Genomic DNA, 230,686 nt, shown 5'->3' with positions numbered 1-230,686 from the left:
TGGGGCCTCGTGAACCGGGTATCGCCCGGAGGGACGCCGGTGGTCGACGACGCGATCGCGTGGATCGAGCCGATCGCGAGCGGCGCGCCCATCGCGCAGGCCGCGGCGCTCGGGGCGATCGACGACGGCTATGACGTGCCGCTCTCGCTCGGGCTCGAGATCGAGCGGGTCCACTACGACGAGACGCTGCGCAGCGAGGATCGGCTGGAGGCGCTGCGCGCGTTCGCCGAGAAGCGGAAGCCGGTCTACAAGGGGCGGTGAGGGCAGCGAGCGGCGGTGACGGCGCGGCGCTGCTCGCGCTGGGAGCGGCCCTGCGGCGCGCACTGGCCCGGGGGCGAAGCTCGCAGCCTTCGTGCTAGCCTTGTCCGCATGGATCCCAAGCCGACCGGTGCCGCGCTCCTGCTCGCCCCGGCCGCCCGGGGCGGCGCGGCGGTGAGGCTCCCGCCCGCGGAGCCGCAGCGGGCGCATTTCCCGGCCGTCGATGAGCACCTCGTGGCGCCCGAGGTGACGCGCGACGAGCGGATCCGCGGGCGCAAGGTCGTCGCGGCGCCGGCGCTCGAGCCGCATGCCGAGCAGCAGGTGCGGCTGGATTTCCTGATCGCGCCGCACCTTCGGCCCGGCTACATCGGCGCGGCCGATCTCATCACCCGCGTCGCTGAGGGCTCGGATTTCGCCACCGACCTCTCCATCCGCAGGGCAGGGCTCGATCCGGCGACGGGACGCCGGTATCTGGAGGAGCTCTCGTTCGAGATCGTCAACGAGCAGTCGATGCAGGACGCGCGCGAGAAGGCCGAGGATCTCGTCGCCCGAGGCGTGCGCCGCGTCTTCGTCATCTTCGTCAAGGGTGATGAGGTCGCCGAGTGGTCGGCGGCCGAGGGGCGGTTCGTGCTGCTCGCGCCTGACGCGACGATCGAGGATCCGTGCTTGGTCCGTCCGGTCCCCGTCCGCGCGTTGCTCGACGGCGCGGCGGCCGAGCGCGAGGTCGTCCGCGCGCTGGAGCGCAAGGGCAACCCTGAAATCGAGGCCATCAAGGCCCGCGAGCGAAAGGCAGCGCTCGATGAGGGGCGGCGCGCGGGGCTCGACGAGGGCCAGCGAGCCGTGCTGCTGCGCCAGCTCCGGGCGCGGTTCGGAGAAGTGCCCGAGGCGAGGCGGGAGCAGGTCCTCGCTGCGTCCGGGGAGCGGCTCGCGGTATGGGCCGAGCGGATCCTCGCTGCCAGGACGCTGGACGAGCTCTTCGAAGGCTGAAACGCCCGCGCATCGGTCGACTTTGCCCGAGAAAGATCACAGGGAGACGGGGAGAGTTACTAAGTTTTTCTCCCCGCCTCCCTGTTCCAATTGGGCCAGTACCCTGTCCGGGCAGCGCGTCCCCCGCGTAAGCCCCACCTACAGCCCCCCTGTCGGCTGCCGCAGCACCTCGGCCTTGCCTTCCAGCCGCTTCGACACCCACACCTTGTTGTTCCGATCGACGATCACGGCGCCGCAGTCCTCGATCGACTCGACGAGCGCGAGCCCCTTCTCGGCCCCCAGGATGAAGACCGCATCATCGACGGCGTCCGCGGTCAGCGCGTCCTTTGCCCAGATGGTCACGCTCCGGCTCTCGGACGCGGGGAAGCCGGTCCGCGGATCGATGATGTGGTGATAGCGCCTGCCGTCCTTGATGAAGCTCCGCTCGTAGTCGCCCGCCGTGGAGAAGGCGTGGTCCTCCACCTCGATCATCGCGAAGTAGTCGTTCGCGTCCTTGCCGCGCGGGTCCCGCACCCCCGCCCTCCACGGCGACCCGTCCGGCTTCTTTCCGGCGATGTACAGGTCACCGCCGGCCTGCACGAAGAACGACGTCAGCCCCTCCCCCCGCAGCACCCGCGCCGCGGCGTCGACGGCGTAGCCCTTCGCGATCCCGCCGAGGCTCATCCGCATCCCGGGCTTCCCGAGCATCACCGTGCGCCGCGCGCGATCGATCTTGATCTGCCTGTGATCGATGAGCGCGCGCGCCCGCTCGACGTCTTCCTTGCGCGGCACGTTGTCGTCGATGTCCTCGTCGAACTTCCAGAGCCCGTGCATCGCCTCGAAGGTGACGTCGAAGACGCCCTCCGAGCGCTCGCTGATCCAGAGGCTCTTCTCGATCACGGCGAGCGACTCCGGGCTCACCTCCACCGCGCTCTTCCCGGCCGCCGCGTTGACCCGCGACAGCTCGCTGTCCGGCCGCCAGGTCGTCATGAGCCCCTCGAGCCTGCGGATCTCGGCGATCGCCTTGTCCAGCCGGGCCCTGATCGCCGCCTCATCCATCGCCTCGCTCGTGTAGGCGGCGAGGAGCAGGCTCGTGCCCATCGCCCTCGCCTCGACCGCGACGCGGGCGGGCCCGGCCTGCGCCGGAGCGGGCTGAGCCGGCAGCGGCGCCACGCTCGCGGCGGCCGGCCCGGCCTCCTGGCGCGCGCGTGGGGGCGCGTCGCAGGCGGCGAGCGCGAGCGCCGCCGCGAGGAAGGGGAAGCGGGGTAAGAAGAGGAGCGGAGAACAGCGCGGTCCGTGCATTCGAGGGTCCTGGGTCCGTGAGAAGTCCCGACAGCGTGGCGGCGCGCCGGGTGCCGATGTGCGAACGAGCGAACACGCGAACGCGCGAACGTGACCACGGGGCGGCGGCGGAGCTCCTCCGCCAGCGCCACCATGGCCCGGGCGAGCCGCGCGGATCCAGAGTAGTATCGCTCGCCCCTATGAGCCTCGACCCGAGCCGCATCCAGCGTGACATCGACGACCTCTCCCCGGATCTCCGCGAGATCGCCGCGCGCATCCACGCGCACCCGGAGCTCCGGTTCGAGGAGCACAGGGCCGCGGCCTGGCTCGCCGAGGCCGTCGAGAGCCGCGGCATCCAGGTCGAGCGCGGGCTCGCCGGCATGCCCACCTCGCTGCGCGCGCGCATCGGGCGCGGCGGGGGGCCTCACCTCGCCATCCTGGCCGAGTACGACGCGCTCCCTGAGATCGGCCACGCCTGCGGGCACAACCTGATCGCGGCGGGGGCGCTCGGCGCGTTCCTCGCGCTGGCGCGGCAGAAGGACGCCGTGGCCGGCACCATCGATCTGGTCGGGACGCCCGCCGAGGAGGGGGGCGGCGGCAAGATCAGGCTGCTCGAGGCGGGCGCCTTCGAGGGCGTCGACGCCGCGATGATGTTCCACCCGTTCGACCGCGACCTGCTCGCGCACGACACGCTGGCCAGCGTCTGGCTCGAGCTCCAGTTCCACGGCAAGCCGTCGCACGCGGCGCTCGCGCCGTGGGACGGGAGCAGCGCGCTCACGGCCTGCCTCGACACCTTCCGGCTGATCGACGGCCAGCGCGTCCACTTCCGCGATGGCGTCCGGGTGCACGGGTTCATCAAGAACGGCGGTCAGGCGGTCAACATCATCCCGGAGCTCGCCGTCGCCGAGTTCTCGGTCCGCGCCCTCGACACCGAGGAGCTCTCCCGCGTGCGTGCGATCGTGGAGCGCTGCGCCCGCGGCGCGGCCATGGCGAGCGGGGTCGAGCTCACGCTCGTCGATCAGGGCGGCTACAAGAACATGGTCAACAACCGGAAGATGGCGCGCCGCTTCGGCGAGCACCTGCGCGCCCTCGGCCGCTCGCCGATCGAGATGGACCCCGCCGTCGGCACCGGCTCGACCGACATGGGCGACGTGTCCCACGCGCTCCCCGCCATCCACCCGTGGATCGCGATCTGCGGCAAGGGAGAGACGACCTGCCACCAGCACGCGTTCGCCGCGCGCGCCGCGAGCCCCGCCGGCCAGGACTCGATGCTGATCGCCGCCAAGGCCATGGCGATGACGTGCGTGGATCTCCTGCTCGACCCCGAGCTGCGGCAGGGCGTGCGCGAGGAGTTCGCGCAGCGGAAGGCCGGGGCGAGCGCGCGCTAGGCCTGCTCAGCCGTCGTCCTGAAGGGGGTTCCCGAGGTCGTCCATCAGCCCGGTTCCCCCCTCGACCGGGATCGCCCGCGCCAGGGCGACCCGCTCCAGCATCACCGACAGCGCGATCTTGTCTCCGACGTCCGGCAGCCAGGTGCGGGACCCATCCCAGAGATCGAGCCGGATGTTGCTCGCCGGCACGCTCCCGCCGACCGCCGCCGCGCCGCCGGCGCGCGCCTGCGCGGAGGGCACCGCCATCCGGTCGATCTGCGACCAGGCGAAGCGCCGCACGCGCGGCACGCCGAAGGTGAGCAGCTCGCGCAGCTCGATCCCGTCCGGGTGCACGACGACCCCCCGCATCTGCTCGCGCAGCACCATCGCCACCGCGCTCACGCACAGGACGATGGCGCAAACGCTGGAGGAGACGAGCCGGTGGCGATCGCCCTCGACGACGTACTGGAAGAGCCGGGAGCTCGAGGGAGCGTTCTGGCCGTAGAAGATCACCCCCGAGACGCCGAGGGCGAAGGTCAGGTAAAGCAGCGCCGGGAGGCGCTCCTTCAGCGGCGGCCCGAACGCGATGCGCTTCTCGGGCCTGTACGTCATGTCAAAGCCGGGAGGTCTGGAGGGACGCGCCATAGGCTCCTAGTCTACACGGCGAGGGAGCCGACGCTTGGGTCCGCCCCCTCGACGGGCCGCCTCGGGCCCGGCCGCGCCGCGCTCCCGGCGAGCCGCGCGCGAGCGATGGGCTGAAACCCATTGCCGGGCGATGGCTGAACGGACATGAAGGGGCGTCCCGTCGACCCCCTCCTGGAGCCTTCCATGCACGATCGCTTCCTGCGCGCCTGCCGGCGTGAGCCGACCGATGTCACGCCCGTGTGGTTCATGCGCCAGGCCGGCCGGTACATGGCCGAGTACCGGGAGCTCAGGAAGAAGTACACGCTCCTCGAGATCTGCAAGACGCCCGAGCTCGCGCTCGAGGTGACGCTCCAGCCGCTGCGGCTCGGGATGGACGCGGCGATCCTCTTCGCCGACATCCTCCTGCCGCTCGAGCCGATGGGCGCCCCCTTCGAGTTCGCGAAGGGCGAGGGCCCGGTGATCCACGAGCCCGTGCGCGATCGGGCCGGCATCGAGCGGCTGCGGGTGTTCGAGCCCGAGGAGGGCCTCGGCTACGTGCTCGACGCCGTGCGCCTCATCCGCAAGGAGCTGGACGGCAAGACGCCGCTCATCGGCTTCGCCGGCGCGCCGTTCACCATGGCGAGCTACCTCGTCGAGGGGGGCAAGTCGAGCGACTACCGGCTCACGAAGCAGCTGATGTGGAGCGACCCCGAGGCGTGGTCGGCGCTGATGGGCAAGATCTCGGAGGTCGTCCGCCGCCTGTTGCGCGCGCAGGTCGCCGCGGGCGCCCAGGCGGTGCAGCTGTTCGACTCGTGGGTCGGCTCGCTCTCGATCGACGACTACCGCGAGCACGTGCAGCCGCACGTGCGGCACATCCTCCGCGACCTCGAGGCGACGGGGGTCCCGGTCATCCACTTCGGTACGAACACAGGGGCGCTCCTGGAGGCGCAGCGCGACGCCGGCGGCACGGTGATCGGCGTCGACTGGCGCACGCCGCTCGACAAGGCGTGGCAGCGCATCGGGTACGATCGCGCGGTGCAGGGCAACCTCGACCCGCTGCTGCTCTGCGCGCCGCGCGCCGTCGCCGAGCGCCGCGCGCGCGCGGTGCTCGCGGAGGCGGGCGGCCGCGCCGGGCACATCTTCAACCTCGGCCACGGCATCATCCCCGAGACGCCGGTCGATACGGTCAAGGCGGTCATCGATCTCGTCCACTCCATCCCCCGCGCGTCGCTCCAGGGCGAGCCGGCGCGCTGACGCCGCGCATCGCGCCGCGGCATCGACCGGGATCGGATCTCAGACCCCCTCCAGGGGTGATATGGTCCACCCGCGAGCATGTGCGAGCTCCTCGGGATGGAGTGCAACGTCCCCACAGACATCGTCTTTTCGTTCAACGGCCTCCGGCACCGGGGCGGCCGCACAGGTCCCCACGCTGACGGTTGGGGCCTCGCGTTCTTCGAGGGGCGCGCCGCGCGCGTGTTCCTCGATCCGAGCCCCGCCGCGGAGAGCCCGCTGGCGCGATTCCTCAGCGAGACGCCCATCAAGACGCTGCTCGCGATCGGCCACATCCGGCGCCGCACCCGCGGCGATGTCCTCCTCGCCAACACGCACCCGTTCGTGCGCGAGCTCTGGGGACGCCACTGGGTCTTCGCGCACAACGGCACGCTCCCTCGCGTCCGGCGCCGCGCGCTGGGCCGCTTCAACCCCATCGGAACGACCGACAGCGAGCACGCCTTCTGTTACCTGCTGGAGGGGCTCCGCAGCTCGTTCCCCGGCTATCCTCGCCGGCCCAGCGAGCTCTGGGAGGCGATCGCGGCGCTCGGCGGCGAGCTAGGCCAGGACGGGACGTTCAACTTCCTGCTCGGCGACGGGCGCCACCTCTTCGCCCGCTGCGCAACCCGGCTCTGTCACATCATCCGCAAGGCCCCCTTCGGCATCGCGACGCTCCTGGACGACGATGTCCGCGTCGACTTCTCGGCCGTCACGACCCCGAAGGATCGGATCGCGGTGGTCGCGACGAGCCCGCTCACCGCGAACGAGACCTGGACCACGGGACGACCGGGCGAGCTCTGGGTATTCGACGGCGGCGAGCTGCGCGCGACGCTGTCGTCGCTCGCCTGATCGACGCCAGCGCGGTGTCCACCCCTCACGCCCGCGCCTGCGCGTCAGGGATCGAGCCGTCGATCCCGTCTTCGTGATGGGGGTCGGCCTCTCGGCGCCTTTCTCCGCAGCGGGCGCAGTGACGCCTTCCCGCCGTGGCCGGTTCCAGCATTGACGGAGCGTTGCGGCTGGCGGAGGAACGAGCTGCTCCTGGAGCCATCCAAGGCAGGAAGCGCGCTGCCGTGCCGCGGCCTGGAGATGGGCACGGCAGCCTGAAAAGAAAAACGCCGCGACGGACCTGGGGGGGGAAGGTCTCCGCCGCGACGCAGGTCTATCCTACGCACCCTGTGTGCCAAGTCAACTGACCGGCAACGCTGGCGGGAGGCCTCTGCGCTGCGGGGTCGCAGCACGCGCGGCGTGCAGCGCACGCGGTCCACGCGGCTCCGCTCCGGCTCCGCGCCGCTCGCGACGTTTTGCTCGGCTTCGCTCGGCTTCGCTGGGTTCCGCTCCGCTCCGTTCCGCTTCGCTCCGGTTCCGCTCCGTTCCGTGCCGCTTCGCTCGGTTCCGGTCCGCTGCGTTCCGCTTCGCTCAGTTCAGCGTTGTGATGCGCCCTCGTTTTGAGGCAGAACTCACAGAGCCTCGTCCCCGCAGAACGCGGACATGCCAGGCGAACAGACACATCGTGTTCCAGCAAACCATTCCCTCCCTTGCCGGCTCAATCGCTCGCCGGACGGGTGGCGGCGCGCTCGGGAAACGCATAGAGAGACCCGCGTCCTCGGCAGCTCGGGCTGCACAAGAGGAAAGAGATGGGGCGTCAACTGCGATAACAGCGCACAGCGCCCCACAAGGCGCATCGGCGAGCACCTGCGGTGCGGCGCGGCGTGAGCGGCAGCGAACAGCGGCGAGGGGGCGGACGGCGTGCGGGGAACAAGCCGAGAACGTGGAAGGGCGCAACGGACGCAACCGACGCAACCGACACGACCGACGCGACCGAGCGCAGAAGGCGACGTAGGCCGTTGTCGGGTCGGGAAGGCGGAGGAAGCACTGAAGACGGCTCCGCCCGGATGGCCGTCTTGACGGGAGTCGGGGCATGTCAGTACGCTTTGACGTTGGGCGAGCTAGGGCATATCGAACCGTTGCATCGCGACCGAAGAGCCACGCCCGGGTAGGTTCCGTCTCGGGAAGAGCTCGAACGATGTCGAGGCTAGGTCGCACGACGGGTTGGGCTGAGCGCGCGTGAGTGACTTCGACGAAAAGACTCGTGTAACGCAGGTGGTCCAGCCCCCACCGGGCGGCGGCAGCAAGAACACGACCGACTGCCTGGTCGTGATCTACACGAAGGAGCCCACGCTGCTCGGCAAGCGGTTCGTGCTGGAGAACAACCCGACGCGGGTCGGTCGCGGCGCGGACAACCACATCGTGCTCGACGGCGACTCCGTGTCACGAAGGCACGCCCATTTCGAGCAGCGGCCGAGCGCCTGGATGGTCGTCGACGATGGGAGCACCAACGGGACGTACTGCAACGATGAGCAGATCTCCCGCGAGGTGGTGCTGAAGAACGGAGACCGGGTGAAGATCGGCCCCACGATCTTCAAGTTCCTGTCCGGCGCCGACGTGGAGGCGCAATACCACGAAGAGATCTACCGGATGACCATCATCGATGGTCTCACGCAGATCCACAACAAGCGCTACCTCTACGAGGCGCTCGAGCGCGAGATCATCCGCGGCCGCCGCCACGAGCGGGACCTCGCGATCCTCCTGTTCGACATCGACCACTTCAAGCGCATCAACGACGTCCACGGCCACCTGGCCGGCGACTTCGTGCTGAAGGAGGTCGCGCGCATCGTGCAGAGCCGCATTCGCCGCGACGAGGTCTTCGCGCGCTACGGCGGCGAGGAGTTCGCCATCATCCTGCCGGAGACGTCCATCGAGGGCGCGGCGGCCCTCGGCGAGACCCTGCGTCAAAAGGTCGCGGAGCACCTGTTCGTGTTCCAGGCCGACAGCATCCGCGTGACGATCAGCGTCGGCGTGGCGCTCCTCCAGGAGGGCGATCGCACAGCGAACGACCTCATCAAGCGCGCGGACGAGCGCCTCTACCACGCGAAGAACAGCGGGAGAAACCGGGTGTGCGCCTGAGCAGCCGCCCGCGGGCGCGCTAGGTTCCGGCGGAGGTAAGGACGATGCCGAACAGCGATCTGCCGCTGCCGGCGGCGCCGGACGCGGGCAGCGGCGCTGAGCTGCCCGCGATCCTGTCGCCGCCGCCTGGTCCCCTGTCGCGGAGCGCCCTCGAGCGGCTCGAGCGCGTCGAGTGCCCGGCGTTCGGCCGGCGGCGCGAGGCGCGGGCGCAGAAGAGCGGCGCCGACATGCTGCCGATCGTGCTGTCGCACGGGCGCGGCGCGAACGTCTGCGACGTCGACGGGAACCGGTACGTCGACCTGTGCGCCGGCTTCGGCGCGCTGCTGCTCGGCCACGCGGCCGCGCCGGTGCGGCGCGCGGCGGAGGAGCAGCTGTCGCGGCTGACCCTCGCGCTCGGCGACGTGTACTCGGCCGACGTGAAGATCGCCCTGCTGGAGCGCCTCGCGGCGCTGCACCCCGGGCCCTCGCCCATGGCGCTGCTCGGCCAGAGCGGCAGCGACGCGATCACCGCGGCCGTCAAGACGGCGGCGCTCTCGACCGGACGGCCTGGGCTCGTCGCGTTCGAGGGCGCGTACCACGGGCTCGGGTACGCGCCGCTCGCGGCGTGCGGGCTGCGGGAGAGCTACCGGGCGCCCTTCGCGGAGCAGCTCAACCGGCGCGTGACGTTCGCGCCCTACCCGCGCGACGAGGCGGGCGCCGCGCGCTCGGTCGACGCCGTCGAGCTCGCGCTGCGCGGGGGCGACGTCGGCGCGGTCCTCCTCGAGCCGATCCTCGGGCGGGGCGGCTGCGTCGTCCCGCCCGACGCGTTCCTTCACGCGGTCTGCGAAGCGGCGCACCGGCACGGGGCGCTCGTGATCGCGGACGAGATATGGACCGGCCTCGGTCGATCGGGGGCGATGACGCGCACAGGAGAGCTCGGGGCGCCGGTCGATATCCTCTGCTTCGGCAAGGGGCTCGGCGGCGGGCTGCCCATCTCCGCGTGCGTGGCGCCCGAGCCGATCATGCGGGCGTGGGCGCGCGAGGGCGAGGTGGTCCACACCTCGACGCACTCCGGATCGCCCCTCGCGTCGAGCGCCGCGCTCGCGACGCTCGACGCCCTCGGCGAAGGCCGGCTGGCCGCGCGCTCGCGCGACGTGGGCGCTCGCTTCCAGGCGATGCTGCGGGAGGCGCTCCCGCGCAGGGCGGGCGTCGTCGACGTGCGGGGCGCGGGGCTCATGGTCGGCGTCGAGCTCGAGAGCGCCGAGCTCGGGCTCCGGGCCCTGCGCGGGATGCTGGCCGAAGGGTACCTGGTCCTCACGGGCGGGGTGCGCGGCGAGACGCTGACGCTGACGCCGGCGCTCACCATCCCCGAAGCGCTGCTCTCGGCCGCGGCCGGGGCGCTCGCCCGCGTGCTGCGCGCGTGTTGACGGCCTAGCGCGCGAGCGGAGCAGGACGCGCGTGCTATCCCGGTGCCCGTGGGACCGATAGACCAGAGCGAGGCGCTGCACCGCCGCGCGCGGGCGTTCATCGAGGCGTCGCTCCGCGTGGACGGGACGGGCTCGACAGGCGCCGGCCGAGCGGCGGGTGCCTCTCCTCCGCAGGACCAGGGCGAGCGCGGGGCGCTGCCGGAGACCTTCGATGCGCTCGCGCTCGACCTCGCCCGGCACCAGGCCGCGCATTGCGCGCCGGTCGCCCGCCTCTTCGAGGCGCGCGGCGCGGACGTCGCCGCGATGGATCTCGCGGCGCAGATCCCCGCTGTGCCGTGCGACGTGTTCCGGTTCGCGCGCGTCGCGGCCCACCCGCCGGAGGCGGACGAGCGCGTCTTCCGCACGAGCGGGACCTCCCTCGGCGCGGCGTCCCGCGGCGAGCACCCGTTCCGCACGACCGCCACGTACGAGCTGGCCGCGCTCGCGTGGGGGGAGCGCCTGCTGTGGCCCGACGGCGTGCGGCTCCGGGCGATCGTCCTCGCGCCGCCGCTCCACGAGGCGCCGGACTCGTCGCTCGGGTTCATGATCGACCGCTTCGCGGCGCGCCTCTCGGGGCCGGCGAGCTGGCACGTTCGCGGCGGCGAGCTCGACGCCGCAGGGTTCGCCCGCGCGTGCGCCGAGGCGCGCGCCTCGGGCGAGCCGGCGCTCGTGCTCGGAACGTCGTTCGCTTTCGTGCACCTGATCGAGGCGAAGCTGCCCGAGGGCGCGGCGCTGCTGCCCGAAGGGAGCCGGGTCATGCAGACCGGCGGCTACAAGGGCCGCTCGCGCGAGGTGCCCGCGGAGGAGCTGCGGGCGTCGATCGCGCGGGCGCTGGGCGTGCCCCTCTCGCATGTGGTGAGCGAGTACGGCATGACCGAGCTCTCCAGCCAGCTCTACGAGGGCACGCTCGCGGCGGCGCTCGCCGGCGCACCGCGCGCGGCGCCAGGGCTGTACCTCGCGCCCCCCTGGACGCGCGTCACCGCGGTGGACCCCGAGACGCTCGCGCCGCTCCCTGCGGGCGCGATCGGGCTCGCGCGGATCGTCGATCTCGCGAACGTCGACTCGGCGGTCGCCATCCAGACCGCCGACCGCGTGCGCGTCACCGCGGAGGGCGTCGAGCTCCTGGGCCGCGCGTCCGGGGCGCCGCCGCGCGGCTGCTCGATCGCGATGGACCAGATGCTCGGCGGCGGCCCGTGATGATGGACGACGGCGCGGCGCGGCGCCGCCGGGTCGAGCGCGCCGTCGCCGCGGCGGCGCGGATCGCGGACGCGCGCGATCCGCTGGGCGAGGAGGCGCGCCAGCGGCTGCCTTCCACGAGCGGCCTCTCGCAGGAGGGCGTGGAGCTCGCGCTCGGCCGTCACCTCGAGATCGCGCCGAGCGATCGCGAGCTCGACGCGCTCGTGGCGGCCTCGGGGCGCGCGCGCCGCTGCCACGTGGTCCTGGCGGCCAACGTCTGCACGGCGCCGCTGCGGGCCATCGCCGTCGCGGCGGCGACAGCGCCGGAGGTCGTCGTGCGCCCGTCCCGCCGCGATCCCGTCGTCGCGGAGCTCCTCGTGCGCGCGCTGCAGGCCGACGAAGGTTTCCGCCGCGCAGGCGGGACCATCGCGCTGGTCGCGGACATCGCGCTCGGGGGCGCCGGGGCGCCGGCGGCCGGTGAGGGCGGCCCCGGGGATCTGCCGGGCGCCGAGCTGCACGTCTACGGCTCGGACCAGACCGTGGCCACACTGCGGGCCCAGGTCGGCCCGGGCGTGCTCGTGCGCGGGCATGGCGCCGGCCTGGGGCTCGCCGTCGTCGGCCTGAGCGCGAACCTCGCCGAGGCGGCGCGGGACATCGCGGCGGACGTCGTGCCGTTCGATCAGCGCGGCTGCCTGTCGCCGCGCTTCGTGCTGGTGGAAGGCCCGGCCGAGCGCGCGGAGGCGCTCGCGCGCGCCCTGCACGAGGCGCTCGACGCGCTGGGCGCGCGCGTCCCGCGCGGGCCGCTCGACGGCGCCGCCCGCGCGGAGGTGACCATGTACCGGGCCACGCTCGAGGCCGTGGGCTCGTTCTGGGAAGGTCGAGGGCACGGGGTCGGCCTGGATCCGGCGCCGCGATCGCTGCTGCTGCCGCCCGCGGCGCGCGTGGTCCACGTGGCGGCGAGCAGCGCCGAGGCCGCGCCGGCGCTGCTCGCGCCGATCCGCGGCGCGATCACCGCGATCGGCGCGGGCGGAGCCGGGCCGCTCACGCGCGCGGCGGCCGCGGCAGCCCCGCGCGCGCGGCTCTCTGCGCTCGGGTGGATGCAGCGCCCGCCCCTCGACGGACCCGTCGACCTGCGGACGCCCTGACCTCCGGCTGCCCACCCGCGCTCTCGCCGCGCGGGCGGCTCGCAGCGATCGCGCACATCGCGCGGCCACGCCGTCCAGACCGTGGCGCGGTCCGGAGGCGGCGGGAGCAAGGTGCGCTCGAGCGACGGTGTGTGATAGCGATCATGGCATGTCGTCGCGCACCGATCCGAAGGCGACCCATCCGCCCACGGAGCTCGAAGCGATCGCGAGCCCGTCCGCGACGCCGTCCGACGTGGGGGGCTCACGGGACAGCTTCCCGGACCGCGCGCTGGACGAGCCCGGCCCCGACGAGGAGGACGCGTCCGTCTCGAGCGACCCGGCCCGCAGCTCGGCCCGCGCCGCGGATACCGAGGACGAGGGCGCGCCGCCGTCGGTCGCCTCCGCGAGGATCCAGGTGCGCCGCGATGAGCGCCTGGATCTCGTGATCGAGTACCTCGCCTTCGTGGCGAAGCCGATGCCGCTCTCGCTCCTCCTCGACGAGGCGCCGCAGCGGATCGCCGCGATCCTCGGCGCCGACGTGGCCTCGCTGTACCTCCTCGAGGGCGACGGCGACGAGCTGGTGCTGCGCGGCAACGTCGGCTTTCCGCGCGAGGCGCGCGGCACGGTGCGGCTCTCGGTCGGCCAGGGCATCACGGGCATGGCGGTCGAGTGCCTGCGGCCGATCTCGGTCGTCCAGGCGACCGAGCACGAGCGCTACCGGGCGTTCCCCGAGCTCCGAGAAGAGCGCTTCCCGGTCTTCCTCGCGGCGCCCATCCTCGGCAGCGGCCGCCCGCTCGGCGCCCTGGTCGTGCAGCGGGCGGGCGATCGCGCCTTCACGGCGCGCGACGTCGAGCTCGTCATGGCGCTGACCGCGCCGATCGCGGCCGGCGCGCGCCACGCGCAGGTGCTCGACGAGCTGCGCGAGCGGCGGCGGCGCACGGGCGGCGGCACGCGCAAGGTCACGCTGCCGGGGTTGCCCGTCGTCGCGGGGCGCGCGCTCGGCGCCATCGCGGCCCTGCGGCGGCCGGCGACCTCATCGCTCGGCGCGCGGCAGGGCAGCGGCGATCCGAAGCTCCTGCGGTTCGCCTTCGACATCGCGGAGAAGGCGCTCCTCGACCTCAACGCCCGCGCGGCGAAGCGAGGGCTCGCGCAGGAGGCGGCGTTCCTCTCGACCTACCTCCTGATGATCGGCGACGGCCGCCTGCGCGCGCGCGCCTTCGAGCTCACGGCCAGCGGGCGCAACGTCGCGCAGGCGCTCGGGACGGTCGCTCGCGAGGTGGCGCGGGCCGCCAACGGGATCGTCGGCGACCCGTTCTTGCAGGATCGCGCCCGCGACATCGAGGATCTCTGCGATGCGATCCTGATGCTGGCGACCCCGGACGCCCGGGCCGAGCTCCCGTCGAAGGCGGTCCTCGTGGGAGACCAGCTGACGGTCTTCGACCTCCTGATCTCCGCCCGGGCCCACCCGGTGGGCGTCGCGCTCAGCGACCGGTCCGGGCCGCGCTCGCTCGTGCTCCTCCAGCTGCTGGGAGTGCCGTCGATCGTGGATGTGGCGGGGGCGTTCCGCTGGGCATCGCCGGGAGACGTCGCGCTCCTCGACGCAGACCATGGCTTCCTCGTGATCAACCCGTCCAGGGCCGAGGTCGCGACCGTTCGCGCGGCGCGGCGCAGGGGACCGGCGTCGCCGGGGCCGGACGACGACGAAGAAGAGGACGAGCCGGCGAGCTGAGCACCGGCCGCGGCCGGTGCTCGCGGCTCAGCTGCCGGATCGCGCGGCGGCAGCCGGCTCGGCCGGCGTTCCCTGGGCGCTCTGCAGCTCCTTCTTGGCGCGCCAGTTCGCCAGGCGCTTCGTGTCGCGACGCTTCTTCTTGGCTCTCACTGCGGGCTTCTGCGGCATGGCCGGGGGTATAGTCGCTCGAGCGCCTCGAGGGAACCCCGTACCTCGCGAGGCCGCGGGACGTTGACGCCCCACGGCGGCCGCCCCATGACCGCTGCTCCGATGAACGTCCGTCTCGTACACGAGTTCCGCTTCGAGGCCGCCCACCGCCTTCCCAGGGTTCCGCAGGGGCACAAGTGCGCGCGCCTCCACGGTCACAGCTTCAAGGTCGAGGTCGCGATCCGCGGCCCGGTGAACGAGGAGACGGGGTGGTTCATCGATTACAGCCACCTCTACGAGGCCTGGGCTCCCCTCCACGACCTGCTCGATCACCACTACCTGAACGAGGTCCCCGGGCTGGAGAACCCGACGAGCGAGGTGCTCGCCCGGTGGATCTGGAGCCGCCTCGCGCCGTCGCTGCCGTCCTTGAACCGGGTCACCATCTTCGAGACCTGCGACGCCCGCTGCGAGTACGAGGGCGACTAGGTCGATGAAGACGCTCGTCTGCCGCTGCGAGGACGTCACGCTGCACGAGCTCGAGGCCGCGATGGATCGTGGCTACAAGGACATCGAGTCCGTCAAGCGCTACACGGGCTTCGGCACCGGCTGGTGCCAGGGCAAGTGGTGCCTCGCGCTCTGCGCGCGGCTCATCGAGGAGCGCGGGGGCGACGCCCGGAAGCCGATCACCCCGCGGCCGCCGTACCACCCGGTCTCGCTCGCGGCGCTCGCCGGGCTCGACGAGCTCGGCCTCCGCGGCGGCGGGCGCGAGCGCTAGCGCAGGCCGCGCTCCGCGCGACCAGCGCCCTCGCTCGATCGTCAGGCGATCGTCAGCCCAGCGGGCGTCGAGCGCTCGCGCACCCGACGTTCACGGTCAGCTCGAAGACCCCTTCGGACCAGTACTTCGAGACCGCGTGGTGCAGGTACTTGAGCATCGAGTCGATGATCTGCGGCTCGACGTCGAGCATCGCCGTCGACTCGGGGATCACCATCAACCTCGAGATGGGATCCTCGAGGAACTCACGCCCGCTCTCGAACGACACGGCGATGAGCTGGACGTCGACCTCGACCTCGTCGAGCCCCGCGCCCTCGATCTCCTCGGCGATGGTCTCGATCGTGGGGCGGCTGACGGCGGCGGCGTCCACCGCGGCGCCGAGCTCCGAGAGGTCTTGCTTGAGCGCGCACTCCCGAGCGATGTCGGCGATCTCCGGGAACGAGCCGCGCAACGGCAGCGCGATGAGCGCCTGGCCGCCGGGGACCAGGACCCGGCGCAGCTCGGCGAGGAGCTGCGCCCGCTCGTCCGGACGGCAGACCGGGTGCAGCGTGAACGCGTGGGAGAAGCTCGCGTCGGGCAGCGGCGTCGGCAGGGCGTCGGCGAGCATGTAGCTCGCGTTCATCCCGGAGAACAGCGCGGCCTTGTCGCGCGCGAGCTCGAGCGCGGCGGCGGAGCCGTCGACGCCCACGAGGGTCGCGCCGGGCAGCTTGTCCGCCACGATCGCGTCGGGGAAGCCGCTCCTGCAGCCGAGGTGGACGATGCGCGCCGCCTCGGAGGGCAGCAGCATCTCCACCGCCAGCGAGGCGAAGAACGAGAGGTAGCGCGGGACGACCGCGTGCTCGAACAACACGGCGTCCGCCGCGCTCAGCGGCGGGCCGATCATCAGGCGACCCCGTCCTCCTCGTCGTCGTAGGGCGCGAGGAGGCTGAGCGCCTCTTCGGCGAGCTCGCCGATCGTGACCTCCGACGTCGCGTCGTCGCCGCCGTCGTCCGCGAGCTCGACCGTGCGCTTGTCGTCGAGCAGCGGCTGGATGAGCGGCGCATGCGCCGGGTCACCGATCTCGACGAGCGTCTCGATCGCCGCCGCGACCGCGTCCGGATCCTTGTGGCTCAGGAACTGGCTGAGCAGCTTCGGCACGCCCGGCTCCGGCACCTCGGCGATGAGGTACGGCAGCTCCGGGAGCGCCGACGAGCCCACCGGCAGCCGCTTCAGCGCGCGCTCGATCGCCTGCGCGACCTCCTTGAACCGATCGTAGGCCAGCGTTTCGATCTCCTCGCCCGCCGCCTGCCGCGCCTCGGGGTGCTCCGACGCGAGCACATCGATGAGCGCGTCGAGCGCGCGCGGACCCTCGTGCTCGCCGAGCAGCGACGCGATACGCACCAGCCGGAGCGCCGCCTCGTCCTCGTCGTTCTCGCGCGTCGCGGCCGCGATGGCGTCCGTGAGGACATCCAGCAGCCCATCGCCGGGCGTGGCCGTCAGGTCTTCGTGGAGCCGGCGAGCCGTGCGCTCCGCGTCGAACAGCTTGTTCAGGGTCGTCTCGATGGCTTGACGATTTTGCACGAAGAGGAGCTATCAACAGCGCGTCGCCTCCGCAAGCCGGCAGGCAACAAGGGCCTGTTCCTCGCGAATTCCCGTCCACGGCGGGCGCGGCCGCGCGTGCCCGGCGCCGCCCACGCCGGGGCCGCCGCGCGCAGGCCGGGCGGGACGAGCGCGCCGCCGCTGCATCGAGCTCGCCCGCCGCGCGCGATGCGGTAGACCGTTCGTGGCATGCGTGTGTCCGGCTCATTGCAAGCCCGCCCGACGAGGGCAGCGGTCTCCCCTTCCCCGCTCGTGCGCGGCGCCGCGGCGTCGGCGCTCGTCCTTGCGCTCGGCGGCATCGACGATCCCGAGCCGCCGCTGCCCGCGGTCGTCCCTCCGGCGGCCGCAGCGCGCGGCGCCGCGGGCGCGGCGGCGCTCTGCGGCCCGCGCACCGTGCCGGAGGGCGCCGCCTGCGTCCCGCTGCCTGCTCCGGGCGCGCCGCTCCCCGAAGGCGGCGCGGCGGCGCTCTCTGACCCTGCCAGCGCGCGTCCCGCTGGAGCGGGCACGCGCAGCCAGGCCCACGAGCACATCCCCCGCCGCCCGGAACGTCCGGCGAGCGCCGCCGCGTACACGTTCCCGATCGGCGCGCCGGACGGGCCGCCGGGGTTCCTCCTTGTCGAGGACGCTCCGGCCGGGGCGGGAACGCTGCCTGCAGCGGGCTTCGTCGCCGCGATCGGCGCCGCGCGGCCCGAGCCGCCGTCGTGGCTCGGCGGGATCGACATCGCCGCGACGCGCGGCGAGCGGGTGGCAGCGCTCAGGCTGGAGGGCCAGGAGGGGAAGGCCGAGGTCATCTTCGTCGGCGCGCTGTCCGGCATCACGGTGGCCACGGCGCACGACGTGCGCGACGGGGATCGCGTGCGCAGGTACGTCCTTCTCCATGGCCACCTCGATCGCCCTGGCCCTGGCGTCGTGGCGGGCGCGCGCCTCGACGCGGGCGACGTGGTCGGGTACGCCGGCGAGACGGGCAGCCCGGGCCTCGTCCGGCTGCGCCTCGAGGCGCGGCAGATCCGCGAGGGGGCGCGCATCGAAGAGCTCGATCCGAAGCGCATCACCGACGCCGCGGTGACGGTGCCTTGCGACCTCCGCAACGTCCTGCCGCTCCGTCAGGGAGCGAGCTTGTAACCGAAGCCGTAGACCGTGAGGATGTGCTCCGGCTTGTCGGGCGAGCGCTCGATCTTCTTGCGCAGCTTGACGATGAAGTTGTCGACCGTGCGGTTCGACGGCCCGGCCTCGATCCCCCAGATCTTCTGGAGGATCTCCTCGCGCGAGACCGGCTGGCCCAGGCGCTCGTGCAGCAGGCGAAGGAGCTCGACCTCGTAGAACGACAGCTGATCCGAGCGAGAGCCCCGCGAGACCGTGTGGGCGGTCATGTTGATCTGCACGTTGCCGATGGTGAACACCTCGACGGGCGCCTCGGCCGGCCGGGCGGCGCGGCGGAAGAGGGCGCGCAGGCGGGCGATGAGCTCGCCCACGCTGAACGGCTTGGTCACGTAGTCGTCCGCGCCCGCGTCGAGGCCGCGGATCTTGTCGATCTCCTGGCCGCGGGCCGTCAGCATGATGATCGGCACGAACGCGTCCCAGCGCCGCAGGTCCTCGCAGACCTTGAAGCCGTTGGTGTCGGGGAGCATGAGGTCGAGGAGGATGGCGTCCGGCTTCTCCTGCCGCGCGAGCAGCACGCCGTCCTTCCCCTTCGAGGCCGACGCCACCGAGAAGCCCTCGAACTCGAGGGCGTCCGTCAGCCCCAGCACGATGTGGGGCTCGTCCTCGATGATGAGAATCTTCTTGCGTGCCACCACGAAGGAGTCCGGTCTTAGCACAAAACCGGGCAGGTCCCCCCGAGCGCTCCGCCGGCCGGCTCGCCGGAGCCGCTCTGGAGCCGCAAAGCGCCACAAAAGCGCCGCGGGGCGCGATCTCACGATCGCACCCCGCGCGCTGGGCTCAATCAGACGCTAGCTGACGCTAGCTGACGCCGCCTACTCGCCGGAGCAGGTGATGAACAGCGTGGCCCCTTGCTGCGCTTCGCCCTTGCCCGTGAACCGGATCTTGCGCTGCTCGGTCGACGGGCAGTCGGCCACGATGGCGGGATCGCCGAGCCTGATCGACGGGTCGACGTAGCACCACCCGTGCACGTCTTCGATGTCGCTGACGTTGGTCCTGCACGCGGTGGCCCCGTCGCCCTCGAGCTGCTGGATCTCGCACACGCAGTCCCAGCCAGACGCCTTCGCGATGTCGAGCGAGAGCACCTCGTCCTTCGCCGCCGTATGAGGGCCCGTCACGTTGAGGCGCCCCGGCGTCCTCGGATCCAGGCAGTTGCACTGGCCCTGCGAGTTGCGCGCCTCGAGGATCAGGCAGGAGACCTGCTGGTTCTCGTGCGGCGTCAACGTGCGCGGCAGGCACTGGCCGCCGAGCACCGTCTTCAGGCGGTCGATGATGGCGCCGATCGCCGGCCGGTAGCCGTAGTCGGGCGCGTCGTCGTTGGCGAGCTGGCGCGGGCACACCGAGCCGACGATGCCCTGGGGGCCGAGCTCCCGGATGAGCTGCAGCTCGCGGAGGCCCGGGTAGGCCTTCGCCTTGATCTGCGTCGTCGACCTGGGCGCCGGATCCTCCTGATCGTTCCCCGCTTCGGGCCTGCACAGCGGGTTGTCGGTCGCCTGACCGCCCACCGCTCTGCAGTCGCAGCTCTGAGCCTGCCCGTCGCAGGTCTTCACCGCGTCCTGGGGGAGATCGAAGATGCAAGCGTACTGGAGGTCCCCCGTGCTCCCCTCCGGGATCGTGTACTCGCGGCCGTTGATGGTGTTCCAGCCCGCCTCCTGCGGCCCGACGATCGTGTCGTTGGTGATCGGGTTCGTGCCCGAGCGAGGCTTCATCGACTCGACCATGAAGGGATCCTTCGGCGCCTGGTACTTCGCGGGATCGCCGAGGATGAGCTCCCAGGCGCTGGCGGCGCCGCCCACCGGAGCGCTGAGCTCGTCGGAGTTCTTGAACCCACCGACCGGCTCGCCGTCCTGGTTGAGGCCGTTCAGCAGGTCGGGCTGGCCTTGCGCGTCCTGACGCGCGATGTCCTGCCACGGCACGCCGACGATACCGGCGAAGAAGACGAGCCCGGGATCGCGGACGTTGGAGTCGAGGTCGTCCGGGTTCGGATCGCTGAAGATCGGGTTCGGGACCAGCTCGCCCTTGCGGTTCGGGATCTGCGCCTCGGTGAAGGCGCGCCGGTAGCGGTCGATCGGATAGAGGAAGTCGAAGCCGAACCGGCGCTTCTGATCCCAGCAGCGAGAGTTGACCGGATCCTCCGCGGGGGTCAGCCTGGCGGCGTTGCCGTCCGGGCCCGTGCACGCGTCGTCCTTGGGGCAGCCTTCCTGTCTCTGGCTGCACGACCTGCAGCACTTGTTGCCCGGATCGGTGGCGCACTCGGCGCGCGGCCGCCACAGGCGGAAGCCCGGCCCGGTCTCTGCCACGAGGTAGTTCTTGCCCTCCTCGCGGATCGAGCAGTCGTTCTCGTCGGTGAGCATGATGATCGCGAGGAGGGAGCTCGGCCGCATGAAGTCGGCGCGCTGCTTCTTGACGACGGCATCCTCGCCGGTGACGACGATGTTCTCGTCCGCGTCGATGCCGATCGTCTCGTAGGGCTCCGGGTCGACGAGGAAGCGGTACACGCTCTCGAGCTGCGCCTCGAAGCCGCAGCCGGTCTGCCCCGTGCCCTTGACCATATCCGTGAGCTGCTTGACCAGCGACGTGTCGTTGAGGTCGGCGTTCGTATCATTAGGGCCGATGTCCGCCTCGCCGTCGTTCGGATCCGGCTGATCCGGCTCGCCGTCGAGCTTCTGATCCGGGTCCCAGGCCAGGAAGCCCAGGTTGAGGTAGGTCGGGATGTCGTTGGTCGTGGAGGTCTCGCTCCGGCGCGCGAGGAGGTGCGCCATGTCCACGTTCGATGCGCTCGTCGTCCCCTGGCAGGCGCCCGACCCGTGGCCGCCGAGGCTCGAGCTGATGATGCCGATGTGGATGTCCTTGACCGGCTCGAACTCACGCTTGTAGTCCTGCGGACAGGGCGTGTTGGGCGAGGCGACCGTTGTCGCCATCGTGCCGTCCTTGTGGATGCAGCGCGGGTTGACGAGACCCTGGACGAGGTCGGGGATCGCGGTCGCGAGGATGGCCTGCTTGTCGGCCATCGAGCCCGAGTTGTCGATCGCCAGGAGGAGATCGATCTTGTCGACCGAGCTCTGCGTCAGCCGCTCGACGATCGTCGACGTCGACCGGGGCTTGTTCTCGGCGATGGGGCGGCTCAGACATCCGAAGGCGCTGCCTGTGCCCGCGATCAGCAGGCCCGCCATGGCGAACCTCACCGCGCCCCTCCACGGGCGCCTGCTCTCACGCTCTATCCGCGTCATATTCGACTTTCCTTTCGACCACCGATCCAGTTGCGCGGCGGTCAAGCCACCGAAAAGGCCCGCCGTCCACGGGCCCATGACCGACTTCCGCAGGCGATCCACGGCTCGACGGGAGCCCGATGCTAGGGACCCGACCGGAAGGCTGTCAATTCGACCCGGCCGGCCCCGCTCGACCCCGCGAAGGGGTGCCATAGCAAACGAGATGCCGCCGCCGCAGCGCCGTACCCTCCATGCCCCGCGGGCCGCCGCGACGTCAACCGGATTGCGCGACAGCCAACGCAGTAGGCGACCCGCTCCTCAACCTGGGTCGACCTGGCTCCCGACCTGGTCCCCGACCCGGGTCGGCCAATAGAGAAAGTTCACTTATCACTGTAGTGCAAATCACCCGTTCACGGTCCCGGGAGACCGGCCTCCATCGCTCGCGACCGGCGGTCGCGGGAGGCTCAACCTCGGTCGGCCGCGGCGCCGCAACCCAACCTCGGTCGATGCGGGGGTGGGTTGCTCGCGGGCCCGGCGCCGGTGGGGTTTGCCGCTTCCCAGCAGGGCCGAGTTGTGGTCAGTGCCCGGGCATGTTGCGCGTCGCCCTCGCCATGGTCCCGGAGGTACGGCAGCTGCTCACCGAGGATCCGGCGCAGCTGTCCGACCTGCTGGACGAGATCCATGACGAGGATCTCGCCGACCTCATCGGCCTGCTGGACGACGCCGAAGCGGCGAAGGTCCTGATGGCGCTCAAGGCCGAGGAGGCCGCGCCGATCTTCGAGCGCCTCGACGGCGAGACCCAGGAAGCGCTCGTCGAGCAGATGGGCATCGAGAGCATCGCGCCGATCGTCTCCGAGATGGCGGCCGACGACCGCACGGACCTCATCGAGGCCCTCCCGGACCAGGTCAGCGGCACGCTGCTCTCCACGCTGGAGAAGGTCGACCCCGAGGCCGCGGCCGAGGTCGAGGAGCTCGCCAAGTGGCCCGAGGACAGCGCCGGCGGCCTCATGACCACCGACTACGTGTCGGTGGGCATCCACCTCAAGGTCGCCGACGTGATCGAGCGCATCCGCGCCGTCGGCGAGGACGCCGAGACCATCTACTACGTGTACATCGTCTCCGATCGCGGGCACCTCATCGGCGTCGTGTCGCTGCGCGATCTGCTGCTCGCCTCGCCATCCGAGAGGCTCGCGGACGTGATGACCGAGAACGTCTTCGCCGTCAGCCCCGAGACCGATCAGGAAGAGGTCGCGCGGACCATGGCCAAGTACGATTTCAACGCGCTGCCCGTGCTCTCCGCGGATCGCAAGCTGCTGGGCGTCATCACCGTCGACGACGTGATGGACGTCCTCACGGAGGAGCAGTCCGAGGACATGCAGCGGCTCGGCGCGGTCGGCCCCATCGAGGACAGCTACTTCAAGACGAGCTTCTGGACGTTCATCCAGAAGCGGGCCCCGTGGCTCGCCGTGCTGTTCGTCGGCGAGTTCATGACCGGCGAGGTGCTCCGGCGTTTCGAGCACGACCTCGAGGCCGTCGCGACGCTCGCCTACTACGTGCCGCTGCTCATCTCCACGGGCGGCAACTCCGGCTCGCAGTCGTCGTCGCTCATCATCCGCGGCCTCGCCGTCGGCGATCTGCGCGTCGGCGACTGGGCGAGCGTCCTCGTCCGCGAGCTCGGCCAGGCGGTCGTGCTCGGCCTCATCCTCTCCGCCATCGGCATGCTCCGCGTCTGGCTCTGGGGCGACGGCACCGGCTTCGTCCTGACGATCGGCGCGACGCTGATGGCGATCGTCCTCATGGGCTGCACCGTCGGCGCCATGCTCCCCCTCCTCCTCCGGCGCATCGGCCTCGATCCGGCGACCAGCTCCACGCCGTTCATCGCGAGCCTCGTGGACGTCCTGGGGATCCTCCTCTACTTCACGATCGCCCGGCTCTTCCTGTCCGACCTCCTCGCGCAAGCCGGAGCGGGCGGGTGAGCGGAATCACGCGGCATTGCGCGGAACCGGGCGGAATTGGACGGCGATCGGACCGTGATCGAGCGGCGCTCGAGCGACGCCGCGCCGCCCGTGCCGAGGCCCACGCCGGTCCCGCCGCGCGGGCGCGCCGCGTGCTTTTCGGCGCGCCACGACCCTTGACGCGTCGGCCCCCATGGGGGAGTGAAGCAGGCGACGTTCGTTCAGCGCAGCGTGCGCTGAGCCCCTCCTAGGGAAGGAGTGACGATGGCCGAAGGCTTGAATCGCGTAATGCTGCTCGGCAACCTGGGCGCCGACCCAGAGCTCCGGTTCACCCAGGGAGGTCAGGCCGTCTTGAACCTGCGGCTCGCGACGACCGAGTCGTACCTGGACCGCGACAAGGTCCGGAAAGAACGGACGGACTGGCACAATGTCGTGATCTGGGGCAAGCGCGCCGAGGCCTTGGGCAAGATCCTCAGCAAGGGTTCCTCGATCTTCATCGAGGGCTCGCTCCGCACGTCGAGCTACGACGACCGGGATGGCAACAAGCGCTACAAGACCGAGGTGATCGCGAACAACGTCCTGCTGACGGGCGGGGCCCGCGGCCGCGGCGCTGCCGGTGATGACGCAGGCGCATTCGGCGCAGATCCCGGCGGTGGCTACAGCGGCGGTGGCGGTGGCGGTGGCGGTGGCTACAGCGGCGGCGGTGGCGGCGGCGGTTACGGTGGCGGCGGCGCCGGCGGCGGCGGAGGCCGCCCGGCGGGTGGCGGCTACAACCGCGGCGGCGGTGGTCGCCCCGCGCCGGCTGCGCAGGATCCCGGTCCTCCGCCCGACGATTTCGGCGGCGGCGGTTACGGCGGCGGCAACGACGACGACATCCCGTTCTGATCGCTCCTCCTGCCCGTTCGAGTCATCGACCCGGCGACGCCTCTCTCTTCAACATCTCGAACACCGTCAGGCCCTCGGAGAGGGTGCTCGTCGCGCGGCGCACGCAGGGCCGTTGTCTGAGCCCATTGGACGCTTTGTCTCCGGCGTGCGCAGCGCGCCGGAGACAAAGCGTCCCAGGCGAGTTCGGCCCTGCGTGCGCCGCGCGACGAGCACCCTCTCCGAGGGCCGGGCAGTTCTCCACGAGCCCCTCTTCCCCGTCCTAGGGCCGCGGTCGCGGCCGCCGCGCCAGCAGGACGGTCACCCCCGCCGCCGCGAGCACTCCGAGCGCCGCGGTCGTGGCGACGGGCTGCTCCGCGGCGAGGAAGATCATCCGCACGACCAGCCCCGGCTCAGGCGGCGCCACGAACGTGCCCTCGAACGCGGTCGCCCCGAGCAGCGCGCCGCACCGGGCGCCCGCCCCCTGCGCAGGCTCGAGGCAGGCCAGGCTGCAGAGCGCCGCGTCGTGCTCGCTCCCGGCGAAGCCGAGCACGTGCTGCCCCCGGATCACCACCGCGCGCGCACCAGCCCTCCCGGCCCCCTCGAACGCCTGCTCGAACCGCTGCGACTGCGCGTGGATCGGCCCTGCTTCCCACCGCTCGATCGCCACCCCGAGGCCCCCCCGCACGAGCCCCGAGGCCCGATCGAGCACGAGCTCCTCCAGGCCGGTCACCCATTGCCGCGACGGGGCCGTCACGCACACCGCGCGCAGCGAGAGCCCGTCCGCCTCGACGCCCCGCAGGAGCGTCACCTTCGCCCCCGGGATCGCGGAGACGTCGATCGCGGGCAGCGCCTCCTTCGGCGCGTCGCTCGCCCCGGCCGGCAACGCAAGGCGCAACCCGAGGCCCGGCGCCACGCCGTGGAGCTCAGACGCGCTCGAGCTCATCCATCAGCGCGAGCACCTCGGTCCGGATCTCGACGAGGGCCGTGCGCATCCGCTGCACCTCCTCGTGGCTCGCGCCCGCGTCCGGCGCCGGCGGCTCGATGCCGCCCTCGCGCAGCTTGCGCCGCGCGCCCGCGATCGTGAAGCGGTGCGAGTAGAGCAGCTCCTTGACCTTGAGGAGCGTCTCGACGTCGCGCCGGCTGTAGACCCGCTGCCCCTTCGCCGACTTCTGCGGGCGGATGGAGCGGAACTCCGTCTCCCAGTACCGGAGCACGTGCGGCTCGACCCCCACGATGCCGGCCACCTCGCCGATCCGGTAGTACAGCTTCGCCGGAAGCTGCGCGCGCACCGCCAAGCGGTCTACTCCTCGGCCGCCGAGGCCGTCTCACGCGGGTTGAGGACCTGCTTCAAGATCTGGCTCGCCTTGAAGTTCAGGACCCGGCGCTCCGTGATGAGGATGGGGTCGCCGGTCTGCGGGTTGCGGCCCTGCCGCTGGCGCTTGTCGCGCAGCACGAAGTTGCCGAATCCAGAGATCTTGATCTTCTCCCCGCGCCCCAGGGTTTCCTTCATGGTCTCGAACACGAGGTCCACCAGATCGGCAGATTCCTTCTTCGAGAACCCCCCAAGGCGGGAGTAGACCGCCTGAACGATTTCGGCTTTCGTCATGACACCCCCATCGCCCTTGCAGAAGGGGGGACGCGCCGCAACCCCTGAAGACCGTTCAGGAAGCCGCGTGCGGTCCCCCGACCGGCCTGGAGGGCAGAATGCCAGCCTGCGTCGGTGAGGTCTAGGGGGTTACGCAGGCTTCGCCCGATGTACACCAGGCACGCTTCGTGGAGCCCCCCGGGCAGCGCGGCGCTCGGAGCGGACCCGTGACGACACGAGCAGCGCCCCACACCTCGCACCCTCGAGCCGGCGGCCAGGGATCCGGCAGGTCCACCGGCGCGACCGCGGTCGCTGGATGGGCCCGGCGGCGACGATCCGCTCAGACGGCAAGATCGCCGAGGTGGCGTTCCTTCGTCGACTGCCGGGACCAGGCGCCCACGACGGCCGCCTCGCTCGGCCGCGCGTCGCTCCAGCCGGCGGCCGGCGCGCTCGAGGTCGCGTCGCGGCGGCGCACGATCTGCTCCTGGACGACCAGGACCGCCACGTAGAGGTAGCCGACGGCGAAGAGCACCGCGAACGGCGTGGCGAAGTAGTGCCCCGTCTCCACGGACGCGACCACCGCGCCGCACGACAGCACCGAGAGCATCGCCTCGGTGATCGGCAGGTCCGTGCGCACCTTGTACCGGCCCTTGTTGTCGCCCTGCTTCGGCGTCCGGACGAACTCGCCGGACATGCTGCGGAGCCCCTCGATCACGGCCTTCGACAGGTACGGCGCGAGCCCCGTCCCGAGCGCGATGAGCATCGGCAGGCGCCTGACCGCGCCCCAGCGCGAGCGGCCCTGCGCCGTCTCGGCCAGCATGTAGAACGCCGCGAGCGACCCCGTCGTCGCCGTGCAGAGCGGCAGATCGATGGCGACCATCGTCAGCGTGTCGGCCGCGGGGAACAGGACGAGCGCCGGCAGCAGGAGGACGCTCAGCAGCACCAGCAGCGGGTAGGCGAAGTGCGGCGTGAGGTGGAAGAACGCCTCGATCCGCTGCCCGACCGAGAGCTTCGCGCTCAGCACGGTCGCCATCAGCTTGCGCGACGTCTGCACCGTGCCCTTGGCCCAGCGGTACTGCTGCGCGCGCAGCGCCGAGATGTCCTCGGGGAGCTCCGCCGGTGAGACGACGTCCTCGCGGTAGATGAAGCGGTAGCCCGCGAGCTGCGCCCTGTACGACAGGTCGAGGTCCTCGGTCAGCGTGTCGTGCTGCCAGCCGCCGGCCTCGCGGATGGCGTCCTTGCGCCACATCCCGCCGGTGCCGGAGAAGTTGAACAGGAGGCCGGCGCCGAAGCGCGCGCGGTTCTCGACGAGGTGGTGGCCGTCGAGCATGAGCGCCTGCACCTGCGTGAGGATCGAGACGTCGCGGTTCAGGTGGCCCCACCGCGTCTGCACCATGCCGACCGTCGGGTCCTCGAAGTGGCCGACGATGGACCGGACGAAGTCCGGCTGCGGGATGAAGTCGGCGTCGAAGATCGCGACCAGCTCGCCCTTCGCGACCTTGAGCCCCGCGTCGAGCGCCCCCGCCTTGTAGCCGACGCGATCCACGCGGTGCAGGTACACCGCGTCGAGGCCCTGCGCGCGCAGCCGTTCGACGTGCGCGCGGACGAGGCCCTGCGTCTCGTCCGTCGAGTCGTCGAGCACCTGGATCTCCAGCTTGTCGCGCGGGTAGTCCATCTTCGCGACGGCATCGAGCAGCCGCGCCGCGACCGTCGACTCGTTGAAGAGCGGGAGCTGGATCGTCACCGGCGGGAGGTCGCGATCGGTCAGGGCCGCGACCTCCTGCGCGCGGGTGATCTTCGCGCGGTTCAGGCGACAGAGGACCACGAGGTGCAGCCGGTGCAGGCCGTAGGCGCTGAGACCGAGCAGCACGCCGAAGTACAGGACACAGAGCAGCAGGGAGAGCATCGCGAGCACCTACCGCCGGCGGGTTGCCGTGCAGCCGTGGGAACGGGCGAGAGCGCCGATCTCCACCCCTGCAGGCGCCGGCAGACAACGAACGCGTACCATCCGCCGGATCCGAAGTTGTCAGGCACTTGTAATTCGTTGCAACTCACTGTCGCGAGGTGCGCAAAGTTGACTTCGGCCCGAGTCGCTCCCCGAGGAAAATGACAATCGCCGACAATCCCGCTTCGCCCGGCGCGCGGCGCTGCCCGCAGGTCTGCCTCGCGAACGCACGTGCGCGAGCGGCGCGGCGACTCAGGGCGTCCCCGGACACTGGAGCTCCAAGTAAGGTGTTTTTGGTAAGGCTCCTCCGAATCCACGTTCGATGAGTAGGGTGCTCACCCGCTGGGCAGATTCACAGTACTGCGCGATTTCAAGGCCCGGGCAGGGGCCGCGCGCCGCGTCGGCAGGGGCCCGGGGTCATCTGCGCCTGGCACCAGCGGGGGCTCGGGGCTATCGGTTCCCCGATGGATCGGGCGCTACTTAATGAACTGAAGGCTCGTCAGATCGCGTTCCTCGAGGCGCGGCTCGTCTCCGAGGCCGCCGCGCGCGACTTCCGGGAGCGGCTGCCCGCCGGCTTCGCCGCGCTGCTCGCGACACCGCTGGGCGAGCTCGTGGACGCGGGGGCGATCGGGCGCGCGCTCGAGGCCCTTGCGGCGGAGGAGCCGCTCCGGCGGGCGGTCCGGCCCGCGGCCGCCGCGGCGCTCGCGGCGCTCGTCGAGGCGGCGCGCGCCGAGCGGCGGCGCGGGAAGGAGCTCCTGCCGGAGGGCGCCCGCGACAAGCTCGATCGCATCCTCGAGCAGCCGAAGATCGTGCCGGAGCGGCTCGTGCGCGAGGTGCTGGAGAGCGCGGCGCTCGACGCGGTGATGCGCGACGTCCTCTACGACACGCTGATGGAGTTCTCCGAGAAGGTGAACCCGTTCTTCGCCGAGTGGGGCCTGCCGGCGCTCCTCAAGCGGGTCGCCCCCTTCGGCCTCGGCGGGGTCGGCAAGACGATGGGCGCGATGCGGGGCGAGTTCGAGCGGCGGCTCGAGCCGGAGATCCGCCGGTTTCTGCAGGGCTTCTCGCGCACGGCGATGCGCCAGGTGCACGACCTCCTCGTCGCCAAGGGCGACACGCCCGAGTTCGTCGGCCTGCGCAAGCAGGTCGCCACGTGGGTGCTGGAGCAGGAGATCTGCGCGCTCGTCGGTCAGCTCGACGCGAAGAGCTCGGCGATCGCCGAGGAGCTCGGCGCCGACATCGCCGCGCAGCTGCTCCGGGATCGGCCCGTCCGGGCGCGGACCAGCGAGGCGATCGCGGCGTTCGTGGCGGCGCACGCGGGTGAGCCGCTCGGCGAGGCGCTGGGGCGCCTCGGGATCGCGCCCGAGCTCGACGTCGGCGCGCTCGCGGATGCGCTCTGGCCCGTCGTGAGGAGCATGTGCGCGACCGGGCCGGTGCGGGCCTGGCTCGCGTCCGTGGTCGAGGAGTTCTTCGACGGGCTGCCGGACGGGATCGAGCCGTCCGCCTGAGGCGAGCCGTTGCGATGGGCGCCTGCCGCGGGTGGGACCAGGCCCGCGGCGAGCGCGGGCCCCGGCCCGCGACTGGCCGCGCTCAGCCCATGGCCGAGGCGTCGGCCACCGCAGACTCGATGTACGCGAGGCCGCGCGACGGGCACGCGGGCACCGTGGGCGCAAACGCCTCCATGTCCAGGATCAGCTCGGGGCCGGCCGCGGGCGTGAGCACCACGACGGGCACGCGCGGCGACATGCGGCGGAGCTGCTCCATCTCGCTGTGGAGCTCCGCCTCCTCCCGCGGCACGAGCACCATCACATGAGGACGCCAGCGGGCAAGCACGTCACGCGCATGGCCGAGCCCGCAGCACGTCTCCACCGTGTAGTCCCGGGATGAGAGGAAGTGGACGAGCGGCTGGGAGTTGCTGGCGTCGTCATCGATCACCAGAACGCGGGTCGTGCTCTCAATCTCCATGGGTATCCCCCGTCAGCGGCCGGCGCTGACCGCCGCTGTGAAAACCAGGTCTTCATGGCCTGGCTCACAGTGACCATACTCCATATTCGGCAAAGAGCGATATCAATCGCGCCTCAGCGCATCACGCGATGCGTTGATACGCGCTTGAAACACCAGCGCTTTCCGCCTGTCTCTTTTGCGATCCGCTGCGATCCGCTGCGACCCGCTGCGATCCGCGATGATCTGCGACCCGTCCGGGGGATTCGCGGCGCGCCGACACGCGTCGACGTGGGAGCGGCGGGATCAGCCGCCGAGGTAGGCCGCGCGGATCTCTTCGTTCGCCGCGAGGTCCTTCGACTCGCCGCTCATGGCGATCTGCCCAGTACGGAGCACGTAGGCGCGCATCGAGTACTTGAGCGCCAGTCGGGTATTCTGCTCGACGAGGAGTACGGTAGTTCCCGACGCCGCGATCTTGGCGATCGACTCGAAGATGTCTGCGACGAGCCGCGGCGCGATGCCGAGCGACGGCTCGTCGAGGAGCAGCATGGCGGGGCGCGCCATCATGGCGCGGCCGATCGCGAGCATCTGCTGCTCGCCGCCGGAGAGCGTGCCGCCGTGCTGGTGCATGCGCTCGCCCAGCCGGGGGAAGAGCTTCACCACGTCGTCGACGGTCTCCGCCATGGTGGGGCCGTGCTTGTGGCACCACGCGCCGAGCTCGAGGTTCTCGCGGACGCTGAGGTTCGAGAAGATCGCGCGCCCCTCCGGGACGAGCGAGACGCCGGCCGCGACGAGCTCCTCCGTCGAGACGGACGCGAGGTCCTTGCCGTCGTAGCGGACGCGGCCGGAGGCGATCGGGAGGAGGCGGACGATCGTCTTCAGCGTGGTCGTCTTGCCGGCGCCGTTCGCGCCGATCATCGCCACGATCTCGCCGCGCCGCACCTCGAGGCTGACGCCCTTGAGCGCCTTGATGCCGCCGTAGCTGACCGCGAGATCCTCGACGACGAGCAGGGGGTCGCCGGGGGCCACCGAGGGGGGCTGCCGCGTCGGATGCGATGTCTTCATGCGGGCTCCTCCGCCGCCGCGCCGGCCGCCTCGTCGTCGATCTCCTCGCCGAGGTACGCGGCGAGGACCTTCGGGTCCCTGCGCACGACCTCCGGGGTGCCGTGCGAGATGGTCTCGCCGTGATCGAGGACGTGGATCTCCTCGCACACGCCCATCACGACCTGCATGTTGTGCTCGACCAGCACGACCGTGATGTCGAAGGTGTCGCGCAGCCAGCGGATCTGCTGCTTGAGCCCCTCGGCCTCGCCGTAGTTCATGCCCGCCGCCGGCTCGTCGAGCAGGAGCAGCCTCGGCTTGAGCATCATCGCCCGGGCGATCTCGAGGCGGCGCTGGTTGCCGTACGAGAGCGACGTCGAGATCTCGTCGGCCATCTCCTCCAGCTTGAACACCGAGAGCAGCGAGAGGGCGCGCTCGGTCATCTCCTGCTCGTCCTTGTAGAAGAACGGCGAGCGCAGCAGGGCGGAGGCGAGCGTGGATCTCCGCAGGTTCTCGCAGGCGACGAGCACGTTCTCGAGCACCGTGAGCTGGCCGAAGAGGCGGATGTTCTGGAACGTGCGGGCGATGCCGAGGCGCGCGATCTGGCTCGGCCGGAGCGGCGCGAGGTCGGTCCCGCCGAAGCGGATCGCGCCCTCATCGTGCTTGTAGACGCCGGTGATCAGGTTGAACACCGTCGTCTTGCCCGCGCCGTTCGGGCCGATGAGCCCGAAGATCGAGCGCTCGGGCACGGTGAAGGAGACGCCGCCGACGGCCCGCAGGCCGCCGAACCGCTTGGTCACGTGCTTCAGATCGAGGTTCACTCGCGCTCCCTCCCGGCCTCCGCGCCTTCGCGGCCGACGGTGATGCCGGGCGGCGGCTCGTCCGGCGGCGCGCCCGGGCTGGGCAGCGCGCCCTCGTGCCCGGCGGCCACCTCCACGCCGGTCGTGGCGGGGACGGGCTCGGCAGGGCCCACCGGGAAGCGCTTCCTGCGCGACCAGCGCCGGCCGAAGAGCTCGCGCTCGCCGAACAGGCCCTCGGGGCGGAGGACCATCAGCCCGATGAGGATGCCCGCGTAGAGCACCATCCTGAGGGCGTTCAGATCGAGCGCGGGGTAGGCCGCCTTCAGCGCGAGGACGCTGTCGAGGCCCTGCAGCTGCTCGATGAGCTTCACCGTGAAGGTCACGAACACGCCGCCGAGGATCGCCCCGGAGACGCTGCCCGAGCCGCCGAGGATCACCATCGTGATGGCGTCGAACGAGTAGTTGAACGTGAACTGGTCCGGCTGGACCGTGGGGTTGCCGTCGCGCATCGAGGAGAGCAGGGCGCCGGCGATGCCGCCGCCGGCGGCGGAGATGACGAACGACGTGACCTTGTAGCGCGTCGGATCGACGCCCACCGCGGCGGAGGCGATCTCGTCCTCGCGGAGCGCGCGCAGCGCGCGGCCCCAGCCGGAGAACTTCAGCCGCCAGGCGAGGATCGTCGCGATCACGACGGCGCCGAAGATCCAGAACGGGCCGGCGTACTGCGGCACGCCGGTGTCGTCGGGCCCGGCGTAGCCGATCGGGCCGCCGAGCGCCCCGAGGAGCTTGCCGAGCGCCCCCTGGTCAGGGCCGCCGGTCGTCGCCGTCGCGATCGTCAGGCGGAAGATCTCGGCGAACCCCAGGGTCACGATGGCGAGGTAGTCGCCGCGCAGCCGGAGGCTCGGCAGGCCGACCACGAGGCCGAAGAGGGCCGCGACGAGCCCGGACGCGAGCAGCGCCGCGGGCATCACGACGAACGAGTTGCCGAAGAGCGGCTCGCCGCCGCCGAGGTGCTGGTGCAGGTTGCCGGCGACGACCGCCCCGGTGTACGCGCCGATCCCGACGAAGCCGGCGTGGCCGATCGAGAACTGGCCGGCCATGCCGTTGATGACGTTGAGCGAGAGCGCCGCGATGACGTTGACCATCGCGAACAGGGCGAGCTGCCGCCAGGCGGCGTCCGGCAACAGGGTCTCGAAGCCGAACTCGAGGGCGACGACGACGCCGAGGAGCAGGAGCGCAGTGAGGACGCGCTGCAACGGTCGAGGCATGGCCGGCCAGAGTTGGAATGGCCGAGCCGCACCGTCAAGCAGTAGCGTCAGTGGCGTCAGTGGCGTTACTTGATGACCCGCAAATAGGGGGGCAGTTCCCGCTTCGGCTTGCCCGCTCCCTGGCGAGGCTTGGGCTCGGGCTCACCAGAGCCCCCCGATTCGTCGTCTTCGCGCTCCTCGGTGGACCGCACCGGCGCGAGCGCCGGCGCCGGCACCGGCGCGAGCGGCCTCACGGCCGCGCCGGCGTCCCGCGCCGGGGCCTCGCCCGCGCCGAGGCGCTCGCCGGCCTCCACGGCCTCGAGCTGGGGGCGCGCCCTGTCGCGCGCCCGCGCCTCGTCCGCCGCCTCGTCGCTCCGCTCGTCGTCGCTGCTGGGGGGCGCGACGGCGGCGAGCCGGGGGCGCGGCCTCTTGGCGGGCTTCTGCGGCGGGGCGACGGCCGGGCGCTGCTGCTTCTGCGCGGCGAGATCGGCCGGGATGTCCTCGGGCCACACCATGCCACGCTGGTCCTCGCTCACGAGCGCCCAGATCGCGTGCCACGGCAAGCGGCACCAGAAGGGCGCGCGGTTGAACGACAGGGTGCAGCTGATCCCGTCGTCGTCCACCTTGAGGTCGGGGATGGCGATCGCCATGTTCATGCCGACCTGGAGGATCAGCTGCGGCTGTCCCGTGAACCACTTGGGGACGGAGACACCGGGCCGGCGCGGATCGAGGTGGATGAACACGCTCGGCTCTCGCTCGAGGAGAGCCAGCGCGACGTCCTTCTTCGGCGGAAGCGGTCTCTGCACGTCGGACATCGTACTGCTCTGCCCAATACCCCGGACCGCGCGGCTCCGCCAGCGCTTCGGGGGACGCCGCGCGCCGAGGACCGTGACGGGTGAGCAGGCCGCGGCGCGCCGGCCGCCAGGCGCTCCAGCAGATCTGTAGAAAGCGCGCTGTGACCGTGAGCGCCGCGCTTGGCGTGGGGCGTGGCCGCGGCCGCGGCCGGCGCCGGCGCCGCTCAAGGCCCCGGGCACCCCAGCGTCGCCGGGGGCGCCGCGCGGCGCGGCGCGGCAGGCCCGCGCCCGACCCCGGCGACGCTCACGCTGCGCGCCCCCGGCCCAGCTGGACGGGGACCTCGGAGAGGGTGACCCGGTGCTTGCCGCCGCTCGTGAGGGGGATGTCGTCGACGATCTGGACGCGGACCTCCGCGCGCTCGCCCAGGTGCTGCCGGACGACGCGCTCGATGAGCCTCGCGGTCTCGGGCTGGAAGCCCTTGCCCGGCACGAGCTTGACCGTGAGCGCGCGCCGCCGGTCCTGGTAGACCTGGTAGCGGGCGATCGTCGGCTGGTCCTTGATGAGGTGCGGGAAGAACTCCCCGGCCAGCAGCTCGCCGTCGGGGCCGACGAGCAGGTCGAGGACGCGGCCCTCGACCGAGGCGAGCATCGGCAGCCCGCGGCCGCAGGCGCACGGCGCGCCGGCGGCGATCGCGACGTCCTGGTTCTTGTAGCGGATGAGCGGCATCGAGCGGCAGACGAGGTCGGTCACGACGACCTCGCCAGCCTCGCCGGGGAGGGCGTGCCGCCCGTCGCGGAGCAGCTCGACGAACACGTTCTCCATGTTGATGTGCTTGCCGGCGTGCCGCCCGCACTCGGCGGCGATCAGCATGAGCTCCCGGCAGCCGTACCGATCGAACACCGGCGCGCCGAACGCGCGCTCGATGGCCTCGCGCTGGTGCGCGAACAGCCGCTCTGCGCTGGTGACGATGCCGCGCGGCGCGGGGAGCGCGCGGCCGTCCGAGAGCGCGTAGCGCGCCGCGTGGTACAGCGCGCTCGCGTAGCCGACGATGAGCTGCGGCCGGTACCGCGCGATCTCGTCGAGCAAGGCGGCGAGGCGCCGCTCGGACAGGTCGAAGGCGGAGACCATCTTCTTGCGGAGGATGGCCTCGTGAAGGGAGCGCTTGGCCTTCTTCGCGAGCGTCTCGCTGACCAGCACGGCGCTCCACAGGTGGAGCTCCCTGTCGCCGAGCCGGGCGCCCGCCCACCCGTCGGACCGCATGGCGGCCGCGATGCGGCGCTCGTACGTGCGGTGGTCGAAGCGGAACTGCACCGGCTCCCCCGTGGACCCGCCCGTGCCGCTCGCATAGAGCCGGCCGACGAAGCCCTCGGCGAGCAGGTCCTGCCCGTGGGCGCGGAGGTCGGCCCTCGTGAGCACGGGGAACCGCAGGAGGTCCTCCGGCGCCTTCACCGAGGCGGCGCGCACGCCGTGCTCGGCGAAGCGAGCCCGATAGAACGGGACGTGCTGCTCGGCGAACTGGAGGGCGGCGAGCATCCGCCGGAAGCTGAGATCGCGAATCTCGTCTTCCGATCGCCACTGGGAGCGCTCTATCTGCTCCAGGTCTTTCAGGGTCTCCCTGCCCCTCAAACGGGTCTCGTAGAACGGAAACAGGATGTTTCGAAACAGCCCACCGTACATGGGCGAAGCGTTCTTTCGAATCATCGACCGTCAAGCGCGCGCGGGCGGCTCTCCCGCGAAATCCCTGTGTTCGTGGCGTGGAGTCCGACCGGAGCGGCGCGCGCGGGCAAGCTCCGTCCCGGCAGAGCCGGTGAGCGCTCGGCGCGACCGCTGCACGGACACACGCTGTCACGCCTTCACGCCGCGACGGGCATCGCGCGCCAGCCGGGGCCGCGGCGCGGGCGGGACGCGTCAGCCTGCGCTCGTGGCCGCGGACGAGCTCGACCCGAGGATCGCGACGGTGGCGCCGAGGAGGATGATCGCGGCGCCCGCGATCTCGAGGGCGGTGGGGGTGGCGTGGAGCCACAGGGCGCCGATGGCGATCCCGCCCAGCGTCTCGCCGGGGGACACGAGCGCGACGATGGACGGGGACATGCGGCGCGCCGCGATCTGGACCGCTGTGTGGCCGACGACGGTGGGGACGAGCGCGAGCGCGACGATGGCGACGGCGGCGTGGGCCGGCGGCGGGGCGACGCCCTCGAGCGCGCCGGGCGCGAACGGGAGCGCCACGGCGAGGAAGACCGCGGCGCTGCCGTAGACGAGGGCGGCGTAGCTCCGCGCTGGCAGCGCGTCCCGGAGCGCGCGGGCGAAGGAGACGTAGAGGCCGTAGAGGAGGGTGGCGCCGACGACCAGGAGGTCGCCCGAGAGCCGGTGATCGCCGGCGCCGGCGGAGCGCGCGACGACGAGCGCGCCGACGGTGGCGAGGAGCACGCCCGCCTGCTCGGAGCGCGTGGGGCGGACGCCGAAGAACGCCCACGCACAGAGCACGACGGCGAGCGGCTCGAGCGAGACGAGCGAGAGCGCGGCGGCGAGGGACGTGCGGTCGAGCCCCCAGAGGAAGAGCGCGAAGTGGACGGCGAGCAGGAGGCCGGCGCAGAGGACGGCGGCGCGCTGGCGCGGCGAGAGGACGGCGGCCGAGCGGGCGATGGCGCGCAGGTCGACAAGGGAGAGCGCGATCGCGGCGAGGGCGACCCGGCCGAAGGCGATGGCGAGCGGGTGGACCGGGCGCGCATAGCGGGCGAGCGGGCCGCTCGCGGCGAAGGCGAGGCTGGCCAGGACGACGAAGAGCGCGGCGCGGCGGGCGCGACGTGCCGAGGAGCGCGGCTCGTCCGTCATGCGAGGGTGCTAGTTCAGGAGACCGGGAAAGACAACCAGCGCGACGCGCGACGACGATCACCGCGCGCGCGGTCAGCGGGGCGGGGGCGGCGGAGGCGCGATGACGACGAGGTTGAGCCCGCCAGGGTACTGGTAGCTCGTGTAGGCGCCGTAGCCGAGCACCTGGATGCCGACAGGGGCCGAGGCGGTCAGCACGTGCGCGCCGCCGTTGCCGGGGCCGAGCCGGACGCGCGCGACGCCGAAGCCGGAGCCGTTGCCGATCGGGGTCGGCGCGACGTCGACGGGGGCGTCGTCGAGCGTGATCCTCGCGTCGAGCGGCTGGATGATGTCGACGTAGCTCTCATCGTAGTCGCTCGGCGCGAGGAAGACGTACTTGGAGCGGTATTGCTCGACCGCGGTGGGGTGGCTCTGCGACGGATCGCCCTTCTGGCGAGACTCGGTGTCAGCGTCGACGATCTCGGCGCCCAGCATGAACGTGCTGACCGCGAACTCGTGGTCTCCCACGACCTCGAAATCCCGCCTCACCACGTCGAGATCGACGACCTGACCAGCGTTGATGGTGGTCGGCGCGCCGTCCGGCCTGCCGGACGGATACGTGAGCGCCGTGCCATCGACGTTGCCGTAGAGGCGCACGAGGTGGCCGATGACGTGGCCGCCGGGCGACGTCGGGACCGTGACGAAGTACCGCTTGCCCAGCGTCTCGGCGGGGAACACGGACTCCTCGATGTGGTCGCAGGCCTGGTGGCCGACGGGCGCCTGCACGCACGGTATGCCCGTCAGCACCTGGACAGGGCGGGTCGCTGTGACGAGGCTGCCGCTGAGGTCGCTCCTCGGGTGCCCGAGGACCTCGACGACGTCCCCCGCTTCGAGCTGGACGGTGAAGCTGCCGCCGCCGGTCGTCCGGGGGATGCCGTCGCCCGCGACCACCGAGCCGCCCTGGGCGACGTTCACGGTGACGCTGGTGCCGTCCTGGATCCCGCTGATGACGATGTAGCCGCCGAAGTCCGCCTCCGCCCAGCCGCGCTGGCCGGTGATGCGGTAGTTGCCTGTCATCGCGGTGCTCGGCAGGAGCAGCGACGCGTCGTTGGTGAACGAGAAGCAGCCGAAGGGTTCCCCGTCGTTGGCCGCGCACGCCTCGTTGCCAGGGCACGAGGACCAGTCCTTCCCGGACGGGCCGCCCTCCCCCTTGTACTCGAGCGCGTTGAATTGATAGACGGTGACCGGCCTGGTCGAGACGAGGTGGTAAGCGCCGCCGTCGACGCGGACGGAGCTCGTGATCGAGTCGCCCCCGGTGCAATGGGTGGCGTCGGGCCCCTTCAGCTCGCGCACCCAGGGGAGGTAGATCTTGCTCAGGCTGTTGGGCTTGACCTCGGCGCGCGCCACGGCGGCGCCGGCGCGCGTCACCTCGACCTCGGCGATCTCGTCGCCGGCGTTCGCGACGACGACCGCATAGTCGAAGATCGACCAGACGATGTTCGCGGTGACGGTGGGCCAGAAGTCACAGCCGATATAGGACTTGCTCGCGGCGGCCTCCGCGCACGTCTTCGGGTCGCCGGCCAGCTCGGGGCCGACGGCGTCGCCCCCGGTGCCGACGCCGATGTCGTCGCCGAAACCGCCGGAGCTCATCGACCCGACGTCGTCGCCGCCCGAGCCGCCGCCGGCGCTGGAGGTGGTCCCGGGCCGAGGGGCGCCCGCCGACGAGCCGCTGGCGGAGCACGCCGCCGCCGAGGCGGCGCCCACCCAAAGTCCTACGCCGAGAAATAGAGCATGCTTCGAGATCTGCATGGGCCCTCCCGTCAACGGATCTCGAGCGCAGGGGCCTGTACGACAGCCCCGCTGGCGCGAGATATCATGATGTTTTTTTTGCTGAAGGTGCTGGTCGGGTGCTCGCGCACTCCTGGACACGTCGGTGTCCATCGATCCCGGCTACGCGCTTTTGTGCCGCGGCGCAAGCCGATCGAATAAGTCCGTTATGGGCGCCACCAATGAATATCGCGCTTATCTGAAATGGATGGTCAGCAGGCGACGCAAGTCACAAGTACGCCTGTCTCAGACCTGACGGAGTGAGCCGTCGCAGACGTTCTCTGCCCCACTCTGCCCCAGATGATCCATCGTCGAGCGGCCAGCGCCTGCACAGGGCATAGGCGTTAGCCAAGCTCGTTCGTTTGCACTCAGCGCACGAAGCCCTCCCCCAGCACCCCACCAGCGGTCACCAACGTGAACGTGGTCGTGAACGTGAACGTGAACGTGAACGTGAACGTGAACGTGAACGTGAACGTGAACGTGAACGTGAACGTGGTCGTGGTCGTGGTCGTTCACGGTCTACCGTTGACGACCACGACCACGACCACGTTTACGACCACGACCACGTTTACGACCACGTTCGAATGTAGGAGAACGCGGCGCGAGGCTTGGTTAACGCGGGAGAAGGGGGCTAAGGAACTGCCCTGTATACGAGCCCTTCACCTTCGCGACGTGCTCCGGCGTCCCCTCGGCGATGACCCGGCCGCCGCCGGCTCCGCCCTCGGGGCCGAGATCGATCACCCAGTCCGCACACTTGATGACGTCGAGGCTGTGCTCGATGACCACCACCGTGTTCCCCGCTTCGACCAGCCGGTGGAGCACGCCGAGCAGCTTGCGGATATCCTCGAAATGCAGGCCCGTCGTTGGCTCGTCGAGGACGTAGAGCGTTCGCCCCGTCTGGCTCTTGCCGAGCTCCCGGCTCAGCTTCACGCGCTGCGCCTCGCCGCCGCTCATCGTCGGCGCGCTCTGGCCGATCTTCATGTACCCGAGGCCGACCTCGACCAGCGTCTCCAAGACGCGGCGCAGCGCGACGTGGTGCTCGAAGAGACGCAGGCAATCCTCGATGCTGGTGTCGAGGATATCCGCGATGCTCTTGCCCTTGTACCGCACCGCCAGCGTCTGCGCGCTGTACCGCTTGCCGGCGCACACCTCGCACGGGACATAGACGTCGGCGAGGAAGTGCATCTCCACCTTCACCATGCCGTCGCCGCTGCACGCCTCGCAGCGCCCGCCCTTCACGTTGAAGCTGAACCGCCCTGGGCCATAGCCGCGCGCGCGCGACTCCGGCAGCTCGGCGAAGATCTCGCGGATCTGGTCGAACGCCTTCGTGTACGTCCCCGGGTTCGAGCGCGGCGTGCGGCCGATCGGCTTCTGGTCGATCGCGATGACCTTGTCGAGCGCCTTGAGCCCCTCGATCGCGCGGTGCGCGCCGACCGGCTCGGTGCTGTGGTGAAGCGCCCGGCCCAGCGCCGGCAAAAGGATGCCGTTCACCAGCGAGCTCTTGCCCGCGCCGCTCACCCCGGTCACCGCGAGCAGCACCCCGAGCGGGAAACGGACGTCGATGCTCCTCAGGTTGTGCTCGGCCGCGCCGAGGATCTCCAGCCACCCGCGCGGCGCGCGCCGCGCCTCGGGCACCTCGATGCGCGCGCGCCCGGCCAGGTACGCTCCGGTCACGCTCTCGGGGTCACGCGCGATCTCCTCGGGCGTCCCCGCGGCCATCACCCGGCCGCCGAGATGCCCCGCCCCCGGGCCGAAATCCACCACGTAGTCGGCGGCCCGGATCGTCTCCTCGTCGTGCTCCACCACGAGCACCGTGTTGCCCAGATCCCTGAGGCGCCGCAGCGTCTCGATGAGGCGCTGGTTGTCCCGCTGGTGCAGGCCGATGCTCGGCTCGTCGAGCACGTACATCACCCCGGAGAGCTCGCTGCCGAGCTGGCTCGCCAGCCGGATGCGCTGCGCCTCGCCGCCGCTCAGCGTCGGCCCCGAGCGGTCGAGCGTCAGGTAATCGAGCCCCACGTTCAGGAGAAAGCTGAGCCGGCTCGTGATCTCGCGCCGCACCCCCTCCGTGATCTTCTGCCGGTTGCCCGGCAGCTCGAGCCGGGCGAAGTGCTCGTAGGCGTCCCTCACCGTCATCGAGGTGACGTCGGCGATCCCCTTGCCGGCGACGCGCACCGCGAGCGACTCGGGGCGCATCCGCCGGGAGCCGCAGGCGTCGCACGAGCGCTCGCTCATGAACTTGCGGTAAGCCTCCCTCGCCGACTCGGACGACGACTGCTGGAACCGGCGCATCAGGCTGGGGATCACGCCCTCGAACTTCATGCCCCACGTGCCGTGGGTCTCGGTCCCCTCCTTCCCCCACGTCACCGCGATGCGCTTGCCGGAGAGGCCATGGAGCACCATCTCCTGCTTCTTCGCCCCGAGCTTGCGCCAGGGCACGTCGAGGTCGACGGAGCACGCCTTGGCCACGGCGTCGATGATGCGGAACGTCCAGCCCTCCCCGCGCGCCATGGCCGACGCCCAGGGGGCGATGGCGCCCTCCCGGATCGACAGCGCAGGATCCGGGATCACGAGGGCCGGATCGATCTCGAGGCGGGTGCCGAGGCCGTTGCAGGCGCCGCACATGCCGAGCGGGCTGTTGAACGAGAAGCTCTGCGGCGAGAGCTCGGGGAAGCTCTGGCCGCAGCAGGAGCGCGCGGCGCTGAACAGCAGCGGGGCGTCGGGGCGACGCCGCTTCCCGGACGCGCCCTCGTCGGCCTGGAGCTCGACCCGGAGCTCGCCGCGCCCCTCCTGGAGCGCGAGCTCGACCCCCTCCGTGATGCGCTGGCGCTCGTCCGAGCGCACGACCAGCCGGTCCACCACGAGCGCGACGGTGTGCTTGAGCTTCTTGTCGAGCTTCGGCAGCTCGTCGAGCCGGTGCTGCGCCCCGTCGATCTCGACCCGCACGAAGCCGCGGCCCCGGAGCTCCTCGAACAGGTCCTTGAACTCGCCCTTCCGGTGGGTCACGAGCGGCGCGAACAGCACGAACTTCGTCCCCTCCGGCATCCCGAGGAGCTCGTCGACGATCTGCTCCGAGCTCTGCGCCTTCACCGGCTTGCCGCAGAGGTGGCAATGCTGCTCGCCGGCGCGCGCATAGAGCACGCGCAGGTAATCGTAGACCTCCGTGATCGTGCCGACCGTGGAGCGCGGGTTGCTCGACGCGCTCTTCTGCTCGATGGCAATGGTCGGCGACAGGCCGCGCAGGTGCTCGACCTGCGGGCGCTCGAGCTGACCCAGGAACTGGCGCGCGTAAGAGCTCAGCGTCTCGACGTAACGCCGCTGCCCCTCGGCGTAGAGCGTGTCGAACGCCAGGCTCGACTTGCCCGAGCCGCTCACCCCCGTGAACACCACGAGCTTCCGCTTGGGCACCTCCAGCCGATCGATGCGGAGGTTGTGCTCGCGCGATCCGAGCACCTCGATGAAATCCGGCTCGCGCGCCGCGTCGAGGAGCTTGAGCGCCGGCCGGTGGTGCTCCGCAGGATCGAGCTCCGTCGCCGCCGGCCCGGCGCGCCGCGCGCCCGATGAGCTGCCCTTCCCCGGCTTGCTCAGCGCCGCGCTCCGGGACGGGGATTCGATGGATTGCGGGTGTGTGGAGCCGTTCGTTCGCGCGCCCATTGGATTCCCCACCGCCATTAACACGGTGGCGCGCTCTCCGGCACGCGGTGTTCCATGGAAAAACCGGCGAGCTGAGCGCAATGCTGTCGCCCGCACACCGCCGGAGCGGCGGGGCGGGCGCGCGGATCAGCGCCTGGTGGGGCCGCCGGGCGAAGCGCGCCAGCGCACGACAACGCAGGTGACGTTATCGGGACCACCGTTCTCGTTGGCGCGCTTGACGAGCCGCGACGCGATCTCGGCCAGATCGGCGTGGGTCGCCAGGATACTTGCGATATCTTGCGCCGGCACCACGCCGGACAGGCCGTCTGAGCAGAGCAGCAGGACATCGCCTGCCTCGATGGCGTCGATCCGCGTCTCCACGTCGACCGCCTCGTCGGTGCCGAGGGCGCGGGTGATCACGTGCTGGAGCGGGAACGAGCTCGCCTGCTCGGGGAGGAGGTGGCCGAGCCGGATGCACTCGTTGACCAGCGAGTGATCCCGCGTGAGCTGCTCGAGGCGATGATCGCGGAGGCGGTATACGCGGCTGTCACCCACGTGCGCGACGGCGATGAAGCCGTCGCGCGCCAGCACGGCCGCGATCGTGGTGCCCATGCCGCGCTTCTCCCGGTCGCGCCGCGCCGCGGAGAAGATGCGGCCGTTCGCGAGCTGGATGCCCGCGACGAGCAGGGGGAGCCCCTGATCGACGTAGCGCGCCTCCGAGCCCCGCGTCGTGGGCGGCCCCACGCCGACGGCGACAGGCCAGGTGGAGTCCGGATCGTCGAAGAAATCACGCACCGTATCGATCGCCATGCGCGAGGCGACCTCCCCGGCGGCGCGACCTCCCATGCCGTCGGCCAGGAGGAACAGCCCACGGTGCTCGAGGATCGCGAAGCTGTCCTCGTTCGTGTCTCTGACCATGCCAGGATGGGTGATCCCGGCGGCTTCAAAAACGAGGTGACGCTGCACGGCGCTTCCCTCCAGCTTGCTCGCAGGCACGCTCTGCCGGACTGCCGGACGACGGGCGCGCGTCTTCCGTCATCGCGTCATCCACACCCTTCCGGCACACCCTTCCGGCGCCTTCATCGGACCGATCGCGCGACACGGGGTGCTTCGTCTGCTCATCTTGCCGCCCGCTCCGACTGCTCGTAGCGAGCCTACGCGCCAAGGATCGGTCGCGTCCACCAGATCAGGCCTCGGGCCGCGCCCGCCCGCGGCTGTCCGCGCCGGGCTCGGCGCGGCGCGCGATCGCGCCTCACGCTGCGCGCCCGTCGCCGTTCCGTTTCCAACGTCTCGATTTGCCGCGGCTTCGGGGCGGCCTCCCGTCGGGCCGCCGGGCCGCCGGCGCGCGGCGGCCTCGTCACGGGACCGCGAACCGCTCGGCGCCGCCGCCGGAGCACGCGCTCAGCGCGAAGCCGAACCGCCGGTCCTCGGTGCCGTCCTGCATGATCCGCTCGAGGTTGCGGCACTCGTGGCGGAAGACGCCCCGGAGCGCGTAGCGATCCTTGCTGTTCACGACGACCACGACGCCCGTGAGCGTGACCTCGAGGCGGTAGGTGACGGGGTCGCCTTCGATGGTGTACCGCGTGGTCGTGAACTCGGACGGGTCGTGGTTCCTGTACGCCTGCCAGATGCACTCGCGCGCCGCGCCGTTGTAGCCGTCGCCGTGCTTGACCACCTCGGTGCCGCACTGCTTGAGCGGCGGCGTGAGCGGCCCGCTCTGCACCTTGTCGGGCGAGGACGAGCAGGAGCCGGCGAGCAGGAAGAGCGCGAGGGAAGCGAGCGATCGGCCTGGCGAGCGAAGCATGGGGACTACTTACCTAACGCGATCCGCGAAAAAGGGATTCTTTTTTTCGGGCGGACCGGGCTGGCCGTCGGCGAGGGGCAGCGTCGCTGCTGGTGTTCCGCGGGGCGGCCTTTTTCCGAGCTGGCTTCTCGGGCTGCGGCTCGAGCGCGGCGGCCAGGGCGCCGAGGTCCTGGAGGCTGGCCACGAGCGCGCGCAGGTAGTGCTCCGAGAGCCGCTCGGCGGCGCAGAGCGCCCGGGCGGCGAGCACCTGGGCGTTGTAGGGGCCGGCGTCCTCCGGCACGTTGTCGGCCGCGCGCGCGACGGCGAGCGTGGCGCGAGCGCTCACCAGCGACTCGTGGAACAGCGCGGTGGACAGCGCGCTGCTGAGGGCCTGGGCTTGCCGCTTCACCCGGCGCTCGACGACGTCGCCGTCGCACGGGAGCTCCGCGAGATCGCGCGCGAGCGGCTCGGGGAGGCGCACGTCGCGCGCGGCCACCTCGCCGCGGAGGCGCGCGAGCGAGGGGACGGCGGTCGTCTTCCGCTCGGCGGCGAGCGCGCGCAGGCGGCGGCGCGTGGTCCTCACGACGGCGGGGAAATCGCCGAGCGCGAGCGCCGCGGCCAGGGCGCCGTCGTGAGGGAGGCCGGCGTCGGCGAGGGCGCGGAGGTGGGCCTCGGCATCGGCGCGGGCGCGGTGGAAGGCGGCGTCGAGCGCCGCGAGCCGCGCGGAGGCGCGGGCAGCGAGGCGCGCGCGGGCGCCGCCGTCGAGGGCGCGAGCGCGCTCGAGGAGCGCCTCGACGAGGCGGAAGCCCGCCGGGTCGAAGCGGTGGGCGCCGGCCGCCCGCAGGGCGGCGAGGCGCGCGTCGGCCGGGGGCGACCCGGGTTGGGGCGACGCGGCCAACCCAGGTTGGGGCGACGCGGCCAACCCGGGTTGGGAGGGCATTGTCGGCGAAAAATCCGCCGTGGATGTCATCAGGGCGCGCCTCGCCGCGGGATCGGCGAGATCTCCACCCGGCGGTTCTTCGCCCGGTTCTCGCTCGTGTCGTTGGGCGCCACCGGGTGCCGCTCTCCGAAGCCGGCCGCGAACAGCGATGTGTCGGGGACCCCCGCCGCGGCGAGCGCCCGCGTCACCGTGAGCGCTCGCTGCGCCGAGAGCTCCCAGTTGTCGGCATATCCGCGGGACGAGCTCGTGAGCGGGCGGTCGTCCGTGAAACCGCTCACCATGATGAGCTCGTCATGAAGATCGAGGTAGGCCTTGAGCGGGCCGGCCAGCGCGCGGAGCAGCGTGATGCCGGCAGGCTGAAGCTCGGCCGAGTTGAGCTCGAACAGGATGCTGCCGCGGATCCCGATGCGCCCCTCCGTGAGGGTGATCCGCCCCTCGGCGAGCGGTCCGGCCAGGGCGCGCTCGAGCGACTCCAGACGCGCGCGCTCCGTCGCGCGGGTGGCGCGCTCGGCCGCGAGATCGCGGGCCAGATCGACCTGAAACGAGATCGCCCAGACGAAAAAGAGCACGAAGAGGCCGAAGAGACAGGCCATGAGGTCGCCGAAGACCGGCCAGACCGCCGCCTGCTCGGGGACATCGTCTTCGGCCGGCGTCAGGGACATCGCATCGCGCTCGCGGCAGACGTCAGCAAACAACGCGGCGAGCGCTCGCCACGATCCTCGGAGCCCACGATCGCGAGGCGCGGGAGACCAGGGCCGGACGCACGCGAGGCGCGGCGCATCAGCTCGTCTTGCTCCTCAGCGCCCGCAGCTCGGAGAAGAGCTCGCGCTGGAACTGCAGCGAGTGATCGAAGACCTCACGGGTCTGGTCGAGGTAAGCGCCGAGGAGGTCCGTCGCCTCGCCGTGCTCCCGCCGCTCGATCGCGTCCTCGATCGCCCCCAGGCTGTTCAGCCAGCGATCGCTCGCGTCGCGGTAACGGTCCACCGCTACGGTGAACATTTCCGCCACAGCCGTCATCTCGGCACCGCCGGCCCGCACGAGCTCCGAGGCCTCCCGCACGACGGCTGCGGTTGCCTCGAGGCTCTCGCCGAGGCCGCGGGCGTGGGCGCTGAGCCGCTCTGCGAGCCCGTCGGCCGCCTCCCGCCGCGCTCCGTCGAGCCGCTCCTCGAACGCCAGCAGCCGCGCCGCCTGCTCCGCAAGCTGCGCGCGCGCCGCCTCGCCCAGCGCAGCCACGCGCGCCTCTGCGCGCGCCTCGCGCTCCGCGCCGCTGCGCTCCGCCGCCTCCGCCAGCGCAGCCACCCGCTCCGCCTGCTCCCGCGCGCTCCCCGCCATCCCCGCCGTCGCTTCCGACAGCTTCTCCAGCAGCGCGTCCAGCCGCGCGTCCCGCGCTGCGTCCGCCTCCGCGCGCGCCGACAGCCGCTCCGACGCCTCCCCGATCAGCCGCGACGCTGCCTCCGGCGCCGCCTGCGCCGCACGCGCCGCCTCCGACAGCGCGCCCGACAGCGACTCGCCCAACGCCGTCAGGTGCGCCGCGCGCTCCGCGTCCAGCTCCGCCTGCCGCTCCGCAGCTTCCGCTGCGCGCGCCGCGTGCGCTCGCTCCAGCCGCTCGATCGCCTCCCCCACCACCGACGACAGCCGCTCCGCCTGGCCCTCCAGCCTCGACGCCGACGCCGTCTCCAGCTCGTGCCGGCGCGCGGCAGCCTCCTGGTCGAGCCGAGCGAGCCGCTTCGCAGCGCCCTCTTCCATCTGCTCGAGCCGCGACGCCACGCCCCCTTCCATCCGCTCCAGCCGCGACGCCGCGCCCTCTCCCATCCGCTCCAGCCGCGACGCCACGCCCCCTTCCAGCTGCGCCAGGCTCTCGCCGAGGCCGCGGGCGTGGGCGCTGAGCCGCTCTGCGAGCCCGTCGGCCGCCTCTCGCCGCGCTCCGTCGAGCCGCTCCTCGAACGCCAGCAGCCGCGCCGCCTGCTCCGCCAGCTGCGCCCGCGCCGCCTCGCCCAGCGCAGCCACGCGCGCCTCTGCGCGCGCCTCGCGCTCCGCACCGCTGCGCTCCGCCGCCTCCGCCAGCGCAGCCACCCGCTCCGCCTGCTCCCGCGCGCTCCCCGCCATCCCCGCCGTCGCTTCCGACAGCTTCTCCAGCAGCGCGTCCAGCCGCGCGTCCCGCGCTGCGTCCGCCTCCGCACGCGCCGACAGCCGCTCCGACGCCTCCCCGATCAGCCGCGATGCCGCCTCCGGCGCCGCCTGCGCCGCCCGCGCCGCCTCCGACAGCGCGCCCGACAGCGTTTCGCCCAGCGCCGTCAGGTGCGCCGCGCGCTCCGCGTCCAGCCCCGCCTGCCGCTCCGCAGCTTCCGCTGCGCGCGCCGCGTGCGCCCGCTCCAGCCGCTCGATCGCCTCCCCCACCACCGACGACAGCCGCTCCGCCTGGCCCTCCAGCCTCGACGCCGACGCCGTCTCCAGCTCGTGCCGGCGCGCGGCGGCCTCCTGGTCGAGCCGAGCGAGCCGCTTCGCAGCGCCCTCTTCCATCTGCTCCAGCCGCGACGCCACGCCCCCTTCCAGCTGCTCCAGGCGCGACGCCACGCCCCCTTCCATCCGCTCCAGCCGCGACGCCACGCCCCCTTCCAGCTGCGCCAGGCTCTCGCCGAGGCCGCGGGCATGGGCGCTGAGCCGCTCGGCGAGCCCGTCGGCCGCCTCCCGCCGCGCTCCGTCCAGCCGCTCCTCGAACGCCAGCAGCCGCGCCGCCTGCTCCGCCAGCTGCGCCTGCGTCGCCTCGCCCAGCGCAGCCACGCGCGCCTCCGCGCGCGCCTCGCGCTCCGCGCCGCTGCGCTCCGCCGCCTCTGCCAGCGCAGCCACCCGCTCCGCCTGCTCCCGCGCGCTCCCGGCCATCCCCGCCGTCGCTTCCGACAGCTTCTCCAGCAGCGCGTCCAGCCGCGCGTCCCGCGCTGCGTCCGCCTCCGCACGCGCCGACAGCCGCTCCGACGCCTCCCCGATCAGCCGCGACGCTGCCTCCGGCGCCGCCTGCGCCGCACGCGCCGCCTCCGACAGCGCGCCCGACAGCGTTTCGCCCAGCGCCGTCAGGTGCGCCGCGCGCTCCGCGTCCAGCTCCGCCTGCCGCTCCGCAGCTTCCGCTGCGCGCGCCGCGTGCGCCCGCTCCAGCCGCTCGATCGCCCCCCCCACCACCGACGACAGCCGCTCCGCCTGGCCCTCCAGCCTCGACGCCGACGCGACGTCCGCCTCCCGCCGCGCGCGCGCCTCCTCGTCGAGGCGCCGCTCGACCGCCTGCAGCGCGCCGCCCGCGGCCGCGCCGGCGCGCTCCACCGCCTCCGCCAGGATCGGCCTGACCACGCTCGCCGCGACGTCGGCGGTCTGCCGGAGGCCCGCGGCGATGTCGCCGCGGACCTCGGCCGCGGCCGCCGCGAACGACGCGGCGGCCTGGCGCGCGCCCTCCACCTGGACCGCGAGCAGCCGCTCCTCGAGGCGCTCGAGGCGGCCCGTGGCCTCGCGGAGCGACGCCGCCGCGGCGGGGAGCGCCTCGCCCTGCCGCGCCAGCGCCTCCAGCGCCGCGAGCTGCCGCCCCGCCACCGTGAGCGCCGCGAGCGGGCCCGACGCATAGGCCTGGAGCGCCGCCGCGGCCCGCGCCTCGGCCCGGCGAAGGAGCACGCCGGCGAGCCCGAGCATCCCCGACGCCGCGACGCCCGCCGCCGAGGTGCCGAACGCGCGCGAGAGGCCCTGCATGGGCGCGGCCAGGCTCTCCCGCAGCGCGTCGACGTCGGCGCTCATCGTCAGCGCCTCGCGAGCCCCCCGCAGCGTCTCGAACAGGCCGAGGAACGTGCCGAGCAGCCCGATCATCACGAGCAGGCCGACGAGGTACGACGCGAACGTGGCGCTCGCCGGGGGCAGCGCGGCGCCGGCGATCCGCGCCTCGAGCATCGATCGGAGCGGCGCGCCGCTCTGCTCGATCGCCGCCCGCGTCGCCGGCCGCGGCAGCGCGCCGATCTCGCGCTCGATCCGGACAGCCCGCCCCGCGCGCACGAACAGCTCCAGCGTGCCCAGCGCGAGCCCCAGCCCGATGAGCTGCACGAGGCGGTACGCGAGCGGGTCCGCCCCGCGGTAGACGAGCGCCGCCCGCCCCACCAGGGCGAGGCCGACCCCGCCGGTGAGGAGCACCAGGATCCGCGTCGTCCACTGCCGCGCCGTCGCGAGCCGCATCGTGAAGCCCCCCGCGAGCTACGCGGGCGCGCCCGCCGCCGCCGCCCCGTCGACCAGCGAGAGCAGCCGGCCTGCCTCGTGCGCAAGCACCGCCTGGACCACGAGCTCCATGCGCTGGAGCTCCCGCAGGAGCCACTGCTCCTGCCCGAACCAGCCCGCGACGTCCTCGATCCCGGCCCCCTCCGGCAGCGCGCCAACGGCCGCGCGGAAGGCCCGCGCAAAGGCGCGCGAGAGCCCGGGGACGAGCTCGGCGAGCGCGCGCTCGCGCCGCTTCTGGGTGGCGGAGGAGATCGCGGCGTCGAGCCGCTCGAGCCGCGCCGCGTCCGGGCCGAGCGCCCGCAGCGAAGGCGCGAGCTCCTCGCGCAGCGCGCGCGTCTCGAGCCGGATGCGGCCGAGGACGCGCCCCACGAGCTCTCCGAACGGCTCCCAGAGCTGCCCTGCCGCGGACGCGAGCGGGCGCCCCCCGCGGTCGCGGGCCGCGCGGGCAGGCAACACCCCGGTCTGCTCCAGCGTCGCGTGCACCGCCGCCGCGTCGGGGAGCTTGTTCCGCCGGTGGAACGGGGCGGCGAACACGTGGTCGAGCGCCTCCGCGAGCTCGCCGAGGCGATCGGCGGCGAGCGCCCGGACCTCGGCGCGCGCGCCCTCGGACGCCCGCGGAGGCGCGGCGTGGCGGTCGAGGAGCGAGAGCTCGCGCGCGAGCGAGACGCTCCCGTGCAGGTCCATGAGCCCGGCCAGGACCGCCGCAGGATCGGCGAGGTCCGCGAGCGGCGCGCGCGGGCCCTCCGCGAGCGCCGAGACGGCGGCCGCGAGGGGGCGCGAGATCAAAGGCCCGCGGCGCGAGGCCCCGGCTACGGGGTGAAGCGTTCGCACAGCGGCGCGTTGTTAGCCGTCGCGGCGCGGAGCCGCAAGCCTGTCCGTCGCCCCGCCCGCGGCGCGCGTCCCGCGCCTCCTGCGCGGCTCTCGTGGTGCGCCGCGCGCCTCATGCGTCTTGCGGCGTACGAGCGTCGCGCGCCGCACGCGCGGCGCCCGTCATGCGCAGCGCCGCGCGCCGCCTCGACTCGTTACTTGTTTGACTTGTTTGCCGGCGCCTGCGCGCTCGTGGCCCACAGCGCGAACGAGATCTGGTCAGCGCCCTTCGCGACAGCCGACTTGATGAGATCCGCGCCGCCGTGCCCGGCGTTCCGCTCGATGCGGAGCAGGACCGGACCGCCCGCGCTCGCAGACTGCAGCGCGGCGGCGAACTTGCGCGCGTGCATGGGATCGACCCGATCGTCGCTGTCGGCCGACATCAGGAGGACCGGCGGATACCGCTTCCCCGTCTGGACGTGGTGATAGGGGGAGTAGGCGTAGAGCGCCTTGAACTGCTCCGGATCGTCGGCGGAGCCATACTCGCTGATCCACGTCTTGCCGGAGCCGAACAGGTGGTATCGCACCATGTCGAGCAGGGGGACGCCGCAGAGGACGGCCCCGAACAGGTCGGGCCGCTGCGTGAGCGCGGCGCCGACCAGCAGGCCGCCGTTCGAGCCGCCCAGGATGGCGAGCCGCTCGGGCCGCGTGTACCCCTCGTGGACCAGGTGCTCCGCGGCGGCGATGAAGTCGTCGAAGACGTTCTGCTTCTTCAGCAGCATCCCGTCCCGGTGCCACGCCTCCCCGTACTCGCCGCCGCCGCGCAGGTTCGCCACCGCGTACACGCCGCCCCGCTCGAGCCAGGGGTACATCGAGGCGGTGAACGCGGGGGTCTGCGACATCTGGAACCCCCCGTAGCCATAGAGCAGCGCGCGGGAGCTCCCGTCCTTCTTCATGTCCTTGCGGCGGACGATGAACATCGAGATCTTCGTGCCGTCCTTGGAGGGGAAGAAGGTCTGCTCGACGCTGAAGGGCGACGGATCGACGGGCACCTCGACGCGCGCATAGAGCTCGGTCCGACCCGTCTTGATCGAGGTCGCGTGGATCTCGTGAGGCGATGTGTAGGACTCGAACGAGAAATACGCCTCGTCCTCGTCGGGCAGCCCGGAAGGGCCGCCGACGGTGCCGATGCCCGGCAGCGGGACCTCGCGGACCAGCTTGCCGTCGAGCGTGCGCACCTCGACCCGGCTCGAAGCGTCCTTGAGATAGCTCAGCGCGAGGTGCCCACCCACGATGGATACGCTGTCCAGCGTGGCGTCGGGGCGCTCCGGGACGATCTCCTTCCACGCAGCGCGTTCCGGCCTGTCCGGATCGACCTCGAAGACGCGATAATGCGGCGCGCCCTCGTCGGTGTGGACGTAGAACCGGTCCTTGTAGACCTCGACGCTGTAGTGGGCGTCGCGCCCGACCGCGAGCGGCTTGTCCACGGCGGGCCCGCCCGGCCGGCGGAGATCGCGGAAGTAGACGTCCGCCGAGGTCCACCCGTGGGAGACGGTGAGCATCAGGAAGCGGCCATCCTTGGAGAGGGACGCGCCAAGGAACGTCCTTGGATCGCCCGTCCTGCCGCGCACCACGCGATCCTGCTTCGGATCCTGGCCGAGCCGGTGGAAGCGCACCTCCGCGTAACCCGGCCGCTCGGCGACAGGGATGGACGGGTCGGTGGGGAGCCAGACGTAGTAGAAGCCGTCGCCGGAGGGCGTCCATGACGCAACCGCGTACTTGCCCCCTTCGATGACATCCACGTCGGAGCGCTTGCCGGACGCGACATCCATCACATGGAGGGTCGCTTCATCCGAGTTGTTCTGCTGGATCTTGTAGGCGACGTTCTTGCCGTCCCACGACACCTCCCATCCGCCCAGCGAGACGCTGCCATCGTCGGACCAGGTGTTCGGATCGAACAGCACGCGCTCCTCGCCGCTCTTTCCTTCCTTCCAGTAGACGACCGACTTCTCCTTGGTCGCGTGCCGCCGGCTCAGGAAGTACCGGCCCCGGCGGTGGCGCGGCGCGGAGACCGCATCGATGTAGAAGAGCTGCTTCAGCCTTGACGCGATCGCGTCCCGCTCGGGGAGCCGCGCGAGCTCGGCGCGCGTGAACGCGTCCTGGGCCTTCATCCACTCCTTCACCTCGGGCGCGCTGCCGTCCTCGAGCCAGCGGTACGGGTCGGTGATCTCGACCCCATGCACGGCGTCCGTCACCGGGGCGACGCGGGTGGGCGGGTAGGCGGGGCGGCTGGGACCTTCGGACGCGGGAGCGGGCGCGGCGCTGGCCGCGGTGGGGAGCAGAGAGGAGCTTGCGGTCATGGTCGAACCCGATGGGTGTGCCTCGCCACCTCCGCAGGCGCCAGCGAGAAGCGCCGAGAGGAGCAGGCCGGGAGAGTACTTCATGGTGCGACAAGCATACCGTGCCCCAGCCGACAGGGGCACGCGGGTTCGCGGAGCTCGCGTCGGGGCGCGAGCGTCGTGCGAGGCGGATCGCCGGGGAGGACGGTGTTCCCGCGCCGGCCAGCGGGTGGGAGGCCACATGATGGGCTGGAATATCCGATGGATACGCTTCGAGCGCGCTTCTCGCCGTGTCCTGGCCTGCTTGTTCGTGGCGGGGCTCGAGGGTCGGCTGCGGCACGCCATCTCTTGATTCTCGAGAACGCGTTTGCTCCTCTTGGCCCCTCCACTCGAACGATGCCTCCGCGCGGCCCACACGTCTCGGCGCCGAGCCACAGCGCTGCTGCCGGCTCCTTCCTGTCGATTCTCGTCTTTTCCGACGAGCTCGCGCCCGGCGCAGCGAGCCGCCTCCGCGCCGAGGTGCTCGCCGGCGTCCCGCTGGACGGCGTTGACGCCCGAGGCCCGGCCGAGAAGCTCCCCGAGCTCCTGAGGGCCGCCGTCGAGCTGACCCGCGTCGACGATTTCGGGCTTCGCCTTGCGAAGGCGGCGGACCCGCGCCGCTTCGGGGTCGTCACCTATGCTGCTTCCACGAGCCCGACGCTTCGCGCCGCGTACGAGCGGACCGCTCGCTACCTCGTGCTCTGGAACGAAGGAGTTCGCCTCGAGCTCGAGCGCGATCGCGCGGCGCGCCTCACGTCGATCGTGCTCCGGCCCCAGGGGAAAACGGCCATGGCCGCTCCGGAAGGCCGTCGCCAGCTCGCGGAGCTGGGCAGCGCGACGATGCTGTTGCTCGGCCGCTCCTTCACCGGCGCGCCGATCTCCCCGGTGCGCGTCGAGCTCGCGTCCTCGGCCCCGGCCGACGTGCGGCCTCACCAGCGCCTGTTCGCCGCGCCGATCGCCTGGAATGCGCCCGTGCCGCGGCTGATCTTCGATGACGCCGTGCTCGATCAGCCGCTTCCGCAGCACGACGCCGTGCTCCAGGAGCTCGTCTCCCGCTCTGCAGAGGCGCTCCTCGCCGCCCTGGCGACACGGGAGACCTGGTGCGCGAGGACGCGGGAGGTGATCGCCGCCCTCCTGCGCGACGGCTCGCCCGACGTCGCCCGCGTCGCGAAGTCGCTGGGGACGAGCCGGCGCACGCTCCAGCGCAGGCTCACGGGCGAGGGCCAGACCTTCGAGTCGGTGCTCGATCAGGTCCGGTACGAGATGGCGGCGGGCTTCCTCGCCGACGAGCAGCGATCGATCGCCGACGTCGCGTGGCTCGTCGGGTTCCGCGAGCTCAGCGCCTTTTACCGGGCGTTCCGGCGCTGGAGCGGCCGCACGCCGGCCGAGTACCGCGCTTCGCTGGCGCCAGGCGCCACGACACAGCCGCGTCCCGACAAGGCGCCGGCGCGCCGGGTTCCCTAGAGCGCCGAGCCCGCGCGCGGGCTCGATCCCCGGCAGCGCGCGGCCTCTGGCGAGATCGCAGGACACCGTGCGCTTGGCGTCGCGTGCCACCTTTCTGGCACGTCCGGACAATGTGCGCCGTCGAGCGAGGCGCTAGGGTCGAGTCATCGAAGCCGCCACGCTGCGCCCCAGCGGGACGATCCGCGCGCGCGCCGCTTCGACAAGAGCCTTACCACAAGCGGTTCCGGCGAGCGCGCTCGCCGCAACCCTCCAGGGAGCCCCCATGGCAACGCACAGCCTCACCCTTCCCGGCCACGGCCAACTCGATGTCACCGTCGACGCGTACGGCGCCGGACACCCGTTCCTGCTCCTGCACGGCGGCGCCGGTCCCCAGTCCGTGTCCGGCTTCGCCAGGACCCTTGCCGAACGCAATCACGCCCGGGTGATCGTTCCCACCCATCCCGGCTTCGACGGGACCCACCGCCCGCAATGGCTGACCACAATCGCTGGCCTCGCCCAGCTCTACCGCGCCCTGCTCGATCAGCTCGATCTCGTCGATGTCACCGTGATCGGCAGCTCCATCGGCGGCTGGATCGCCGCCGAGCTCGCCCTCCTGCAGAGCCAGCGCATCAGCAGCACCCTCCTCGTCGACGCGGTCGGCATCGAGGTCGCCGGCCAGCCCGTCGCCGACATCTTCTCTCTCACCCTGACCGAGCTGGCCGAGCGCAGCTACCACGACCCCGAATCGTTCCGCATCGACCCGGCCAGCCTCAGCGACGCCCAGCGCGCCGCCATGGCCGCCAACCGGGCCACCCTGCGCACCTACGGCGGCACCATGACCGATCCGACCCTGCGCCCACGGCTGGCCGCCATCTCCCAGCCCACGCTCGTCCTCTGGGGCGACAGCGACGGCATCTGCACCCCCGACTATGGCCGCGCCTACGCCGCCGCCATCCCCGGCGCCCGCTTTGCGTTGCTCCCCAACGCCGGTCACCTCCCCCAGATCGAAGCCCCCGAACCCCTCCGCAAGCTCGTCTGGGACTTCGCCGAACTCCACGCCACCCACCGACCCGCCGCTCGCTGACCGAAGGTCACGCCCGCGTTCATCCAAGGTGCCCGGGAACGGCGCTGTCGGGCGCCGGCCGGGCTCCTGAGATTCCTGCGGTCCGTGGAAGGTGGAAGACGCTTGCCGCATCGCCCCGGCTACACAGCGGCGAGCCCGGTAGCGCCCTGGGGCAAGCGGCCTACCGGCGGGCCCAGCGAGGTCAGCGCGCCGCTCGGCTCGATCCGGTAGCCGTGGACGACGGCCGGGCCCGCCCCTGTGAAGGGCGGCACGCTGAACCCGTCAGGGCTCAGCACGTAGAGGAAATCGTCGCCCATGCTCACGGCGCAATCGAGGGCCAGCCCGCTCGTGAACGCCGCCTGCTCCGTCGCGCTCAGCGGCCCCACCGGCGTCAGGCTGCCGCTCCTGTCGACGCGGAGGGCGGTGACAGAGCGAGAGCCCGCCGACGTGACGAACGCGAACGTCGAGGGGCCGGCGGTCGCGGTCGCCACCCAGCACGCCGCGGTCGTGAAGATGCGCTGCTCCGCGATGAGCCGCATTTCCCCGGTGGGGGCGACGCTGTAGCGCGAGACCGAGCTGTCGCCGGTCAGCGACAGGTTCGAGAGGATGACGTGGCCGCGCCGATCGAACGTGAAGCCGAACGGCGCCTGGCCGGCCTTCACCACGTCCTGCCGGCGGACCGGCCCGGGCATCCCGTGGTCATCGACGGTGACGGTCTCGAGGCTCCCCATCGGCTCGCCGTCCCCGCGGCTCGCGATCACCAGGACATCGCCCGTCCGGTTGAACGCGATGGTGGCGATACCGGAGCCGCTCAGCGAGCGCGAGGCGCCGGCGAGCATCGTCAGCTCTCCCGTGTGGCCGACGCGGTATCCCTGGATGCTCTTGCTGTCCGCGTTCGCGACGTAGAGCACGCCCTCGTGGAGCGCGAGGGAGACCGGGCGCGCGCCGTTCGAGGAGACGAGGCCGACCCGCTGGAGCTCCCCGCCTCGGCGGACGACGAACGAGGAGATCGTGTCGCTCCCTGCATTGACGGCAAAGAGCATGCGCCCGTCCCGGCTGACGACCAGGGCGCTCTGGGACTCGAGGATCGGGAAGCCGAGCGGAGGGTTCGGGGCGTGGCCGTTCCCGCCCGTCGGGTAGGAGGCCCCCGGGGAGAGCGTGCCGTCGCCCGCCCGGTGGAACACCTGGATGGCATTCGGGGTCGCGTTCGTCATCACGTAGACCGCGCGTCGATCGTCCTTGGCGTCGTTATGCATGATTCGATTCCTCGAGTTGAGCGTGGATGGATGCGGTGGAATGGGCCCGTGAGGCTCAGAGCACGCCGATGCCGGCCGGGCTCCCGCCGGGGCCGAAGCGCTCCTCAGGCGCCCTGTCGCCGTCGACGGTCCTGGGGAGCCCGCCGTATTCGCCGATCTTGGTGAGGCCGCCGTCGTCCTCGATCCGCCAGGCGCCCACCTTCCCGGAGCCCGGCAGGACGTCGTAGAGGAACCTGCCATCGGGGCTGATGCCGAGATCGAGCGGCGTCGAGCCCTGCTGGCTCGCGCCAGCGGTGCCCGCGCGCTCGTCGCTGAGGCCGGCCTGCTCGTCGAGCACGGTCAGGCTGCCGTCGTCGCCGATACGGAAGCTCGAGAGGGTGCCCGAGGTGTAATTCGCGGTGAACGCGAACTCCCCGTTGTTCTCGAGCCAGCACGGATCGAGCTGGCTCACCTTCGCGTTCCGCGTGATCGGCGTGAGCGTGCCGTCCGCATTGATCTGAAACGATCCGGCCGCGCCGGCGAGGTCATCGCCGCCCACGAACATGGCCGTGAGCAGGTGCCCGGCCGCGTCGAACGAGAACCCGAACGGACCGTCGTTGTCGAGCTCGGTCTGCGTGAACGTCTGCGCGAGCTGGCCGTCATCGAGCACGTCGAACACGAGCACCCGGCTCGGGCCGGTCGGGGTCACGCCGCCGATCAGGCCCGCGGCGGGCCCGTCCTTGATCGTGACGACGAGCTGCCTCCCATCCGGCGTGAAGGACGCCTGGGCCGGGTTGAACAGCGTGTCCGGCGGGCTGGCCTGGTTCGCGGAGAGCAGCCGGGTCGAGCCGGGGATCGGCGTGAGCTTCCCCTTGTCGCTCAGGCGGAAGCCGGTGACGCTCCCCTCGCCGGCGCCGTTCAGCGCGTAGACGAGATCGCCGTGCTGGGTCACGCTGTTCGGGAAGCCCGGCCCGGCGCCATCGCTGGTGGGCTGGACGTCGGTGACCTCGAGGGTGTCCTTTCCGACGCGGAGCACGGAGAGCGTGTCGCTGCCGGCGTTCGTCACGAGGAGGAATGCCCGGTCCTGACTGAGCACCATCGAATGGGACGAGCCGAGACCATCGCCGGCGAAGCGCGCCGAGGGCCCGGACCCCTGGCCGCCGGTGTCGACGTGATCGGCGAGCTCGAGCGATCCATCGGCAAACCTGCGGTACACGGTGACCTGGTTGGCAGGTTCGCCGGCGTCGTGCGTGTTGTTGTGGTTCGTCCCCACGAACACGAATCCGACGGCGCTCTGGCCGTCCGCGGGGCTCTCGGGTTCACCCCCGCAGGCGCTCAGACAGACCGACGCGAGGGATACGAGCAACAGGGCGCCAATTGATTTTCTCATAGCTGCCTCTCCATTCTCTGATGGTTTGCGCTGTCCGCGCTGCGCCACGCGAGCATCGCGGCCGTCGTGCGGCGTCCACGGGCGAGCCCGTGTCCGGATACGGCTGCATGCTTCGGTGTTCGGCGCACCGCCCCGCTCATGTCGAGCGGTGCCCAGTCCTACGGCGAAGGCGCCGAGCGGTTTCTGGGCGAGCTCAATCTTTCAGATCGAGGCGGCCACGGGGGCGGAATGTGGGAGCGGAAACGAAGGACGTCGATGAAAGCCGCCGGACTACATGTCCTGGACGACCGCGGACTTCTGCTTCAGCGCGCGGGCATCGCGCAGCGGCGAGTTGCCGAACATGCGCGAATACTCGCGGCTGAACTGCGAGGCGCTCGTGTAGCCGACCTGGAACGCCGAGACCTCGGCGCCCGCGCCCTCTTCGACCATCAGGCGGCGCGCCTCGAGCAGGCGCAGGCGCTTCTGATACTGCAGCGGGCTCATCGCGGTGGCCTCCTTGAACCGCTTGAAGAACGCCGCCCGGCTCATCCCTGCGGCGCGCGCGAGCGCGGCGATGTCGACGTCCTCGTCGAGCGACGCCTGCAGGTGATAGACCGCCTCGGCGATGCGGTGCGCCTGGCTGCCCGCGCGCACGAGCTGCCGGATCGCCGGGCCGTCGGGGCCTTTCAGCAGGTGAAAGGTCAGCTCCTTCCTCACGAGCGGCGCGAGCACGGCCGCGTCGTCGGGCGTCGCGAGCAGCGCGCCCAGCCGGACAGCGGCGTCGAGCATACGGTCGCTCGCCTTGCCGACGAAGATCGCGCGCCCCGGGTTCTCGAGGCCTTCCGGCCGCGCGCGGTCGAGCTGCGCCGCGATCTCGCGCAGCAGGGCCGCGTCGAAGTCCATCTTCAGGCCCAGGAGCGGCTGCGCCGGCGACACGCCCATCACCCGGCTCGTCACCGGCAGGTCGATGGGGCTGACGATGTAGTGAGGCTCCCGCTCGCGAAAGATCTGCCGCTCGAGCAGGATCTCCTTCGTGCCCTGCACGACGATACAGAACGACGCGCGCCAGTGCCGCTTCGCGCGTTGCTGCGGGCGCGAGACTTTGATGCAAGAAATCCCGGGCACCGACGAGGCGTGCACGCCGTCGCTGGGGCACCAGCGCGAGATGAGGTTCTTCAGCTCGTCGCTCCCGGGGATCACGGTGGCAGCCTAGCCCCGCGTAGACGATCGGGCAAGAACTGGAGACGGCCGTGTATTTCGCGGTTGCCGCGGCGGTGCCATGGTGCATCGCGAACCAAGGAGAGGTTTCCTATGCGCATCTTCCTCACGGGAGCCAGCGGCTTCATCGGATCTTCCATCGTCCCCGAGCTCGCCCGCGCCGGCCACCGCGTGGTCGGTCTCGCGCGCTCGGACGCGTCCGCCGAGAGGCTCGCCGCCGCCGGCGTCGACGTGCACCGCGGCTCGCTCACGGATCTCGATAGCCTGCGCCGCGGCGCCGCCGCCTGCGACGGGGTGATCCACTGCGCGTTCTCGCACGACGACTTCACCGACTACGCCGGTAACTGCGAGAAGGACCGCGGCGCGATCGAGGCGCTCGGCGGCGCGCTCGCCGGCTCCGGGCGCCCGCTCGTCATCGCCTCCGGCATCGCGCGCTTCGCGCCGGGCCGGGTCGCCAGCGAGGACGAGGCGCCCGACGCGTCGGCCGGCGGCCTGCGGGCCGCCTCCGAGCAGCTCGCCCTCTCGTTCGCAAGCCGCGGCGTGCGCGTGTCCTCGCTGCGGCTGCCGCCATCGGTCCACGATGACGGCGACCACGGGTTCGTCCCGATGCTGATCGAGATCGCGCGCAAGACCGGGCGCTCCGGGTACGTCGGTGGCGGCGAGAACCGGTGGCCCGCGGTGCATCGGCTCGACGCCGCGCGGCTGTTCGTCCTCGCGCTCGAGAAGGCGCCGGCCGGCGCGCGACTCCACGCGATCGGCGACGAGGGCATCCCGACCCGCGACATCGCCGGCGTGATCGGCCGCAAGCTCGGCGTGCCTGTCGAATCGGTCCCCAAGGAGCACTTCGGCTGGCTCGGCGGGTTCTTCGCGCTCGACACCCCCGCGTCGAGCGCGCTCACGCAGGCGCGGTTCGGCTGGAAGCCCGAGAAGGCGGGGCTGCTCGCCGACCTCGAGCACGGCACCTACTTCGCGCGCGCATCCACCTGATGCTTCGTTACATGCTGCGGCGCTTCCCCGAGCTCTCCGCTCGTCGCCGGCACCGCCCACGATTTCTCCATTCCGACCGTGGCTAGCTGGAACAGCTCGTCACTCGCTCCAGGCTTGGCGCGCATCTTGATGATGTAGGCTGCAGGCTGCAGGCTGCAGGCAGGCTGCTGCTCAGCATCGGTGGTCGGGAAGGCTCGTCCTCGCCGCTCGAGCGTGCACACGTCCGGCGATTCCAGATCGACGCCCCCGCACAGATGAAGCCGACAAGGATGGGATAGACGGCGCAGCGTTCGACGAGGCCGATGAGGACGTTGGCCCCCGAGCTGGCGACCGCGAGGAAGGCCACCATCGAGGCGAGCCCGAACACGCCGAGGGCCACCATGGCCCTCCCGGCTTTCGGGGTGACTCCGATCTGTTGGCGCTGGCGCCCAAGAAGGATCACGAGCACGTTGCCTCCGACGATTGACGCGAAGGCGCCCAGGCCGTGATAGTCGACGGCGCCGTCGGGCGGCTCTCCGGAACCGGGGTTGAACGCCAGCAAGACGCCGCCAAGCGCCACGAGGGCTCCCAGGATGAGCGCCGCCCAGCGGCGCCAGCTTCGCAGGCCCTTCAGCGCGGCGACACCGAGGAAGAACATGATCCCGAAGAGGAAGAACCCGGTGTTCATGACCCACGCGAGCGGCGAGTTCATGAATTGCCCAAGCGCCTCGAGGGGGCCACGGACTCCCAGGTTGCTGATGTAGTGATGCGTGTAGCTGTAGGGAGGATCCGTCCATGCCGCGGCGGCGATGAACTCGGCGAGGAAGAAGGTCACTGCCCCGGCGACGAGCACCGCGCCGGCGGGGCGACGTTGCATCATCTGGCTCGCCTCGGGCGCGGGCCTCGCGGGCTCCCTTCGTTCGGAGCTGGAAGTGGGGTTGTTCTCGGTCATGGTCGGGTCCTCTCGGTTGTCGGGCGCGAGGCTCAGCGAAACAGAGGCGGGTCGATGGCCTCCGAACAGCCTGCGCCGTCGCGCTCAAGACCACCAGGACATTGATCGCAACGGTTTCAGACCCTATAGGTCTGAAACCATGGAGCTACGCCACCTGCGGTACTTCATCGCCGTCGCGGAAGCGGAGCACTTCGGAAGGGCGGCCGAGCAGCTTCACGTCTCGCAGTCGCCCTTGAGCCGGCAGATCGCTCAGCTCGAAGAGGAGATCGGCGTCGAGCTCTTCGTGCCCTCGGGACGCGGGGTGAAGCTGTCCGCCGCCGGCCGGAGCTTCCTCGAAGGTGCGCGCGCGACCCTGGCTCGCGCCACGCTCGCTGTCGAGGACGCCCGCGCGACGGCGCAGGGCCGTATCGGGACGGTCGTGGTCGGATTCGACGGCGCCCTGGCCGACACCCTCCTGCTGCCGGAGATCGTGCAGACGTTCCGCGCGCGTCATCCGCGCGTCGAGGTACGCCTTCGGCCGCTGCCGAGCGAGGAGCAGGTCGCCGCGCTGCGCGATGGCAAGATCTCCGTCGGGTACGGGTATCATTCGCCGGAAGACGACCCGCTCTTCCGCTTCCGCGTGCTGTATCGCGAGCGCGTCGGCGTCGTGATGTCGAGGAGCCATCGCCTCGCTGCACGGCGCTCACTGAGGGTCGCGGACCTGAAGCAAGAGCGCTTTCTCTGGCCTCCGCGCAAGGAGGGCCCGCGCCTCCACGACGACATCATCGCCGCCTTCCGAGCGCGTGATCCGACGCTCGATCTCGCCCACGAGGAGGTCAGCAGCGATGTGATCCTCCTGCTCGTGGCGAGCGGCGAAGGTCTCAGCTTGTTTCCCGAGAGCGCCGCGTCGACGCTCCTTGCCGGAGCGGTGTTCAAGCGGGTTCGGGACCTCAACGTCGTCATCCTTGGCCGCGCGGTGTGGCGCGCCATGGACGACGAGGACCCGCTCGTGCGGTCACTCCTCGAGATCACGAATTCGGTTCATGGATCCTCACGGTAGGCGTGCGCCATCGCGCGCACCGGTCGTCCGTGGCTCTACGGAATCGGCAGGGCAACCCTCGACTTACAGCGCCCTGCGCGAGACACCTGCACTCCCGTTCAGATCGTTGCAGGTGCAACACCCTTCTTCGATGAAATGTATGCGTCTCCACCAGGGCCAATGTACTTATGCGCCGAAATGTATCGCATAAGAACGGGATCGAGATGAGCAGATCCGTCGTCAAGAATCGCGCCATTTTGGGATCGTAGATCCTGCCTTCAGGTTCACGAGCCCGAGCTCGTCGTCGCTCTCGTACCCGGTGAGCCCCTGCGTCGTCTCGCTGGAGAACGACGCAGGCGGGCGCTCCCCGGCGCGGCGCGCTGGCCGGGGCCAAGGCCCCCGCTTCCTCGTCCGGATCATCGTACCCGGCACGAGTGCCGCGCAACGCAGCCTCCTCGGTCGTCATCTCGGGTAACGGGTGGGCCCCTCTCGGCTTGCTCCCGGCATTCCCGTGGCGTCCTCATCCAAACGGCGAAACCTCCTCATCTCGCGCGGCCGGGTCCAGGCGACGGCCCTCGTCTTCCTGCTCGGGTTCTTCGTGCTCGGCCTGTTCGCCTACCGCACCTACGCGGCACAGCCACCCCATCCCCGCCCGGGTGGTCGACCCTGCGGGGCGCATTCTGTTCACGGGCGACGACGTGCTCACGGGTCAGGAGCTGTTGTGACGAGGTCGCTCGCCAGGGGCCTGGCCGCGTTCGCCCGAGGCGGTCGTCGCGCCTAGATCGGCTGTTTCAGGCGCGGTGGCGGGCGTTCTCCGAGAAGGGACATGCTTCATAGAGAGGAGGTCACACGATGACCGAGAGTCTGAAGAAACCGAAGGCAGGCAAAGGGCAGCCCGAGATGGACGAGGCCGGGCGCTTCCATTCATTGCTCGTCCCCGTCGATCTGACGGCCATCTCGGACCGCGTGCTCGGCCGCGTCGCACGTCTGCCTCTGGCCGACCGAGCTCGCGTCACGCTGCTTCACGTCGTTCCCGGCAACCTCCCCGCCAGGGCCCAAGAGCGCGCCGAGCGGGATGCCAGAAAATCACTCGTGAGCGAGGCGCGGCATCTCGCGAGCGCGCTACCCGAGCGCGTCGACGTCGAACCGGTGGTGAAGGTCGGCAGCTCGGCCGCGGAGATCGCAGGCTGCGCGACCGCGACGAGGGCCGAGCTCATCGTCATGGGTCGCGGCGGCAGCCGCGCGCTCCGGGACATCTTTCTCGGCTCGACCGCGGAGCGTGTCATCCGCCGCGGGCAGCTCCCGGTCCTGGCGGTTCGGCTGGCTCCTCGCGCGGCGTACAGCCGGCCCGCGGTCGCCCTCGATCTCGAGCAAGGATCCACAGATGTGCTCGCTCTGATGCTCCGGTTGATTCCGCCCCCGCGGCCGCGTGTCATGGTGATCCATGCGTTCGACACTCCCTATCGCGGAGTCATCTATCCCAGCCTCTCGGAGGCGGACGCAGAGGCATGGCGCAACAAGCTCGGGCAAACAGCTACACAGCAGATCGTGAAGCTGCTCGCTGCCTCGCTTGCGCGGGCAAAGGTGCGGCCCGCGGAGGCGCCGCCCTGGAAGATGCATGTTCGATGCGGCTCCCCGCGGCTCGTGATCGAGAAGGCAGTCAAGAAGGCTGACAGCGACATCCTGGTGCTCGGCACCCACGGCTATTCCGGGGTCGCTCACGCCTTCCTCGGAACGGTCGCTGGAGACGTGCTGCGCGAGGTCGCCGGCGACGTGCTGATCGTGCCTGCTCGGCCACGCGCCGAGGAGCCCGAATGAGGCTGCATCCTGCTGTTCACCCCTGAGCCTCACCGCCTAGCCCCAGCAAGCCGCAAGCTCGGACCGTGCCCGCGTCGGCAGGAGCGCGGTGAGCACGCTCCCGAGAAATGGCAAGAGGAGCAGGACGACCACCGGTATGGCGCGCGAGTGTACTTGCCGACCGCGCCGGTTTCAGCCCAAAGGTGGGAAGAGTCGCGGCGTTCGCGACGCCGGTCGGAGATGCGGCTAGAGCATTTCCTCGGCGGCGGCGAGCTGCGCGCGGTCGATGATGCCCACGAGCGGCCCGGCGTCCCGCGCCACGATGTCGGTCAGGTAGAGCTCGCCCTGCGCGTTGTCCGTCGTCGGCCCGGCCAGCGCGCTCAACGAACGCGCAGCGGGTGAGGTACACGCCGGGGTCGATCTCGGCGATCGCGCGGCGAATGACGGGGGCGGGCCGTGTGCCCAGCTACGCGGCGTCGTAGGCGAACGCCATCGGAGCGGATCACCGGGGTAACCGGGGTCCTTTTGTGCGTCGCACGCGGAGAGAGAGGGAGAACCAAGGAGACGCTCGAACAATTCCTTGTGATGTTCCTCCGGGAGAACAAGCGGTCTCGATGGAACAACCGATCGGTAGAATGGTCATCAATCAGAGAGGGGGCACTGCTCGTAGCAGCGCCAGACCTCCGTGTTGCGGTCCGTGCCGCCGGCGAAAGACGCCTTGATCTCGTCGCAGGGCGCGTCGAGCACGCACGACGCGCGACACTCCTCGTGTTCGGAGCAGCCGACGAGGTCGTCCTCGAGCTCGAGGTCGTCGACCCCGCACGCCTCGGCGTGCTCGACGGCATCCGCGCATGTCCCCGTTTTGCAGCCGGCCGCGAGGAGCGCGGTCGCAACGAAAATTGACGCCATGAAATAGCTCTTGCGCATGGTCCTGCTCTGCAGCTCGCAACGTGTGGATGGAGGAGAGCCGGCCGGCCCATACAGCGCGGCGCCCCGGAAGCGGCCCGCCGTTGTCGCTGGCCCCTTCGCCCCAGGAAGAACGTGGGGGAGCCAGTTTGGGCACGGGCCGATGTCGATTTTTGGGTTCGAGTCTTGCTGGAATCCGGCGGAGGTTGAACCCGGGGGATCGGCCCGCTCGGATGGGAAATCGGCGACGCTCCCCCCGGCAGCTTCGAGCCGACAAACGAAGCTGCACCCCGCCCTAGATACGGTCGAGCGCCGTCATTGCGTCGTTGGGCAGCTCGAGATCTGCGGCCGCGAGGTTCTCGCGCAGGTGCTCGACGCTCGACGTCCCGGGGATGAGAAGGATATTCGGCGAGCGCCGCAGGAGCCACGCGAGCGCGACCTGCATCGGCGTCGCGCCGAGCCGACGCGCGACGTCGGACAGCGTCGAGGACTGGAGCGGCGAGAAGCCGCCTAGCGGGAAGAACGGCACGTACGCGATGCCCGCCGCGGCGAGGCTGTCGATCAGCGCGTCGTCCTGCCGGTGCGCGAGGTTGTACAGGTTCTGCACGCACACGATCTCGGCCATCGCGCGCCCCTCTTCCACCTGCTTCGCGGTCACGTTGCTGAGACCGATGTGGCGGACCTTGCCCTCGCGCTGCAGCTTCATGAGCGCGGAGAGCGGCGCCTCGATCGAGCCTTCCGCGGGTCCCTGCGCGTCGAACAGGATGCGCAGGTTCACGACGTCGAGCGCGTCGACGCCGAGATTCCGGAGGTTGTCATGGACCGCGCTCGTGATGTCCTCGGCGGCGAACGCCGGCTCCCAGGATCCCTGTGGACCGCGTTTCGCGCCGACCTTCGTGGCGATCACCAGATCCTTCGGATACGGGTGCAGCGCCTCGCGGATGATCTGATTCGTGACGTGCGGCCCGTACACGTCGCTCGTGTCGATGTGATCGACGCCGCTCTTCACCGCCTCGCGCAGCACGGCGAGCGCCGCATCACGGTCTCTCGGCGGCCCGAACACGCCCGGCCCGGCGAGCTGCATGGCTCCGTACCCGAAGCGCTTCACCGTGCGACTGCCCATCTTGAACGTCCCGACCTTGGCTAGATACGTCATGGCTGTCGACCGTAGGCCACGACGGGGTGTATGATAAGGGCCTGGAATCAGCACGGCCCGTACGGAAAGGCGAACAATGACAGTGGATCTCGACGACGTCCGGGTCTTCGCCGCGGTGGCGCGCGCCGGCGGCTTCCGCGAGGCGAGCCGCACGGGCCGCACGAGCGCGTCGAGCGCGAGCGAGGCGGTGCGCCGGCTGGAGGGCGAGCTCGGCGTCCGGCTTCTTCATCGGACGACCCGCAGCGTCGCGCCGACCGAGGCCGGCGCGCGGCTCCTCGAGCGGCTCGGTCCTGCGCTCGCCGAGATCGCAGCGGCGCTCGACGTCGTGAAGAGCTCGAGCGAAAAGCCGGCCGGCACGCTTCGGTTGAACGTCCCCGTCGTCGCCGCGCGGCTCGTGCTCCCACGGATCTTGCCGCCGTTCCTCGCCGCATATCCCGATATCCGCGTCGAGGTGACGGCGGACGACACGCTCGTCGACATCCTCGCCGCGGGCTGCGACGCAGGCATTCGTTACGAAGAGACGCTCGAGAAAGACATGATCGCGGTCCCGATCGGCCAGCGCGAGCAGCGCCTGGCGCTCGCGGCGTCGGGCGCCTACCTCGAGCGGCACGGGCGCCCGACCCATCCGCGCAAGCTCCTCGATCACGCATGCCTGCGCGGCCGCTTCCCGAACGGCGCGCTGTGCCCGTGGGAATTCGAGCGCGACGGCGAGGTCGTGAAGGTCGACCCGACCGGCCCGCTCGTCGGCAGCCTCGGGAGCGCGACGGACCTCCTCGTGGACGCAGCGATCGCGGGCACCGGTCTCATCTACTGGTTCGAGGACTGGCTGCACCCGCACCTCGAGAGCGGCGCCTTGAAGCCGGTCCTGGAGCGCTGGTGGTCGCGTTTCTCGGGCCCCATTCTTTATTATCCGAGCCGCCGCCACATGCCCGCGGCGCTTCGCGCGTTCGTGGACTTCATCCGCGCGGGCGGCAAGTAGTCATCGTGGGAGCATGGGAGAGAAGCGCTCGACGAACGACGTGGGCAAGACGTTGATTCTACCACGCGACGCGCGCCGCTTCGGCCTGCGCCGCCGTTCCGGGCCGAAGTGGACTCGGGGCTCGATTGTGCCTACGCGGAGGCTCGCGACAATCAGGGGAGCGGGCCGTAGGAGAGCAGGCCGACCTTCGGGGTCTTCATCGACAGCAGCGTGATGAGCCCGAAGTTGGTGAGGAGGGCGTGCTTCTCCGAGCCCAACGTCGCGAGCGCGACGCTCGCGGGCCCGTCGAGCAAGCCGCCCGTGGCGAGCACGGCCGCTTTGCCGTCTGTCCCGACCCGGACGAGCGCGTTGCCCCCGTTGCCCGCGACAAGGATGCTCCCGTCGGCGTCCACGGTGATGCCGTCGGCGCCCTGGAGCGGCAGGCATGTCGCCGGATCCGACGTGGAGAACTCGACCGCGACGTCCGGTGTCCCGTCGGCCTTGATCGGGATCTTGATGAGCGCCGCCTTGTCCGTATTGGCCACGTAGAAGGCGCTGTGCGAAAGCGCGAGGCCGTTGGCGCCGAACGGGATGCCGAGGACCGTCTTGCAGGGGTTCGTCGCGGCGATGTCCCCCTTGAGCAAAGGATCGGTGAGCCAGTTGGTCACCGTCTTGCCATCGGGGCTTATCTTGAAGATCGCGCCCAGGGCCGAGTCCGTGACGAAGAGGTTGCCATCCTTGTCGAAGACGAGCCCATTGGGCAGGTTCATGGCCGCGTCGGCGGCGAACGCCGTGGTCACCGGACCGCCCGCCGCCGGGATTTTGTAGATGCCGGGCGCGTACGACGCCGGGTCGAGCGACGCGGCGGCCACGTAGAGATCGCCGGCCGCAGACTGGGTGATGCCGGTGACGAAGCCCGTGTTCGCGGGCGGCGCCGGCACGGTGGCGAAGGCAGACACCTTGTTGTCGGCGAGCGAGACGGCGACGATCTCGCCGGTCAGGGCATAGCTCATATACGCCGTCTTGCTGTCGGCGGTGACCAAGAGCCCCTCGGGGAGCTGGGACTTCGCTGCATCGAGCTCGGTGAGAAAATTGAGCTCTGGCGTCGAGACGCTGTTGCCGCCGCCACTGTCGCTGCTGCTGCTGCTTGTGGTGTTGTCTCCACCGCACGCGACGAGAGATGCGCCGAGCCCCAGCGCCGTCAGGAGGATCGAGCGGGAGAGTACCATGGTCGATTTCATGAGAGCTCCTTCGATAACATGTATTTACTATCAGGGCGGCTGCCGCCCCTGGGTGGGACGTGAAGGACCGTGAAAGGTCGTGCCCGCGCGAACGAGCTTCTGCCCTTGCGCCGCGAGGTCTCGCCGGTGCCCGCGACAGGCGGTAGCGCCGCGCGCTGCGGACGGCCTGAAGATGAAGCGGCTTTCGTCGTTGCGGTAGAGTCCTCCGCCGGTTAAACTGTTCTGCTCCCAGGACAATGCTGACCACCTCCCTGGACGATCTCCTCTCGATGGCGATCTTTGCGCGCGTGGTGGAGCGCAAGTCCTTCACGGGCGCGGCGAGCGTGCTCGGGCTCTCGAAGTCGGTCGTCAGCGCGCGGCTCGCGGCGCTCGAGGAGCGGCTCGGCGTACGGCTGCTCCACCGCTCGACGCGGCGCCTCGCGCTCACCGAGGAGGGCCTACGGCTCTACGAGAGCTGCGAGCGTATCCTCACGGCCGCCGACGAGGCCGCGTCCGCGATGCATGGCGTGAGCCGGGTCCCCGAGGGGCTCTTGCGCGTGTCGGCGCCCATCTCGTTCGGCATACTGAAGATCGCGCCCTTGCTAGGCGACTTCGCAGCGCGCTTCCCGAAGGTGCGCCTCGAGCTCTCCCTCTCCGACAGCCTCGTGGATGTCGTCGGCGGGGGCTTCGACGTCGTGGTGCGTTTTGCGCGGCAGCTCGATGAGGCGCGTGTCGCGCGCAAGATCGGGTCTTACCGTCGTATGGTCTATGCCTCGCCCGGCTACCTCGCGCGTCACGGCGCGCCGCAGGTGCCCGGCGATCTCGTCCGGCACAACTGCATCCGTCTCTCGGGGCAGTCGAGCGAGTGGGTCTTCGAAACCGGCGCGGAGATGCTCGCCGTGCCGGTCAGGGGCAATCTGGTCGTGGATAATGTGGTCGTGCTCAGGCAAGCGCTCGTGGACGGGCTCGGCCTCGCGATGCTGCCGTACTTCGCCGTAGCAGAGGATCTGGCAGCCGGTCGGCTCCAGCCTGTGCTCTTGAGCCATGTCGGGCAAGAGATCTCGATCTTCGTCGTCTTCCCTCACCACCTCCACCAGCCCACCAAGGTGCGCGCGTTTGTGGAGCTCCTCGTCGAGCGCCTGGGGAACGAGGCAGGAGCGGGCGCCGCGCCGGGGAGAAGGAAATCCAAAGCAGCTCAGGCATGACCCGTTGAGACGGCGGCCTCCGGCGCGATCCACCAGGCCGAACGGAGACCGCCCCGCTCTGGCGGCCAGCCGTCGCTGCAGGTACGAGGCTTGCTCCGAGGCTCATCATGAAAAAGCAGCAGAAGAATCAGCCGACACCAGCGACGAGCCAGCAGGAGCAGGCGGACCCGGCGGGGAAGGGAGAAGCGAGGGAGTCTTCGCCGGAGGCCGAGCTCGCCGGAGGCGCTGCCAAGGGGGCGCTCGCCGGAGGCCTCCTCGGAGGCGCCAGCGGCGCGGCCGTGGGCGGCGCGATCGGCCTGATCGGCGGCGCGCTGGGCGAGGACGAGAAATCCGGCTGGTGACCGGCATCAGCCGCCCGCGTCGGTCGCCGGCGGCGACGCGCATGCCTTTTCGCCCCACCCCGGGCCGTCGATGAGGCGAGCCACCACGATGCAGCTCACGAGCTGCCGGCGAGGTCGCGGAGGTAGAGCACGCTTGTTCCGCCACGTCGGTCGGAGCGAGCCGGCGGCGCGTGCGCCCGTCGAAGCTCGGCCGAGGCCCTCGGGGATCGGTTCCTGCTCAACTTCGCCCTGACGATGCGCGGCTGGGCGGGGCTCTTGCTCGGACGCGCGGGGCAGGCCAAGGAGGACTTTGCTCGCGCCGACGCGCTCGCGGCCGAGCTCGACGTCACGTGGCTCCGCGAGGACGCCGCGTGCGGCCGGAGCCTGGTCGAGCTCCTCCATCGCGAGCTCGAGACCGCGGTGCGCGCGGCGCGCGGCGTGCTCTCGTCCGATACGCGCCTTGCGCTGCCGGTGTTCGAGGCGCTGCCGAACGAGATCCTCGGCGCCGAGGCGTTCTTGTTGGGGCGGTTTCGTGAGGCGGTCTCGTATTTCGAGCGCGCTCGCACCCACTATGCGGCACACCACCTGAACCGCGCCTGGGGCACGTTGGCCAAGCTCTTCCACAGCGAGGCGCTCCTCTGCCTCGCCGATGAGGAGGGGGCCCCGCGACGCGGGAGCTCCTGGAGCATCAGCGCCGCGACGTCCGCCTGGCCAGGCGGCTGAGCCGCCTCCACGTCTTCCGCGGCTGTGGACTCTTGATGACCGGCGTCTACAGCGCTCGCCGCGGCGACGCGAGTGCGGCCCGCGCGCTCTTCGCGCGCGCCCTCGCCGAGCGCGGCACGGCGCGCGAGACCTCGTATATCGAGCTGTGGTTCAAGGTCCGGATCGCCATCGAGCTCCTGCGCCTCGGCGAGCCGAGGGCGTCGGTGGCCGCCACGCTCGACGACGCGGAGGAGGCCTATCGCGCCCTCGGACTAGACGGGGTAGGCACATGGCTGGCTCGCATGCGCCAGGCTCTCCGGGTCTGATGGCTATCGCCGATTTCGAGAGGATTCGAATCAGCTGCCCTCGCACCACCGGTCCCGGCCCTCGCGGCCGAGCTCCAGGCGCTCCGAACGCCCCCTTCCACCGCTCAGCGCGGCGTGCTGCTCGCCGCCGGCACCGCCGTCCGCTGCCCCGCACCCGAGCGCGCGCCGCCCTTGATGCGCGCCTCCGTCACGACCTCGTCCCACTGCGCATCGTAACCGTCGAAGTGGACCCGGTAGGAGCCGGGGGCGACGACGCTGGTGATGATGGCGGGCTTGTACGAGCCCTTCCACTCGACCTCGATGCGGTCGCCGACCTTCCGCGCTCCGCCCTCGCCCGAGGCGCGCTGCTCCTCTTCGCGCAGGCGCCGGGCGCTCCCCTCGTGCAGGCATTGCTCGCGGTGGCAGGCGAGGCCCGAGGCGCAGTCGTCGTCGGCGCGGCACGGAGACCCGAGCGGCGCCTTCTTTCCGCAGGCGGCGAGCGCCCCAGGCACGGCGGCCACGATCACGAGCGCTCTCAGGAAGGTAATGGCTCGAACGCGCACGACACGGCATCCCAGCAGAGCGGCCGCGGCCCGACAACAGGGATCGCAGCGCCCGCGAGCGGTGACCGGCACCCCGCCGCCGCCGGCACGCCCCCGCCCCTGCCGCCAGGTGTACGCCCTCCCCGGGCCGCCGTCTGCTATGGTCGCCCCCGCTGTGCGTCTGCTCGCCGCCCTCGCGCCCGTGGCCCTGCTCGTCGCGGCGCCGCCGCTCCTGGGTTGCGGCGGCGGCCACGCGAAGGACGCGGGCGTGTGCGCAGGCGCGGGCGTCTGCGGCGCCGGCTACTGCGTCGCCGGGCGCTGCCGGCCGGCGAGCGCCCTCCCCGCGCCCCTCGACGCGCGCCGCGTGCTGCTCCCGCCCGAGGACCTCGCCGTCCTCGTCGAGGACGACGCCGCGGCCACGCCGGGCGTCCCCGACGCCGTCGCGCTCGGGCGCGCCGGGGCCGGCGATGTCGTCCTGCTGCTCCGGTTCGCGCCGACCTTCGGCGTCGGCGCCGACATCGCGAGCGCCTTCGTCGTGCTGGAGCCGGCCCCGATGGCGCCCCCCGCCGAGCGCGCCCTCACGCTCGAGGTCGCGCGCATCCTCGAGCCGTGGCGCTCCGAGACGGCGACGTGGGGCCGGCAGCCGCGCCTGTCGATCCCGGAAGCCGCCGCCATCGCGCGGCCCCGACCGGCGACGCCGCTGCGGATCGACGTCACCTCGCTCGTGCGCGACTGGGCCAGGCGGCGCAAGGACGACCACGGCATCGCCATCCTCGCGCCGGGGAGCGACGCCGTCGGGGCCGCCTACTCGATGGGCATCTCCCAGGGCGTCGGCCCCCGCCTCGAGGTGTACGTACGGTGAGCAACGGCCAGGACGACGAGGACGACGACCTCGGCGCGCGGAACTCGCTCCCGCTTCCCCTGATCCGCCACGACCTCGGCGAGAGGAGGCCGGCCGTGCCGAGCGCGCCCTCTCTGCCCAGCGCTCCGACCACGCCCGACGCCCCGAGCGGGGGAGCTCTTCCCGCGCCCACCACGCCGCCCGCAGGCCCTCTTCCCTCGCCCACCGCGCCGAACGCGGGCGCTCTCCCCGCGCCCAGCGCCTCCGCCATCCCACGCGGCGCCCTCGCGCGCGGCCTGCTCGACGACGACGAGCCCGCCGTCACCCAGCGCTCGACGGCGAGCGGGCGCCCCTCCGTGCTCCCCCGCACCGCGCCGCCCCTCTCGCCCGAGGAGGCCCCGCCGCCCACGCTGCTCCGGGTGAGCGACCTGCGCGTGTCGTTCGCCGCCGACGGCCGCGTCACGCGCGCCCTCGACCGCGTCTCGTTCACGGTACCGCGCGGGCGCACCGTGGCGCTCGTCGGCGAGTCGGGCTGCGGCAAGACCGTGACCGCGCTCAGCATCCTGCGGCTCCTGCCCGCGCCCTACGCGTCCATCGACGGCGGCTCGATCGAGCTCGACGGCCAGGACCTCCTCGCGCTGAGCGAGCGCGAGATGCGCGCCGTGCGCGGCGGGAAGATCGGCATGATCTTCCAGGAGCCGATGACCTCGCTGAACCCCGTGTACACGGTCAGCGCCCAGATCGCCGAGGCCATCCGGCTGCACCGGCCCATGTCCCGCGGCGACGCCCGGCTCTACGCCGTGAACCTCCTGCGCAAGGTCGGCTTCCCGGAGCCCGAGGTCCGCGCGAACAGCTACCCGCACGAGCTGTCCGGCGGGATGCGCCAGCGCGTCATGATCGCCATGGCCCTCGCGCCGGAGCCCTCGCTGCTCATCGCCGACGAGCCCACCACCGCGCTCGACACGACGACGCAGGCGCAGATCCTCGACCTCCTCGAGCGGCTCAAGGCAGAGACGTCGATGAGCCTCCTGCTCATCGCGCACGACCTCGCCGTCGTCGGCGAGCTCGCGGACGAGATCGTCGTCCTCTACGCCGGCGTCGTCGTCGAGCAAGGGCCGGCGCGCGACGTGCTCGCAGCGCCCTCGCACCCGTACACGCGCGCGCTCCTCAGGAGCATCCCGGCGCGCGGGCTCCGCCCGCACCGCGTGCGCGGCGAGCGCTCGCTCCGCCTGCCGACCATCCCGGGCGCGCTGCCCGATCTGCGCGATCCGCCGCGCGGCTGCCGCTTTCAGGACCGCTGCGACGCCGTGTTCGACCGCTGCCGCGTTGAGGCGCCGGACCTGTACGCCGTTCCGCCCGGCGCGGGGCACCACGCGGCGCGCTGCTTCCTCCTCACGGGCCCGGGGCGCGCGGGGAACGAGGGCGCCTCGTGACGCGCGACAGCGGCTCCCCGCCGCCCACCCAGCGCGACGAGCCCGGCGCCGCCGCGGCGCACGGGCAGACCATCGCCGCGGCGCACCCGCACCCTGCATCCGCGGCGCACCCGGAGGGCGCGGAGAGCGCGCCGGGCGAGCGGCCGCTCGTCCAGGCGGAGGGGCTCTCGAAGTTCTACCCGGTGCAGCGCGGCGCCTTCGCGAAGCCGTCGTTCGTGCAGGCCGTCGTCGAGGCGACCTTCCACGTCCACCGCGGCGAGACGCTCGGCCTCGTCGGCGAGTCGGGCTCCGGCAAGAGCACCCTCGGGCGCCTCGTGCTCCGGCTCATCGAGCCAACGGTCGGCCGCGTCCTCTTCGACGGCCACGACCTGAGCGCCCTGTCGAGCCGCGCGCTGAGGGCCATGCGCCGGCGGATGCAGATCATCTTCCAGGACCCCTACGGCTCGCTCAACCCGCGCATGACGCTGCGCGAGATCGTGGGCGAGGGCATCGTCATCCACCACCTCGCGAGGAGCCGCGACGAGGAGACCGCGATGGTCGAGGGCGCGCTCCAGAAGGTCGGCCTGCGGCCGGACATGATGGAGCGCTTCCCCCACGAGCTCTCCGGCGGCCAGCGGCAGCGCGTCGCGATCGCCCGCGCCCTCGCCGTGCGCCCGGACTTCATCGTCTGCGACGAGCCCGTGAGCGCGCTCGACCTCTCGGTGCAGGCCCAGATCGTCAACCTGCTGGAGGAGCTCCAGGACGAGCTGTCGCTCGGCCTGCTGTTCATCTCGCACGACCTCCGGGTCGTCGAGCACGTGAGCCACCGCGTCGCGGTGATGTACCTCGGCCGCATCGTGGAGATCGGCCCCACGCAGGGCGTCGCCGGCCGGCGGCACCACCCGTACACGCGCGCGCTGTTCGATGCGACGCCGTCGATCGAGCGGGGGAGCAAGGCGCGCCGCCTGCTGCCGGGCGCGCCCGGCAGCGCGATCAACCCGCCCGACGGCTGCGTGTTCCACCCGCGCTGCCGGAAGGCCGAAGAGGGCAAGTGCGATGTCGAGATCCCGCCGCTCGAGGAGCTCGTCCCCGGCAGCGGCCACCGCGTGGCGTGCTGGTACCCCGAGATCGAGTGACGGCGGCGCGCCGGCGTGTCGTGGGATGAGCCGGGCCGCCTCCGCGGCCCGCCGCGGTTGTCTCCTCGGGGCTCTTGGCCGCTGCGATCAGCGTCGCCGCGTGCGGCCCTGCGGTTCCTGCCGCGCCGTCGCCGGAGACAGCTCCGCGGGACGCGCCTCCCACCGCCGCTGGATTTGATCCGCGGGCTGCTCGGGTGAGCGGACCCGAGCAGCGGAGAGAGCCCGTCGCGCCTCTCGCCGCAACGGTGGGGCCCGGGGAGGGCGGCCGCGCGACGGAGCCCTCACCCGCGCGCACGGATAGCGACGACGACGGCATTCCGGATCCGGGTGACGCATGCCCGTCCGTCTCTGGAGCGCCGTCGGACGATCCTACGAAAAATGGCTGCCCCGGAATGGTCGTTGTGACCACGCTAGGAATTCCGATCGTCCCCCTCTTGCAGTTTGACTTCGGCAAATACGCGATCCAACCTGCCAACCGTTCAACCATCGAAGAGATCGCGAAGGTGATGAGCGAGCACCCCGAGATCATTCGCGTCGCCGTTCGGGGGCACACCGACGCCAAGGAGCCGCGTCCAGGGAAGCTTGCGACGGCGAGGGCGAACGCGGTGGTCGACGCGCTCGTCAAGCTGAAGGTCGACAGGGCACGCCTTGTGGTTGAAGCCCCCGGCGCCGAAGAGCCTCTCGACACCAACAACACCGATCAAGGCCGAGCGCGTAACCGTCGCGTCGACTTCAAAATCCGCGAGCAAACGAGCTGCCCGAGCCCAAGCGCCACGTCGAGCGTGGCGGACCCCAATTGAAGAGGTCGAAGCGATCAGGCGGTTATTCTATTGGAATCCTCACGGCGCGCGGCGGCGCCACGACGCAAAGGACGACTGGGAGAAGCCATGCACGCGAAGACATGGCTGCCGCGGCTCGCCCCCATGCGCTTCTCGACGCGCGCGGCGACAGCGGCGATGTCGTCGCGCGAGGGCGCAGGGCCCTCGTGGAAAACGACCTCGGGACCGTCCTGTCGAGTGAATACGCCATCGAGCGCGACGACGTGGAAGTGCACGAAGCTCCCAAGCGTGGAGTCGAACCGTTGCACGAAGGTCACCGAGCCGGTCTCGCCGCCGGGCGTGGCGCGCTCGGTCGCCTTCTGCTTCTGCCAGCGCCCGAGCTCCTCGACGAAGATGCGACCCGCCGCGGTCAGTGCATCGGGCCGCAGGGCGAGCAGGCGGCGCACGGCAAACGGCGTCGTTAGCACCCACTGGCGCACGGGCACATCGGGCAGGACACGATCGACAAGATGCGCCGCGGTCCCGCACATCCGCCGGGCCACCTCCGGCGCGCCGCCGGCGGCGCGCCCGGCCGTTTCACTGCTCGACGCCCTCCAGCGTGTGGCAGCTGTTGCACGAGAACCCGGTGCCAGTCGCCGGGTCGTACGTGGCGACCTGCAGCTGGTCGGCCATCTGAGGCAGGACCGTCTCGAACATCCACGTGCCCCACCGCGCATACTCCGGATCCTTCGTGCGCTCGGCAAACGCCTCCTCGCTGGCGGGCAGCGCGGGGAGCTGCGGGCTCGGCATCGCGTACGACCCGTCGGCCGCGCCGCCGCCGTGACAGGTCGCGCAGTTCATCCCCTCGAACTTCGCGTCGAACGCGACGAACGTCTCCGTCATCTGCGGCAGGACGACATCCTCCATGAACGCATAGCGCTGCTCGAAGCTCATGTCCTTCCACGCGACAGGCTCCGCCTCGTCCTCACCTCCGCACGCCGCAACGACCAGGCACATCGCGATCAAGACGCGCTTCATGACCATCTTCCTTCTCCCTTCGTTGCAGCTCGTGCAGCGTCTCACCGGGCGACTCGAACCGCCCTCTCCGGTCGCGGCGGCGGCGCGCAGGGCCGCATGCCCCGAGCACCGCCGCCGTCCCCGGCGACCGCCGGTGCCATGATCGCGACCGGCTGTACCCCATAGACCCCGCTGCCCGCGGAAACTCATCGCCCAAAAGAACGAGGGGGGGTCAAAAATCGAACGTCCACCGGCCCGACCACGCCATTGTTATCCAACACACATTCAGCCCGACCATCGCAGGCGGCGGCTGCTCCTGCAATGGCGCGGGCGCGATCCACCATCGACTGGACGAGCTCCGTCTTGCTCTTCGTGTACGCCATGGAGTCGCGGCGTCGTCGAGCCGCCGCACGGCGGCCATCATGTCGATGACCGGTTTGGCCTGCAGCCCGGGGAACGGCCGAGCTCCCGATGTGCTCGAACGTGGCCCACCGGCGCTGCGCCGAGAGGACCTCGATGCGAGTCCGGAGGGCGCCCGAGGCGCGCTGTCCGAGCGGGGGCGGCGCCGACGATAGGTGGCAGTCTCAGGGCAGCCGGAACAATGGGCGCCCGTAGGGCAGGGACGGCCAGGGGATGGCGGCGAGGACGAGGAGCAGCGCGAAGAGGGCGCCGAACACCATGCGCCGATGCTGCGCCGTGGGGGTCTGGGCGCGCTTCGCCCTGGCCAGCGCGACGTGGGCGACCACGACCGCCACGACCATGAGGAAGATGTGCTCGACGGCGAAGAAGCGCAGCGCGGAGATGGGCATGGCCGCCCGCAGCGCGGCCAGCGACCCGGGCGTGACCGGGCTGAGCACGACGTAGAGCAAGAGGCCGAGGAGCAGCTGGACGTCCAGCGAGCCGACGAACGCAGCGCCGATCTTGCGATCCGCGTCGGTCCACGGCCCCTTCTGGGCCCAGCCCCGGGCAGACCGCACGACCGCCGCCAGCCCGAGCAGCAGGACGACCCAGCGGAGCCACGAGTGCACGACGAGGACGAACGTATAGATCATGGTCTCTGCTTTCCGGCCGCGTTGCCGGCCTCGATCATGTACTGCGCCACATCGGCGAGATCCGACTCACGGACGCCGCGGAAGCTGGGCATCGGGGGGACGTCGGTGCGCTTGCGGCCCGGGCTCACGGCCCAGCGGACGATCGCCTCGGGATTGGCCCCGTGCAGGCTCGCGATCTCGCTGAGCGGAGGGCCGACCAGCTTGGCGCTGGGGGCGTGGCAGGCCGCGCAGTGGGTGGAGAACAAGGCCTTGCCCTTCTCGGCGCGGGGCGACAGCCTGGCCGCCTCGTCGGCGGGAGCAGGCCTGTCGCACGCGGCCGCGAGCAGGGGCAGGGCGGCGAGGATCGACGACCATCTCATGCGAACGGGCCGGAACGTAGCGCGCGGCCGCGGCCGGCGGGTGCGACGTATTGACGCAGGGGGTCAGCGGGGCACCGGGTACTTGGCCAGCTTGCGCTGGAGGCTGCGGCGCTGGATCCCGAGCAGGCGCGCGGCCTGGGAGATGTTGCCCCCGCAGTCGGCGAGCACCCGGTTGATGTGCTCCCACTCGGCGCGGGCCAGCGAGGGGACCTCGTGCTCGATCGACGCGGGCTCCGCGGGCGCGTCGGCGCGGGCGAAGGCGGCGAGGATATCGTCGACGTCCGCGGGCTTGGAGACGTAGTGCGTGGCCCCGCGGCGCACCGCCTCGAGCGCGGTGGCGATGCTGCCGTAGCCCGTCAGCACGACCACGCTCGTGCGCGGGTCGATGGCCTTGAGCTCGCGCACCACGTCGAGCCCGGATCGGCCTGGCAGGCGCAGGTCGACCACCGCGAGTTCCAGCCTGATCGCGCGGGCGACGGCGAGGGCCGCGTCCGCGTCGGGCGCGCCCTGCACCGCGAAGCCGCGCCGGACGAAGGCCCGGACCAGGCGGGCGCGGTAGGTGTCGTCGTCGTCGACGACCAGGAGCGAGCGCGCCTCAGGGGGCATGCATCACCTGGCGCGGCAGCTCCAGCGTGGCCCGCGTGCCCGCGCCTTCCTCCGAGACCACATCGAGGCGGCCCGAGCAGAGCTCGGCGAAGGTGCGGCCGAGAAAAAGCCCGAGGCCCATCCCGCGGCCCGGCGGCTTGGTGGTGAAGAACGGCTCGCCCAGGCGGGGCAGGAACGCGCTCGGGATCCCGCAGCCCCGGTCCTGGACCGTGAAGCGCACCCGCGTGGGCGCCACCTCGGCGGAGATCGTCACCGCGTGCGCCGATCCCTCGCTCGCCTGCAGGCCGTTCTGGACCAGGCTGACGAGCACCTGGACCAGCCCCTGCACCGGGCACCGGAACGGCGCGTCGCGCGCGATGGCGATCTCGATCCGGGCGAGCTCCGCGGCGCCGAGCTGCCCGCGCACGAGGCCGAGGATCGCGGCGGCCGTGGTCAGCTCGGGCAGCTCGCCCAGCAGCCGGCCGGCGCGGGCGCTCATCCGCTGGACAATGCCCCGGCAGCGCTCGACCTCCTCGCGGATCAGGCGGGCGTCCTCGCGCGCCTCATCGGGGGCCTCGGTGATGAGCTCCTCGAGCTCGCTCGAGGCGACCGCGATGGTGCCGAGCGGGGTTCCCAGCTCGTGTGCCGCGCCCGCGGCGAGCGCGCCGAGCGACGCGAGCTTCTCGGCGCGCGCGGCGAGCCGCTGGGCCCGCGCGAGCGCCGCCTGCTGCTCGCGGAGCGCCCTCGCCAGGCGGGAGACGAAGTAGCCGACGATCAGCGCGGTGATCAGGAGCGCGACCGACATGCCGTGCAGGTGGTAAGCGTGCGCCCCGGGGCCGCGGAGCGGCGCGTGGGCGACGTAGAGGCTCGCGTAGCCGGCGGCGGACAGCGCGACGATCCCAGCGGTCCAGCCGAGGCCGAGCACCAGGGCCGCGAGCGTGACCTGGACGAGGTAGAGGACCCCGAACGGGTTCGCGGGGCCGCCCGCGAACGCGAGCAGCCCCGTGAGCGTCAGCGTGTCGAGCGCGAGCACGCCCCCGATGATCCAGGACTGGATCGTCGGCTCCCGGCGCAGCCAGGCCACGAGCAGCACGTTCGACGAGGCGGTGATGGCGACCAGCGCGGCCAGCGCCGCGACGGGCAGATCAAGGCCGAGCCAGCGGGTGGCGATCAGAACGGCCAGCGCCTGACCGGCCACCGCGTGCCAGCGCAAGCGCACGAGCCACGCCAGCGTGATCGCGGTCGACGACATGCGCGCCGCGACGCCCCGGGCCGGTGGCGGTGCTCCGATGGACACGACGTGCCTTGTAGCGCGCGCGAGCGCGGGTGTCCCGGGCGCCATGTCGCGGGCAGGCTGCGCCTCCTTCGCGCGCCGGATGGACGTCGCCTCGACGCGCGCCGCGGCGCTCAGGCCTCGGTGGCGATGCCGAGATGGGTCAGGATCGCCACGATGGCTTCGCGCTCGGAGATGTCGAGCCTGACGTTGCGCCCCGGCTCGACGCCCGCCCGTCGTCGACACGGCCCTCCTCTGCCTTCCTCTCGCTGCACCCGTCCCCCCCAAGTTCCCTGCCACCCCCTCGCCACTACCCTCGAGCACCCGTCGACACCCACTGGCGCCTCCCAACCCTCCGCGGCCGGCCGGGCCATGCTCCCAACATCGTGCTCGAACGCCTTACGCGCTCCTGAGTGCGACTTGCGCGCGGTGAGCTCGTCGCGATGCGTGGAGGCGCGGCGCCGCGATGGCGACGCGCGACGCCGACGCTTCTGCGCCACCTCCTCCGCCTCGGAAGAGTGGAGTCTCTTGCGGACCCGGGTGTTCACCGCCGACGCCCGCGACAGCGGTCTGCGCGGCAGCCTCGCTACAAGCCGGGCCGTGTTGATCGCACGGCGTTCGCAAGGCTATGTTGGGCCTAGCCATGTCCACCCCCGAGCCTCTGTTTGCTGCTCAGTTTCCCATTCGAGGAGACGGTTTCGAGATCGAGCTCGTCGAGCACTGCGTACAAGCTGATGATTTGTACGCCGTCGTGCGTGTGGTTTTGTTCGATGAGCAGGGTGGCGTCCTCGACATCCTGGAGAACAAAGGCCCCGCCTTGTCGCCGACGCAGATGGCGGCTTCCGACCTGGCCGAGCGCCTCGCGGCGTGGCGCGCCGACGTGGAAGGTCGTGCCCTCGAGTGCGTCAAGCCTTGGCTGCCCAGTCAACTGATGCCGCACGACTATCCACCTGAAGCTCGCGTGGCCGCCGAGGATGGCGCGTACCAGGAATGGCGTGCGGCCCATGACCCGCTCGGCGAGGACGAAATCCGGTCACGTGCCGAGGCTTGCCTCGCCTTGGCGTTCGAGCGCTTCCCGGCCGTGAGCGCCCATTTTGCTCGGGTATTCGGTCTTCGCTTGCCGAGGCACCTCGCCGTGGCACGTGCGCTTTTCGATCTGTGCGGGGACCTGCTCGCCAGGCGTTGGCTGTACCCGGACTATCTGCTCGAGCTCTTTCAGCCCGAAGCGCTCGCGCGGCGTGTTCGGCCTGGGTTCGACGAGCGTTTGGCCGGCCGCTACGACTGCGACGCGCCCGAGATGGTCACTGCAATGAACGGCCGCACCGACGGGTTGCACTGGGGTTTGTGGTTCGACGATCCGCAGTTCGTCCCGTCGCTCGTGGTCAGCAACTACGCCAGTGACGGGGGGCCGACCTTCGGCGAAAGGCGATCCCTTCTCGGCGAGATTTCCCATGTGCTCGACGTGGCAGATCACGCATCCAACCCAGAGATCGAAGGCGACGTCGAGCGGCGATACGAACGTAGGCGACTGAGGGAGTACATCGCGGCGCTCGCGGATGCGGACGCACGCGCGTTCGAGGCTGACGCGGCAGAAGGCTCCCCGGACACACGCGGCCCCGATTTACGCGACAGCCCTGGGTTGGTGCTGCCAATGGGTGCTGGCGAGGTTCCGGCCGCATTGACTCTTCGCAGCTGGCCAGCGTCGCCCTTGGATGCCCAAGATGACGAGGCCGTGGCGAAGTCGATCGCTGATGCACGCGCTGAGCTCGCAGCCGGCCGGCCGGCCCACGCTCTGGCCCTGGGCCGCGTGCTGCTCTTCTTCGGGCGCGACGTTCATCGTAACGATGCCGCTGCGCTCCAGGAAGCCGCGTACCGTGCTCTCGGACGCAACGCGTTGGCGGAGATCGCGCACATCCACGTCGCATACAAAGATTGGGGAACCGAAATTTTCGAGAGCGTGTAAACACGATCCATCGTTGGCGAAACGATCTCGTCGTCTGCGTGTCGTCCGCCTCGACGCATCCGTGCCCGCAGCACGTCGTGCGAGTTTGCCTTCACGACGAACGAGAACACGGAGCTCGGCAACGTCCGCGAAAGCTTCGTCCCGCCGACGCCGGTTCAGGATCTGCGAGCGCTGATGCGAACGCGCAAGCAGCTTGTTCGTGAGGCGGCTCGGAATACGCAACGCATCCAGAAGGCGCTCGAAGACGCGAACATCAAGATCACCGGCATCGTGAGCAACGTGCTCGGCAAGAGCGGGCGAGCGATCCTCGGAGGCCAGGACGAGCCGGCCGGATCACGAAAGGCAGAACCGCGCGGGCCACCAACGCGCGCTGGCGCTCGGGGATGCGCGGGCACGAAAAGGCCCAAGAGCGAGGGCGTCGCTCGCATGGGGTCGAGCGGCGGGCAGAGGTTGGCCAACGGCCACGCGCGAGCGGCACGCGGAGGGACGAGGCCGCGAGGCTCACGCCGCGTCGAACGACGGGTCTCTGGCCCTGGCGATGGGCGGCGGCTCGGTGGGGATGCCGAGATGGGTCAGGAGCGCCACGATGGCTTCGCGCTGCGCACGTTGACCGATGTCGGCGACGACCCGCCAGCGCCCACCGCACGGACACGCGAGCACATCCTCCGAATAGACGCGGCGGAGGAGCGAAGCCCAGTCGATGCGTGCGTAGACCGGCGGGACGATGCCGTCGCCGAGGCTCGTGCGCGCGCTCGCCGGAGGGTCCCAGGTAGCCGCGGGAGGTGGCGCCGTGATGTCGTTGGCGCAGGTCGGTGGCGCCGTCGCGCTCGTCTTCGTCTTCGTCTTCATCTCCGGCACCGGGATGCCCGTCGCCGCGGGCCGGTGAGGCACCACGGCGGCTCGCCACGACGAGCCCGACGCGAGCACGCCGGCCAGGCGCAGCGACGGATACCGGGGTGGAGGCACGAGAGCCGCGATGCGCGCCAGAATCGTCCACGAGCTTGCTCCGCCGCAGCCACCGCATCATGCGCTTGTCGACGCGCGCGGCGACAGCGGCGATGTCGTCGCGCGAGGGCGCAGGGCCCTCGTGGAAAATGTTCATCTCGCACGACCTCCGGGTCGTCGAGCACGTGAGCCACCGCGTCGCGGTGATGTACCTCGGCCACATCGTGGAGATCGGCCCCACGCAGGGCGTCGCCGGCCGGCGGCACCACCCGTACACGCGCGCGCTCTTCGAGGCGACGCCGTCGATCGAGCGGGGGAGCAAGGCGCGCCGCCTGCTCCCGGGCGCGCCCGGCAGCGCGATCAACCCGCCCGACGGCTGCGTGTTCCACCCGCGCTGCCGGAAGGCCGAAGAGGGCAAGTGCGATGTCGAGATCCCGCCGCTCGAGGAGCTCGTCCCCGGCAGCGGCCACCGCGTGGCGTGCTGGTACCCCGAGCTCGAGTGACGGCGGCGTGCGACAGCGGCAAGCCGGCGCGTCGTTGGATGAGCCGGTCCAGCCGCTGGTTCGTGCGTTGAGATGGCGCCGGGATGCCCCGGGAAAGCTGGCCTGCCGGGAATGGCGCCTGTGAGCGCAGCCGCTCACCTCTCTGCCACGGCTCAAATTGGCACAATCGAAGATCCGGTGTGTCACGAGCCAGAGGCGCTTCTGCGGGGAGCTGCGCTTGCTGCGCGAGGCATCCCTTTTGCTGGACGCCCCTCGCCGCCGCGCGCGAGGTTCGGTGGCGGAGCGACGAGGTGATGCGATGAAAAGCGACGTGCTTCGCGTGCTGGCAGCAGCCCTGCTGTCTGGTGCGTGCCTGATGGGATGCAAGAACAGCGTGAATGACGGCGTTGGCGCCAGCAGCGGCAACGGCGGCAGCGGCGCCAGCAGCAGCAGCGGCGGCGAGGACGGCACCGGCGGAAGCGGCGGCCACAACAGCGGTGGCGGCGGCAACGACGACAGCGGCGAGGACGGCACCGGCGGCTGCGGCGAGGGCAGCGGCGGCGGCTGCATCGACCCGTCGGACGGGCCGTGCGCGGTGCGTGACGTCGAGGGCACGATCCCCGGCGTGAAGATCTCGATCGAGTCGAGCCGCTGCAACTACCGCCAGGGAGAGCCGGCCGAGTTCATCTACACGGTCACGACCGACTCGAGCGTCCCCCCGATCGACGTCGCGGCCTCCACCGGCTGCGGGCGCTGCGTCGAACCGACGAGCGATCCCCTCTCGCTCGTCTCCTACAAGATCAGCGGCCTCTCGTGGGGTGCGGATCCGCAGCCGCAGCTCTACTGCCTGTGCGACGTGGGCTGCTGCGCTCCCGACGAGGCGGTGACCGTGCAGGTCGACGCGACCACGGCGACGCAGACGATCCGCTGGTCGGGGCGGCAGTGGACCGGGCCGTCCGACACGAGCAATCCGGAGGGCGACCCCTTCGCGCCGGGGAGCTACGAAGTCGAGGTGACGTTCGATGGCAAGGAGCAGGGCGTCGTGACGGCAAAGCTGGGGATCGAGATCTATCCCTGAAGCACGGCTGAGGCGAAGCTGGCCGCGGCCCAGGCTGGCACAGTCGACGCCCCGGGGTGGGCCGAGCCACGGCCTGTCCCGCCGGAGCCCGCACGCGCTTCGTGGAGCATCTCCCTTGCTGCCGATCGCGCGCCGCCGCAGACAGGCGGCGTGGCGCGAAGGAGGGAGAGGTGAGGGAATGGCGAACGACATGATTCGAGCTCTGGCGATAGCCTTGCTGTCCGCTGCGTGCGCGGCCGGATGCGGCGGCAGCAAGGAGGGCGGCGGAAGCGGCGACGACGGCAAGAGCAGCAGCAGCGGCGGCGACCGCGGGCTGCCGCCGGGGGCGGAGCCGTGCGCGGTGCGCGACGTCCAGGGCACGATCCCGGGCGTGACGATATCGATCGAGTCCAGCCGCTGCGTCTACTGGAGGGGCGAGCCAGCGGAGTTCATCTACACGATCACGACCGACGCGAGCGTCCCTCCGATCGAGATCGCGGCCTCCGACGGGTGCGGGCACTGCGTCGTGCCGAGCGCGGATCCGCGCTCGTTCGTCACGTACCAGATCACAGGGCTGTCGACGGCGGGAGATCCACAGCAGTACTGCCTCTGCGACACCGGGTGTTGCGCTCCCGACGACGCGGCGACCGTGCAGGTCGACGCGACGGCGGCGACGCACACGATCTCCTGGTCGGGGCGGCAGTGGAGCGGGCCGTCGGACACGGACAACCCGGAGGACGAGTTCTTCGCGCCGGGGACCTACGATGTCGAGGTGACGTTCGACGGGCAGGAGCAGGGCTCCGTGACGGCGAAGCTGCCGATCGAGATCGTCCGCTGATCGCGCGCGCCGGCGATCCCGCAGGGGATCCGCGGCGCGCCAGGCCGCGCCGCGGCGGCTTCCGCCGGGCCGCCCGGGCTTTCTGCTAAGGTCCGCGCGCATGCACGCCTGGCGCGGACACGCCTTCGGTCCCCCCGAGATCCTCGTCTGGGAAGAGGTGGACGACCCCCCGCTCGCCGAGGGGGAGGTCCGGATCGAGGTGGCCGCCGCGGCGATCAACTTCCCCGACGTGCTCTTCACGGCGGGCGCGCACCAGGTCAAGCCGACTCCGCCGTTCATCCCCGGCTTCGAGGTCGCCGGCGTCGTCGTCGAGAGCCGCGAGCCATCCCTCCCGCCGGGCGCCCGCGTGGCCGCGACGCTCCCCGGCTCGGGGGGGTACGCGACGCGCGCGATCGCCGGGCCGCGCACCACCTACGCGCTCCCGGCCGCGATGCCGTTCGAGGACGCCGCGGCGATGACCATCACCTACCAGACAGGCTATTTCGCGCTCCACCGGCGCGCCGGCGTCCAGCCGGGCGACACGGTCCTCGTGCACGCCGGCGCGGGCGGCGTCGGCAGCGCGGCGATCCAGCTCGCCAAGGCGGCCGGCGCGACGGTCATCGCGACCGCCGGCGGCGAGGAGAAGACGGCGGTCTGCCGCGCGCTCGGGGCGGACGTCGCGATCGACTACCGACGCGAGGACTTCGTCGCCATCGTGAAGGAGCGGACCTCGGGCCGGGGGGCCGATATCGTCTTCGACCCCGTCGGCGGCGACGTCTTCGATCAATCGACGAGATGCGTCGCGTTCGAGGGCCGCATCGTGGTGATCGGCTTCGCCTCCGGCCGCATCCCCGCGGCGCGCGCGAACCACCTGCTCGTGAAGAACTATTCGGTCGTCGGCCTCTACTGGGGCACCTACAGCCGCACCCGGCCCGATCTCACGCGGAGGGCGCAAGACGAGCTCTACGCGCTCTACGGCCAGGGCGCGATCAAGCCGCTCGTCTCCGCCGCGCTGCCGATGGCGGACGCGAAGGCGGCCATGACGGCGGTCGCGTCCCGCGCGACCACGGGCAAGGTGGTGCTCACGACCGCGTGAGGCGGCGGCGCGCTGACGCGCTGAGGCGCTGATCACGGAGACCCGGCCCGCTGTGCAGCGGGCTGGGTCCCTCGGCCTATCTCACGAATGCCGCCGCCGCCGCGGAGAGCGGGGAGAGCGGCAGCGGCGCGGAGGATGGGCTCAGTTGCAGCCGCCGGCGGTGGACGCCTCGGGGAGCGCCGCAAGCGTATCCTGGTCCGCCGTCGTCAGGCCGAAGCCGTACGGGAACAGCGCGCCGTCTTCCCCGCGGTTGACGCGCTGGCAATCGGTCGCAGGCCAGGAGTACGAGAGCTTGCCCTGGAACGGCTGCTTGCCGAACAGCACGTCGGCCACGCCGCCGCCCTCGGAGCCCGGGAGCCACGCGGCCACGAAGGCGTCAGAGCGGTTCAGCTCCTTGTTGACGTAGAGCGGACGGCCCGACAGAAAGACCGTCACGATCGGCAGATCCGGCTTGGCCGTGCGGATCGCCTGGAGGACCTGCAGATCCTCGGGGTGGTAGACCGCGTGCTCCAGCGTCTTCGCGTGCGGGTTGTCGTCCGTCGCGAGCTGGATGTCCCCGTACATCTCGGCATAAGGCGTCTCGCCGATCACCACGATCGCCGCGTCGAAGGTCCCCGAGCTGGCGGCGGAGCCGTTGGCGCTCAGCGTCGCCTGGCCGCCGCCTGCCGACACCAGATCCTGGATCCCCTTGAGGATCGACGTCGCGCCGGGGAAGTCGGCGTTCGTGAGGTCGGTGCCCTGCCACGTCCGCGACCAGCCGCCGGACTGGTTCGGGATGCTGTCCGCGGACTTGCCCGCGACGAGCACCTTGGCCGACGCGGCGAGGGGAAGCACCTTGCCGGCGTTCTTCAGGAGGACGAGCGACTTGCTGACCGCCTCGCGCGCGAGGGCGCGGTGCGCCGCTTGCCCGAGCACCGACTGATCGCCCGCGAACATCCGCTTCGACGGCGCCTGCTTGGTCTTCTTCGGGCCGAGGAGCCCCGCCCGCATCTTGACCCGCAAGATCCTCGTCACGGCGTCGTCGACGCGCGCCATCGAGATCTGGCCCCCCTTCACCTGACTGAGGGTGTTCTCGTAGAACATCTTCCAGTCGTCCGGGACCATGATCATGTCCACACCGGCGTTGATCGAGGCGGCGCACGAAGCGTTCGTGCAGCCCGACACCTGCCCATGACCGTTCCAGTCGCCGATGACGAACCCGTCGAAGTGGAACTTGTCCTTCAGCACCCCGGTGAGCAGATCGCCCTTCCCGTGCATCTTCTGGCCGCGGACGCTGTTGTACGACGCCATGACGGTCTGCGCGCCCGCCGGGATGGCAGACAGGTAGCCCTGAGCGTGGATCGTGCACAGCTCGGTGTCGGAGGCGAGGTTGTTCCCCTGGTCATCGCCCTTGTCCGTGCCGCCGTCACCGATGAAGTGTTTGGCCGTCGCGATGACGTGCATCGCGCCGAGGAGATCAGGGCTGTTCGCGGCGCCCTGGATGCCTTGCACGATCCGGCCCCCGTAGGCGTTCACGATCTCGGGATCCTCGGAGTAGCCCTCGTACGTGCGGCCCCAGCGGTCGTCGCGCACCGTCGCGAGCGTCGGCGCGAAGGTCCAGTCGAGCCCGGTCGCGAGGACTTCCTTGGCCGTCGCGGCGCCGATGCGCTCGAGCAGCTCGGGGTCGTGGGCCGCGCCGAGGCCGATGTTGTGCGGGAAGAGCGTGGCGCCGCGGACATTGTTGTTCCCGTGCACCGCGTCGATGCCCCAGATGATCGGGATGGCCACGCGGCCACCGCTGGTGTCCACCGAGGCGTTGTAGAAGTCGTCGGCGAGCTTCACCCAGTCCGCCGCCGTCGCGTTCTTGTTCTTCCCCGGCCACGAGCCGCCGCCGTTCAGCACGGAGCCGATGTTGTACTGCTTCACCTCGGCCGGCGTGATCTTCTGGATCTCGGCCTGCACCATCTGGCCGACCTTCTCCTCCACCTTCATCTTGCCGAGCAGCTCGGTGATGGCCGCCTCGATCTCCGGATCCTGCGCGATCGCGCTCCGCACCTCGGGCCAGCCATTGTCGCAAGGCAAGAGGCCGCCGCTGTCCCCGGCGCCGCTGCCGCCGCCGCCGGTGCTGTCGCTGCCGCCGGTGCCGCCGCCTCCGGTCCCGGAGCCGCTGGCGGAGGAGCCAGCGCCAGCGCCGGAGCCGCTGCCGGAGCCGCTGCCGGAGCCAGCGCCGGCGCCGGAGCCGCTGCCGGAGCCAGCGCCAGCGCCGGAGCTGGTACCGGAGCCGGTCGCGTTGTCGGACGTGTCGTCACCGCAGGCGGCCGGCGCGAGAACGACAGCCGCCGCCAAGATCCATGTTGCATACCGTGTGAGGCGCATGGGTGCTCCCCTCTCTTGTCTATGAGATGAAGGATGGGCTCTGAGGTGAACCGTGCCGGGCAGCAGAGCCCTGTCGAGCCGTTCGCCCGAGCGAGGCCGAAAGCCGGTCGAGGGCGTGAGCATGGGAAGAAATGATCTCCAAGCGATGGGTGTAAGAAATATAAGACAGAGAGCGAACGTTCTAATCCATGACTCCACCGGCACGCAAGCCCCCCTCATGCCGCGAACGAGGGTTCGGTCACGTGGTCGCCTAGTCGCGTGGTCGCGTGGTCGCGCTCGCGCGATCGTCGCCGCCGCGCCGTGGCGATGAGGCCGAGCCCGCCCTCTCTCGTGCCTCGTGGCGCACCGGATGACACGGTGCGTCCTGGGACGCCACCGGTTAACCATAGTTCGAGTCGGGCCGCAAGTTGCAAACCCGATGGCGCAGCGCGGTAATTTACCCGTGGCATAACGCGACAACCCGTGCACGAGCGAGGACGCGACGGGCTCATCGATGGATGCGGGCTCACCGGGGTCGAGCACATCCTCTCCGATCCGATGATCGAGAGACGGCGCGAGGAAGACAAGGAGGAGAGAGGATGGCGGCGCAAGGACGAGCCATCCTCAACGGAGTTGACATCACCAGCGTTCCACGGGTGGTCGAGGAGTCGGCGCTCAATGCTCCATCATGAAGATGGCGGTGAACAGCTATCATGTGCCGTGGCACCTCGGGGATACGATGCAGCCGCGGCACCACGCCGCGCGCGCTCCGGATCGTCGAGCCCGTCCTCGCGCGGTCGTACACCTGCAATGAGGACTCCAGCCGGGCGCGGCGTGTTCGGCGCGGTCCAACAGGGCCGGCGGACAGAGCCGTGGCCTCACTGCAGCGCGAGCCGACGGGCGAGCCGGGGCGTCGACCGCCGCGATTCAGCGAAAGCATATTCCGTCAAGGGAGCAATGATAAAATCCTGTCTTCTTTGCGGCAGCATTTACCCGCGATACTGCACGCGCCTATTCTCCGCGCATGGTCTCTATCCCGCGTACTTCCATTCGTCTCTTCATGACCACCGGGACGCTGCTCCTCGCGCTCACCGCGTGCGGTGACGACGAGGTCGGCTTTGGCACAGGCGGCGCAGGCGGTGAGGGCGGCGGCGGCACCTCCACCAGCACCGGCGTAGGAACTGGCGGCGGCAGCACCAGCGGCAGCGGCGGCGAGGGCGGCACCGGCGGCGCTCCTGGCACGGGCGGCGAGGGCGGCGCCGGCGGCGCTCCTGGCACGGGTGGCGAAGGCGGCGCCGGCGGCGCTGCCGGCGCGGGTGGCGAGGGCGGCGAGCCTTCCACCGGCGCGGTCGGTGCGGGCGGCGAGCCTTCCACCGCTGCCAGCACCAGCGTCGCGGCTAGCTCCAGCGGCTCGGGCGGCGACTCCTCCACGGCTGCCACCTCCGGCGCCGCGGTTGGCGCGGGCGGCTCGGGCGGCGAGTCCTCCACCGCCGCCACCACCAGCGCCGCGGTTGGCGCGGGCGGCTCGGGCGGCGAGTCCTCCACCGCCGCCACCACCAGCGTCGCAGTTGGCGCGGGCGGCTCGGGCGGCGAGTCCTCCACCGCCGCCACCACCAGCGTCGCAGTTGGCTCCGGCGGCTCGGGCGGCGAGTCCTCCACCGTCGCGGTCGGCGCAGGCGGCGAGTCCTCCACCGCCGTCGCAGTCGGCGCTGGCGGCGCTGGCGGCGAGTCCTCCACCGTCGCGGTCGGCGCTGGCGGCGCGGGCGGCGAGTCCTCCACCGCCGTCGCGGTCGGCGCTGGCGGCGCGGGCGGCGAGTCCTCCACCGCCGTCGCGGTCGGCGCTGGCGGCGCGGGCGGCGAGTCCTCCACGGTCGCGGTCGGCGCTGGCGGCGCTGGCGGCGAGTCCTCCACCGCCGTCGCAGTCGGCGCCGGCGGCGCGGGCGGCGTCGGCGGTACTGGCGGCGCTGGCGGCGCGGGTGGCGATGACGGCGAGCCCGTGCGGTGGGCCGACGTGGCGCCGATCCTGCTGGCGAAGTGCTCGCCCTGCCACACCCGCACGGATCCCCCGCCGGCCAGCGGCTTCTCAATCACCTATGAGTCCGCGAAGCTTCCCTCGAGCTCGACCCAGTGCGCCGTGGCCCCGGGTGAACCCACGAGGACGCAGGGGGAGTGCGCCACCATCCGCATCCACGACCTCGACAACGCCACCCGCATGCCGCGCAACCGCGGATGCACCGGCGACCCGGCGCTCGACGCCGCGAACGCTAACTGCCTGACGGCCGCAGAGCAGCAGACGCTCGTCGACTGGATCGCGGACGGTCAGCTGGAGTGACGAGGCCAGGCGCGGCCCCCGCCGCGCCTCACCTCACCTCGGCTGCTCCAGGAGCGCGCCGTCTCGATACGCCTCGATGAGCCGCTCCAGGATCTCGATCTCCCGCTCGATCTCCTCCCCCTTCTCGGTGTCTCCCACCCGGCGCTCGGCCTCGTAGACCTCCACGTCCGAGATCACGGGGATGATGTCCTCCCCCGCCTCGACGGCCTGCTCGACCGACGTGAAATGGTGGTGCTGCGCGAGCCGCGCCCCGCTCGCCTCGAGCACGAGCGTGTACCCCTTATCGCCGTACGCCTCCGAGAACGCCCCGTCGATCGTCACCGCGCGGCGCGACGCCTTGATCGGCGACTCCCCCCGCTCGACCCTGACCGGCACGTGCCCGTTCACGATGAGCCCGCGCTCCTCGTCCACACCGAACTCGCGGCACACCCGGCCGCAGAACGCGGCGTCGTGGATCAGGTGGAAATACGGGTTCTTCGTCTCCTTGTGCGTCCTCTCGTCGGCGACGAAATACGACTCGAACGTCGTCATCCGGTCCTTGCCGAACATGGGCGAGAGCGGCCCGGTCCAGAGGTACCAGAGCATGTCGACGTCCTCCTGCGCGCCCGCCCGGAAAGCCCGGCGCACCGTCCGCTCCAGCGCGTCGAACAGCGCCCTGCCGCGGCGAACCTCGCCGTCCACCACGAAAGGAAGGAGCTCGCCCTCGCCGTCCACCGGGACACAGCCGTGGAAGATGAGCGCCCGGTCGCGCCTGAGCCACGTCGTCCCCTGCTGCACCATCCAGCGCATCTGGCGGGACAGCGCCGGGCTCCTCAGGAAAGACTCCTTCAGAAGGGCGATGCACGCCGCCTCGTCCGGCGTCAGCGCGTACGGATCGCCGGGGTCGAGCGTCGGGAAGCGCGCGTCGAGCAGCGGAAACACGTCGCCGTCGATCGCGACCGTGCCCGCGCGCGGGTCGATGCGATGGAGCAGGCAGCGGTGCTCGAGCGCGTACTCCGGGCGGCGCCGGCAGAGCTGCCCCTCCAGCTTGAACTGGAGGACGGCCGCGGCCTTCTGCATCCGCGCCAGCAGGAGGGCGTCGCGCAGCCCCTCGCCCCGGACCGCGAAGCGCTCCGCCGGATCGTCGGCGTAGGCCGTGCGCGCGAGCCGATCGAGCGGCGCCACCGGGATGCCAAAGCCCTCTTCCAGCTGCGACAGGCGCCCGTACCGCAGCGAGAGCCGGACCACCGTGGCGATGAGCGCCTCCTGGCCGAGGCTCGCGCCCATCCAGCTCACGTCGTGGTTGCCCCACACGACCCGCACGCGCGGCTGGCGCATCAGGTACTCGATCACCTTGTCCAGCCGGGGACCGCGATCGCCGAGATCGCCGGCGACCACGAGCTCGAAGACCGTCAGGTTCCGGATGGCGCGCGCCGTGGCGCGCAGGATCTCTATCTCACGGCCGTGCTGCACGAACGGCTCGATGAGCGCGTCGAGGTAGCCGCCCTCGCCGAGGGCGGCGCGCGCCGACACGAGCTCGCGGAGCAGGCCCCGCATGTCCTCCGGGAACGCCGACTCCACCTGGCGGAGCGTGTAGCGCAGCGACAGCTGGCGGATGACCTCGACCTCGCGCGCGAGCGTCCAGAGCAGGAAGCCCCGCCGCTCCCCCTCGCTGCGGGACGCGACGCGGGCATAGCTCTCGCGAGGGTAGTAGACGACCGAGAGCAGCGCGCGCTTCTCGGCCGCCGTGAGCCGGTCGCCGAAGACCCGCTCGACGAGCGGCCGCAGGCTCCCCGAGGCGTTGTTGATGATGTGCTTCAGCTTCCTGTGCTCGCCGTGGACGTCGCTGACCACGTGCACCGTCCCCTTCGGGAGCGACAGGATCGCCCGCAGATGGCCGATCTCCGAGAGCGCGGCCTCGGTCGTCGGGTACCGGCCGGCGAGGGCCCGGAGGAGCGGCAGCTCCCGCGTGTCGAGCATGGCGCCACAGCATAGAGCAAGGCCGCGGCTCGACGCACGCACGCGCGACGTGTGTCGCGTGCCGCGCTGAAGCAGCCGGGCAAGCGCGCAAGGCGAGCACATGTGCCTGGCTCTGCCGCGTTTCTCCTTGCGGCCGCGCGGCGTCCTACTAGCAAATGGAATGGGAGCCCATGCAATTTCGGGGCTGCGAGGCCGCCCCTTTGCGCCGGGCGGACTCGACGCCGGCCTCACATTCACCAGCGAACGCCCTCTTCACTACATGACCAAGTCTGTTCTGATCATCGATGACGACGTGGATCTGGCGACGACCCTGGCCGAGACGCTGCGCGACCTCGGTTATGAAGCGACGCCCTTCTTCAGCGGGCGGGAAGCGCTCGAGCGGCTCCTCGACGGCGAAAGGCCCGGAGTGATCCTGCTCGACCTGATGATGCCGAAGATGAACGGCTGGAAGGTGTGCGACGAGCTCTGCGCGGTCCCCGCGCTGGAGGAGATCCCCGTCGTCATCATGACCGCGGCGTCGAACATCAAGCAGCCGATGCCGACGCACGCGCGCAAGGTGCTCAGCAAGCCGTTCGAGCTCGAGGCCCTGCTCAGGACGATCGACACCGCCTGAGCGGCGCTCGATGACGGCCGGACGGTCGAGAGCGACGGCCGCCCCTGGGCTCCGCGACGGCGCGATGCCGCGGTGAAGGAGCGAGCGCGCGCGTGGAGGCGCGCCGCGCGTCGACCGCAAGATTCTCCAAGAGCGCCGGGGGCACCCCTCGCTAGCGTCTCCGGCGTGGAGGCGCCCTCTCGTGGGTCCTCCTCATGAGGAGGCAACATGTACGATCACATCGGACTGAAGGTGAAGGACATCGAGGCGAGCGTTCGCTTCTACGCCGCTGCGCTGGCGCCGCTCGGTCACGTGCTGTGCGCCCGCGACGAGGCTTATGCGAGCTTCGGTCCCGAGGGGGCCCCGGCCCTTTATCTGCAGGTGGACCACGGCCCCCGGGGCCCCGGCGCGCACATCGCCCTGCGCGCCGCGGATCATGCCGCGGTCGATCGGTTCTACCGGGAGGGGCTGGCGGCCGGCGGCCGCGACAACGGCAAGCCCGGCGTGCGCGCGGATTACGCCCCGACGTATTATGCGGCTTTCCTGCACGACCCCGACGGCAACAACCTGGAGGCGGTCTGTATGAAATAGGGGCGCGCGGCCATTGCGCCATTGCCGCAGAGGGCTCCGGCCGCCGCACCGAGGCGGCCTGGGCGCCGGGCGCCGGGCTAGCGCTTCTTCTTCGCCTTCGGCGGTGCGCTCGGCTTGATATCGATGCTCGTGGCCCCCTGGCAGGGCACCTGCGCCGTCACACCCGCGCTGAGCCACTCGGGGAACTTCGTCTTCCCGGGCCGGCCGACGCGCACGAAGAAGCGGCCGCAGCGCACGGCCAGCGCCTGGTTCACATCCCCCGCGTACTTGCCCGTCATGTAGACGCCCCCCGGCTGCGGAAACCCCACCGTGAGCAGGCCCTGATCCTTGGGCAGCGACGCGGGATTGCCCCCCTGCTTCGCCTGGCTCGCAGCCTCCTTGGCCGCCGCCTCCTTCGCCGCAGCGGCTTCCTTCGCCGCGGCAACCTCCTTCGCCGCGGCCTCCTTCGCCGCGGCGGCTTCCTTCGCCGCGGCCTCCTTCACCGCGGCGGCTTCCTTCGCCGCGGCCTCCTTCGCAGCGGCGGCTTCCTTCGCAGCGGCCTCCTTCGCAGCGGCGGCCTCCTTCGCCGCAGCCTCCTTCGCCGCGGCGGCCTCCTTTGCTGAAAGCGTCTTCGCCGCCTGCGCCTTCCCTGCCGGAGCCTTCTTCGCGGGGGGCGACTCGCTCGCAGCGGACGCCGCCGCGGCTGTGGGCTCGACGAGCGCGGGCGCCAGCTCCACCGCGGCAGCGGCATCCGGCTCGGGGCGATCCCGTCGCGCCACGTAGATCCAGAGCCCCGCCACCACCGTCGCCGTGATCGCCGACACCGCGATCGTCCCCGCAGGCGACAGCGAACGCGGCGCTTGCCACGCCAGCGCAGGCAGCCGCGGGCGCCGCGACGACGCGCCCGCCGGGGGCGACGACTCCACCGGAGAGCCGCTGCGGCCCCCCGCGCTCGGCCTCGGGTACGGCACGCCCCCGGGCGGCGTCAGCCCCGACGAGCCGTCCACTGGCACCGTCACCCCGGGCGGCGTCAGGCCCGACACGCCCATCGGCACGGTCACGCCGGAGGGGGTCACCGGCGAGCCGGAAGGCGGCTTCGGCGGCGCACCCAGGAACGCGGGCGCGAGATCCGCCGGGAGGGCCGGCGGCGGACCGAAGCGAATCGCCTCCGGGATCACCGAGGTGGTCGGCACGAAGCGGGCTGCCTCCGCGCCCGTGCCGGGCATCGTCGTGCCGTCCTCCTCGAAGAACACCGGATCGACCTCGGTCAACGTCGGCGGCCCGCCCCCCGGCGGCCCCTCGTCGGCCGCCGCCGCGTCGCGCTCCGCCGCGCGCTTCGACGCCTCGAACAGGCGGCCGAACGTCTCGCGATCCGGCAGCGCGGGCCTTCGTCCCTCGACGCCCTTCGCGCCCTCGCCCCGCACCTCGAGCACCGACGACGCATGGCCCGCCGGCACCGGGATCGTGATCGGCTCGGGCGCCGGCGCCCCGAGCGTCGGCTTGCCTTCCTGCCGAGCCGACCCGCTGAGCGCCTCGGACGCCGCCGCCGAGGGAGGCGCGGTCTTCGCCTGCGCGCCGGGGGACCGCAGCCTCGCGGCGCCGCCGTCCCTGGCCGCCTGATCCCTGGCAAAGAGATCCTTCGCGAGCCGCTTCGCCGCGTCCGCCGCGGGCCGCGCGGTCTGGCCTCCCTTGCCCTTGACCGGGATCGTCGGCCGCCTGTCCTCCTCGCGATCCGCGTCCTCGATCTCGATCGTCGCGTGCGCGGATTGCACGCGCGTCACGAGCTCGGCCTTCCCCTTCTCCGGGCGAGCGACCTTCGCGAGCGCCTGCTCGATCTCGTGAACGGTGATCTTCCGATCGTCCGGCGCGGGCGCGAGGGCCGTGTCGAGCAGCGCCACGATCGGGCGCGGGATCTCCGGCCGGATCGTGGCGATCGCCTGCGGGCGCGTGCCGTCCGCGGGCGGCCGCCGCCCCGTGAGCAACGACCAGAGCAGCAGCCCCACGCCATAGATATCGGCCTTCACCGTGACGCGCTCGGCGCGCGCCTGCTCGGGCGCCATGTAGCCCGGCGCGCCCTTCACAACGCCCGCGATCGTATCCGGCGTGCGCCCGAGGATCTTGCCGATGCCGAACCCCGTCAGGCGCACCTGCCCGTCCCACCCGATCACGATGTTCTCCGGGTGCAGGTTGCGATGGATGATCGGCGTGGGGCTGCCGTGCTCATCGACGGACCCGTGCGCGTGCGCGAGCGCCCCGGCGATGCAGTGGACCAGGTAGTAGACCGCCGCGTCGGCGAGCTTCTGCTGCCGCGCCGCGAGGTGCTGGTGCAGCCGATTGAGGTTCACGCCCTCGACGTGCTCGAGCACGAGCACGAGCCGGCCGGCATGCTCGAAGAAGTCGAACATCCGCACGATCGCCGGGTGGTTCATCGTCGCGCAGATCGACGCCTCGCGGGCGAGCTCGTCGGCGAAGCGCGGATCGCCCTCGGCGGTATTCGGGACGAGCTTCAGCACGCAGACGCGGCGAAACCCGAGCGGGCCATCCAGTCGCCCGAGATAGACGCTGGTGGGCCCAGAACCGGACAGGTGCCGGAGAATCTTGTAGGCCCCAATCGTCTCGGGAGCGGGCTCCGTCGGAAACATCCGGGGCCGATCATACCCAAGCGGGGCGAAGCCCCCAAGCCAACGACCAAGACCGATCACTTCGCGGCGCCAGGAGGCGTCCCCGGGCGCCTCGGTACGAGCCCATGCTCCACGCGCCCTGTACGGCGCGTCGCTCTCCCGTTCGCCAGAGAGCGGTACGGCTGATCAGCAGAAGCCCGAACAGCTGTGACGGATCACCGTGGAGAAACCTCCGGCCGCGCTCGCGCGGCCGCGCCTCCGGCTTTCGAGCGGCGCGGGGCCTGGGCTATAAGCCGCCGCGATGAAGCTCCGTGCCTGGCATCGATTGCTCGCCGTCGTCGTCCTCGCGGGCTGCGAGGCCGCCGTCCCGCCTCCTCCGCCCGCGCCGCCCCCGCCCCCGTCGCCGAACGCCGCCTCCGCCTCGGCACCCGTGCCCGCGCCGGCCGCGCCGCCCGCGCCGGCGTCGCGGTTCCCCGCCGGCTGGCCTTTCCCCGAGGGCGCGCCGCCGGTGCGGGGCCCCTCGATGGTCACGAGCGACGCCGCCCTGGCCACGAAGGTGGGCGCGGAGGTCCTCGCCTCGGGCGGCAACGCCGTCGACGCGGCGGTCGCGACGGCGTTCGCGCTGGCGGTGGTGCACCCGACGGCCGGCAACCTCGGCGGCGGCGGGTTCATGGTCGCGCGCGTCGGCGACAAGGAGCACGCGCTCGATTTCCGCGAGACCGCGCCGGGCAAGGCGACCCACGACATGTACCGGGGCAAGGACGGCAAGGCCACGGAGAGCGCGCGCGTCGGCCACCTCGCGGTCGGCGTGCCCGGCAGCGTGGCGGGGCTCTGGGAAGCGTACGACAAGCTAGGCTCCAAGAAGAAGACCTGGGCCGAGCTCGTCGCGCCCGCGATCCGGCTCGCGAAGGAGGGCTTCCCGGTCGACGAGAACTTCGCGACGACCGTCAAGGCCGCGTCGGCCAAGCTCAAGCGCTTCCCGGCGTCGGTCGCGCTGTTCCTGCCGGGCGGCGCGCCCATCGAGATCGGCGCCACGTGGAGATCGCCCGAGCTCGCGGCGACGCTCGAGCGCATCGCCGAGAAGGGGCCCGCGGGCTTTTACGAGGGCAAGACCGCCGAGCTCTTCGTGGCGGAGATGCGGCGGGGCAAGGGCATCATCACGGCCGCGGACCTCAAGGGCTACAAGGCGAAGTGGCGCGAGCCCGTCGTGTTCGAGTACCGCGGGCGCCGCGTCGCCTCCATGCCGCTCCCGTCGTCGGGCGGCCTCGCCCTCGCGATGATCGCGCATCAGCTGGAGGGGCTCGACGTCGCCAAGCTCGGCTGGCACTCGCCGTCGCACGTGCACGTGGTCGCCGAGGCGATGCGGCGGGTGTTCCTCGCGCGCAACGAGGTCCTCGGGGATCCCGATTTCGTGAAGAACCCGGTGGACGACCTGCTCTCGGTCGCGTGGGCCGAGAAGCAGCGCGCCACGATTGCGGCGGACCGCGCGACGCCGACCGACGAGCTCGCCCGCGGCGCGGCGGTCAAGGACTCGGGCGGGCGCGGCCCGCACACGACGCATTTCTCGGTGGTCGACGCGCAGGGCAACGCCGTCGCGCTGACCACGACGCTGAACGGCTGGTACGGCTCGGGGGTGACGGTGTCGGGCGCCGGCTTCGTGCTGAACAACGAGATGGACGACTTCGCCGCCGTGCCCGGCACGCCGAACCAGTTCGGTCTGGTGCAGGGGGAGGCCAACTCCATCGCGCCCGGCAAGCGCATGCTCTCCTCGATGTCCCCGACGATCGTGACGGGCAAGGACGGGCGCGTGGAGCTCGTGCTCGGCGCCGCGGGCGGCCCGACCATCCTCACTGCGGTGTTCCAGATCCTCTCCAACGTGGTCGACTTCGGCTTCGACGTGACCACGGGGGTCAACGCGCCGCGCTTCCACCAGCAGGATTACCCCGACAAGCTGATGGTCGAGCAGGGCGGCTTCCCCGACGAGCTGAGGAGCGCGCTCGGCGCAATGGGCCATACCCTCGACGACCGCGAGCACATCGCCGACGCGCCGTCGATCGGCCGCGAGGGCGCCGCGTTCGCCGGCGCGCGGGAACCGCGGCGGCCCGGCTCCGAAGCGGCTGCCGGAAAGTAGCGTCGACAGCGTCGACAGCGGGCGCCGCTCCCCACATCGGCCCACGCGACGCCCGCGTATCCCACAACGGGCGGGATCCATGGTCTGCTGCGGACCGGCAGGCCGGCGCCGCCGCGTGCCGGGGGGCGCCGCCGGGCGGGAGCCTCAACAACGAGCCACGCCCGTCGGCGGACCCACCCGACCCACGTTGTCGCCCGCCGGGCGACGCATGTTGTCGGGACGACATTGCGACGATCAATCGGTCAGGCGTCTCCTTACCTCTCTCAGGGCCCAATCGCCGCTCATTTCAACGGCTTACCGCCCCGAGACGCGCCGCGCGCATCAGGCACTCCCCTAAGGAAGCCCCTCTCTGTCTGGCGCACGTTGGCCGTTCCCGGCACGCGCGTGTGCCCAATGGACTGTGGCGCCCCTCCTCGTGAAGGCGTCATCGCGTGATGCACATCCGACGGCCCTCTGCGCCACGGAGCGCCGTGAGTCCGGGCGGCGAGGCGACGCTGTGTCGCATTCGCTCCGGGCCCTCGAACCGAGTCGTGCGTCGCTGGCCTGACGCGCGGCGTCTCGGCGCGGCGGCGGATCCACGCAGGAGCGCTCGATCCGCGCGCGGAGCCGCGGCGGTTCGACCTTGACACAACCCGCCCGTTTCGATTGCTTATGGCGATGCGCTTCGCCGAGCACGTTCGCTCCCTCGGCGGATCGCGCGCCCGCCTGTCGCCATCCTTGAATCTAGCGCCCCGAGGAGCTGCCGTGAAACGGGGGACTGCAGCTTGACACGGACCGAGATACCGGCTGAACGCCGCGCTGTGGGTAGATAGCCCTGTCACGCAGGGGGGGGTCGCCGTCATGGTGGAGCTGTTGAATCACGAGTTGCTCGAGACGTTGCACGACGGTGCTCGCAGCAGCGTCTACCTCGGCCGGAAGAAGAGCACCGGCAAGATGTGCGTCATCAAGGTCGCGCGCAAGGGCGTCAATGGCACCCGCAACGTGGCGATCCTGAAGCGCCAGTACGAGATCACGAAGCACCTCGACCTCGACGGGGTCGTCCGGGTCCACGAGCTCGAGGTCCGGCTCGATTACGCCGCGCTCGTCATGGAGTACTTCGCCGGTCGTTCGCTGCGGGCGATCATCGACGGCAATGGGCAGGGCGTCGGCCTCGCGCAGGCGGTGAGGATAGCGCTCCAGCTCGCGGACACGCTCGGGGCGATCCATGAGCGGAACATCGTCCACAAGGACATCAAGCCGAGCAACATCATCGTCGACAGCGACGTGCGCACGTCGAAGCTCACGGACTTCTCGATCGCCTCGCTCCTGCCCGGGGAGCGCGCGGCGGTGGTCGACCCCTGGTCGGTCGGCGAGGGCACGCTGCAGTACATCTCGCCCGAGCAGACGGGCCGGATGAACCGGTCGATCGACTTCCGCTCGGACTATTACTCCCTCGGGGTCACGCTCTACGAGCTCACGACGAGGCGCCTCCCCTTCGAGACGACGGATCCGCTGGAGCTCGTGCACCATCACATCGCGAAGACGCCTATCGCGCCGCACCTGATCCGGCCGGCGATCCCGGAGGCGCTCTCCCGGGTGATCATGAAGCTGCTCTCGAAGACGGCGGAGGAGCGGTATCAGAGCACCTTCGGCCTGAAGGCCGATCTGAAGGCCTGCCTCGACATGCTGGAGCACGGCGCGCCGGCGGCGGACTTCGTCCCTGGGAGGAGGGACAAGCCCACGCGGCTCCAGATCTCGCAGAAGCTGTACGGCCGGCAGAGCGAGGTCGGCGTGTTGATGGCGGCCTTCAGGGACATCAGCGGGTCTGGGCCGGAGGCCGCGGAGGGTGGCCGGTCGGAGCTCGTCCTCGTGGCCGGCTACTCCGGCGTGGGCAAGTCAGCGGTCGTCAACGAGATCCACAAGCCGATCGCGAAGGAGGCGGGTTACTTCGCCGCCGGCAAGTTCGACCAGTTCACGCGCAACGTCCCGTATGCGGCCGTGCTCGCGGCGCTGCGGGAGATCGTCCGGCAGATCCTGACCGAGACCAGGAATGAGCTTGCCGACTGGAGGGCCCGGATCCTCGCGGCGGTCTCTCCGAACGGGCGGGTCATCGCCGAGGTGATCCCGGAGATCGAGCTCATCATCGGCGAGCAGCCGCCCGTCCCGGCGCTGGGCTCGATGGAGACGCGGAACCGCTTCAACCTGACGTTCCGGAACTTCATCGGCGCGATCGCGCTGAAGACGCGGGCGCTCGTCTTGTTCCTCGACGATCTCCAGTGGGCCGACACGGGGTCCCTGAACCTGATCAGCGTGCTCCTGGAGGACCCGGACATCCGTCATCTCTTGCTGATCGGGTCGTACCGGGACAACGAGGTCGACGACGCGCACCCGCTGACGATGATGCTGAGCGCGCTCCGGAAGAGCGAGGCGCGCGTGCGCACGATCACGCTCACGCCGCTCGGGCCCGATCACGTCAACCAGCTCGTGTCGGACACGCTCGACGCGCCTCGGGAGGAGTGTCGCGAGCTCTCGGGTGCCATCTTCGCCAAGGCGCACGGGAACCCGTTCTTCACCATCCAGTACCTCGAGAGCGTCTGCCGCGAAGGCCACCTGCGCTTCAGCTCCGAGACGGGCGCCTGGCGATGGAACATCGCCGACATCCAGCGGATGGAGGTCGCGGACAACGTCGTCGACCTGATGGTCCGCCGGATACAGGGCCTGGGTGAGGCGACGCAACGGGTCTTGAAGCTCGCCGCGTGCATCGGCAATCAATTCGATCTGAGGATGCTCGCCCTCATCCACCAGAAGAACCGGCGCGCCACCGACGAGGACCTGTGGGGCGCGCTGGACGCAGGGCTCGTCGTGCCCGTCGACGGCGAGTACGGGATCGCGCGCTTCCTCGACGACGCGGACGAGGACGCTGTCACGTTCAAGTTCCTCCACGACCGCGTGCAGCAGGCGGCTTACAAGCTGCTCCCGGAGGGCGAGCAGAAGCGGATCCACCTGGAGCTGGGGCGGCTCATGCTCGGAGAGAGCCCTCCCGCGTCCGTCGAGGAGCGGATCTACGACATCGTGATGCACCTCAACATGGGGGCAGAGATGATCGTGGACAGGCGCGAGCGCGAGGAGGCCGCGACGCTCAACCTGAGGGCCGGGCAGAAGGCGAGGCGCTCCACGGCCTACGGCCCCGGGGTGCAGTGCCTCCGCGCCGCCGCGGCGTTCCTGCCTGAGGACTCGTGGGAGACGAACCACGAGCTGTCGCTCACGATCTACACGGATCTCGTCGAGCTGGAATACCTGACGATCAACTTCGACCGCGCGGAGGCGTGCGCGAAGATCGTCGTGGACCATGCAAGGGACGTACTGGAAAAGATCCGGGTCTACGAGACCCGTATTCAATTCCACGTGTCGCAGCATCGACTGGCGGATGCTCTCGATATCGCCCTGGCTGTGCTCGCCATGCTTGAGGTGCCGCTCTGCGAGGCGCCGCCCGTCGACATCGACATACCTCGCCTGGCGGAGCTGCCGGTGCTCGCCGATCGGAGGATGCTCGCCGCGAACCGGATCCTCGTCTCTGCCTTTCCAGCGGCCGTCCTGACAAAGCCCCACGTCGTCCCATTGATCGCATTCACCATGATGGGAATATGCGTACAGCACGGGATCTCACCCTCCGCGGCATACGCCTTCGCGATCTACGGCCATATTCAGTGTAGCGTGATGAACAATATAGATCATGGGTTCGCGCTCGGCCAGCTCGCGATCGATCTCACTCATCGCTTCGGGGCGATCGAGCTCGAACCCAAGATCTACACCCTCCATTACATCGCGATTCATCACTGGAAGCGGCACCTGAAGGAGACCATCGAACCGGCGCGCCACGCGGTCCAGGTAGGGCTAGAGACAGGAGACATCGAATATGCCGGATACAGCTCCTGCCAGCACCCCACATACTCCTTATTTACTGGGGAGGACCTGGGAACGACCGAGCAGCGAATGACACATGCTATCGAGCTCGCGCTGAAGCTCAAGCAGCAGTATCCGCTGTATTATGTAAAAATCTGGAAGCAGCTCGTGCGCAGCCTCCGAGATCCATCTGCGGAGAAGCTGCGGCTGGTCGGCGAGAGCTTCGACGAAACGTCGATGATCCCTTGTCTCGAGCACAACAGGACATCGCTGTTTTGCCTGCACCTCGCGAAGGGCATGATGCTCTACTATTTCGGCGAGCCAAAGCTCGCCTACGAGTGCCTTCGCGCCGGAGAGGAGTACCAGGATGCGGTGGGGTTTGCCACCGTCGTGGAACAGAACCTCTACAGCTCGCTCTCGGTCCTCGCCGCGTTCGATCGACTCTCGAAGGAGGAGCAAGACGCGGCGCTCGCCAAGGTCGACGCGAACCAGCAGAAGCTAGGGATGTGGGCACACCACGCTCCGGAGAACAGCCAGCACAAGCACGACCTGGTGAGCGCGGAGCTGGCCCGCGTGGGGCGCTCGATGATCGAGGCGATGGCCCTCTATGATCGCGCGATCGAGGGAGCTCGACAGCACGGATACATCCAGGAAGAGGCGCTAGGGTGTGAACTTGCGTCGTCGTTCTACCGGGGGATGGGTCGGAGCGAGATCGCTCAGCACTACATGACGATGGCCTACCGGGGCTATGCTCTGTGGGGCGCTGATGCGAAGTGCCAGAGCCTCGTCGCTGCGTTCCCTCATCTGAGGCTCGAGGGGGGGCCAGATCCATCGACGTCGGTGACGGTGACCTCCACCCACGATGACGCGGTCCTGGATCTGCTCAGCGTGGTCAAGGCGTCGCAGGCCGTGGCGAGCGAGATCGTCCTGGAGAGGCTCCTGGAGAACCTCATGACGATCGTGCTGGAGAACGTCGGCGCGCAGTCCGGCATCCTGGCTCTGGCGCATGGCGATGCCCTCCTCGTCGAGGTGGAAGGGACCTTTCAGCCAAAGCAAGTTCACGTGCTCAGGTCCGCGCCCGTCGTCTCGTTCAGCAGAGCACCGCTGTCGATCATCAGCTACGTGCAGCGTACCCAGAAGGCCATCCTGCTGGACAACGCGGCGGAGGAGGCCAGGTTCTCTGCCGACCCTTACATCCGAGAGATGCGTCCGAAGTCGGTCATCTGCGCCCCGATCATACGTCAGAATCGGCTCGTCGGCGTGCTCTATCTCGAGAACAACCTGTCCACCGGCGTGTTCACGCAGAGTCGCCTCGATCTCCTGAAGCTCCTCTCGACGCAGATCGCGATCTCCATCGAGAATGCAAAGCTCTACGAGAGGCTCGAGCAGGCGGTCGCTGCGCGCACGGAGGAGCTCCGGCTGTCCAACGAGCAGCTCCGCGACGTCAACGGCCAGCTGCAGGTGGAGCTGGGCGAGCGGGTCCGGCTGCAGGAAGAGCGCGTCCAGATGCAGGAAGCCATCATTCAGACGCAGCGGGATCGGCTCTTCGAGCTATCAACGCCCTGCATACCGATCACCGATCAGGTCATGGTGATGCCGATCATCGGAACCATCGATGAAAAACGGGCTGCACAGATGATTGAAACCGCGATGCAAGGGGTCGCGTCCAGCTCTGCCAAGGTCGTGATCGTCGACGTCACGGGGGTCAAGAGCGTGGACACAAGCGTCGCGAGCAGGCTGATGAGCTTGGCCCAGGCGGTGGGACTGCTCGGAAGCAAGGCTATTTTGACGGGGCTCCGCCCTGCGGTGGCGCAGAGCTTGGTCGCGCTCGGCGTGGACCTCGGCTCGATAGAGACCCGCTCCAATCTCAAGGCAGGTATCGCCTACGCGATGCGGCGGACGGCGACGAGATTGCACGCGTAGGGCGCCCCCTTTCTCACAGCGCGCCCCGTGACGCCGGCCGATCCCCGCAAGCGCACGCGCCGGTAGCCCCCCCTTGCCTTCATCCAGCGCGCACGATCAAACTTTCTAGTCCGGAGTAGCGACCGGCTTCGAGCGCCCAGCGCTGATTCCCGGCGATCATGGCGTCGGCCGCGTCCAGGTAGAGGCGGATCTCGTCGTCCGCCCAGAGCGCGAGCGCCTTCTCCCTCACGTCCTGGTACTCCGCCACCCGACGATCGTGCATGTGCTTGAGCCGCTCGATCGCCTCTTCCAGCGTGCTGACGCATTCGTTCCGAAGAACGACGATCAGGTTGTGCGTCTCGCCGTTGCTCAGCTCCTTCCCGAGCGAGAAGTAGTCGTTCGTCCAGCAGAGGATGTCATTACATATATCGCGAACGGTCTGAATCAATGGGTGCTGGACGACCTCGAGCGGCAGCGGCCGTTCGAGCAGCAGCTCGAGCAGGTCGCAGTAGGTATAGACCGCTCCGCTGTAGCGCCGCATCATCAAATATTCTTCAAGTTGCGGCACCCTCACCTGCTTTCGGTTGTTCGCCTCCCACAGGTTGGCCTCGTAATAGTACTGAAAGTGCGAGAGCCATCGATTCAGGAAGAAATGCGGATGGCTGCGTCGGATACGCTCACGTACATCGAGCATCCCACGCGTCAGGGGGTCGCTCATGTCCGCTTCGGTGTACCCGAAGAGCTCACCCAGGTATTTCTCATTGAGCCACTCGACGGACTCCGGGTCCGCGCTGAGCTGCCCCTCGTCGTACGCGTCATCCAGAAGGAACAGCGCGGCAGTGAAGTCGGACGCCAGCTGGAGCGTCTGCGTGCTCGCGGACGGAAAGAGCCATGCCGCCAGCTGGGAGAAGTTCGTCGCCTTGAGACGCGAAAGCGACCGACCGTCTGGCACCAGACGCAACCGGCGAACCCACGCCAGGGTCCTTTGCTCCGCGACCTCTCTCCCGGGGTGACACGACGCAGCAAATGGATATTCGAATACACCAGCATCGCGCTTGCTGACGACAACGCTAGTTCGATCGGATGACATGACAAGCTCCGCCACAAGACGATTCCATGGGATAGAGACGTCCTCACGACGACAGCATGGTCCTACCAGATCCCCTGGAGGACCGGCGACTCACGCGTGGCGGTCGTCGAGATGGGGATCACCTCGATGGGCAGCGCCACCGGGGAGCGTGTGTTGAGAGCCGCTTGCCACTCGAGGCGATCGGTACGAAGCACGATGCGGTGGCATCGACGCAGGAGCTCCTCCAGCGCAATGCGGGCCTGCACCCTGGCCAGGAAGACCCCGAGGCAGAAGTGGGCACCATGGCCGAATGCCAGGTTGGCCTGATCGCCACGCTCTGGGTTGAAGCGGTCCGGCTCCTGAAACCTCGCCTCGTCGCGCAGCCCCGAGCTTATGAGCAGCGCGACCACGGCGTGGGCGGGCAGACGCGTACCGCCGAGCTCCGTCTCGGTGAGGGTCAGTCGCATCGTGGCGTGCACAGGAGCCTCGAAACGCAGGACCTCCTCGATGAAATGCGGGATGAGCGCCGGCTCCGCACGAAGGCGATCCATCCACATCGGACGCTGGGCGAGGATCAAGACCATATGGGTCATCAGCGATGTCGACGTTTCGAGCCCTGCCACGAGGAGCAGCGAGAGGAGGGACACGAGGTCCTGGTCCGTGATCCCATCGTCGTCCCTCCGAGACCGGAGCAGCTCACTTACCAGGTCGTTCTCCAACCGCCGCCGGCGGCTCGCCAGTAGGCCCAGCATGTACTGCTCCATCTCATCGATGGTCCTACGTACCGCGGCGATCCGCGCATGATCTTCTGGAGGTATGACACCAACGATGACCAGGTCAGTCGCCCATCGCTTGAAGTGCTCCTCCAGCCCTGGATCAAATCCGATCAACCTGGCGAGGACGCTGACCTGCGCGCGGCTCGCGAACTCGGAGATGAACTCGGCGACACGACGCTGCACCAGGCCGTCCGCGAGCCGCGCGGCCATGGATCGCATGTGGTGCTCCAGCGTGCTCACCATGTTGGCCGTGAACGCACGGCTGCTGAGGCTGCGCAGCTGTCCGTGCCGCGGCGGGTCCGCGAGGATCATGGATCCGGACAAAGGATTTTGACGCCTCAGGTAAGGAGGCTCGGTGGCCATGCGAAGCCCCGCGGACGAGAACACCTGCGTGTTCTTGAACGCCGCCACGATGTCATCATACCGCGTGACCACCCACATCCCGTTGGGGTCCACCTGACACACGGGCGACTCGCGGCGCAGCGCCGCGTAGAAGGGGTACGGGTTCTCTCGGACCTCGGGGGCAAACAAGTTCAGTCGACTCATCGCGCTCTTCCTGTGGCTGTGGCGAAGGCAGGACGCAGCCGCACCGCCATGGCGGCACGCGTCGATCGGCCTAAGTGTGGTGTTGCCTCGGATGACGCGCTGGGCGACGCGATGGCGTCGATTCGGTGCTGCCTTGAGGCAGCTGGTCCCTAGCGCTGATAAGGAGCACGCAACGGGACCCGCAAGCCGCGTTTCCGCGATGCTCCAGCGCGTGGCCACCTGGGCGCATCTCCCGCGAGCAGGGCGCTGAACAGCCGCCACGCGGTCCGAGCCAACGCTCGGCGTCCGCACGACACGGCTGCACTCCTCGGTCGTCGCTGCGCTCGCCAGGATGCGAGCATGCGACTCACGAGCGCCTAGACTGCTTCCAGGGCATCTCCCGGTGCATCATGAGACCAGAGCAAGCGAGAGAGCCGCTAGGCTCTCTTCATGGCTGCAGGGGTCCGATGGTTCGTGGGTGCTCCTCCATCTGATGACAGCATCCTATACCATGCGGACGAATGCGCAACTGTATTCTTATTTGCGGACTTCACACGACGACCTCGTCGTGTTCGAAACTTCACGGACAACGAATCTTCCAACGCTTCAATACGATGGCCGAGCCGCCACAACATGCCGCGTGAATAAAAATACATTTGAGCGTCCGCGACCTGCGCGCCTCCAGCACGCGCCGAGAACATCTACTGCCCCCGGGCGACACCTCGATGGCCATCCGATAGAGATGCGTTGCGATCGATGAGCGCAATGATCTCTGGATGATCTACGTCATCTTTCGTGGGCGACTGTGCAGCAATGCAAGATGCAGTCGACTCGGGTTTCATTCGTGAACGTATAGCGCATGACCCGGAGCCGCCCCCGCTACGCTCCGGATGGAGCGAGCCGTGGAGACGAGAACACTGCAGGCATGCGTCGGCCCGGACGCCCGCCGCGTCGGCCTGGGATGCTGATGGCGAAGTAATGCACCATCGATGTGACGTGCATTGCAGTAATGCACGGCCGCACGAGGGTGCTCCTGCGCGCTATGCAAAATGAACGCCTCGCTCGGGCCGACCACGGTCACGCGTGCCGGCATCGTCGACGAGGATGCGCGTCGCTCGATGTCACGCTCGGCTCGATCTCGTGACCTCGAAAGAGGGCGCTTCTCCCTGGAACCACACCTCCTCCGGAGGCGCGCCGACCCACGCCGGAGGCGCGTTCAGGATCGGGTGTCGCGCTCTGGACACGTCCGGATCGTGCTCAGGGAGAGCCGCAGTCGTGCTCAGGGTGCGCCCTGCCCTGAACCGCTGAACAGCGGCCAGCGACGAGAACCGCCCCCGCCTTGACGATGCGACCGATCGGTCATATGACTGACCGGTCGCATGCCGAAGAGCACGTTCTTTGGGTTGCCCGAGGAGCGGCGGGACCGCCTCGTGCGCGAGGCGATCGCCGAGTTCGCGGATCGCCCCTACGCCGAGGCCTCGCTCTCGCAGATCGCGCGCCGCGCCCGCATCCCCAAGGGGAGCTTCTATCAGTACTTCGAGGACAAGCTCGATCTCTACCGGTGGCTCCTCACGGAGGAGGTGCCGCGGCAGAAGCGCGCGTTCCTCGGCGCCGCGTGCCTGGAGGGGGACTTCTGGGCTCGCCTGGAGGTCCACATCGAGCGCGGCATGGCGTTCCTCGTGGAGCACCCGCGCCTCGCCCGCCTGTCCGCCGCGGCGGCCGACCCGACAGCGACGGTCGAGGTCCGCGGCCTCCACAAGGCCATCTGCGAGGCCGGCGCCGCGGAGCTCCGGGCCCTCCTCGAGGAGGGGATCGCGAGCGGCGCCGTCCGGTCCAACGACACGAGCCTCGAGGTGGCGACCCGGCTGGTCGCCGCCGTCATCGGCCCCGGGCTGACCGAGGCGGTGCTCCAGGAGCTCGGGGCCGAGCTCCACGACGTGCTGGCCTTCGACGCGCTGCGAAAGCAGCTCGGCCCGAAGCGCCGCCGTCGCCTCGCCCAGCAGGCGGTCCAGTTCATCCAGCGCGGCCTCGGCGCGAACACTGCGTGATTCCACCAGGAAAGGGAGCTTCATGATCACCTACGACTTCGCCGGACGGGTCGCCCTCATCACCGGGGGCACCTCGGGCATCGGCCTCGCGACCGCGCGCGCGTTCGCGCGAGGAGGCGCGCGCGTCGCCATCGCCGCGCGCGACGGCGACGCCGGGCAGCGGGCCTGCGCCGCGCTGGAGCGAGAGGGCGCGCCGGCGCTGTTCGTCCAGACCGACGTGCGGGACGACGCCTCGATGAAGCGCGCCGTGGAAGAGACGATGAGCCGCTTCGATCGGCTCGATTTCGCGGCGAACTGCGCGGGCATCGGCGGCGACATGGCCCGGATCGAGCGCGCCGATCAGGCGGTGTGGGACGACGTCATGGCGACCAACGCCCGCGGGATCTGGCTGGCCATGCGGCACGAGATCCCGGCCATGCTGGCGTCGGGCGGGGGCGCCATCGTCAACATGAGCTCCATCTACGGCGTCGCCGGGAAGGCGGCGCACCACGCCTACGTCGCGTCCAAGCACGCGGTCCTCGGGATGACGCGCTCGGTGGCGCTCGAGGTGGCGCCGCTCGGGATCCGCGTGAACGCCCTCTGCGCCGGCGTCACCCGCACGCCCGCCATGCAGCAGGCAGAGGCGCTCGCGCCCGAGCTGGTGCAGGCGCTGGTGGCGCAGCACCCGATGGCGCGGATGGCCACCGAGGACGAGATCGCCGGCGCCGCGCTGTGGCTGTGCTCGGAGGGCGCGGGCTACGTGACCGGCGCGGCGGTCCCGGTCGACGGCGGCTTCCTGGCCGCGTGACCGCGCCGATTGCGCAGGCCTCGGCCGTCTGTTAGAGAGCACGGCTGACGCAAGAGGAGAGTGCTCCGGTGAAGATCAACTCCTGAATCGGTCTCCGTCGCAGGTAGCGAGCGCGACAGGTGGCATCCCTGCCTCCCTGGCCGCGCGAGGCAGCCTGCCCGTCCCGTGACCGGGCCATGTGGCCCTCTGGATTCAGGAGCTCGTATGTCGTCGTTGCGCGCGCAGCGCCTCTCCTTCTCTTATTCCGACGCGTCCGCGATCCTCGCGGACGTCGATCTGTGCCTGACCCCCGGGTGGTACGGGATCGTCGGGCCGAACGGCGCCGGCAAGACCACGCTCCTCCGGCTCTTCGCCGGCGAGCTCGCGCCCGAGGCAGGGAGCTTGCGGCTCGATCCGCGGGGCGCGACCATCGCGGTTTGCCCGCAGGCCGTGGAGCACGCCGACGCGGCCATCCATGCGCTGGCCGACGCCGAGGACGGCGCCGCGCGCAGGTTGCGCGGCGAGCTCCTCCTGGATCCGGCGGAGCTCGGGCGCTGGGCCACGCTGTCGCCCGGCGAGCGCAAGCGGTGGCAGATCGGCGCGGCGCTCGCCGCGGCGCCGGACCTGCTCCTGCTCGACGAGCCGACGAACCACATCGACGCGGACGCGCGGGCGCTGCTCGCCGGCGCGCTCGCCGGGTTCCAGGGGATCGGGGCGTGCGTCTCGCACGATCGCGAGCTCCTCGACGCGCTGACCACCGGCACGATCCGCGTCGAGCGGGCCGCGGCGAGGCTCTATCCCGGCGGGTACAGCGCGGCGAAGGCGCTCTGGGAGGCCGAGGCGCGCGGGCGCGAGGAGGCGCACCAGCGGATGCGCGCCGAGGAGCGGCAGCTCCGCCGCCGCCTCGGCGAGGAGCGGCGGGCGCAGGCAGCGGCCGACGCGGACCGGAGCACGAAGCGGCGCATGAAGGGCCCGCGCGACAGCGACGCCCGGGGCCTGCTCGCGGACTTCCGCGTGTCATCGGCCGAAACGCGGCTGTCGCGCAACGTCGGCGTGACCCGGCGCAAGCTCGAGAAGGCGTCGGCCGAGGCGGGAGAGGTCGAGCTCGAGAAGGCGGTGGGCCGCAGCGTGTTCGTCGACTACGAGCGATCGCCCGCGCCGTGGCTCTTCGTGCTCGACGCGCCCCGGATCCGCGCCGGCGGCGAGAGCGACGGCCGGACCCTGCTGCGGGACGTGCGGCTCGCGGTCGGCCGCGAGGACCGCATCCGGATCGCGGGCCCGAACGGCGCCGGCAAGACCACGCTGGTGAACGCGCTGCTCGCCGGCGCGCGCGTGCCGGCGGACAAGGTGCTCCATGTGCCGCAGGAGCTCGGCGAGGCGGAGCAGCAGGCGCTCCTCGCGAGGGCGCGGCGCCTCCCTCCGGACGAGCGCGGGCGGGTGATGTCGCTGGTGGCCGCGCTCGGCGTGGAGCCGGGGCCGCTGCTCGGGTCGGCGCGGCCGTCGCCCGGCGAGGCGCGCAAGCTGATGATCGCGCTGGGCCTCGGGCAGCACGCGTGGGCGCTCGTGCTGGACGAGCCGACCAACCACCTCGACCTGCCCTCGATCGAGCGGCTGGAGCGCGCCCTCGCCGACTACCCGGGGGCGCTGCTCCTCGTCACGCACGACAGGGCGTTCGGGCGGAGCTGCACGTCGATCCTCTGGACGGTGGCCGGCGGAGAGGTGCGGGTGTCGTCCGACGACGCCGGCGCGTGATCCGCGCCGGCGTCATCGCGATCGTGCTGTCAGCGCAGCGCGGCGCTCACTCGATGGCCGGCTTGCCGCCCATCTCCTTCAGCACGGCGTCCGCGCCCGACACCGCGTCCATCACCCACTCCATGTAGCGGTAATCGACGTGGATGGTCCGGGTGATCGACGGCATGAACAGCCAGTCGGACGCCATCGCCTCGTAGTTGCCGTCGAAGGCGAGGCCCACGAGCTCGCCGCGCGCGTTCAGCGTGGCAGAGCCGGAGTTGCCGTTCGTGATGTCGAGATCGCTCAGGAAGCAGACAGGCACCTCGCCGAGGTCCTTGTCCACGTACGGGCCGAACCGCTTCTCGCGCGCCGCCTCGAGCAGGGTCGCCGGGGTGTTGAACGGCGCCTTGTCGGTGCTCTTCTTCACGACCTCGCTGAGGGTGGTGAACGGGCGATACGCCGGCTTGTTGGCCTCCGGGCGGTAGCCTCGCACGGTGCCGTACGTGATGCGGAGCGTGCCGTTCGCGTCGGGCGCCAGGAGGCCGCCCCGGTACACGCGGAGCGCCTCGACGAAGCGCGGCTTCACGAGGCTCATCGCCCCGGCGTAGGCCTTGTCCCGCGCCTCGATGGCCTTGTCGACAGGCGCGAGCTCGAGCGCCAGGCGGATCATCGGATCCCGGCTCGCCTGGAGCTCCTCGAGCGTCGCCGTCTTGAGGAGCTTGATCCGGGTCGCCGCGTCCTCGAGCCCCGTCTTCTCGTAGAGCGCGTCGATCGCGGCGGCGACGCCGGCCTCCGTCGGCGCCTGCCCGCCCGCGAGGCTCCCGAGCAGCGCGGGCCTGTCCTTCGGATCGAGCTGCAGCGCGCGCTTCGTGGCCAGCTTGAAGGTGCTCCGATCGAGCGCGCGGTCGTACGACTTCTGCAGCGACGCCTGCGCCTGCTCGAGGCGCTCCCAGTTGCGCTGCTGGTACTCGGCCTCGCGCTCGGCGTCGGCCTTCGGCCGCTCCTCCGCCATGCGCACGATGGTGACCGCGGCGTCGAGGAGCCTCGCCGACGAGGCGATCTCCGACACGGCCGCGTCATGGTCGCGCGTCGCCCGCTGCTCGGCGTGCAGCGCGGCGATCCGCTCGATCGCGCCGCCGTAGGCCGCCTTGCGCTCCGGGTCGGCGTCGATCCAGGCCTTGAGGTCGGCCTCCTGCTTGGCCTTCTCCTTGGCCAGGCCGCCCTGGACCAGCCCGTCGAGCAGGCCGCGCGTCTTGAGCAGGTAATTGGCGTAGCCCTGGATGGTCGGCTCCGCCTTGATCCGCAGGGCCGGGTCGTTCTTGCCGAGCTCCTCCAGGAGGGCGATCGACTCCTCGTAGAACGACACCCGCTTCGGGTATAGCCATGAGACCGCGGACTCGACCTCTGCCGCGGTCCGGAGCCGGTTCGTCGTACCCGGGTAGCCGGCGACCATCACGAGGTCGCCCTGGTGGAGCGGCGACGACGCGAGCTTCAGGTGGTGCGCGGGACGGTAAGGCACGTTGTCCTCGGCGTGGGCCGCAGGCCGGTTGTCCTTGCCGACATAGGCCCTGAAGAAGGCGAAATCGCCGGTGTGGCGCGGCCAGCGCCAGTTGTCGATGTCCCCGCCGAAGTTGCCGATCGCCTCCTGCGGGACATAGACGATGCGAACATCCTTGATCTCCAGCTGCTCGATCAAGGAAACCTGGCCACCGCCGAAGTACTCGGCGACGGAGCAGCGGATCTCGGGGCGCCCCTCCTCGCACGCCGTAACGAGCTGCTTCTTGCGCTTCTCGATCTCGTCGTAGCGCTCGAGATCACCCTGGATCGCCTCGATGCCGCGCCGCACCTCGGCGGTGACATCGCGGAACGCGCGGGTCACGAGCACGCGCGCGGTGGGGCCGGCCCATCGCTCCTCGGCGCGGGATTTCGCGAGGTAGCCGTTCGTCAGGAGGTCCTGCTCCGGGGTGGAGTTGTACTGGAGCGCCCGGGTCGAACAGTGGTGGTTCGTGGCGATGAGCCCATCGGGCGAGACGAACGAGGCCGAGCAGCCGCCCAGGCTCACCACCGCGCCGAGCGGGGACGCCGTGGGATCGGCGAGCGACTCGGGATCGATCTCGAGCCCGAGCGCCTTGAGCTGGTCCTTGTGCTGCGCCATCTGCTCCGGCATCCACATCCCGCCGGGGTTCTCGAAGGGCGCCCCCTGACCGGGCTCGGAGCCCGGTGGCCTGGTATCGCCCGCTTGCGGCCGCTCCGAGCCGCAGCCCGGCGCGAACGCGGAGACCGCGAACAACGCCAGGAGCGTATGACTACGTAGAGAGGAGTGAGACATGCGGTGTTGTTACCATCGTCGGTAGACAGTGCAACCACACACCAACTTTCTAGTGATACGAGACACAGTAGAATGAGCCTCCTGCGGGCCGATGCGTTCCATGCGTGATGATGGACACCGGATCTCATCGATGTTCGTGGAGGCGAGCTTCGCCTGCTTCAGCGGGCTTGTCGGGACTTCATGTTCTGTGCGCCGGGCGGCCGGACTGGCATCCACGGCATTCCGGACAAGGCGCGCGCGGGGTGGTGGGGGAATACCCCCACCCTGACGGAAGGATGGAAGAGATGATGGAACCGCCAAGGCGCCAAAAGACGCCAAGAAAAATACAAAAAATTTTGGCGTCTTATGGCGCCTTGGCGGCTCCAAAGCCCTCCACCTTCGGTGGAAGTCCCCGCCACAGCGCGCAGGGGGACGCCGCGCCAGGGCGGCGCGGGGGTCTATCGAGCAGCGGGGGCGATGTGGCTCAGTCGACCTGGTGAGCCCGGAACGCGGTGACGGCCCCGTGGGTCTCCAGGCAGCGGTGGATCCAGGCGGCGTCGCGCGCGCGCACGGCGATGAGCCGGACGTTGCCGGAGCCGTCGAGCGCCTGGAGGCCCTGGAAGCCGACAAGCGCTGCTTCCTGGAGCGTCATCACCTGCGCGCCTGTCTCGCTCAGGACCTCGTCGCTGAGCAGGCCGGCGCCGTCGGATCCCTCGGCGAGGTGCACCTCGAACACGGTCATCATGCGGCCATGGTCGCCGGGCGGCGCCGCGCCGACAAGGGTCGTCGTGCGAGGCGGGTCGCCCCCTGCACCGCTGGCCAGCGGCCTCGCGCTCGGTCGCGCCCTGTCACGCCTTGCCGCGCTCCTCGCGCTCGGTCGCGCCCTGTCACGCCTTGCCGGCGGCCTCGCGCTTCGTCTCGAGCTCCTCCCAGCGGCTGACCAGGCGCGCCGCCTCCTGCTTGGCGCGCTCGAGCTCCGAGAGCAGCGCCGCCACGTCCGCGCCGCGGCTCGCGTAGAGCGTCGGGTCGGCGAGCTTCGCCTCGAGCTCGGCGACCTTCTGCTCGGCCGCGTCGATCTTCCCGACGATGCCGTCGAGCTCGGAGCGCTCGGCGTACGTGAGCTTCGGCGCGCCGCCTGCCTTCGCGGCGGCCTTCGCCGGCGCCGCCGCCGGCCGGGCCTCCGCCGCCTGGGCCTTCGCGGCCCGCGCCTCGGCCTCCGTCTCGAGCGCGGCGTTCGCGCGCTGCTCGCGGTAGGCGTCGTAGTTGCCCGCGTACCGCACGACCCGGCCGTCGCCCTCGAACGCGAGGATCGAGGTCGCCACCCGGTTCAGGAACCAGCGGTCGTGGGTCACGACGAGCGCCGAGCCGTCGAGCTCGATGAGCATCTCCTCGAGCGCGGCGAGGGTCATCACGTCGAGATCGTTCGTGGGCTCGTCGAGGATGATCACGTTGACGCTCTGGGTGAGCATCTTCGCCAGGGCGACCCGCGCCCGCTCGCCGCCGGAGAGCGAGCCCACCGGCTGCCGCGCCTTGTTCGGATCGAACAGGAACCGCTCCAGGTAGCTGCGCACGTCCATGGATCGGCCGCCCACCTCGACGCGCGTGTGCGAGCCCGCGATGTTCTCGAAGATCGATTTGTCGAGGTCGAGCCCGCTCCTGTGCTGGTCGAAGTAGGCGACGCTCGAGTTCTTTCCGAGCACGACCTCGCCTTCCATGCGGGGCCCCTCGGCGGCGGCGCCGTCGCCTTCGGCGCCGAGCTGGCCGAGGATCGCGCGGAGCATCGTGGTCTTGCCCGTGCCGTTGCGGCCGACGATGCCGACGCGCTCGCCCTTGGTCAGGGTGAAGTCGAGGCCGCGCACGAGCCATTTGCCGTCGAGCGAGAGGCCGAGCTTCTTCAGCTCGAGGATGGTCTTGCCGGTGCGCACCGACTCGACCGAGAGCTGCGCGGTCCGCTCGGCCTTGGGCGGCGGCGCGCTCTTGGTCGTCTCGGCGCGCTGGATGCGGGCCTTCTGCTTGCCGGTGCGCGCCTTCGGCTGCCGCCTGAGCCACTCGAGCTCGGTGCGCAGGAAGTTCTGCCGGTTCGACTCGGTGCGCGCCTCGAGCGCGAGGCGCTCGGCCTTCTGCTCGAGGTACTCCTCGTAGCCGCCGTCGTAGCTGTAGACCTTGCCCTTGTCGATCTCGAGGGTGCGCTCCGCGACGCGGTCGAGCAGGTAGCGGTCGTGGGTGATGAGGAGGAGCGCGCCGGGGTGCTCCTCGACGAGGTAGCGCTCGAGCCACTCGACGGTCTCGACGTCGAGGTGGTTGCTGGGCTCGTCGAGCACGGCGAGGGCGGGCCGCGACACGAGGAGGCGGGCGAGCGCGACGCGCCTGCGGTCGCCGCCGCTGAGCACGCTCATGGGCGCGTCGGGCCGGGTGACGCCGACGTGGCCGATGATGGCGTCGACCTGGTGCATCATGTCCCACCCGCCCAGCCGCTCGACGTCGGCCCCGGCCTCGGCCTGCTCGGCGAGGAGCGCCTCGGCGTCCCCCGAGCCGGCCGCGAGCGCCCGGCTCACCTCGTCGTGGCGGGCCTTGGCGGCGTGCCACGCGGAGAGCCCGGCGAGCACCACGTCGCGCGCGGTGTCGGTCGGCTCGAAGACCGGATCCTGCGAGAGGACGCCGATCTCGGCGCCGCGGCGGCGCGCGATGGTGCCGCTGTCGGCCTGCTCGACCCCGGCGAGGATGCGGGCGAGCGTGCTCTTGCCGGAGCCGTTGACGCCGACCAGGCCCACGCGCTCGCCCGTGCGGATGTTGACCGAGACGCCGTCGAGGATCGTCTGGGGACCGAAGGATTTGTGGAGATCGTGAGCGGTGAGGACGGGCACAGGGCGCGGAGCTTAGCGCAGCCGGGGGTGCATGGGCCGGCTTTGCTGGGCCCGTGACGGATGGTTCCGGCCCCCAGGGGGCGCGGCGCCGCCCCAGCCCTGATGGGGGGAGGGCGGGTGTGTCGTGTTCTGCGACGAGCGGCGGAAAGGCGCTCAAGGCAAGCTCTTCTGTGCTGATCCGATGAATCGTCATTTTCGGGATCGCCCGGGCGCGAGACGAAGGGTTCTCCCCGGTGGCAGAGGGCGCCGACGCGACCCATCTTCGCGATCCACGCTACCAGGCTGGCGCGTTCTGTCGCGCAGCGCTGTCGCGCGGCGGAGACGTGTTGAAGGAGCAGTGCTCGCAAGGAAGAAAGGAGGCGCAGGATGCGAGATCGATTCGACAGGGACACAGGCTATGGACGAAATGAGCCCGGTTGGGATCGGCGCTACAGAGACGACCGGGGCCATTTCACCGAGCGCGGCTATCCTCGCGACGAGCGCCGCAGCGCGGGCCCGAGCTACGATCACGGGGCCGCGCCGCGCGACGGCCGCGATTGGGGCCGCGAGCCCCCTCGTACCGTTGGGCCCACGACGCACCGCGACCCCATGGGCCGCGCTCTCGGCGACGGTCGCTTCGCCAGCAGCGACAATCGTCACGGTGACGAGGAGCGCGGCTGGGCCCACGACGACCGCGGTGGCGATCACGTCGGCGGCCGCGATGACAGCCGCAGCTTCGGCGGCAATCCCCTTCCCGCCGTGGGCAGCGCATACAACTTCAATCTCGGCGGCGCCTATTACCTCGGCATGACCCGCGTCGTGAACCCTGATTACGGTCCCGATGCGGCCTTGGGCGGCGGCGCGTACGGCGGCGAGAGCCACGATCACCGCGAATCCGGCCACTCGGCGCTAGAGGGCGTCGGCCACGCGCTCGGCGAGATCGGAGATCGCGTGCGCAGAGCGCTCGGCCGCGGACCGAAGGGCTACAAACGCTCGGACGCGCGCATCCAGGAGGACATCTGCGAGGTGCTCTCGGGGCGCAACGACATCGACGTGAGCGACGTCACGGTCCAGGTGGAGAACAACGAGGTCATCCTCGAGGGCACAGTGCCCCAGCGCCACCACAAGCGCATCATCGAGCTCGTCGCCGAGGGCACGCGGGGCGTCGAAGACGTGCACAACAGGATCCGGGTCCAGCGAGCGATGGAGTCGACGACCCGCTCGACCGCCACAACGGGCACGATGGGTGAGGCCGCGCTGGCGGGCACGCAGCAGGGGGCGCCACGCCCGACGGCGAGCCACACGGCCCGGATCTGAGCCCGCGCGCTGGCGCCTATCGCACGAGGTGCTGAGGGCCTGCCGATGCGGAGGGCGCCGCGGCGCCCGGCCTGGCGCCTGCCGCGCCCAGCGGCGCCGCCGAGGGCGCCGCGCCGGCGTCGCGCGCGGGCGCCCCCGCGCCGCCCGTCTCACCTTCGGCCGCGACGAACCGGACCCGACCGAACCGCCGCGCCCTGTGGAAGTTCCCCTCCCCCAGGATGGGCGACCACGCCGCCCCGCCGTTGTTCTGCATGGCGTAGAAGTTCATCCGCCACGCGTCCCCCGGCGCCGGCGGCGCGGCCTTCGCCTTCGCGAACGAGCTCCACGGGATCTTCGCCTCGACAACATACCCCCGGTCCTCGTCCGAGTCGTCGTCGAGCGTCCCTCCCAGCGCGACCGCGCTCGCGAGCCCCGCGCTCCACTCCTCATGACCGAAAGGCCCGCTCGGGCCGCCCCTTGGAGCGTTGTAGTCGTCGAACTGCGAGTCGAAGACGAGGTTCTGAGGGTTTATCTGGATTTCGTAATAGTCTTTATTATCTCCGTCTCCGTCCGGATCGATCATCACCTCGACGGTATCCCGCTCCCACAGGTGCGGATCCCGCGCGCCCTCGGGGAACCCGCCGGTGAGCGTCCTGTCGCTGACGTCGAATCCGACGTAGAGGAACCCGTCGTCCCAGAGCAGCCGCGCCTCGCCCTGCGTCGGCAGCGACCGATCCTCGCGGCCCGTGCCCACGTTGACGAACGGGCCTGTCGTCGCCGCGGCCTGCCACGCCGGCTCGTCGAGGCGGCCGTCGATGACGATCGCCGCGCCGGGCGCGAGCTTGCGCACCGAGAGCTCTTTCACGAGAGCAGGCGGTCGTCTCTGACTCTGCCCGGCGCCCGCGCCGCTGCTCGCCGGCGCTGGCGAGCGACCCGTCGCCCCGGACGGCGCCGCCTCCTGCTCGCCCCCGCCGCCCCGGGAGCACGCGGCGGCGAAGGCCACGGCGACAAGCGCGAGCGCCCGCGCGCGAGCGTGCGCGCCGTGCGCACCGTCAGCAACGCGCCGCCGGCCGCAGGGCCCGCGCACGCGGCCGCCGCTACTTCCGCCCCTTCTTGCGGGCGTCGCGCTCGCGCTTGCGCTGCGCCTTCTTCGCGTTGCGCTCGGAGGCGCTGAGCGTCTTCATCTTCGTCATGTTCGGGCCCCCGGCGCCGGCGCCCGGGAAGCCGCCCATGCCCGGCATCCCCAGCCCGGGCATCCCCATGCCCGGGAAGCCCATCCCCGGAAAGCCCATGCCCGGCATCCCCCCCATCCCGGGCAGGCCGCCGCCGGCCATCATCTGCTTCTGCATCTCCCGCATGTTCTTGGCCATGGCCATCTGCTTCATGCCGGGGATCTTGCCCATGAGGCCCATGTTCTGGCCGAGGCCGCTCATCATCTGGCGCATGAACAGGAACTTCTGGACGAGCTCGCTCACGGCCTCGGGCTTCGAGCCCGAGCCCTTCGCGATGCGCTCGACCCGCTTCGGCTCGCGGACCAGCGCGTACGGGTCGCTCTTCTCGAAGCGGGTCATCGACTGGATGATCGCCTCGATGCGGACGAGCTCCCGGTCGTCGAGGTTCACGTCCTGGGGCAGGCCGCCCGGGAACATGCCGCCGAGGGGCAGCTTGTCGACGAGATCCTTCAGCGATCCCATCTTCTGGATCATCCGCACCTGATCGAGGAAGTCCTCGAGCGTGAAGTCGCCCTGGAGCATCCGCGCGGCGTCCTTCTCGGCCTTCTTCTGGTCGACGACCTCCTCGAAGTCCTGCATGAGGCCGACGACGTCGCCCATGCCGAGGATGCGGCTCGCCATGCCGTCGGCGCGGAACGGCTCGAACTTGTCCGTCGTCTCGCCGATGCCGGTGAAGAGCACGGGCGCGCCCGTCACCTCCTTGATGCTGAGCGCCGCGCCGCCGCGGGCGTCGCCGTCGAGCTTCGTCAGCACGACGCCGCCGATCGACAGCCGCTCGTTGAAGCCGCGCGCCGTCTTCACGGCGTCCTGGCCGATCATCGCGTCGACCACGAGGAAGATGTTCTCGGGCTTGGTCGCGTCCTTGATCTGCGCGAGCTCCTGCATGAGCGGCTCGTCGATCGCGAGGCGGCCGGCGGTGTCGTAGATGATGACGTCACGGCCGAGCCGCTTCGCCTCGCCGCGGGCGGCGGCGCAGATGGCGACCGGCGACTCGCCCGGGATGTTGAACACGGGGATCTTGAGCGACTCGCCGAGGACCTTGAGCTGCTCGACGGCCGCGGGGCGCTGCATGTCGGCCGCGACGAGCAGCGGCTTCTTCCCCTGCTTCTCGAGGTAGCGCGAGAGCTTCGCGCAGCTCGTCGTCTTCCCGGAGCCCTGGAGGCCGACCATCATGATGCCCGTGGGCCCGCCCTCGGCCCAGGCGATCTCGTCGCCCTCGTGGGTCATCATCGCCTCGAGCTCGTCGTGGCAGATCTTGATGAAGTGGTCGCTCGCCGAGACCTGGTGGACCTCGCCGGCGTGCTTCACGCGCGTCTCCAGGGTGCGGCCGACCGCGGCCTCCTTGACCCGGGCAAGGAACGCCTTGACCACCCCGATCTCGACGTCCGCCTCGAGCAGGCTGAGCCTTACCTCGCGGAGCGCGACGTCGATGTTGCCCGCGGTGAGCTCCGTGAGCCCGGCGAGGCGGTTTCTGGCCTGACGAAAGCCCCGTGTCAGCGTGTCGAACATGGCAGGGCGGGTCTTAGCACAGGGGACCGCGAGCGCGGATGCCCTTGCCCTCTTCAAAACGCCGCACGCCGCGCGGCGCGGGCGCGGCCGGCGCCCCTCCCCGGGGGGCGCGCGGCGCGGGCGCCTCGGGCGACGCGGACGCGGCCTCGGCCGACGCGGGCGCCGTCGACGCGGCCTCGGCCGACGCGGGCGCCGTCGACGCGGGCGCCGTCGACGCGGCCCGTCACATCCCGCGTCGGCCCGAGCGGCGGAGGATCGCGAGCGCCTCGGCGCACCTCGGCATGACCTCGGCGCTCTCCTTGACCTTGGCGTCCGCCGCGGCGAGATCCGCCAGCGCGCCTGGCCCGGCGGCCCCGTCGGGCGCCTCGAGCAGGGCGCGGACGCGCGCCTCGGCGGCCGTCGCGTCGAGCAGCAGGCGGTAGGCCCGCGCGCACGTGTCCCTGGCGCTCGCGGCGGGCGGCGTCGATGCGGGCTGGCGCTCGAGCTCCGCCAGCAGCGCCTCGCGCGCTTCGCGCGGCTCGCTCGGCGCATCGCGGAGGACGTCGATCGCATGCAGGAGCGCGTCCGCCTCCTGCTGCTCGGCCGACCGGCCGCACCCGGGCGCCGCCAGGACGATGGCGACGGCGGCGAGCGCCGCGGCGATCCGCTTCCCTGGAGCGATCCGCCGGACGGCCGTCCCAGCTGCGCCCGCCGTCCCTGCTGCGCCTGCCGCCCCTGCCGCCTTCGCTGTCCCTGCTGCGCCTGCCGCCCCTGCGCTGCCCGTCGCGCCGGGCCTCGTCGTCACGCTGGGTGCCCTCAGTCGGCCGGCTTCGCGGGCGGACCCATCTGGATGCGCTCGCCGAGGTAGGAGCCGATCAGCGTGAAGAGCACGCCGATGAGCGCCATGATCACGTACATGAACAGCGGCATCGTCCGGACGGTCTGGCTGTGCAGGAGGTAGAACACGGTCGGGATCGCGACGAGGAACGACGCGACGACCGGCTCGAGGAACGTCTTGCCGGGCGAGATCATGCCGAGGAGGACGCCGCCGATGAACCAGACGGGGATGGCGACGATCATCCCGTTCGACCCCTCGAAGTCGAGCTGCTGCACGATCATGGGAAGGCCGCCGACGAGGGCCGCGGTGAGCACGCTCTGCAGGACGAGGGCGATGAGGCACCAGAGGATCGAGAAGCCCTCCTGCTGGTAGCGGCGGTGGCGATCGAGCTCGGAGTCGCGGAAAGGCGCGAGCGAGCCCATCCTGGCGCCGCACGCGATGCAGCGCCCGCTCGCCGTCACGGAGGCGTTGTTCGCGCCGCATGACGGGCACACGATGGAGCTGTCGTTCTTCGAGGGCATCGCGGCTAGGCTAGGCAAGGCGCCGCTTGCGGGCAAGCGCGCGGCGCGGCCCCCTGCGCCGCGGCCGGGCGAGCGTGCGACGAGCTCGAGGGCAGCCCGAGAGGGCGGTGGGCCGCTCGACGGTGCGTGCGGCGCCTCGCGACCACGCCGGCCCATGGGAGGGTGCCGCCCCCGACGCCCCCCGGCGCGTGTCCGGGCGCCGGCGCGGCGATCGCGTCGCGCGGTTCCTGATGGGCGAAGGCACGGGCTAGACTCGGAGCCCCGCCGACGGACGCTCGCGCGGCGGGGCTCCCGCCGGCTGGCGCGAGCCACGCAAGAGGCGCACGAATGGGCCTGGACGCGACCGTGATGTGCAGATGTTGGCTCGACGGGACGACGCGGACGCCGCCCCCGCACGCGGAGCACGTGGGGTTCGATGACGATGGGCAGCTTTGCCTGACGCTCCCCGAGGAGCGTCAGGACGCGCACGACGCGTTCTATGCATGGATGGAGGACTGCTGCCCGCACCCACGCATGTGCCTCGCCGCCGAGTGGATCTCGAACTGGGCAGGTCTCAGGGCGTTCCAGGCGGCGCTCGATCGGATCGGCTGGCAGCATTTCCCGACGCTGCAGGCCGAGCTGCCGGCGGCGAACGGCGGCATGATGCTGGCCGAAGCCAGCGCGCAGGCGCTGGGAGAGCTCGCGCGGTTCGCCGAGCTCGTCGCCTCCGTCCGCTCGGCCTTCCTTGTCGATTCCGAGACCGGCGATGAGCTCTATGACTTCATTCCGCAGTACGACGGCATCTTCATCATGAGCGGCTCGGAGCAGATCGACCTCGGCTTCGACGTGAATGGCTTCTTCGTTCAGAGCCGCGAAGCGCCGTCCTGCGAGCTGTTTCGCGCCCTGCGCGTCGCGCAGATCCTGCTGGAGCCCGAGCGCACCGAGGCCCACGAGGACGGCCGCGTGCTGCTCCGGAACCTCGACACGGGACGCGAATTCGAGTCCAGGATCGCCGTTCCCGGCGGGTGCATTCCTTGGCCCGACGGTCGAATGCAGGACGATAGAGGGCGCGTCCGCTCGGCGTATCCGCGCTCCTTCCACGTGAAGCAGCGCGCGCTGGGCATCGCCGATTTCGAGCAGATCCTCGGCTCCCTGCGGCGGGTCTTCGAGGCCTCGGTGGCCACGGGCAACCCGGTGTGCTGGTGCTGAGCTCGCGCACGCACGCCGGGAGCGTGTCGTTCGCCCGTGTCTCGCGCGCCGCGCCCGACGTCCTGCGCGCCCAGGTCCGCCACGCCCGAGCCCGCTCCTCCCCTCGTCCGAGGACCGGCGAGACGGCGGTGCACCGCGGCCGGCGCTCCGGCTATATACTCGACGAAGCGTGCCCACCGACCCGACCTCGACCCTGGAATCCATGACGTCCGGCCCGCGCGGCCCGGGCGGCGATGGCCTCGACGTGGCGGGGCCCGATCCGGAGCTGCTCGCGCTGCCGTCGCCCCCGAAGCAGGAGCGCACGGTCACGGTGGCGCTGATGGCGGCGACCGCGATCGCCGCGCTGTGGATGGCCGTCGCGCTCCTCGGGGAGGCGCGTTACGCGCTGTCGCCGGGCCAGCCGACGGACGTGGGAGAGCTCGCGTCGCTGCGGCCGCAGGCGGACCTCGCCAACCGCTACGTGCGGGCCGTCGGCCTGCTCGGGACGCGCGGCGCGATCCGGTACGGGCGCGCCGCGGAGGGCGACTCGTTCCGGCTGGCGCCGGTGGCGGGCAACCCGGGGCTGTGGGTGGAGATCCGGGTGCCGGAGGGGTTCGAGGGCCCGCGCTTCGTCCCGCCGAGCACGTTCGCGGGGCGGCTCGTGCCGTTCAAGAGCGCGGGCATCCGGCACGCGCGGCTGGCCGCCGAGGTGGAGGAGCAGGCGGGGACGGCCGTGACGGACGACGCCTGGATGCTCATCGACGGCAGCTCGCCGCGCGCGTCGCGCTGGGCGGTCGCGCTCGTCGCGCTGTTCGTGGGGTTCGCGGGCTGGAACCTGGTCGGCATCGCGCGGGTGCTCCACCGCGTGCGGGACGCGAGGGACGCGCGCCGCGCTTCTTGACGCGCTCGCGGCAGGGGAGCAGGACGCTCCCGCCCACCGATGCCCAAGGTCACCTTCGTCAACGAGCACAGGACGGTCGAGACCTCGCCGGGTCGTCTCCTCAGCGACATCGCGGCCGAGCTCGGGATAGCGGTCTGCCGCGAGGCGTTCCGGGGCACCGGCATCGGCGATTACACGTGCTGGGTGAAGGGGGAGCCCGGCGCGACGTCGCCCCCGACGTTCCTGGAGAAGCTGCTCGGCGCGCGCGGCCAGCGGCGGATGGCGAACAGGACGCGCGTGCTCGGCGACGTGCAGGTGTGGACCCAGGCCGGCCCTGGCAACAGGCTGCGCGCGCCGCGGCCGATCGCGCCGCCGCCGAGCCCGGCGACGGATCCGGAGGCCCCGCGCAAGCCGATCGACGCGAGCGGCAGCGCGGCCTTCCCGTACGGCGATCCGCGCGCGGTCGGCCACGGCAAGCGCGAGCCGATCGCGGCGGGCGCGCTCGAGGCGAAGGCCGCGAAGGAGAAGAAGGCGAAGGCGGCCCCGGCGAAGGCGGCGGAGGGCGCGGCGCCGGAGGCTGCGGCGGAGGGCGCGGCACCCAAGGCCGCAAAGGCGCCGAAGGCTGCTGCAAAGGCGCCGAAGGAAGCGGCGCCCGACGCCGCCAAGGCACCAGAGGCCACGCTGCCAGACCCTGCCGCCAAGGCGCCGGAGGCCGCGGCGAAGACACCCGAGGCCGTGGCGAAGACGCCGGAGGGCGCGGTGCCAGAGCCCGCCACCATGGCGCCGGAAGCTGTGGCTCAGACGCCGAAGGGCGTGGTGCCGGAGCCTGCAGCGAATGCGATGGAGATCGCGACCCCCGACGCCGCAAAGGCGCCAGAAGCCCCGGAACCCGAGGCCGCGACAAAGGCGCCCGAACCTGCAACGGCAGCCAAGGAGACCGGCGAAGGGCCGTCGGAGTAGCGATCATTGCGCGCACACGCCGCGCTGACGCGAGCGGAGGCGGCGGCGTCTAGGGGCCTGTTGGCTCGAAGCTCCTCGCGCGTCTGACGCCTTGTACCAGGGCGTGAATATGTTCAAGGCGCTGAAGCGGCTTCGTCGAAAGGATTGAGGAGCTGCACGCCGGTACACGCGATGTCACAGCTGTTGCGGGTGACCAGGATGAGGTTGTGCACAAGGGCCGTGGCGGCGAAGAGGCCATCGGCGAAGGCGCACGCCCCGACGCCGCCCCGCGGTCGCTCGTCGGTAAATCCTCCCCTGCGCTGAAACATCCCGCGAAGCAGCCCCCGCTCCCATGTCGCAGTGCGCCGCGCTCGCTGCGCTCCAGGTTGTGTGGCTGCCCTCGGCGCCCGGCGTGCTATGCACGCGCCAATGAGCGACGTGGTGATGATCGGCGGCGGCGTGGCCGGGTGCGCCTCGGCGCTGGCCCTGGCGCGGCGCGGGCTGTCTGTCCGCGTCCTCGAGCGCAACCAGGGCGAGGGCGCTTCCTGGGCGGCGGCAGGGATCATCGGCCCCCAGCTCGAGGCCACGGACGACGGCCCCCTCGCGCGGCTCTGCCTCGCGAGCCGCGCCCTGTACGCGGAGCTCGCCGGGTCGCTCATCGAGGCGACGGGGATCGACGTCGGGTACCGGCAGAGCGGCGCCCTCCGCGTGGCGTTCACCGCTGAAGGACGTGAAGAGATCGCGCGCGAGCTCGCGTGGCAGCGGGAAGCCGGCCTCGCCGTCGAGATCTGCGACGGCGACGGGGCGCGCGCGCACGCGCCGGCCCTCTGCGACGAGGTCGCCGGCGGCGCGTGGCTCGCCGACGAGGCGCGCATCGATCCGCCGTCGCTCATGCGCGCGCTGCGCATCGCGGCGGAGCGCGCGGGCGTGCAGTTCAGCACGGGGGCGACCGTGCGGCGCATCGTGGTCGAGCGGGAGCACGCGCGCGGCGCGCAGCTCGAGGACGGGACGAAGGTCGAGGCGCGCTGGACGGTGCTCGCCGCCGGGAGCTGGTCGTCGCTGCTGGAGGCGTCGGGCCTCGCGCCCTCGGCGGTGCGCCCGGCGCGCGGGCAGATCGTCGAGCTCACGCCGGCGACGCCGGTGCTCTCGCAGGTCGTCTACGGCCCCGGCTGCTACCTGTCGCCGCGCGACGACGGGCGCGTGCTCGTCGGCGCGACCACGGAGTTCGCCGGCTACGTCACCGCGGTGACGTCGCGCGCCGTGCGCGACCTCCTGACCGCGGCGCTCCGGCTCGTGCCCGCGCTCGGCGACGCGCCGATCGGCAGGACGTGGGCCGGCCTCCGGCCCCACCCGAAGGACGCGCTGCCGATCCTCGGCGAGGGGGAGATCGCGAATCTCATCTTCGCGACAGGGCACTTCCGCAACGGCGTGCTGCTCGCCCCCGTGACCGCGAAGATCGTGGCGGCGTTGATCGCCGGAGAGGAGCCGCCGCTCGATCTGTCGCCCTTCTCGGCCAGGCGGGCCGGCATCGCCGGCTGAGCGCCGCCCGCGCAGCTCGGGCCCAGCCCGGCGACGGGCTAGCCGCTCGCACCTCGTCGCCCGAGGACGAAACCGCGGCGCGAACCGCCGCGAGCCGTCGGCACGCCGGAATCCCGGCGAGGCGTGACGGTCAGGAACTTTTCGCGGGGCTCGCCGTGTCCTCAGAGTGTCTGGGGAACGAGGCGGCGCACAGCCCTCCGGCTCCCGGTCCAGCTCATGCCCACGTCTCCCCACACCTCGTTCGTCGATCGGCTCCTCGCCGAGCTCCCGTGCCTCCTGCGCGCGGCGCGCCGCCTGACGCGCTCGGAGCAGGACGCCGAGGATCTGGCGCAGGCGACGCTCGTGCGCGCGATCGAGCGGCACACCGACCTGCGCGACGAGGATCGCATGCGCTCGTGGCTGCTCCGCATCGAGCGAACGGTGCTGCTCAACGCGACGCGCGGCGCGCGGCAGCGGCTCGAGGTGATCGAGGGCGGCCGCGGCGCCGAGTCGGTGCCGGAGCCGCAGGGAGATCTGGAGGCCGAGCTGCTCGAGCGCGGCTTCGCGGACGAGGTCGAGCGCGCGCTCGCGCGCTTGCCCCCGGAGTGGCGCGAGGCGCTGCTCCTGCGGGAGGTCGAGGAGCTCTCCTACGAGGAGATCGCCGATCTCCAGGGGTGCCCGGTGGGCACGGTACGATCACGGCTCTCGAGGGCGCGGCTGGCGCTCGTCGAGGGCCTCTCCGAACGATGCGAGGAGACGTCATGGCAGGGTGCAACCGCGAGTGGTTCGAGAACATTTCGGCGTGGCACGACGACGAGGTGACGCCCGAAGACGCGGCGCGGATCGAGGCGCACGTCGCCGGCTGCGGGCCCTGCCGGCGCGCCGCGGAGGTCCTCGGCGGCGTGCGGCGCGCGCTCGTCGCCAAGGCGGACGGGGAGGTCCCGGAGCGCCTGCGCGATCGGGCGGAGGCCGCCGCGCGGAACGCGCGCGCGCGGCGCCGCGGCCCCTGGGCGATCACGGCCGCCCTCGCCGCGGTCGCGGCGGCCGCCGCGCTGCTCGTCGGCAGCCCGAGCCGGGGCGTGAGCGCGGCGATGGCCGACGAGCTCGTGAGCCACCACGTGCGGGGCTTCGCGCGCGAGCGCCCGTGCGACTTCGAGTCCTCCGATCCGGGCGCCGTCGCCGGGTGGCTCGAGGGGAAGCTCGGCTACGCGGTGACCGTCCCGCCGGTGTCCGGCGCCCGGCTGCTCGGGGCGCGCCTCTGCCAGATCGGCGGCACGCGCACGGCGGCGCTCATGTATGAGAGCGGGGACAAGCCGCTCACGGTGTTCGTGCCGCCGCCCGGCTCCGGCGCCGCGACCGCGGCGCGCGCGCTCGCGGGGCGCAGCGTGGGGTGCACCCAGGGGCCGCTCGGCAACGCGATCTGCGCGAGGAGCGTGGAGCAGCCGGTGCTCGCGGTGGCTGAAGTGGACGCAGCGGCGCTCGCGCCGGCGCTTTTCGGGCGCTGATCCCGTCGATCTCGAGGACCCATGATGACGATCGGTTCATTGCTGACGCTCTTCGGCGCGGGGCTGCTGACGTTCGCGTCGCCCTGCGTGCTCCCGATGCTCCCCGTCTACCTGTCGGCCCTCGGCGGCGCCGGGGCGCTCGGCGGTCCGGACCCCGCGGCGGCGAAGCGCGGCGTGCGCCTCGCCGGTGTCGGCTTCGCGATCGGCCTCGCGATCGTGCTCGTCGCGCTCGGCGCCGGCGCCTCGGCGATCGCGGCGGTCCTCGCGCCCCACCGGCGCGCGTTCACCGTCGCCTCCGGCGTGATCCTGGCGCTCTTCGGCGCGAAGCTCCTCGGCGTGCTGCGCCTCCCGTGGCTGGAGCGCGAGGCGCGCCCGCTCCTCTCCCGCCTCCCGGGCGCGGGCGGCTTCTGGGGGGGCACGCTCTTCGGGATCGCCTTCGCGGCAGGGTGGACGCCGTGCGTCGGCCCGGTGCTCGGCGCGGCGCTGACCTATTCGGCCAGCGCGGGCGCGAGCCCGCTCACCGGCGCGATCCAGCTCGGCGCTTACGCCGCGGGCCTCGCCGCGCCGCTCGTCGCCGCGGCCTTCGTCGGGCCGGCTGCCGTAGAGCTCGCGCGCCGCGTGATGCCGGCCACGCCGGCCCTCCAGCGCCTGACGGGGGCGCTGCTCGTGGCCGCCGGGATCGCGGTCGCTGCCGGCCGTCTGGACGCCCTCTCGCCGGCGCCCGCGGCGGCCCTGGACGCGGGTGCGCCCTGCGAGGTCGGCCCCGCCGGCGCGTGCGCGGCCCCGGAGGGCGCCGTGGCGCACGGCGACGTCGCGCTGCCCGAGGGGATGCCTCGGCTGCTCGAGTTCGAGAGCGCGCACTGCGCGGTGTGCGAGCGCATGGCGCCGCTCATGAAGGAGCTCGAGGCGCGCTGCGCCAGGGAGGACGGCACCGTCCTGCGCATCCAGGTCGACGACCCGCGCGGGCGTGCCCTCGCCGCCCGCTACGGCGTGCGCTTCGTGCCGACGTTCCTCAGCGTCGACGCCGCAGGGCAAGAGGTGGAGCGCGCCGTCGGCGAGCTGCCTGCCCAGCGGCTCGCGAGCCTCATCGGCGACGTCCGCGGCGAGGCGTGCCCCCCTGCCCTGTGAGCCCCGACGGCGGGGCTAGGCTCCCGCGAGGCGCGCGCGCACCTTGGCGAGCACCGCGACGTCGGCGGGGGGAAAGAGCTCGTCCCGGAGATCGGCCGCCTCGGCCCAGCGCACGGCGGCGACGTCGAGCGCGGCGGGCGCGGGCGAGCCCTCGGCGAGGGCGGCGGCGTAGAAGAGGAGGAGCACCGGCTTCTTCGGATAGCGGTGGTAGGTCACCTCGACGATGTCGCCGACCTGGGCCTCGACGCCGATCTCCTCGCGTAGCTCGCGGATCAGGGCGTCTCGCGGATCCTCATCGGCCTCGACCTTGCCGCCGGGGAACTCCCACGCGCCCTCGAGGTGCGCGCCCGCCTTGCGCTGCGTGAGCAGGACGCGGCCGCGCTCGATGATGACGGCGGCTGCGACGAGGACGAGGGGAGGAGAGGGCTCGGGCGTGGCGGACATGGGCGCGTAGAATGTCGGCCGCGGCGCGCAAGACAAGGGCGAACGGCACGCTCGACGCTGCGCTTCCCCCCGGAGTCTTCATTGCCTTTCTGGGCTGGGATTTCTCACCCTCGGACTCGAGCTCCGGCGGCGGCGGGAGCGGGGGCGCGATCGGCGGCACCGGCACGACAGGGAGCACCTCCGGCACGCCAGCGCGGCCAGTCGCGTCCCGTCATCACGGCTCGTAGCTGGGCAGCTCGATCACGTAGGCGTCGACGGTATCCCCGTTGCCCCAGTCGCTCCCGAACACGGCGCGCGTGCCGCTGGGGCTGGGCACGGTGTGCGGCTCGGCCCAGTACGGCTCGGCGAGGTGGGTGTTCTCCTTGCCCCGGCTCCGGTGGCGGCCAATGCGGCAGACCTTGCCCGTGCTCGTGTCGGCGATCAGGTTTTCCATGTCGAGCACCCCTCCGCCCGACGCATCGCCGATCGACGACACGAAGATCCACCCCGGCTGCTTGTATGCCATCCCCGAGATGTGCCCTGTCGGGGGATACGGCCACCCCGTCTCCGGGCCAATGACCACCTTCGAGGTGCCCTCCGCGAGATCCCATGTCACGAGGAGCCCGATGTCGTCGTTCCCGCCGGGGCCGGGATCATAGACAGCCCCGTTCCAGGTGTCGTGGCCGTTCACCATGCTCAGCGACGCGTGGCCGTACGGCTCCAGCAGGTCCAGCGTGCGCACCACGTTCAGCTGCGGATCGGTCACGCCGCCGCTGTCGCTCAGGAACGCGAGCGTCCCGCTCGGCGCGACCTGGGCGGGGTTCTCGTCGAGGGCCTTGCTGGCGAGCACCGTATTCTGGCCGATATCATAGAGGAACACCTGATCGTCGCACGCGAGGCCGATGCGGTTCGAATCCCATGACATGAACAGCGGGTCGCTGCCCGCGCTCGCGCCGCCCGAGCAGAAGTCGAACGTCGTCACGACCTCCTTCGTCCCGGAGCCGACGTGGTAACGGATGAAGTCCTTGTCGTCCACGTAGAACAGGACGTCGGGATCGGAGGTGTGCCAGTATACCTGCTCGATGTCCGCAGGCGAGATGTCGAGCGCCTCGATGAACTCGTATGTCTTGCCGTCGTAGAGCTGGTGCTCGCCGGCCGCGACCGAGAAGAGGATGAGCCTCGACTCGTCCGCGTTCCACGCCGAGATGGTCGAGTACATCGGCTTGATGACCGGGTCGTTCCCGCCGCCCGGCGCGACCGCCGTGATCCGGCGGATCGTGGTGCCGAACTCGGCGTCGGTGACGGCCTCGCCGAGCGCCGGCTTGGCGAGCTCGGTCATCGGGCGCGCGTCCTTGTCCTGCACGAGGCCCGCGCAAAGATCGATCGGCTCGCCCGGGCCCGCACCGCCCGCGCCGCCCACGCTCGACGAGCCGCCCGTCCCCGTCGCGCCGGCGGCGCCCGTCCCCGCCGCGCCCGTCCCCGCCGCGCCGCCGGTCCCGCCGTCTCCGGCCGATGAGCCGCCGCCGGAGCAGGCGGCGAGGAAGGAAGAGGAGACAAGGACGGTGACAGCGACGCCGACTCTCATGGGGTTTCCTTGGCGCGAGCCACGACGCGTGGCCGCGGCAGCATACCCCGAGGCGACGTCAGGCGTACGCGACGGTTTGCAAACTTGCCGGCTGTCCCGCCGCACCGCGACCCCGGTCGCGGCACAGCCTGATCGGGTGTGGTGCTGTTGATATGGCGTCGCTTTTCACGCTACATTCTCGTGCAGGCCAGAGACGCCGGCTCCACTCGCCGGAGGCGGCCTCCGCACCGGACGATCGAACCCTCGCTGAGCACGTCAAGGACCTGGTGGACACCGTGCGCGCACCCATCTTTCAGCTCGATGCATTCACCACGCGGCGATTCACAGGGAACCCGGCGGCCGTCGTGGTTCTGCAGAATTTCCCCGAGGAATCGGTCATGCAGGCCGTCGCCGCAGAGAACAATCTGGCGGAGACAGCCTTCCTCGTGCGCGAGGACGCCGAGTACCGCCTGCGCTGGTTCACACCGATGACGGAGGTGCCGCTCTGCGGCCACGCCACGCTGGCGAGCGCGGCCGTGGTCATGGAGCGCCTGGAGCCCGCGCGCAGCCGGGTGATCTTCCATTCGGCGAGCGGGCCGCTCACCGTTACCAGGGCGAGCGCCGGTTACCTCATGAACTTCCCGGCGCGTTTTTCGGAGGCCGTGCCGCCTCCGCCTGGCCTGGCAGAGGCGCTGGGGCTCGCTCCTCTCGAAGTGCATGTCAATGCCTTCAACTACATGGCGGTCCTGGAAAGCGAGAGCGCTATCCGGACCGTCGCGCCCGACATGGCACGTGTGCGCCGCCTCGATCGCAGCGGGCTCATCGTGACCGCTGCGAGCAGCGGCGAGTATGATTTCGTGAGCCGCTACTTCGCTCCGGCGAAAGGCGTCCCGGAAGATCCGGTCACCGGGAGCGCCCACTGCATGCTCACCCCCTACTGGGCCAAACGACTGCACAAGAGCGAGTGTCGCGCCTTTCAGGCATCGCAGCGAGGTGGAGAAATGACGTGCCGGCTGCTCGGCGATCGCGTCGAGATGGAGGGTGCCTGCGTCTTCTACATGGAAGGCGAGGTGGAATTCTGAAGCTCATGCGCTCGCATCGCTTGTTGCCGATCGGGTCACCCAAGAAGCCCATCCACGCGACGTCAAGACGCTTGCGGATGCCATAACCTTCGCCGGAGGAACAAGCGGCAGGCCGGCCGGTCGCCGGCCCGACCCGAGGCGCTCCCCGCGGCACGGGGAGCCCGGCCGGCCGCCGCCCCTCGAGCCGCCCGGACGCCGGAGCCGGAGAGCGAGCCCGCTTCCCTTTGCCGCGGAGGTGTGGGATGCGCCTGCCATGAGCGTCACGTACCGGGAAGCCGGGGTCGATATCGATGCAGGGGACGCGCTCGTCGAGCGCATCAAGCGGCTCGCGAAGCCGACGCGCATCCCCGAGGTGCTCGCCGACGTGGGCGGCTTCGCCGGGCTGTGCGCGCTGCCGGGCGGGCTGTCCGAGCCGGTGCTGGTCAGCGGCACGGACGGGGTCGGCACCAAGCTGAAGGTGGCGTTCGCGACGGGCGTCCACGACACGGTCGGCATCGATCTCGTCGCGATGTGCGTGAACGACGTGCTGACCGTCGGCGCGCGGCCGCTGTTCTTCCTCGACTACTTCGCGACAGGCAAGCTCGACGTCGACGTGGGCGAGGCCGTGGTCCGCGGCATCGCCGAGGGCTGCAAGCAGGCCGGCTGCGCGCTGATCGGCGGCGAGACGGCCGAGCTGCCGGGCATGTACGCGGACGGCGAGTACGACCTCGCCGGGTTCGCCGTGGGCGTCGTCGAGCGCTCGCGCATCCTCGACGGCAAGCGGATCGCGGTCGGCGATGCGGTCATCGGCGTGGCGTCGAGCGGGCTGCACTCGAACGGCTTCTCGCTCGCGCGGCGCGTGCTCGAGAAGGAGATGGGCCTCACGATGAGCGACCGCGTGGCCGATCTCGGCGGCACCGTGGGCGAGGCGCTGCTGACGCCGACCCGGATCTACGCCCGCGCGATCACGGCGCTCCTCGCGGCCTGCGGCGATGCGGTCCGGGGGCTGTCGCACATCACGGGCGGCGGCCTGCCGGGGAACCTGCCGCGCGTGCTGCCGGACGGGCTGGGCGCGCGGCTCGACCTCGGCTCCTACCAGCGGCCGGCGGTGTTCCAGGTGCTCCAGCGCGGCGGCCCCGTGGAGGAGGCCGAGATGCGGCGCACGTTCAACCTCGGCGTCGGGCTTGTCGCGGTCGTCGAGAAGGGCGCCGCGGACCGGGCCATCGAGGCGCTCGCGAAGAGCGGCGAGCAGGCCTGGGTGCTCGGCGAGGTGCTGTCGGTCGGCGACGTGCCGTTCGAGGAGCGCGTGCTGTTCGGATGAGAGGGCCGGCGAGGGCGATGCGCGGCGCGCGGGCCCCGCGGCGCGAGTCAACCGGGCGGGCCCGGATGCGCTGAGCGACCGCGCGGGACGCGCGGCGCGAGCTCAGCCGCCTTCGAGCCGCGATCGCAGCTTCTTGATCGCCTCGTCGATCGCCCGGTTCGTCTTGTAACAGGGCCTCACCGTCGTCTCGAGCACGACCAGGGTGCGCTCGTCGCCCTCGGAGACGGCGCGCTCGAGGAACGGGAGCTTCTCGCCGCACGTGGCGTCGCGCAGCTCGAAGGAGATCCGGACCGCAGCGGTCCCGCGGGCCGCGATCTCCGGATCGCGCAGCAGCTTCGCGGCCCGGGTGGCCGGCGTGGAGCGGCCGCGGGTCTCGACGATCTCGTAGAGCACGTCGATGCCCGCCGTCCCGAAGCGGCTCGAGAGCGCGTCGAAGACCTTGTCGGCGTGCTCCTCGCCCGTCTTCGCGATGGCGATGGCGACGTTGCGCGCCGCGATCGCGAGCGGGCGCTCGCGGAGCGCCGTCGGATCGTGCTCCGCGAGCTTCTGGATCGCGTCGGCGGCCTTCACCCACCGGCGCGCCCTGACAGCGTCGGTGAGCGCCTTCCGGGCCGCTTCATCCGGCGGAGGCGCGGCCGGCGCATCGGGCGCCGCCGACGCAGCGGCCTCGGGCGCCGGCGCCGTGGGCGCGGGTGCCTCGGGGACGGTGGCGCCTGCCGGGGCCGGTTCGCTCGTGGCGAGCGCGCTCGCGGGAGGCCTCGCGGGGCCGAGCTGGGGCTCCGGCTCGGGCGGGGCGCGCCCACCGCCGGCGAGCGCCGCGATCACGGCCGCCGCAAGGATGCCGCCGCCCAGGTACGGGGCCAGCCGGCCGATGCGGCCGCCGAGTCCTTCGTGGCTCAGCCGCGACGCGCGAGCTTCCCGGGCTTCCCGCTTTCGCCTGGCCTTCTCCTCGAGCTCGCGCGCGGCGCGCTCTGCCTCCTCGGCGAGCTTCCGCTTGGCCTCTTCCTCGCGCTCCCGGGCGACGCGCTCTGCCTCGGCGGCCTCCAGCTCCCGCAGCAGCGTCGGGGCGAAGGCTGGCCGCGAGCCGCTCATCCGCTCGGACGTCGGCTCCGAGACGGGCGCCGCCTCCTCTGCGGGCGGCTCGTCGAGCGGAGGGGACGCGGACGCCACGGGCGCCGGCTCGTTCTGCGGCGGCTGCGCCTCCACGGACGGCGCGGGCGATGGTGATGACGCCGGCTCCGCGCTCGCCCCTGACGGCGGCTTCGACGACGCCGGCTTCGCTACGGATGCCGGCTCCGCAGCGGACGCGGACAGCGGCTCCGATGACGCACGCTCCGCTGCGGGCGACGGCGGCTTCGATGGCGCACGCTCCGCCGACGGCGGCTTCGATGGCGAACTCTCCGCCGCAGACGACGACGGCGGCTTCGACGACGCCGGCTTCGCGGCGGACGCCGGCTCCACAGCGGACGCGGACGGCGGCTTCGATGACGCGCGCTCCGCCGGAGGCGACGACGGCGGCTTCGATGGCGCACGCTCCGCTGACGGCGGCTTCGATGACGCAGGTTCCGCCGCAGACGACGACGGCGGCTTCGACGACGCCGGCTTCGCGACGGACGCCAGCTCCACAGCGGGCGCGGACGGCGGCTTCGATGACGCACGCTCCGTTGACGGCGGCTTCGATGGCGCAGGTTCCGCCGCAGACGACGACGGCGGCTTCGATGACGCGCGCTCCGTTGACGGCGGCTTCGATGACGGCGGCTTCGATGACGGCGGCTTCGATGACGCGCGCTCCGCTGACGGCGGCTTCGATGGCGAGCTCTCCGCCGCAGGCGACGACGGCGGCTTCGATGGCGCCTGCTCCGCTCCAGGCGACGACGGCTCCTCCACGCCCGACGGCGATGGCTTCTTCGCCGAGAGCTCTACTGGACGACGCTCCGCCTGACCCGCCGACGACAGTAGATCGTCCAGCGACAGTCGTAGGGAGCTCAGTCCCGTTGCCGCCGTCGCCACAGGTGCTCCGGCGGATCGCGCTGCCTTCTCAGGCAACGGAGCCGCTTCCGGCGACGGAGGCGTCGAGGCCGGCCGCGCCGGCTCCGCCGGTGCCGCCGGCTCCTGCGACGGCGCCGCCGCATCGAGCAGCTGCGACGGCTCGCGCGGCGACCCCGGGTCATCGGCCCCGGAAGGAGCGCCGCCGCCTGCTGCTTCCCGAGCGAAAGCGGCCTGGGCGATGAGCGCGGCGCCGCCTACCGTCGTCGGGCGCGCGTCCTCCGGCACGCTCGAGTCGTCGGCCGCGGAGGCAGCGTCAGCCCTGGCGACCTCCTGCGCGAAGGCGACCTGCGCCATGAACGCCGCGCCGCCCACCGCCGTCGGGCGCGAGTCGCGCGTCAGCTCGGCGACGAGGGTCGGCGTGTTGCGCACCGGCGTCGGCCGCGAGTGGCTGAGGGCGTCCTCGTCGTCTTCTTCGCCGCCCTCCGGCAGCTCCGAGGCGGCCGCCCCCGCCGGCTCCACGGGCGCCGTCATCCCCGCCAGCTCCACGCTGTCCGCGCGGCCCTCTCCCGGCTCGCTCGACGCGCGCGCTCGCTCTGCCTCCGGCGCGCCCGCGCCGCTCCCGGCCGGCGCCAGCGCGTCCGCGACGTCGTTCAGCGAGACAAGGCACGAATCTCCGAGGACGATCGCCGACGAGCCGCCGGCGCTCGCGTCGGTCGCGCGCGACGGCGCGCTGGGCACGGGCGGCCGGTTGCTCGGCACGCGCGCCGCGTCCGCGATCGCGGGCACCGACGTCATCTCCGCCCTCGATGACATCTCCCCCCTCGATGCCATCTCCGCCCGCGGCTCGTGCACGGCGATCCCCGACACGGAGCACGCGTCGTCGAGCGCCGCGATCAGCTCCGCCGCGGTCCCGAAGCGGGCGCGCGGATTCTTCTCGAGGAGGAGCCGCACGACCGCCTCGAGGGCAGGCGGGACCTCGACGCCGGGCGAGTGCGCGGCGATCGCCGGCACGGGCGCGCTCCGCTGCTGGTTGAAGAGCTCGACCGGATCCTTGGCCAGGAACGGGTGCTTGCCGGCCAGCATCTCGTAGAAGATCAGGCCCACGGCGTAGAGATCCGCGCGCTCGTCGACGAAATCCATCCCGAGCGCCGACTCCGGCGCGAGGTAGGCGATGGTCCCGAAGATCACGCCCGCCGTGGTGAGCCGGACCGGGAGCGAGTCGGCCCCCGCCCGCGCGGACTCCGGCGACGCGACGGACCGGCGCAGCTGATCGACGCTCACCTTCGCGAGGCCGAAATCGATGAGCTTCACGAGGTCGCCCTGCGGCTCGACGACCATCACGTTGCGCGGCTTCACGTCGCGGTGGACGATGCCCATCGCGTGGGTCGCGTCGAGCGCGGCCGCGAGCTGCCTGGCGATCAGGGCGGCGCGCGCGGCGGGCAACGGCCCCCGCCGGATGATCTCGTGGAGCGTCGTGCCGCGAACGTACTCGAGCACCAGGAAGAACGACCCGTCCTCCGCCTCGCCGAAATCGGTCGCGGTCGCGACGTTCCGGTGCTCGATGTGGGCGCCGGCGATGGCCTCGCGCTCGAAGCGCTGCACGAGCTCGGGGAGCCGCTCGGTGTCGGGGTGCAGGATCTTGATCGCGACGCGCTTGTGCATGTGCACGTGCTCGCCGCGGTAGACCGCGCCCATGCCGCCCATCGCGATGACCTCGTCGATGCGGTAGCGCTTCGAGATCACCCGCCCGAGGTAGGACCTCGCCCGGTGCTTCGCGGCCTCGTCGGCGGTAAGGGTCGGCTCAGGCGGGCGTTCCGACATCGTGGCGCCGCCACCCTACCCCGAGCGGCGCGGCATTGGTAGGTGGCCGGCCAGAGGGGCCCGGCCCCGACGAGGCGGGAGCGCGCGCAGCCGCAAATGACAGCGCGAGCGGCCCGGCGGTCGCCTCGCAGCCCCCGAGGCGTCCCCCCGGGGGCCGGGCGGCCGCTTCCGCCCCGGATCTCTCCCGCGCCCGCCTCCGCCGTAGTATCTGCCCCCCATGCCCCCCCTCGATCTCGGCGTCCTCATCTCCGGCCGCGGCTCGAACCTCCAGGCGATCCTCGACGCGATCGCCGCCGGCCGCCTCGACGCCCGCGTGCGGCTCGTCCTGTCCAACCGGGCGGACGTGGAGGGCCTCGCGCGCGCCGAGCGCGCCGGGGTCCCCACGCGCGTCATCGCGCACCGCGACTTCACGGATCGCGACAGCTTCGACGCCGCCGTCGTCGCTGCCCTCCGCGAGGCGGGCGCGACCTGGGTCGTCCTCGCGGGCTTCATGCGCCTGCTGACGACGACCTTCCTCGACGCCTTCCCGCACCGGGTCGTGAACATCCACCCGTCGCTCCTGCCCTCCTTCCCCGGCGTCGACGCCCAGCAGCAGGCGCTCGATCACGGCGTGCGCGTCACCGGCTGCACCGTCCATCTCGTGGACGCGGGCACCGACACCGGGCCCATCCTCGCGCAGGCCGCCGTCCCCGTGCTCGACGGGGACGACCGCGACGCGCTCGCCGCGCGCATCCTCGTCCAGGAGCACGGCCTGCTCATCCGCGCGCTCTCGTGGATCGCCGAGGGGCGCCTCCAGATCGCGCCGCCTGACGTGCCGGGCGGGCGAGCGCGCGCGACGCTCGCCGGCGTCGAGACCGCGCTCGGGCTCGCCCAGAGCGGCCCTGCGCGCGGGGACGTCGGAGGCGTCGGAGAAGTCGGGGAAGGGGCGTGATCCACAAGCACTACGACGTCATCGTCCTCGGCCGGTCCATCGGCGCGCTCACGGCCGCGGCGCTCCTCGCGCGCCGCGACTTCACCGTGATGGTCGTCGGGCACGGCGAGCGCCCGCCCACCTACCGCCTCGACCAGCACGTCCTCCGCCGGCGCGCGTTCACCATGCTCGCCGAGCCCTCGCCCGCGTGGCGCCGCTTCCTCGTCGAGCTCGCCCAGTCGCAGACCTGGAAGCGCCGCATCGTCCCGGCCATGCCCATGCTGCAGGCCGTCGCGCCGCGCCGGCGCCTCGACGTGCCGCCCGACATGGTCCTCTTCGGCCGCGAGATCGACCGCGAGTTCCCCGAGCTCCGGCGCGTCGTCGACGAGCTCTACGCCGAGCTCGCCCACGTCAACGGCGCCGCGGACGACGCGTTCTCGCACGACGCCCTCTGGCCGCCGGGCACGTTCTGGGAGCGGCGCGAGACCGCGCGCTACGCCGGCCTGCTCCCGTACGCGCGCGCCGAGCCCGACGCCGACCTGCTCGTCGAGTTCCCGCGCGGCCACCTGTTCCGCTCGATCGTCACGCAGTCCGTCCTCTTCGCCACGGACCTCTCGGCGCTCCCGCCCCCCTTCGCTGTCGCGCGCCTGCACGGGGCGTGGACGCGCGGGCTGATGATGCTCCCGCGCGGCGAGGAGGAGCTCGAAGAGTTCCTCGTCGAGCGCATCCTCGCCCACGGGGGCCGCTGCCTGCTCGACGAGCGCGCCGCGTCGGTCCACGTCCGCCGCGGCACCGCCGCGGGGGTCGTCCTCGACGGCGACGATCACCCGAACGGCAGCAGCTTCGTCATCACCGACATGGACGGCGAGACGCTCGCGAGCCTGTCGGGCGGCGAGGGCATCCACAAGCGCGCGCTGCGCGAGTGGCCGCGGATCACCTCGTCGGTCGGCCGCTTCGTCGTGTCGCTCATCGTGCGCCGCGAGGGCTTGCCCGAGCCGCTCGGCCCGGAGGCGCTGCTGTTCCCCTTCCCGTCCGCGTCGACGGGCCGCTCGCCCGCGCCGCCGCGCGTGTCGAGCGACGGCGCCTCCGGGGGCCGGCCGAGCTCGCCGCGGCAGACGCGGCCGACCGGACCCGGGCGCCCCGTGGTCCACCTCCAGCGCTGCGATCTGCCTGCTCCCTCGACCGACACGCTGCTCGTGGCGGAGATCCTGCTCCCCGACCGGGGGCCGCTGTCGCTGCTCGAGGCGCGCCAGGCGGTGCTCGACGCGCTGACGGCCGAGCTGCCCTTCCTCGAGCGGCACCTCGTGCTCGTCGACTCGGTGCACGACGGGCTGCCCGTGTGGCTCTACGACGGCCAGCGCCGCCGCCTCATCGAGCGCGCCGCGCTGAAGGGCGCCGCGCCGGGCGCCGAGCCGATGGTGCGGCAGCTCGAGGTCGACCCGCCCGGCTACCTCGGGCTCGCAGGGGAGCCGATCCGCGGGCCGATCGAGCGCACGCTTCTCGTCGGCCGGAGCGTACTGCCCGGCCTCGGCCAGGAGGGCCAGCTGCTCGCCGCCTGGGGCGCCGCCCGGCTCGTGACCCGGACCGATCGGCGGAAGGAGCGGATGCGGCGCGACATGTGGAGCAAGGTGGAGATCGGGTAGCGCGCGGGGGGGGCGGGCCTCGCTAGAGTGCCGGGTCCCCCCTCCACCGGTCACCAACGTAAACGTAAACGTAAACGTAAACGTAAACGTAAACGTAAACGTGGACGTGGACGTGGTCGTGGTCGTGGTCGTGGTCGTCAACGATAAGCCGTGAACGACCACGACCACGACCACGACCACGTAAACGTAAACGTAAACGTTCGGATGATAGGAGAACGCGGCGCAAAGCTTCGTTAACGCCTATGCGCTAGGGCCTACCGTTTTCTGATCTCTCCACTGCGCAGAGGACGAACCGTGCGTCTTGCGAAGCGGTGAGACGTGAAGGCAAGACTTTGTGTCTCAGGGAGATCGGGGGAAGACCTGAAAGAAGCCTTCGCGCTCGACCACGCTGAGCGGCACGTCGAACAGGCGGGACAGGTTGTCGTCGGTCAGCACCGCGCGCTTCGGGCCATCGGCGAAGACACGGCCTCTCCGCAGCAGGACGACGCGCCCGATCTCCGGCGGGATCTCGTGCACATGGTGCGTCACCAGGATCAGCGTCTTGCCCTGCCGCGCGAGGCGCCTGAGCAGGTCGATGAGCTCGAACGCGGCCTTCAGATCGAGGCTCGTCGTCGGCTCGTCGAACACCAGCGCCTCCGGATCGTGCACAAGGGCGCGCCCGAGCAGACAGCGCCGCTGCTCGCCGGCAGACATCTCCGCGATGGGCTTGTCGCCGAGGTGCGCGACACCGAGGTCGGCGAGCACCTCCTCGGCCCGCCGGTGCTGCGCGGCGGTCGGCGGCTCGTGCTCGTGCAGGCCGGCGCTCGCGAAGAAGCCAGAGAGCACCACGTCGCAGCCCCGCACACCCCGGGGATAGGCCATCTGCAGTTCGTACGACACGAGCCCCAATCTGCGCCTGAGTGCGGACACCTCCCACCTTTCGTGACCGAGTATTCGCACATGCGAGCTCTCGCGGTGGACCGGATAGATTTCCCGTGAGAGCAGCCGCAGCAAGGTCGACTTCCCGGCGCCGTTGGGCCCGAGGATCGCGGTGTTCTCGCCCTGCTCGATGCGCAGCGACAGCCCCTCGAAGACGCGCGTGTCGCCGCGGAAGACCTCCGCGTCCTCGATCTCGATGAGCGCGGGCGCGCTCATCGCTCCACTCCACGATCCTGGTTCATCGGGCGCAGACTATCCGCTTGCCGGCGTTCCGCACCGAGAAATCAGGCCGTTCGCGGTGGATCATCCGTGCCCCGGTTCGGCGATCCACTCCATCGGCCCACTCTCCATCTCTCGCGGACAGGCACCGTCGGAATGTGCCCGTGAACCGGCGTTCTCCGCTCTGGAGAGATGATGGCCCGGCCATTGCAAAGCTCTACGAACCTTCCTTTCAACAAGCGCCCCGTGCCAAGCCGATGCTGGCACTCGGGAGTGGAAAAATCCGATGCGGCGCGGAGCCGCTCGGTCACTTGGAGATTGACAATGACGAAGATCAAGGGTTCGCTTTTCGGTGCTGGGGCAGCTCTGTGCCTGCTCGCCGCTGTCGGCGGGTGCATCGTTGTCGCGGACGATGGTTCCAGCGCCTCCGAAGAGGACGAGATTTTCGCCGATGAGGCAGCGGCGGCCGCGGCGGCATCGCAGATGCGCTTCGGCGTCGCTCCGCAATGGAGCCAGAGCTGGTCGCCACCCCAGTCCGGACCCGCCAACGTCGATGTGGTCGCCGTCGGGGATTGGTTGCAATCGGGCGGCTTCACCAGCACACATCAGAGCAAGCTCCGGACGATCATCGACAAGGGCAAGACCCCTTACTTCTTTGGCTACATCGCCACGGACATGACGAAGAAGGGGCTCGGGTCCGAGAACGACTGCGACGGCAACAGTGGCGCACCGCTGTGCCAGAAGGGCGCGGCGTACGTGCGCGCCAACATCGGCGCGATGGTGACCAAGTACAAGGACGCGGCGCAGAAGATCTACGCGGGCCTCGGGGGCAGGGCGGTCGAGCCGCTGATCCACATCGAGCCGGACTGGTACCAGTTCTCGCAGAAGGATCAGCAGAACGCGTTCGACAAGACGGAATCCGACGGCTTCATGAACCAGATCCTCGGCGCCATCAAGTCGGGCTGCCCCTCGTGCAGGGTGGTCATCGACTTCAGCCCGTGGTTCAACCCGTCTGCGACCCGGTGGGCGACGACGCCCGGCGGGTTCTACGCCGGCTGGGATCGCAGCGTCGTCAAGTACGTCGGCCTCACGGGCAAGCAGTTCCCTTTCACCGAGGGCAAGATCGACAACTTCACCTACCGCGATATCACCACCGCGCTCAACCTGCCGCTCGTCATCGTCGACGCGTACACGTTCGGCGGCGGCCCGATCAACGTCGACTCCACCTGGCTCAACGAGAGCAACGTCGCCAAGGCCGTCGACATGGGCGTCGCGATCGTCATGCTCTCCCAGACGGGCGACGTCGCCGGCTATGACAGCTTCATCGCCCGGGTGAAGGGCAGCAGCAGCTCCAGCTCGAGCAGCACCACCTCCAGCAGCTCCAGCTCCAGTTCCAGCAGCTCCAGCACCTCCGGCAGCGGTGGTGGCGGCGGCGGCACCACCACGTCCTCATCGAGCAGCAGCAGCAGCAGCAGCAGCACCGGCAGCGGCGGCAGCGGCGGGGGCAACCCCGGGACCGGCGTGCGCGTCGAGGGCGGCAACATCACCGTCAGCATCACCCCCAACTCGACGTGGACGGGCGGCTATTGCAACAACATCAAGCTGACGAAGACCGACAGCGGCGAGACCACATGGAAGCTCTACGTGCCCTCGAACGGCGCGACGCTCCGTGACTTCTGGAACACCAACGCCGTCAAGCAAGGCACCGACTTCGTGTTCGCCGGCGTGAGCTGGAACGCCAAGATCAAGCCTGGCACGAACGTCGAGTTCGGGTACTGCGCGAACGGCACGCGCTGAGCTCCAGTCGACGAGCGCCGCGCCGATCGAGGAGGAGAGACGGCCTCCCGGCGGCGCGGCGCGCCTGCCTCGCAGGAGGGGCCGATCGACACGGGAAGAGCCCCTCTCGGGACTCCCCGCGCGGCCCCCACGCCCGGTCGCGCTCGCCCGCGGCCCGCGCCCTCTGGTACCGTGGGCGCACCGTGCCCTCCGCCCCGCAGCGCTCCCCCCTCGCCGGCGATAGCCCGGTCGAGCCCCTTCACGCCGCCGCGCTCCCTCGTCGTCGGGGGCGCCGTCCGGTCCGGGGCGCCGCATGGCGCTGAGGCTCCGGGTCACCTGGCGCAATGCGGGCAGCCCGCTGCTGCCCGACGCGCTCTCCGACGTACAGGCGACGGCCGACGACGCGCCGCTGCCGCTCGCCGGCTCGAGCCCGGGGCGGCGCGAGTTCGTGATCCCGGCCGGGGCGTCGCGCGTCGCGCTCAGCGCGCGCTTCTCGGCGGCGTTCGACGCCTTCGAGGACGTCCCCGCCCGGGAGGAAGAGGTCCTGTCGGTCGACCAGGCATTCGACGTGACGGGCGGGGGGACAGCGCTCAGCCCCGCCCCGGACCCGGCGTTCGGGCAGGCTCACCCGCTCGTCGACGTGCAATCGGCGCCCGGCCTCGCGCTCGCCCAGATCAGGACGGATTTCGTCGATATCACCCCGTTCTGGATGGCCTACGCCGGGTACGCGGACGAGTACCGGCGCGAGCATCGGCCCGGGACCGAGCTCGTGGCCCTCGGCGCCACCGCGGGAGATCCGAAGATCTGGTTCGCGAGCATCCCGGAGGCCTGCAAGGCGCCGCCGGACGACGGGATCTCCGCCCTCGTGTTCTTCCGGCCGGAAGGGTACGCCTATACCCGGGTCGACCAGCGCCACGAGATGTTCGGGCTGAATCGATACCTGCTCACGCCCGACCCGTCCCCCGGCGCCTCGTTCTGGGCGCGCGACGTGTTCGAGCGCGATCCGCGCGACCAGTCCCGCTGGGTCTATGTCCGCTGCGGCTTCGAGGAGGCGCTCGCCGCGAGCGGCAGGGCGGTGGTCATGCTGCACCCGTGGCCGAGCGGGGCGAGCTTCGGCGCCGCCACGACCGCGAGCCTGCCCGGCCTTGCGGAGGCGGCGCTCCGCTTCCTCTGCGGGGCGCAGAAGATCGGCATTGGACAGGGCGGGCCGCGGCTCGGGAAGCTCGGGCTCGCGGGCTTCAGCGCCGGCGGACTGGCTTTGTGGCAGGCGCTCGCGGCCAACAAGGACCGCGTGAGCGAGGTGTTCGCGTTCGACGCCCGCGGCATCGCCAAGAACGAGGCCTTGCTCGTGCGCTGGCTCGGCGGCGACGCCTCGCGCCGCCTGCGGATGACCGGCGGCCACCAGCTCGACGCGAACGCCGCGCTCCAGCAGAAGCTCCCTGGCCCTTCGAAGGAAGCGCGCCTGACCCGCCTGCCGCCCGACAGGAGTGGCTATCTCCCCGGGGCGAACCCGCGCTGGGATCACGTGTGCTCCTCGCTCGAGGCGAGCGAGAAGGATACCTACCTGCACGCCGACTGGGTATGGCACCAGTTCGCGATGTTCGGGGGCTTCCCGGAGGCTGGAGAGCAAGCCGCCGTCACGTTCCTCCAGCGCTTTCTGGAGGAGTCGGAGCTCTGAGCCGCACAGCGCCCGAGGCCTGGATCCGGCCGGCCGACGACCGGGCATTTCAGATTCAAACGCAAAGACGCAAAGGCGCAAAAAAGAGAGGGAGTTGAGCGCGACGAGGTGGTCACGGTCGTCGACATGGCATTCGAGGGCCACACTCCCCCTTTCTCTCTCGTCTTTTTGCGCCTTTGCGTCTTTGCGCCTTTGCGTTCAAATCTCTCACGCCTGAGCGACGAGCCGCGCCAGCGCGCGCATGTCCTCGTCGTCGCCCATCCTCGCGAGCGCGGCGCGCGCCCTCGCGAGCGCGGGCTCGACGTAGCGCAAATACGTCGAATCCACGCCGATACGGTCGAGAAAGACGAAGCGGCCGGCGTCCTTCAGCTTGCGCTGGACCGTGAGCACGTCGAACTCCCGGCCGAGCGCGTCGCGCGCAATCCGATCGAGCGAGGCGGCGGCCGCATAGTCGTCCAGCCGGGCCTCGACGAACGGGCGATCCAGGTCCTGGGCGCAGTCGTTGAGGAGCGTCGCCAGATCGTAGGCGCGCGGGCCTAGGAGGGCGTCCTGGAAGTCGAGCCAGGCGATCTCGAGGCCCCCGCCCGCCGCGTCCAGGACCATGAGGTTCTGGCTCTGGTAATCGCGGTGAACGAAGCCCCGCGGCCACGCGGCGATGCGCCGGGCGAGGCGATCCGAGACGGCATCGAGCTCGGCCCGCGCGGCGTCGCCCAGCCGGAGCCCGCGCGCGTCGAGCGCCCACGCGCGGAAATGGTCGAGCTCCCAGCGCAGGAGCGTCTCGTCGAGCGCGCACGAGTCGACGATCGAGCCGCTCGGGAGCGCCGCGAGCGCCCGCTGCGCCCGGGCGAGATCGCGCGTGGCCAGCGCGTAGACCTCGGCGCGGCGGGCGGGCGCGCGCTCGACGAAGGCCGAGAGCGTCGCGTCCCCGAGATCCTCCAGGAGGAGCAGGCCGTGCTCGCAATCCTCACCGAGCAGCGCCGGCACCCGGACGCCGCGCTCCCGGAGGAGCGCGTGCACCTCCAGGAAAGCCCACCGCGGGGGAGCGGCGCCGACCGCGACGCCGTCGCCCTCCGCGCTCGGCGCGAACATCGCGACCGCCGTCCCGGCCGGCGTCACGACGCGCAGATAGCGCCGGCACGACACGCCCCCGCGCAGCGGGACCATCGACGACGGGACATGGCCCGTGGCCCGCTGGACGAGCCGGAGCAGGGCGTCGGTGTCGAGCTCGCGCACACCCTCTCCTACGCCGGCGGACGGCGCGGACGCCAGGGCTGTCGCGACATCGCCCCGCGCTGCGCTGCGGCCGTCACGCCTCGGCGCCTGTCCCCCTCGCCGCCTCGGCGCCTGTCCCCCTCGCCGCCTCGGCGCCTGTCCCCCTCGCCGCCTCGGCGCCTGTCCCCCTCGCCGCCTCGGCGCCTGTCCCCACAACGCCTTGACGCCTGTCCCGGTGCAGGAACGGGCCAGACGCTCAGCAGGCGCCGGCGCAGCCGTCGGCGCTGTTGAACCAGAGACCGCCGGAGTCCTCGCACGCGCTGCGGTCGTACCTGCCAGAGCAGCAGCGCTCCTGGCTCTCGCACACCTTCGCGGCGCTCTCGCCGCTCCGGAAGCAGCACTTCCGGCTCTCGGGCGTCTCGGGCGCGGCGGCCGCATCCTCGGGCGCGGCCGGCTCCCCGGGCGCGGTCGCCTTCTCGATGACCACCGGAACCGCAGGCGCGACGAGCGTCGCCACCGTGTCGCAGCCGAACGAGGCAATCATGACGAGGAGGGCGAGCGCCGATCCCAGCCCACGAGCGGTTCCAGCCAGCTTCATGATCGCCGTGGGTGGCATGGGCGCAGTGCGGCGGCAAGTTCGTGACGAGAGCCGTGCTATAACGCCGCGGAATGGCGAACGGTGCGACCAAGAGCGCGATGAACCGTGGGACGAACGGCGCGACCGGGCCCGTGAGGGTCACGCCGCTCAACGGAGCAGCAGCCGCCGCCGTCGCATGGCGCAGCCGGGGCGAGCTCCACATCACCGTCATCGTCAAGGCCACCTTCGCCTTCGCGGCGGACGCGGAGATGCCCAGGGTCGAGCCGCAGCAGGTCGTCCACGGGGAGGTCCATCACGGCAACAACCCTGGGCGGAGCGTCCGGCTCACGAGCGATCTGGCGCCGCACCTGGAGCGCGCCGACGTGCTCTTTACCGGCCACGCCCACGCGCCGCCGCCCGGCGCGCCCGTGCACGCCCTGCCCGTGCGACTCGCGATCTCCGATGAGGGCGGGCCCCTCCTCGACAAGGAGCTCCTGGTCAAGGACAGGGCCGGGTTCCAGCGGATGCCGCTCGTGTACGAGCGGGCGCTCCGCGGGGAGAACGACCAGGAGAACTTCCTCGGCGTGCAGGGGACGGGCGACGCGTCCGAGCCCGAGGCGAACATCGTCGATCCGCTCCAGCCGGCGCGCGCGGCCGGCTTCGGGCCCATCGCGCGCGCCTGGCCCGCGCGCAGGCGGCTGCTCGGGGCCACGCCCCGCAAGGCGCTCGACGCCGCCATCGCCGAGATCCCCGATCCCTTCGAGTGGGCCTATTACCAGGCGGCGCCCCCCGATCAGCGGACGCGCTACCTGCGCGGCGGCGAGTGGATCGAGCTCCACGGGCTCCACCCCACGCTGCCGCGCCTCCGGACGCGACTGCCCGAGGCGCGCGGCCGAGCGCGCGTCCACGGCCTCTCCGCGTTCGGCGTGAGCGAGGGCCACCCGCTCGAGCTGAACGCGGACACGCTGCGCATCGACGGCGACGAGCAGCGCTGCACCCTCGTCTTCCGGGGCAGCCTGGTCGTCCCCGACGAGGCCGCGCTCGCGGCGGCCACCCTCGTGGCGGGGGTCGAGCTCCCCGGCGAGCCGCTCGAGTGGCCGGAGCTGCCGGCGGATCAGGGCGCCGCGGGCGGACCCGCGCGAAGCGTCGACCCCGACCACGACGGCGGCCTGGGAGAGACCCTGGCCGCTCCGGCCGCCGGGGCGCGCACGTTGAGCCTCCCGGACGCCGGCGTGGCGGCGGCTGCCCTGGCCTCGGCGGCGGCGACGCCGTTCCGCCCCGGGTCGGCTCCCGGCGACATCGTCGGGCCGGCCGCGGGCGCGCCCGGGCCGCGGATCGACACCGGGACCCTCTCGATCTCCTCGGTGGAAGAAGGCCCGGAGGCGTCTCCGGCCACGACGCTGGCCCTGCTGCCCGAGCAGGACGCCGACGCGACGGACCAGCCGGCGCTCCCGTTCCAGCCGGCGCCCCCGGGCGCGGGGCTGGCTCCCTCGATGACGGCCCAGGAGCCGGTCGCGGCGGAGGAGCGCGCGGGCTCTGGCACGCTCGCCCTCGCGCTGGACGACGACTGGACGCCGGGCGCCGGCGCGCCCGACCCTTCCGGCGATCGCGCGCCCGCGGCCTCGCCTGCGATCACGCCTGCTCACGCGGGAGCGGCGGAGACCGCGGCCGCGCCGCTCCAGGAGCTGGAGCCGGCCGCGCCGCCTCCGGAGCTCGCGCTGCCGGAGCCTCCGCCCCCGCCGAGGCCGGTGCTCAGCGCCTCACCGGCGCGCTCCCCCGAGCCGGACGAGCCGCCGCCGGCCCCGCCGCCCCGACGGCCGCCGCCACCTCCGCCGGAGCGCCCGGCGCTGCCGACCCCTTCCCCTGCGTTGAGGAGGAGCCTTTACGAACGGTTCGATCGCAAACGGTAGCTCGCGCAAACGGTAGCTCGCCGAGCCCACCTCGACGAGCGCGAGGGGCGCCCGCGCGCGAGGCGCCCCAAGGCAGGAGATCTTCTCCCAAGGCACGAAGGATGGAGCTGCGACGATGACCACCCGATCCGATTCACTAGACATTCGACTCGAGCTCTCCGGCTTCTCGTCCGACCTCCTCCAGGTGAACAGGCTGTCCGGGCGCGAGGCGATCTCCCAGCTCTTCACGTTCGAGGTCGAGGTGGCCTGTCCGAGCGACGCCGGGGTCGACGGACAGACCTTCACGGGCGAGAGCGTCGCGATCGTCTTCGAGCAGGACGGGGTCGAGGTGCGGCGCGTCCACGGGATGATCGCGGAGGTCCACGACCTCCTCGCGAACCTGCGCGACTACCGCGCTTACCGGCTGCGCATCGTCCCGCGCGCCTTCCGGCTGACGCTCGTCGAGACCACCGAGATCTCGATGAACAAGGCGGTGCCGGACATCATCAAGCAGAAGCTCGAGCTCGTGGGCCTGAGCGGGAGCGACGTGGAGCTCCGGCTGACGGGCACCTACCCGCCGCGGGAGTTCACGGTGCAGTACCAGGAGACCGATCTCGCCTTCATCTCCCGCCTGGCCGAGCACGCCGGGATCAGCTTCTTCTTCGAGCACCAGGACGGGCAGGACACGATGGTCTTCACCGACGGCGCCGGGTTCAAGCCCGCGGCCGGCGCCGAGTCCGTCCATTTCCGCGAGCGCGGCGAGACGCGGGACGTCTTCGAGCTCGAGGCGAGATCGCGGCTCGTGCCGAGCGTGTATGTGGCCCGCGACTACAACTACCGGCAACCGATGCTCGATCTGACGTCGGAGCACGTCCTCTCGACCGGGTATGCGGGCGGCATCGTCGAGTACGGCGGCCATTACAAGACGCCGGCGGAGGGCAAGGCGCTGGCGCAGGTCCGGGCCGAGGAGCGGCAGGCGACGCAGCTCGTGTATGCGGGCAGGAGCGCGGTGTGCGCGATCGGCGCGGGCGGGCGATCGGTGCTGGAAGGGCACCCGAGCCTGGAGTCGCTCGATCTGCTCTTCGTCGAGGTGGAGCACCGCGCGTCGCAGGCGGCCGGCGGCCAGGGCGGCGGCGACGAGCCGCGACGCTACGTGAACACGTTCCGCGCGATCCCGGGCAAGAACACGTACCGGCCGCCGCGCGTCACCCCGACGCCCCGGATCGGCGGCGTCGTCACGGGCATCGTCGACGCCGGGCCGGGGGGCGGGGGCAACGACGCCCAGATCGACGATCAGGGCAGGTACATGGTCCGGTTCCTCTTCGACACGGGGGCAGCCGGCGGCGTGACGTCCAGGCCGGTGCGCATGCTCCAGAACCACGCTGGAGCGAACTACGGCACGCATTTCCCGCTCAAGCCGGGGACGGAGGTGCTCATCGCCTTCGTGAACGGCGACCCGGATCGGCCGGTCATCGTGGGCGCCGCGCCGAACCCGCTGACGCCCTCTCCGGTCAACAGCGCGAACCGGTCGACTCACCGGATCAAGACGCAGGGAGGCATCGTCTTCGATCTCGTGGACGAGTGAGCGGCCTCGATCTCGTGAACGGGCGCGCCGCGCGCGGTCCCGGGTGGCGGGCGATGACGCCGCTCAGGGAGCTGGCTTCTTGCCGGGCGCCGGGCCCGCGGCGGGGGAGGCGCCCTGGGCGCTCGTCATGGCCCGGATGGCGTAGTTGAGCGCGGCGCGCAGGTTGCGTTGCGTGTTGAGCTGGGAGAGGTCGAGGCCGAGCGCGACCATGGTCTGGGCGACCGTCGGCTTGATGCCAGCGACGATGCCGTCCGCGCCGAGGAGGCGGATGGCGGTGATGAGCTGGATGAGGTGGCTCGCGACCCGGGTGTCGACGACCTCGACGCCGGTGAGGTCGAGGATGGCGAAGCGCGCCCGCTTCTCGACGATCTGCGCGAGCAGGCTGTCCATGACCTCCGCGGTGCGGACGCTGTCGACCGTGCCGACCATGGGGAGCGTGAGCACGCCGTCCCAGACCTCGATGATCGGCGTCGAGAGATCGCGGATCACCTTCTGCTGCGCCGCGATCTGGTCGAGCTGGATGCGCAGCTCCTTCTCGACGAGCCTGGAGTCCGACACGTCGAGCGAGACCCCGAGCACGCCGTCGACTCGGCCGCCGGGCTCGCTGCGGAGCGGGATGAGCCAGGTGTCCCAGTCGGCGCCGTGCGCCTCGCCGCGACCGCGGCGCACCTGGCCGTCGTACCATTGCCGCATGTCGGCGGCGGCCTCCGGGGTGGCCCCATAGAGGTCGTACACGCTGTGCCCGACGTGCTGCCCCCGTGTCAATCCGGCCTTCGCGGTCGACTTGCCGTCGTGATAGACGTAGATCCCGTCGCGGTCGAGCGCCCATATCGTCAAGGGATCCACGTGCTCGACGAGGCCGTCGAGGAGGCGCGCCTTGAGCCGGAGCGTGTTCAGCTCGTCCCCGGTCAGCGGGGCGGCGGCGGGCGCGGGCGCGGGGCGGAGCGAGCCGAGGACGGCGCTTCGGTCGGATGACCGGCTGACGCTGCACGACAGCGGCCGGTAGGCGCCGCCGCCGTCGCGCAGGCGCACGCTGAACGAGACGGGCTCGTCCCTCTGAAGGACTGTCGACCAGGCCGCCGAGAGCGCGGCGCGATCGTCCGGGTGCGCGAGATCGGCGAGGAGCGCGCCCCCCGCCACCCCGGGGCCCAGCGCCTCGCGCAGCCCGCCGCTCCCGTGGAGCAACGCTCCGTCGGCCGAGGCGATGAAGAGCAGATCGGCAGAACGGGCGAAGAGCTCGCCGAGCAACACACTGGAGGCAGATTCCATCAGTCTCACGACTCCTCAGAGAGCAGAGAAGGATAAGTATAACGTGGACGGAGCAGGCTGCGAAAGAGCTCCCTGGCGGCCGTTGTGCGATTGAGCCGGGAGAAACGCGCCACTTCGTGGGGGCGCTAGCGCTAGCGTGGCGGGCGCTGCGCGGCAAGACGGTGAGCTGGCCCGCCGCTGAATGAGCTACGGCGAGGTGAGCCGAGGACGGGAAGGCGCCGCTTGCGTGGACCGGAGCGGGAGAGGTGGTGAGAGGTACGGTGCAGGGGATTCCGGGAGCGCATCACGACAGGCTCGTGACCAGGAGGCCATGGATTGGGTCGGTCTGGACGAGGGACCGGCATGTCACCAGGACTCAGGGGACGCCCCGCGGCGGAGCGGGCGTAGTGACCGAGGGAGCTCATCATGGCGAGGTGACCCCAGCACGTCGGATCTCTCGGATCGTTGTCCACAGTAGCTGGCCTGGGAACTCACGAAGAATGGATCCCTTGCATCATCTGCCGATGAACAACATCGCAATATCGTCGAGGTTTCCGTTAGTGTCGCAGCTCTGAGCCAGCGCGAGCGAGGAACCAAACAAGGGCGAGATCGGCGCAAGAATCCTAAATAAGCTTGAGAGCACAATCCCGACGATGACGGCCCTGCGCACGCTCCACCCCCTTCCAACTCATCTGTCAGTCGAACCTGCCGCCGAGCAACGGCTCGAACGCGTGGTAAGCCTCATAGCTCTTGAAGTGCCGCGCGTAGATCTCCGCGCCGTCATCAAGAGTGTCCGAAAGAACACGGCTTACATCCACGACGTGCTTCAGCCTCCAGTGAATCTCCTGCCCTAGAACATTGTTGAAGCACGTTTCATGCGCACGGCTGTGTTGCTCGGCGCGCGCGCGTGCCTGCTCCTCACTTTCGGCGCGCACCAGCGCGAAGCATTCTTCGTACATGGGTGTGTACGATGGGTCCGGCGACCAAGACTCGTAGAGTATAACGGCAACATAGAGATCGCTGTTCGGGCTGGATTCCATGGATGGACTCGCTTGTCTATGCGGCTTTGACCGGGAGTGTGACGCCGCGTGATGCCGAGATCAGCCTGCCCTGTCGCGGGGCGCGGCGGTAGGGGTCTACCTGTCCGGACGCTTCCCTTTCCTCAAGTCGGCTACCTTCCGCCGCGCAGGCGGCGGCCCCGTTGAAGCCGACCAACCAGGCATGGCAGAGCAGAAGCCCGCGAGGTGCCGAGATCGCGCGCTCGCCGGCGTCCACCTCGACCCCGCGGCCGATCCGCAGGAACTGCTTCATGTGCAGGTCCTGGACCTTCGTAGCTCTCGGCGGCTTCTCGTTGACGGTGCAGGACGGCGGCGGCGGCAGAGTAGCTCCGTAACGAAAGCAGCAGGTTCGCGTCGACGCCGAGGCGTGGTGGGGGAGCTATTCCACCCGGAAGCACCGGGTAGGATACCGGCGCCGGAGCTGGCGGCGAACGGGCGAAGGAAGGTGAACCGAGCGCTGGTGCAAAAGTGGAGAGAGCTCGATCCACGGGTCGCGATCGCGGAGCCTCCCGGGGCCGCGCACGCCGAGGAGCTCTGGCCGGCAGCGGTGAGCATCAATCCGGCTCTCGCCGGCTCTTGCGATGCGCTGGCGGATCAACGAGCCTGTCGGGCAATGTTGCGGCCGTTCCGGCCGCGTTCCCCGACAAGGAGGGATGGATGGCGTCGAAATTGGTGACCGACAGGGACAAGTCCAGCCGCGCCGTGGCCGCGTCGGCCGAGACGCACGCCGACGAGATCGCGAAGGGGATTGCGGCCGAGCTCGCGCCCTGCCTGAGGTCCGGCGAGAAGATGCCCGACGTGGCGTTGCTCATGCGCCTCGTCGCGCGCCGGCTCGCCGCGGACACAGCCGCGCTCGTGGCGGCCGACGACGCGCACGAGCGCGAGCTCGCCGACGACGCCGCGCCCCGCGAGGCGCGCGACGAGGCGGCCGCCCGGCTGCGCTCGGTGCTCGTCGACGGGCGCGCCGCCGTCGACGCGGCGTTCGGGCCGGCGGGCCTGCGCAAGCTGCAGCTGGACGGGGCCGTCGCCGAGGACCCTTCCGTGCTCGTCACGGCCGGCGAGCGGGTCGCGAGCGCCCTGCGGGACGCGGAGATCAAGCTCCCGAAGCCGAGGCGCGCGTCGATGAAGCTCGATCGTGCCGCGCTCGCCGACGAGATCGCGGCCGAGCTGCCGGCGCTGAAGAAGGCGCTCGCGAAGGTCGCGACCGAGGAGCGCGAGAAGGAGGCCACGCTGCGCGCGAAGCAGAACGCCATGCGCAAGAGCGACAAGAGCTTCGGCCAGGGCGCCGCGCTGCTCGCCGCGAGCTTCACGTTCGCCGGCCTCGAGGATCTCGCCGCCAAGGTGCGCCCGTCCGGCCGCAGGCCCGGCCGGACCGCAGCCGAGGAGGACGACGCGCTGCCCCCCGAGGAGCCCGCCTCGCCCGGATCGCCTCCACCGCTCGAAGGCGACTGACCGCCGGCCGCGCCTGAAAGCGGCCCCCATGCGCTCCAGATCGCGCTGACACGGCCGGGAAACGCGATGATCCCGCGGCAAAGCGCGCTCTGAACCGTTCCCCTCGGGCGTCGCCGCGGGCGCAGCCCTTCCGAAGCGATCGGCGGCCCCGGCGCCGCCGGACCTCGCCTTTCTGACGGCTCCAGCGTCGTCTCGCCCTGGGCTCGTCGCCCGCGGAGCGGCGCCAGCGTCGTCTCGCCCCGGGCTCGTCGCCCGCGGAGCGGCTCCAGCGTTGTCTCGCCCTGGGTTCGTCGCCTGTGGAGCGGCTCCAGCGTCGTCTCGCCCTGAGCTCGTCGCTTGTGGACCGGCTGCTGCGTCGAGCGCCACACCTCCCTGCTTCCCCTGCGCTTCGGTGGACGGCCCTGGCGTCACCACGGACTCCCGTCGGATGCACCGGAGGACACCTCGTGGTCCGGCGACGGTCCGTGTGTTGACGACGGACGACATGGCGCACGAGGGCGCGATCCAGGGCCGAGCAATGTCCTAGCGCTTTGGTGGGGACGCTTGCTTCAGGAGAACGTGCGGGCGAGCGTGCGCGGGCGAGAAAAATCGCGGGGAGGAGGCAATGAGCATGGGAACGAGGCGACAGATAAAGGTCGTCGCGGTGGCCGTGGCCGCCCTGGCGTTCGGCGCGACTGCGGCCGGGTGCTTGTGGAAGTTCGGGGACGACACGTTCGGGAGCTTCTGCGCGGCGGCGGTGGGCGGCGAGGAGCACTGCGTGGGCGAGAATCAGGGGCCGGGCGCCGCGTGGGCCCAGGCCGAGAAGGACGGCGCGCTGCCCATCGAGGTGTGGGCCACATGGCCGAACGACAAGACGCCGGAGGAGATCGTCGCCAGCAGCCACTCGCTCGACGTTGAGGTCGTCGGCGACGCTCCAGGTCTTCGCGGCGTCCTTCGACGAGGCGATGGCGCCGCACAGGGAGCTGCTCGCGACGCACGGCGCGGTGCTGCCGGACATGACCTCGGGCGCGCTGCGCTCGCTGAACGCGATGCTGGGTTACGTGAAGGGTCGCGTCGCCCGGAGCGACGCGACCGCGACGGCGCTGCTCGGCGGCATCGTACTGCGCCGGCAGGCGCTCCGCGTGCTGCAGATGGACGAGGGGGCGCGCGAGGCCGTCGCAGGGGCGCGGACCCGCAAGGCGTCGGAGGCGTTCGGGGAGCGCGCGCGCGCGCAGATCGCGGCGCTGTCGGCGGCGCCGCCGGTGAGCGAGGAGCTCGGGCTGCCGCTGCTCGCCGAGCGGTGCGGTGAGCTCCTGGCGCTGGTGCAGCTGCGGCCGCTCTGCGAGGCGGCGGGGTCGTCGTGGCGCGAGGCCGGGTGCGACGCGCTCCGAGGGCGATTCGACGCCGCGGAGACCGAGCTCAGGACAGGGTTGCCCCAGAAGATCGCGGCGGGTCTCGCGAAGCTACGGGAGGAGGGGATGGCCGCGGCGGCGCTCGACGCGGTCGAGGCGAGGCTCGACGCGGGCGACGTGAAGGGCGCGGCGGTCGCCTATGACGCCGCCGTGCGCGGCGCGGAGGGGACATGAGGGGCTCGAAGGACGTTGCGCGGCCTGGCTGGAGCGCCGCGACGCTGCAGACGCTCGTCGCGCTGATCACAGCGGTCGCGGTGGTGGCGCCCTCTTTCGCGTGGGCGGGAACGCCGTACACCCTGAGCTGGGAGCACGCGGAGCTCAGCTCGTCGTGCGAGGGGCCCTTCTTCGTCGGACACGGCTTCTTCAGCGTGAACGACACGCCGCTGACCACGTACGAGGTCCCCGGCGCGCTGATCGAGCACGCCGACGGCTCGGCTACCAACAGGGCGGAGACGGAGTTTGACTCGGTGCTGCTCCAGATGGGAGCGAACGACTTCCACTTCCATGTGCAGAACTCCGCCGGCGAAGACTGGTGCACCGACGCGCACGACGTGGTGCACCTCGTCTCGGAGCCGCTCGGCCTGAACAAACCGCTCTTTGACGTGCGACGCATCGGGACGGCGTTCTACGGCGACACGACGCTCGACCTGAGCCTCGCGGAGATCAACCCGGCGCTGGCGCGCGACATCGAGATCCTGCTGGCCGAGATCGCCAAGGAGCGCGCGGCGCTCGTGGCGAACGCACGGGCGGTGGGCCTGCTCGCGGAGAAGATGGACCTGCTCCAGCAGCTCGACACCGAGCTCAAGGACTTTGTCGGCCGGCCGCTGGACGAGATCTCACGGACCGACCTCGAGGCGATCCTGGACCGGTATGAGGACGCGGTCGCGCCGGAGACGCGCGCGGCGATGGAGCAGCTCGTCGACGACCTGAAGAAGAGCGTCAGCGATCTCGAGGACGAGGTCGCGCGGCTGATGGACGAGTTCGGCGCGCAGGCCGACGAGGTGGCGGACCTGGCGACGGAAGACGCGCGCGCCGAGGGGTGGGACCCGGACGACCCGCAAGCGTACGCGCTCGGGGAGAGCGAGGTGCCGTGGGTCGACGTGCCGGACATCGCGGAGGTGGACGGGGCGTTCGAGGAGGGGCGGGATCCCTACGCGGCGTACGCGGACGCGGTGCTCGCGGCGCTGGAGGCGGACGTCAGCGGCCGGGTGGTGGTCCTCCGGGCGGACTTCGTGGCGAACGTGCGGGCGTGGAGGGCGAACAGCGCGGCGCTGGAGATCGCGCTGCGCGACCGGATGGGGGTGTCGCTGGCGGAGACCAACGCGTTCCTGAAGGCACAGAACCGGATCACGGGGTTCGTGCGGCAGTTCATGGATGCATCGGACTGGTTCGAGGACTCGCCCGTGCCTGCCGACCTGCGGGCGCAGGTGGACACGGTGCTGAAGCCACGGTTCGATGCGCTCGCGGACCAGATGAAGGACAACCTCAACCTGTGGACGGGGGTCGGGCTCGACCTGGAGCAGACGCAGCTCTACCAGACGATCAGCGCGTTCGCGGGGGCGATGTCGACGGTCGCTGAAGGCTTCGAGGCGTACGGGGAGGTGATGCAGACGTTGGTGCAGGCGACGACGCGCATCGGGGTGGGGTTCGTGCCCGTGGTCGGGCCGACGCTCGACCTGTGCGAGGCCGTGACAGGCAAGGAGTGGTGCCTGCCGGCCGGGCGAGAGTTGAGCGATGAGGAGCGGATCTTCTCGGGGCTGGGCTTCGGGCTCGGGGCGGTCGGGCACATCTGGCACGGCGTTGCTGCCGCCGGCGCGCTACCGCCGCGTGGGATCCGGATCGCCGGGGAGATCGCAAAAGTCGATAAGGTCGTTGTCAAGGGGTTCGAGGTATGGAGGCTCCGCGGGTTCAAGACGCTGAAAGGGCACGTCACGGAAGCCGGGTTCAACACCTTCGAGAAAACGGCGATCAGCTTCATGACCCGCGACGAGCGGGCGCTCCTCGGCGTCGGCGACGGCGGCGTGCGTAAGATGCTCGACCTTCCAGACGAGTCGCTCCCCGGCATGTCCGGTGGGAAGGCTCCTGACTTCGTGACGGTGTCCCGTGGGCAGAAGCTGATCGTGAGCGAAGTGAAAGGGGGCAACCCGGTTGAGCTAGACGATGTGTTCAAGCAGTTGTCGAACGGGATGGAGGGGCTACGGAACAAGGGGGTCGCGGGGGATGTCGAGCAGGTCGAGCTCATCATGACGCGCGGCGCGAAATTCAAGCCGGAAAAAACGTATAGTGTCAAGGACGGGTACCTCTTCAACACGACGACGCGCAAGAAGGTGACCCTGAAAGGATTCAATCACCCCATCAAGGTGACCCAGCTATGAGCGAATCAGGACCGTCGTTCTTCGCCTGGTGTGACGCGGCAGAGACGCTCGATGCGTTCCTGGCGGCGCTGCCGGAGCTCATGCATCCAGGGACTCGTATTAGCATGTTGACAGACGATGGCCTATTCTACACGTCCTCCATGGACGAGGCGGTTGCGATGATCCGCACCCAGTTTGCCGCAGGTCCTTCGGCTGGAGCAAGCGTCGACGTCATGCTGAGCGCTACCAAACGCCTCTTCGGTTGCAGCGGTGACTGCTACACCGAAGAGGCCGGCCGTGACATTTCGGCCGGCCCCATCCACATGACCACGTGCGACCAGGAAGGCTTCCTCTGCTCGTATCTCGAGCTCGCCTGGGGCAGGGGCCCGCGCTCGATCGAGGCCGAGGCCGCGGTCGCATGGCACCTGCTCCGGGACGATCTCGTGGACCTCCTGCTCCGCCTCTGCGCGCCGGACGCGAGCGGGCGCGTCCGCACCGGCGCGTGCACGAACGGGGGAGACTGGATCGCACCCGTCCGCATGTGCGCGACGTACAACGCTGACGCGCGGGACATCGCGCGCGATCTCGCCCTCTCGTGGCTACAGCGCCACGACAAGGAGATGGTATCGCGCAACGCGGGCCTGTCGCTGGAAGCGCTCCGCGCGCGGGTGGAAGCCGCGCCGGCCGGGGCGCGCGTCCCGCTCAAGGCCGGAAGCGAGCGCGCGCACTCCCTCTCCCGCGAGACCGTCCTCAAGGCGCTGGCAACGCCGCCCTCCGCCCTGCTGGAGGCGCTCGAGGCCGCGGCGGCGCCCGACGAGGCGTGGCGCGCCGCCGAGCCGCGCGCGAGAGAGATCCTGGCGCTGACGAGCCAGATCGCGGAGACGGGCGAAGGCCCGCCCACGTGGCCGGTGCACACGGACACGCGTGCCCACGTCCGCTTCCTCCGAAAGCATGCGCCTTTTCACGTGCGCCGCCTCGCGGGCGGCGGCGTGATCCTGGCGACCCACCCGTTCCGCTCGCTCTGGCCGCTCTGGGTCGACGCGCTCTTCTCGCTCGGCCTGATCCCTGACCCAGCAACCTCATGAGGGTGAACCAAGGATGAAACCAGGGCCGTACTTCTTCGCCTGGTGTGACGAGACAGAGCGGATCGGCGCATTCGCGGCGGCGCTGCCGGCTCTCGTCGCGCGCGGGAGTTCTATCCGCGTGAGGATGGGCTCCGACGTGGATCGCACGGTGAATTTCGTGGACGAGGCGGTCGCGATGATGCGCGCCCGCTTCGGACGCACCGATGCCGAGACCTACTTCGACATGGAGCTCGACGACCGACGCATACTCTGTGGCCACTATCGCTGCTTCACCGGCAAGAGCGAACGTCTCAAGCCACGGGGCCCCATCCACATGGTCCCTGCCAGCGCGGCGGACATTCTCCCGCTGGAATTGTACCCCGCCCTGGGCAGCGGCCCGCGCTCCGTGGCGGCGGAAGCCGAGCTCACGTGGCACATCGTTCTGGACTACCTCGAGGACCTGCTGCTCCGCCTCTGCACGCCCGACGCGAGCAGGCGTGTCTCGACCGGCGGCTGCACGAGCGCGTGGACCTGGCTCGCGCCGGTCTCGATGTGCGCGACGTACAACGCGGACGCCCGCGACATCGCGCGCGATCTGGCCCTGTCGTGGGTCAGCCTCCACGACAAAGAAAAGGTCTCGTTGATCGCGGGCATGTCGCTGGAGGCGCTGCACGCGCGTATCGACGCCGCGCCGGCCGGGGCGCACGTGGTTCCGACGGACAAGGGCGGGCGCTCGATCCCGCTCTCCCGCGAGACCGTCCTCAAGGCGCTGGCCATGCCGGGCTCCGCCCTGATCGAGGCGCTCGTGGCCGCCGCCGATGTGCCCGACGAGGCGTGGCGCGCCGCGGAGCCACGCGCCGAGGAGATCCACAACCTGACGGTGCAGGCCCAGGCGCGCGGTGAGGGGTTCACCCGCGGCGGCGGGTCCCTTACCTGGGTGAAACTGACGGGCGAGCACGTCTACTTCCTGGTGGATCACGCCCGGTTCCACGTCCGGCGCCTCCCGAACGGTGGCATCTTGCTGGCGACCCACCCCTACCGCACGCTCTGGCCGCTCTGGACTGACACCCTCTCCGCACTCGGCCTGATGTCCTGACGCAGAGTCTCCCCCGCTCTCTTCACTTCGGGCTTTGCACCTGTCACACCTGCGCCTGTTCTCGGGCCAGTCTCGGCTCGCATAGACTCCATCCCTCCAGCCCCGGCAGGCCCCCTTCCAACCGCGGCTCCCGCCGTGTGATAGCCTCGCAGGACGCATGGCACCCTACCGCTCCTCTCGCGAGGACCGCGCCGCGCCCCCGCCGCCGCCCCCTGGCCCGGTCGCCGACATGGTGCAGCAGTTCGCCGACCCGTACGCCTTCCTGCGCGAGCTCGTGCAGAACGGCATGGACGCCGGCGCGCGGAAGATCGCCGTGCGCGTCGAGGCGCTGCCCGGCGCGTGCGCCACCTCGGTCGCCGACGACGGGTGCGGCATGAGCCGCGAGGACATCGAGGGCCCGCTGCTCACCCTCTTCAGCTCGTCGAAGGAAGGCGACGCGACGAAGATCGGTAAATACGGCGTCGGCTTCGTCTCCGTGTTCGCCCTCCAGCCAGAGCAGGTCGACGTGGAAACGTGGCGCGACGGGAAGGCATGGCTCCTCCGGCTGCACAGCGACACGAGCTACGAGCTCGAGGACGCCGGACCGCGCCAGGGCAGCGGCACGCACGTGACCCTGATCCAGCGGCTCGGTCGGGAAGCGTTCGTGGAGCACGCGCGCCGCGCGCAGGCCGCGCTCCGCCGCTGGTGCCGACACGCCGATCGCGAGATCACCCTCAGCATCGCAGACCACGAGGGCGGCTCCCGCACGGGCGCCCTGCGCATCGACTCCCCGCTCGCCATCGCAGCGCCCGTCTCCGTGACCGCCGTCGAGGAAGAGAGCACCGTCGTCGTCGGCCCCTCCGCCGGCGCTCAGCACCTCGCACGGCCCACGAGCGGGGACGGGGACCCCGCCGGCGAGCACGGCCAGAGCTTCGCCGGCTTCTACAACCGCGGGCTCACCCTGTTCGAGACCGCGGACGAGCTCTTCAGCGGGCTCTCGGGCGTGCGGTTCAAGGTGATGAGCCCCCACCTCCAGCACACCCTGAGCCGCGACAACGTGCGCCGCGACGACGCCTTCTGGGAGGCGATCGCGCGCGTGCGCGAGCTCGTCAAAGGTCCGCTCCGGCGCGAGCTCGCCGCCCGCCTCCCGCAGGCCGCGGCAGCCGCAGCCGCCGGCGAGGCGGAGGGCGCCGCCGCCTACGCGGCGATGCTGGAGGCGGCGCTGTCGCCGCCGACCGCGCTCGATCCGGACGAGATCCCGTTCCCGCTCGCGAGCCCCGTCGCCGGCGACCGGTGCCGCGCGGGGCTCCGGGCGCTCGCGCCGGGGCGCGAGCCGCTGCTCGTGGCCAGGCGATCCGACGCGCTGACCGCGGCCATGGCCCGTGGCGGGCTGCCCGTCGTGCTGTGCAACCACCGCGCGACCAGGGCGCTGCTGAAGCGGTGCTTCCCTGCGGCGCGCGTCGAGAAGGCGCACGCCGCCTACCTGCTCGTGCGCGAGGAGCGCGAGGAGCCGAAACGCGCCCGCGCGGCCGACGCCGCGCTCCTCCAGGTGGTCGCCGACGCGCTCGCCCGCGCCCGGCACGGGGTCGCCCGGGTGAGCCTCTGCCAGGTCGAGGGCGCCCTCCGCCAGCGCAGCGGGTTCCTCCTGCCCGGGAGCGAGGAGCGCGCCGGGCCCGAGCAGAGCTGCCACGCGGCGCGCGAGGTCGTGCGCCGCGCGGCGCGCTTCCCGCCCGGGCACGCCCTCTACCTCAACATCGAGAGCGACACCGTGGCCCTCGCGCGCAGGCGCGCCGCCGTCGACGCGGTGACCGCCGGCAACCTGCTCGCCCGCGCGCTGCTCGTCGAGGCCAAGGGGCCGCTCGATCCCGAGGACAGCGACCGGCTCCTCGACCTCTCGGCGAGCCCGCCGCCGCTCGCGGGCGCGGCGCGCGGCGAGCGGGCGCCCGCAGGCGGCCCGCGCCCCGCGCCAAGGGGGTCCCCGCGGTGAGCCGGGTCGTCGCCCGCGGCGCGATCCGCGTCGATGCCCGCCGCGCCGTCCAGAAGCTCAGGGAGCACCTGCTCGTCGACCTGGACCTCTACCTGCTCGAGCTCGTCCGCGCCGCCGCGGCCGGGGGCGCGACGCAGATCGATCTCCGCTACGACGCCGACGACGTCGTCGTGACCTTCGACGGAGAGCCGCCCGACGGGCCCGCGCTGGCGCGCCTCCTCGACCACGTGCTCAACGCCGCGCCCGACGCCGCGTCCCGGAGGCTCCGCCTGCTCGCCCTCGGCGTGAACGCGGCGCTCGGGCTGCGCCCGGCGCGCGTCGACCTGCTCACGACGGGCCACGGGCCGTCCGGCGAGGCCCGAGGCGCGACCTGCACGCGCGTGCGCTTCACGCCCGCCCTGCTCGAGGCGCCCGCCGAGGCCCCCGCGCCGGCCGCCGGCCCCGCCTGCGAGGAGGTCCCGAGGCCGCCCGGGATGCCCGCGGCCGGCCTGCGCATCGAGGTGCGGCGGAGGCTCGGCTGGTCGGTGCTCCGCCGGGCGATCATGGGCGATAGCCCGCCCGAGCTCGCGCACCTCGCCGCGGCCACCGGCGATTTCCCGGTCCCGATCGCGCTCGCCGGCGAGCCGCTGCGCCGCGCTCTCCCGAGCAGCGAGCTCGCGGTCCTCGTGCGCGTGCCGTTCCATGTGCGCGGCGCGCGCCGAGCCGCGCTGGAGATCGTCGCGCCCCCCGAGCCCCCAGCAGGGCCGGCCAGCTCGGCGCCCCGCTCGCGCCCCCTCGCCGCGCCCGTTTCCACGCCCCTCCCCTCCGGCCTCCCCGCCGTCGACTACCTCGAGCACGGCGTGCGGCTCGTCCGCGAGCGCTGGAGCTTCGCCCCGCGGTTCCCCTCGGCGCCCTACCAGGGCGTCGAGCTCCCGGTCCGCGTCGTCGTCGACGCGGACGCGCTGCCCACCAACGCGTCGCGCTCGGCGCTGCGCGAGGACGCGCCCGTCCGCACGCGGCTCCGCGAGGCGGCGGCCGGCGCGCTGCTCGACGCCATCAAGGCCCTCGCCGCGCTCGTGTGCGGCGAGGGCGCGGTCCCCGACGGCGCGCTCGTCGTCGACGAGGACCGCGGCCGGCTCGCGGACGCGCTCGCGGCCTTCGCCTGCGTCGCGACCGGGGCGGCGCGGACGGGCGCCGAGCTGCCCGCCGAGGCGCAGGCCGTGCGCGAGCTCCCGCTGCTCCGCGACGGGCGCGGGCGGCCGACGTCGCTCGCGGCGCTCGACGCGCACGATGCGCCGCGGCTCTTCCTCTTCCGCGGCGACGCGAAGCTCCCGAAGGAGCTCGCCCCCTGGGCCGGCGACGTGGTCTGGAGCCCGGGGGGTCTCGTCGAGCGCGCGCTCGCCGGGCTCCCGCTCGCCGACGCCGAGGCCATGATCGAGCAAGTGAAGCTCGGCGCCGAGCGCCGCAGGGCGTTCCTCCTGCACGCGACCGGCGATCCCGTCGTGCCGCCCTCCCCGGAGCACGCGTTCCGCGACGCCTTCCAGGTGGACGAAGGGCCGCTCGCCGGCCTCCGCGGCGAGCTCGCGGTCTTCGCCGACGCGCGCGAGCCCCCGCGCGGCGCGGAGGTCCGGGTGTTCGTGGAGGGGCGGCACCTCGAGACCGTGGAGCTCGATCCCGCCGCCGTCCCCTTGCCCGTCGAGATCGCGCTCGCGTGGAAGGGGCGCGTGCGGCCGCGGTTCGCGTACGACGGGGTCGAGCGCGACGCGCGCTTCTGGCGCGCCGTCCGCCACGCGCTGAAGGTCGCGCTCGCCGCGGCCGACCGCGAGGCGAGGCGGCTCTTCGGCCCGAGGGACGCTCGGCGAGGCCCGCGCTCGACGACGCCCGCGCCTGCGCCCGAGAGCGAGCTCGCGCGCGTGAGGCCCGCGCTGCGCGCCGCGATCGGCGCGGTGTTCTGCGCGCCGCCGCGCCTCGGCGCCGCGGACGGCAGCCCCGGGCGCGGAGGCGGCGCCGCGCCGGCCCCGGACGACGGCCTCGCGCCCGCGAGCTTCGAAGGCCTCCTGGACGCGCGGATCTGGCCCACGCTCGCGGCCGGGTGGTTCGTGAGCCTGAAGGGACTCTCCGCGCTCTCCCGGCCGACGCGCAGCCTCTGCACGGCGCCGCCCGAGGCGCGGGGGCGCGCGGCCGATCGGAGGACGGTGCTCGCCGCCTCGCAGCGCGAGCTCGACTGGCTCGCCGCCGCGCTCCCGGAGCGCGAGCTCGTCCCCTACGCGCCGGGGCTCTTCACCGAGGACGAGCTCGCGGCGCGGGGGCCGGCGCGGCGGCGCGCGCTCGCGGCGTCGCTGGAGCGGCTCGCGGCGCTCCCCGCCGGCACGCCGGTCCTCGAGGTCAGCGGCCCCGGCTTCCTCGCGCTCGCCACGCCGAGCGACGCGATGGTGGAGGCGTGGCACCACGCGTCGCGGCCCCTCGCCACCCTGGAGGCCGCGCCGCTGCTCGGCCCCGCCGCCATCGCGATCGACGACGACACGGCGGCGCCGAACAGCGGCTGGGACGGCCTCCTGTCGCCGCGCAACGACGTCGTCGTCCACGCGGTCGAGCGCGCGCTCTGCGAGGCGCTCGTGGCCGCGCTGGAGGGCGACGCCGCGGCGCGCGCGCGGCTCGGCCTGCGGGGCGATCCGCTCCGCGAGCGCGGCAGGCCGGACGCCCGCGTGAGCGCCTACCTGCTCGACAGCGCGCAGGCGCTCGAGGCGCGCGCGCGGGCGCTCGGAAGCGCGCCCCTCAGGGCCGCCCAGAGCGACCTCGCCGCCCGCATCCGTCGCCTGCCGCTGCTCGGGATGCTCGACGCGCGCGGCCAGGAGGTCGCGTGCTCGCTCGAGGCCCTCGACGAGACCCACCCGGCGCCCGCGCCGATCCCGGTGCTCGACGCGGCGCCCGGCTTCGAGACGCTCTCCTGGCACCCCCTCGTCGCCCGCGACCCGCGAGAGCGCGCGGCCCTGATGCGGTGGGCCGGCGGGCGCGCCCTCCTGGCGCAGAGCGGGGTGCCGGCGCGGCGGCAGCGCGCCGCCGCCGCGCAGGAGCGCCGCGCCCTCGCCGGCGGGGCGCAGCAGGAGCATGGCCCGCGCGGCGCCGCTGGCCCGCCGCGCGCGCCGCTCGCGCTGACGGGCGCGCCCTCGCACCCGCTGCTGCGGGTGAGCGCCGCCGCGCTCGGCATGCAGGGGCTCGAAGGCGAGATCGAGATCGTCGAGGGGCCGGTATCGGACGCCCGCTTCGTCGGCCCCGACGGCGCGCAGCGGCGCGTGGAGGTGGAGCTGCCGATCCCGCTCCGCCTCCTCGTGCGCGCCGGCGCCGCGGACCCGTCGAGGGACGCCTCGCGCGCGATCCTGACGCGCCTCGCGAAGGCCGCGGGCCGCCACCTGATCTCGCTTGCGCCGCGCTTCGACGAGCTGCCGCCGTTCGCGCGGAGCCACGCGCGCCGCGCGGTCCTGAAGACGCTGGCCCACGGCAAGCGCGTCGTCGCGGAGGCGGCGCGCGCGCAGCTCTTCCACGACATCGAGGGGAACCTCTTCTCGCTCGACGACCTCCGGCGCGACCCGCGCGCCGAGTGGCTGTGCACCTCGACGCCGCCGCCCTACCCGACGCAGCGCTACGAGCGGCCAGTCCTCGCGCTGAGCAGGCCCGAGCGGCTGCAGCTCGCGACCGCCGTGCTCATCAAGGACATCACCGACGCTGTCGCGCGCGATCGCGCGGCCGAGGAGCGCGTCACGGCGCCGCCGCTCGCCGCCGTCGGCCTCGACGCGGCCGCGCGCGCCGCGTGCTTCGCGATCCTGCCCTTCGAGCAGCCGGCCGGAGCGCAGGAGGGCGCGCCGCCCGCGCGCGGCGAGATCGGGCTGCTCGCCCCGGAGCACGCCGGGGCGGCGGGCATCGCGGTGCACGTCGGGCGCCGCCCGCTCTGCGCGCTCGACGCTGGCGATGGGTGGCCGCTGTGCGCGGCCGTCAACGACGACGCGCTCGAGCCGAACCGCGCCTTCGACGGGCTCAAGGCCCGCGGGGACGCGTCGCGGCTCCGGCAGGCGGTGCGCGACGCCGCCGCGCGGTGGCTGCGCGCCCGGCTCGCGCCGCCCGACGACGCGCTCGCGACGCGGTGGATCGACGTCGCCACCACCTGGCCCCGGCCGCTGTTCGTGACCGGCGCGCTCTGGCTGCCCGCGCGGTGGCCGCGTGCGCCCCGGGTGCTGGTCGCCGCGCCCTCCGCGGCGATCCTCGGCGAGGGCCGCGAAGGCGGCGGCGGTGGCGGCGGCGGTGGCGGCGGCGGTGGCGAAGGGAGCGACGGCGGCTTCACCCCCGTCGCGCTGCGCTGCGGGGCGGGCGTGGGGTCCGGGGTGACCGGCGTGGTCGAGCTCGCGCCGGTCGAGGGGAGGCTCCTCGTGTGGCCGCTGCGCGAGGCGCGCTGGGACGCCATCGCGGAGCTCGCCATGGAGGCCGCGGCGTCCATGGCCGCCGAGCTCTCGGACCAGGCGGCCGCGGCGCCGTACCTGTGGAACTTGCACCTGCTCGGCCGCCTCTCCGGCGGCAAGCTCACGGCGCGGACCGCCGCCGGCGAGAGCGTCGGCCCGGCGGCGGTCCGCGCCGAGCTCGCGGCGAGCGGCTGCCTGTGGATCTCCGATCGCCGGGGGAGCGCGGACGGCGATTTCCCGGACGGCACGCCGCCCTTCGTGCTGCTCGACGACGGCTCGCCGCTCGTCGAGGTGCTGCGCCACCGCGCCGCCCCCGGCGCGCTGCGCGAGCTCGGCGCCCTCGCGGCGACGCCCGCCCCGGCCGGGGCGACCGCGGTGGAGATCGGGCCAGCCTCCGGGACGGGCCTTCCCGCCTCCGGGACGGGCCCTCCCGCCGCGGGCGCGGGCCTTCCCGCCGCGGGCGTCCACGGCGCGGAGGCGCACGCGGCCACGCGCGGCGCGGAGGCGCCCGCCGCCGAGGCGCCGCCCGACTCGAGCGGCGCGCGGGCCTGGGCCCTCGCGCTGTGGCGCAGCGTGCTCGGCCTGCTCGGCGGCGAGGCGGCGCCGCTGCCCGGCGCCGCGCCCGAGGGGCAGGAGGCGGCGACCGGGAGCCCGCTCGCGGCCGCGATCCACGAGGCCATCGCCCGGATGAACCTCGAGGGGTCCCCGGTGCGCGCCGTCGTCGAGGGCCGCTCAGGGCGGCCGATCCGTTACGAGGCGAGCCGGAGCCTCATCGTCGTCAACACCGAGCACGAGGCGCTCGCGTGGCTGCGCGCGCGCGGGGCGCCCGACCCGGCGGCCGTCGCGCTGCTGGCGGCGGCCGCCGTCGGCGAGGTCAACCGGGCGCTGAAGTCGGTCACCGACGCGGAGGAGCGCCGGGCGCTCGACCATCTGCTGCGCTCCATCGGGTAGAGCGCGGGTGGTGGTCGACTTTGCCCGAGAAAGACACAGGGAGACGGGGAGACAGGGAGATTCACTAAGCTTTTCTCCCTGCCTCCCCGTCTCCCTGCTCAAATTGACCGGTACCGGAGCGCGCGGGCGCCCCCGCTCCCCACGTTGCCCGCGCGCCGCCGGGGCGCAAAGCTCTTCCCCGTGGACACCCTCTTCACCGTCGGCCACGGCACCCGCAGCGTGGAGGAGCTCGTCGAGCTGCTCGGCGAGGGGCCGGCCGACACGCTGGTCGACGTCCGGAGGTTCCCTGGATCGAGCCGCTCCCCTCACCTCGGCCGCGCTGCGCTCGCCGAGGCGCTGCCTCGGCTCGGGGTGACCTACGTCTTCCGCGGCGACGCCCTCGGCGGGCGGCGGACGGGGCGGGCCGACTCGCCGCACGTCGCCTGGGAGAACCCGAGCTTCCGGGCCTACGCCGATCACATGGAGACCGCCGCGTTCCAGCGCGCGCTCTCCGAGCTCGAGGCGGAAGCGCGCGCTGGACGGCGAATGGCCCTCCTGTGCGCCGAGACGCTCTGGTGGCGGTGTCACCGCCGCCTCATCGCCGACGCCCTCGTCGCGCGCGGGCTCACGGTCGTCCACCTGCTCGGCCCCGGCACGCGGACCCCGCACCAGCTGAACCCCGCAGCCCGGCCCGACGGCGCCGGCCACCTGATCTACGACGTCGGCGCGCAGCGCGCGCTGCCGCTCGGAGGCCCTAACCGGAGGGCCGTGCGGTAGGTGTCAAAAATCACGAAGTCCACGTAGTGGTCCAGTCGGGTATCACCTGAAAAATAGACCATCAGTCGTCGCACTGACGTCCTGATGCCGGCCCCCTGGAGCGCCATCCGCGCCCACGGGCCTTCCGCTGAGCTCGACATCGCGCGCTCCCCAGCCCGTCCGGTATGGCGGAGCCGCACCGATTCCGTTACCGTCCCGAAATCACATGAAGGCGCGCCCGATGTGGGCAGGGCCTCCTGGCTCGGGAGACAGTAATGAAAGTGCAACGCATTTCGGCGATCCTGCTCACCTCGGTCGCCTTCTCTGCAGGCTTCATCGGTTGCGGTGACGACGACTCGGGCGAGGGCACGGGCGGCGGCTCTTCCTCTTCGACCACGAGCTCGTCATCGGGGGGAGTCGCCCAGAGCAGCGGCGCGGGCGCGAACACGGCCGAGTTCCTCGGCACCCGCTGCACGGCCGACGCCGACTGCGGGTCGGACGGCGTGTGCGTCCTGGAGTCGGATGGGGAGGCCGGTCCTGCGGGCGGGTACTGCACGACGGAGTGCGCCGACGACGGCGACTGTGAAGGCGAGGGCAGCGCCTGCGTCAATGGCATTTGTTACCTGGGCTGCGTCCTCGGAGAGCCCCAGATCAGCGCCCTCGACGATGAGCTCGACCCGCTCAAGTGCCACGGCCGCGACGAGCTGCGCTGTGAGGAGGTGGATGACGGCGTGACGGTCTGCATGCCGAACTGCGGCTCCGACTCCCAGTGCTCCGACTCGGGCCGCAGCTGCGATCCCAGGCAGAACGCGTGCGTCGACACGCCGCACGAGGGTCTGCCGATGGGCGCCGCGTGCGACCGCGACGCCGACGAGGATCCGTGCGCCGGATGGTGCGTGGGCTTCCCCGGCGGCGTCAGCGCATGCACCGAGTTCTGCGGCTTCGGCGGCGATCCGCTCGAGTCCGACTGCGGCGGGTTCGAGAACGGTATCTGCCTCTACCAGTTCGCGGAGGTCGTCGGCGCCGGCGACTTCGGCGCCTGCACCAGGGCGTGCACGGCGCACGACGATTGCCTGTTGCCGAACGCCCGCTGCGAGGACTTCGGCCTCCCGAACAACGGCTTCTGCATCTTCGACAAGCTGCCGTGCGAGGACAACAGCGATTGCAAGGACCCGGACGAGTGCGCCGAGACGCCTGATGGCTTCTTCTGCCTCGACCCGCTGTACCCGCTGAGCAACGAGGGCACGGGCGGCGCGGGCGGCAGCGGCGGCGCGGGCGGCAGCGGCGGCGGCGACGGCGGCGCGGGTGGCAGCGACGGCGCGGGTGGCAGCGGCGGCGCGGCCGCCAGCAGCAGCGCGGCCAGCACCACCGCGGCCAGCACCACCGCGGCCAGCACCAGCGGCGCCGGCGGAAGCGGCGGCGCGGGCGGCGCCGGCGGCGCCGGCGGCACCGGCGGCGCCTGATCGCCGAGTCCCAGGACAGGCACTCATCTCCTCTCCTCTCGATCCCCAGGAGGTGAGATGAGCGCCTCGCGCTCCACGCCCCTTCCCCGAATTCCCCGAAGCACCCGAGACACCGCCGTGGCGGTCGCGACGACGCGTTTCCCAGGGCGCCCACGCGCCCAGGAGGCGGCGCGCCGCCCTCGCCATCGCCCGCCCCGTCGCGAGCGCGAGGTCTGTTTATCGGCCCGCAGAGGGCGCGCTCGCCCGCGGCGACAGGCCGCGGACGAGGGTCGCCAGCGTGCGCAGCACCGGGGTGTCGACCCCGGCCCGGCGCCCGCGCTCGACCACCGCGCCCTGGAGGATATCGACCTCCGTCGCGCGGCCGGCCCGCACGTCCTGCAGCATCGAGGGCTCGGTGAGCGGGAACTCCGAGCGCGTGAGGGCGAGCATCGCGTCCGCGGTCGCCTCGGAGATCTCCGCCCCTTCCGCCCGCGCGACCGAGATCACCTCGAGCATCGCCGTGCGGGTGAGGTCCTCCATCCGCTCCGCGACCACGCCTGCGCGCTGGCCGGTCAGCGCGCAGATCGCATTGAAGGGGGCGTTCCAGACCATCTTCTCCCAGAGCATGGCGCGGTGGTCCGCCCCGCGGCGGACCGGGATGCCCGCGCGCTCGAGCAGCGCGGCGGTCGCCTCGACCCGCGCCTCCTGCCCAGGCCGGTAGGGCGCGAGCCCGGCGCGCGTCGGCGCGAGCGTCTCGATCTCGCCAGGCGCGGCCACGCCCGAGGACATGTACGCGATCGCGGCGATCACGCGCGGCGCGCCGACGTCGCGCGCGACCACGTCCTCGGAGTCGAGCCCGTTCAGGAGGGGCGCGGCGAGGCCGTCCGCGGCGAGCAGCCCGGGCAGCTCCGCGCTCACCGCGGCGAGCGACGGCGATTTCACGGCGATGAGCGCGAGATCGAACGGCCCGCGCGCCCCGTCGAGCGGGGCGACACGGAGGGGCGGAGTGCGCAGCTCGCCGGACGGCGTGCGGAGGATGAGCCCGCGGGCCCGCATCGCCTCGGCGTGCGCGCCCCGCGCGACGAAGGTGACGTCCTCCCCGGCGAGCGTGAGCCGCGCCCCGAAATAGCCGCCCACCGCGCCCGCGCCCACAACGAGGATCCGCATCGGCGGCGACCATAGCACGCTCGAGCCGGGCCGCAGCGGACCGGCGAGTGGCGACCCGCGAGGATTGCGGATATGCCTACGCCGAGATGCGTAGGCCGGAAGCCCCCGCCACGGCGCACGAGAGCGGCCTCATGAGCGCAGGCGAGCCGAGCGTGACGATGGAAGCCGAGCAGCTCCAGCGCTTGCTGGACGCCCTCCCGGCGCTCATCTCGTATATCGACAGCGACGAGCGCTACGGCATCGTCAACCGGGCCTACGAGCGCTGGTTCGGCGAAGACAGCGGCTCCGTCGTGGGCCGGCACGTGCGCGAGGTGATCGGCGACATCGCCTACGCCTCCGTGAAGCCGCACATCGCCGCGGTGCTCGCCGGGCGGCCGCAAGACTTCGAGTCGGGGCTCACCTACCGAAAGGGCGGCCGGCGCCACGTGCGCATCCAGTACATTCCCCACCTCGGGGCGGGCGGCGACGTGCGCGGCTTCTTCGTGCTCGTCTCGGACGTCAGCGAGCAGAAGCGCGCCGAGGACGCGCGGCGCTTCCTGGCCGACGCGTCGGCCGCGCTCGATCCGGCGCAGGGCCGCGACGCGGGCTTCCGGCGCGTCGCGGCCCTCGCGGTCACCTCGGTGGCCGATCTGTGCGCCATCCACACGCTCGAACCCGACGGCTCCGTCCACGCGCGCGTCGTCGCGCACGCCGATCCCGCCAGGGCAGAGCTCGCCGCCCGGCTGGCCCGGCGCAGCCGCACCCGGCCGGAGCCCGGGACGCCGCCGTCGCCGCTCCACGAGGTGCTCCACGGCGGCCACGGCCGGCTCCTCCCCGACCTCGCCGGCCACGCGCTGGCCGACGCGGATCACATCGCCGCCCTGCGCGAGCTCGGCTGCCGCTCCGCGAGGATCGTGCCCATCCGCGGCGACGGGTGTGTCCTCGCGGCGCTCACGCTCGCGTCCGCGGAGGTGGCGGATCGCACCTCCGGCGCCGCCGATCTCGCCTTCGCCGAGGAGCTCGCGCAGCGCATCGAGGTGGGCTTGCAGCGCGTGCGCCTCTACGACATGGCCCGCGACGCCGAGTCCGAGGCGCGGCGGCGCTTCCTCGCCGAGCAGGAGGCGCGCCGGGCCGCCGAGCGCGCGGCGCAGCGCATGGCCGGCCTCCAGCGGATCACGGCGGCGCTCGCCGACGCGCTCACCGGCGAGGCCGTGGCGCAGGTCGTCGTCGACGTCGGCGTCGCCGCCGCGGGCGCGTACGGCGGGGCCATCGTCGTGACGGCGGGCGACGAGCTCGAGTGCCTCAAGGCGGCCGGCTACGAGGGTGACACCATCGAGCGCTTCCGGCAGATGCCCCGCGACGCCACGCTCCCGCTCACCGACGCGCTGCGGACCGGCGCGCCCGTCTGGCTGCGCTCGCGCGAGGAGTGCTCCGCCCGCTACCCGCACATCGTGAGCACCGCGCTGTCCGGCGCGACCCAGTCGCTCTGCTGTCTCCCGCTCGTGGTCCAGGAGCGGCCCATCGGCGTGCTCGGGCTGAGCTTCGCGGAGCCGCGCCCGTTCGACCGGGAAGAGCAGGAGTTCCTCGTCGCGGTGTCGCGCCAGTGCGCGCAGGCCATGGAGCGCGCCCGCCTGCACGAGGAGCGCGCCGCCTTCGTCGAGCGCGAGCGGCGCGTCGCCCTCGAGAACGCCCGGCTCTACCGCGAGGCCCACGAGGCGGACCGGCGCAAGGACGAGTTCATCGCCATGCTGTCGCACGAGCTCCGCAACCCGCTGGCGCCCCTCACCACCGGCCTCGAGCTCTTGCAAATGAGCGCCCAGATGAGCGCCGGCGAGCGCGCGGATCGCGACGATAGGCAGATCCTGGCGACCCTCGAGCGGCAGGTGAACACGATCGTCCGGCTCGTCGACGATCTCCTCGACGTCTCCAGGATCACGCGGGGCAAGATCGACCTGAAGCGGGAGCGGCTCGACGTCGCCTCGGTGATCGAGACCGCCGTCGAGTCGGTCCGCCCGCTGCTCGTCCACCGCAGGCACGATCTCGTCCTGTCGGTGGATCCGGGCGTCTTCGTGCACGGCGACCGCGTGCGGCTCGAGCAGATCGTCGTGAACCTCCTCAACAACGCGATCAAGTACACGAACCCCGGCGGCCGCGTCTCGCTCGCCTGCGCCGCGATCGCCGGCGACGCGCGGATCCAGGTGACCGACACCGGCGTCGGCATCTCCGCCGAGCTGCTCCCGCGCGTCTTCGAGCCGTTCATGCAGGCCCGGCGCACGCTGGACCGCTCCCAGGGCGGCCTCGGGATCGGGCTCACGCTGGTCAAGCGGCTCGCCGAGCTGCACGGCGGCCGCGTCGAAGCGCTGAGCGCGGGCCACGGCGAGGGGACGGCCATCAGCGTCTGGCTCCCGCTCGCGGGCCCGCCGAGCGCGCCGGCCGAAGCCCCCCCTCCGCCAGCGCCTCCGCCGGCGCTCGAGGCCGCCCCTGGGCGCTCCGGGGCGCGCGCCCTCCACGTCCTCGTCGTCGACGACAACGTCGACGCCGCCGAGGGCCTCCGGCGCATCCTCCAGCTCCACGGCCACGCCGTCTCGGTGGTCCACGACGGCCCGGCGGCGCTCGAGGCCGCGCGCGCGTCGAAGCCCGAGCTCGTCTTGCTCGATATCGGCCTTCCCGGGATGGACGGCTACGAGGTCGTCCGGCGCCTGCGCGCCGAGCCCGAGCTCACGCGCTCCTACATCGCCGCCGTCTCCGGTTACGGTCAAGACCAGGACCGCCGCCGCTCGCGCGAAGCCGGCTTCGACGCGCACCTCACCAAGCCGGTCGCGACGGCGCAGCTCCTGTCCTTGCTCGCCGAAGCCGCCCCACGAGGCTGATCGGCCCGCGCTCCATTTCAGAAGTGCAATGCTTCCGCCCCGGGGCGCGACACGTCACTGAAACAGACTCTTTCAGCTCTGAAGGATGCGCCCATTTCCTTTCATCGACGCTGTCGCGTCCAGGCTCGCTCGGGGCCTTGTTGGGCTCGTCGATGACGGCGAAACATGCATGAAACAGAGGCGATGTCCCGGGCTGAGCGCGCCGTCGGGCCGACAATTTATTCGTGCGAAACAGTTGCGAAACAGAGCCCACAGTACACAGTTTTTGGTCCGGGACTGTGGCTGATGCCTCGTTCGGACGGCAGCGCGGCAGTGACGGTGAGAAGGACTCACCGGGTCCAAAGGTGGGTTTCATGAGCAAGAAGAAGGACCTCCTCGTCATCGGCAACGGCATGGTCGGGCACAAGTTCATCGAGAACATGGTTCTCGGCGGCTTCCTGCGCGAGTGGAACATCACGACCTTCTGCGAGGAGCCGCGGCTCGCCTACGACCGGGTGAACCTGTCTGCCTTCTTCAACGGCAAATCGGCCGAGGATCTGTCGATGGTCAAGCCCGGCCTCTACGAGGAGGCGGGCATTCAGGTCCATCTCAACGACAAGGCCGTCTCGATCGATCGGCGGAAGAAGGCCGTCACGTCGGCGAAGGGGAAGACGGTCTATTACGACAAGCTCATCCTCGCCACCGGCTCGTATCCGTTCGTCCCGCCGATCAAGGGCAAAGACGCGAAGGGCTGCTTCGTCTACCGCACGATCGACGACCTCGAGGCGATGGACGCCTACGCCAAGGTCGCGAAGGTCGGCACGGTCATCGGCGGCGGCCTGCTCGGGCTGGAGGCGGCCAACGCGCTCAAGAACATGGGCCTCCAGGTCCACGTCGTGGAGTTCGCGCCGCGCCTGATGGCCCTCCAGGTCGACGACGCCGGCGGCGCGATCCTCCGGGCCAAGATCGAGTCGCTCGGCGTGAACGTGCACACGAGCAAGTCGACGACGGAGATCGTCGCGGAGCACGGCCGCGTGGCGAGGATGGTCTTCGCCGACCAGAGCGAGCTCTCGACCGACATGATCGTCTTCTCGGCCGGCATCCGCCCGAGGGACGAGCTCGCGAGGGCGTGCGAGCTCGCGCTCGGGAACCGCGGCGGCGTCGCCATCAACGAGCGCTGTCAGACGTCGGATCCGGACATCTACGCGATCGGCGAGTGCGCGAGCTATAGCAGCCAGCTCTACGGCCTGGTGGCGCCCGGCTACCACATGGCCAAGGTCGCGGTCGACGCCATCACCGGGGGGAAGGAGACCTTCGGCGGCTTCGACATGAGCACGAAGCTCAAGCTGATGGGCGTGGACGTCGCGAGCTTCGGCGACGCGTTCGCGACCCAGCAGGGCGCGCGCGTGCTCAGCTTCATGAACGCGACGTCGAACGTCTACAAGAAGCTCGTCGTCAGCTCGGACGGCAAGCTCCTCCTCGGCGGCATCCTCGTCGGCGACGCCGCGAACTACGGTCAGCTGCTCCAGCTCGTGCAGAACAAGATCGTCCTCCCGCCGCACCCGGAGGATCTCATCGTCACGGCGCGGGACGGCGCGAAGCCGGCGGGCCTCGGCGTCGACGCGCTGCCCGACACCGCGATGATCTGCTCGTGCCTGAACGTCACGAAGAAGGCCATCTGCTCGGCCATCTGCGACGACAAGCACGTCACGGTCGCCGGCATCAAGGGGCACACCAAGGCCGGCACGGGCTGCGGCTCGTGCACCACGCTGATCTCCGACATCCTGAAGAAGGAGCTCAAGAAGGCCGGCGTCGCGGTCAACAACTACATCTGCGAGCACTTCAACCACTCGCGCCAGGAGCTCTATCACCTCGTCCGGATCCACCAGATCAAGACCTTCGACGACCTGGTCGCCCGCCACGGCCAGGGCAAGGGCTGCGAGATCTGCAAGCCCGCGGTGGCGTCGATCCTCGCGTCGACGTGGAACGAGCACATCCTGAACAAGAAGCACCTCCCGCTGCAGGACACGAACGATCGGTACCTGGCCAACGTCCAGCGGGACGGCACCTACTCGGTGGTCCCGCGCGTGGCGGGCGGCGAGATCACGCCGGATCAGCTCATCGCCCTCGGGGTGGTCGCGAAGAAGTACAACCTGTACTCGAAGATCACCGGCGGCCAGCGCGTGGACCTGTTCGGCGCGCGGCTGGAGCAGCTGCCCGACATCTGGCGCGAGCTCATCGCCGCCGGCTTCGAGTCGGGGCACGCATACGGCAAGGCGCTGCGCACCGTGAAGTCGTGCGTGGGCAGCACCTGGTGCCGCTACGGCGTGCAGGACTCGGTGGGCTTCGCGGTCGCGGTCGAGAACCGCTACAAGGGGCTGCGCAGCCCCCACAAGCTGAAGTCCGCGGTGTCCGGCTGCGCGCGCGAGTGCGCCGAGGCGCAGGGCAAGGACTTCGGCATCATCGCGACCGAGAAGGGCTACAACCTCTACCTCTGCGGCAACGGCGGGATGAAGCCGCAGCACGCCCAGCTCTTCGCCTCGGATCTCGACGAGGCGACGCTCATCAAGTACCTCGACCGGTTCCTGATGTTCTACATCCGCACGGCGGACCGGCTCCAGCGCACGTCGGTGTGGTTCAACAACCTCGAGGGCGGCATGGATTACCTCCGCCAGGTCATCATCGAGGACTCGCTCGGGATCTGCGATGAGCTGGAGAAGGAGATGGCCCACCTCATCGCCACCTACGAGTGCGAGTGGAAGGCCGCTGTCAACGACCCCGAGAAGCTCAAGCAGTTCCGCCAGTTCGTGAACGTCGGCGAGCGCGACCGGAGCATCGTGTTCGTCAGCGAGCGCGCGCAGCACCGCCCCGCGGCGTGGCAGGAGAAGTCGAACCTCGTCGAGGAGATGATCTGACAGCAGGGCCGAGGGGCCTTGTCTGAGGGAAACCGTCATGAGCGAGCTGCACACTTCGAAAGCGCCTCGGAGCGAGACCACGACCCAGGTCTGGGTCGACGTCTGCGGGGTGGAGGACATCATCCCGAACACGGGGGTCTGCGCGCTCGTCGGGAAGCGCCAGATCGCGCTGGTCCGGGTCGGCGAGGGCGAGGAGGAGATCTACGCCATCAGCAACTTCGACCCGTTCAGCAAGGCGTTCGTCCTCTCCCGCGGCATCGTCGGCGACAAGGGGGGCGTCCCCAAGATCGCCTCGCCGATCTACAAGCAGAGCTTCGATCTGCGGTCGGGTCAGTGCCTGGACGACCCGGGCGTGAGCATCCCCGTGTATCCGATCCGGGTCCGGGCCGGGCGCGTCGAGATCCAGGCCGCGGCGGAGCCGCTTGCGGCGGCGAGCTGACGGGATGACCTGGCGAGCCGGCGCCAGGCGCTCCCTTGCGGCGGACGCGCCGCCGTTCGCTGTGTCTCTCTTGGAGTTCTCGGGGCTGGGCTTCCGCGCCGGGTAGACAGGGAATTTCGATGAGCGTTGCAAAGGTCTCGGACACGCATTTTCGCTTACCCATCGTCAACTCGGCGCCGAAGATCCACGACAACAACAAGAGCCTGCTGGAGTCGCTCCTGGCCGACCAGCAGAAGCTCACGGCGGTCGAGAAGTTCTCCAGGATGCACGAGGAGCACGCGCTCCCGGCTCAGTCCAAGTACTACCGCGACCTCATCCCGCTCGAGAAGCCGAAGCCTGGCCAGCAGTACGGCTTCGAGGTCGACCTCGACGCGTGCACGGCCTGCAAGGCGTGCGTCACCGCCTGCCACAGCCTGAACGGCCTCGACGACAACGAGGTGTGGCGCTCGGTCGGGCTCCTCCACGGCGGCACGCCCCAGACGCCGGCGCAGCAGAGCGTGACGACGGCGTGCCACCACTGCCTGGACCCGGCGTGCATGTCGGGCTGCCCGGTCAAGGCCTACGAGAAGGACCCGATCACCGGCATCGTCAAGCACCTCGATGACCAGTGCATCGGCTGCCAGTACTGCATCCTGATGTGCCCCTACGACGCTCCGAAGTTCAACGCGGAGCGGGGGATCGTGCGCAAGTGCGACATGTGCAGCGATCGGCTGGCCAACGACGAGGCCCCGGCGTGCGTGCAGTCGTGCCCGAACGGCGCCATCCGGATCACGATGGTCGACCAGCAGCAGGCCGTGCAAGAGAGCCAGACGAGCCTCTTCTTGCCGGGGGCGGCGGCGCCGGAGATCACGATCCCGACGACGACCTACAAGACGCAGAAGTCGCTCCCGCGCAACATGCTCCCCGCGGACTTCTACCAGGTGAGCCGGGAGCACTCCCACCCTCCGCTCGTCGCGATGCTCGTGCTGACGCAGCTCTCGGTGGGCGCGTTCTGCGTGAACCTGGCGCTCAACGAGCTCCTCGGCGCGCAGGCGACGCGGGATTTCGGCGGCCACAGCGCCACGTTCGCGCTCGTCTTCGGGATCGCCGCGCTGAAGGCGAGCCTCTTTCACCTCGGCCGGCCGCAGTTCGCGTTCCGGGCCTTCCTGGGCCTCAAGACGTCGTGGCTCAGCCGGGAGATCCTGGGCTTCTCGCTCTTCGCGGGCGCCGCGACGCTGTACGCGGCGTCCTTCTGGGTGCCTGCCATCCCGGCGCTCTCGATGCTGCCCCCGATCGGGCCCCTGCAGGCGCCGCTCTCCTACGCGGTCGCGCTGAGCGGGATCCTCGGGGTCTTCTGCTCCGTGATGGTGTACGCCGCGACGCAGCGGGAGCACTGGCGCGGGGCCCTGACGGGCTTCAAGTTCGCGACCACGGCGGCCATCCTCGGGAGCTCGACGGTCCTGATGATCGGCCTGCTCCTGAGCGCCGAGCACGCGGCGCTGCTCCTGACCCGGGGCTTCCGCGGGCTGAGCGCGTTCCTGTGCGTGACGACGGCGCTCAAGCTGCTCGTGGAGCTCTCGATGTTCCGGCACCTGCGCAAGCGGAGCCACTCGACGCTCAAGCGGAGCGCGATCCTGATGACGGGGGAGCTGAAGGGCGCGACGGGCTGGCGCTTCGCCTGCGGGGCGCTCGGCGGGATCGTCCTGCCGGCGCTCAGCCTCTTCTCGGCGCCGAACAGCGGCGTGAGCTCTGAAGTTCTGATGGCGATGGCGGTCGTGGCGTTCCTGTTCTGCCTCGCGGGCGAGTTCCTCGAGCGGTACCTCTTCTTCGCAGCGGCGCCCGCCTCCAAGATGCCCGGAGGGCTCTCCTGATGACGACCAGCGATGCGAGCGATGCGAAGAAGACGTCTCCGGCGCCCAAGCAGGCGGACAACCTCCTCTTGCAGCGCAACGGGCCGCTGACGCGCGAGCTGCTCCTCACCCCTGGCGAGTTTGGCCTCGGGAGGGTGCCTGCGCGGCTCAAGCCCGACCAGACGACGACGGTCGTGTGCGGGTTCTGCTCGACCGGGTGCGGGCTGAACGTGCACCTCAAGGACGGCGAGGCGATCAACCTCTCGCCGAACACCGACTATCCCGTGAACCTCGGGATGGCGTGCCCGAAGGGCTGGGAGGCGCTCACGCCGCTCCGCGCGACCGATCGCGCCACGACGCCGCTCCTCAGGAACGCGCGCGGGAAGCTGGAGCGCGTGGAGTGGGACGTCGCGCTCCGCACGTTCGTCGATCGGTTCAAGGCGATCCAGGACGCGCACGGCAAGGAGTCGGTCGCGTTCATCAGCACCGGGCAGATCGTCACCGAGGAGATGGCCTTCCTCGGGGCGCTCGCGAAGTTCGGGATGGGCATGCTGCACGGGGACGGCAACACCCGGCAATGCATGGCGACGGCGGTGGTCGCGTACAAGGAGGCGTTCGGGTTCGACGCGCCGCCCTACACGTACCGCGATTTCGAGGAGTCCGACGTCGTTGTGCTCGTCGGCTCGAACCTCTGCATCGCCCACCCGATCATGTGGGAGCGGCTCTGCAAGAACAAGAACCGCCCCGAGATCCTCGTCGTGGATCCGCGCAAGACCGAGACGGCGATGGCGGCGACGGCGCATTATGCGCTCAATCCGAAGTCGGATCTGACGCTGTTTTACGGCATCGCCCACATCCTCATCCAGCGCGGGTGGATCGACCAGGGGTACATCGACGCGCACACGGTCGATTTCGAGGCGTTCAAGGCGAACGTCGAGGACTTCACGCCGGCGCGGGTCTCCGAGGCGACGGGGCTCAGCGAGGCGCAGCTCGCGTCGTTCGCGGAGAAGATCCACAGCGGGAAGCGGGTGTCGTTCTGGTGGACCATGGGCGTCAACCAGAGCCACGAGGGCGTGCGGGTCGCGCAGTCGCTCATCAACCTGGCGCTGATGACGGGGAACATCGGCCGTCCCGGCACCGGGGCGAACTCCATCACGGGCCAGTGCAACGCGATGGGCTCGCGGATGTTCAGCAACACGACGGGCCTGTTCGCCGGCCACGACTTCACGAAGGAGGAGCACCGGAAGAAGATCGCCGGGATCCTCGGTATTCCGGAGGAGGTCATCCCGACCCGGAACAGCCTGGCCTACGACCAGATCATCGAAGGCATCTTGAAGGGGAAGATCAAGGGCCTCTGGATCATCGCGACGAACCCGGCCCACTCCTGGATCAACCAGGAAGACCTGCACGAGCTCCTCGGCCGCCTGGAGTTCCTCGTGGTGCAGGACATGTATTCCACGACGGAGACGGCGGAGCGCGCCCACCTCGTCCTCCCGGCGGCCTCGTGGGCCGAGAAGGAGGGCACGTTCATCAACTCGGAGCGGCGCATCGGCCTCGTCAAGAAGGTCGCGCGGGCGCCGGGCCAGGCGCTGGCGGACTTTCACATCTTCCAGCTGGTCGCCCAGTACTGGGGCTGCGGCGAGCTGTTCAAGGAGTGGAAGAGCCCGGAGGCGGTCTTCCAGATCATGAAGCGGCTCTCGAAGGGGCAGCCGTGCGACATCACGGGCATCGAGGGCTACGCGATGCTCGACGAGCGCGGCGGCATCCAGTGGCCCTACCCCGAGGGGGCTGCCTTCGAGACGAACGAGCGGCGGCTGTTCGAGGACGGCCAGTATTACCGGCCGGATCAGAAGGCGAAGTTCACCTTCCAGGCGCCCCGCCAGCTGCCGGAGCCGACCGACGAGCAGTATCCCTTCACGCTGCTCACGGGGCGAGGGAGCTCCAGCCAGTGGCACACGCAGACGCGGACCAAGAAGTCGGCGGTGCTGCAGCGGCTCTATCCGAAGGAGATCTACGTCGAGCTGAGCCCTGTCGACGCGAAGAAGATCGGCATCGAGATGAACGAGTGGGTGGTCATCGCCTCCCGCCGCGCGGAGATCAAGGCGCGGGCGTTCGTCACGAACTCGGTGAAGCCCGGGGAGATCTTCGTCCCGATGCACTACGAGATCACGAACAAGCTGACGTTCCCGGCCTTCGACCAGTACTCCCGGCAGCCGTCGTACAAGGCCTGCGCGGTGAAGGTGCGGCGGGAAGAGGATCGCGGGTAGCCCGCGCGGCCTCCACGAGGACAGCCTCCGCGAGGACAGCCTCCGCGAGGGGCGCGCGGCGCGCGTGGGAGGCGCGCGCGCTCAGCCGTGCGCGCCCCGCCGCCTCCGCGCGACGTCTTGCCATCGCAGCGGGCTGCGGGCCGTCGGCGCGGCCCGGCGCACGCCGCTCGCGGCCGGCGCCGGGGCGCTCAGGTGCCCGCTGCGCAGGTAGTGGGCCAGGAGCGTGTCCAGCAGCCGGGCGTCCATCGGAGGACACGCGATCGCCGTGCCGGCCAGCCCATCGATCGTGTTCTGGCAGTCGTAGGCCGGCATCTGCGCGTACAGCTCCCATCGGGTCAGGTCGCCGTGGACCTTCTCGGTCAGCATCGGCAGGAGGGGAAGGAACGGGCTGTCGCCCGATCGCCGTATCCGCGCCAGCAGCTGCTCGCACCATTGCGCGTACGGCAACCGCACGAGCGGATAGCCGCGGGACACGAGCAGGTCGAAGAAGCCGTTCAGATCGAGCCGCTGAGGCGAGGGGGGCACCAGGTGGAACGCCTTCCCCAGCGAGCCCGGCCGGCAGGACAGGTGCACGATTGCCTGGCTGACGTAGTCGACCGTCACGAACTCCTTGCTCTGCGCGGGGAGGTCGGGGGCGCAGCGCATCTCGACGCAGCCTTTGATCATCCTGCTCACGAAGTCAGTCACGTTGGCGGCGCCCGTCTGGCTGTGACCGAGGATGAATCCGGGGCGGAAGACGGTGACGGGCACCCCGCGCGAGCGCGCGAGCCACACGAGCTTCTCGGCGACCCACTTGCTCTGAGAATAACCCATGTCCGTGTGGAGGTGGTCCACCCAGCGATCGAGATCGTCGCTCTCCCGCACCGTCCGGGCGCCGGTGAAATAGCCGATCTGGCCGATGGCCCCGATCGTCGAGACGTGATGCACGGGCTTCGTCCTGCGCAGGCAAGCGAGCCGCAGGATCTCCTGTGTCCCCAGCACGTTCGCCGCCTTGTGGGACGCGTATGGCTTGATGTAATTGACCTCGGCGCCGGCGTGGTAGATCGCGTCGATGCGCTGCGCGAGCGCCTCGAAGCAAGCCGGGGTGAGCCCGAGCAGCGGCTCCCTCAGGTCGCCAGGCACGGCGACGATCCTCGCGCTCGCCGCGGGATCCCAGAGCGAATAGGCCTCCAGGCTCCGCCGGAGCCTCGCCAGGCCTGCGGCGGCGTCGGGAGCGCGGACCAGGCAATGGACCGTGGCGCGCGTCTGCGTGAGGAACTCGCGCACGAGAAAGGCGCCCAGGAACCCCGTGGCGCCGGTGAGGAAGACGTGGCAAGGCGGAGCGGTCGTGTCGACGAACGAGCCGCAAGGGCGGATGTCGGGGGCGAGGGCGGCCTCCGCGCGGAGGTCGATCGCGCCCATCGACGCCCTGGCGCCGCGCGCCTTCCAGCGCAGCGCCTCCTCGACGGCGCGGGCGAGCCCGGCCAGGGTGGGCGACTCGAACAGCCGGCGCGCGGGCACGTCGACCTGGAAGGCCGTCCGCACCTCGAGAAGCACCTGCGCCGCCAGCAGGGAGTCTCCGCCGAGCTCGAAGAAGTCGTCGTCGACCCCCGGGCGGTCGATATGGAGGACGGACGCCCAGATCTCGGCCAGCTGGCGCTCGATCGGAGTGCGGGTGCTCTCCGGCTCTCCGGTGTGCAGCCGGCCGACGTCGGGCGGCGGCAGCGTCCGGCGATCGACCTTCCCTGTCGCGGCGAGCGGCAGCGATGGCACAACGACGAACGCGGCCGGGATCATGTAATCGGGGAGCTTCTCCTGCAGAGACCGGCGCAAGCTCCTCGACAGGTCGCGGGACGCGGGGCCGCAGCTCGCGGGGCCGCTGCTGTCCACGCCGGCCTCCGCTCCCTGCGACCGATCCACGCACGGGGGGCGCGACGGAGGGTTGCTTGAGCCGAAGTCCGACACGACATACGCCACGAGGCGCATGTCGCCGGGCGCGTGCTCGTGGAGCACGACCACGGCCTCGCGCACGAAGGGGCGCGCGCACAGCGCTGCCTCGATTTCCCCGAGCTCGACGCGGAAGCCACGGATCTTCACCTGGCAGTCGATCCGCCCCAGGAAATCGAGCGAGCCATCGGCCAGATAACGGACCTGATCGCCCGTCCTGTACAGGCGCTCTCCCGGCTCCTCGGGCAAGGGGTTCTGCACGAACGCTGCGGCGGTCAGATCGGGTCGGTTCAGGTAGCCTCGGGCCAGCCCGTCGCCGGCGACGTAAAGCTCGCCGGGGACGCCCACCGGCACCGGCTGGAGCCGGCAGTCCAGGACATAGGCGCGCGTGTTCGAGATGGGCCGTCCGATCGGCACGCGGGAGGCGCCCTCCGGTACCGCGCGCACGAGGTGAGCCGTGGAGAACGTCGTGTTCTCGGTCGGACCGTAGCCGTTCACGAGGTGCTTCGGGGCGCCTCTCAGGAGTACCTCTCTGCACAGCGTCGGATTGAGCACGTCGCCGCCGACGACGAGGTAGGAGAGCCCCTGAAAGGCGTCCGGGCTCACTCGCGCGAGGTGGTGGAAGAGCGCTGTCGTCAGGAACAGGACGGTGATGCCTTCGCGGCGGAGGAGCGCAGGCATCGCTTCCGGCGACAGCAGCGTCTCGTGAGACACGATGACGAGGCATGCGCCGTTGAGCAGCGCGCCCCAGATCTCGAACGTCGACGCGTCGAAGGAGAGGCTGGAGGCGTGAGCCACGCGATCCGAAGGCCCGAACGCCACATAGCCGGTGTCCCGTACGAGACGAACGATCCCTCGGTGCGGGACGGCCACGCCCTTGGGCCGGCCGGTCGAGCCCGAGGTGAACATCACATAAGCGAGATCGGTCGAGGCAGCAGGAATGGCGGGGTTTCTGTCGTCGCTGGGCACGCCGTCGTCCTCGTCGAGGGCCATGACCTCCCCGCGGAGGTCGAGCCGCGTCACCAGCGCTCGCTGCCCGAGCACGAGGCTCACCGCCGCGTCCTCGAGCATGAAGCGCAGCCGCTCGTCTGGATAGCTCGGATCGAGGGGCACGTAGGCGCCGCCTGCCTTGAGGACGCCGAGCAGGGCGACGAGCGCGCTCGACGAACGTTCGACGACGACGGCCACGCGCAGGTCGGGGCCGGCGCGGCGCGCGGAGATCCGATGAGCGAGCCGGTTGGCGCGGCGGTTCAGCTCACGGTAGGTGAGCGCCTTACCGCCCTCGATGACAGCGATGGCGTCGGGCGTCCGCGCGACGTGCTCCTCGAAGAGCTCGTGAACACACGCGTCGCGCGGGTAGGCGGTCCGCGTCGCGTTCCAGACCACGGTCATCCGGCGCCGCTCCTCCGGCGTGAGCAGCGGAATCTCGGCGATCGGCCGCTCGGCGTCCTCCGCGACGCCCGCGAGCAGGAGGCCGAGGTGGTCCAGGAGCCGCTCGATGGTCCCGGGATCGAACACGTCGGTGCTGTACGTCATCGTCGCGGCGAGCCCTCGCTCCGACGCCGTGACGGACAGCGACAGATCGACCAGCGTGGCTGGGCGGACGCGCGAGCGCCGCGCCGCTGTCGCCGCCCTGATCGCGGCGCGGCGCGGGACATCCCGGGGTCGCGCGAGCTCGAAGGTGGTCTGGAACATCGGGTGATCGCTCGTGTCGTCCGCCGCCCCGAGCTCCGCGAGCGGCCCGTCCAGAGGCACGTGCCGGCGAGCCTCGGCCGAGGCGATCTGCGCGGCGATCTGCGCGAGGAGGTCTCGAAAGCTGAGCTCCTCGTCGATGCGGGCATGCAGGACGAGCGGATGGCGGGGCCCTGGCGGCGCGCGCCAGCCCCACCGGCCGCCGCGGCGAGGCCAGGGCGTCCCGATCACGATCTCGCTCTGAACGGTATGGCGGTAGAGCAGCGCCGCATAAGCAGAGAGCAGGGTGACGAAGAGCGTCGCGCCCGAGCCCCGGCGCATGCGGTCGAGCTCCAGGGCGATTCGAGGCGGCAGCTCTCGCGACACCGACGCGCGACGTCGCGAAGACGCGGGCGGGCGTGGGCGATCGGTCGCTAGATCGAGCGCGGGGAGCTCGCGCGGGAGCTGCCCTGGTGCGTGGGACAGACGAGCCTGTGTCGCGTGAGCGCGCATGATCGAACCTCCCCGTTGAACTGCAGAGGACGATGCGTGGGAGCTCAGACAGTCATCGAGCGTGCCTTGCGCTTCAGCGCGTAGGCGATACCGCTTTGCAGGGTGCCGCAGGTGACGAGCCCTCTGAGCTCGGTGCCAAGATCGACGAGCGCCTGCGCGACGACGGGGCGGACGCCCGACAGCACGACGTCGGCGCCGAGCAGCCTCGCCGCCTGCGCGACGCGGACCAGCGCGGCGGCCACCTCTCCGTCCACGGCCTTCACGCCGGTGATATCGAGTATCGCCACGGCCGATTGCCTCTCGCCGAGCGCGTTCAGGAGCGTCTCCAGGATCTGCTGCGCGCGCTCCCGGTCGATCGTCCCGATGAGGGGCATCGCGATCACGCCGTCGGCGATCGGGATGAGCGGCGTGCCGAGCTCCCGGAGCGCCGCCTGCTGCGCCTGGATCACCCGCATCTGGGCGAGCGTCTCCTCCTCGTACCGGAGCTGCTCCGTGATGTCCCTGAAGAACGCGGCCATGCCCGTCGGCTCGCCCGCCGGGCCCACGACCACGAAGGCGGTGGTCTGCCCCATCCACTCGCTCCCGTCGGGGCGCCGGATCTTGAGGACGCCGCGCCATGCGCCTTCCTTCATCAGGGTCGGCAAGACCTCGTCGGAGAGCTGGCGGAAGGTTTCGGGTGCATAGAAGTCGGTCAGCCCGCAGCCGACCGCGCCGTCGCCGAAGCCGCTCATCGCCTTGAAGGCGGTGTTGGCGTAGACGACCTGCCCGCTCATGGACGTCAATGTGATGCCATCTAGCGCATTGTCAATCAACCTCTTCGACACGCCGAGCTCTTCGGCCTGGCGGCGCTGCTCCACCTCCATGTCCTTTCGACCTGTGATGTCCTGGACTACACTCAAGACCTGGCGCGGCTTGCCGGCGCCGTCGCGCGCGAGGACGATCTCGCGCCTGGTGACCCAGCACCACGACCCGTCGGCCTTGCGCAGCCGATACGCGAGCTCCGCCAGGTCGCTCGCCTGGCCTTCTCCGGCGTGATCGAGCTGCTCGCGAGCCCGGGTCTGGTCGTCGGGGTGCGCGAGCGTCACGAACGCGTCGAGGCCCGCGAGGCCCGCCTCGTCCGCCTCATATCCGAGCTCGCCGGCCAGCGAGCGGTTCTCGTAGAGCGTGCGCTGCTCGACCGGATCGTGGACGCAGAGCAGGTACGGCACTGCCTGTAGCACGGCGTTCGTACGGCCGAGCTCGGCACGCAGATCCCGCTCGGTCTGCTCTAGCCTGGACACACGAGCGCGCAGGGCGGCAAGCTCGCCATGATGCGATTGGAGAACCGTCTCGTGATGTTCCATCGATTTCCCCCGATACTGGCTGATGGCAAAGGTCAGGCGGCGGTGGTGGACAGCTCGCCTTCACCACCGACGTTACACCTGATGAGCCGCCTTAGACAGCATCAATCTCAGCAGGAAGAGCGTCACAGTGGGGACAGCAGGGCTCGCGGAGAGATACCGTCACAGCGAGGACGTTTGCTGCGCGCATCAATGCATTGCTGGGTGCATTGCTTGGTTGCGCGCGTCTCCGACGGAGCGGGCGCGCCTCGTGCAGCTCCGTGGCCGCATGCCCACCGTCGCAATCGTGCGCTCGTCGCATGCGGATGGTCAGAAGACTCCTGATTCCGAGGGCGACCCGTATGGCGCTCTCGTTCTCTGTGCGTCATTCTGGGCACCACGTCGCCGTGCCGCGACGTCCCCACCGTCCGCCGGGCGAGCTCGCGACGGTTCGCAACGGCGCCTCGCCGTGCTGCCGCGAGGCCAGGCTGGACGGCCTTGGCGACGAGGCGTTCGCCCCGGGAATCGGCGGTGGGGCGGACCCCGGTGCCGAGCCGGCGCCCTCGGAGCGTCACGCGTCTAGTCCTGAAAGCCCATCGAGACGGCTGCGGAACCGGGCTTGCCCGAGTTCGCGTTCAGATCGCCGGCACCTCCGCCGTCACCAGGGATGCCGAACTTGATCGGAGAGTCGGGCTCGACGTCAGGGCCCAGGTCGACGGTATGTGCCACCGCGAGTGAATGTCCTCCGTGGCCTCCACCGCCCCGGCCTCCGTTGCCGCCCTTCCCACCATCGCCGCCACGGCAGCCTGGCTGCGATCCAGCCCTATTACCCCCGCCAGTGCCCCCGTACCCACCCACGCCGCCGTACTGGCCGTCCCCGCCCCGTCCACCGTTTCCGCCACGACCCGTGAGGATGCTGGTCTTATTCACGCGGACGCTGGCGTGGTAAGACAGAATCCCGATGCTGGATCCGCCTGAACCGCCGCCCTTTCCGGGCTTGCCGCCGCAGCCGCCAGCACCGCCGGAACCGCCAGAAGCGCCGCCCTGTGCCGCTCCTGCGCCGCAGTACGCTGAGCCGCCGCGCGAGCCGCCTCCACCGCCGCCCCCGTAACCGTGCTGCCCTGCCTGGCCATCTTCGCCGGCGCCACCTTCCAGCCCCGTGTCTGTGACCCGACCCGGCCCTGATGCGCCGTTCCCGTTCGCGCCGTCATCCCCCGCCAGGCCGCCCCTCCCCTCTGTGCACGACAGGATGCCTTGCCCAGCTCCACCCAGACCGTGGCTCATTGGATTCGTGATTGGCAGAGGGGAACCACTTTCGCCGTCGCCACCGTCACCGTTTGTGCCGATACCGCCCATCCCGCCCGACGAGATGCCATCGTCACACGAGGTTGTGACCCGCGCCCCTCCGGTCACCGTATCCGAAGAGCACGCCACCGCTCCTGGATTCCCCTGTGCCCCCTCTTGTGCTTCATTGACGCCGCCATCCGCGCCAGGAGCTCCATCTGCGCCGTCCCCGGCGACGATCTCGCTCAAGCGCAGCTGTACCGTCACTCCCGGCAGGGCGCGCATGGCAATGGAAGCGCCGCCCGGCACGGTGGCATCTTGTGCGATCATACGGATTCTCGTCAGCGTCGTGATCGCGTCGGCCTCGGGCGAGGGCTCCGCCGCCTGGTCCACGACGGTGAGCGGAATTCGGTTCGGACCTGGCGCAATCGTGGTGAGCTCGCCGAGTGGATGCAACGGCCAATGACTTGGCAGACCGCGGCAGTCGAGACCTCCCCACACGTCCATTCCTGCCGGCACACGGACTTCGACAGAGAATGTGTCGGCGCATGCGTACACCCGCATGCCACGCTCGCGGGCAAGCTCGAACGCCCGCGCAAACGTTTGTACCGGCAGATTCGGCGTGCCAGGCCAAACATCATCGCCTTTGTCTGCCACATAAACGCCCTCGCAGTCGACCGGACGATCGGCGTTGCCGGGATCCGCGTTGCAGGACTCCACCGGCGCACATGTGAGGGTCTCCTCGCAACGTTCCCACACCCCCGATTCGCTACCGCATCCGAGCGCCGCACCCCCGTTGAACAAAGCGACTCCGAACAGCAAAGGCCGAGCACCCAGCGCGCGGAAGCCCGATTCCCATCTCGCCATCTCATCCCACATGGCGCCCCCTACTGCAGCTCATGAGAGTCTGGGTCGTTCGGATCAATGGCCGCAAACGGCAGGAACTCGGCCGCCACGCCATCGTTGCCCTTGCTCTCCGTGACATTCGGATCGCCGCCGTCCCCTCCCTCCCCAGCAGTTCCAAGGAGAAACGTCGCCTGGACGTTCTCGCGCGTGACCTCCGCGGTCTCCAGGTACGCGATGGCTACCGAATGACCGCCGAGCCCGCCGCCTGCGCCACCGCCGGGCCCCCCGTTGCCACCATCGCCTCCGCGGCATCCCGCGAGCGCCCCGGGCACGCCTCCGCCTCCCTCACCGCCGGGAGCTCCGCTTCCTCCTGGCAGTCCCGCCCCTCCCGCGCCACCCCGACCGCCGCGGCCGGTCTGAAGGGTCGATCCGCGGATGGTGACCTTCGAACCTCTTGTAACGATGCCAGCGCTCACTCCTCCGGCGAAACCGCCTGTTCCCTGCTTGCCGCCACAACCGCCGGAACCACCCGAGCCGCCGAACGCCCCCCCGACCGGCCCGGCACCACAGGCGGTCGCGCCGCCGCGCGAACCGCCACCACCGCCGCCGCCCTGACCCGGGCGTCCGAGCGTCCCGTCCTGACCCTTGCCCAGCGTGCGGACCCATCCCACAACGCCAGGAAGCCTTGCCCCCTGACCGTGCACACCCGCCGCACCGTCGAGGCCGCGCTGGCCGTCGGTGCACGCCATGCTTCCCTGCTGACCGACACCCCCGGTGCCGGCGCCCGTCGGGTTCGGGTCGGGCAGCGGCTCCCCATAACCTGCGTTGAAGCCCTCATCGGGCAGACCGGGGCCGCCTTGGCCGCTGACCGAGGTTTCGTCGTCACACTCCGTCGTGACCTCTCGGGTTGCAGCCACGTCATCGACCGTGCACGCGTCGGCTCCAACGTGTCCAGGCCGCCCATCGGCCGCCGCTGCGTCCTCCGCCGGCGCTCCGGGCTCACCGTCGGCTCCGTCACCTGCGACGATGCGGCTGTCGATCACCTCGATCTCGCTGCCAGCGGAGAGATAGATCCCGATCGAGTTGCCGCCCGGCATCGCGCCCCGTCCTGTGATGACTTCGCTCGCCACGAGCTTGAGCTCGGCCTCATCGCGCACAGCGACGATTCCGATCGAGCACGCTTCTGTTCGGTCCACCTCGTTACCATCGGGCGCCACGATCCGCAGGTTCGCGAGCGTGATTCCCCGCCCTCCGAACGTCACGACTTCGCGCTCGGGCTGCTTCGGGGCGATGACGGTCTTCGCATCGGCACCGAGGTGCTGCCAGCCGTTCTTGCAGTCAAACCCGCCCCAGATGCTGGTGTCGTAGAACCAGATACGTTCGTCGAAGGTTTCAGCGCAAGCGTAGACATGGTGGGGGGAACCGCCCGCCTCTACGAGCTCGAGGGCCCTGCGCAGTGTCTTCAGCGGCTTCGCGCGCGTTCCTGGATTCGCGTCGTCGCCGAGACTTGCGCTGACGAACAGGCCGCACCCATCTTGCGGAGGCTTCACCGTGGGGTCGTCGACACAGATGGGATCCTCGTGACCGGAGGAGCACCCGTACACGACAGAAGCGATTCCGAATCCGAGCGCGATAGGCACCAAGGTGGCCACAGCCACCCCGCGTCGACCTTTCGATGAGGTATCCATGCTCCGAATCTCCACGTTCGTCACCACACACCCGCCATCATAAGCCCCATGCGCTGCCCGCTCACCGTGGGCACAACACGCACCCCATCGCTGGACGCTGAGGTTCGGTCCACGAGCAGAGACACGAGCGTCAGCGCACCGATCGCGCCGCCCGACACCAGAGTCACCCATCCAGCTTTCGTCAGGAGATCGCGCCTCTCTTGCAGATCGCGCAGCTCCGAGCATGCGCGCGGTGCGTTCGGGCGGGCACATCGGCTCGCGTCCTCGTCTGCGCCACGCAGCGCGGTAGCTCGATCGTGGAGCTCATCCTCGGTGTAGGCACTCCAGATCAGCAATCCACCGCCAGCTGCCATGGTTGCCCCTGCCACGACCGCGCCAGCGATCCGCAGCTTCGACGCCGTGGAGGACGGCTCCACGGAAGACGACGCCCGCGCCCCTGGCGTCGAGCGCCGCATCGAGGTTTCCTTCGCAGGAGCGCCCGGCGCTGCGGCGCGCGGCACCTGCAGCGAGAGGGTCGTCGGCTTCCCGGCCTGCGCGTCGAACGACGCGAACGCCTCCTCATGGCCCGCCAACCTGGCCCGCACCATGTGCTGTCCGGGATCCAGGAACAGCCTGTAGGTCCGCGCTGGTGCGCTGATGGGCTTGCCGTTGATGAGCACCTCGGCATCGGGCGGGTCGACGGACAGGTAGAGTGTCGCGACGTGAGGCGCTGCCTTGCGCTGCCCGGCCTCGAACCGAAGCTGTAGTTGAAGGGGGAGGAAGTTGCGCTGATCCAGGCTCCAGGCCAGATGCTCCGCAGCGTCACGGTACTTGCGCAGCTCGAGCTCACACAGGCCAAGCTCTCCGGCGATCTCCGCGCGCTCCTTCTCCGTGCTCGACGGCGGGTCTGCGGCCTCGAAGGCCGCCTTGTAGGCCGCATGAGCCTCGGTCCACCGCCCTGCGTCGCGGGCCCTCTGTGCGCGGCGAATAAGGTCCTTCTCCGTCGAGTTGCCGCCTTGCTCCGGCGTCGAGTAGATGTCCTCGGCGCTGGCCGAGCTCGTGTAGCTGGTTGCGGCGCCAATCATCAGGCAGAACAGCAGCGAAGGCGCAACGTCACGCATGCGCGGACCGTAGTTGCGCCGGACGCGCGGCGTCAACCTCGACCAATTCGCAGCAATCCGACCTTTTTCCAGGCAAAGATCGGCGCGACGACGCAAAGGAGCTCGTCGACCCTCCGAGCAGTGGAGCTGCAGGTGGTACGCACATCACAAAGCGTACATTATCCTACCAAAGTTGACCGACCCTTCTCTTTCTTGAACCCTTCCGGCCAGCTCAGGGGTGCTACCAGCCGTGGGCAAGCCAGCACGAACTCCCCCCCACTTCGAGCGCTTCCGCCGCCTCGTCAGGCGGGTCGGTGTCCCCGCGCGACACGCCGAGGACCTCGCGCAGGAAGCGCTCCTACGGGACTGGGAGGCGAGAGGGCGGCTCGAGACGGGCGTGGATCCAGCGCCGTACTCCGTCACCATCGCCCTGAACCTCGCGCGCAGCCACCTACGGGACGCGAGCCGTCGGGGTGAGGTCCTGACCCCGTTCGACGAGCACGACTTCTGCGGGGACCAACCGAGCCCGGAAGCCTTGCTCCGGAGGCAGCAGCGGGAAGCAACCATGCGCGACCTGATGGAGCAGGTCGACCCCAAGTACCGCGACCTCTTGATCAAGCACGAGCTCGAGGAGAAGTCGCTCGCCGAGATCGCCGCCGAGCTGGGGCTCAAGCTGGACACCGTGAGGAGCCAGCACCGCAGGGCACTCGAGCAGCTGGACGAGGCGAAGCGGCGCTGGATGGCGCAGCAAGAATTCCGGGGCTGGGACAAGGAGCCCTGCGTCCCTGTGGTGTTCGGCCTGTTCCATCGCTCGCGGTGGACGACCGCGCTGCACCTGCCGAAGGTCGGGGCGAAGGTCCTCGCGCAGGCTGCGCTCGTCGTCCTGACGGGCGCCGTCGTCGCGACAGCTCCACGCTCGTCAGGCTCCGCCAGTACGACCCCGTGGTTACGGCCGGCAGCGATCCACGCCGGTGCGGCCACGCCCCCGCAGCAGCACACCGCGCCGCCCCTCGACCAGCCAGACGCACGGGGTGCGGTCGCCACGGCCTCGCTCGTGGTGCAGGGCATCGCGGCGCCCGGCGAGCATCGACTGGTCGCGACGAACGGCAAGCCAGCTTCGCCGGCCGCAACAGCTGCGCGTTCCTCGCCGCCAGTCCGCGCCGTACGCCCGATCGCGAGCGAGCGCGAGAAGGACCTGATCCTCCAGGCGCGCAAGGCCATCGAAGCCCACAACGCCAGGGCTGACGTCGAGGCGCGACGCCTGCTCGACATGCACGCCATGGAGTTCCCTCGGGGTCAGCTGGCCCGGGAGCGAGAGGCGCTGCTGCTGCAACTTCGCGGAATCGGCGGCGGCCCTAGCGACAGATAGCCAGCGTTGGAGACGGCGGCGTTCGTGAGCGACGTCAGGCCGAGATCCGCCCTGCGCCGGGCCAGGAGAATGAGCACGTCCATGACACGCAAGGTAGCCGTGGAGGAGCATAGGCGCACGTCACGTCGAGTCGAGATTGGTGCGCCCCCGGCAGTGCACGTTCCCTTCGAGGCCATCATGCGACACTCGAGAATGATCCATGCCGTGTTGCGCCAGTTCGGCGTACCCGCTCGCGACCAGCCTGATGTGATGCAGGAGATCTTCCTGTCCGCGTGGCGCAGCGTGGAAGGCGGAGTTATTCGGCCCCGTCCGGAGGTGCCGCCGAAGAAGGCTCTACAGAACTGGCTCTTGGCTGTTACTTGGCACCACATCTTCCATTACCGGGAGCGCCTGTACCGGTGGTACAGGGAGCTTGCGGCATTCGCGGCTCCAGGGATAGCGAGGCATGCACCGTCGCCCTTCGGCCAGGTGGAGGCGCGGATGGCGCTTCGTCGCCTGGAGCGGCTCAGGCCCGAGCTCCGTGCCGCGCTCGCGGGCACCGCCGTGGGCAATACCGCTGAGGAGATCGCGGCAGAGCTTGGTGCCCGTCCAGGCACGACGAACAAGCGGCTGCACCGCGGGCGAAAGCAGTTGCGGAAGATCCTCCGCTGAACGAGGTGCGGACGTAGCTCTCCGTCGCCGCGCGCGTTCGAGCTGGTCGAGCAAGGCCTGCTCGCTGGATCGACGCGCTGTTCTTCGGCGTTCGGCGCATCTTCGCCGCAGGGGCCGAGCGGCCAGAGCGGCCGGCGCTCAATTTCGTTGGCGCGGTGGTCACCGACAACCCGGCCGAGAACCGGACCGACGTGTTCATCCCAGGCGCCTGGCTGGGCAGCCCCGTGGTTACGGCGGCGCGACGGAAGAAAAAGCTCGTCGAGCGTGACGTGATCGCACGCATCGTCGGCGACCTGGGTACGGACGTCAGCTGACGCTGACCGACACGACGGGCGCCCCCTCGGCGCTGGCGAAGGAACGCTTTGCCGGCGCCGACGGCCACGAACGGCGATGGCCATGGCGAGCCGCGCTGCGGCGCGCGCGTCCGAGCGATGGCCATCGCTCTCCTTGACCGCAACCACGCACGCCCGCGACGGCCATCAAGCGGCCTGCTCGACGGACCATCAGCCAGCGTGAGCGTCAACAACTACCAGGGGATCCATCGTCAAGGAGTGTAGGCTCTGCATCGCGCGAGACGGCGACCGGGCGTTTGGTCCGACGGGCGATCTGCATATCTGCAACCCCGGATAGCCATGCGTTCCGCCGAGCCCGTCCGAGGAGCGACGCGGCGATGAAGGTTGCTCCGTACGACGGCGTCAGGCTGGAACTGGGGCCGCCTTGGGAGCGAGCTCCCGCCGTGTCAGGGGCCCGGTGCGGTAGTTCTGCTCGCTGGGTGGGCTCCGTGCAGGGGGCGGCCCGAGCCCGACGGGGCGAAAGGCCGTCCCTACCGCCCCCGTCAACGGCAACGCCGCCCTTGGCCTTCGACGCGCGCCCGCCCAGCCGCGTGTCCCAGGCGCGTCCTGCCGATTACTCGCCAAGCACCCTGAGCATCACCCTCCGCTGACGCGTCGCCTCGCCGAGACCAGCCTTCATGATTCTGCAGAGTCGCCGCGGCCTTGCAATGACTTACAATCCTGAATTCGAACTCGGATCAACCCGTCCAGCGACCAAGACGCCCTTGCGCTTCGCCAATACGCACAGGAGATTAAACATGCCTACCGAACACAACCCAGCACGCGACAGCACACGTCACTAACCCACGCTCGAGACCATTGCACATATCAGGACGATCGATCATACACCTACCCCAATAACAAACACCAACCAACAGAAAGGCAGTCAAATGAAGTTCGAAAGCACACGCGGCTCTCGCCCTCGGAGCGCAACAATACATACAGACCCGGAAATACGAGTATTTTCAGAGTTCTCATCTTCAGAATTTATCAGGCGCATGCTATCAGCGACCCACCTCGCATCACCCATCACCACGGGGATAATACATGCCTCCGCAACAAGCGGCGAGACGGAGGTGCCGAGCGTTGTACATAAATTGGCTGAACTCCCAGCCGGCATGTACGATAGTCGAGTAGCATACATTCTCGCCTGTGCCTCTGCATGGGCATATTCCGATATTGATAATTTTTCAAGGATGCTCGCAGCGCGCGGGATCGATAACAATTATTGTAATTCAATAACCTTTCAAAACGATGCACTGCTCATCGATGCCTCAGCGTACTTCGCCCAGAGCGAGGATGGTCAAATTGGAATTCTTTGTTTTCGCGGCACAGAGCCACGAAACGTAGTCAACTGGCTAACCAACGTAAACAGCCATCCAGATCCATTCAACGAGATGGGTCCGGTCCACGGAGGCTTTTATCGATCAGTGCGGTCGCTATGGCCAATGATTGTCAACATGATAACCTCCGCATTAAAGGCAGAGAAGGTTTGCGCGGATATTAATAGAGATCAGAAAACAATATCCAACATCGAATCGAATATAAATGATATTTCCAGCAAAATTGCAAGCATAGACAAAGTCGGTCGTTCGATAGAGAAGAAATTGAATGACATGTATCCATCCGCACCGAGCGACGATTCAACGTCGCCGACCGATGGCTCTTCGGGCGACACGTCCAACAGGAAGCAGGGAGGCCCCGATATCAAGAACGATCTCATCAACAATCTGAGTGCGCCAAAGACAGCGTGCAGCGACGAGTCTGCCCCATTCAAATCAAATGATTTGAAGAAGTTGAAGGCACTCTACATCACGGGACACAGCCTTGGTGGAGCGATGGCCATCATTGCGGCGGCGATTATCCACTCGAGCAGCGAGCTCGAACCCATCAAGAATGTGCTGCGTGGCGTTTACACATTCGGAGCTCCGATGGTCGGTGGGAGGGTATTCTCCGAGACGTTCAACAAGGCGTTTGGGGCGTACTTATTCAATCACGTTTATGGCCATGACGTTGTGCCGAAGATGCCACCGCGCACGATGGGATCATTCATGCCGTTTGGCAAACAGTACGTCTCGACGCCCTATGGTTGGCAGCTTGAGCGCCGGTTCGTGCGGCAGGCGATACTGGGTGGTCTGAGCATGGGGATCGGCGTCATGGCCTTCGTCCGCAACCAGTTTCCCCTACTCAATTGGATTCCCCTGCATGTTTCATGGGCTGACCACTCCCCCCTCAATTATCTGCGAACTTCGCAGATCGTATATCCAGGATCCGAATTCGGGTGATGGGAGAGGGCGTCACGGGAACTTGACGCCCACGATGTCGACCCTGCCGATTCCCGCTCCTGCCGACCGTGGCCGCGCGACCAAATACGTCGGAGAAGCTCCGCCGTCGCCTGGCGAGGGTGGTACCGTGCCCGCGCGCCCGGTCGTCTCGCCAGCCCGCGGTGGGGAGGCGAGAGGACCCGCGTCACTCCTCACCTCGGGCCCCTCGCTGCACGTTCCTCACCCGACCAGGCGCAGCCCTCCGCTCAGCTCAAACCCCGCGCGGAAAGTCGCCCAGCGGCGGGAAGCGCGGGTCCTCCGTCGGATCGGGCGACGGCGGCTCCGGCTGCTCCGGCCCTGGATCCCCCGGGTTCGGCGGCAGCGGAGCATCCTCGTCGTCGCCGGGAACGTCCGTCTTTGCGAGCTCATGCGTGCTGTGGTTCATGCCGGCCTTCCGCTGCAATTTCCAAACCGCATCACACGCACGACCGCTCGACCCGCCGCTTGACGCCCCCGCCCGGCCCCCCTGATCTGCAGCCAGCGTGCTCTCGATCCGCCACGACCCCTTCCCGCTGGAGGCCGCCCGCGACCTGCTCGGCATCGTGCGCGCGCTCTACGCCGAGGCGCGCTCCCGCGGGGCCAGCGTGGCAGATCTCCACGCCATCGTGGCGGTCGGCGACGACCTCCGGCAAGCGATCGCCCTCGCCGAGGCCCATCCGCCCGGCACGCTCGGCTTCTCTTCGGCGTGGGCCCGCGCCGAGCGCGCGGCGGGCCGCGTCGGCGAGCTCGCGGACGCGCTCGCGCCCGCTGCGCCCATCGTCCGCGCCGCCCTGGCGCGCATCGGCGGGGGCAACCTCACCCCCGGCGGCTGAGCGCCCCCGCTATGGGATGGTCCGGCGCGACGGGCCAGGCGAGCGCGCGCGACGCAGCCGCGCAGTACGCGGCCAAGCGCTCGCGCGGCACCGGGGGGCGCGCGCCCAGGCGGCCGAGGTTGTCGACGAGCAGCTCGAGGCAGGTGTTGCCCGTCCGCTCCCCGACGCCGAGCGCCGTGGCGTGGACCCGCTCGACGCCGCTCGCCACCGCCCAGAGCGCGGCCGCGAGGCCGAGCCCGCGATCGTTGTGGCCGTGCCAGTCGAGCTCGATCCCGGTCGCCCCCAGCGCGCCCAGCTCGCGCCGGGCGAACGCGACGAGCGCCTCGACCCCCGGCGGGGTGACATGGCCGGTCGTGTCGCAAAGGCACAGGCGCGCCGCGCCGGCGTCGACGGCGGCGCGGAAGAGCGTGCGGAGCATGTCGGGCGGCGAGCGGGTCGCGTCCTCCGCGACGAGGCAGAAGGGCAGGCCAGCCGCCGCGGCCGCCCGCCCGGCCTCATCGACGCTGCGGGCCAGGAAATCAGGCCCCCACCCCTCGACGAAGTGCCGGATCGGCGAGCTGCCGATGAACGCGTAGACCATGATCGGCGCCCCGGTGCGCTCGGCCACGCGGGCGACCTCCTGGACGTCCACGGCGAGGGTGCGCGCAGCCGCGGTCAGGCCGAGCGGCAGGCGGGACGCGACGATCTCCCGGGCGAGCAGGCACGCGTCGTCGAACTGCCGCGGCCCGGTCGCCGGCATGCCGAGGTTCACGACGTCGACGCCGACGCTCGCCATCGCATGGAGAAGCTCGATCTTGCGCCCGCGCGGCGGGTTCACCGTGGAGACGCCCTGGATGCCGTCGCGCAGCGTCTCGTCGAGCACCTCGACCGGCCGGGCTCCCCGGCCAAAGGGCAGCCACGCCTCCCCGTCGGCGCGCGCGGCGCCCCACGCGTCGGCGGCCAGGCCGCCGGAGGGCGGCTGCTGCCCTCCGGAGGGCGGCTGCGGCCCGCCGGAGGGCGGCTGCTGCCCGCCGGAGGGCGACGGCTGCCCGCCGGAGGGCGACATCCGCCCTCCGGGGCGCGGCGGGCGCTCCCCCGGCGCGGGCTCGGCGCGGTTCCAGTCGAAGGGGGCCGCGGCGCCGGGATCCCGGCCGTCGGCGCTCATGCGCTGCATCTCATCTCGAATCGAAGGGGCTCTCGGCGTGGCGCGGGCGCGGCGCACCGCGTCGATCCGCGCTGGGGGAAAGGTTACTTCATGTCGGCCGCCGGAGCAGGTCCCAGCAGCGCACGGCGAGCGCCGCGCCCCCACGTGCGCATCGAGCCGGCGCCAGGCGTCCACGCCCGCAGCGCCGGACCACCGCGCCCGCCGGCGGGAGCGGCTTTCCGCGCGGAGAGCGGCAGCGTAAAAAGCTGACCAAGGAGCGACTTGCTGCTCCGGGACACCTGCCGCTTCGGCAGCTTCGATCATGCACAGGCTTCGCCTGTCGATGACCGCGCTGGGATTCCTCACGATCGGCGCGATCGCGCTCTGCGCCGGCTGCTCGCCCTCCGAGCGCAACTTCGCGTCGGCCGGGGGCGGCCAGGGCGGCGGCGCTGGCCACGGCAGCGCCACCGCCGGCGGCGAGGGTGGGGCCAGCGGCCAGGGCGGCGCCGGCGGCCACGGCGTCGCGTGCGCCTCGCCTAAGGAGTGCCCCGCCGGGGAGAACGCGGCGCCCACGTGCGAGGACGGCGTCTGCGGCCTCGCGTGCGACGCGGGCTTCCTCGACTGCGACGCGGCGGCGCCGGGGTGCGAGGCGAGCGCGCGCGATCCCCAGCACTGCGGCGCCTGCGACCGCCGCTGCGCGATGGAGTGCGTGGACGGGGCCGAGGGGGCCTGCTGCAACGACCCGGTCGAGATCTCGGCCGGGTTCGCCCCCACCTGCGTGCTGCGAGGGGACGGCAGCGTCTGGTGCTGGGGGAGGAACACGTTCGGGGAAGCCGGAGCGCCGATCGATGAGCCGAGCGTGCCCTGGCCCGCGCGGGTGTCGCTGCCCGGCAAGGCGGTCCACGTGGCGGCGGGCGGCGGATACTCGCGCACGGACGACAATGCCCCTGCGCACTCCTGCGCGGTGATGGCGGACACGACGGTCGTCTGCTGGGGAAACGGCCGGCGCGGCAGATCGGCAACGGCTCAACCCTCGATTCCGTCGGACCGACGCGGGTGACGAGCCTCATCAACGTCGTGCACATCTCGCTGGGCGCGGAGCACTCGTGCGCCGTGAAGACGGGCGATGAGCTGTACTGCTGGGGATCCGACGAGGAAGGCCAGATCGGCAATGGCGCGGCGGAGCAGTCGGGCGATGCGACGCCGCTCCTCGTCCGGAGCGATATCCGGCAGGTCGCGGCCGGCCAGGATCACACCTGCGCCATCAAGACCTCCGACGGGGGCGTGCTCTGCTGGGGCAGGAACTTCGATGGACAGCTCGGCAACGGCGGGCAGGAGGCCTCGCCCTCTCCGGTGAACGTCCTCGCGCCGCTCGCGGCGGGCGTCGACGAGATGGCCGCGGGCGACCGGCACACGCGCGCGCGCAAGGGCGCCGAGGTCTACTGTTTCGGCAACGATTACAACGTTGAAGAGCCGCGCCCGCAAGGCCCAGTGAGGCGCGATGGTCCCGAAGCACGCGGGCCGGTGGGGGCTCACAGGATTGACCAGGTTCGGGCGCGCTCGCCTTGCGCCCATCGCTGGATCCAGCGCGTCGGCACGCGCGCCCTCGCCGGCCTCGGAGACGCCGACCGGGTTCCACGGATGGCTGGGTCCGCCCGCCGCGCGCTCGTGCACGAGCGGCATCCTCTGGAACGGCGTGGGCGCGATGCTGCCGGGCGTGGGGTCCTCGACGACGTGGATCGTCTTGTCGAGCAGCGGCCGATCGCGGAGGAGCGCGAACCTCGCCGAGGCCAGAGCGCGCGCACGCGCCGATGTTACCCGCTCGTGGTCCGGGGTGGACAGGGAGACTTCGCGGCTGTGATGCGCATGTCGATCGCCGCCAGCCGTCGCGCTGTCGCATGACCGCGCCGCTTCGCGCCTCGCTCGGCCGCGCGCGAGGGGCTGGAGGCGCCGGCGGACATGGTCTATCGTCACGAGTCCGCCGATCGGACGCCGCGAGGCGCCGAGAGCCGCTCCAACGTCTCGATGGCCGCCGAAGGGGGGGTCCTGCCATGCGGATCGCGCTGATATCCGACATCCACGGCAATGAAGTGGCGCTCAGGGCCGTGCTGGCCAGCATCCAGGCGACGGGCGTCGATCAGGTGATCTGCCTCGGCGACGTCGCGACGCTGGGACCGCGGCCTTCGGCCATCCTGGACATGCTGCAGGAGCTCGGGTGCCCGTGCATCCTCGGGAACCACGACGAGTTCATGCTGGATCCGGAGCTGATCCGCACCTACACCGAGGCCTCCATCGTCGTCGACGCGGTGGACTGGTGCCGTGATCGGCTGTCGAACGACGAGCTCGCCTTCCTGCGCACGTTCCAGGCGCGCCTCGAGATCCCGCTCGACGCCCATTCGACGCTCCTCGTGTTCCACGGCTCGCCCCGGTCTCACATGGAGGATCTCCTCGCGAACACCCCGCCGGAGGAGCTCGATCGCCGCCTCGCGGGCCACGCTGCGACGGTGATGGCCGGGGGGCACACGCACCTCCAGATGCTCCGCCAGCACCGCGGCACGCTCCTCGTGAACCCGGGGAGCGTCGGGCTCCCCTTCAAGGAGTACGCGAACGGCGGGCCGCCGACGCTGCTGCACCACGCCGAGTACGCGACCGTGGAGGCGCAGGGCGGCGCGGTCAACGTCAGCCTGCACAGGGTGCCGGTCGACAGGGACGCGCTCCGCGCGGCGGTGAAGGGCTGCGACAACCCCATGCGCGGCGCGCTGCTGCAGCAATACGCCTGAGCGAGCCCGGCCGGTCCCGCCGGCCCCGGCGCGCGCCGAGAGCAGGCAGCGCGAGCGCCTCGCGGCCGCCCGCGACGCCGCGCGCTGCGCCGAAGGATCCCGCGGCGCCGGCGAGGCCGAGGGGCCCGATCCGCGTGCGGCGGGGCGCGGCGATCTGGTAGCCTCGAGGGCGCGCGCCGGAGAGCGATGGAGCCCCGATGACGAAATACGAGCATATCAAGCTGTCCTATGAGGCCTCCAAGGCGGCGATCGGCCAGGTCGCCGAGGAGCTCTTGCAGTGGATATATGAGCTCCGCGACCACATGGCCTGGCCGAGGGACAAGTGGGCGCTCAACCGGATCGCCGGGGACGCCCACGCCAACGGGCTCTTGCAGCGGTTCGTCGTCGAGAATCAGCCCGGCGTCGGCGAGGTCTTGAAGTGCCAGCTGTCCCTCACCGTCGAGGACGAGCTGCCGTTCACCGTCGACTTCTTCGCGGTGGGCAGGACCGACAGGGGCCTCCTCGTCGTCCTCATCGGCGGAGAGCAGATCACCGTCAGCAAGTCCTCCCCCGAGGCCTTCTTCGAGAAGGCCGTGGAGCACATCCGGCAGCAGGCGAGGCGCGTGGCGAAGACGCGCCGCGTAGGAGCCATCGCCGGCACGCCCCACCGCCCTGCCTAGGCGCAGCGCTCGTCTGGCCGCCCAGGCGCAGCACGCGCTCGACGCTCGGGCAGGCGCCACCGCGCGACCGCTCGCAGGAAACGGCCCCCCGGCGCTTCAGCAACGAAATCCACCACACCAGAAACGAAAGCCTTACCCGGACGACGCCTACGTAAATTCACGGACCTCCGTCAGGAGACTCCTGGCCCAGCTCCTGCATAGCCCTGACACCGGAGCGCCTGAGGGACGGTTTCCCCCCCCACACCGTCGGACGGGCGCTCTTTTTTTCTTTTGTGCGACGCCTCCGCCACGGCACCCGCGCGGGTGCCGTGGCGGCTCACCGCGAGACGAAGGGCCCCCTTCTGTCACCGGAGACGAGCTGGCACGCTCTGCCCAGGTGGTGCGTCACGCCAGCTCGGCGAGCAGCACGCGATGGCCCAGGTCGAGCGACTCCTGGCGTCGCAGCGCCCCGTACTTGCGATCCCACTCCCCCGACGCGAGGTCCGCCCTCAACGACGCGAGCCCTTTCGCCACATCGCCCTCCTCCGCGAGCGCGAAGTTCGAGATGTTCCTCCGGACCTCGGCATCCAGGTACATCTCCGGCCGCCCCCAGTACGCAGCGAACAGACCGTCGGCGCAATCGCGAGGCAGCTGGAAGGGCAGCGATTTCACGGACGGGAGCTCTTCTCTGATCACGTCGACAATGGCGGAGTTCCTTCGTGACGGGTCGAGGGAGGGAAGGTAGACCTCGGTGAGCCAGAAAGGCTCACCGCTCGGCGGGTCGCGCATGAAAATGACGATTCGCTTGCGTGCGACCCTGCGAAGCTCGCGCAGGCCTGCCCGCAGGTCGGTCCAGTGATGTAGCGTGTTGACGGCCAAGGCGGCGTCGAAGCTCTGGTCGGGGAGGGGCAGGCGCTCGGCCGTGGCCTGGAGGGCCGGCGCCGCACCGAGCGGCCTTTGCGCGATCATGGCCGCCGAGGGCTCGACCGCGAGCACCTCTCGGTCGGTCGGCTCGTACGCGCCGGCGCCCGCGCCCACGTTGACCACCGAGCGCGCATCACCAAGAGCGCCTCTGATCAGCGCCTCGATGCGGGGCTCCGTCCTCCGCGTCGCGGAGTAGCCTGCGCCGATGCGATCGTAGAGAGCGCTCATGTCGGTCCTGTCGCTGGCGTTGTATCACAATCGGCCGACGACCGATCCGCAGCGCGTTTGCGCCCGATCCTTCGCGGCCTGCACGCCCTCCTCGCGCGCGCATCAGGACATGTGGCGCCCGCTCTCGCCCCCGTGGCCCACGCCTGCGGCGGGTGCTTGGTCGGAGAGGAGCCGCTTCGCTGCGCCGACGATGGCGGAAGCATCCAGCCCCGCCGCATGCAGGAGCTCGGCTGGGGTGCCCGAGCCAGGCATCTCCCTCACGGCGAGGTGGACGACGCGCGCGGCGACGGGCTCCTCGCCAGCCAGGGCTTCGAGCACGGCGTCGCCCAGGCCGCCCTCGGCCCAGTGGTCCTCCACGATGACGGCGTTTCCAGCCGTGGCCTGCACCGCCGCGCGGATGCCGGCGGCGTCGATCGGCTTGATGCCATACGCGTCGAGGACTCGAGCGGAGAGCCCGCTCGCCTCGAGCTCTGCGTGCGCCTTCAACGCTTCGTGGACGGTGATGCCGGCGGCGATGATCGTCACGCGATCGTGGGGTGTCTCGCGCAGCACCTTGCTCCCGCCGAGGGGGAACGCTTCGGTCGCGTCGTACAGGACAGGCGTCTTCTCGCGCGTCGTCCGGAGGTACACGATACCCTTCTGGTCGGCCATGGCAGCGACCAACCGCGCGGTCTGATTGGCGCAGCACGGATAGAGCACGGTGCTCCCGTGGATGGCGCGCATCATGGCCAGATCCTCGAGCCCCATCTGCGACGGACCGTCCTCGCCGATGGATACGCCCGCGTGCGAGCCGCAGACGCGGACATTGGCCCTCGACACCGCGGCCATCCGGAGGAAATCGTGGGCGCGCGTGAGAAAGGCCGCGAACGTCGACGCAAAGGGCGACCAGCGCCGGACGCTCAGCCCGACGGCGGCGGCCACCATCTGCTGTTCGCTGATGAACATCTCGAAATAGCGGTCTGGATGGGCCTTCGCGAACTCCTGGGCGAAGGTCGAGTTGTTGACCTCGGCGTCCACGGCGACGATGTCCGTGCGCGCAGCGCCGAGCGCCTCGAGCGTGTCGCCGTACGCTTTCCGCGTCGCGACGGCCGTGGAGCGCTCGTAGCTCGGGAGCCTCAGCGGCTCGGCGGCGGGCCGCGGCGCAGGCTCACCCGGCGCAGGCGCCTCTGGCTCGATGACGATGTCGCGCATGCCTCCCAGCTCTTCGATCGCTTGCGCGCACTGCGCCCGGTCGAGCGCCTTTCCGTGCCAGCCGTCCTTGTCCTCGACGAGGGACACGCCCTTTCCCTTCACCGTGCGGGCGACGATCAGCGCGGGCGCGTCCGAGGCTTCGAGGGCTTCGGCATAGGCGCCGGAGATGGCGGCTGGATCGTGGCCGTCGATCTCCAGGGCGCGCCATCCGAACGCGCGGGCGCGCGCTGCATAGGCCGCGGAGTCCCAGCCGAGGGGTGTCTGGCCGCGTTGCCCCAGGCGGTTCATGTCGAGGATGGCAGTGAGGTTGCCGAGCTTCGCGTGGCGCGCATGGTCGAACGCCTCCCAGATGGAGCCCTCGGACATCTCGCTGTCGCCGAGCAACACCCAGACGCGGTAGGGAACCTTCTCCAGGTACTTCCCGGAGAGCGCGATGCCGACGCCGATGGGGAGCCCCTGACCCAGCGAACCGGTCGCCACGTCGATCCAGGGGAGCGTCGGCACCGGGTGCCCCTGCAGCGGGCTCCCGAGGCGCCGATACGACAGGAGCTCCGCGTCGGAGATGACGCCCGCCGCCTTGAGCATCGCGTAGAGCAGAGGGGAGGCGTGGCCCTTCGAGAAGATCACATGATCGTTGTTCGGGTTCTCCGGATGGCTCAAATCCCAGCGGAGGTAGTCGCGGAGGAGCACCGCGATGAGATCGGCCGCCGACAGGCTGGAGGTCGGGTGCCCGGAACCGGCCATCGTCGAGCAGCGGAGGCTATCGACGCGAAGCTGCTGAGCGAGCCCACGATGACCGTGAGCCTGCTCGGCGCTGCCCCGGTGTTGCCCCTCGCGCCCGCCGCGCGGTTCGTGCTCACGCCGCGGCGCTCCGTGGGGCGCCTGGGTCGACCGCTCGCCGGGCGGCGCGGGCGAGCGGTCCCTCTCGGCCCTCGGCGCTTGCTCTCGATCGTCCTGCGCAGGAGATCCCCTGGGACGGCTCGGAGCGACGTCTTTCAGGGGGCTGCGTACGTGCTTTGGCCTTCTTTTCTCGGGTGTCTTGGGGGCCTCTTGCGCCATGGCTGCACCTGACGCTGCCGTCTTGATGCAAGCAGAGCGCCACCGCGCACGAAGCTCGTGTCTGGCCACGACGACGGCAGCCAAGTCGGCCCGCATGGATGGCGTCGACCGGCCGTAGGATGCGGATGAACCTGGGCGGCGGCGCCGAGCTCTGCAGCTCATCGACAGACACGCCGTGCTCAATCTGTGCGCGGATGCCCTCGAGCTCGGCGCGGTTCGCCTCTTCGACGGCCCGGAGCACGATCGCGCAGGTTCCGACCAAGACGGGTGCGAGCGAGAGCGCGAGGACGGGACATGGTTACGCCTCGGCCCGGCGAGGGCGATTGAGGTAGTGTTGATGCCGCATGCCGCCGTGACGAGCTCCAAGCCCATGTCTGCCACGGAGAAGGATCATGGATCGTTCCGTCTACATCACCAGCACTGGCGCGTTCTTGCCTGGCAAGCCGGTCCCGAACGAGGAGATGGAGCAGTACATCGGCGAGATCAACGACAGACGCTCCAGGCTCGGGCGCTTCGTCCTGCGGCAGAACGGCATCAAGACACGTCATTATGCGTTGACGCCGGACGGCGTGCACCTTCACACCAGCGCAGACATGGCGGCTCGTGCGATCCGGGACGCGCTTTCGCGCAGCGAGATCGCCGCGGAGAGGCTCTCCTTCCTGGCGGCGGCCACCACCCAGGGCGACCTCCTCGTCCCCGGTTTCGCCAGCGCGGTCCACGGCGAGCTCGGCCTGCGACCCATGGAGATCGCGAGCTTTCAGAGCGTCTGTGCCAGCAGCATGATGGCGTTCAAGTCCGTTTACCTCCAGCTGAAGGCGGGCGAGCACGACTGCGGCGTGGCCTGCGCCGCCGAGTTCTCCAGCCGCTTCTTCCGACCTGGCTTCTATGCCGGTCGGGAGCAGGAAGGCGAGGACTCCTCCGCCTTGATGGAGACCGAGTTTCTCCGCTGGACCCTCTCCGACGGGGCCGGCGCCTGGCTCCTGGAGACCAGGCCGAACGAGGGGCGCCGCTCCCTGAGGGTGGAATGGATCGATCTCTGCTCCTACGCCGACCGCTTCGACCCCTGCATGTATGCGGGCACCTCCAGGAACCGGGCGGGTGAGAGGAAGCCCTGGAGTCACTACGACAGCCCTGCGCTCGCGGCGCAGCAGGGCGCCGTCGTCCTCAAGCAGGACTTCGATCTGCTTTACCGCATGTTCCCCGTGTGGGCGAAGCATTACCTCGAGCTCGTGGATCGGCGACGTCTGAGGCCCGGAGCCATCCACCACTTCCTCGCGCACTACTCGTCCCACTCTCTCCGCGGAGAGATGGTCAAGCTGCTCGCGAAGACCGGGGCGATGGTGCCCGAGGCTCGCTGGTTCACGAACCTCTATTCCCAGGGGAACACGGGGGCCGCATCCATTCTCCTCATGCTGCACCAGCTGATCGAGGAGCGGGATCTGCAGCCGGGCCAGCAGGTCCTCGGCTTCATCCCGGAGAGCGGCCGCTGCGTCATCGCCTTCATGCTGCTCACGGTCGTCTGACCCGCCGTCATCACCAGGGAGGTTCGGGATGCTTCCGGAACGTACATCGCCTCGAGACGAAGATTCACCGCAGGCCGTCCTGCGCGGGCTGTCGTCCATCTGGCTGGATTTCGAGTCCCAGGTGCATCACATCCCGATCGTGCGGCGCGTGATCGAGCGTCGCATTCGCCTGGCCGATTACCACGAGCTCCTGCTGAACCACCGGGCGCAGGTGATGAACGGGGCGCTCTGGATCGCGCGCGCCGCCTCCAACATCGGCCACGAGTTCGCCGAGCTGCGCTCGCGCTTCATCCGCCACGCGGCCGCGGAGCATCGCGATTACCTGATGCTGGAGGAAGACTACCTGAAGAGCGGCGGCGACCCGGCCGGGCTCGCGCGGCACGAGCTGAACATCGGCAGCGAGGCCCTGTCCGCCTGGATCTTCCATCGCGCCGATCAGCCGAACCCCTTCGATCTCCTCGGCGCCATGTACATCATCGAAGGCCTCGGCAAGCGGGTCGCGGCCCAGTGGGCCGAGCATGTGCAGTCCGCCCTTCGCCTGGAGGCGCAGGCGGTCAGCTTCTATCTCTATCACGCGAAGGCCGACGAAGATCACCTGGGCGAGCTGGAAGAGGCGCTCCGCTGTGGTATCTTGAACCTCCCGCGGATGGCGCCGAGAATCCTCAAGACCGCCCGGGTCACCGCGCGACTCTACCGCCTCCAGCTCGAGGAGATCGGGAGCTACTGACATGGACTTTCAGGGCCTTTTCAGGAAGATGAAGCACGACCCCGGGGATCCCGATCCGTGGCTGGCGTTGTACCTGGACCGGTCCTTGCCGATCGACGAGGGGGCCAAAGCCGCCTTCCTGAAGAGCCAGGGCAGCACCACGCGCAGGGTCGTGATGCCGATCATCAGGCCGTTCGCCCGCCTGTCGATCTCCGGCATCAAGCTCATGAAGATTCTTGTCCCGGCGAGCTGGCAATCTCCGTGGTTGTTGCACCGGTCCATTTACTGGGGCCTGAGGCTCTTCGTCGCCCCGGAGGCCAATTACCTCATCCTGCGCCACTTCACCATCGGCACGGAGATCTTGAAGTTCATCGAGGACAACGTCCCGGGCATCCAACTCGAGACGACGACGCCGCTGAGGACCAGGAGGCTGGAGGACCTCCTGGACAACACGTTCACTGTCCACGATCTGACCTTCTACAACTTCATCATCGAGCTGAACCAGAAGCTTCGCGCAGAGGGGCGTGAGATCGAGCCCCGGAAAGAGATCGACTTCTCTGCCATCACAGATGACGACGCGAGCATCGGCGACCTCCCGAACACCTGGCTGAACGTCGTCGACCTGCAGACCGCCATCGAGATCTACACGCCGCTCTATGCGCTGTTCCTGTCGGACCACCATTTCTGGCGGGCGAGCAATTCGCTGCAGCTGGACGAGATCATCGCGCTCTACGTCGGCAAGATCCTGAACGACCCGCTGCCTGTCGCCTTGGTGCACAACCATCATCCCATGGTGCCCAGCTCGACGCTAGAGGCCGGCTTCCGGTTGACGCTACATGGCCTCGACTCCGAGACCCTGCACGGACACCTGAGGAAGCTGAAGGCAGAAGCGAAGAGAGCGGCGGCCCAGGGAGCCGTCGCGCCGTGACGATCTCCTGAATCTTCCTCCTCGAACCGAGGCGTCTCCGGGCGAAATCTGGAGGAGCGTCGAGGCCGCCGGAGGGCAGAAGATCGCGCCTCGTGTCCGCTCGATCGCAGCGAGACGTGTGCCACGTGCGATCCTCTGCGCGCCGCGAGCTCGACACCTGTGCCTCGCCGGCGTGATGGACCGCCGTTTGCTGGTCTTCGAGGCGGGACGATGGGCGTCTCGAACACGATGCTGAGTGCGATTCCAGGAGGAGAGACAATGAATTGCTCCGAGCTCATGAAGACCGACGTGGCCTGCTGCAAGGCGAGCGAGCCCGTCGAGAACGTCGCCGAGCTGATGCAGGCGCGGAACATCGGTTTTGTTCCGATCTGCGGCGACGATGGCTCCGTCATCGGGACCCTGACCGATCGAGACCTCGCCATCCGGGTGCTCGGGGAGCACCGTCGCGCCTCGTCGACACGGGCGGAGGACGTCATGACCCGAGAGGTCGTCTGCTGCGGGCCGGACGAGGATCTGAACGTGGCCGCGCGCCTGATGAGCAGCCACAAGAAGTCGAGGATCATCTGTGTCGATGGTCAGAAGCATCCTGTCGGCGTCATCAGCCTGTCGGACATCGCCGACCGGGACGGCGGGGCAGGGTCGTCAGCGCTGCTGAGCTCGATCTCTCAGCGAGAGGCGCGCTCGTAGCACGGGCTCGTTTTACGTACGCGCTCGTTGGCAACAACCGCTCAGTGACGCGTCCTGAGCAGCTCGCGTTCGGTGGGCACGCTTCGCGCGCCGGTCGCGCGGTTACCGCGGGGGATGCGAGCGCTCCGCGGCGCCGGGCGCGGGTCGACCGGGCGCGCGGCCTGCGCGGAGAGGGGGCGCGGCGCGGCCGCGGGGACGGAGGCCTCCTCGGGCGCGGGGACGGCGGCCCCCACCCCCGCGGCGTCACCCGATCCCGCTGCTGGGCGTGGGCTCGCCTGGGCTTCGATGCGCGCCTGCGCGGCGCGAACGATGGACGCGGCGCGCGCGTCGACGCTCGACGCCCGCAGCGCGGCGGGGATCTGCGCTTGCGCCCACAGCGCGCCGGTCGACAGCACGACGCCAAGCGCCACGACGAGGCCGGCCGCGAGGCCCAGCTTGCCCCGGCGCGCGGGCTCGGCTCGCTCGGCTCGCGCCGGCGCACCTGACGGGCCGACGGCGGCCTTGTAGGCGGCGACCATGGCCTCGATCGAGGGGAACCGCTCCGCCGGGTCCAGGGCGAACGCGCGCGCGAACCAGGCCGAGAGCCCTGGCAGCGCATCCGGGTACAGCGCCGACCGCGGCGGTTGCGCGCTGGCCAGGATCGAGGCGAGCACGTCGCTCATGGTGTGGCCCGGGAACGGCAGGCGGCCCGTGAGCGCCTCGTACGAGACGACCGCGAGCGCCCACATGTCCGAGTGCGGGTTGGTGTCCCCGTCGCATGCGTGCTCCGGGCTCAGGTACGCCGGCGTGCCCAGCACCACGCCGCCGATGGTTCGACGGGGGAAGTCGGCCGGTAGCTCCTTTCGGATCCACTTGGCGATGCCGAAGTCCGCGACCTTGGCGCGCACGTCACCGTTGCGCTCCTCCTCGAGCAGCACGTTCGTCGGCTTGATGTCGCGGTGCACGATGCCGAGGCCGTGCGCGACGGAGAGGGCCTCTCCGATCTGGCCGAGGAGCGGGGCGAGCTCCGCCGGGGATATCGGCCCGCGCTCCTGCATGAGCTGCCTCAGGGACCGACCTCGAACGTAGCCCATGACGAGGTACGGACCCACGGCAGGATCGTTGCCGACGTCGTGCACGGCGACGACGTGGTCCGTCTTCTGCGCCAGCTGCGCCGCGACCTGGGCCTCGAACCGGAAGCGCTCCAGCGCGGTGCCAGCCTGGCTCTCCCGCTGGACCGTGAGGAGCTTGAGCGCGACGTCGATCCTCAGCGCCCTGTCGTGCGCGAGCCACACCTCGCCCATGGCGCCGCGTCCGACCAGCCGCGAGAGCTTGTACCGCCCGGCGACGAGCTGGTTGCGCCGCGGGTCCTGGGCTACGTCGCCCCGTCCGGCTGCAGAAGAAGCGGGACCGACGTCGCCGGAGCGGTCAGAGCGCGCCGCAACGGCACGCGCGCTGTCCACCATCGGGAGATTGGCGTCAGATCGTCCACCGGAAGCCGATGCTTGCCACACGAGCGGTACCCTCCGTGCCGTCGCCGTGCCCAAGCTCATTGACGCGCTGATGCGACAACGCTCCTGGACGCCGAGACCGGGGCATGTCAGCCACGGTACCACCGGGCGGGCGAAGCTGGAATCAGGAACGACGGAAGCGCCTCGCTCGGGAGTCTCCGGATCCACCATAAGGTGCGCAAGGGTGGTGGATCAGCGCCATGGCGGCGCCCTCGCCCAGGTCAGAACGTGTTCTTGATAGCGATCGCCAATCTGTTCACCCGGCCGTGAGGGAAACCATGCGGCGGCGCCGGATGACGCGATGAAGGGCCGCCGCCCAGACGGCCATCCCTGCCGCCAGAGCACCCGTCGGGGCGGTTCGGCCGGCCACTCCGCAGGAGCACCCGCCGCCTTCATCGCCTTCTCCACCTGCGCTGTTCGACGTGCTGGAGCCGCCGCTGGATGCGGAGGATCCCGTGCCGCTACCGGCGCCAGCGGCCACGCACCTGCAACCGTTCGGCTCGTCGGGAGGAACGCATCCCGCGGGGCAGCTCCCGGGATCGTTACCGTCGCATTCCTCGGGAGCCTCGATCTTGCCATCACCGCATTGGCTCGTGGGCTCACACGACTGACCCGGGCAGGAGCAGGTCTCGGAGCAGCCCCGGAAGCTGCTCCACATGCACTCACCCATCGCGCGTTCACGATTGCCCCCGTCCTTGTTGCCCCCATCGAGCTCGGGCACTCTCCCCGAGCCGGAGATACACTCTCCGCTCCCGTCAGGACCGTAGTCGGAGCCGTACTGGCCCCCGACGGGCGCGCAGGGATCCGGCTGTGTCAAGGCGCCGTGGTCGACCCAGCGATCCGCATAAGAGAGGATGACGTCCTTGTTGACCGGCCATGCCGCCGCGAGCGCAGGCATGAGCCGCATGAGGAGCGCCGAGTATTTCGTCGGTTTGGCGGTGTTGTCTTGATACCATCCGCCAGGCTCGAAGCCGCCGTCGATGTACCCATAGGGGTCCCGGATCGTCCGGGTCGACTGGTCGGAGAAGTCGGCCCAGTACTCCTCCTCCGAACCGACGGGCTGCCCCCACAGGGCGGCGCCGTTCTTGCCGGCGTAATAGCTGGCCGTCTCGAAGAACCGGTCCGCTTCGACGGCCGAGAGATCAGCCAGCATCGCCGGGTCGGCGAGCATCGTGGCCGCGAAGGCATAGGCGAAGAGCTTGCCGCCGCCGTTGCCGCCGCCGCCCCGGAACAGGCTGGCGCCCATCTTGTCGACGCCCCAGATGTCGATACCGTGTTGCACGTAGCCGATGAGCACGGGGAGTTTGGCGGCGAGGTCCTCTTCGGGCGTGCAGGGCGGCGCGCCGCACACATCGGCGAGGTGCAGCCATGCGTAGACGTCGGTGTCGCGCGCCCAGATGTCGGTCGACCACGGCCTGCCGTCGGGGAGCGCGTCCTCCGGCGGCATGAGGTCGCACGTGACCGAATGGCTCGTGTAATCGAGGCGGAGGTGACGCGTCCAGGCCAGGGCCGTCTCCAGCGAGGGTGTGTCGGCGCACGCAGCCTGCAGGCGGGACAGGAGCTGCGTCTGCAGCGTGGAGGTCGAGAGCACGGGCTTGCTCGTGCCCACGAAAGGAGGACGAAAGGTCGTGCTCGGGTCAGCGGGCGGCGCGTCGATCACAGTGACCACCGCCGCGAAACGCCCGCATGACTTCTCACCGGCGCCATCGCAATCGCCCGACGGGTTGTCGGACACGTATTTCACGACGGAGCTGCCGGGCGGCGCGGCGTAAGGCAGGCTGACGGGCGGCGCATGGTCGTCGAGCCGGTCGTCCCACCGCTGCGGCCCGTCGGGAGAAGGGTTCACGTCCACACCGTGACGGCCGCCGGCCGCCTCGGGCGTGATGGTCGTGATGCTGGCGACGCCGTCCTCGCTGATCACGAAGTACTCGCCCGTCGCATACCGACCGCAGGCATAGGCCTTGTCGAAGCGGAACGTGATGTCATTGCTCGACCCCGATGGCGCCTCGTAGCGCAGGCAGGGGCCGGTCGAATCGGACGTGATGGCGCTCGGGGTCCCTGAACAGCCGCAGTCCGCGCTGGCCTGTGCGTCAAGGAGGACAACCGCCGTCGAAGCGGCGAGCGCGACGGTCAACAGGTTGAGCTTCATCGTGTACACGACCTAACATGGGGCGCGCGTCCGAGGGATGCCGGTCAACCCTCTTGAGCTGTTTTGTGCGCGGCGCTGCCTCGGCGCCGCGCGGCTACCGGGTGGCGGACGCGGCGGCGCGTCCCGGGGCGGTCACGGCGAGACGCAGGGCACGCTCGGCGCGGCGTCCGGCGAGAGGAGCGGCGGCAGCCAGCGCCGCAGCACCAGGGGCACCATGGCGTCGTGGGGCATCGGCTCCGTCGGGATGAGCGGCTCGAGCTCGCGGAGGACGCCCGGCGCCGCAGGGTGCGCGTCGACGCCGCGCAGGAAGGCGCGGCGAAAATCGGCGATGGGGCGCTTGACCCAGGTCATCGTCTGCCACGACACGACGACGTGCGTGGTCGGGCGCGAGCGCGCGAGGGGGAGCGCGATGTCGACGTCCATGCACGTGTCGATCACGAGCGCCGCGTGCACGGGGGTCGACGCGCTCACAGCGGCCGCGATGCCGCCCGCCTTGTTGCAGCCGCCGCCGGAGTGGCCCGCGACGACGACGCGCGCGCGGTCGAGGGTCGCGACGCCGCGCAGCCGCGCGGCCGTGGCGTCGAGGAACGCGTCCAGATCGAAGGCGGGCCAGCTCGTCCGCGCGACGGCCACGGCCGCCGGCAGCACGGCGCTCGGCGCCGCGACCAGCATCGGCGGGATCTGGCCCGCCTCCATGAGCTGCGCCGCGATCCGGCGCACGTCGCCCTCCTGGCCGCCGCCCATCCAGCGGTGCTCGATCCGCGCCTCGTTGGTGCCGTGCAGGAACACGAGGATCGGCAGCGGCCGCGCGGGATCGGCGGCCGCCAGGCGGTGCACGAAGGCGCGACCGCGCCAGCGCCGCTCCGGCGGCACCGCAGGCGCGGCATCCCCGGCCTGCGCTGCGCCCTGCTCGGCGGCGCCGCTCGCCGGCGCAGACGGGTGCTCGTAGTCATACGTCGCGCCGTCGAGCTGCACGGCTGCCGCCGTCGACGCCGCCGTCGACGCCGCCGGCGCGGGGGCCGCCGGCGCAGGCTTCGGCTGCGCCCGCGCGGCTGCCGCCGGCGCAGGCTTCGGCTGCGCCCGCGCGGCTGCCGCCGGCGCAGGCTTCGGCTGCGCCCGCACGGCGCCCGGAGAGGACGCGGCCGCGAGCCCCGCCGCGAGCGCGAAGGCGCGCATCGCCGGCGCGAAGGCGCGCATCGCGGGCGCCGGACCACGCGGCGCCCGGCGCCCGGTGGCCGTCATTGCGGCTCCTCTGCCGGCGCCGCGCGGCCAGCGCCGGGCGCCGGCGCCTGCGACGGGGCGGACGAGGCGCTCGCGTCCCGCGGGATCGTGCGCTTCCGCTCGAAGGCGCGGGTCGGGTCGACCACCTTCACGTCCCCGAGGCGGCTCAGCATCGGGCCGATCGCCTGGGCGTCGCCCACCACGACGATCGCAGCGTGCGCCGGTCGCACGTTGTCGTGCGCGACCTTGCCGGCGAAGGCCGGCGTGATGTCCCGAAGCTCCTTGCGGTAGCTCTCCTGGTGGTCGTCCGGCAGATCGAGCGCCTGCATGCCGGCGATCTCGTCCGCGAGCCCGGTGGCCGTCCCGAGGCCGAGGCCGAGGCCGGCGGTGAGCCGCCGCGCGGCGGCGTCGACCTCCTCCTGCGAGGGCGCCGCGGCCGCGAGCCGCTCCACGTGCTCGAGCATCGCCTGCGCGGCGAGGCCCGTGCGCGCCGCAGGGACGCGGACGTGGACCAAGAGCGGGACGGGCCCGTGCGCGACGTCGAGCGGCGCCGCGGACACCTCGCGCGCCGGCCCGCGCGGCTCGAGGAGCTCCTGCGAGAGGCGCCCGGAGGGGCCGCCGAGGACCTCGCCCGCGACCGCGATCGCGGGCCACTCCGAGGCGGTGCGCTCGGGGCCGAGCGCGCCGAGGAAGAGCTCGCTCTCCGCGCTCTTCGGGCGATCGACGATCGTGATCTTCAGCGACGCCGGGGCCACCGGATCGGTGAACGAGAGCGCCGGGGGCTCCTCGCCGCGGCGGTCGGTGAAGGCCTTCTCCACGGCCGCGCGCGCGGCCTCGGGCGTCGTGTCGCCCGCCACCACCACCACGGTGTTCTTCGGGACGTACCACGCCGCGTGGAACGCGCGGCAGTCGGCGGCGGTGATCTGCGGGAGCTCCGCCGCGGTCGCGCCGAACGAGGCGTACGGGTGCAGCTCGGTGGGGAGCGCGTAGAGGTCGCGGAAGAGGACCATCAGCGCTCCCCAGCGGCCGTCCGAGCGCGCGCGCTCCCTCGCCGCCTCGGCGGCCTGGACCTTCAGCCTGGCGAGCTCCGCGGCGTCGAGGCGCGGCCGCTGCACGACGAGCCCGAGCAGCAGGGCGGCCTCCGCGAGGCGATCGCTGGGCGCGCGCAGCCCGATCACGGTCGCGTCGAGGCCGGTGTCCACCCGCAGCGAGGCGCCGAGCGACTCGACGCGCGCGAGCACCTCGCGGCCGGGGAGGCCGCCCGCGCCCCCGCGCAGGAGGAGCTCGCCCGTGAGCGCGGCGAGCCCCGTGCGCTCGCCGTCGGCCGCGGAGCCGCCGCGGATGACCACCCGGACCTCCACGAGCGGCAGCGCGCGGCTCACCGCCGTGGCGACGCGCAGGCCGCTCGGGAGCTCGGCCCAGGCGATCGGGGGCATGCGCGCGGGCTTCGTGGGGCCGGACGGCGGCGGCTGCTCCCCGCGAGCGACCTCGGCCGGCGGCGCCGCCGGCCCAGACGTCGCCGGCGCGGGCCTCGCCGGCGCTCCCGCCTGCGCGTGCGGCTGCGGCGCCTGCCCAGCAGCGCAGCCGCACGCCACGGCCGCCGCGAGCGCCGTGGTCCAGGAGAGCCAGGGGCGCGCTGTCCGCCGCCCGCGCAGGTCGCGTCGCTCGCTTCGCTCGTTCATCGGGTCACGCCTTCTCCGTCGCCCGCCTCTTCGCGTCACTTCTTCGTGTGTTTCGCCGGCTTCCTCGGCGCCTGATCCGGCGCGGGCCGGCTCGCCGCGCCGCGCGCCTTCGCCGGGCGCTTGCCGGGCGCGGCCTTGTGCGTCGCCTTGCCCGGCGCGGCCTTGCTCGCCCCCTTGCCCGACGCGGCCTTGCCAGGCGCCGCCTTCTCCGCGCCCTTGCCCGGCGTCGCCACCTCGGCGTCCTGCCGCGGCGCGCCGGTCGACGCGCGCGGAGGCGGGGCGGCTCCCGGCACTGCAGGGGGATAGGTCTCGACGATCGTCCGGCGCGTCGGGCCGAGGTGCTCGCGCGCGACGCGCTGCACGTCCTCCCGGGTCACCGCGAAGTAGCGCGCGAGCTCCCCGTTCAGGTGGGCGGCGTCCCCGAAGAGGAGCTCGTGCTCGCCGAGCGCCCGCGCCCGCGCGCTCGTGTCCGCGAGGCCCGACACGAACGCCGACTGGAGCAGCCGGCGCGCCCTCGTCAGCTCCGCCTGCGAAGGTCCCGCCGTCGAGAGCGCCCGGATCTCGCCCTCGATCAGCTTCTCGACGTCGCCGACCTGGGCGTCCTCGGCGAGCCGCACGTCGATGGAGAAGAGATCGGGCCCGCGGTGGCCGTCGATCGCGACCTGCACCGACCGCGCGACGGCCTTGTTTCCGACCAGGAGCGCCTGGAGCCGCGAGCTCTCCCCGCGCCCGAGCAGCGAGGCCGCGAGCGCGAGCGCGTGGTGATCCGGGTGCTCGGGCGGCGGCGCGGCCCACCCGTAGAGGATGGACGGCGCGCGGGCGGCGCTGTCCCTCACGACGCCGGTGCGCTGGCTCGTCTGCTCGGGGAACGGCACGTCCTTGAAGGGCGCGGCCGAGACGGCGGGGATGCCGTCGAAGTACTCGTGCACGAGCGCCATCGCCGCGCCCGCCTCGAAGCCGCCGGCGATCGCGAGCACCGCCGTGTTCGGGCCGTAATGGGCGGCGTGGAAGTCGCGGACCCACGAGAGCTCCGCGCCCGCGAGATCGTTCGCCTCGCCGAGCGCCGGGTGCTCGTGGGGCCAGTACCCCTGGAAGACGAGCTCGCTGAGCCGGATCGCGCCCTGGCCGTGGGCGGCGCCGAGGGTCGCGCCGCGCCGCTCGATCGCGTCCCTGCGCTGCGCCTCGAAGCCCTCCGCGCTCGGCGCGGGCGCCCTCATGCGATCGGCCTCGAGCCACAGCGCCAGCGCGAGCTCGTTCGCGGGCGCCACCGCCGTGTAGGTGGTGCGATCGACGTCCGCCTCGGCGTGGAGCTCGCCGCCGCGCTCGGCGACGAGGCGCTGGGGCTCGCCCGCCGGCAGGCTGCGGCTGCTCCCGGCCATCACGTCCATCACGAGGCGCGCCACGCCGCTCCTGCCGCTCGGCTCGTCGCGCGAGCCCACGTCGTACGTCACGGCCACCGCGACGGTGGGCGAGCTCTCGTCGGGGCTCAGCACCACGCGCAGCCCGTTCTTCAGCGTGACCCGCTCGACGGGCAACGCGAGATCGAGCGGCGCTTCCGCCGGAGCCGCCGCGGCGCTCCTCGGCGTCCCCGCCGCGTGCGCCGCCTTGCCGTTCGGCGCGCCACCGCCGCGCAGCGCCTTGCCGGACTGCGCGTGCGCCGCCTTGCCGGCCGGTACGCCCGCCGCCTTGCCGGACTGCGCGCCACCGCCGTGCGCGCGCCCACCGGCCGGCTTGCGATGCGCCCCGGCAGCGCCCGCCCGCTGCGCCGAGGCGCGCTGCGGGCGCGCTGCCGCCTGCGGGCGCGGGCCAGCCGGCCGCGCGGCGGCGATCGGCGCCGGCTCGCCGGACGGAGGCGCCGCTGCGGCGAGGTGGGGCGCGCCTGCGCAGAGCAGGCCGAGCGCCGCGAGCGCGGCCGTGAGGGCGCGGCGGGGCAGGGTTCGGCGCACGGTCGTGGACACCGCAGGGCGATAGCACGTCGCCGCCCGGGCGCGCGCGTCGAGGACGCGACGCGGCGCAGCGACCGCGCTTCACCCTGCCGGCCGACTCGCGTAGGCTCACGCCCCCCGAGCTCACGACGTCACGAGCGCGCGCCGCGCGCCGCCCCGCGCCCAGAGAGAACCGCCGATGCCCGACGTTCAAAATTTGATCAAAGCCGTCATCGGAACGCTCGTCTTCGTCGCGGTCGGGCTGCTCGTCTTCCTGCTGGCGTTCGTGCTGATCACCAAGCTCACCCCCTTCTCCATCCGCAAGGAGATCGAGGAGGACCAGAACACGGCGCTCGCGATCGTGATCGGCTCGGTGATCCTGGGCCTCGCCTGGATCATCTCCGCGGCCATCCACGGCTGACGCGCGGGTCTCGGCGTTGGCCTCGGCCGGGCCCGACCTCCTCGGCGCGCTGCCGGCCGGGCCCCGCGGCGCGGCCCGCGGCGGCTTCCTGTGGGGCCGCGGCGTCGACCTCGCGGTGTTCGGCGGCTCCGCGGCGGTCGCCCTCGCCCTCGCCGCGCTCTCGACGGGGGGCGCGCTCCCGGCCTGGGGCTTCCTGCTCTTCGTGGTCGGCGTCGACGTGGCCCACGTGCACACGACGCTCTTCCGCACGTACCTCGACCCGGAGGAGCTCCGCCGCCACCCCGCGCTCTACGCCGGCGTTCCGCTCGCCTGTTACGCCGCCGGCGTCGCGCTCCACCTCGCCTCCGAGCTCGCCTTCTGGCGCGCGCTCGCCTACGTGGCCGTGATCCACTTCGTCCGCCAGCAGGTCGGGTGGGTCGCGATCTACCGCGCGCTCGCGGGCGAGCGCTCGCGCGTCGATCGCCTCCTCGACGACGCGCTCGTCTACGCGGCGACGGGGTGGCCGCTCCTTTACTGGCACGCGCACGCCCACCCCCCGCGCGCGTTCCAGTGGTTCGTGGACGGCGATTTCGTGAGCGCGCCCTGGCTCGCGGCCGCGGTCGGCCCGCTCGGCGCGGTGTACGCCGCGCTCGCCGTCGCGTATGTCGCCCGCGCGATCCAGCGGGCCTGCGTCGACCGCGCGCCGCTCAACCTCGGCAAGCACGTCGTCGTCGCGACGACCGCGGCGACCTGGTACGTCGGCATCGTCGCGACCGACAGCGACTTCCAGTTCACGGTGACCAACGTGATCGTCCACGGGGTCCCGTACATGGCGCTCGTCTTCGCGTACGCCCGGGAGCGGGCCCGCGAGGCGCCGCGCTCGCTGCTCGCGCGGGTCCTCGCCTCCGGGCTCCTCGCCTTCCTCGGGATCGCGCTGGCGCTCGCGTTCGTCGAGGAGATGCTCTGGGACCGGCTCGTCTGGCACGACCGGCCGGAGCTCTTCGGCGGCGCGCGGACAGGGGACGAGCCGCTCCTCGGGCCGCGCGCGCGGGCGCTGCTCGTGCCGCTGCTCGCGCTGCCGCAGGCGACCCATTACCTGCTCGACGCGGTGGTCTGGCGCCGTCGCCACACCGGCCCAGCCCAGGCGCGCGCGCTCGGGTTCCGGCCCGGAACGCCGGAGGGCGAGCGGGGCGAGAGCGGAGAGGCTTGACCCGCGGCGCAACTCCCGTAACCCTCGGCGCTTCGCATGGCTTCGCTCGCGGTGCCCGTGCTCCCGCCACGCCCCTCGCCCGCTGCTCGGCGCGGAGCGGCGCCGCCCCCGCGTAGCCCGGAACCATGTCCGGAGAAGATCCGACGATGCTGAGAGCATGCAATGCGTGCGCGGTGTTCGCCTGCTATCGCTCCTGCATGCTTGCGCAGTCTGGAAGAGGTAACAGCGATGAGTGAACCCTTGCCAACCGACGGGCTCAACGGGCCGCGCGTGACGCCGATTCCCCCGAACCCGCGCGCCCCCGTCCTCCTGGTCGACGACGACGCCGAGCTCCGCGAGATGCTCCGCGAGATGCTCGAGTCGTCGGGCTACGATGTCTACTGCGCCAGCAACGGCAGGGAGGCGCTCGATCTCTTGCACCAGGCGGACCCGCCGCCCGGGCTCATCCTGCTCGACCTCATGATGCCGATCATGACCGGCGAGGAGATGCTCGCCGCGCTGAAGCAGGTGCACGCGCTCGCGGCGATCCCGGTGACCATCGTCTCCGGCCACGACGGCCCGCCCGAGGGCACGGCCTACCTGAAGAAGCCCGTCGACTTCAGCGCGCTGCTCGGCGTGGTCCAGAAGACCTGCGGCTAGCCCCGCCGGCCGAGCGCGGCCGGAGCGTCGACCGGAGCGCCGGCCGGAGCGTCGACCAGCGCGCCGACCTGGACCGGCGACGGCGATCGCTGGCTCATCGCCGCGAACGCGAGGAGCGCCACGACGGTCAGCAGGAGCGCGAGCGCGAACGCCGCGGCGAGGAACAGGATGGCGAGCGACGCGCGCTCGCTCCCGGCTTCGCCCGCGCCCTGGTCCGGGTCCTCGTCGCGTCGCTCTGGCTCATCCACGCTCCGCCCTCCGCTCGCCGGCTGTGCTTACCGCCTCGCGCCGGACGGCGCAACGGACGCAGCAACGACCTCCGTGTCCGCCGCGTTCACCGGGCGCGGCGGCGTCCCCGGCGGACGCGCCCGTCCGGACATTGTCTGTCCGGAAGGACCATCGCCGTCCGCCTCCAACGGCTGTAGGTTCGCCTCCTCGGAGGGCGTGAGAATGGCAGAAGGCCGCACCAGCGACGCTGCGGAGAAGAGCGGACAGGCGAGCTCCGATCGCCTGTGGATCCTTGTCAACACAAGTCTTCGTGAGTCTGCGCCAGAGCGCGTAAGTGGCCGCCCCCCGCGGGAAACCATGGTGATACGTGATGGCGATACCCTCCTCGTCAGCGTCGATGTCGGCCGGGGCCGCGGCTCGGCGCTCACCGTGCCATTCAACAGGGTAGAGCTCGGTCGCCTGGAGGCGACGCTGGTGGTGCGGCTCGCGGCGACCTCCGCCCCGTGCGCCGCCTGCGTCGACGAGAGCCTGGCCAGGGCGGCTCAGGAGCCCGGGGGGCTCGACACGGAGCGCGTGTTCTGCGCGGTGCGCGCCGCGATCGCCGGCTGCGCGCAGCGCGCGCACGGCGATCGCGGCGCGACCGACGCCGGCGGGCCTCCGCCGGAGAGCTCGGGGCCGCGGCCTCTCGGCGCGCTCCGGCTAGCGCCGGTCAACGCGCCTCACGTGCCCGCGGGGGGCGCGGCGGGGGCGGGGGGCGCGACGGGAAAGGAGAGCGAGCTCGAACTCCTGCTGATCATCTGAGTCGAGACTTCGCTCTTCCCGGGGGGGCGCGCATGTCGGCTCTTGATCCGGCGTGGCGGCGCGCAAATCCGGCTCAGCGCCCCGGCTCACCGAGCCTCCCATACCGTCGCATCGCCTCGCGGAGCCGGTCGAGCGGGATGGCGTGGGCGACGTGGTCGTCCTGTCCGAACGTCGTCGTCGCCATGGTCATCGCGTTGAGGATGGCCTCTTCCACCGCCTCTTCGGCGCCCTGGAACATCGGGTTCAGGCGCGCGTCGTCCACCTCACGGAGATCCCGAGTCAGCCCCTCGGGCTCGACCGGCACCCGGTTGCCCGTCGCGAAGGCCAGGAACAGGTCGCCGCTGCCGTCGCGCGATATCGTCCCTGTGCGCCCGACCGCGAGCGCGATGCGCCGCGCCACCCGCTCGAGCTGCCGCGCGGACAGGGGCGCGTCGGTCGCGACAACGGCGAGCAGCGAGCCTTCGCCGTGGACATCCGGCACGGGCAGGAGATCGCGGATCTCCTGCCCTACCGGCACCCCGTCGACCCGGAGCTCGCCGCGCGCCCCGAAGTTCGCCTGGACGATGGCGCCCACCGTGAACCCGCCCGCGGCCTCCGGCAGGACACGCGATGCCGTCCCGATACCGCACTTGAAATCGTAGCAGATCATCCCGGTCCCGCCGCCGACCGCCCCTTCGTCGACAGGGCCATCCGCGGCGTGCTCCGCCGCCTCGAGGACGTCCTCGGCCGACACGTGCAGCCCGCGGATGTCGTTCAGCGCGCTGTCGTCGCACTCTCCGACGATCGGTGTCACCGTGGGCTCGTCCACGCCGATGCCCGGATAGCGCCGGAGCATGTACTGGATCGTCCCATCGAGCGCGCGGCCCACGGAGAGGGTGTTGGTGAAGACGATGGGCGTCTCGAGGACCCCGAACTCCATCACATAATGGAGGCCGGTCATCTCCCCGTTCCCGTTCAGGACGAAGCTCGCGGCGGGGACCTTGTTGTGCCAGAAGTCATCGGACGTCGGCAGGATGACGGTCACGCCCGTGCGGACCGGCCCCTTGCCCGGGTCGAGCCGGCCGGCACCGCGGCGATGGGTCACGTGCCCGACGCGCACGCCGTGGACATCGGTGATCGCGTTCAGCTTCCCGGTGGGCAGGCGGCCGATCACGATGCCGAGATCCCGCGCGCGCCGGCGCGCCTCGCCGGCGGTCGCCGCGGACAGGGCACCAGTGCTCGATGCAGGAGGGAGAGGCCGAGCCCGAGGGCCGGCGCACGCGAGGAGCGAGGGCAGCAGGAGCGCCGCGGCGAGCGCGGCGCCGGAGCGGAGGCGTAGACAACGCATCGGCGGGAGGATAGCTGACGGCGGTGCCCTCGAGCCCCGCTCAAGGCGCCGCAGAAGAGTCCTTACGCGTTCTGCCCCTCCTGGATGAGCGAAACTATCTCGACCCATCATCCACGCATGGAAGGTGCCACTTTCAGGCGGTGGGCATTCCCCCACCCTGCCTGAATGATGAAACCGCCAAGGCGCCATAAGACGCCAAGATTTTATAATTTTAATTTTTCTTGGCGTCTTTTGGCGTCTTGGCGGTTCAAAAGCCCCCACGATCAGCCGAATACCCCACCACCGACCTTCACGCCACAGCCAGCGTGCGCGAGGATCTGGCGCGGAATTCCCTCGCATCCCGCTCGCCGATGCGCTCCATCTCCCGGAGCCATGCCGCTCGTTGCTCCGGGGTCCGCGTCTTCTGATCGAAGAAGGTGGTCTCGCGGACGGGCCCAAAGCCGACGAAGCGCAATGTCGCGTTGATGAACGAGGTATGGACGGAGCGCCAGTGCCAGAATCGGTACCACCAGCCCGGGCTATCCATCGTGGTCACGACGCGCGCGCTGCGGCCGGCGAGCAGCCCCTCGGGCAGCGCGCTCCGCTTTCGATAGGCGAACGACCATCCTGGCAAGAAGGTCCGATCGATGAAGCCCTTGACCAGCGCGGGCGGCCCTGCCCACCAGGTGGGAAAGAACCAGGCCACGTGGCTCGCGCGCTCGATGGTGGTCTGGGCCTGGCGGAGATCGGGCTCGAGCTCCTGCTGACCGCTGAAGCCAGCGCGCAAGTGCGGATCGAAGGCGAGCGAGCGCAGGGCCAGGAGCTCGACGCGGGCTCCGCCCCGTTCGAGGCCGCTGGCGTAGGCCCGAGCGAGCGCGTCGCTCAGGCTGTCGGGGGCTGGGTGACCTTGGATGACGAGGTGCATGCGTCGATCTTGCCCATGCAGCAGCGTCTGGGTAGACGGTTCTGAGCAGGCGTGCCATGCGTGGATGCATGGCACGCTCTCCCGCGTCTCCGCCCGTAGGCAGGCCGCTCGCCGACCTGGATTGGGCCGATCTGCGCCTCTTCCTGGAGGTGGCGCGCGCCGGCAGCTTCTCGTCCGCCGCCCGCAAGGTCGGCATCGAGCAATCGACGGTGAGCCGGCGCATGGCGACCTTCGAACGAACGCTCCGGGTGGCGGTCTTCGATCGGCTGCCGGGAGGCTCCATGCTCACCCCGCTCGGCGAGCAGCTGCGTCGCCACGTCGAGTCGATGGAGGCCGGCGCCGACCAGTTCGTGCGCGAGGCCAGCGGCCACGAGAGGGAGGCCGAGGGGATGGTCCGATTGGCGCTCACCGAGTCGATCGCCGTGCACGGCGTGATTCCACGCGTGCTCCCGGCGCTCGCCGAGAGGCACCCGCGCGTGTCGCTCCACCTGCTGACCAGCTACGAGGTGGCCGATCTGGGCCATCGTGAGGCCGAGATCGCCGTGCGCTTCTTCCGGCCGAAGAGCGGCGATCTGGTGGCCGCGCGCATCGTCACCCTGCCCACGGTGCCTATCGCCCACCGCCGGCTCTCGAAGAAGGGCCGCGACGAGCTCGACTGGATCGGCGTCGATCTGGGCCGCACCCCCACCGTCGAGGACGACTACCAGAAGCGGCATGTGAAAAAGGCCCCGAAGCTCATCGTGAGCAGCTACGTCGCCCAGATCGAGGCCGTGCGCGCGGGGCTCGGCGCCGCGGTGTTGCCGTGCAGCGCGCTCGATCTGGACGACGACCTGGTGGAGCTCGATCTGGGCCTGCCCGCAGGTCCAGTGCTCGAGCTCTGGCTCGTCACGCCGCGCAGCCTGCGCGAGGTGCCGCGCATCGCCGCGGTGTGGAGCGCCCTCGAAGAGCACCTCCAGTTCTTGAACGCGCCGCGACGCGCGCGGGCGCGCTTGCGCTCGCGATGAGCCGCATCGTCGGCGCAGGTGGTCCTCCCTGTCGCGGAGGATCGAGCGCTGCTCGAGAGCGCACGGCTCCTGAGCGACCAGGCTGTGCAGGCATGGCCGAGGTGTCGGCTCGCTCACGCTTGTCTTCTCGGCTAGCATCCGCGGCGCGCTGCAGGCGCACGCGAACGAGGTTTCCATGATCAAGGCAACGAAGCACACGCCTCTCGCCACGACCATCACCGGCTCTCTGCCGCGGCCGTCATGGTATGTCGCGAACCTCGCGGGCCGCAGGTTCTCGATGGCCATGGCCGATCTCGTGTTCAGGGAGCAGTACACCGACACCCTCGCCGCGCACATCACCGATCAGATCCGGGCAGGCCTCGATATCCTGACCGACGGCGACGCCCGCTTCGATATGGATGTCGGCGGCCGCTCCTGGTTCAGCTACGTGGCCGAGCGCATGGAGGGCCTGGAAGATCCTGGCCTCCGGCCCCAGCCCTGGACGTCGCCGAGGGAGAGGGCCGCAGGCGACATCCTCCACGAGGTGATGGAGGCTCGCCTCCCCTTCTTCGTTCGCGGCCCGGTCGGCCGGGGAGGGCTGGAGTACGCGCGCGTCTGGAAGGCGGCGCAGCGCATGACCCACAGGCCGATGAAGTTCGGCACCTGCTGCGGCCAGCTCCTGGAGGTCGTCGTCCTCAACCAGCATTACGCGAGCCGCCGCGAGCTGCTCTTCGCGATCGCCGACAGCCTCAACCAGGAGCTGCACGAGGTCGCCGACGCGGGGTGCCCCGTCGTCCAGCTCGAGGAGCCCTTGCTCCATTACATCGCCGGTCATGACCAGGGCGCCGAGCTGGGCACGGAGCTCTACATCGACGCGTTCAACCGCGAGGTCGCCGGGCTGCGCGACAAGACCGAGGTCTGGGTGCACACGTGCTGGGGCAACCCGGCGGCGCAGCGCGTGGAGGTGGCGACGAGCGGTTACGAGGGCGCGCTGGAGCTGCTCGACCGTCTCGACGTCGACGTCATCACCTTCGAGGCCGCGAGCGACGGAGGCGCGGCGCTCCCGGCGATCGGTCAGGCCGTCGGCAAGGACAAGAAGGTCTGCATCGGCGTCGTGCACCACCGCAGCCTGGAGGTGGAGACCCCCGAGCAGGTCGCGGGGCTCATCCGCAAGGCGCTCCGGTTCATCGAGCCGGAGCGGCTGATCCTCAGCAGCGATTGCGGCTTCGGCCGGCAGGGCATGAGCCGGATGCACGCCTTTCACAAGATGGTGTCGCTGGTGCGCGGCGCGAACCTCGTCCGCCGCGAGCTCGGCCTCGACCCGGCCCCGTGCCTCGCGGCCGAGCAGCGTTACTCGATGCTTGCATAGCCCGCGGAGGTCGATCCGGGGAATGGCGCTGGCCTGCCGACGCATCCCCTCAAATTACACCAATGATTTCGCGGATAAACGCATGCTCTTGGAGGATTTCTGCGTATGCGTCCATGAGCACGACAAGTCGCTCCTCCCTCATCTCCGGGATGGCCATGTACCAGTAACAGCCCTGGTTGTAGAGCGACATGGTGCGATGCTTCGCCGTGTTTGCCTTCAGGAATAGGTCGCTCCGCGCCCTTGGATTTCGTGCCTCCGCGGAAGCCATCCGTGCGCTGATCTCGCACGCCACCAAGAGTAACCCTGGAGCAGCGTGACCATGCACATCAGCGCCGGCGGATGCGGCGGTTCACCTGCTCCCGTGGTCCGGTACATGCTCTCCAGCTGCTCCTGGAACGTCTCATCGAACACTTCGTGCCGGTGCAGCCTGAGAAAGCCGAATAGGGCTCGCACCCCCGGGAGAATTGAAATTCAGACCGGAGGCTACCGAGAGCCTCCCGGGAGAATTGAAATTCAGACCAGAGCCTGTCGAGCCCCCTCCGGAGAATTAAAATGCTCACCGGAGCACTGGCGCAGTTGTAGGGTTGAATGATTCAGATGGCACCGTACGTTCCACACCTGCGCGGCCTGTTCTTGCCCATGCTGCGCAGCCTCGGTCACGCGGCCAGTCCACCTGCCGGCCACTGGCCGGCTGGGCGAGCCTCCTCGTCTCCGCTCTCCGCAGAATCCCGCAGGCTCCTCGCCAATTCCACGTCCATCGCAGGGGCACGCATCATGCTCTTGCATCTCCTCGCCTCGCGACCCCCGGGCTCAAAGGCAGGAGTAGCCATGTCGAAACAGACCGAGTCTCCCTCTTGCTGGCAGCGCGCCGCAGCGCGCAGCGTCCTCCTCGTTGGATTGCTCGGATCGAGCCCGCTCGCCATCGGGTGCTACGCCGCCAAGGACGACGCGCCGGACGACGAATCGGGGGAGGCCGCCGGGGCGCTCACGCTCCCCACAGGGCCCCAGTTTAGGGACCTCTACATGGTCGCCCACGAGGACGACGACCTGCTTTTCATGAGCCCGGACGTGCCCGAGAGCATCCGCGCCGGGCACACCGTACGCACCGTCTATCTCACGGCCGGCGACGCCGGCAAAACCAGCGCCTACTGGAAGGACGGGCGCGAGGCGGGCATCCGCGAGGCCTATGCGCTCATGGCCGGCGTGGTCAACAGCTGGACCGAAAGCGTCGACACGGTACAGGGAAAACCCACCTATCGCTTCACGCTCGACGGCAACCAGCGCGTCTCCGTCGTCTTCCTGCGCTTGCCCAACGGCGGCAGCGGCGACGGCTTCCCCTCCCCCTCGGGCGATACCGACTGTAACCGCCCGGGTAACACGAGCCTGAGGAACCTGTGGAACGACGCCACGGGCGCTTATACGGTCCCGGTGCTCGGCACCTGGGGCAGCTGCGCCGGCACCACCTACACGAAGGGTGAGCTCGGCGCGGTCCTACGCTCGCTCGTGCAGAGCTTCGGCCCGACGCGCATGCACATCCAGGACCTGAGCGACCTGTACGGCGGCGGCCACCCCGATCACATCCACGCGGGGAAGTTCGCGTTCAACGCGCACCACGCCTATGCGGGGGCGCATCAGCTCGTCGTGCACCGCGACTACAACATCGCGAACGAGGAGGAGAACCTCTCGGCGCAGCAGAAGGCGGAAAAGACCGACGTCTTCTGCACCTATGCGGAGCACGACGAGAATATCCGCGACTGCTCGACCTACGGCGACCGCGCGCACGGCTCATGGCGGGGCAGCCAGTATTCGAGCGCCCAGGTCACCTATGCCCACGGGTGGCTCGCCGGCCTCTCGGACAAGTGCCTCGACCTCCCGGGCGGCAACGCGACGAACGGCACCACGCTCCAGATCCGCGACTGCGCCGACGTGCCGCATCAGAAATGGACCCTCACGGGCGGTAAGATCCAGCTCGCCGGCGCGAACAAATGCGTCGATCTCCTCGGCGCGGACACCACGAACGGCACGCCCGTCCAGATCTGGGACTGCGCCGACGTGCCCAGCCAGAAGTGGACCCTGACCAGCGACGGCATGCTGCGCGGGCTGGACGGCAAGTGCCTCGACGTGAGGGGCGCCGATCCGGCCAACGGCACGGTCGTCCAGGTCTGGGACTGCGTCGCGCAGCCCGCGAGCGGCGGTGGCCTGGAGGTCGTCCCGCAGCAGAGCTGGACCCCGCGCTTCGGCCCGGTGGCCGCCTGGACGGGCGGCGGCCTGCTCAGCGATAGCGACGCGTCCGGCCGCTACGGGCTCTACTCGTTCTACTATGGCTCGGTCCGGCTCGGCGATGTGAACGGCGATCACCTGGCCGACGTCTGTGGCCGCCGCCCCGACGGCGTTTACTGCGCCCTGAACCAGGGGGGCGCCAGCTTCGGCGCTCTCGCGCTCTACACCGAAGAGTTCAGCGACGCGCGCGGCTGGGCCACCGAGATGCACGGCATCACGCTCATGCTCGCGGACGTGAACGGCGACGGCCGCGCCGACGCCTGCGGCCGCGGCGGCAACGGCATCTTCTGCGCGACCGCGAACGCGACCGGCACCGCGTTCGTGCCCGACTTCCGCGCCTGGACGTCGTCGTTCTCGAACGCGACCGAGCTCGCGGCCGGCGCGCAGTACTACGGCTCACTGCGCCTCGTGGACGTGGACGGCGACGGCTACGCCGACGTCTGCGGCCGCGGCGCCGGCGGCATCCAGTGCGCGATCAACAACCGGCAACGCGCCTTCAAGCCCGCCGCCACGTGGCTCGGCACCGAGTACCTCGACTCGCTCGGCTGGGGCGCGGAGCGGTACGGCATGACCATCGCGTTCGGCGACATCAACGGCGACGGCCGCGCCGACGTGTGCGGCCGCGGCGGCGGCAAGATCTTCTGCGCCACCGGCAAGGCCGGCGGCGGCTTCGAGAACCCGCGCAGGTGGTCGCTGCGGAACGATTTCGCCGACGCCGGGACGCCGACCGGCTGGGGCGCGTCGCGCGCCGATTACGGATCCATCCGCCTCGGCGACGTCAACGGAGATGGTTACGCCGACGTGTGCGGCCGCAGCCCGACAGGCCTGGTCTGCGGCCTGTCGAGCGGCAACGGGTTCGACCACGTCCGCCGGATCCTGCCGCAGGACTACACCGACGTCGCGGGCTGGGGCGTCGACCGCTACGGGATGACGCTGGAGCTCGCCGACCTCGACGGCGACGGCGCGGTCGACGTGTGCGGCCGCGGCGGCGCCGCCATCCTCTGCGCCCACGCCCGGTAGCGTTCCTGAACGTCCACGCCGCCCGGACCGTCGCGGCGTCGAGCCATCTGGCGGCGGTTCATCCCACGCCGCGCGCGCGCCGAACAGCCCGGCCACCGCGAGCGCCGCGGCGGCCGCGCTCGCCGCCGGGAGCCACGCCTGCCGCGAAGCCGAAGGCGCCCGCCGTCCCGAGCAGCCCGAGTCCAGAAGCTCGGGGTCGAGGCCCGCGCCGCGGAGCACGTCGCGCTCGCCCAGGGGTGTCGGTTCGAAAGGTTCGACTCGATGGTCGCTACGTTCATCACGGGGACGCGGGTGTACTCCGCGTAGCTGCCGTTCATCGTCCGGCCCAGCCCGCCCGCGAGGTAGCCTGTCGGGAGGCGCGCTTCCGCGCCGGGAACCAGTGGGGAAAAGGGGTAGAGCCATGCTGGACAGGATCTGGGATCGCCACCGCGCCGCCGGGCTCGACGCAGCCGCGGCCGCCGTCGCCGCGCCGTCGCCGGAGGGCCTTTGTTACCTCGCGATGCTGGCGTTCTCCGACGAGCGCTACGCGGACGCCGCAGCCTTCGCCGCCCGCGCCGCGGCGGCCTCGCCGGGAGACCCGCTGTTCCAGGCAGCCGCGGCGCACCTCGAGCGGGTCGCCCGGGAGGGAAAGCGCAATGTCTACGTGTCCGCGGAGGGGTTCGCCGCCTTCATCCGCGGCGGCGGCAATGTGCCGCTCTACCGGGAGACCAGCGCGGCGCTCGCCGGCCAGTACCCGGAGGCGCCGTTCGATCTGCTCGATATCGGCGCCGGCGATGGACTGGCGCTCCTGCCCGCGCTGACGCCGGCGGTCCGGCGGGTCACCGTGGCGGAGCCGGCGGCGCCGCTGCTCGAGCGTTGCTCCGCAGCGCTCTCCGCGCGAGGGGTCGACTTCGAGGCCTTCGGCGGGCGACTCCAGGATCTCGCCGCCGACCCCGGCATGGCGCCGCGGCGCTGGGCGGTGGCGCAGGCGACCTTCTGCCTGCACGCGATCGCTCCGGCCGAGAGGCCGGCCCTTCTCCGCTGGGCGCGCGCGCATTGCGATCTGCTGCTCGTCGCCGAGTTCGACGCGCCGCACATGGATGAGCCGCTCGCGCCGGACACCGCGCGGCACGTGCTCGCGCGCTACCGTGAAGGGCTGGCCGAGTACGCCGGCGCCGATCTCGACACGGTCGCGCAGGGCTTCCTGATGCCGGTGCTCTTCGGCTATGTGGACCGCGGCGCCACCCGCACCACGTTCGAGCACCCCATCGACGACTGGGCGGCGCTGCTGCACGAGGCCGGCTTCGCGCGCGTCGACCGCCGGCTGCTCCATCGCTACTGGTGGGCACCCGCCTGGATGCTGGCCGCGCGCTGAGGCGACCTGCGGGGTTTCTGGTGAGCGAGCCAGCTCCGGGCTCTGACAGGGCCTCTTGTGCCAGAACGGGCCAGCCGTTCGCCGGATGTCAGGGTTCGGGGGCGCCCCGCGCGCGGCGGCCAGGTCGCTCCGCGCGGTTCGCCTCGGAAACACACGAGCCCGCGATCGGGGCCGGCGCGGCACGGCCGATGCTGGACGGGGCGGCATGCAGCGAACCATCCGAACCTGCGCTCCGCTCCTCGTCCTGTCTCTCGCCGCGATCCTCGGTTGCGAGACGTCCACCGATCCCAACAAGAACCCCGACACCGGGGACGAGGAGTGCGGCGACTCCGACAGGGCCATATGCCTGATCGCCTCGGACAAGCAGCGCATCTCGAGCCCGGACGTCCCTCCGGAGGACAAGACCGCGCTCGTCTCGGGCAACTCCGCGTTCGCGCTCGACCTCTACCAGGAGCTCCGCCAGGAGCCCGGCAACGTCTTCTACTCGCCCTACAGCATCTCGACGGCGCTCGCGATGACGTGGGCCGGCGCGAAGGGCGAGACCGAGACGGCCATGGCCGACACGCTGCGGTTCGACCTCGGGCAGGACAAGCTCCACCCGGCGTTCAACTGGATCGATCAGGAGCTCGAGAGCCGCGGTCAGGGCGCCCAGGGCGCCGACGGACAGGGCTTCCGGCTCAACGTCGTGAACGCGCTCTGGGGACAGATCGGCTATTCGTTCGAGGCACCCTTCCTGGACACGCTCGGGCTGCACTACGGCGCTGGAATGCGCGTCGTGGACTTCGTGGGCCACCGGCAGGAGTCGGTCGATCTCATCAACGGCTGGGTCAGCGACCAGACCGAGGGCAAGATCGAAAAACTGGTGCCCGTCGAGGCGATCACCGCGGAGACGGTGCTGGTCCTCACGAACGCCATCTACTTCAACGCCGCTTGGCGCACCCCGTTCGAGCCCACCGCGACGGAGGACGGCGCGTTCGAGACGGCCGACGGGACCGAGGTGACGGTGCCCCTGATGCGCGGCAGCCTGGAGATGCCCTACGCCGAGGGCGACGGCTACCAGGCGGTCGCGATGCCCTACGACGGGGACGAGCTGTCGATGGTGATCCTCCTGCCGGCGAAGGGCACGCTCGACGCGTTCGAGGCGTCGCTCGACGCGGCGAAGGTCGACAGCATCGCCGGCGCGATGAGCGAGCACCTGGTCGACACCACGATGCCCAGGTTCAAGTTCGAGTACGAGCTGAGCCTGAAGAAGACGCTGGAGGCGATGGGGATGGAGATCGCGTTCACGCCGGGGGCCGCGGACTTCACCGGCATCAACTCCGGCGGACAGCCCTATATCCAGGACGTCATCCACAAGGCGTTCGTCGGCGTGAACGAGGCCGGCACCGAGGCGGCGGCCGCGACCGCGGTCATCGTCGGCGACGAGTCGGCGCCCCAGCCGGCGTCGCTCGCGCTCGTGAATCCCTTCCTGTTCCTCATCCGCGACAACGCGACGGGCAGCATCCTGTTCGTCGGCCGCGTCGCCGACCCCAGGGCGAGCTGACTCAGGCCTCGCCACGCCGAGCCCAGCGTGCCACAGCCGAGGGCGCTCGCGTCTGTCGAGGGTCCGCCTCCACGCCGAACGCGGCGATGGTGAACACCGACATGATGGCGCCGAAGACATGGAGCCTCATGAAGACCGCGATTCCGAGGTGCAACCCGACCGTGGCTGCCACCCAGAGCCGCCGGGTCCGACGTGGCCAGATGAAGACCGGGTACCCGATCTCCACGAGCAGCACGAGCCACCCCGCGGCCACCGCGATCCAGGCGTGGTGAGCGAGCCACGAAAAATCGAACCGCCGGTACTCGGGCAGCATGAGCGAATGCCATATCGCGTCGCCGTCCCACCACGCTGAGCCCAACGCCTTCTCCACACCGCTCGAGAGGTAGACGAGACAGAGGTGCAGCTGTACCACCCGCAGCCCGAGGCGCGCTGTCGCGCTCGGCTCAGGCGGCGCTCGCCCGAAGGCACGATCCAGCGACAGCGCAGCGCCAGAAGGCATGAAGATGAGGTAGAACAGGAAGATGTTCGCGAACTGATCTGCTCCGTAGTTCGTCCTTTCCGCGGTCATCATCAACGTCAAATGCAGGAGCCAGGCGCACGCCGCGGAGAGCCTCGTCCTCCAGCCGAGCAGGAGCCCCCCCAGCGACAGCATGTAGAGCGCCCCCACGCCAGCGATCACCGAGCTCTCAGCGACCCCGAGGCGCGAGAAGGCATTCACGAGGTGGCCGATCCGGGGGAAGCCGATCGCGCCAGCCCCGTCGAGGAGCTGTCCCTGAACGATGCCCGAACGCGAGTACAGCTCGGAAACGATCGGCGCGATCAGCGCCGCCTGCATCAAGAGGACCGACGCGAGCCCTATCCGGAGCGCTGCCAGGGGCCGCGCCGACGCGGGAGCGAACGCGAATCGCCCCATCGAGCCCCACAGGCGCGCAGCCGCCTGTCTGGCCTTCGGCAGGAGGAGGGTATGTTGCCGCTGCCTCATGGCGTCGCCTCTTTGTCGATCTCGCCAGCAGCGAGCTGCGTCTTCAGGTTGAACTTGGCCTGGTATTCGGCATACCACCGCGGCTGTTTGCCCGCGCGATACTCCGCCATCGAGGGCAGGTCGTAGCTCTCGAGTCGGACGACGACGCTGTCCGCCTCCGGGTGCCTGGCGAACACCTTCGCTACCCAGGACGCGATCAGGGCGCGCCTCGCGGCCGGGTCCTGCTCATCCCAGTACATACCGATGATATTCTTGATGCGGAGGTCCGCTTCCCGGTTCGCCCCTGTCTCCAGCACCTCGGTCGTCAGCGTTCCCGCGCGATCCCTGACCTCGAAGGTGGCCCAGGGCAGGGGCCCGACGCTCGGAGCAAAGAAGGAATACGCGCTGCTGGCCCCGGAGAGCGCGCCATAATAGCTCACCGCGGGTTCCACCCAGCCTCCATACGGCAAGCGCACGTGCAGCACACCCAGCACGAGCACCAGCCCGAGGTGGATCGCAGCGGCGGGAAGCACGAAGAGCAAGCCCTTTTCTATGTTTCCTGTCTCCTCCATGGAGCTCACCCCCATGGATCCATATTGCGCGCGGCGTGCCACCCGCTTTCGCCACCCACGTTTCCAATGCGTCGCCATCGGGCCGCAG

General features: G+C 71.2%; 178 protein-coding genes and 3 pseudogenes (2 of these 181 running past the window's edge). 95 read left to right on the top strand and 86 right to left on the bottom strand.

What is annotated here, in order from left to right; genetic code table 11:
- Together WMF14_RS46540 and WMF14_RS46535 are read left to right on the top strand one after the other, a co-directional pair.
- A protein-coding gene (locus WMF14_RS46540; RefSeq protein WP_437326283.1) for an enoyl-CoA hydratase-related protein crosses the window boundary here: on the top strand, positions 1 to 261 show its 3' portion. It extends 528 nt beyond the left edge of the window; 261 of the gene's 789 nt are visible here — the last part of the coding sequence; its start codon lies beyond the left edge, outside the window; it ends in the stop codon at positions 259 to 261.
- 108 nt (positions 262 to 369) lie between these two features.
- Positions 370 to 1,245 (top strand): hypothetical protein, encoded by an 876-nt coding sequence (locus WMF14_RS46535; protein ID WP_437797141.1) that lies wholly within the window; start codon positions 370 to 372, stop codon positions 1,243 to 1,245.
- A gap of 138 nt (positions 1,246 to 1,383) precedes the next feature.
- Here WMF14_RS46535 and WMF14_RS46530 read toward each other — a convergent pair whose 3' ends face one another.
- Positions 1,384 to 2,526, bottom strand: coding sequence for an FAD:protein FMN transferase (locus tag WMF14_RS46530; RefSeq protein ID WP_437797139.1), 1,143 nt, complete (start codon positions 2,524 to 2,526; stop codon positions 1,384 to 1,386).
- Positions 2,527 to 2,705: 179 nt separating this feature from the next.
- Between WMF14_RS46530 and WMF14_RS46525 the strand changes: the two genes are divergently transcribed.
- Positions 2,706 to 3,893 carry an amidohydrolase gene (locus WMF14_RS46525; RefSeq protein ID WP_437797138.1) on the top strand — a complete coding sequence of 396 codons (1,188 nt, stop codon included), beginning with the start codon at positions 2,706 to 2,708 and terminating at the stop codon, positions 3,891 to 3,893.
- A 6-nt stretch (positions 3,894 to 3,899) separates the two neighbouring features.
- On the opposite strand, the gene WMF14_RS46520 is transcribed toward WMF14_RS46525, so the two are convergent.
- Positions 3,900 to 4,484 carry a hypothetical protein gene (locus tag WMF14_RS46520; RefSeq protein ID WP_272096334.1) on the bottom strand — a complete coding sequence of 195 codons (585 nt, stop codon included), beginning with the start codon at positions 4,482 to 4,484 and terminating at the stop codon, positions 3,900 to 3,902.
- 216 nt (positions 4,485 to 4,700) lie between these two features.
- Between WMF14_RS46520 and hemE the strand changes: the two genes are divergently transcribed.
- From hemE to WMF14_RS46485, 7 genes are all read left to right on the top strand, one after another.
- A complete protein-coding gene (gene hemE / locus WMF14_RS46515) occupies positions 4,701 to 5,750 on the top strand; it encodes a uroporphyrinogen decarboxylase (RefSeq protein WP_272097932.1) in 1,050 nt (349 codons plus the stop codon).
- Between the two features lie 78 nt (positions 5,751 to 5,828).
- Complete coding sequence (locus WMF14_RS46510; RefSeq protein WP_272096333.1) at positions 5,829 to 6,614, top strand: class II glutamine amidotransferase; 786 nt, start codon at positions 5,829 to 5,831, stop codon at positions 6,612 to 6,614.
- A gap of 1,215 nt (positions 6,615 to 7,829) precedes the next feature.
- The gene (locus tag WMF14_RS46505) at positions 7,830 to 8,729 is read left to right on the top strand and encodes a GGDEF domain-containing protein (protein ID WP_012241235.1); all 900 of its coding nucleotides are present in this window, start codon (positions 7,830 to 7,832) and stop codon (positions 8,727 to 8,729) included.
- A 44-nt stretch (positions 8,730 to 8,773) separates the two neighbouring features.
- The gene (locus WMF14_RS46500) at positions 8,774 to 10,135 is read left to right on the top strand and encodes an aspartate aminotransferase family protein (protein ID WP_437797136.1); all 1,362 of its coding nucleotides are present in this window, start codon (positions 8,774 to 8,776) and stop codon (positions 10,133 to 10,135) included.
- Between the two features lie 48 nt (positions 10,136 to 10,183).
- Positions 10,184 to 11,371, top strand: a complete 1,188-nt coding sequence (locus WMF14_RS46495) for an acyl-protein synthetase (protein WP_437797134.1) — start codon at positions 10,184 to 10,186, stop codon at positions 11,369 to 11,371.
- Entirely contained in the window at positions 11,371 to 12,495 is a 1,125-nt protein-coding gene (locus tag WMF14_RS46490; RefSeq protein ID WP_437804418.1) for an acyl-CoA reductase, read from the top strand. Before WMF14_RS46495 ends, WMF14_RS46490 begins: the two co-directional genes overlap by 1 nt.
- Positions 12,496 to 12,643: 148 nt before the next feature.
- Entirely contained in the window at positions 12,644 to 14,203 is a 1,560-nt protein-coding gene (locus WMF14_RS46485) for a GAF domain-containing protein (RefSeq protein ID WP_437797132.1), read from the top strand.
- Positions 14,204 to 14,230: 27 nt separating this feature from the next.
- Here WMF14_RS46485 and WMF14_RS46480 read toward each other — a convergent pair whose 3' ends face one another.
- Positions 14,231 to 14,353 carry a hypothetical protein gene (locus WMF14_RS46480; protein WP_272096326.1) on the bottom strand — a complete coding sequence of 41 codons (123 nt, stop codon included), beginning with the start codon at positions 14,351 to 14,353 and terminating at the stop codon, positions 14,231 to 14,233.
- Between the two features lie 120 nt (positions 14,354 to 14,473).
- On the opposite strand from WMF14_RS46480, the gene queD reads away from it, so the two are divergent.
- Positions 14,474 to 14,836 carry a 6-carboxytetrahydropterin synthase QueD gene (gene queD, locus WMF14_RS46475; protein WP_272096325.1) on the top strand — a complete coding sequence of 121 codons (363 nt, stop codon included), beginning with the start codon at positions 14,474 to 14,476 and terminating at the stop codon, positions 14,834 to 14,836.
- A gap of 4 nt (positions 14,837 to 14,840) precedes the next feature.
- Entirely contained in the window at positions 14,841 to 15,125 is a 285-nt protein-coding gene (locus tag WMF14_RS46470) for a (2Fe-2S)-binding protein (RefSeq protein ID WP_272096324.1), read from the top strand.
- A gap of 52 nt (positions 15,126 to 15,177) precedes the next feature.
- Here WMF14_RS46470 and WMF14_RS46465 read toward each other — a convergent pair whose 3' ends face one another.
- Both WMF14_RS46465 and WMF14_RS46460 read right to left on the bottom strand, forming a co-directional pair.
- Positions 15,178 to 16,005, bottom strand: coding sequence for a class I SAM-dependent methyltransferase (locus WMF14_RS46465; RefSeq protein WP_437326276.1), 828 nt, complete (start codon positions 16,003 to 16,005; stop codon positions 15,178 to 15,180).
- On the bottom strand, positions 16,005 to 16,682 hold the full coding sequence (locus WMF14_RS46460; RefSeq protein ID WP_272096322.1) for a HEAT repeat domain-containing protein: 678 nt from the start codon (positions 16,680 to 16,682) through the stop codon (positions 16,005 to 16,007). The genes WMF14_RS46465 and WMF14_RS46460 overlap by 1 nt, the downstream gene beginning before the upstream one ends.
- Before the next feature lie 207 nt (positions 16,683 to 16,889).
- Between WMF14_RS46460 and WMF14_RS46455 the strand changes: the two genes are divergently transcribed.
- Positions 16,890 to 17,822 carry a hypothetical protein gene (locus WMF14_RS46455; protein WP_437797129.1) on the top strand — a complete coding sequence of 311 codons (933 nt, stop codon included), beginning with the start codon at positions 16,890 to 16,892 and terminating at the stop codon, positions 17,820 to 17,822.
- On the opposite strand, the gene WMF14_RS46450 is transcribed toward WMF14_RS46455, so the two are convergent.
- Together WMF14_RS46450 and WMF14_RS46445 are read right to left on the bottom strand one after the other, a co-directional pair.
- Positions 17,804 to 18,496 carry a response regulator transcription factor gene (locus WMF14_RS46450; RefSeq protein WP_437797127.1) on the bottom strand — a complete coding sequence of 231 codons (693 nt, stop codon included), beginning with the start codon at positions 18,494 to 18,496 and terminating at the stop codon, positions 17,804 to 17,806. The genes WMF14_RS46455 and WMF14_RS46450 overlap by 19 nt on opposite strands.
- Before the next feature lie 177 nt (positions 18,497 to 18,673).
- Positions 18,674 to 21,043, bottom strand: coding sequence for a hypothetical protein (locus WMF14_RS46445; protein WP_437797125.1), 2,370 nt, complete (start codon positions 21,041 to 21,043; stop codon positions 18,674 to 18,676).
- A 614-nt stretch (positions 21,044 to 21,657) separates the two neighbouring features.
- Between WMF14_RS46445 and mgtE the strand changes: the two genes are divergently transcribed.
- Positions 21,658 to 23,043 carry a magnesium transporter gene (gene mgtE / locus WMF14_RS46440; protein WP_272096317.1) on the top strand — a complete coding sequence of 462 codons (1,386 nt, stop codon included), beginning with the start codon at positions 21,658 to 21,660 and terminating at the stop codon, positions 23,041 to 23,043.
- A gap of 243 nt (positions 23,044 to 23,286) precedes the next feature.
- The gene (locus WMF14_RS46435; RefSeq protein WP_437797123.1) at positions 23,287 to 23,907 is read left to right on the top strand and encodes a single-stranded DNA-binding protein; all 621 of its coding nucleotides are present in this window, start codon (positions 23,287 to 23,289) and stop codon (positions 23,905 to 23,907) included.
- A gap of 259 nt (positions 23,908 to 24,166) precedes the next feature.
- Here the strand turns inward: WMF14_RS46435 and WMF14_RS46430 are convergent, their stop codons facing one another.
- From WMF14_RS46430 to WMF14_RS46415, 4 genes are all read right to left on the bottom strand, one after another.
- Positions 24,167 to 24,829, bottom strand: a complete 663-nt coding sequence (locus tag WMF14_RS46430) for a hypothetical protein (protein ID WP_437797121.1) — start codon at positions 24,827 to 24,829, stop codon at positions 24,167 to 24,169.
- Positions 24,810 to 25,175, bottom strand: coding sequence for a MerR family transcriptional regulator (locus WMF14_RS46425; protein ID WP_272097930.1), 366 nt, complete (start codon positions 25,173 to 25,175; stop codon positions 24,810 to 24,812). Before WMF14_RS46425 ends, WMF14_RS46430 begins: the two co-directional genes overlap by 20 nt.
- A gap of 11 nt (positions 25,176 to 25,186) precedes the next feature.
- On the bottom strand, positions 25,187 to 25,492 hold the full coding sequence (locus WMF14_RS46420; protein ID WP_272096313.1) for an integration host factor subunit alpha: 306 nt from the start codon (positions 25,490 to 25,492) through the stop codon (positions 25,187 to 25,189).
- Positions 25,493 to 25,811: 319 nt separating this feature from the next.
- The gene (locus tag WMF14_RS46415; RefSeq protein WP_437797119.1) at positions 25,812 to 27,377 is read right to left on the bottom strand and encodes a glycosyltransferase family 2 protein; all 1,566 of its coding nucleotides are present in this window, start codon (positions 27,375 to 27,377) and stop codon (positions 25,812 to 25,814) included.
- A gap of 503 nt (positions 27,378 to 27,880) precedes the next feature.
- On the opposite strand from WMF14_RS46415, the gene WMF14_RS46410 reads away from it, so the two are divergent.
- Positions 27,881 to 28,921 carry a hypothetical protein gene (locus WMF14_RS46410; protein ID WP_437797117.1) on the top strand — a complete coding sequence of 347 codons (1,041 nt, stop codon included), beginning with the start codon at positions 27,881 to 27,883 and terminating at the stop codon, positions 28,919 to 28,921.
- An 82-nt stretch (positions 28,922 to 29,003) separates the two neighbouring features.
- On the opposite strand, the gene WMF14_RS46405 is transcribed toward WMF14_RS46410, so the two are convergent.
- From WMF14_RS46405 to WMF14_RS46330, 16 genes are all read right to left on the bottom strand, one after another.
- On the bottom strand, positions 29,004 to 29,378 hold the full coding sequence (locus WMF14_RS46405) for a response regulator (protein WP_272096310.1): 375 nt from the start codon (positions 29,376 to 29,378) through the stop codon (positions 29,004 to 29,006).
- Between the two features lie 282 nt (positions 29,379 to 29,660).
- Complete coding sequence (locus WMF14_RS46400; protein WP_272096309.1) at positions 29,661 to 30,419, bottom strand: ABC transporter ATP-binding protein; 759 nt, start codon at positions 30,417 to 30,419, stop codon at positions 29,661 to 29,663.
- Positions 30,416 to 31,216, bottom strand: a complete 801-nt coding sequence (locus WMF14_RS46395; RefSeq protein WP_272096308.1) for an ABC transporter ATP-binding protein — start codon at positions 31,214 to 31,216, stop codon at positions 30,416 to 30,418. Before WMF14_RS46395 ends, WMF14_RS46400 begins: the two co-directional genes overlap by 4 nt.
- Positions 31,213 to 32,463, bottom strand: a complete 1,251-nt coding sequence (locus tag WMF14_RS46390) for a branched-chain amino acid ABC transporter permease (protein ID WP_437797114.1) — start codon at positions 32,461 to 32,463, stop codon at positions 31,213 to 31,215. Before WMF14_RS46390 ends, WMF14_RS46395 begins: the two co-directional genes overlap by 4 nt.
- Positions 32,464 to 32,528: 65 nt before the next feature.
- A complete protein-coding gene (locus WMF14_RS46385; RefSeq protein WP_437797113.1) occupies positions 32,529 to 33,257 on the bottom strand; it encodes a ClpXP protease specificity-enhancing factor SspB in 729 nt (242 codons plus the stop codon).
- Positions 33,258 to 33,540: 283 nt separating this feature from the next.
- The gene (locus WMF14_RS46380; protein ID WP_437797111.1) at positions 33,541 to 34,914 is read right to left on the bottom strand and encodes a phenylacetate--CoA ligase family protein; all 1,374 of its coding nucleotides are present in this window, start codon (positions 34,912 to 34,914) and stop codon (positions 33,541 to 33,543) included.
- Positions 34,915 to 35,145: 231 nt separating this feature from the next.
- Entirely contained in the window at positions 35,146 to 36,069 is a 924-nt protein-coding gene (locus WMF14_RS46375; protein WP_437797109.1) for a DMT family transporter, read from the bottom strand.
- A 72-nt stretch (positions 36,070 to 36,141) separates the two neighbouring features.
- Complete coding sequence (locus WMF14_RS46370; protein WP_437797107.1) at positions 36,142 to 37,809, bottom strand: IgGFc-binding protein; 1,668 nt, start codon at positions 37,807 to 37,809, stop codon at positions 36,142 to 36,144.
- Positions 37,810 to 38,484: 675 nt separating this feature from the next.
- A complete protein-coding gene (uvrA, locus tag WMF14_RS46365) occupies positions 38,485 to 41,523 on the bottom strand; it encodes an excinuclease ABC subunit UvrA (protein ID WP_437797105.1) in 3,039 nt (1,012 codons plus the stop codon).
- Positions 41,524 to 41,649: 126 nt separating this feature from the next.
- Positions 41,650 to 42,420: a Stp1/IreP family PP2C-type Ser/Thr phosphatase gene (locus WMF14_RS46360; RefSeq protein ID WP_272096297.1), complete on the bottom strand. Its 771-nt coding sequence runs from the start codon at positions 42,418 to 42,420 to the stop codon at positions 41,650 to 41,652.
- A 439-nt stretch (positions 42,421 to 42,859) separates the two neighbouring features.
- Positions 42,860 to 43,306 carry a hypothetical protein gene (locus WMF14_RS46355; RefSeq protein WP_272096295.1) on the bottom strand — a complete coding sequence of 149 codons (447 nt, stop codon included), beginning with the start codon at positions 43,304 to 43,306 and terminating at the stop codon, positions 42,860 to 42,862.
- A 13-nt stretch (positions 43,307 to 43,319) separates the two neighbouring features.
- On the bottom strand, positions 43,320 to 44,225 hold the full coding sequence (locus WMF14_RS46350) for a DUF2894 domain-containing protein (RefSeq protein WP_437797102.1): 906 nt from the start codon (positions 44,223 to 44,225) through the stop codon (positions 43,320 to 43,322).
- Between the two features lie 29 nt (positions 44,226 to 44,254).
- Positions 44,255 to 44,887: an OmpA family protein gene (locus WMF14_RS46345; RefSeq protein WP_437326259.1), complete on the bottom strand. Its 633-nt coding sequence runs from the start codon at positions 44,885 to 44,887 to the stop codon at positions 44,255 to 44,257.
- Positions 44,888 to 45,005: 118 nt separating this feature from the next.
- Positions 45,006 to 48,428 carry a hypothetical protein gene (locus tag WMF14_RS46340; RefSeq protein WP_437797100.1) on the bottom strand — a complete coding sequence of 1,141 codons (3,423 nt, stop codon included), beginning with the start codon at positions 48,426 to 48,428 and terminating at the stop codon, positions 45,006 to 45,008.
- Positions 48,429 to 48,446: 18 nt separating this feature from the next.
- Positions 48,447 to 49,253, bottom strand: a complete 807-nt coding sequence (locus WMF14_RS46335; RefSeq protein WP_437797098.1) for a hypothetical protein — start codon at positions 49,251 to 49,253, stop codon at positions 48,447 to 48,449.
- 236 nt (positions 49,254 to 49,489) lie between these two features.
- Positions 49,490 to 51,634, bottom strand: coding sequence for a prolyl oligopeptidase family serine peptidase (locus WMF14_RS46330; protein ID WP_437797096.1), 2,145 nt, complete (start codon positions 51,632 to 51,634; stop codon positions 49,490 to 49,492).
- A 375-nt stretch (positions 51,635 to 52,009) separates the two neighbouring features.
- On the opposite strand from WMF14_RS46330, the gene WMF14_RS46325 reads away from it, so the two are divergent.
- Both WMF14_RS46325 and WMF14_RS46320 read left to right on the top strand, forming a co-directional pair.
- Complete coding sequence (locus tag WMF14_RS46325) at positions 52,010 to 53,116, top strand: AraC family transcriptional regulator (protein ID WP_437797093.1); 1,107 nt, start codon at positions 52,010 to 52,012, stop codon at positions 53,114 to 53,116.
- A gap of 262 nt (positions 53,117 to 53,378) precedes the next feature.
- On the top strand, positions 53,379 to 54,179 hold the full coding sequence (locus WMF14_RS46320; RefSeq protein WP_437797091.1) for an alpha/beta fold hydrolase: 801 nt from the start codon (positions 53,379 to 53,381) through the stop codon (positions 54,177 to 54,179).
- Between the two features lie 119 nt (positions 54,180 to 54,298).
- Here the strand turns inward: WMF14_RS46320 and WMF14_RS46315 are convergent, their stop codons facing one another.
- From WMF14_RS46315 to WMF14_RS46305, 3 genes are all read right to left on the bottom strand, one after another.
- Complete coding sequence (locus WMF14_RS46315; protein ID WP_437797089.1) at positions 54,299 to 55,414, bottom strand: lactonase family protein; 1,116 nt, start codon at positions 55,412 to 55,414, stop codon at positions 54,299 to 54,301.
- A 55-nt stretch (positions 55,415 to 55,469) separates the two neighbouring features.
- A complete protein-coding gene (locus WMF14_RS46310; protein WP_437797088.1) occupies positions 55,470 to 56,783 on the bottom strand; it encodes a lactonase family protein in 1,314 nt (437 codons plus the stop codon).
- 270 nt (positions 56,784 to 57,053) lie between these two features.
- Entirely contained in the window at positions 57,054 to 57,962 is a 909-nt protein-coding gene (locus tag WMF14_RS46305; RefSeq protein WP_437797086.1) for an AraC family transcriptional regulator N-terminal domain-containing protein, read from the bottom strand.
- A gap of 111 nt (positions 57,963 to 58,073) precedes the next feature.
- On the opposite strand from WMF14_RS46305, the gene WMF14_RS46300 reads away from it, so the two are divergent.
- Positions 58,074 to 58,967, top strand: coding sequence for an SDR family oxidoreductase (locus WMF14_RS46300; RefSeq protein WP_437797084.1), 894 nt, complete (start codon positions 58,074 to 58,076; stop codon positions 58,965 to 58,967).
- An 82-nt stretch (positions 58,968 to 59,049) separates the two neighbouring features.
- Here the strand turns inward: WMF14_RS46300 and WMF14_RS46295 are convergent, their stop codons facing one another.
- Positions 59,050 to 59,898 carry a DUF998 domain-containing protein gene (locus tag WMF14_RS46295; protein WP_437797082.1) on the bottom strand — a complete coding sequence of 283 codons (849 nt, stop codon included), beginning with the start codon at positions 59,896 to 59,898 and terminating at the stop codon, positions 59,050 to 59,052.
- Positions 59,899 to 60,037: 139 nt separating this feature from the next.
- On the opposite strand from WMF14_RS46295, the gene WMF14_RS46290 reads away from it, so the two are divergent.
- Together WMF14_RS46290 and WMF14_RS46285 are read left to right on the top strand one after the other, a co-directional pair.
- Positions 60,038 to 60,937 (top strand): LysR family transcriptional regulator, encoded by a 900-nt coding sequence (locus WMF14_RS46290; RefSeq protein ID WP_437797080.1) that lies wholly within the window; start codon positions 60,038 to 60,040, stop codon positions 60,935 to 60,937.
- A gap of 831 nt (positions 60,938 to 61,768) precedes the next feature.
- A complete protein-coding gene (locus WMF14_RS46285; RefSeq protein WP_437797078.1) occupies positions 61,769 to 62,734 on the top strand; it encodes a universal stress protein in 966 nt (321 codons plus the stop codon).
- A 225-nt stretch (positions 62,735 to 62,959) separates the two neighbouring features.
- On the opposite strand, the gene WMF14_RS46280 is transcribed toward WMF14_RS46285, so the two are convergent.
- The 3 genes from WMF14_RS46280 to WMF14_RS46270 all read right to left on the bottom strand — a co-directional run bounded on the left by WMF14_RS46280 (position 62,960) and on the right by WMF14_RS46270 (position 64,775).
- Complete coding sequence (locus WMF14_RS46280; RefSeq protein ID WP_437797076.1) at positions 62,960 to 63,097, bottom strand: hypothetical protein; 138 nt, start codon at positions 63,095 to 63,097, stop codon at positions 62,960 to 62,962.
- A 258-nt stretch (positions 63,098 to 63,355) separates the two neighbouring features.
- Positions 63,356 to 63,640, bottom strand: coding sequence for a hypothetical protein (locus WMF14_RS46275; protein ID WP_437797075.1), 285 nt, complete (start codon positions 63,638 to 63,640; stop codon positions 63,356 to 63,358).
- Positions 63,641 to 63,914: 274 nt separating this feature from the next.
- Positions 63,915 to 64,775, bottom strand: coding sequence for an aldo/keto reductase family oxidoreductase (locus tag WMF14_RS46270; RefSeq protein ID WP_437797073.1), 861 nt, complete (start codon positions 64,773 to 64,775; stop codon positions 63,915 to 63,917).
- A gap of 76 nt (positions 64,776 to 64,851) precedes the next feature.
- Between WMF14_RS46270 and WMF14_RS46265 the strand changes: the two genes are divergently transcribed.
- Positions 64,852 to 65,754 carry a LysR substrate-binding domain-containing protein gene (locus WMF14_RS46265; RefSeq protein WP_437797071.1) on the top strand — a complete coding sequence of 301 codons (903 nt, stop codon included), beginning with the start codon at positions 64,852 to 64,854 and terminating at the stop codon, positions 65,752 to 65,754.
- A 152-nt stretch (positions 65,755 to 65,906) separates the two neighbouring features.
- Here WMF14_RS46265 and WMF14_RS46260 read toward each other — a convergent pair whose 3' ends face one another.
- Positions 65,907 to 66,974 (bottom strand): SMP-30/gluconolactonase/LRE family protein, encoded by a 1,068-nt coding sequence (locus tag WMF14_RS46260; protein ID WP_437797069.1) that lies wholly within the window; start codon positions 66,972 to 66,974, stop codon positions 65,907 to 65,909.
- 236 nt (positions 66,975 to 67,210) lie between these two features.
- Here WMF14_RS46260 and WMF14_RS46255 point away from each other — a divergent pair, with 236 nt between their 5' ends.
- The 4 genes from WMF14_RS46255 to WMF14_RS46240 all read left to right on the top strand — a co-directional run bounded on the left by WMF14_RS46255 (position 67,211) and on the right by WMF14_RS46240 (position 69,506).
- The gene (locus tag WMF14_RS46255; protein WP_437797067.1) at positions 67,211 to 68,158 is read left to right on the top strand and encodes a LysR family transcriptional regulator; all 948 of its coding nucleotides are present in this window, start codon (positions 67,211 to 67,213) and stop codon (positions 68,156 to 68,158) included.
- A 107-nt stretch (positions 68,159 to 68,265) separates the two neighbouring features.
- Positions 68,266 to 68,499, top strand: coding sequence for a hypothetical protein (locus WMF14_RS46250; protein ID WP_437797065.1), 234 nt, complete (start codon positions 68,266 to 68,268; stop codon positions 68,497 to 68,499).
- A 234-nt stretch (positions 68,500 to 68,733) separates the two neighbouring features.
- Positions 68,734 to 69,201, top strand: coding sequence for a hypothetical protein (locus WMF14_RS46245; protein ID WP_437797063.1), 468 nt, complete (start codon positions 68,734 to 68,736; stop codon positions 69,199 to 69,201).
- Between the two features lie 35 nt (positions 69,202 to 69,236).
- Positions 69,237 to 69,506, top strand: coding sequence for a hypothetical protein (locus WMF14_RS46240; protein ID WP_437797062.1), 270 nt, complete (start codon positions 69,237 to 69,239; stop codon positions 69,504 to 69,506).
- 104 nt (positions 69,507 to 69,610) lie between these two features.
- On the opposite strand, the gene WMF14_RS46235 is transcribed toward WMF14_RS46240, so the two are convergent.
- Positions 69,611 to 70,048: a hypothetical protein gene (locus WMF14_RS46235; protein ID WP_437797060.1), complete on the bottom strand. Its 438-nt coding sequence runs from the start codon at positions 70,046 to 70,048 to the stop codon at positions 69,611 to 69,613.
- A 139-nt stretch (positions 70,049 to 70,187) separates the two neighbouring features.
- Between WMF14_RS46235 and WMF14_RS46230 the strand changes: the two genes are divergently transcribed.
- From WMF14_RS46230 to WMF14_RS46215, 4 genes are all read left to right on the top strand, one after another.
- On the top strand, positions 70,188 to 70,889 hold the full coding sequence (locus WMF14_RS46230; RefSeq protein WP_437797058.1) for a DNRLRE domain-containing protein: 702 nt from the start codon (positions 70,188 to 70,190) through the stop codon (positions 70,887 to 70,889).
- Complete coding sequence (locus WMF14_RS46225; protein WP_437797056.1) at positions 70,886 to 72,301, top strand: oligopeptide/dipeptide ABC transporter ATP-binding protein; 1,416 nt, start codon at positions 70,886 to 70,888, stop codon at positions 72,299 to 72,301. Before WMF14_RS46230 ends, WMF14_RS46225 begins: the two co-directional genes overlap by 4 nt.
- A complete protein-coding gene (locus WMF14_RS46220; RefSeq protein WP_437797054.1) occupies positions 72,298 to 73,416 on the top strand; it encodes an ABC transporter ATP-binding protein in 1,119 nt (372 codons plus the stop codon). The genes WMF14_RS46225 and WMF14_RS46220 overlap by 4 nt, the downstream gene beginning before the upstream one ends.
- A gap of 392 nt (positions 73,417 to 73,808) precedes the next feature.
- Positions 73,809 to 74,216: an OmpA family protein gene (locus tag WMF14_RS46215; RefSeq protein WP_437797052.1), complete on the top strand. Its 408-nt coding sequence runs from the start codon at positions 73,809 to 73,811 to the stop codon at positions 74,214 to 74,216.
- A 14-nt stretch (positions 74,217 to 74,230) separates the two neighbouring features.
- On the opposite strand, the gene WMF14_RS46210 is transcribed toward WMF14_RS46215, so the two are convergent.
- The 6 genes from WMF14_RS46210 to WMF14_RS46185 form a co-directional block, all read right to left on the bottom strand.
- Positions 74,231 to 74,725 (bottom strand): hypothetical protein, encoded by a 495-nt coding sequence (locus WMF14_RS46210; RefSeq protein ID WP_437797050.1) that lies wholly within the window; start codon positions 74,723 to 74,725, stop codon positions 74,231 to 74,233.
- Between the two features lie 46 nt (positions 74,726 to 74,771).
- Positions 74,772 to 75,212: a hypothetical protein gene (locus WMF14_RS46205; RefSeq protein WP_437797048.1), complete on the bottom strand. Its 441-nt coding sequence runs from the start codon at positions 75,210 to 75,212 to the stop codon at positions 74,772 to 74,774.
- Positions 75,213 to 75,775: 563 nt separating this feature from the next.
- The gene (locus WMF14_RS46200) at positions 75,776 to 76,243 is read right to left on the bottom strand and encodes a hypothetical protein (RefSeq protein ID WP_437797046.1); all 468 of its coding nucleotides are present in this window, start codon (positions 76,241 to 76,243) and stop codon (positions 75,776 to 75,778) included.
- The gene (locus tag WMF14_RS46195) at positions 76,240 to 76,602 is read right to left on the bottom strand and encodes a c-type cytochrome (protein WP_437797044.1); all 363 of its coding nucleotides are present in this window, start codon (positions 76,600 to 76,602) and stop codon (positions 76,240 to 76,242) included. Before WMF14_RS46195 ends, WMF14_RS46200 begins: the two co-directional genes overlap by 4 nt.
- A gap of 63 nt (positions 76,603 to 76,665) precedes the next feature.
- A complete protein-coding gene (locus tag WMF14_RS46190; RefSeq protein WP_437797043.1) occupies positions 76,666 to 77,208 on the bottom strand; it encodes a response regulator transcription factor in 543 nt (180 codons plus the stop codon).
- Complete coding sequence (locus tag WMF14_RS46185) at positions 77,198 to 78,484, bottom strand: ATP-binding protein (protein WP_437797041.1); 1,287 nt, start codon at positions 78,482 to 78,484, stop codon at positions 77,198 to 77,200. Before WMF14_RS46185 ends, WMF14_RS46190 begins: the two co-directional genes overlap by 11 nt.
- Positions 78,485 to 79,103: 619 nt before the next feature.
- Between WMF14_RS46185 and WMF14_RS46180 the strand changes: the two genes are divergently transcribed.
- On the top strand, positions 79,104 to 80,423 hold the full coding sequence (locus WMF14_RS46180) for a hypothetical protein (protein WP_437797039.1): 1,320 nt from the start codon (positions 79,104 to 79,106) through the stop codon (positions 80,421 to 80,423).
- 501 nt (positions 80,424 to 80,924) lie between these two features.
- Here WMF14_RS46180 and WMF14_RS46175 read toward each other — a convergent pair.
- Entirely contained in the window at positions 80,925 to 81,389 is a 465-nt protein-coding gene (locus WMF14_RS46175; RefSeq protein ID WP_437797038.1) for a hypothetical protein, read from the bottom strand.
- Between the two features lie 59 nt (positions 81,390 to 81,448).
- Between WMF14_RS46175 and WMF14_RS46170 the strand changes: the two genes are divergently transcribed.
- The 4 genes from WMF14_RS46170 (at position 81,449) to WMF14_RS46155 (ending at position 84,820) form a co-directional block, all read left to right on the top strand.
- Positions 81,449 to 81,871, top strand: coding sequence for an oligopeptide/dipeptide ABC transporter ATP-binding protein (locus WMF14_RS46170; protein WP_437797036.1), 423 nt, complete (start codon positions 81,449 to 81,451; stop codon positions 81,869 to 81,871).
- A 298-nt stretch (positions 81,872 to 82,169) separates the two neighbouring features.
- Entirely contained in the window at positions 82,170 to 82,928 is a 759-nt protein-coding gene (locus WMF14_RS46165; RefSeq protein ID WP_437797034.1) for a hypothetical protein, read from the top strand.
- A gap of 190 nt (positions 82,929 to 83,118) precedes the next feature.
- Positions 83,119 to 83,745: a hypothetical protein gene (locus WMF14_RS46160; protein WP_272096258.1), complete on the top strand. Its 627-nt coding sequence runs from the start codon at positions 83,119 to 83,121 to the stop codon at positions 83,743 to 83,745.
- A gap of 100 nt (positions 83,746 to 83,845) precedes the next feature.
- A complete protein-coding gene (locus tag WMF14_RS46155; RefSeq protein ID WP_437797032.1) occupies positions 83,846 to 84,820 on the top strand; it encodes an NADPH:quinone oxidoreductase family protein in 975 nt (324 codons plus the stop codon).
- Between the two features lie 141 nt (positions 84,821 to 84,961).
- Here the strand turns inward: WMF14_RS46155 and WMF14_RS46150 are convergent, their stop codons facing one another.
- On the bottom strand, positions 84,962 to 87,175 hold the full coding sequence (locus WMF14_RS46150) for a glycoside hydrolase family 3 protein (RefSeq protein WP_437797030.1): 2,214 nt from the start codon (positions 87,173 to 87,175) through the stop codon (positions 84,962 to 84,964).
- A 1,039-nt stretch (positions 87,176 to 88,214) separates the two neighbouring features.
- Between WMF14_RS46150 and WMF14_RS46145 the strand changes: the two genes are divergently transcribed.
- Entirely contained in the window at positions 88,215 to 89,486 is a 1,272-nt protein-coding gene (locus tag WMF14_RS46145) for a hypothetical protein (protein ID WP_437797028.1), read from the top strand.
- A gap of 33 nt (positions 89,487 to 89,519) precedes the next feature.
- On the opposite strand, the gene WMF14_RS46140 is transcribed toward WMF14_RS46145, so the two are convergent.
- Entirely contained in the window at positions 89,520 to 91,445 is a 1,926-nt protein-coding gene (locus WMF14_RS46140) for a fructose-bisphosphatase class III (RefSeq protein WP_437797026.1), read from the bottom strand.
- A 259-nt stretch (positions 91,446 to 91,704) separates the two neighbouring features.
- On the opposite strand from WMF14_RS46140, the gene WMF14_RS46135 reads away from it, so the two are divergent.
- Complete coding sequence (locus WMF14_RS46135; protein ID WP_272096252.1) at positions 91,705 to 92,058, top strand: response regulator; 354 nt, start codon at positions 91,705 to 91,707, stop codon at positions 92,056 to 92,058.
- 207 nt (positions 92,059 to 92,265) lie between these two features.
- On the top strand, positions 92,266 to 92,628 hold the full coding sequence (locus WMF14_RS46130; protein ID WP_272096251.1) for a VOC family protein: 363 nt from the start codon (positions 92,266 to 92,268) through the stop codon (positions 92,626 to 92,628).
- A 77-nt stretch (positions 92,629 to 92,705) separates the two neighbouring features.
- Here WMF14_RS46130 and WMF14_RS46125 read toward each other — a convergent pair whose 3' ends face one another.
- A complete protein-coding gene (locus WMF14_RS46125; RefSeq protein ID WP_437797023.1) occupies positions 92,706 to 95,249 on the bottom strand; it encodes a protein kinase domain-containing protein in 2,544 nt (847 codons plus the stop codon).
- Between the two features lie 280 nt (positions 95,250 to 95,529).
- On the opposite strand from WMF14_RS46125, the gene ggt reads away from it, so the two are divergent.
- Together ggt and WMF14_RS46115 are read left to right on the top strand one after the other, a co-directional pair.
- Positions 95,530 to 97,359 carry a gamma-glutamyltransferase gene (gene ggt / locus WMF14_RS46120; RefSeq protein ID WP_437797021.1) on the top strand — a complete coding sequence of 610 codons (1,830 nt, stop codon included), beginning with the start codon at positions 95,530 to 95,532 and terminating at the stop codon, positions 97,357 to 97,359.
- 843 nt (positions 97,360 to 98,202) lie between these two features.
- Entirely contained in the window at positions 98,203 to 103,164 is a 4,962-nt protein-coding gene (locus WMF14_RS46115) for an AAA family ATPase (protein ID WP_437804417.1), read from the top strand.
- Positions 103,165 to 103,243: 79 nt separating this feature from the next.
- Here the strand turns inward: WMF14_RS46115 and WMF14_RS46110 are convergent, their stop codons facing one another.
- Both WMF14_RS46110 and WMF14_RS46105 read right to left on the bottom strand, forming a co-directional pair.
- Positions 103,244 to 104,233, bottom strand: coding sequence for a terpene synthase family protein (locus tag WMF14_RS46110; protein ID WP_437797020.1), 990 nt, complete (start codon positions 104,231 to 104,233; stop codon positions 103,244 to 103,246).
- A 62-nt stretch (positions 104,234 to 104,295) separates the two neighbouring features.
- Positions 104,296 to 105,534 (bottom strand): cytochrome P450, encoded by a 1,239-nt coding sequence (locus WMF14_RS46105; protein WP_437797018.1) that lies wholly within the window; start codon positions 105,532 to 105,534, stop codon positions 104,296 to 104,298.
- 1,358 nt (positions 105,535 to 106,892) lie between these two features.
- Here WMF14_RS46105 and WMF14_RS46100 point away from each other — a divergent pair.
- From WMF14_RS46100 to WMF14_RS46090, 3 genes are all read left to right on the top strand, one after another.
- A complete protein-coding gene (locus tag WMF14_RS46100) occupies positions 106,893 to 107,561 on the top strand; it encodes a TetR/AcrR family transcriptional regulator (protein ID WP_437797016.1) in 669 nt (222 codons plus the stop codon).
- 22 nt (positions 107,562 to 107,583) lie between these two features.
- A complete protein-coding gene (locus WMF14_RS46095; protein ID WP_437797014.1) occupies positions 107,584 to 108,348 on the top strand; it encodes an SDR family NAD(P)-dependent oxidoreductase in 765 nt (254 codons plus the stop codon).
- Between the two features lie 204 nt (positions 108,349 to 108,552).
- On the top strand, positions 108,553 to 110,079 hold the full coding sequence (locus WMF14_RS46090) for an ATP-binding cassette domain-containing protein (protein ID WP_437797012.1): 1,527 nt from the start codon (positions 108,553 to 108,555) through the stop codon (positions 110,077 to 110,079).
- Between the two features lie 46 nt (positions 110,080 to 110,125).
- On the opposite strand, the gene WMF14_RS46085 is transcribed toward WMF14_RS46090, so the two are convergent.
- The 3 genes from WMF14_RS46085 to WMF14_RS46075 form a co-directional block, all read right to left on the bottom strand.
- Entirely contained in the window at positions 110,126 to 112,348 is a 2,223-nt protein-coding gene (locus tag WMF14_RS46085; RefSeq protein ID WP_437797010.1) for a S46 family peptidase, read from the bottom strand.
- Between the two features lie 502 nt (positions 112,349 to 112,850).
- On the bottom strand, positions 112,851 to 113,111 hold the full coding sequence (locus WMF14_RS46080) for a hypothetical protein (protein ID WP_437797008.1): 261 nt from the start codon (positions 113,109 to 113,111) through the stop codon (positions 112,851 to 112,853).
- Positions 113,112 to 113,253: 142 nt separating this feature from the next.
- A complete protein-coding gene (locus WMF14_RS46075) occupies positions 113,254 to 115,230 on the bottom strand; it encodes an ABC-F family ATP-binding cassette domain-containing protein (protein ID WP_437797006.1) in 1,977 nt (658 codons plus the stop codon).
- A gap of 366 nt (positions 115,231 to 115,596) precedes the next feature.
- Here WMF14_RS46075 and WMF14_RS46070 point away from each other — a divergent pair, with 366 nt between their 5' ends.
- Positions 115,597 to 116,526, top strand: a complete 930-nt coding sequence (locus tag WMF14_RS46070) for a BON domain-containing protein (protein WP_437797004.1) — start codon at positions 115,597 to 115,599, stop codon at positions 116,524 to 116,526.
- A 16-nt stretch (positions 116,527 to 116,542) separates the two neighbouring features.
- Here WMF14_RS46070 and WMF14_RS46065 read toward each other — a convergent pair whose 3' ends face one another.
- The 4 genes from WMF14_RS46065 to WMF14_RS46050 form a co-directional block, all read right to left on the bottom strand.
- Positions 116,543 to 117,355, bottom strand: coding sequence for a carbohydrate-binding family 9-like protein (locus WMF14_RS46065; RefSeq protein WP_437797002.1), 813 nt, complete (start codon positions 117,353 to 117,355; stop codon positions 116,543 to 116,545).
- Positions 117,356 to 117,602: 247 nt separating this feature from the next.
- Positions 117,603 to 119,246, bottom strand: coding sequence for a signal recognition particle protein (gene ffh / locus WMF14_RS46060; protein ID WP_437797001.1), 1,644 nt, complete (start codon positions 119,244 to 119,246; stop codon positions 117,603 to 117,605).
- A gap of 223 nt (positions 119,247 to 119,469) precedes the next feature.
- The gene (locus WMF14_RS46055) at positions 119,470 to 120,030 is read right to left on the bottom strand and encodes a hypothetical protein (protein ID WP_437796999.1); all 561 of its coding nucleotides are present in this window, start codon (positions 120,028 to 120,030) and stop codon (positions 119,470 to 119,472) included.
- Between the two features lie 11 nt (positions 120,031 to 120,041).
- Positions 120,042 to 120,584, bottom strand: a complete 543-nt coding sequence (locus WMF14_RS46050) for a hypothetical protein (protein WP_044967211.1) — start codon at positions 120,582 to 120,584, stop codon at positions 120,042 to 120,044.
- 327 nt (positions 120,585 to 120,911) lie between these two features.
- Here WMF14_RS46050 and WMF14_RS46045 point away from each other — a divergent pair, with 327 nt between their 5' ends.
- From WMF14_RS46045 to WMF14_RS46015, 7 genes are all read left to right on the top strand, one after another.
- Positions 120,912 to 121,772, top strand: a complete 861-nt coding sequence (locus WMF14_RS46045; protein WP_437796998.1) for a hypothetical protein — start codon at positions 120,912 to 120,914, stop codon at positions 121,770 to 121,772.
- Between the two features lie 169 nt (positions 121,773 to 121,941).
- On the top strand, positions 121,942 to 122,652 hold the full coding sequence (locus WMF14_RS46040) for a hypothetical protein (RefSeq protein WP_437796996.1): 711 nt from the start codon (positions 121,942 to 121,944) through the stop codon (positions 122,650 to 122,652).
- A 39-nt stretch (positions 122,653 to 122,691) separates the two neighbouring features.
- Positions 122,692 to 123,591 carry a hypothetical protein gene (locus tag WMF14_RS46035; protein ID WP_437796994.1) on the top strand — a complete coding sequence of 300 codons (900 nt, stop codon included), beginning with the start codon at positions 122,692 to 122,694 and terminating at the stop codon, positions 123,589 to 123,591.
- Positions 123,592 to 123,999: 408 nt separating this feature from the next.
- Positions 124,000 to 125,109 carry a glycine oxidase ThiO gene (thiO, locus tag WMF14_RS46030; protein ID WP_437796993.1) on the top strand — a complete coding sequence of 370 codons (1,110 nt, stop codon included), beginning with the start codon at positions 124,000 to 124,002 and terminating at the stop codon, positions 125,107 to 125,109.
- A gap of 216 nt (positions 125,110 to 125,325) precedes the next feature.
- The gene (locus tag WMF14_RS46025) at positions 125,326 to 125,910 is read left to right on the top strand and encodes an RNA polymerase sigma factor (RefSeq protein ID WP_272096227.1); all 585 of its coding nucleotides are present in this window, start codon (positions 125,326 to 125,328) and stop codon (positions 125,908 to 125,910) included.
- The gene (locus tag WMF14_RS46020) at positions 125,850 to 126,593 is read left to right on the top strand and encodes a zf-HC2 domain-containing protein (RefSeq protein ID WP_272096226.1); all 744 of its coding nucleotides are present in this window, start codon (positions 125,850 to 125,852) and stop codon (positions 126,591 to 126,593) included. The genes WMF14_RS46025 and WMF14_RS46020 overlap by 61 nt, the downstream gene beginning before the upstream one ends.
- A gap of 21 nt (positions 126,594 to 126,614) precedes the next feature.
- A complete protein-coding gene (locus tag WMF14_RS46015) occupies positions 126,615 to 127,721 on the top strand; it encodes a cytochrome c biogenesis protein/redoxin (protein ID WP_437796991.1) in 1,107 nt (368 codons plus the stop codon).
- A 15-nt stretch (positions 127,722 to 127,736) separates the two neighbouring features.
- Here WMF14_RS46015 and WMF14_RS46010 read toward each other — a convergent pair whose 3' ends face one another.
- Together WMF14_RS46010 and WMF14_RS46005 are read right to left on the bottom strand one after the other, a co-directional pair.
- A complete protein-coding gene (locus WMF14_RS46010) occupies positions 127,737 to 128,165 on the bottom strand; it encodes a (deoxy)nucleoside triphosphate pyrophosphohydrolase (RefSeq protein WP_272096224.1) in 429 nt (142 codons plus the stop codon).
- Positions 128,166 to 128,379: 214 nt separating this feature from the next.
- Complete coding sequence (locus WMF14_RS46005) at positions 128,380 to 129,729, bottom strand: hypothetical protein (RefSeq protein WP_437796989.1); 1,350 nt, start codon at positions 129,727 to 129,729, stop codon at positions 128,380 to 128,382.
- A gap of 275 nt (positions 129,730 to 130,004) precedes the next feature.
- Here WMF14_RS46005 and WMF14_RS46000 point away from each other — a divergent pair, with 275 nt between their 5' ends.
- Together WMF14_RS46000 and purM are read left to right on the top strand one after the other, a co-directional pair.
- The gene (locus WMF14_RS46000; RefSeq protein WP_437804415.1) at positions 130,005 to 130,790 is read left to right on the top strand and encodes a PhzF family phenazine biosynthesis protein; all 786 of its coding nucleotides are present in this window, start codon (positions 130,005 to 130,007) and stop codon (positions 130,788 to 130,790) included.
- 253 nt (positions 130,791 to 131,043) lie between these two features.
- Complete coding sequence (gene purM, locus WMF14_RS45995; protein WP_272096221.1) at positions 131,044 to 132,090, top strand: phosphoribosylformylglycinamidine cyclo-ligase; 1,047 nt, start codon at positions 131,044 to 131,046, stop codon at positions 132,088 to 132,090.
- Positions 132,091 to 132,192: 102 nt separating this feature from the next.
- Here purM and WMF14_RS45990 read toward each other — a convergent pair whose 3' ends face one another.
- A complete protein-coding gene (locus WMF14_RS45990; RefSeq protein WP_437796987.1) occupies positions 132,193 to 135,900 on the bottom strand; it encodes a protein kinase domain-containing protein in 3,708 nt (1,235 codons plus the stop codon).
- A gap of 217 nt (positions 135,901 to 136,117) precedes the next feature.
- On the opposite strand from WMF14_RS45990, the gene purN reads away from it, so the two are divergent.
- Together purN and WMF14_RS45980 are read left to right on the top strand one after the other, a co-directional pair.
- A complete protein-coding gene (purN, locus tag WMF14_RS45985; protein ID WP_437796985.1) occupies positions 136,118 to 136,831 on the top strand; it encodes a phosphoribosylglycinamide formyltransferase in 714 nt (237 codons plus the stop codon).
- Positions 136,828 to 138,453, top strand: coding sequence for an NAD(P)-binding protein (locus WMF14_RS45980; RefSeq protein WP_437796983.1), 1,626 nt, complete (start codon positions 136,828 to 136,830; stop codon positions 138,451 to 138,453). The genes purN and WMF14_RS45980 overlap by 4 nt, the downstream gene beginning before the upstream one ends.
- A 339-nt stretch (positions 138,454 to 138,792) precedes the next feature.
- On the opposite strand, the gene WMF14_RS45975 is transcribed toward WMF14_RS45980, so the two are convergent.
- Positions 138,793 to 139,587: an ABC transporter ATP-binding protein gene (locus WMF14_RS45975; protein WP_437796981.1), complete on the bottom strand. Its 795-nt coding sequence runs from the start codon at positions 139,585 to 139,587 to the stop codon at positions 138,793 to 138,795.
- 327 nt (positions 139,588 to 139,914) lie between these two features.
- Between WMF14_RS45975 and WMF14_RS45970 the strand changes: the two genes are divergently transcribed.
- The gene (locus tag WMF14_RS45970; protein WP_437796980.1) at positions 139,915 to 141,387 is read left to right on the top strand and encodes a cellulose binding domain-containing protein; all 1,473 of its coding nucleotides are present in this window, start codon (positions 139,915 to 139,917) and stop codon (positions 141,385 to 141,387) included.
- A gap of 292 nt (positions 141,388 to 141,679) precedes the next feature.
- Positions 141,680 to 143,044, top strand: coding sequence for a hypothetical protein (locus WMF14_RS45965; RefSeq protein WP_437796978.1), 1,365 nt, complete (start codon positions 141,680 to 141,682; stop codon positions 143,042 to 143,044).
- 207 nt (positions 143,045 to 143,251) lie between these two features.
- On the opposite strand, the gene WMF14_RS45960 is transcribed toward WMF14_RS45965, so the two are convergent.
- Both WMF14_RS45960 and WMF14_RS45955 read right to left on the bottom strand, forming a co-directional pair.
- On the bottom strand, positions 143,252 to 144,277 hold the full coding sequence (locus WMF14_RS45960) for an aminoglycoside phosphotransferase family protein (protein ID WP_437796976.1): 1,026 nt from the start codon (positions 144,275 to 144,277) through the stop codon (positions 143,252 to 143,254).
- Positions 144,278 to 144,512: 235 nt separating this feature from the next.
- The gene (locus WMF14_RS45955; RefSeq protein ID WP_437796974.1) at positions 144,513 to 144,854 is read right to left on the bottom strand and encodes a hypothetical protein; all 342 of its coding nucleotides are present in this window, start codon (positions 144,852 to 144,854) and stop codon (positions 144,513 to 144,515) included.
- A 98-nt stretch (positions 144,855 to 144,952) separates the two neighbouring features.
- On the opposite strand from WMF14_RS45955, the gene WMF14_RS45950 reads away from it, so the two are divergent.
- Together WMF14_RS45950 and WMF14_RS45945 are read left to right on the top strand one after the other, a co-directional pair.
- Positions 144,953 to 146,743 carry a DUF2169 domain-containing protein gene (locus tag WMF14_RS45950; RefSeq protein ID WP_437796973.1) on the top strand — a complete coding sequence of 597 codons (1,791 nt, stop codon included), beginning with the start codon at positions 144,953 to 144,955 and terminating at the stop codon, positions 146,741 to 146,743.
- A 115-nt stretch (positions 146,744 to 146,858) separates the two neighbouring features.
- On the top strand, positions 146,859 to 148,307 hold the full coding sequence (locus tag WMF14_RS45945) for a type VI secretion system Vgr family protein (RefSeq protein ID WP_437796971.1): 1,449 nt from the start codon (positions 146,859 to 146,861) through the stop codon (positions 148,305 to 148,307).
- A 63-nt stretch (positions 148,308 to 148,370) separates the two neighbouring features.
- On the opposite strand, the gene WMF14_RS45940 is transcribed toward WMF14_RS45945, so the two are convergent.
- From WMF14_RS45940 to WMF14_RS45930, 3 genes are all read right to left on the bottom strand, one after another.
- The gene (locus WMF14_RS45940; protein WP_437796969.1) at positions 148,371 to 149,576 is read right to left on the bottom strand and encodes an STAS domain-containing protein; all 1,206 of its coding nucleotides are present in this window, start codon (positions 149,574 to 149,576) and stop codon (positions 148,371 to 148,373) included.
- Between the two features lie 674 nt (positions 149,577 to 150,250).
- The gene (locus WMF14_RS45935) at positions 150,251 to 150,595 is read right to left on the bottom strand and encodes a DUF4288 domain-containing protein (protein WP_437796967.1); all 345 of its coding nucleotides are present in this window, start codon (positions 150,593 to 150,595) and stop codon (positions 150,251 to 150,253) included.
- Positions 150,596 to 150,611: 16 nt separating this feature from the next.
- On the bottom strand, positions 150,612 to 150,866 hold the full coding sequence (locus WMF14_RS45930; protein ID WP_437796965.1) for a hypothetical protein: 255 nt from the start codon (positions 150,864 to 150,866) through the stop codon (positions 150,612 to 150,614).
- Between the two features lie 404 nt (positions 150,867 to 151,270).
- On the opposite strand from WMF14_RS45930, the gene WMF14_RS45925 reads away from it, so the two are divergent.
- The 9 genes from WMF14_RS45925 to WMF14_RS45885 all read left to right on the top strand — a co-directional run bounded on the left by WMF14_RS45925 (position 151,271) and on the right by WMF14_RS45885 (position 167,515).
- Complete coding sequence (locus WMF14_RS45925; RefSeq protein WP_437796963.1) at positions 151,271 to 152,065, top strand: hypothetical protein; 795 nt, start codon at positions 151,271 to 151,273, stop codon at positions 152,063 to 152,065.
- Between the two features lie 893 nt (positions 152,066 to 152,958).
- The gene (locus WMF14_RS45920) at positions 152,959 to 153,630 is read left to right on the top strand and encodes a hypothetical protein (protein ID WP_437796961.1); all 672 of its coding nucleotides are present in this window, start codon (positions 152,959 to 152,961) and stop codon (positions 153,628 to 153,630) included.
- Entirely contained in the window at positions 153,627 to 155,831 is a 2,205-nt protein-coding gene (locus tag WMF14_RS45915) for a hypothetical protein (protein WP_437796959.1), read from the top strand. The genes WMF14_RS45920 and WMF14_RS45915 overlap by 4 nt, the downstream gene beginning before the upstream one ends.
- Positions 155,828 to 156,895, top strand: a complete 1,068-nt coding sequence (locus WMF14_RS45910; RefSeq protein ID WP_437796957.1) for a hypothetical protein — start codon at positions 155,828 to 155,830, stop codon at positions 156,893 to 156,895. The genes WMF14_RS45915 and WMF14_RS45910 overlap by 4 nt, the downstream gene beginning before the upstream one ends.
- Positions 156,896 to 156,908: 13 nt before the next feature.
- Positions 156,909 to 157,970 carry a hypothetical protein gene (locus WMF14_RS45905; RefSeq protein ID WP_437796955.1) on the top strand — a complete coding sequence of 354 codons (1,062 nt, stop codon included), beginning with the start codon at positions 156,909 to 156,911 and terminating at the stop codon, positions 157,968 to 157,970.
- 157 nt (positions 157,971 to 158,127) lie between these two features.
- Complete coding sequence (locus WMF14_RS45900) at positions 158,128 to 159,936, top strand: ATP-binding protein (RefSeq protein ID WP_437796953.1); 1,809 nt, start codon at positions 158,128 to 158,130, stop codon at positions 159,934 to 159,936.
- Positions 159,933 to 165,317 carry a hypothetical protein gene (locus tag WMF14_RS45895; protein ID WP_437796951.1) on the top strand — a complete coding sequence of 1,795 codons (5,385 nt, stop codon included), beginning with the start codon at positions 159,933 to 159,935 and terminating at the stop codon, positions 165,315 to 165,317. Before WMF14_RS45900 ends, WMF14_RS45895 begins: the two co-directional genes overlap by 4 nt.
- Positions 165,318 to 165,497: 180 nt before the next feature.
- Complete coding sequence (locus WMF14_RS45890; RefSeq protein ID WP_437796949.1) at positions 165,498 to 166,073, top strand: DUF488 domain-containing protein; 576 nt, start codon at positions 165,498 to 165,500, stop codon at positions 166,071 to 166,073.
- 254 nt (positions 166,074 to 166,327) lie between these two features.
- The gene (locus tag WMF14_RS45885) at positions 166,328 to 167,515 is read left to right on the top strand and encodes a hypothetical protein (RefSeq protein WP_437796948.1); all 1,188 of its coding nucleotides are present in this window, start codon (positions 166,328 to 166,330) and stop codon (positions 167,513 to 167,515) included.
- A gap of 216 nt (positions 167,516 to 167,731) precedes the next feature.
- Here WMF14_RS45885 and WMF14_RS45880 read toward each other — a convergent pair whose 3' ends face one another.
- Entirely contained in the window at positions 167,732 to 168,661 is a 930-nt protein-coding gene (locus WMF14_RS45880; protein WP_437796946.1) for a ketopantoate reductase family protein, read from the bottom strand.
- 131 nt (positions 168,662 to 168,792) lie between these two features.
- Between WMF14_RS45880 and WMF14_RS45875 the strand changes: the two genes are divergently transcribed.
- From WMF14_RS45875 to WMF14_RS45855, 5 genes are all read left to right on the top strand, one after another.
- On the top strand, positions 168,793 to 171,510 hold the full coding sequence (locus tag WMF14_RS45875; RefSeq protein ID WP_437796944.1) for an ATP-binding protein: 2,718 nt from the start codon (positions 168,793 to 168,795) through the stop codon (positions 171,508 to 171,510).
- Positions 171,511 to 171,863: 353 nt separating this feature from the next.
- Positions 171,864 to 174,404, top strand: coding sequence for a nitrite reductase large subunit NirB (nirB, locus tag WMF14_RS45870; protein WP_437796942.1), 2,541 nt, complete (start codon positions 171,864 to 171,866; stop codon positions 174,402 to 174,404).
- 37 nt (positions 174,405 to 174,441) lie between these two features.
- Positions 174,442 to 174,843, top strand: a complete 402-nt coding sequence (nirD, locus tag WMF14_RS45865) for a nitrite reductase small subunit NirD (RefSeq protein WP_437796940.1) — start codon at positions 174,442 to 174,444, stop codon at positions 174,841 to 174,843.
- 119 nt (positions 174,844 to 174,962) lie between these two features.
- The gene (locus WMF14_RS45860; protein WP_272096193.1) at positions 174,963 to 176,693 is read left to right on the top strand and encodes a DmsC/YnfH family molybdoenzyme membrane anchor subunit; all 1,731 of its coding nucleotides are present in this window, start codon (positions 174,963 to 174,965) and stop codon (positions 176,691 to 176,693) included.
- Positions 176,693 to 178,939: a molybdopterin oxidoreductase family protein gene (locus WMF14_RS45855; RefSeq protein WP_437796938.1), complete on the top strand. Its 2,247-nt coding sequence runs from the start codon at positions 176,693 to 176,695 to the stop codon at positions 178,937 to 178,939. Before WMF14_RS45860 ends, WMF14_RS45855 begins: the two co-directional genes overlap by 1 nt.
- A gap of 81 nt (positions 178,940 to 179,020) precedes the next feature.
- On the opposite strand, the gene WMF14_RS45850 is transcribed toward WMF14_RS45855, so the two are convergent.
- The 5 genes from WMF14_RS45850 to WMF14_RS45830 form a co-directional block, all read right to left on the bottom strand.
- Positions 179,021 to 183,049: a non-ribosomal peptide synthetase gene (locus WMF14_RS45850; RefSeq protein WP_437796936.1), complete on the bottom strand. Its 4,029-nt coding sequence runs from the start codon at positions 183,047 to 183,049 to the stop codon at positions 179,021 to 179,023.
- Positions 183,050 to 183,093: 44 nt separating this feature from the next.
- Positions 183,094 to 184,269, bottom strand: coding sequence for a PAS domain S-box protein (locus WMF14_RS45845; protein ID WP_437796935.1), 1,176 nt, complete (start codon positions 184,267 to 184,269; stop codon positions 183,094 to 183,096).
- Positions 184,270 to 184,947: 678 nt separating this feature from the next.
- The gene (locus tag WMF14_RS45840) at positions 184,948 to 185,097 is read right to left on the bottom strand and encodes a hypothetical protein (protein WP_437796933.1); all 150 of its coding nucleotides are present in this window, start codon (positions 185,095 to 185,097) and stop codon (positions 184,948 to 184,950) included.
- A 1,442-nt stretch (positions 185,098 to 186,539) separates the two neighbouring features.
- A complete protein-coding gene (locus WMF14_RS45835) occupies positions 186,540 to 188,213 on the bottom strand; it encodes a hypothetical protein (RefSeq protein WP_437796931.1) in 1,674 nt (557 codons plus the stop codon).
- Positions 188,207 to 189,322: a hypothetical protein gene (locus tag WMF14_RS45830; RefSeq protein WP_437796929.1), complete on the bottom strand. Its 1,116-nt coding sequence runs from the start codon at positions 189,320 to 189,322 to the stop codon at positions 188,207 to 188,209. Before WMF14_RS45830 ends, WMF14_RS45835 begins: the two co-directional genes overlap by 7 nt.
- 193 nt (positions 189,323 to 189,515) lie before the next feature.
- Here WMF14_RS45830 and WMF14_RS45825 point away from each other — a divergent pair, with 193 nt between their 5' ends.
- The 4 genes from WMF14_RS45825 (at position 189,516) to WMF14_RS45810 (ending at position 193,902) form a co-directional block, all read left to right on the top strand.
- Positions 189,516 to 190,634 carry a sigma-70 family RNA polymerase sigma factor gene (locus WMF14_RS45825; RefSeq protein WP_437796927.1) on the top strand — a complete coding sequence of 373 codons (1,119 nt, stop codon included), beginning with the start codon at positions 189,516 to 189,518 and terminating at the stop codon, positions 190,632 to 190,634.
- A gap of 204 nt (positions 190,635 to 190,838) precedes the next feature.
- Positions 190,839 to 191,285 carry an RNA polymerase sigma factor gene (locus WMF14_RS45820; protein ID WP_437796926.1) on the top strand — a complete coding sequence of 149 codons (447 nt, stop codon included), beginning with the start codon at positions 190,839 to 190,841 and terminating at the stop codon, positions 191,283 to 191,285.
- 155 nt (positions 191,286 to 191,440) lie between these two features.
- Entirely contained in the window at positions 191,441 to 191,599 is a 159-nt protein-coding gene (locus WMF14_RS45815) for a hypothetical protein (RefSeq protein ID WP_437796924.1), read from the top strand.
- A 908-nt stretch (positions 191,600 to 192,507) separates the two neighbouring features.
- On the top strand, positions 192,508 to 193,902 hold the full coding sequence (locus WMF14_RS45810; RefSeq protein ID WP_437796922.1) for a lipase family protein: 1,395 nt from the start codon (positions 192,508 to 192,510) through the stop codon (positions 193,900 to 193,902).
- Between the two features lie 250 nt (positions 193,903 to 194,152).
- Here WMF14_RS45810 and WMF14_RS45805 read toward each other — a convergent pair whose 3' ends face one another.
- Positions 194,153 to 194,326 (bottom strand): hypothetical protein, encoded by a 174-nt coding sequence (locus tag WMF14_RS45805; RefSeq protein ID WP_437796920.1) that lies wholly within the window; start codon positions 194,324 to 194,326, stop codon positions 194,153 to 194,155.
- Between the two features lie 97 nt (positions 194,327 to 194,423).
- On the opposite strand from WMF14_RS45805, the gene WMF14_RS45800 reads away from it, so the two are divergent.
- A complete protein-coding gene (locus WMF14_RS45800) occupies positions 194,424 to 194,753 on the top strand; it encodes a hypothetical protein (RefSeq protein ID WP_437796919.1) in 330 nt (109 codons plus the stop codon).
- On the opposite strand, the gene WMF14_RS45795 is transcribed toward WMF14_RS45800, so the two are convergent.
- Complete coding sequence (locus tag WMF14_RS45795; RefSeq protein ID WP_437796917.1) at positions 194,737 to 195,897, bottom strand: 2-isopropylmalate synthase; 1,161 nt, start codon at positions 195,895 to 195,897, stop codon at positions 194,737 to 194,739. The genes WMF14_RS45800 and WMF14_RS45795 overlap by 17 nt on opposite strands.
- Before the next feature lie 301 nt (positions 195,898 to 196,198).
- Here WMF14_RS45795 and WMF14_RS45790 point away from each other — a divergent pair, with 301 nt between their 5' ends.
- A complete protein-coding gene (locus WMF14_RS45790; RefSeq protein ID WP_437796915.1) occupies positions 196,199 to 196,936 on the top strand; it encodes a hypothetical protein in 738 nt (245 codons plus the stop codon).
- A pseudogene (locus tag WMF14_RS45785) lies at positions 196,933 to 197,232 on the top strand (RCC1 domain-containing protein); the annotation flags it as partial. The gene WMF14_RS45790 and the pseudogene WMF14_RS45785, both read left to right, overlap by 4 nt.
- A 171-nt stretch (positions 197,233 to 197,403) precedes the next feature.
- Here the strand turns inward: WMF14_RS45785 and WMF14_RS45780 are convergent.
- Positions 197,404 to 197,559 (bottom strand): annotated as a pseudogene (locus WMF14_RS45780) (hypothetical protein); the annotation flags it as partial.
- A 368-nt stretch (positions 197,560 to 197,927) separates the two neighbouring features.
- On the opposite strand from WMF14_RS45780, the gene WMF14_RS45775 reads away from it, so the two are divergent.
- Both WMF14_RS45775 and WMF14_RS45770 read left to right on the top strand, forming a co-directional pair.
- A complete protein-coding gene (locus WMF14_RS45775) occupies positions 197,928 to 198,656 on the top strand; it encodes a metallophosphoesterase family protein (RefSeq protein WP_437796913.1) in 729 nt (242 codons plus the stop codon).
- Between the two features lie 197 nt (positions 198,657 to 198,853).
- Positions 198,854 to 199,315, top strand: coding sequence for a hypothetical protein (locus WMF14_RS45770; protein ID WP_437796911.1), 462 nt, complete (start codon positions 198,854 to 198,856; stop codon positions 199,313 to 199,315).
- Positions 199,316 to 199,699: 384 nt separating this feature from the next.
- On the opposite strand, the gene WMF14_RS45765 is transcribed toward WMF14_RS45770, so the two are convergent.
- Together WMF14_RS45765 and WMF14_RS45760 are read right to left on the bottom strand one after the other, a co-directional pair.
- Complete coding sequence (locus WMF14_RS45765) at positions 199,700 to 200,446, bottom strand: class I SAM-dependent methyltransferase (protein WP_437796909.1); 747 nt, start codon at positions 200,444 to 200,446, stop codon at positions 199,700 to 199,702.
- Positions 200,447 to 200,548: 102 nt separating this feature from the next.
- Positions 200,549 to 202,447 (bottom strand): annotated as a pseudogene (locus WMF14_RS45760) (transketolase); the annotation flags it as partial.
- 641 nt (positions 202,448 to 203,088) lie between these two features.
- Here WMF14_RS45760 and WMF14_RS45755 point away from each other — a divergent pair.
- The 4 genes from WMF14_RS45755 (at position 203,089) to WMF14_RS45740 (ending at position 206,540) form a co-directional block, all read left to right on the top strand.
- Positions 203,089 to 204,219, top strand: coding sequence for a beta-ketoacyl-ACP synthase III (locus tag WMF14_RS45755; RefSeq protein WP_437796907.1), 1,131 nt, complete (start codon positions 203,089 to 203,091; stop codon positions 204,217 to 204,219).
- A gap of 28 nt (positions 204,220 to 204,247) precedes the next feature.
- Complete coding sequence (locus WMF14_RS45750; RefSeq protein WP_437796906.1) at positions 204,248 to 204,946, top strand: iron-containing redox enzyme family protein; 699 nt, start codon at positions 204,248 to 204,250, stop codon at positions 204,944 to 204,946.
- 28 nt (positions 204,947 to 204,974) lie between these two features.
- Positions 204,975 to 205,853 carry a DUF6999 family protein gene (locus WMF14_RS45745; protein WP_437796904.1) on the top strand — a complete coding sequence of 293 codons (879 nt, stop codon included), beginning with the start codon at positions 204,975 to 204,977 and terminating at the stop codon, positions 205,851 to 205,853.
- A gap of 258 nt (positions 205,854 to 206,111) precedes the next feature.
- On the top strand, positions 206,112 to 206,540 hold the full coding sequence (locus WMF14_RS45740) for a CBS domain-containing protein (RefSeq protein WP_437742742.1): 429 nt from the start codon (positions 206,112 to 206,114) through the stop codon (positions 206,538 to 206,540).
- Between the two features lie 41 nt (positions 206,541 to 206,581).
- Here the strand turns inward: WMF14_RS45740 and WMF14_RS45735 are convergent, their stop codons facing one another.
- From WMF14_RS45735 to WMF14_RS45715, 5 genes are all read right to left on the bottom strand, one after another.
- Entirely contained in the window at positions 206,582 to 207,985 is a 1,404-nt protein-coding gene (locus WMF14_RS45735; protein ID WP_437796902.1) for a protein kinase domain-containing protein, read from the bottom strand.
- A 301-nt stretch (positions 207,986 to 208,286) separates the two neighbouring features.
- On the bottom strand, positions 208,287 to 210,179 hold the full coding sequence (locus WMF14_RS45730) for a hypothetical protein (protein ID WP_437796900.1): 1,893 nt from the start codon (positions 210,177 to 210,179) through the stop codon (positions 208,287 to 208,289).
- Positions 210,180 to 210,311: 132 nt separating this feature from the next.
- Complete coding sequence (locus WMF14_RS45725; protein ID WP_437796898.1) at positions 210,312 to 211,421, bottom strand: hypothetical protein; 1,110 nt, start codon at positions 211,419 to 211,421, stop codon at positions 210,312 to 210,314.
- Entirely contained in the window at positions 211,418 to 213,082 is a 1,665-nt protein-coding gene (locus tag WMF14_RS45720; protein ID WP_437796896.1) for a M16 family metallopeptidase, read from the bottom strand. Before WMF14_RS45720 ends, WMF14_RS45725 begins: the two co-directional genes overlap by 4 nt.
- Positions 213,083 to 213,117: 35 nt before the next feature.
- Positions 213,118 to 215,028, bottom strand: coding sequence for an insulinase family protein (locus WMF14_RS45715; RefSeq protein WP_437796894.1), 1,911 nt, complete (start codon positions 215,026 to 215,028; stop codon positions 213,118 to 213,120).
- Positions 215,029 to 215,206: 178 nt separating this feature from the next.
- Between WMF14_RS45715 and WMF14_RS45710 the strand changes: the two genes are divergently transcribed.
- The 3 genes from WMF14_RS45710 (at position 215,207) to WMF14_RS45700 (ending at position 217,256) form a co-directional block, all read left to right on the top strand.
- Positions 215,207 to 215,428: a DUF350 domain-containing protein gene (locus WMF14_RS45710; RefSeq protein ID WP_272096160.1), complete on the top strand. Its 222-nt coding sequence runs from the start codon at positions 215,207 to 215,209 to the stop codon at positions 215,426 to 215,428.
- A 16-nt stretch (positions 215,429 to 215,444) separates the two neighbouring features.
- Positions 215,445 to 216,617, top strand: coding sequence for a hypothetical protein (locus WMF14_RS45705; protein WP_272096159.1), 1,173 nt, complete (start codon positions 215,445 to 215,447; stop codon positions 216,615 to 216,617).
- Between the two features lie 228 nt (positions 216,618 to 216,845).
- Positions 216,846 to 217,256, top strand: coding sequence for a response regulator (locus WMF14_RS45700; protein WP_272096158.1), 411 nt, complete (start codon positions 216,846 to 216,848; stop codon positions 217,254 to 217,256).
- On the opposite strand, the gene WMF14_RS45695 is transcribed toward WMF14_RS45700, so the two are convergent.
- Positions 217,253 to 217,504 carry a hypothetical protein gene (locus WMF14_RS45695; RefSeq protein WP_437796892.1) on the bottom strand — a complete coding sequence of 84 codons (252 nt, stop codon included), beginning with the start codon at positions 217,502 to 217,504 and terminating at the stop codon, positions 217,253 to 217,255. The two genes, WMF14_RS45700 and WMF14_RS45695, sit on opposite strands and share 4 nt — an antisense overlap.
- Positions 217,505 to 217,841: 337 nt before the next feature.
- On the opposite strand from WMF14_RS45695, the gene WMF14_RS45690 reads away from it, so the two are divergent.
- Positions 217,842 to 218,285, top strand: coding sequence for a hypothetical protein (locus WMF14_RS45690; RefSeq protein ID WP_437796890.1), 444 nt, complete (start codon positions 217,842 to 217,844; stop codon positions 218,283 to 218,285).
- Positions 218,286 to 218,358: 73 nt separating this feature from the next.
- Here WMF14_RS45690 and WMF14_RS45685 read toward each other — a convergent pair whose 3' ends face one another.
- Entirely contained in the window at positions 218,359 to 219,612 is a 1,254-nt protein-coding gene (locus WMF14_RS45685) for a P1 family peptidase (protein ID WP_437796888.1), read from the bottom strand.
- 289 nt (positions 219,613 to 219,901) lie between these two features.
- Positions 219,902 to 220,516: an NAD(P)H-dependent oxidoreductase gene (locus tag WMF14_RS45680; RefSeq protein WP_437796886.1), complete on the bottom strand. Its 615-nt coding sequence runs from the start codon at positions 220,514 to 220,516 to the stop codon at positions 219,902 to 219,904.
- Positions 220,517 to 220,584: 68 nt separating this feature from the next.
- Between WMF14_RS45680 and WMF14_RS45675 the strand changes: the two genes are divergently transcribed.
- Together WMF14_RS45675 and WMF14_RS45670 are read left to right on the top strand one after the other, a co-directional pair.
- Entirely contained in the window at positions 220,585 to 221,520 is a 936-nt protein-coding gene (locus tag WMF14_RS45675) for a LysR family transcriptional regulator (RefSeq protein WP_437796884.1), read from the top strand.
- Positions 221,521 to 221,695: 175 nt separating this feature from the next.
- The gene (locus WMF14_RS45670) at positions 221,696 to 222,868 is read left to right on the top strand and encodes a hypothetical protein (RefSeq protein WP_437796882.1); all 1,173 of its coding nucleotides are present in this window, start codon (positions 221,696 to 221,698) and stop codon (positions 222,866 to 222,868) included.
- Positions 222,869 to 222,917: 49 nt separating this feature from the next.
- On the opposite strand, the gene WMF14_RS45665 is transcribed toward WMF14_RS45670, so the two are convergent.
- Complete coding sequence (locus WMF14_RS45665) at positions 222,918 to 223,058, bottom strand: hypothetical protein (protein WP_437796880.1); 141 nt, start codon at positions 223,056 to 223,058, stop codon at positions 222,918 to 222,920.
- Positions 223,059 to 223,696: 638 nt separating this feature from the next.
- Between WMF14_RS45665 and WMF14_RS45660 the strand changes: the two genes are divergently transcribed.
- The 3 genes from WMF14_RS45660 to WMF14_RS45650 all read left to right on the top strand — a co-directional run bounded on the left by WMF14_RS45660 (position 223,697) and on the right by WMF14_RS45650 (position 229,065).
- Positions 223,697 to 226,168, top strand: a complete 2,472-nt coding sequence (locus tag WMF14_RS45660) for an FG-GAP-like repeat-containing protein (RefSeq protein ID WP_437796878.1) — start codon at positions 223,697 to 223,699, stop codon at positions 226,166 to 226,168.
- A gap of 400 nt (positions 226,169 to 226,568) precedes the next feature.
- Positions 226,569 to 227,522: a class I SAM-dependent methyltransferase gene (locus WMF14_RS45655; protein ID WP_437796876.1), complete on the top strand. Its 954-nt coding sequence runs from the start codon at positions 226,569 to 226,571 to the stop codon at positions 227,520 to 227,522.
- 205 nt (positions 227,523 to 227,727) lie between these two features.
- Positions 227,728 to 229,065 (top strand): serpin family protein, encoded by a 1,338-nt coding sequence (locus WMF14_RS45650; protein ID WP_437796874.1) that lies wholly within the window; start codon positions 227,728 to 227,730, stop codon positions 229,063 to 229,065.
- A gap of 1 nt (position 229,066) precedes the next feature.
- On the opposite strand, the gene WMF14_RS45645 is transcribed toward WMF14_RS45650, so the two are convergent.
- Positions 229,067 to 230,047 carry an HTTM domain-containing protein gene (locus WMF14_RS45645; protein ID WP_437796873.1) on the bottom strand — a complete coding sequence of 327 codons (981 nt, stop codon included), beginning with the start codon at positions 230,045 to 230,047 and terminating at the stop codon, positions 229,067 to 229,069.
- Positions 230,044 to 230,686 carry the 3' portion of a hypothetical protein gene (locus WMF14_RS45640; protein WP_437796871.1) on the bottom strand. 128 nt of this gene lie beyond the right edge of the window, so 643 of the gene's 771 nt are visible here — the last part of the coding sequence; its start codon lies off the right edge, out of view — the gene reads right to left on this strand; the stop codon is at positions 230,044 to 230,046. Before WMF14_RS45640 ends, WMF14_RS45645 begins: the two co-directional genes overlap by 4 nt.

Source organism: Sorangium sp. So ce693 (assembly GCF_051521375.1).
GTDB classification, from domain to species: Bacteria; Myxococcota_A; Polyangia; order Polyangiales; family Polyangiaceae; genus Sorangium; species Sorangium atrum.
Note: the sequence above shows the minus strand (reverse complement) of the source record. Positions and strands in the feature narration are given on the sequence as shown.

Excerpts from the sequence above, each read along its gene's own strand:
- WMF14_RS46535 (WP_437797141.1), top strand. The coding sequence starts at position 370 with ATGGATCCCAAGCCGACCGGTGCCGCGCTCCTGCTCGCCCCGGCCGCC.
- WMF14_RS46530 (WP_437797139.1), bottom strand. The coding sequence starts at position 2,526 with ATGCACGGACCGCGCTGTTCTCCGCTCCTCTTCTTACCCCGCTTCCCC.
- WMF14_RS46525 (WP_437797138.1), top strand. The coding sequence starts at position 2,706 with ATGAGCCTCGACCCGAGCCGCATCCAGCGTGACATCGACGACCTCTCC.
- WMF14_RS46520 (WP_272096334.1), bottom strand. The coding sequence starts at position 4,484 with ATGACGTACAGGCCCGAGAAGCGCATCGCGTTCGGGCCGCCGCTGAAG.
- hemE (WP_272097932.1), top strand. The coding sequence starts at position 4,701 with ATGCACGATCGCTTCCTGCGCGCCTGCCGGCGTGAGCCGACCGATGTC.
- WMF14_RS46510 (WP_272096333.1), top strand. The coding sequence starts at position 5,829 with ATGTGCGAGCTCCTCGGGATGGAGTGCAACGTCCCCACAGACATCGTC.
- WMF14_RS46500 (WP_437797136.1), top strand. The coding sequence starts at position 8,774 with ATGCCGAACAGCGATCTGCCGCTGCCGGCGGCGCCGGACGCGGGCAGC.
- WMF14_RS46490 (WP_437804418.1), top strand. The coding sequence starts at position 11,371 with ATGATGGACGACGGCGCGGCGCGGCGCCGCCGGGTCGAGCGCGCCGTC.
- WMF14_RS46485 (WP_437797132.1), top strand. The coding sequence starts at position 12,644 with ATGTCGTCGCGCACCGATCCGAAGGCGACCCATCCGCCCACGGAGCTC.
- queD (WP_272096325.1), top strand. The coding sequence starts at position 14,474 with ATGAACGTCCGTCTCGTACACGAGTTCCGCTTCGAGGCCGCCCACCGC.
- WMF14_RS46470 (WP_272096324.1), top strand. The coding sequence starts at position 14,841 with ATGAAGACGCTCGTCTGCCGCTGCGAGGACGTCACGCTGCACGAGCTC.
- WMF14_RS46465 (WP_437326276.1), bottom strand. The coding sequence starts at position 16,005 with ATGATCGGCCCGCCGCTGAGCGCGGCGGACGCCGTGTTGTTCGAGCAC.
- WMF14_RS46455 (WP_437797129.1), top strand. The coding sequence starts at position 16,890 with ATGCGTGTGTCCGGCTCATTGCAAGCCCGCCCGACGAGGGCAGCGGTC.
- mgtE (WP_272096317.1), top strand. The coding sequence starts at position 21,658 with ATGTTGCGCGTCGCCCTCGCCATGGTCCCGGAGGTACGGCAGCTGCTC.
- WMF14_RS46435 (WP_437797123.1), top strand. The coding sequence starts at position 23,287 with ATGGCCGAAGGCTTGAATCGCGTAATGCTGCTCGGCAACCTGGGCGCC.
- WMF14_RS46430 (WP_437797121.1), bottom strand. The coding sequence starts at position 24,829 with ATGAGCTCGAGCGCGTCTGAGCTCCACGGCGTGGCGCCGGGCCTCGGG.
- WMF14_RS46420 (WP_272096313.1), bottom strand. The coding sequence starts at position 25,492 with ATGACGAAAGCCGAAATCGTTCAGGCGGTCTACTCCCGCCTTGGGGGG.
- WMF14_RS46415 (WP_437797119.1), bottom strand. The coding sequence starts at position 27,377 with ATGCTCTCCCTGCTGCTCTGTGTCCTGTACTTCGGCGTGCTGCTCGGT.
- WMF14_RS46410 (WP_437797117.1), top strand. The coding sequence starts at position 27,881 with ATGGATCGGGCGCTACTTAATGAACTGAAGGCTCGTCAGATCGCGTTC.
- WMF14_RS46405 (WP_272096310.1), bottom strand. The coding sequence starts at position 29,378 with ATGGAGATTGAGAGCACGACCCGCGTTCTGGTGATCGATGACGACGCC.
- WMF14_RS46400 (WP_272096309.1), bottom strand. The coding sequence starts at position 30,419 with ATGAAGACATCGCATCCGACGCGGCAGCCCCCCTCGGTGGCCCCCGGC.
- WMF14_RS46390 (WP_437797114.1), bottom strand. The coding sequence starts at position 32,463 with ATGCCTCGACCGTTGCAGCGCGTCCTCACTGCGCTCCTGCTCCTCGGC.
- WMF14_RS46385 (WP_437797113.1), bottom strand. The coding sequence starts at position 33,257 with ATGTCCGACGTGCAGAGACCGCTTCCGCCGAAGAAGGACGTCGCGCTG.
- WMF14_RS46380 (WP_437797111.1), bottom strand. The coding sequence starts at position 34,914 with ATGTACGGTGGGCTGTTTCGAAACATCCTGTTTCCGTTCTACGAGACC.
- WMF14_RS46375 (WP_437797109.1), bottom strand. The coding sequence starts at position 36,069 with ATGACGGACGAGCCGCGCTCCTCGGCACGTCGCGCCCGCCGCGCCGCG.
- uvrA (WP_437797105.1), bottom strand. The coding sequence starts at position 41,523 with ATGGGCGCGCGAACGAACGGCTCCACACACCCGCAATCCATCGAATCC.
- WMF14_RS46360 (WP_272096297.1), bottom strand. The coding sequence starts at position 42,420 with ATGGTCAGAGACACGAACGAGGACAGCTTCGCGATCCTCGAGCACCGT.
- WMF14_RS46355 (WP_272096295.1), bottom strand. The coding sequence starts at position 43,306 with ATGCTTCGCTCGCCAGGCCGATCGCTCGCTTCCCTCGCGCTCTTCCTG.
- WMF14_RS46350 (WP_437797102.1), bottom strand. The coding sequence starts at position 44,225 with ATGCCCTCCCAACCCGGGTTGGCCGCGTCGCCCCAACCTGGGTTGGCC.
- WMF14_RS46345 (WP_437326259.1), bottom strand. The coding sequence starts at position 44,887 with ATGTCCCTGACGCCGGCCGAAGACGATGTCCCCGAGCAGGCGGCGGTC.
- WMF14_RS46340 (WP_437797100.1), bottom strand. The coding sequence starts at position 48,428 with ATGCGGCTCGCGACGGCGCGGCAGTGGACGACGCGGATCCTGGTGCTC.
- WMF14_RS46330 (WP_437797096.1), bottom strand. The coding sequence starts at position 51,634 with ATGACCGCAAGCTCCTCTCTGCTCCCCACCGCGGCCAGCGCCGCGCCC.
- WMF14_RS46325 (WP_437797093.1), top strand. The coding sequence starts at position 52,010 with ATGCCTCCGCGCGGCCCACACGTCTCGGCGCCGAGCCACAGCGCTGCT.
- WMF14_RS46320 (WP_437797091.1), top strand. The coding sequence starts at position 53,379 with ATGGCAACGCACAGCCTCACCCTTCCCGGCCACGGCCAACTCGATGTC.
- WMF14_RS46315 (WP_437797089.1), bottom strand. The coding sequence starts at position 55,414 with ATGCATAACGACGCCAAGGACGATCGACGCGCGGTCTACGTGATGACG.
- WMF14_RS46310 (WP_437797088.1), bottom strand. The coding sequence starts at position 56,783 with ATGAGAAAATCAATTGGCGCCCTGTTGCTCGTATCCCTCGCGTCGGTC.
- WMF14_RS46300 (WP_437797084.1), top strand. The coding sequence starts at position 58,074 with ATGCGCATCTTCCTCACGGGAGCCAGCGGCTTCATCGGATCTTCCATC.
- WMF14_RS46295 (WP_437797082.1), bottom strand. The coding sequence starts at position 59,898 with ATGACCGAGAACAACCCCACTTCCAGCTCCGAACGAAGGGAGCCCGCG.
- WMF14_RS46290 (WP_437797080.1), top strand. The coding sequence starts at position 60,038 with ATGGAGCTACGCCACCTGCGGTACTTCATCGCCGTCGCGGAAGCGGAG.
- WMF14_RS46285 (WP_437797078.1), top strand. The coding sequence starts at position 61,769 with ATGACCGAGAGTCTGAAGAAACCGAAGGCAGGCAAAGGGCAGCCCGAG.
- WMF14_RS46275 (WP_437797075.1), bottom strand. The coding sequence starts at position 63,640 with ATGCGCAAGAGCTATTTCATGGCGTCAATTTTCGTTGCGACCGCGCTC.
- WMF14_RS46270 (WP_437797073.1), bottom strand. The coding sequence starts at position 64,775 with ATGACGTATCTAGCCAAGGTCGGGACGTTCAAGATGGGCAGTCGCACG.
- WMF14_RS46265 (WP_437797071.1), top strand. The coding sequence starts at position 64,852 with ATGACAGTGGATCTCGACGACGTCCGGGTCTTCGCCGCGGTGGCGCGC.
- WMF14_RS46260 (WP_437797069.1), bottom strand. The coding sequence starts at position 66,974 with ATGAAATCGACCATGGTACTCTCCCGCTCGATCCTCCTGACGGCGCTG.
- WMF14_RS46255 (WP_437797067.1), top strand. The coding sequence starts at position 67,211 with ATGCTGACCACCTCCCTGGACGATCTCCTCTCGATGGCGATCTTTGCG.
- WMF14_RS46250 (WP_437797065.1), top strand. The coding sequence starts at position 68,266 with ATGAAAAAGCAGCAGAAGAATCAGCCGACACCAGCGACGAGCCAGCAG.
- WMF14_RS46245 (WP_437797063.1), top strand. The coding sequence starts at position 68,734 with ATGCGCGGCTGGGCGGGGCTCTTGCTCGGACGCGCGGGGCAGGCCAAG.
- WMF14_RS46240 (WP_437797062.1), top strand. The coding sequence starts at position 69,237 with ATGACCGGCGTCTACAGCGCTCGCCGCGGCGACGCGAGTGCGGCCCGC.
- WMF14_RS46230 (WP_437797058.1), top strand. The coding sequence starts at position 70,188 with ATGGTCGCCCCCGCTGTGCGTCTGCTCGCCGCCCTCGCGCCCGTGGCC.
- WMF14_RS46215 (WP_437797052.1), top strand. The coding sequence starts at position 73,809 with ATGGTCGTTGTGACCACGCTAGGAATTCCGATCGTCCCCCTCTTGCAG.
- WMF14_RS46210 (WP_437797050.1), bottom strand. The coding sequence starts at position 74,725 with ATGTGCGGGACCGCGGCGCATCTTGTCGATCGTGTCCTGCCCGATGTG.
- WMF14_RS46205 (WP_437797048.1), bottom strand. The coding sequence starts at position 75,212 with ATGAAGCGCGTCTTGATCGCGATGTGCCTGGTCGTTGCGGCGTGCGGA.
- WMF14_RS46200 (WP_437797046.1), bottom strand. The coding sequence starts at position 76,243 with ATGATCTATACGTTCGTCCTCGTCGTGCACTCGTGGCTCCGCTGGGTC.
- WMF14_RS46195 (WP_437797044.1), bottom strand. The coding sequence starts at position 76,602 with ATGAGATGGTCGTCGATCCTCGCCGCCCTGCCCCTGCTCGCGGCCGCG.
- WMF14_RS46190 (WP_437797043.1), bottom strand. The coding sequence starts at position 77,208 with ATGCCCCCTGAGGCGCGCTCGCTCCTGGTCGTCGACGACGACGACACC.
- WMF14_RS46180 (WP_437797039.1), top strand. The coding sequence starts at position 79,104 with ATGTCCACCCCCGAGCCTCTGTTTGCTGCTCAGTTTCCCATTCGAGGA.
- WMF14_RS46170 (WP_437797036.1), top strand. The coding sequence starts at position 81,449 with ATGCGCTTGTCGACGCGCGCGGCGACAGCGGCGATGTCGTCGCGCGAG.
- WMF14_RS46165 (WP_437797034.1), top strand. The coding sequence starts at position 82,170 with ATGAAAAGCGACGTGCTTCGCGTGCTGGCAGCAGCCCTGCTGTCTGGT.
- WMF14_RS46160 (WP_272096258.1), top strand. The coding sequence starts at position 83,119 with ATGATTCGAGCTCTGGCGATAGCCTTGCTGTCCGCTGCGTGCGCGGCC.
- WMF14_RS46155 (WP_437797032.1), top strand. The coding sequence starts at position 83,846 with ATGCACGCCTGGCGCGGACACGCCTTCGGTCCCCCCGAGATCCTCGTC.
- WMF14_RS46150 (WP_437797030.1), bottom strand. The coding sequence starts at position 87,175 with ATGCGCCTCACACGGTATGCAACATGGATCTTGGCGGCGGCTGTCGTT.
- WMF14_RS46145 (WP_437797028.1), top strand. The coding sequence starts at position 88,215 with ATGACCACCGGGACGCTGCTCCTCGCGCTCACCGCGTGCGGTGACGAC.
- WMF14_RS46140 (WP_437797026.1), bottom strand. The coding sequence starts at position 91,445 with ATGCTCGACACGCGGGAGCTGCCGCTCCTCCGGGCCCTCGCCGGCCGG.
- WMF14_RS46135 (WP_272096252.1), top strand. The coding sequence starts at position 91,705 with ATGACCAAGTCTGTTCTGATCATCGATGACGACGTGGATCTGGCGACG.
- WMF14_RS46130 (WP_272096251.1), top strand. The coding sequence starts at position 92,266 with ATGTACGATCACATCGGACTGAAGGTGAAGGACATCGAGGCGAGCGTT.
- WMF14_RS46125 (WP_437797023.1), bottom strand. The coding sequence starts at position 95,249 with ATGTTTCCGACGGAGCCCGCTCCCGAGACGATTGGGGCCTACAAGATT.
- ggt (WP_437797021.1), top strand. The coding sequence starts at position 95,530 with ATGAAGCTCCGTGCCTGGCATCGATTGCTCGCCGTCGTCGTCCTCGCG.
- WMF14_RS46110 (WP_437797020.1), bottom strand. The coding sequence starts at position 104,233 with ATGTCATCCGATCGAACTAGCGTTGTCGTCAGCAAGCGCGATGCTGGT.
- WMF14_RS46105 (WP_437797018.1), bottom strand. The coding sequence starts at position 105,534 with ATGAGTCGACTGAACTTGTTTGCCCCCGAGGTCCGAGAGAACCCGTAC.
- WMF14_RS46100 (WP_437797016.1), top strand. The coding sequence starts at position 106,893 with ATGCCGAAGAGCACGTTCTTTGGGTTGCCCGAGGAGCGGCGGGACCGC.
- WMF14_RS46095 (WP_437797014.1), top strand. The coding sequence starts at position 107,584 with ATGATCACCTACGACTTCGCCGGACGGGTCGCCCTCATCACCGGGGGC.
- WMF14_RS46090 (WP_437797012.1), top strand. The coding sequence starts at position 108,553 with ATGTCGTCGTTGCGCGCGCAGCGCCTCTCCTTCTCTTATTCCGACGCG.
- WMF14_RS46080 (WP_437797008.1), bottom strand. The coding sequence starts at position 113,111 with ATGATGACCGTGTTCGAGGTGCACCTCGCCGAGGGATCCGACGGCGCC.
- WMF14_RS46070 (WP_437797004.1), top strand. The coding sequence starts at position 115,597 with ATGCGAGATCGATTCGACAGGGACACAGGCTATGGACGAAATGAGCCC.
- ffh (WP_437797001.1), bottom strand. The coding sequence starts at position 119,246 with ATGTTCGACACGCTGACACGGGGCTTTCGTCAGGCCAGAAACCGCCTC.
- WMF14_RS46050 (WP_044967211.1), bottom strand. The coding sequence starts at position 120,584 with ATGCCCTCGAAGAACGACAGCTCCATCGTGTGCCCGTCATGCGGCGCG.
- WMF14_RS46045 (WP_437796998.1), top strand. The coding sequence starts at position 120,912 with ATGGGCCTGGACGCGACCGTGATGTGCAGATGTTGGCTCGACGGGACG.
- WMF14_RS46035 (WP_437796994.1), top strand. The coding sequence starts at position 122,692 with ATGCCCAAGGTCACCTTCGTCAACGAGCACAGGACGGTCGAGACCTCG.
- thiO (WP_437796993.1), top strand. The coding sequence starts at position 124,000 with ATGAGCGACGTGGTGATGATCGGCGGCGGCGTGGCCGGGTGCGCCTCG.
- WMF14_RS46025 (WP_272096227.1), top strand. The coding sequence starts at position 125,326 with ATGCCCACGTCTCCCCACACCTCGTTCGTCGATCGGCTCCTCGCCGAG.
- WMF14_RS46020 (WP_272096226.1), top strand. The coding sequence starts at position 125,850 with ATGGCAGGGTGCAACCGCGAGTGGTTCGAGAACATTTCGGCGTGGCAC.
- WMF14_RS46015 (WP_437796991.1), top strand. The coding sequence starts at position 126,615 with ATGATGACGATCGGTTCATTGCTGACGCTCTTCGGCGCGGGGCTGCTG.
- WMF14_RS46010 (WP_272096224.1), bottom strand. The coding sequence starts at position 128,165 with ATGTCCGCCACGCCCGAGCCCTCTCCTCCCCTCGTCCTCGTCGCAGCC.
- WMF14_RS46005 (WP_437796989.1), bottom strand. The coding sequence starts at position 129,729 with ATGAGAGTCGGCGTCGCTGTCACCGTCCTTGTCTCCTCTTCCTTCCTC.
- purM (WP_272096221.1), top strand. The coding sequence starts at position 131,044 with ATGAGCGTCACGTACCGGGAAGCCGGGGTCGATATCGATGCAGGGGAC.
- WMF14_RS45990 (WP_437796987.1), bottom strand. The coding sequence starts at position 135,900 with ATGTCGGAACGCCCGCCTGAGCCGACCCTTACCGCCGACGAGGCCGCG.
- purN (WP_437796985.1), top strand. The coding sequence starts at position 136,118 with ATGCCCCCCCTCGATCTCGGCGTCCTCATCTCCGGCCGCGGCTCGAAC.
- WMF14_RS45975 (WP_437796981.1), bottom strand. The coding sequence starts at position 139,587 with ATGAGCGCGCCCGCGCTCATCGAGATCGAGGACGCGGAGGTCTTCCGC.
- WMF14_RS45970 (WP_437796980.1), top strand. The coding sequence starts at position 139,915 with ATGACGAAGATCAAGGGTTCGCTTTTCGGTGCTGGGGCAGCTCTGTGC.
- WMF14_RS45965 (WP_437796978.1), top strand. The coding sequence starts at position 141,680 with ATGGCGCTGAGGCTCCGGGTCACCTGGCGCAATGCGGGCAGCCCGCTG.
- WMF14_RS45955 (WP_437796974.1), bottom strand. The coding sequence starts at position 144,854 with ATGAAGCTGGCTGGAACCGCTCGTGGGCTGGGATCGGCGCTCGCCCTC.
- WMF14_RS45950 (WP_437796973.1), top strand. The coding sequence starts at position 144,953 with ATGAACCGTGGGACGAACGGCGCGACCGGGCCCGTGAGGGTCACGCCG.
- WMF14_RS45945 (WP_437796971.1), top strand. The coding sequence starts at position 146,859 with ATGACCACCCGATCCGATTCACTAGACATTCGACTCGAGCTCTCCGGC.
- WMF14_RS45940 (WP_437796969.1), bottom strand. The coding sequence starts at position 149,576 with ATGGAATCTGCCTCCAGTGTGTTGCTCGGCGAGCTCTTCGCCCGTTCT.
- WMF14_RS45935 (WP_437796967.1), bottom strand. The coding sequence starts at position 150,595 with ATGGAATCCAGCCCGAACAGCGATCTCTATGTTGCCGTTATACTCTAC.
- WMF14_RS45930 (WP_437796965.1), bottom strand. The coding sequence starts at position 150,866 with ATGAAGCAGTTCCTGCGGATCGGCCGCGGGGTCGAGGTGGACGCCGGC.
- WMF14_RS45925 (WP_437796963.1), top strand. The coding sequence starts at position 151,271 with ATGGCGTCGAAATTGGTGACCGACAGGGACAAGTCCAGCCGCGCCGTG.
- WMF14_RS45915 (WP_437796959.1), top strand. The coding sequence starts at position 153,627 with ATGAGGGGCTCGAAGGACGTTGCGCGGCCTGGCTGGAGCGCCGCGACG.
- WMF14_RS45910 (WP_437796957.1), top strand. The coding sequence starts at position 155,828 with ATGAGCGAATCAGGACCGTCGTTCTTCGCCTGGTGTGACGCGGCAGAG.
- WMF14_RS45905 (WP_437796955.1), top strand. The coding sequence starts at position 156,909 with ATGAAACCAGGGCCGTACTTCTTCGCCTGGTGTGACGAGACAGAGCGG.
- WMF14_RS45900 (WP_437796953.1), top strand. The coding sequence starts at position 158,128 with ATGGCACCCTACCGCTCCTCTCGCGAGGACCGCGCCGCGCCCCCGCCG.
- WMF14_RS45885 (WP_437796948.1), top strand. The coding sequence starts at position 166,328 with ATGAAAGTGCAACGCATTTCGGCGATCCTGCTCACCTCGGTCGCCTTC.
- WMF14_RS45880 (WP_437796946.1), bottom strand. The coding sequence starts at position 168,661 with ATGCGGATCCTCGTTGTGGGCGCGGGCGCGGTGGGCGGCTATTTCGGG.
- WMF14_RS45875 (WP_437796944.1), top strand. The coding sequence starts at position 168,793 with ATGAGCGCAGGCGAGCCGAGCGTGACGATGGAAGCCGAGCAGCTCCAG.
- nirB (WP_437796942.1), top strand. The coding sequence starts at position 171,864 with ATGAGCAAGAAGAAGGACCTCCTCGTCATCGGCAACGGCATGGTCGGG.
- nirD (WP_437796940.1), top strand. The coding sequence starts at position 174,442 with ATGAGCGAGCTGCACACTTCGAAAGCGCCTCGGAGCGAGACCACGACC.
- WMF14_RS45860 (WP_272096193.1), top strand. The coding sequence starts at position 174,963 with ATGAGCGTTGCAAAGGTCTCGGACACGCATTTTCGCTTACCCATCGTC.
- WMF14_RS45855 (WP_437796938.1), top strand. The coding sequence starts at position 176,693 with ATGACGACCAGCGATGCGAGCGATGCGAAGAAGACGTCTCCGGCGCCC.
- WMF14_RS45850 (WP_437796936.1), bottom strand. The coding sequence starts at position 183,049 with ATGCGCGCTCACGCGACACAGGCTCGTCTGTCCCACGCACCAGGGCAG.
- WMF14_RS45810 (WP_437796922.1), top strand. The coding sequence starts at position 192,508 with ATGAAGTTCGAAAGCACACGCGGCTCTCGCCCTCGGAGCGCAACAATA.
- WMF14_RS45805 (WP_437796920.1), bottom strand. The coding sequence starts at position 194,326 with ATGAACCACAGCACGCATGAGCTCGCAAAGACGGACGTTCCCGGCGAC.
- WMF14_RS45795 (WP_437796917.1), bottom strand. The coding sequence starts at position 195,897 with ATGAGCGCCGACGGCCGGGATCCCGGCGCCGCGGCCCCCTTCGACTGG.
- WMF14_RS45790 (WP_437796915.1), top strand. The coding sequence starts at position 196,199 with ATGCACAGGCTTCGCCTGTCGATGACCGCGCTGGGATTCCTCACGATC.
- WMF14_RS45775 (WP_437796913.1), top strand. The coding sequence starts at position 197,928 with ATGCGGATCGCGCTGATATCCGACATCCACGGCAATGAAGTGGCGCTC.
- WMF14_RS45770 (WP_437796911.1), top strand. The coding sequence starts at position 198,854 with ATGACGAAATACGAGCATATCAAGCTGTCCTATGAGGCCTCCAAGGCG.
- WMF14_RS45765 (WP_437796909.1), bottom strand. The coding sequence starts at position 200,446 with ATGAGCGCTCTCTACGATCGCATCGGCGCAGGCTACTCCGCGACGCGG.
- WMF14_RS45755 (WP_437796907.1), top strand. The coding sequence starts at position 203,089 with ATGGATCGTTCCGTCTACATCACCAGCACTGGCGCGTTCTTGCCTGGC.
- WMF14_RS45750 (WP_437796906.1), top strand. The coding sequence starts at position 204,248 with ATGCTTCCGGAACGTACATCGCCTCGAGACGAAGATTCACCGCAGGCC.
- WMF14_RS45745 (WP_437796904.1), top strand. The coding sequence starts at position 204,975 with ATGAAGCACGACCCCGGGGATCCCGATCCGTGGCTGGCGTTGTACCTG.
- WMF14_RS45740 (WP_437742742.1), top strand. The coding sequence starts at position 206,112 with ATGAATTGCTCCGAGCTCATGAAGACCGACGTGGCCTGCTGCAAGGCG.
- WMF14_RS45735 (WP_437796902.1), bottom strand. The coding sequence starts at position 207,985 with ATGGTGGACAGCGCGCGTGCCGTTGCGGCGCGCTCTGACCGCTCCGGC.
- WMF14_RS45730 (WP_437796900.1), bottom strand. The coding sequence starts at position 210,179 with ATGAAGCTCAACCTGTTGACCGTCGCGCTCGCCGCTTCGACGGCGGTT.
- WMF14_RS45725 (WP_437796898.1), bottom strand. The coding sequence starts at position 211,421 with ATGACGGCCACCGGGCGCCGGGCGCCGCGTGGTCCGGCGCCCGCGATG.
- WMF14_RS45720 (WP_437796896.1), bottom strand. The coding sequence starts at position 213,082 with ATGAACGAGCGAAGCGAGCGACGCGACCTGCGCGGGCGGCGGACAGCG.
- WMF14_RS45710 (WP_272096160.1), top strand. The coding sequence starts at position 215,207 with ATGCCCGACGTTCAAAATTTGATCAAAGCCGTCATCGGAACGCTCGTC.
- WMF14_RS45700 (WP_272096158.1), top strand. The coding sequence starts at position 216,846 with ATGAGTGAACCCTTGCCAACCGACGGGCTCAACGGGCCGCGCGTGACG.
- WMF14_RS45690 (WP_437796890.1), top strand. The coding sequence starts at position 217,842 with ATGGTGATACGTGATGGCGATACCCTCCTCGTCAGCGTCGATGTCGGC.
- WMF14_RS45685 (WP_437796888.1), bottom strand. The coding sequence starts at position 219,612 with ATGCGTTGTCTACGCCTCCGCTCCGGCGCCGCGCTCGCCGCGGCGCTC.
- WMF14_RS45680 (WP_437796886.1), bottom strand. The coding sequence starts at position 220,516 with ATGCACCTCGTCATCCAAGGTCACCCAGCCCCCGACAGCCTGAGCGAC.
- WMF14_RS45675 (WP_437796884.1), top strand. The coding sequence starts at position 220,585 with ATGGCACGCTCTCCCGCGTCTCCGCCCGTAGGCAGGCCGCTCGCCGAC.
- WMF14_RS45670 (WP_437796882.1), top strand. The coding sequence starts at position 221,696 with ATGATCAAGGCAACGAAGCACACGCCTCTCGCCACGACCATCACCGGC.
- WMF14_RS45665 (WP_437796880.1), bottom strand. The coding sequence starts at position 223,058 with ATGTCGCTCTACAACCAGGGCTGTTACTGGTACATGGCCATCCCGGAG.
- WMF14_RS45660 (WP_437796878.1), top strand. The coding sequence starts at position 223,697 with ATGTCGAAACAGACCGAGTCTCCCTCTTGCTGGCAGCGCGCCGCAGCG.
- WMF14_RS45655 (WP_437796876.1), top strand. The coding sequence starts at position 226,569 with ATGCTGGACAGGATCTGGGATCGCCACCGCGCCGCCGGGCTCGACGCA.
- WMF14_RS45650 (WP_437796874.1), top strand. The coding sequence starts at position 227,728 with ATGCAGCGAACCATCCGAACCTGCGCTCCGCTCCTCGTCCTGTCTCTC.
- WMF14_RS45645 (WP_437796873.1), bottom strand. The coding sequence starts at position 230,047 with ATGAGGCAGCGGCAACATACCCTCCTCCTGCCGAAGGCCAGACAGGCG.